The 229,213-nt window shown below is 69.7% G+C and carries 211 protein-coding genes, 3 tRNA genes and 2 pseudogenes (2 of these 216 cut by a window edge); 119 read left to right on the top strand and 97 right to left on the bottom strand.

The annotated features are described in order from the left end of the window. The 5 genes from AVP41_RS11745 to AVP41_RS11765 form a co-directional block, all read right to left on the bottom strand. Positions 1-799 carry the start of an efflux RND transporter permease subunit gene (locus AVP41_RS11745; RefSeq protein ID WP_067164532.1) on the bottom strand. It extends 2,390 nt beyond the left edge of the window, so the window shows 799 of its 3,189 coding nt (coding positions 1-799); its start codon is at positions 797-799; its stop codon lies beyond the left edge, outside the window. A gap of 120 nt (positions 800-919) precedes the next feature. Next, positions 920-1,297: a fluoride efflux transporter CrcB gene (gene crcB, locus AVP41_RS11750; protein ID WP_067164535.1), complete on the bottom strand. Its 378-nt coding sequence runs from the start codon at positions 1,295-1,297 to the stop codon at positions 920-922. Next, the gene (locus tag AVP41_RS11755) at positions 1,294-1,725 is read right to left on the bottom strand and encodes a fluoride efflux transporter FluC (protein WP_231902739.1); all 432 of its coding nucleotides are present in this window, start codon (positions 1,723-1,725) and stop codon (positions 1,294-1,296) included. Before AVP41_RS11755 ends, crcB begins: the two co-directional genes overlap by 4 nt. Positions 1,726-1,746: 21 nt before the next feature. Continuing rightward, entirely contained in the window at positions 1,747-2,709 is a 963-nt protein-coding gene (locus tag AVP41_RS11760; protein WP_067164537.1) for a DNA topoisomerase IB, read from the bottom strand. A 69-nt stretch (positions 2,710-2,778) separates the two neighbouring features. Then, complete coding sequence (locus tag AVP41_RS11765; RefSeq protein WP_067164539.1) at positions 2,779-3,048, bottom strand: DUF7218 family protein; 270 nt, start codon at positions 3,046-3,048, stop codon at positions 2,779-2,781. 239 nt (positions 3,049-3,287) lie between these two features. Here AVP41_RS11765 and AVP41_RS16695 point away from each other — a divergent pair, with 239 nt between their 5' ends. After that, the gene (locus tag AVP41_RS16695) at positions 3,288-3,479 is read left to right on the top strand and encodes a hypothetical protein (protein WP_157532474.1); all 192 of its coding nucleotides are present in this window, start codon (positions 3,288-3,290) and stop codon (positions 3,477-3,479) included. 70 nt (positions 3,480-3,549) lie between these two features. Here the strand turns inward: AVP41_RS16695 and AVP41_RS11770 are convergent, their stop codons facing one another. Further along, positions 3,550-4,329: a MerR family transcriptional regulator gene (locus AVP41_RS11770; protein ID WP_067164542.1), complete on the bottom strand. Its 780-nt coding sequence runs from the start codon at positions 4,327-4,329 to the stop codon at positions 3,550-3,552. Positions 4,330-4,475: 146 nt separating this feature from the next. Here AVP41_RS11770 and AVP41_RS11775 point away from each other — a divergent pair, with 146 nt between their 5' ends. Together AVP41_RS11775 and AVP41_RS11780 are read left to right on the top strand one after the other, a co-directional pair. Continuing rightward, the gene (locus AVP41_RS11775) at positions 4,476-5,342 is read left to right on the top strand and encodes a DUF4097 family beta strand repeat-containing protein (protein ID WP_067164544.1); all 867 of its coding nucleotides are present in this window, start codon (positions 4,476-4,478) and stop codon (positions 5,340-5,342) included. A 1-nt stretch (position 5,343) separates the two neighbouring features. Beyond that, positions 5,344-5,982: a PadR family transcriptional regulator gene (locus AVP41_RS11780; RefSeq protein ID WP_067164546.1), complete on the top strand. Its 639-nt coding sequence runs from the start codon at positions 5,344-5,346 to the stop codon at positions 5,980-5,982. Positions 5,983-6,014: 32 nt separating this feature from the next. Here the strand turns inward: AVP41_RS11780 and AVP41_RS11785 are convergent, their stop codons facing one another. Continuing rightward, complete coding sequence (locus tag AVP41_RS11785; RefSeq protein WP_067164549.1) at positions 6,015-6,548, bottom strand: universal stress protein; 534 nt, start codon at positions 6,546-6,548, stop codon at positions 6,015-6,017. A 208-nt stretch (positions 6,549-6,756) separates the two neighbouring features. Between AVP41_RS11785 and AVP41_RS11790 the strand changes: the two genes are divergently transcribed. Beyond that, positions 6,757-6,936, top strand: coding sequence for a DUF3073 family protein (locus AVP41_RS11790; protein WP_067164551.1), 180 nt, complete (start codon positions 6,757-6,759; stop codon positions 6,934-6,936). A gap of 22 nt (positions 6,937-6,958) precedes the next feature. On the opposite strand, the gene AVP41_RS11795 is transcribed toward AVP41_RS11790, so the two are convergent. The 3 genes from AVP41_RS11795 to purM form a co-directional block, all read right to left on the bottom strand. Next, positions 6,959-8,188 (bottom strand): MFS transporter, encoded by a 1,230-nt coding sequence (locus AVP41_RS11795; RefSeq protein WP_067164553.1) that lies wholly within the window; start codon positions 8,186-8,188, stop codon positions 6,959-6,961. 276 nt (positions 8,189-8,464) lie between these two features. After that, a complete protein-coding gene (purF, locus tag AVP41_RS11800) occupies positions 8,465-9,928 on the bottom strand; it encodes an amidophosphoribosyltransferase (protein ID WP_067164555.1) in 1,464 nt (487 codons plus the stop codon). A 10-nt stretch (positions 9,929-9,938) separates the two neighbouring features. Continuing rightward, positions 9,939-11,051: a phosphoribosylformylglycinamidine cyclo-ligase gene (gene purM, locus AVP41_RS11805; protein WP_197464321.1), complete on the bottom strand. Its 1,113-nt coding sequence runs from the start codon at positions 11,049-11,051 to the stop codon at positions 9,939-9,941. Positions 11,052-11,724: 673 nt separating this feature from the next. Here purM and AVP41_RS11810 point away from each other — a divergent pair. From AVP41_RS11810 to AVP41_RS11820, 3 genes are all read left to right on the top strand, one after another. Further along, positions 11,725-12,357, top strand: a complete 633-nt coding sequence (locus AVP41_RS11810; RefSeq protein ID WP_067164559.1) for an ABC transporter ATP-binding protein — start codon at positions 11,725-11,727, stop codon at positions 12,355-12,357. Further along, positions 12,354-13,565 (top strand): ABC transporter permease, encoded by a 1,212-nt coding sequence (locus AVP41_RS11815; RefSeq protein ID WP_067164561.1) that lies wholly within the window; start codon positions 12,354-12,356, stop codon positions 13,563-13,565. The genes AVP41_RS11810 and AVP41_RS11815 overlap by 4 nt, the downstream gene beginning before the upstream one ends. A gap of 79 nt (positions 13,566-13,644) precedes the next feature. Next, positions 13,645-14,247, top strand: a complete 603-nt coding sequence (locus AVP41_RS11820; RefSeq protein ID WP_067164563.1) for a zinc-binding alcohol dehydrogenase — start codon at positions 13,645-13,647, stop codon at positions 14,245-14,247. 36 nt (positions 14,248-14,283) lie between these two features. Here AVP41_RS11820 and AVP41_RS11825 read toward each other — a convergent pair whose 3' ends face one another. The 3 genes from AVP41_RS11825 to AVP41_RS11835 form a co-directional block, all read right to left on the bottom strand. After that, entirely contained in the window at positions 14,284-14,637 is a 354-nt protein-coding gene (locus AVP41_RS11825) for a potassium transporter Trk (protein ID WP_067164565.1), read from the bottom strand. A 62-nt stretch (positions 14,638-14,699) separates the two neighbouring features. After that, complete coding sequence (locus AVP41_RS11830) at positions 14,700-15,464, bottom strand: lytic transglycosylase domain-containing protein (RefSeq protein ID WP_067164567.1); 765 nt, start codon at positions 15,462-15,464, stop codon at positions 14,700-14,702. A 104-nt stretch (positions 15,465-15,568) separates the two neighbouring features. After that, positions 15,569-18,217 (bottom strand): hypothetical protein, encoded by a 2,649-nt coding sequence (locus AVP41_RS11835; protein ID WP_067164569.1) that lies wholly within the window; start codon positions 18,215-18,217, stop codon positions 15,569-15,571. A 181-nt stretch (positions 18,218-18,398) separates the two neighbouring features. Here AVP41_RS11835 and AVP41_RS11840 point away from each other — a divergent pair, with 181 nt between their 5' ends. The 5 genes from AVP41_RS11840 to AVP41_RS11860 are packed head-to-tail and all read left to right on the top strand — an operon-like array spanning position 18,399 to position 25,116. Next, a complete protein-coding gene (locus AVP41_RS11840) occupies positions 18,399-19,520 on the top strand; it encodes a heme/hemin ABC transporter substrate-binding protein (protein WP_067164572.1) in 1,122 nt (373 codons plus the stop codon). Beyond that, positions 19,517-20,608 (top strand): FecCD family ABC transporter permease, encoded by a 1,092-nt coding sequence (locus AVP41_RS11845; protein ID WP_442922793.1) that lies wholly within the window; start codon positions 19,517-19,519, stop codon positions 20,606-20,608. The genes AVP41_RS11840 and AVP41_RS11845 overlap by 4 nt, the downstream gene beginning before the upstream one ends. Continuing rightward, positions 20,605-21,465 carry a heme ABC transporter ATP-binding protein gene (locus AVP41_RS11850; RefSeq protein WP_067164574.1) on the top strand — a complete coding sequence of 287 codons (861 nt, stop codon included), beginning with the start codon at positions 20,605-20,607 and terminating at the stop codon, positions 21,463-21,465. Before AVP41_RS11845 ends, AVP41_RS11850 begins: the two co-directional genes overlap by 4 nt. After that, positions 21,462-22,385, top strand: coding sequence for a hypothetical protein (locus AVP41_RS11855; RefSeq protein WP_067164576.1), 924 nt, complete (start codon positions 21,462-21,464; stop codon positions 22,383-22,385). Before AVP41_RS11850 ends, AVP41_RS11855 begins: the two co-directional genes overlap by 4 nt. Positions 22,386-22,395: 10 nt before the next feature. Further along, positions 22,396-25,116 (top strand): hypothetical protein, encoded by a 2,721-nt coding sequence (locus tag AVP41_RS11860; protein WP_157532475.1) that lies wholly within the window; start codon positions 22,396-22,398, stop codon positions 25,114-25,116. Between the two features lie 33 nt (positions 25,117-25,149). Here the strand turns inward: AVP41_RS11860 and AVP41_RS11865 are convergent, their stop codons facing one another. Next, a complete protein-coding gene (locus AVP41_RS11865) occupies positions 25,150-25,506 on the bottom strand; it encodes a sterol carrier family protein (RefSeq protein WP_067164581.1) in 357 nt (118 codons plus the stop codon). 43 nt (positions 25,507-25,549) lie between these two features. Here AVP41_RS11865 and purD point away from each other — a divergent pair, with 43 nt between their 5' ends. Next, a complete protein-coding gene (gene purD, locus AVP41_RS11870; protein ID WP_067164583.1) occupies positions 25,550-26,836 on the top strand; it encodes a phosphoribosylamine--glycine ligase in 1,287 nt (428 codons plus the stop codon). 56 nt (positions 26,837-26,892) lie between these two features. Here the strand turns inward: purD and AVP41_RS11875 are convergent, their stop codons facing one another. Further along, positions 26,893-28,419 carry a DHA2 family efflux MFS transporter permease subunit gene (locus AVP41_RS11875; RefSeq protein ID WP_067164585.1) on the bottom strand — a complete coding sequence of 509 codons (1,527 nt, stop codon included), beginning with the start codon at positions 28,417-28,419 and terminating at the stop codon, positions 26,893-26,895. Beyond that, on the bottom strand, positions 28,416-29,045 hold the full coding sequence (locus AVP41_RS11880) for a PadR family transcriptional regulator (protein ID WP_067164587.1): 630 nt from the start codon (positions 29,043-29,045) through the stop codon (positions 28,416-28,418). The genes AVP41_RS11875 and AVP41_RS11880 overlap by 4 nt, the downstream gene beginning before the upstream one ends. Before the next feature lie 187 nt (positions 29,046-29,232). On the opposite strand from AVP41_RS11880, the gene AVP41_RS11885 reads away from it, so the two are divergent. The 4 genes from AVP41_RS11885 (at position 29,233) to AVP41_RS11900 (ending at position 33,040) form a co-directional block, all read left to right on the top strand. Then, entirely contained in the window at positions 29,233-29,556 is a 324-nt protein-coding gene (locus tag AVP41_RS11885; protein WP_067165905.1) for a hypothetical protein, read from the top strand. Positions 29,557-29,751: 195 nt separating this feature from the next. Further along, entirely contained in the window at positions 29,752-30,639 is an 888-nt protein-coding gene (locus AVP41_RS11890; protein WP_067164589.1) for a phosphoribosylaminoimidazolesuccinocarboxamide synthase, read from the top strand. 98 nt (positions 30,640-30,737) lie between these two features. Next, positions 30,738-32,084: a uracil-xanthine permease family protein gene (locus AVP41_RS11895; protein WP_067164592.1), complete on the top strand. Its 1,347-nt coding sequence runs from the start codon at positions 30,738-30,740 to the stop codon at positions 32,082-32,084. A gap of 41 nt (positions 32,085-32,125) precedes the next feature. After that, complete coding sequence (locus AVP41_RS11900) at positions 32,126-33,040, top strand: VOC family protein (protein ID WP_067164594.1); 915 nt, start codon at positions 32,126-32,128, stop codon at positions 33,038-33,040. 31 nt (positions 33,041-33,071) lie between these two features. Here AVP41_RS11900 and AVP41_RS11905 read toward each other — a convergent pair whose 3' ends face one another. The 5 genes from AVP41_RS11905 to AVP41_RS11925 all read right to left on the bottom strand — a co-directional run bounded on the left by AVP41_RS11905 (position 33,072) and on the right by AVP41_RS11925 (position 38,910). Beyond that, positions 33,072-34,085, bottom strand: coding sequence for a LacI family DNA-binding transcriptional regulator (locus AVP41_RS11905; RefSeq protein WP_067164596.1), 1,014 nt, complete (start codon positions 34,083-34,085; stop codon positions 33,072-33,074). A 10-nt stretch (positions 34,086-34,095) separates the two neighbouring features. After that, on the bottom strand, positions 34,096-35,583 hold the full coding sequence (locus AVP41_RS11910; protein WP_082829185.1) for a GH1 family beta-glucosidase: 1,488 nt from the start codon (positions 35,581-35,583) through the stop codon (positions 34,096-34,098). A gap of 12 nt (positions 35,584-35,595) precedes the next feature. Next, on the bottom strand, positions 35,596-36,501 hold the full coding sequence (locus tag AVP41_RS11915) for a carbohydrate ABC transporter permease (RefSeq protein ID WP_067164602.1): 906 nt from the start codon (positions 36,499-36,501) through the stop codon (positions 35,596-35,598). After that, positions 36,498-37,520 (bottom strand): carbohydrate ABC transporter permease, encoded by a 1,023-nt coding sequence (locus AVP41_RS11920; RefSeq protein ID WP_067164604.1) that lies wholly within the window; start codon positions 37,518-37,520, stop codon positions 36,498-36,500. The genes AVP41_RS11915 and AVP41_RS11920 overlap by 4 nt, the downstream gene beginning before the upstream one ends. A gap of 79 nt (positions 37,521-37,599) precedes the next feature. After that, positions 37,600-38,910 (bottom strand): ABC transporter substrate-binding protein, encoded by a 1,311-nt coding sequence (locus AVP41_RS11925; protein WP_067164606.1) that lies wholly within the window; start codon positions 38,908-38,910, stop codon positions 37,600-37,602. 281 nt (positions 38,911-39,191) lie between these two features. On the opposite strand from AVP41_RS11925, the gene purS reads away from it, so the two are divergent. Together purS and purQ are read left to right on the top strand one after the other, a co-directional pair. Next, positions 39,192-39,437: a phosphoribosylformylglycinamidine synthase subunit PurS gene (gene purS / locus AVP41_RS11930; protein ID WP_067164608.1), complete on the top strand. Its 246-nt coding sequence runs from the start codon at positions 39,192-39,194 to the stop codon at positions 39,435-39,437. Further along, complete coding sequence (purQ, locus tag AVP41_RS11935; RefSeq protein WP_067164610.1) at positions 39,434-40,141, top strand: phosphoribosylformylglycinamidine synthase subunit PurQ; 708 nt, start codon at positions 39,434-39,436, stop codon at positions 40,139-40,141. The genes purS and purQ overlap by 4 nt, the downstream gene beginning before the upstream one ends. Positions 40,142-40,180: 39 nt before the next feature. Here the strand turns inward: purQ and AVP41_RS11940 are convergent, their stop codons facing one another. Then, the gene (locus AVP41_RS11940; RefSeq protein WP_067164612.1) at positions 40,181-40,612 is read right to left on the bottom strand and encodes a DUF1761 domain-containing protein; all 432 of its coding nucleotides are present in this window, start codon (positions 40,610-40,612) and stop codon (positions 40,181-40,183) included. Between the two features lie 44 nt (positions 40,613-40,656). On the opposite strand from AVP41_RS11940, the gene AVP41_RS11945 reads away from it, so the two are divergent. Further along, on the top strand, positions 40,657-41,571 hold the full coding sequence (locus AVP41_RS11945; protein WP_067164614.1) for a 2-hydroxyacid dehydrogenase: 915 nt from the start codon (positions 40,657-40,659) through the stop codon (positions 41,569-41,571). 121 nt (positions 41,572-41,692) lie between these two features. Here the strand turns inward: AVP41_RS11945 and AVP41_RS11950 are convergent, their stop codons facing one another. Continuing rightward, the gene (locus tag AVP41_RS11950; RefSeq protein WP_067164616.1) at positions 41,693-43,183 is read right to left on the bottom strand and encodes a MinD/ParA family ATP-binding protein; all 1,491 of its coding nucleotides are present in this window, start codon (positions 43,181-43,183) and stop codon (positions 41,693-41,695) included. Positions 43,184-43,340: 157 nt separating this feature from the next. Here AVP41_RS11950 and AVP41_RS11955 point away from each other — a divergent pair, with 157 nt between their 5' ends. From AVP41_RS11955 to AVP41_RS11970, 4 genes are read left to right on the top strand one after another with little or no spacing between them, the layout of a single operon-like run. After that, positions 43,341-44,456, top strand: coding sequence for an ABC transporter substrate-binding protein (locus tag AVP41_RS11955; protein ID WP_067164618.1), 1,116 nt, complete (start codon positions 43,341-43,343; stop codon positions 44,454-44,456). A 4-nt stretch (positions 44,457-44,460) separates the two neighbouring features. Next, a complete protein-coding gene (locus tag AVP41_RS11960; RefSeq protein ID WP_067164620.1) occupies positions 44,461-45,294 on the top strand; it encodes an ABC transporter ATP-binding protein in 834 nt (277 codons plus the stop codon). 19 nt (positions 45,295-45,313) lie between these two features. Continuing rightward, positions 45,314-46,138 (top strand): ABC transporter permease, encoded by an 825-nt coding sequence (locus AVP41_RS11965; RefSeq protein WP_231902740.1) that lies wholly within the window; start codon positions 45,314-45,316, stop codon positions 46,136-46,138. Further along, a complete protein-coding gene (locus AVP41_RS11970; RefSeq protein WP_082829253.1) occupies positions 46,135-46,950 on the top strand; it encodes an ABC transporter permease in 816 nt (271 codons plus the stop codon). The genes AVP41_RS11965 and AVP41_RS11970 overlap by 4 nt, the downstream gene beginning before the upstream one ends. A gap of 24 nt (positions 46,951-46,974) precedes the next feature. Here AVP41_RS11970 and AVP41_RS11975 read toward each other — a convergent pair whose 3' ends face one another. Then, positions 46,975-47,493, bottom strand: coding sequence for an adenine phosphoribosyltransferase (locus tag AVP41_RS11975; protein WP_067164626.1), 519 nt, complete (start codon positions 47,491-47,493; stop codon positions 46,975-46,977). 207 nt (positions 47,494-47,700) lie between these two features. On the opposite strand from AVP41_RS11975, the gene AVP41_RS11980 reads away from it, so the two are divergent. The 4 genes from AVP41_RS11980 to AVP41_RS11995 are packed head-to-tail and all read left to right on the top strand — an operon-like array spanning position 47,701 to position 52,452. Then, positions 47,701-49,401 (top strand): glycoside hydrolase family 13 protein, encoded by a 1,701-nt coding sequence (locus AVP41_RS11980; protein WP_067164628.1) that lies wholly within the window; start codon positions 47,701-47,703, stop codon positions 49,399-49,401. A 1-nt stretch (position 49,402) separates the two neighbouring features. Continuing rightward, positions 49,403-50,413, top strand: coding sequence for a LacI family DNA-binding transcriptional regulator (locus AVP41_RS11985; RefSeq protein ID WP_067164630.1), 1,011 nt, complete (start codon positions 49,403-49,405; stop codon positions 50,411-50,413). A gap of 60 nt (positions 50,414-50,473) precedes the next feature. Then, positions 50,474-51,697 (top strand): amidohydrolase, encoded by a 1,224-nt coding sequence (locus AVP41_RS11990; RefSeq protein WP_067164632.1) that lies wholly within the window; start codon positions 50,474-50,476, stop codon positions 51,695-51,697. After that, entirely contained in the window at positions 51,694-52,452 is a 759-nt protein-coding gene (locus AVP41_RS11995) for a hypothetical protein (RefSeq protein WP_067164634.1), read from the top strand. Before AVP41_RS11990 ends, AVP41_RS11995 begins: the two co-directional genes overlap by 4 nt. On the opposite strand, the gene AVP41_RS12000 is transcribed toward AVP41_RS11995, so the two are convergent. Beyond that, positions 52,415-53,527: a VanZ family protein gene (locus AVP41_RS12000; RefSeq protein ID WP_067164636.1), complete on the bottom strand. Its 1,113-nt coding sequence runs from the start codon at positions 53,525-53,527 to the stop codon at positions 52,415-52,417. The two genes, AVP41_RS11995 and AVP41_RS12000, sit on opposite strands and share 38 nt — an antisense overlap. Positions 53,528-53,643: 116 nt before the next feature. Between AVP41_RS12000 and AVP41_RS12005 the strand changes: the two genes are divergently transcribed. Continuing rightward, positions 53,644-55,698 (top strand): APC family permease, encoded by a 2,055-nt coding sequence (locus AVP41_RS12005; protein WP_067164639.1) that lies wholly within the window; start codon positions 53,644-53,646, stop codon positions 55,696-55,698. Between the two features lie 55 nt (positions 55,699-55,753). On the opposite strand, the gene AVP41_RS12010 is transcribed toward AVP41_RS12005, so the two are convergent. After that, the gene (locus AVP41_RS12010) at positions 55,754-56,710 is read right to left on the bottom strand and encodes a hypothetical protein (RefSeq protein WP_067164641.1); all 957 of its coding nucleotides are present in this window, start codon (positions 56,708-56,710) and stop codon (positions 55,754-55,756) included. Between the two features lie 85 nt (positions 56,711-56,795). Here AVP41_RS12010 and AVP41_RS12015 point away from each other — a divergent pair, with 85 nt between their 5' ends. The 11 genes from AVP41_RS12015 to AVP41_RS12060 all read left to right on the top strand — a co-directional run bounded on the left by AVP41_RS12015 (position 56,796) and on the right by AVP41_RS12060 (position 67,786). Next, positions 56,796-58,112 carry an aminotransferase class V-fold PLP-dependent enzyme gene (locus AVP41_RS12015; protein WP_067164644.1) on the top strand — a complete coding sequence of 439 codons (1,317 nt, stop codon included), beginning with the start codon at positions 56,796-56,798 and terminating at the stop codon, positions 58,110-58,112. Next, positions 58,109-58,552 (top strand): Fe-S cluster assembly sulfur transfer protein SufU, encoded by a 444-nt coding sequence (gene sufU, locus AVP41_RS12020; RefSeq protein WP_067164646.1) that lies wholly within the window; start codon positions 58,109-58,111, stop codon positions 58,550-58,552. The genes AVP41_RS12015 and sufU overlap by 4 nt, the downstream gene beginning before the upstream one ends. A gap of 202 nt (positions 58,553-58,754) precedes the next feature. Then, the gene (locus AVP41_RS16840) at positions 58,755-58,895 is read left to right on the top strand and encodes a hypothetical protein (RefSeq protein WP_231902741.1); all 141 of its coding nucleotides are present in this window, start codon (positions 58,755-58,757) and stop codon (positions 58,893-58,895) included. Further along, entirely contained in the window at positions 58,895-58,984 is a 90-nt protein-coding gene (locus tag AVP41_RS12025) for a potassium-transporting ATPase subunit F (RefSeq protein ID WP_067164648.1), read from the top strand. The genes AVP41_RS16840 and AVP41_RS12025 overlap by 1 nt, the downstream gene beginning before the upstream one ends. Continuing rightward, a complete protein-coding gene (kdpA, locus tag AVP41_RS12030; RefSeq protein WP_067164651.1) occupies positions 58,984-60,675 on the top strand; it encodes a potassium-transporting ATPase subunit KdpA in 1,692 nt (563 codons plus the stop codon). The genes AVP41_RS12025 and kdpA overlap by 1 nt, the downstream gene beginning before the upstream one ends. A 1-nt stretch (position 60,676) precedes the next feature. Next, positions 60,677-62,824, top strand: a complete 2,148-nt coding sequence (gene kdpB, locus AVP41_RS12035; protein WP_067164653.1) for a potassium-transporting ATPase subunit KdpB — start codon at positions 60,677-60,679, stop codon at positions 62,822-62,824. Between the two features lie 26 nt (positions 62,825-62,850). After that, positions 62,851-63,462, top strand: coding sequence for a K(+)-transporting ATPase subunit C (kdpC, locus tag AVP41_RS12040; RefSeq protein ID WP_067164655.1), 612 nt, complete (start codon positions 62,851-62,853; stop codon positions 63,460-63,462). A gap of 47 nt (positions 63,463-63,509) precedes the next feature. After that, entirely contained in the window at positions 63,510-66,032 is a 2,523-nt protein-coding gene (locus tag AVP41_RS12045) for an ATP-binding protein (RefSeq protein WP_067164657.1), read from the top strand. Further along, positions 66,029-66,709: a response regulator gene (locus AVP41_RS12050; protein WP_067164659.1), complete on the top strand. Its 681-nt coding sequence runs from the start codon at positions 66,029-66,031 to the stop codon at positions 66,707-66,709. The genes AVP41_RS12045 and AVP41_RS12050 overlap by 4 nt, the downstream gene beginning before the upstream one ends. A 58-nt stretch (positions 66,710-66,767) precedes the next feature. Continuing rightward, positions 66,768-67,106 (top strand): ArsR/SmtB family transcription factor, encoded by a 339-nt coding sequence (locus AVP41_RS12055; RefSeq protein WP_067164661.1) that lies wholly within the window; start codon positions 66,768-66,770, stop codon positions 67,104-67,106. Beyond that, complete coding sequence (locus AVP41_RS12060; RefSeq protein ID WP_067164663.1) at positions 67,103-67,786, top strand: cation transporter; 684 nt, start codon at positions 67,103-67,105, stop codon at positions 67,784-67,786. The genes AVP41_RS12055 and AVP41_RS12060 overlap by 4 nt, the downstream gene beginning before the upstream one ends. Before the next feature lie 60 nt (positions 67,787-67,846). Here the strand turns inward: AVP41_RS12060 and AVP41_RS12065 are convergent, their stop codons facing one another. Beyond that, the gene (locus AVP41_RS12065) at positions 67,847-68,806 is read right to left on the bottom strand and encodes an SRPBCC family protein (RefSeq protein ID WP_067164665.1); all 960 of its coding nucleotides are present in this window, start codon (positions 68,804-68,806) and stop codon (positions 67,847-67,849) included. Positions 68,807-68,838: 32 nt separating this feature from the next. Further along, the gene (locus AVP41_RS12070; protein WP_067164667.1) at positions 68,839-69,198 is read right to left on the bottom strand and encodes an ArsR/SmtB family transcription factor; all 360 of its coding nucleotides are present in this window, start codon (positions 69,196-69,198) and stop codon (positions 68,839-68,841) included. A 103-nt stretch (positions 69,199-69,301) separates the two neighbouring features. On the opposite strand from AVP41_RS12070, the gene AVP41_RS12075 reads away from it, so the two are divergent. Further along, entirely contained in the window at positions 69,302-69,823 is a 522-nt protein-coding gene (locus tag AVP41_RS12075; protein WP_067164669.1) for a PadR family transcriptional regulator, read from the top strand. 44 nt (positions 69,824-69,867) lie between these two features. Next, the gene (locus AVP41_RS12080; RefSeq protein ID WP_197464322.1) at positions 69,868-70,884 is read left to right on the top strand and encodes a BtrH N-terminal domain-containing protein; all 1,017 of its coding nucleotides are present in this window, start codon (positions 69,868-69,870) and stop codon (positions 70,882-70,884) included. Between the two features lie 36 nt (positions 70,885-70,920). Here AVP41_RS12080 and AVP41_RS12085 read toward each other — a convergent pair whose 3' ends face one another. Continuing rightward, positions 70,921-71,256, bottom strand: coding sequence for a TraR/DksA family transcriptional regulator (locus tag AVP41_RS12085; RefSeq protein ID WP_067164675.1), 336 nt, complete (start codon positions 71,254-71,256; stop codon positions 70,921-70,923). Between the two features lie 126 nt (positions 71,257-71,382). On the opposite strand from AVP41_RS12085, the gene AVP41_RS12090 reads away from it, so the two are divergent. Continuing rightward, positions 71,383-71,634, top strand: a complete 252-nt coding sequence (locus AVP41_RS12090) for a hypothetical protein (RefSeq protein ID WP_231902742.1) — start codon at positions 71,383-71,385, stop codon at positions 71,632-71,634. A gap of 236 nt (positions 71,635-71,870) precedes the next feature. Here AVP41_RS12090 and AVP41_RS12095 read toward each other — a convergent pair whose 3' ends face one another. After that, positions 71,871-72,266 carry a VOC family protein gene (locus AVP41_RS12095; protein ID WP_067164678.1) on the bottom strand — a complete coding sequence of 132 codons (396 nt, stop codon included), beginning with the start codon at positions 72,264-72,266 and terminating at the stop codon, positions 71,871-71,873. Positions 72,267-72,363: 97 nt separating this feature from the next. Here AVP41_RS12095 and purL point away from each other — a divergent pair, with 97 nt between their 5' ends. Further along, complete coding sequence (gene purL / locus AVP41_RS12100; RefSeq protein WP_067164682.1) at positions 72,364-74,694, top strand: phosphoribosylformylglycinamidine synthase subunit PurL; 2,331 nt, start codon at positions 72,364-72,366, stop codon at positions 74,692-74,694. Between the two features lie 29 nt (positions 74,695-74,723). Further along, positions 74,724-74,858, top strand: a complete 135-nt coding sequence (locus tag AVP41_RS17020; protein ID WP_269454415.1) for a hypothetical protein — start codon at positions 74,724-74,726, stop codon at positions 74,856-74,858. 19 nt (positions 74,859-74,877) lie between these two features. Here the strand turns inward: AVP41_RS17020 and AVP41_RS12105 are convergent, their stop codons facing one another. Both AVP41_RS12105 and AVP41_RS12110 read right to left on the bottom strand, forming a co-directional pair. Next, positions 74,878-75,447 (bottom strand): TetR/AcrR family transcriptional regulator, encoded by a 570-nt coding sequence (locus AVP41_RS12105; protein WP_067164686.1) that lies wholly within the window; start codon positions 75,445-75,447, stop codon positions 74,878-74,880. Beyond that, positions 75,440-76,258 (bottom strand): alpha/beta fold hydrolase, encoded by an 819-nt coding sequence (locus tag AVP41_RS12110; RefSeq protein ID WP_067164690.1) that lies wholly within the window; start codon positions 76,256-76,258, stop codon positions 75,440-75,442. The genes AVP41_RS12105 and AVP41_RS12110 overlap by 8 nt, the downstream gene beginning before the upstream one ends. Positions 76,259-76,340: 82 nt before the next feature. Here AVP41_RS12110 and AVP41_RS12115 point away from each other — a divergent pair, with 82 nt between their 5' ends. Beyond that, complete coding sequence (locus AVP41_RS12115; protein ID WP_067164693.1) at positions 76,341-77,273, top strand: hypothetical protein; 933 nt, start codon at positions 76,341-76,343, stop codon at positions 77,271-77,273. A gap of 9 nt (positions 77,274-77,282) precedes the next feature. After that, entirely contained in the window at positions 77,283-78,014 is a 732-nt protein-coding gene (locus AVP41_RS12120; protein WP_067164696.1) for a hypothetical protein, read from the top strand. Between the two features lie 5 nt (positions 78,015-78,019). On the opposite strand, the gene AVP41_RS12125 is transcribed toward AVP41_RS12120, so the two are convergent. The 5 genes from AVP41_RS12125 to AVP41_RS12145 form a co-directional block, all read right to left on the bottom strand. Further along, positions 78,020-78,886 (bottom strand): EamA family transporter, encoded by an 867-nt coding sequence (locus tag AVP41_RS12125; protein ID WP_067164699.1) that lies wholly within the window; start codon positions 78,884-78,886, stop codon positions 78,020-78,022. 4 nt (positions 78,887-78,890) lie between these two features. Next, positions 78,891-79,703 (bottom strand): carbohydrate ABC transporter permease, encoded by an 813-nt coding sequence (locus AVP41_RS12130; protein ID WP_067164702.1) that lies wholly within the window; start codon positions 79,701-79,703, stop codon positions 78,891-78,893. Continuing rightward, complete coding sequence (locus AVP41_RS12135; RefSeq protein ID WP_197464323.1) at positions 79,700-80,665, bottom strand: carbohydrate ABC transporter permease; 966 nt, start codon at positions 80,663-80,665, stop codon at positions 79,700-79,702. The genes AVP41_RS12130 and AVP41_RS12135 overlap by 4 nt, the downstream gene beginning before the upstream one ends. Beyond that, the gene (locus tag AVP41_RS12140) at positions 80,662-82,014 is read right to left on the bottom strand and encodes an ABC transporter substrate-binding protein (protein WP_067164704.1); all 1,353 of its coding nucleotides are present in this window, start codon (positions 82,012-82,014) and stop codon (positions 80,662-80,664) included. Before AVP41_RS12140 ends, AVP41_RS12135 begins: the two co-directional genes overlap by 4 nt. Positions 82,015-82,090: 76 nt before the next feature. Then, positions 82,091-83,206 carry a Gfo/Idh/MocA family protein gene (locus AVP41_RS12145; protein ID WP_197464324.1) on the bottom strand — a complete coding sequence of 372 codons (1,116 nt, stop codon included), beginning with the start codon at positions 83,204-83,206 and terminating at the stop codon, positions 82,091-82,093. 100 nt (positions 83,207-83,306) lie between these two features. On the opposite strand from AVP41_RS12145, the gene AVP41_RS12150 reads away from it, so the two are divergent. The 3 genes from AVP41_RS12150 to AVP41_RS12160 all read left to right on the top strand — a co-directional run bounded on the left by AVP41_RS12150 (position 83,307) and on the right by AVP41_RS12160 (position 85,800). Continuing rightward, positions 83,307-84,038: a GntR family transcriptional regulator gene (locus AVP41_RS12150; protein WP_067164711.1), complete on the top strand. Its 732-nt coding sequence runs from the start codon at positions 83,307-83,309 to the stop codon at positions 84,036-84,038. 62 nt (positions 84,039-84,100) lie between these two features. Further along, complete coding sequence (locus AVP41_RS12155) at positions 84,101-85,000, top strand: hypothetical protein (protein WP_157532478.1); 900 nt, start codon at positions 84,101-84,103, stop codon at positions 84,998-85,000. Beyond that, a complete protein-coding gene (locus tag AVP41_RS12160) occupies positions 84,997-85,800 on the top strand; it encodes an ROK family protein (RefSeq protein WP_067164717.1) in 804 nt (267 codons plus the stop codon). The genes AVP41_RS12155 and AVP41_RS12160 overlap by 4 nt, the downstream gene beginning before the upstream one ends. A gap of 205 nt (positions 85,801-86,005) precedes the next feature. Here AVP41_RS12160 and AVP41_RS12165 read toward each other — a convergent pair whose 3' ends face one another. From AVP41_RS12165 to AVP41_RS12175, 3 genes are all read right to left on the bottom strand, one after another. After that, positions 86,006-86,905: a glycine betaine ABC transporter substrate-binding protein gene (locus tag AVP41_RS12165; protein WP_067164720.1), complete on the bottom strand. Its 900-nt coding sequence runs from the start codon at positions 86,903-86,905 to the stop codon at positions 86,006-86,008. 97 nt (positions 86,906-87,002) lie between these two features. Then, positions 87,003-87,890, bottom strand: coding sequence for an ABC transporter permease (locus tag AVP41_RS12170; RefSeq protein ID WP_067164724.1), 888 nt, complete (start codon positions 87,888-87,890; stop codon positions 87,003-87,005). Further along, positions 87,890-89,203: a quaternary amine ABC transporter ATP-binding protein gene (locus AVP41_RS12175; RefSeq protein ID WP_231902743.1), complete on the bottom strand. Its 1,314-nt coding sequence runs from the start codon at positions 89,201-89,203 to the stop codon at positions 87,890-87,892. The genes AVP41_RS12170 and AVP41_RS12175 overlap by 1 nt, the downstream gene beginning before the upstream one ends. Before the next feature lie 351 nt (positions 89,204-89,554). Between AVP41_RS12175 and AVP41_RS12180 the strand changes: the two genes are divergently transcribed. From AVP41_RS12180 to AVP41_RS12195, 4 genes are read left to right on the top strand one after another with little or no spacing between them, the layout of a single operon-like run. Beyond that, entirely contained in the window at positions 89,555-89,953 is a 399-nt protein-coding gene (locus AVP41_RS12180) for a GntR family transcriptional regulator (protein ID WP_067164731.1), read from the top strand. Further along, the gene (locus tag AVP41_RS12185) at positions 89,950-90,873 is read left to right on the top strand and encodes an ABC transporter ATP-binding protein (RefSeq protein WP_067164734.1); all 924 of its coding nucleotides are present in this window, start codon (positions 89,950-89,952) and stop codon (positions 90,871-90,873) included. Before AVP41_RS12180 ends, AVP41_RS12185 begins: the two co-directional genes overlap by 4 nt. Then, positions 90,870-91,556, top strand: coding sequence for a hypothetical protein (locus AVP41_RS12190; protein WP_067164737.1), 687 nt, complete (start codon positions 90,870-90,872; stop codon positions 91,554-91,556). Before AVP41_RS12185 ends, AVP41_RS12190 begins: the two co-directional genes overlap by 4 nt. Continuing rightward, entirely contained in the window at positions 91,487-92,035 is a 549-nt protein-coding gene (locus tag AVP41_RS12195; RefSeq protein ID WP_067164740.1) for a histidine phosphatase family protein, read from the top strand. Before AVP41_RS12190 ends, AVP41_RS12195 begins: the two co-directional genes overlap by 70 nt. On the opposite strand, the gene AVP41_RS12200 is transcribed toward AVP41_RS12195, so the two are convergent. Next, complete coding sequence (locus AVP41_RS12200) at positions 92,032-92,331, bottom strand: chorismate mutase (protein WP_067164744.1); 300 nt, start codon at positions 92,329-92,331, stop codon at positions 92,032-92,034. The two genes, AVP41_RS12195 and AVP41_RS12200, sit on opposite strands and share 4 nt — an antisense overlap. Before the next feature lie 85 nt (positions 92,332-92,416). Here AVP41_RS12200 and AVP41_RS12205 point away from each other — a divergent pair, with 85 nt between their 5' ends. After that, on the top strand, positions 92,417-93,508 hold the full coding sequence (locus tag AVP41_RS12205; protein ID WP_067164747.1) for an AI-2E family transporter: 1,092 nt from the start codon (positions 92,417-92,419) through the stop codon (positions 93,506-93,508). 27 nt (positions 93,509-93,535) lie between these two features. Here AVP41_RS12205 and AVP41_RS16700 read toward each other — a convergent pair whose 3' ends face one another. The 5 genes from AVP41_RS16700 to AVP41_RS12225 form a co-directional block, all read right to left on the bottom strand. Beyond that, positions 93,536-93,673 carry a hypothetical protein gene (locus AVP41_RS16700; RefSeq protein WP_157532479.1) on the bottom strand — a complete coding sequence of 46 codons (138 nt, stop codon included), beginning with the start codon at positions 93,671-93,673 and terminating at the stop codon, positions 93,536-93,538. 193 nt (positions 93,674-93,866) lie between these two features. Then, positions 93,867-100,451, bottom strand: coding sequence for a DUF7507 domain-containing protein (locus tag AVP41_RS12210; protein WP_067164750.1), 6,585 nt, complete (start codon positions 100,449-100,451; stop codon positions 93,867-93,869). Between the two features lie 309 nt (positions 100,452-100,760). Next, on the bottom strand, positions 100,761-101,714 hold the full coding sequence (locus tag AVP41_RS12215) for a helix-turn-helix transcriptional regulator (protein ID WP_067164753.1): 954 nt from the start codon (positions 101,712-101,714) through the stop codon (positions 100,761-100,763). 311 nt (positions 101,715-102,025) lie between these two features. Further along, the gene (locus AVP41_RS12220; protein WP_082829191.1) at positions 102,026-103,804 is read right to left on the bottom strand and encodes a sulfatase-like hydrolase/transferase; all 1,779 of its coding nucleotides are present in this window, start codon (positions 103,802-103,804) and stop codon (positions 102,026-102,028) included. 108 nt (positions 103,805-103,912) lie between these two features. After that, positions 103,913-105,199, bottom strand: coding sequence for an adenylosuccinate synthase (locus AVP41_RS12225; protein WP_067164760.1), 1,287 nt, complete (start codon positions 105,197-105,199; stop codon positions 103,913-103,915). A gap of 93 nt (positions 105,200-105,292) precedes the next feature. Between AVP41_RS12225 and AVP41_RS12230 the strand changes: the two genes are divergently transcribed. Continuing rightward, entirely contained in the window at positions 105,293-105,976 is a 684-nt protein-coding gene (locus AVP41_RS12230; protein WP_067165915.1) for a PBS lyase heat domain-containing protein repeat-containing protein, read from the top strand. A gap of 30 nt (positions 105,977-106,006) precedes the next feature. Continuing rightward, on the top strand, positions 106,007-106,711 hold the full coding sequence (locus AVP41_RS12235) for a Pr6Pr family membrane protein (protein WP_067164763.1): 705 nt from the start codon (positions 106,007-106,009) through the stop codon (positions 106,709-106,711). Positions 106,712-106,721: 10 nt separating this feature from the next. Here the strand turns inward: AVP41_RS12235 and AVP41_RS12240 are convergent, their stop codons facing one another. Beyond that, on the bottom strand, positions 106,722-107,627 hold the full coding sequence (locus tag AVP41_RS12240; protein WP_067164766.1) for a hypothetical protein: 906 nt from the start codon (positions 107,625-107,627) through the stop codon (positions 106,722-106,724). 190 nt (positions 107,628-107,817) lie between these two features. On the opposite strand from AVP41_RS12240, the gene argG reads away from it, so the two are divergent. The 5 genes from argG (at position 107,818) to AVP41_RS12265 (ending at position 115,472) form a co-directional block, all read left to right on the top strand. Further along, positions 107,818-109,260, top strand: a complete 1,443-nt coding sequence (argG, locus tag AVP41_RS12245) for an argininosuccinate synthase (RefSeq protein WP_067164768.1) — start codon at positions 107,818-107,820, stop codon at positions 109,258-109,260. A 253-nt stretch (positions 109,261-109,513) separates the two neighbouring features. Beyond that, positions 109,514-110,137: a TetR/AcrR family transcriptional regulator gene (locus AVP41_RS12250; protein ID WP_067164772.1), complete on the top strand. Its 624-nt coding sequence runs from the start codon at positions 109,514-109,516 to the stop codon at positions 110,135-110,137. Beyond that, positions 110,131-110,805 carry a hypothetical protein gene (locus tag AVP41_RS12255; protein WP_067164775.1) on the top strand — a complete coding sequence of 225 codons (675 nt, stop codon included), beginning with the start codon at positions 110,131-110,133 and terminating at the stop codon, positions 110,803-110,805. Before AVP41_RS12250 ends, AVP41_RS12255 begins: the two co-directional genes overlap by 7 nt. After that, positions 110,802-112,745 carry a YhgE/Pip family protein gene (locus AVP41_RS12260; protein ID WP_067164780.1) on the top strand — a complete coding sequence of 648 codons (1,944 nt, stop codon included), beginning with the start codon at positions 110,802-110,804 and terminating at the stop codon, positions 112,743-112,745. Before AVP41_RS12255 ends, AVP41_RS12260 begins: the two co-directional genes overlap by 4 nt. A 129-nt stretch (positions 112,746-112,874) precedes the next feature. Continuing rightward, complete coding sequence (locus AVP41_RS12265) at positions 112,875-115,472, top strand: penicillin acylase family protein (RefSeq protein WP_082829192.1); 2,598 nt, start codon at positions 112,875-112,877, stop codon at positions 115,470-115,472. Between the two features lie 39 nt (positions 115,473-115,511). On the opposite strand, the gene mnhG is transcribed toward AVP41_RS12265, so the two are convergent. Genes mnhG through AVP41_RS12300 form a run of 7 tightly spaced genes read right to left on the bottom strand, consistent with a single transcriptional unit; the run spans position 115,512 to position 122,818 of the window. After that, positions 115,512-115,868, bottom strand: a complete 357-nt coding sequence (gene mnhG / locus AVP41_RS12270; protein ID WP_067164783.1) for a monovalent cation/H(+) antiporter subunit G — start codon at positions 115,866-115,868, stop codon at positions 115,512-115,514. Next, positions 115,865-116,137, bottom strand: a complete 273-nt coding sequence (locus AVP41_RS12275; RefSeq protein WP_067164786.1) for a monovalent cation/H+ antiporter complex subunit F — start codon at positions 116,135-116,137, stop codon at positions 115,865-115,867. The genes mnhG and AVP41_RS12275 overlap by 4 nt, the downstream gene beginning before the upstream one ends. Next, complete coding sequence (locus AVP41_RS12280; RefSeq protein ID WP_067164788.1) at positions 116,134-116,724, bottom strand: Na+/H+ antiporter subunit E; 591 nt, start codon at positions 116,722-116,724, stop codon at positions 116,134-116,136. The genes AVP41_RS12275 and AVP41_RS12280 overlap by 4 nt, the downstream gene beginning before the upstream one ends. Continuing rightward, positions 116,721-118,277: a Na+/H+ antiporter subunit D gene (locus tag AVP41_RS12285; protein ID WP_067164791.1), complete on the bottom strand. Its 1,557-nt coding sequence runs from the start codon at positions 118,275-118,277 to the stop codon at positions 116,721-116,723. Before AVP41_RS12285 ends, AVP41_RS12280 begins: the two co-directional genes overlap by 4 nt. Further along, positions 118,274-118,804: a Na(+)/H(+) antiporter subunit C gene (locus AVP41_RS12290; protein WP_067164795.1), complete on the bottom strand. Its 531-nt coding sequence runs from the start codon at positions 118,802-118,804 to the stop codon at positions 118,274-118,276. Before AVP41_RS12290 ends, AVP41_RS12285 begins: the two co-directional genes overlap by 4 nt. After that, entirely contained in the window at positions 118,801-121,725 is a 2,925-nt protein-coding gene (locus tag AVP41_RS12295; protein ID WP_067164798.1) for a Na+/H+ antiporter subunit A, read from the bottom strand. The genes AVP41_RS12290 and AVP41_RS12295 overlap by 4 nt, the downstream gene beginning before the upstream one ends. Positions 121,726-121,771: 46 nt before the next feature. Then, the gene (locus tag AVP41_RS12300) at positions 121,772-122,818 is read right to left on the bottom strand and encodes a LacI family DNA-binding transcriptional regulator (RefSeq protein ID WP_067164801.1); all 1,047 of its coding nucleotides are present in this window, start codon (positions 122,816-122,818) and stop codon (positions 121,772-121,774) included. Between the two features lie 59 nt (positions 122,819-122,877). Here AVP41_RS12300 and AVP41_RS12305 point away from each other — a divergent pair, with 59 nt between their 5' ends. The 4 genes and pseudogenes from AVP41_RS12305 to AVP41_RS12320 all read left to right on the top strand — a co-directional run bounded on the left by AVP41_RS12305 (position 122,878) and on the right by AVP41_RS12320 (position 126,099). Further along, positions 122,878-124,098 carry an MFS transporter gene (locus tag AVP41_RS12305; protein ID WP_067164804.1) on the top strand — a complete coding sequence of 407 codons (1,221 nt, stop codon included), beginning with the start codon at positions 122,878-122,880 and terminating at the stop codon, positions 124,096-124,098. 21 nt (positions 124,099-124,119) lie between these two features. Beyond that, positions 124,120-124,311, top strand: a pseudogene (locus tag AVP41_RS17025) (endonuclease NucS); the annotation flags it as partial. Positions 124,312-124,364: 53 nt separating this feature from the next. Beyond that, a complete protein-coding gene (gene nucS, locus AVP41_RS12315; protein ID WP_067164812.1) occupies positions 124,365-125,060 on the top strand; it encodes an endonuclease NucS in 696 nt (231 codons plus the stop codon). A gap of 172 nt (positions 125,061-125,232) precedes the next feature. After that, positions 125,233-126,099, top strand: a complete 867-nt coding sequence (locus AVP41_RS12320) for an MT-A70 family methyltransferase (protein ID WP_067164814.1) — start codon at positions 125,233-125,235, stop codon at positions 126,097-126,099. Between the two features lie 10 nt (positions 126,100-126,109). On the opposite strand, the gene AVP41_RS12325 is transcribed toward AVP41_RS12320, so the two are convergent. Further along, positions 126,110-127,018 (bottom strand): BglII/BstYI family type II restriction endonuclease, encoded by a 909-nt coding sequence (locus AVP41_RS12325; RefSeq protein WP_082829193.1) that lies wholly within the window; start codon positions 127,016-127,018, stop codon positions 126,110-126,112. A gap of 56 nt (positions 127,019-127,074) precedes the next feature. Here AVP41_RS12325 and nucS (AVP41_RS12330) point away from each other — a divergent pair. From nucS (AVP41_RS12330) to AVP41_RS12340, 3 genes and pseudogenes are all read left to right on the top strand, one after another. Beyond that, positions 127,075-127,749 (top strand): annotated as a pseudogene (nucS, locus tag AVP41_RS12330) (endonuclease NucS); the annotation flags it as partial. A gap of 55 nt (positions 127,750-127,804) precedes the next feature. Next, entirely contained in the window at positions 127,805-128,485 is a 681-nt protein-coding gene (locus tag AVP41_RS12335) for an HAD hydrolase-like protein (RefSeq protein WP_067164819.1), read from the top strand. Positions 128,486-128,487: 2 nt separating this feature from the next. Then, the gene (locus tag AVP41_RS12340) at positions 128,488-129,750 is read left to right on the top strand and encodes a hypothetical protein (RefSeq protein ID WP_067164822.1); all 1,263 of its coding nucleotides are present in this window, start codon (positions 128,488-128,490) and stop codon (positions 129,748-129,750) included. Positions 129,751-129,766: 16 nt separating this feature from the next. On the opposite strand, the gene AVP41_RS12345 is transcribed toward AVP41_RS12340, so the two are convergent. Next, the gene (locus AVP41_RS12345; protein WP_067164825.1) at positions 129,767-129,973 is read right to left on the bottom strand and encodes a cold-shock protein; all 207 of its coding nucleotides are present in this window, start codon (positions 129,971-129,973) and stop codon (positions 129,767-129,769) included. 347 nt (positions 129,974-130,320) lie between these two features. Between AVP41_RS12345 and AVP41_RS12350 the strand changes: the two genes are divergently transcribed. Then, on the top strand, positions 130,321-130,962 hold the full coding sequence (locus AVP41_RS12350; protein WP_067164828.1) for a GntR family transcriptional regulator: 642 nt from the start codon (positions 130,321-130,323) through the stop codon (positions 130,960-130,962). Here AVP41_RS12350 and AVP41_RS12355 read toward each other — a convergent pair. Next, entirely contained in the window at positions 130,953-131,939 is a 987-nt protein-coding gene (locus tag AVP41_RS12355) for a LacI family DNA-binding transcriptional regulator (protein ID WP_067164831.1), read from the bottom strand. The two genes, AVP41_RS12350 and AVP41_RS12355, sit on opposite strands and share 10 nt — an antisense overlap. Before the next feature lie 152 nt (positions 131,940-132,091). Here AVP41_RS12355 and AVP41_RS12360 point away from each other — a divergent pair, with 152 nt between their 5' ends. The 6 genes from AVP41_RS12360 (at position 132,092) to AVP41_RS12385 (ending at position 139,157) form a co-directional block, all read left to right on the top strand. Beyond that, entirely contained in the window at positions 132,092-133,615 is a 1,524-nt protein-coding gene (locus tag AVP41_RS12360) for a mannitol dehydrogenase family protein (protein WP_067164834.1), read from the top strand. Between the two features lie 50 nt (positions 133,616-133,665). After that, on the top strand, positions 133,666-134,709 hold the full coding sequence (locus AVP41_RS12365; RefSeq protein WP_067165924.1) for an L-idonate 5-dehydrogenase: 1,044 nt from the start codon (positions 133,666-133,668) through the stop codon (positions 134,707-134,709). An 87-nt stretch (positions 134,710-134,796) separates the two neighbouring features. Next, a complete protein-coding gene (locus AVP41_RS12370; RefSeq protein ID WP_067164838.1) occupies positions 134,797-136,191 on the top strand; it encodes an MFS transporter in 1,395 nt (464 codons plus the stop codon). An 80-nt stretch (positions 136,192-136,271) separates the two neighbouring features. After that, positions 136,272-137,513, top strand: a complete 1,242-nt coding sequence (manD, locus tag AVP41_RS12375; RefSeq protein ID WP_067164842.1) for a D-mannonate dehydratase ManD — start codon at positions 136,272-136,274, stop codon at positions 137,511-137,513. Beyond that, positions 137,503-138,165 carry a bifunctional 4-hydroxy-2-oxoglutarate aldolase/2-dehydro-3-deoxy-phosphogluconate aldolase gene (locus AVP41_RS12380; protein ID WP_067164845.1) on the top strand — a complete coding sequence of 221 codons (663 nt, stop codon included), beginning with the start codon at positions 137,503-137,505 and terminating at the stop codon, positions 138,163-138,165. Before manD ends, AVP41_RS12380 begins: the two co-directional genes overlap by 11 nt. Before the next feature lie 5 nt (positions 138,166-138,170). Further along, entirely contained in the window at positions 138,171-139,157 is a 987-nt protein-coding gene (locus AVP41_RS12385) for a sugar kinase (protein WP_067165927.1), read from the top strand. A 489-nt stretch (positions 139,158-139,646) separates the two neighbouring features. Here the strand turns inward: AVP41_RS12385 and AVP41_RS12390 are convergent, their stop codons facing one another. The 11 genes from AVP41_RS12390 to AVP41_RS12440 form a co-directional block, all read right to left on the bottom strand. Then, complete coding sequence (locus AVP41_RS12390; RefSeq protein ID WP_067164847.1) at positions 139,647-140,138, bottom strand: FBP domain-containing protein; 492 nt, start codon at positions 140,136-140,138, stop codon at positions 139,647-139,649. 314 nt (positions 140,139-140,452) lie between these two features. Next, positions 140,453-141,691, bottom strand: a complete 1,239-nt coding sequence (locus AVP41_RS12395; protein ID WP_231902744.1) for an ROK family transcriptional regulator — start codon at positions 141,689-141,691, stop codon at positions 140,453-140,455. 17 nt (positions 141,692-141,708) lie between these two features. Next, the gene (locus AVP41_RS12400) at positions 141,709-143,139 is read right to left on the bottom strand and encodes a glycoside hydrolase family 5 protein (RefSeq protein ID WP_067164851.1); all 1,431 of its coding nucleotides are present in this window, start codon (positions 143,137-143,139) and stop codon (positions 141,709-141,711) included. A gap of 11 nt (positions 143,140-143,150) precedes the next feature. Beyond that, positions 143,151-144,002, bottom strand: coding sequence for a carbohydrate ABC transporter permease (locus tag AVP41_RS12405; RefSeq protein WP_067164853.1), 852 nt, complete (start codon positions 144,000-144,002; stop codon positions 143,151-143,153). After that, positions 143,989-144,867, bottom strand: coding sequence for a carbohydrate ABC transporter permease (locus AVP41_RS12410; protein ID WP_067164855.1), 879 nt, complete (start codon positions 144,865-144,867; stop codon positions 143,989-143,991). The genes AVP41_RS12405 and AVP41_RS12410 overlap by 14 nt, the downstream gene beginning before the upstream one ends. A gap of 67 nt (positions 144,868-144,934) precedes the next feature. Continuing rightward, a complete protein-coding gene (locus tag AVP41_RS12415; protein ID WP_197464326.1) occupies positions 144,935-146,194 on the bottom strand; it encodes an extracellular solute-binding protein in 1,260 nt (419 codons plus the stop codon). A gap of 516 nt (positions 146,195-146,710) precedes the next feature. Further along, the gene (locus AVP41_RS12420) at positions 146,711-147,274 is read right to left on the bottom strand and encodes a hypothetical protein (protein ID WP_157532481.1); all 564 of its coding nucleotides are present in this window, start codon (positions 147,272-147,274) and stop codon (positions 146,711-146,713) included. Positions 147,275-147,314: 40 nt separating this feature from the next. After that, positions 147,315-147,845 (bottom strand): hypothetical protein, encoded by a 531-nt coding sequence (locus tag AVP41_RS12425; RefSeq protein WP_067164860.1) that lies wholly within the window; start codon positions 147,843-147,845, stop codon positions 147,315-147,317. Further along, a complete protein-coding gene (locus tag AVP41_RS12430; RefSeq protein WP_197464327.1) occupies positions 147,842-148,294 on the bottom strand; it encodes a hypothetical protein in 453 nt (150 codons plus the stop codon). The genes AVP41_RS12425 and AVP41_RS12430 overlap by 4 nt, the downstream gene beginning before the upstream one ends. Positions 148,295-148,476: 182 nt before the next feature. After that, the gene (locus AVP41_RS12435; RefSeq protein ID WP_067164866.1) at positions 148,477-150,444 is read right to left on the bottom strand and encodes an RHS repeat-associated core domain-containing protein; all 1,968 of its coding nucleotides are present in this window, start codon (positions 150,442-150,444) and stop codon (positions 148,477-148,479) included. A 273-nt stretch (positions 150,445-150,717) separates the two neighbouring features. Continuing rightward, a complete protein-coding gene (locus tag AVP41_RS12440) occupies positions 150,718-151,257 on the bottom strand; it encodes a PadR family transcriptional regulator (protein ID WP_067164869.1) in 540 nt (179 codons plus the stop codon). Positions 151,258-151,327: 70 nt separating this feature from the next. Between AVP41_RS12440 and AVP41_RS12445 the strand changes: the two genes are divergently transcribed. Continuing rightward, a complete protein-coding gene (locus AVP41_RS12445; RefSeq protein ID WP_067164873.1) occupies positions 151,328-152,410 on the top strand; it encodes a serine hydrolase domain-containing protein in 1,083 nt (360 codons plus the stop codon). A gap of 130 nt (positions 152,411-152,540) precedes the next feature. On the opposite strand, the gene AVP41_RS12450 is transcribed toward AVP41_RS12445, so the two are convergent. Further along, on the bottom strand, positions 152,541-153,986 hold the full coding sequence (locus tag AVP41_RS12450; protein WP_067164876.1) for an MFS transporter: 1,446 nt from the start codon (positions 153,984-153,986) through the stop codon (positions 152,541-152,543). 98 nt (positions 153,987-154,084) lie between these two features. Here AVP41_RS12450 and AVP41_RS12455 point away from each other — a divergent pair, with 98 nt between their 5' ends. After that, entirely contained in the window at positions 154,085-154,768 is a 684-nt protein-coding gene (locus AVP41_RS12455) for a TetR/AcrR family transcriptional regulator (RefSeq protein ID WP_067164880.1), read from the top strand. A 192-nt stretch (positions 154,769-154,960) separates the two neighbouring features. On the opposite strand, the gene AVP41_RS12460 is transcribed toward AVP41_RS12455, so the two are convergent. The 3 genes from AVP41_RS12460 to AVP41_RS12470 all read right to left on the bottom strand — a co-directional run bounded on the left by AVP41_RS12460 (position 154,961) and on the right by AVP41_RS12470 (position 162,979). Further along, positions 154,961-155,557, bottom strand: coding sequence for a hypothetical protein (locus AVP41_RS12460; RefSeq protein ID WP_067164883.1), 597 nt, complete (start codon positions 155,555-155,557; stop codon positions 154,961-154,963). A gap of 264 nt (positions 155,558-155,821) precedes the next feature. Continuing rightward, positions 155,822-155,905: transfer RNA gene (locus tag AVP41_RS12465), tRNA-Leu, on the bottom strand. A gap of 81 nt (positions 155,906-155,986) precedes the next feature. Next, the gene (locus AVP41_RS12470) at positions 155,987-162,979 is read right to left on the bottom strand and encodes a beta strand repeat-containing protein (protein ID WP_067164886.1); all 6,993 of its coding nucleotides are present in this window, start codon (positions 162,977-162,979) and stop codon (positions 155,987-155,989) included. A gap of 187 nt (positions 162,980-163,166) precedes the next feature. Between AVP41_RS12470 and AVP41_RS12475 the strand changes: the two genes are divergently transcribed. The 7 genes from AVP41_RS12475 (at position 163,167) to pknB (ending at position 172,052) form a co-directional block, all read left to right on the top strand. After that, a complete protein-coding gene (locus AVP41_RS12475; protein WP_067164889.1) occupies positions 163,167-163,907 on the top strand; it encodes an FhaA domain-containing protein in 741 nt (246 codons plus the stop codon). Continuing rightward, positions 163,904-164,422, top strand: a complete 519-nt coding sequence (locus AVP41_RS12480) for an FHA domain-containing protein FhaB/FipA (protein WP_067164893.1) — start codon at positions 163,904-163,906, stop codon at positions 164,420-164,422. Before AVP41_RS12475 ends, AVP41_RS12480 begins: the two co-directional genes overlap by 4 nt. A 13-nt stretch (positions 164,423-164,435) precedes the next feature. Beyond that, a complete protein-coding gene (locus AVP41_RS12485; RefSeq protein WP_067164896.1) occupies positions 164,436-165,668 on the top strand; it encodes a PP2C family protein-serine/threonine phosphatase in 1,233 nt (410 codons plus the stop codon). After that, positions 165,665-167,056, top strand: coding sequence for an FtsW/RodA/SpoVE family cell cycle protein (locus AVP41_RS12490; RefSeq protein ID WP_067164899.1), 1,392 nt, complete (start codon positions 165,665-165,667; stop codon positions 167,054-167,056). Before AVP41_RS12485 ends, AVP41_RS12490 begins: the two co-directional genes overlap by 4 nt. Further along, positions 167,053-168,510 carry a peptidoglycan D,D-transpeptidase FtsI family protein gene (locus AVP41_RS12495; RefSeq protein WP_067164902.1) on the top strand — a complete coding sequence of 486 codons (1,458 nt, stop codon included), beginning with the start codon at positions 167,053-167,055 and terminating at the stop codon, positions 168,508-168,510. The genes AVP41_RS12490 and AVP41_RS12495 overlap by 4 nt, the downstream gene beginning before the upstream one ends. After that, complete coding sequence (locus AVP41_RS12500; protein ID WP_067164905.1) at positions 168,507-170,282, top strand: serine/threonine-protein kinase; 1,776 nt, start codon at positions 168,507-168,509, stop codon at positions 170,280-170,282. The genes AVP41_RS12495 and AVP41_RS12500 overlap by 4 nt, the downstream gene beginning before the upstream one ends. 87 nt (positions 170,283-170,369) lie before the next feature. Continuing rightward, positions 170,370-172,052, top strand: a complete 1,683-nt coding sequence (pknB, locus tag AVP41_RS12505) for a Stk1 family PASTA domain-containing Ser/Thr kinase (protein WP_269454416.1) — start codon at positions 170,370-170,372, stop codon at positions 172,050-172,052. A gap of 26 nt (positions 172,053-172,078) precedes the next feature. Here pknB and AVP41_RS12510 read toward each other — a convergent pair whose 3' ends face one another. Genes AVP41_RS12510 through AVP41_RS12515 form a run of 3 tightly spaced genes read right to left on the bottom strand, consistent with a single transcriptional unit; the run spans position 172,079 to position 173,590 of the window. Continuing rightward, positions 172,079-172,741: an anthranilate synthase component II gene (locus AVP41_RS12510; RefSeq protein WP_067164910.1), complete on the bottom strand. Its 663-nt coding sequence runs from the start codon at positions 172,739-172,741 to the stop codon at positions 172,079-172,081. Further along, a complete protein-coding gene (locus AVP41_RS16845) occupies positions 172,734-172,892 on the bottom strand; it encodes a hypothetical protein (protein ID WP_197464328.1) in 159 nt (52 codons plus the stop codon). Before AVP41_RS16845 ends, AVP41_RS12510 begins: the two co-directional genes overlap by 8 nt. Next, on the bottom strand, positions 172,892-173,590 hold the full coding sequence (locus tag AVP41_RS12515; RefSeq protein ID WP_331709392.1) for a class E sortase: 699 nt from the start codon (positions 173,588-173,590) through the stop codon (positions 172,892-172,894). The genes AVP41_RS16845 and AVP41_RS12515 overlap by 1 nt, the downstream gene beginning before the upstream one ends. A gap of 106 nt (positions 173,591-173,696) precedes the next feature. Here AVP41_RS12515 and AVP41_RS12520 point away from each other — a divergent pair, with 106 nt between their 5' ends. Continuing rightward, positions 173,697-173,939, top strand: a complete 243-nt coding sequence (locus AVP41_RS12520; RefSeq protein WP_067164914.1) for a cell division protein CrgA — start codon at positions 173,697-173,699, stop codon at positions 173,937-173,939. A 113-nt stretch (positions 173,940-174,052) separates the two neighbouring features. Here AVP41_RS12520 and AVP41_RS12525 read toward each other — a convergent pair whose 3' ends face one another. Both AVP41_RS12525 and AVP41_RS12530 read right to left on the bottom strand, forming a co-directional pair. Beyond that, entirely contained in the window at positions 174,053-174,919 is an 867-nt protein-coding gene (locus AVP41_RS12525; RefSeq protein ID WP_067164918.1) for a rhomboid family intramembrane serine protease, read from the bottom strand. 25 nt (positions 174,920-174,944) lie between these two features. After that, positions 174,945-175,502, bottom strand: coding sequence for a peptidylprolyl isomerase (locus tag AVP41_RS12530; RefSeq protein WP_067165940.1), 558 nt, complete (start codon positions 175,500-175,502; stop codon positions 174,945-174,947). A 134-nt stretch (positions 175,503-175,636) separates the two neighbouring features. Between AVP41_RS12530 and AVP41_RS12535 the strand changes: the two genes are divergently transcribed. After that, positions 175,637-176,212 carry a DNA helicase gene (locus AVP41_RS12535; RefSeq protein ID WP_067165943.1) on the top strand — a complete coding sequence of 192 codons (576 nt, stop codon included), beginning with the start codon at positions 175,637-175,639 and terminating at the stop codon, positions 176,210-176,212. 113 nt (positions 176,213-176,325) lie between these two features. Beyond that, a complete protein-coding gene (locus AVP41_RS12540; protein ID WP_067165946.1) occupies positions 176,326-176,751 on the top strand; it encodes an aminoacyl-tRNA deacylase in 426 nt (141 codons plus the stop codon). A 3-nt stretch (positions 176,752-176,754) separates the two neighbouring features. Here AVP41_RS12540 and AVP41_RS12545 read toward each other — a convergent pair whose 3' ends face one another. After that, the gene (locus tag AVP41_RS12545; protein ID WP_067164921.1) at positions 176,755-177,186 is read right to left on the bottom strand and encodes an NUDIX hydrolase; all 432 of its coding nucleotides are present in this window, start codon (positions 177,184-177,186) and stop codon (positions 176,755-176,757) included. A gap of 51 nt (positions 177,187-177,237) precedes the next feature. On the opposite strand from AVP41_RS12545, the gene AVP41_RS12550 reads away from it, so the two are divergent. From AVP41_RS12550 to AVP41_RS12560, 3 genes are all read left to right on the top strand, one after another. After that, positions 177,238-177,681, top strand: coding sequence for a GNAT family N-acetyltransferase (locus AVP41_RS12550; protein ID WP_067164925.1), 444 nt, complete (start codon positions 177,238-177,240; stop codon positions 177,679-177,681). Positions 177,682-177,890: 209 nt separating this feature from the next. Beyond that, positions 177,891-179,510 carry a DUF1800 domain-containing protein gene (locus AVP41_RS12555; protein WP_067164928.1) on the top strand — a complete coding sequence of 540 codons (1,620 nt, stop codon included), beginning with the start codon at positions 177,891-177,893 and terminating at the stop codon, positions 179,508-179,510. Positions 179,511-179,520: 10 nt separating this feature from the next. Beyond that, positions 179,521-181,158: a DUF1501 domain-containing protein gene (locus AVP41_RS12560; protein ID WP_067164931.1), complete on the top strand. Its 1,638-nt coding sequence runs from the start codon at positions 179,521-179,523 to the stop codon at positions 181,156-181,158. A gap of 115 nt (positions 181,159-181,273) precedes the next feature. Here the strand turns inward: AVP41_RS12560 and AVP41_RS12565 are convergent. From AVP41_RS12565 to dnaA, 9 genes are all read right to left on the bottom strand, one after another. Continuing rightward, positions 181,274-181,346 (bottom strand) — tRNA-Ala (locus AVP41_RS12565). A 14-nt stretch (positions 181,347-181,360) separates the two neighbouring features. Continuing rightward, positions 181,361-181,434 (bottom strand) — tRNA-Ile (locus AVP41_RS12570). Between the two features lie 66 nt (positions 181,435-181,500). Then, positions 181,501-181,905: a DUF3566 domain-containing protein gene (locus AVP41_RS12575; RefSeq protein WP_067164934.1), complete on the bottom strand. Its 405-nt coding sequence runs from the start codon at positions 181,903-181,905 to the stop codon at positions 181,501-181,503. After that, positions 181,902-184,496 (bottom strand): DNA gyrase subunit A, encoded by a 2,595-nt coding sequence (gene gyrA, locus AVP41_RS12580; RefSeq protein ID WP_067164937.1) that lies wholly within the window; start codon positions 184,494-184,496, stop codon positions 181,902-181,904. Before gyrA ends, AVP41_RS12575 begins: the two co-directional genes overlap by 4 nt. A 166-nt stretch (positions 184,497-184,662) precedes the next feature. Beyond that, complete coding sequence (gyrB, locus tag AVP41_RS12585; protein ID WP_067164940.1) at positions 184,663-186,705, bottom strand: DNA topoisomerase (ATP-hydrolyzing) subunit B; 2,043 nt, start codon at positions 186,703-186,705, stop codon at positions 184,663-184,665. A 121-nt stretch (positions 186,706-186,826) separates the two neighbouring features. Beyond that, positions 186,827-187,315 (bottom strand): DUF721 domain-containing protein, encoded by a 489-nt coding sequence (locus AVP41_RS12590; RefSeq protein WP_067164944.1) that lies wholly within the window; start codon positions 187,313-187,315, stop codon positions 186,827-186,829. Continuing rightward, positions 187,308-188,495, bottom strand: coding sequence for a DNA replication/repair protein RecF (recF, locus tag AVP41_RS12595; protein WP_067164946.1), 1,188 nt, complete (start codon positions 188,493-188,495; stop codon positions 187,308-187,310). The genes AVP41_RS12590 and recF overlap by 8 nt, the downstream gene beginning before the upstream one ends. Before the next feature lie 86 nt (positions 188,496-188,581). Beyond that, a complete protein-coding gene (gene dnaN / locus AVP41_RS12600) occupies positions 188,582-189,727 on the bottom strand; it encodes a DNA polymerase III subunit beta (protein WP_067164951.1) in 1,146 nt (381 codons plus the stop codon). A gap of 429 nt (positions 189,728-190,156) precedes the next feature. Beyond that, positions 190,157-191,575 (bottom strand): chromosomal replication initiator protein DnaA, encoded by a 1,419-nt coding sequence (gene dnaA / locus AVP41_RS12605; protein ID WP_067165950.1) that lies wholly within the window; start codon positions 191,573-191,575, stop codon positions 190,157-190,159. Positions 191,576-191,955: 380 nt separating this feature from the next. Here dnaA and rpmH point away from each other — a divergent pair, with 380 nt between their 5' ends. The 9 genes from rpmH to AVP41_RS12650 all read left to right on the top strand — a co-directional run bounded on the left by rpmH (position 191,956) and on the right by AVP41_RS12650 (position 197,593). After that, a complete protein-coding gene (gene rpmH / locus AVP41_RS12610) occupies positions 191,956-192,093 on the top strand; it encodes a 50S ribosomal protein L34 (protein WP_067165953.1) in 138 nt (45 codons plus the stop codon). Between the two features lie 12 nt (positions 192,094-192,105). Further along, positions 192,106-192,444: a ribonuclease P protein component gene (gene rnpA, locus AVP41_RS12615; RefSeq protein ID WP_067164954.1), complete on the top strand. Its 339-nt coding sequence runs from the start codon at positions 192,106-192,108 to the stop codon at positions 192,442-192,444. Next, positions 192,441-192,797, top strand: coding sequence for a membrane protein insertion efficiency factor YidD (gene yidD, locus AVP41_RS12620; RefSeq protein WP_082829201.1), 357 nt, complete (start codon positions 192,441-192,443; stop codon positions 192,795-192,797). Before rnpA ends, yidD begins: the two co-directional genes overlap by 4 nt. A 6-nt stretch (positions 192,798-192,803) precedes the next feature. Then, positions 192,804-193,907 (top strand): membrane protein insertase YidC, encoded by a 1,104-nt coding sequence (gene yidC / locus AVP41_RS12625; RefSeq protein WP_067165958.1) that lies wholly within the window; start codon positions 192,804-192,806, stop codon positions 193,905-193,907. Positions 193,908-193,926: 19 nt separating this feature from the next. After that, positions 193,927-194,427, top strand: a complete 501-nt coding sequence (locus AVP41_RS12630; RefSeq protein ID WP_067164957.1) for a Jag family protein — start codon at positions 193,927-193,929, stop codon at positions 194,425-194,427. Positions 194,428-194,443: 16 nt separating this feature from the next. After that, entirely contained in the window at positions 194,444-195,073 is a 630-nt protein-coding gene (rsmG, locus tag AVP41_RS12635; protein ID WP_197464330.1) for a 16S rRNA (guanine(527)-N(7))-methyltransferase RsmG, read from the top strand. A gap of 253 nt (positions 195,074-195,326) precedes the next feature. Beyond that, positions 195,327-196,259, top strand: a complete 933-nt coding sequence (locus AVP41_RS12640; RefSeq protein ID WP_067164964.1) for a ParA family protein — start codon at positions 195,327-195,329, stop codon at positions 196,257-196,259. Continuing rightward, on the top strand, positions 196,259-197,221 hold the full coding sequence (locus AVP41_RS12645) for a ParB/RepB/Spo0J family partition protein (protein WP_067164967.1): 963 nt from the start codon (positions 196,259-196,261) through the stop codon (positions 197,219-197,221). Before AVP41_RS12640 ends, AVP41_RS12645 begins: the two co-directional genes overlap by 1 nt. 33 nt (positions 197,222-197,254) lie before the next feature. Then, positions 197,255-197,593, top strand: coding sequence for a tryptophan synthase subunit alpha (locus AVP41_RS12650; RefSeq protein ID WP_067164971.1), 339 nt, complete (start codon positions 197,255-197,257; stop codon positions 197,591-197,593). An 83-nt stretch (positions 197,594-197,676) separates the two neighbouring features. On the opposite strand, the gene trxA is transcribed toward AVP41_RS12650, so the two are convergent. The 4 genes from trxA to AVP41_RS12670 form a co-directional block, all read right to left on the bottom strand. Then, positions 197,677-198,000, bottom strand: coding sequence for a thioredoxin (trxA, locus tag AVP41_RS12655; protein ID WP_067164974.1), 324 nt, complete (start codon positions 197,998-198,000; stop codon positions 197,677-197,679). Between the two features lie 70 nt (positions 198,001-198,070). Further along, positions 198,071-199,069 carry a thioredoxin-disulfide reductase gene (gene trxB / locus AVP41_RS12660; protein WP_067164977.1) on the bottom strand — a complete coding sequence of 333 codons (999 nt, stop codon included), beginning with the start codon at positions 199,067-199,069 and terminating at the stop codon, positions 198,071-198,073. Positions 199,070-199,174: 105 nt separating this feature from the next. Further along, positions 199,175-200,779, bottom strand: a complete 1,605-nt coding sequence (gene murJ / locus AVP41_RS12665) for a murein biosynthesis integral membrane protein MurJ (protein WP_067164979.1) — start codon at positions 200,777-200,779, stop codon at positions 199,175-199,177. Continuing rightward, entirely contained in the window at positions 200,772-202,979 is a 2,208-nt protein-coding gene (locus tag AVP41_RS12670) for a DUF6049 family protein (protein ID WP_157532486.1), read from the bottom strand. Before AVP41_RS12670 ends, murJ begins: the two co-directional genes overlap by 8 nt. Positions 202,980-203,137: 158 nt before the next feature. On the opposite strand from AVP41_RS12670, the gene AVP41_RS12675 reads away from it, so the two are divergent. Both AVP41_RS12675 and AVP41_RS12680 read left to right on the top strand, forming a co-directional pair. After that, the gene (locus tag AVP41_RS12675) at positions 203,138-204,691 is read left to right on the top strand and encodes a DUF7059 domain-containing protein (RefSeq protein ID WP_067164985.1); all 1,554 of its coding nucleotides are present in this window, start codon (positions 203,138-203,140) and stop codon (positions 204,689-204,691) included. Between the two features lie 67 nt (positions 204,692-204,758). Next, the gene (locus AVP41_RS12680; RefSeq protein ID WP_067164988.1) at positions 204,759-206,207 is read left to right on the top strand and encodes a CCA tRNA nucleotidyltransferase; all 1,449 of its coding nucleotides are present in this window, start codon (positions 204,759-204,761) and stop codon (positions 206,205-206,207) included. A 48-nt stretch (positions 206,208-206,255) separates the two neighbouring features. Here the strand turns inward: AVP41_RS12680 and AVP41_RS12685 are convergent, their stop codons facing one another. Then, positions 206,256-206,912 (bottom strand): FMN-dependent NADH-azoreductase, encoded by a 657-nt coding sequence (locus AVP41_RS12685; protein ID WP_067164991.1) that lies wholly within the window; start codon positions 206,910-206,912, stop codon positions 206,256-206,258. Positions 206,913-207,000: 88 nt separating this feature from the next. Here AVP41_RS12685 and AVP41_RS12690 point away from each other — a divergent pair, with 88 nt between their 5' ends. The 3 genes from AVP41_RS12690 (at position 207,001) to malQ (ending at position 211,121) form a co-directional block, all read left to right on the top strand. Beyond that, the gene (locus AVP41_RS12690) at positions 207,001-207,342 is read left to right on the top strand and encodes a winged helix-turn-helix transcriptional regulator (protein WP_067164995.1); all 342 of its coding nucleotides are present in this window, start codon (positions 207,001-207,003) and stop codon (positions 207,340-207,342) included. A 77-nt stretch (positions 207,343-207,419) separates the two neighbouring features. Further along, entirely contained in the window at positions 207,420-208,736 is a 1,317-nt protein-coding gene (locus AVP41_RS12695) for a GAF domain-containing protein (RefSeq protein WP_067164998.1), read from the top strand. 201 nt (positions 208,737-208,937) lie between these two features. After that, positions 208,938-211,121: a 4-alpha-glucanotransferase gene (malQ, locus tag AVP41_RS12700; RefSeq protein ID WP_067165960.1), complete on the top strand. Its 2,184-nt coding sequence runs from the start codon at positions 208,938-208,940 to the stop codon at positions 211,119-211,121. Here the strand turns inward: malQ and AVP41_RS12705 are convergent. Further along, the gene (locus AVP41_RS12705) at positions 211,057-211,968 is read right to left on the bottom strand and encodes a DMT family transporter (RefSeq protein ID WP_067165002.1); all 912 of its coding nucleotides are present in this window, start codon (positions 211,966-211,968) and stop codon (positions 211,057-211,059) included. The two genes, malQ and AVP41_RS12705, sit on opposite strands and share 65 nt — an antisense overlap. Before the next feature lie 40 nt (positions 211,969-212,008). On the opposite strand from AVP41_RS12705, the gene AVP41_RS12710 reads away from it, so the two are divergent. The 3 genes from AVP41_RS12710 (at position 212,009) to AVP41_RS12720 (ending at position 214,704) form a co-directional block, all read left to right on the top strand. After that, the gene (locus AVP41_RS12710; RefSeq protein ID WP_067165005.1) at positions 212,009-212,533 is read left to right on the top strand and encodes a MarR family winged helix-turn-helix transcriptional regulator; all 525 of its coding nucleotides are present in this window, start codon (positions 212,009-212,011) and stop codon (positions 212,531-212,533) included. 100 nt (positions 212,534-212,633) lie between these two features. Next, complete coding sequence (gene exaC, locus AVP41_RS12715) at positions 212,634-214,181, top strand: acetaldehyde dehydrogenase ExaC (protein WP_067165009.1); 1,548 nt, start codon at positions 212,634-212,636, stop codon at positions 214,179-214,181. 136 nt (positions 214,182-214,317) lie between these two features. Further along, positions 214,318-214,704 carry a DUF779 domain-containing protein gene (locus AVP41_RS12720; protein ID WP_067165012.1) on the top strand — a complete coding sequence of 129 codons (387 nt, stop codon included), beginning with the start codon at positions 214,318-214,320 and terminating at the stop codon, positions 214,702-214,704. A gap of 29 nt (positions 214,705-214,733) precedes the next feature. Here the strand turns inward: AVP41_RS12720 and AVP41_RS12725 are convergent, their stop codons facing one another. Next, positions 214,734-215,102, bottom strand: coding sequence for a VOC family protein (locus tag AVP41_RS12725; RefSeq protein ID WP_067165015.1), 369 nt, complete (start codon positions 215,100-215,102; stop codon positions 214,734-214,736). Between the two features lie 57 nt (positions 215,103-215,159). Here AVP41_RS12725 and AVP41_RS12730 point away from each other — a divergent pair, with 57 nt between their 5' ends. The 6 genes from AVP41_RS12730 (at position 215,160) to AVP41_RS12755 (ending at position 221,582) form a co-directional block, all read left to right on the top strand. Beyond that, positions 215,160-215,615 (top strand): MarR family winged helix-turn-helix transcriptional regulator, encoded by a 456-nt coding sequence (locus AVP41_RS12730; RefSeq protein ID WP_067165018.1) that lies wholly within the window; start codon positions 215,160-215,162, stop codon positions 215,613-215,615. 66 nt (positions 215,616-215,681) lie between these two features. Beyond that, positions 215,682-215,909 carry a hypothetical protein gene (locus tag AVP41_RS12735; RefSeq protein WP_067165021.1) on the top strand — a complete coding sequence of 76 codons (228 nt, stop codon included), beginning with the start codon at positions 215,682-215,684 and terminating at the stop codon, positions 215,907-215,909. A gap of 187 nt (positions 215,910-216,096) precedes the next feature. After that, a complete protein-coding gene (locus AVP41_RS12740; RefSeq protein WP_067165025.1) occupies positions 216,097-217,734 on the top strand; it encodes an ABC transporter substrate-binding protein in 1,638 nt (545 codons plus the stop codon). 122 nt (positions 217,735-217,856) lie between these two features. Then, positions 217,857-218,927, top strand: a complete 1,071-nt coding sequence (locus tag AVP41_RS12745) for an ABC transporter permease (RefSeq protein ID WP_067165029.1) — start codon at positions 217,857-217,859, stop codon at positions 218,925-218,927. Position 218,928: 1 nt separating this feature from the next. Beyond that, complete coding sequence (locus tag AVP41_RS12750) at positions 218,929-219,921, top strand: ABC transporter permease (RefSeq protein WP_067165032.1); 993 nt, start codon at positions 218,929-218,931, stop codon at positions 219,919-219,921. Further along, positions 219,921-221,582, top strand: a complete 1,662-nt coding sequence (locus AVP41_RS12755) for an ABC transporter ATP-binding protein (RefSeq protein WP_067165035.1) — start codon at positions 219,921-219,923, stop codon at positions 221,580-221,582. The genes AVP41_RS12750 and AVP41_RS12755 overlap by 1 nt, the downstream gene beginning before the upstream one ends. A gap of 30 nt (positions 221,583-221,612) precedes the next feature. Here AVP41_RS12755 and AVP41_RS12760 read toward each other — a convergent pair whose 3' ends face one another. From AVP41_RS12760 to AVP41_RS12770, 3 genes are all read right to left on the bottom strand, one after another. Continuing rightward, entirely contained in the window at positions 221,613-222,356 is a 744-nt protein-coding gene (locus tag AVP41_RS12760) for a FadR/GntR family transcriptional regulator (protein ID WP_067165038.1), read from the bottom strand. 17 nt (positions 222,357-222,373) lie between these two features. Continuing rightward, positions 222,374-223,570 (bottom strand): mandelate racemase/muconate lactonizing enzyme family protein, encoded by a 1,197-nt coding sequence (locus tag AVP41_RS12765; RefSeq protein ID WP_067165042.1) that lies wholly within the window; start codon positions 223,568-223,570, stop codon positions 222,374-222,376. An 81-nt stretch (positions 223,571-223,651) separates the two neighbouring features. Then, complete coding sequence (locus tag AVP41_RS12770) at positions 223,652-224,659, bottom strand: hypothetical protein (RefSeq protein ID WP_067165045.1); 1,008 nt, start codon at positions 224,657-224,659, stop codon at positions 223,652-223,654. A 129-nt stretch (positions 224,660-224,788) separates the two neighbouring features. Between AVP41_RS12770 and AVP41_RS12775 the strand changes: the two genes are divergently transcribed. The 5 genes from AVP41_RS12775 to AVP41_RS12795 all read left to right on the top strand — a co-directional run. Next, entirely contained in the window at positions 224,789-225,535 is a 747-nt protein-coding gene (locus tag AVP41_RS12775) for an SDR family NAD(P)-dependent oxidoreductase (RefSeq protein ID WP_067165048.1), read from the top strand. A 94-nt stretch (positions 225,536-225,629) separates the two neighbouring features. Then, positions 225,630-226,955 carry an ABC transporter substrate-binding protein gene (locus AVP41_RS12780; protein WP_067165050.1) on the top strand — a complete coding sequence of 442 codons (1,326 nt, stop codon included), beginning with the start codon at positions 225,630-225,632 and terminating at the stop codon, positions 226,953-226,955. Continuing rightward, the gene (locus AVP41_RS12785; RefSeq protein WP_067165053.1) at positions 226,955-227,887 is read left to right on the top strand and encodes a carbohydrate ABC transporter permease; all 933 of its coding nucleotides are present in this window, start codon (positions 226,955-226,957) and stop codon (positions 227,885-227,887) included. The genes AVP41_RS12780 and AVP41_RS12785 overlap by 1 nt, the downstream gene beginning before the upstream one ends. Then, complete coding sequence (locus tag AVP41_RS12790; RefSeq protein ID WP_067165056.1) at positions 227,887-228,726, top strand: carbohydrate ABC transporter permease; 840 nt, start codon at positions 227,887-227,889, stop codon at positions 228,724-228,726. Before AVP41_RS12785 ends, AVP41_RS12790 begins: the two co-directional genes overlap by 1 nt. Continuing rightward, positions 228,723-229,213, top strand: the start of a protein-coding gene (locus AVP41_RS12795; RefSeq protein WP_067165059.1) for an alpha-galactosidase. It continues 1,372 nt past the right edge of the window; only the first 491 of its 1,863 coding nucleotides appear in the window; it begins with the start codon at positions 228,723-228,725; the stop codon falls past the right edge of the window. The genes AVP41_RS12790 and AVP41_RS12795 overlap by 4 nt, the downstream gene beginning before the upstream one ends.

Raw genomic sequence — 229,213 nt, forward strand, 5'->3', positions numbered from 1 at the left:
GGCGCACCGAGGCGACGTCGCCGATCGTGACCTCGCCGGCGGCGAACTGCTCGGCGGAGCTCGGCACGAGCGGGAGCTTCTCGACCTCGTCGACGGAGGACAGCTTGGTACCGGTCTGCACCGTGAGGGTCTGATCGCCCTCGGTCACCGTCCCGCCGGGGAAGAGCACGCCGTTCTGATCCAGCGCGTCGGTGATGGCGGTCTGGGTGTAGCCGTCGGCGGCGAGCTTCTTCTGGTCGGGCACGATCGTGACCCGCTGTCCCTTGCCGCCGATGATCGCGACGGCGCTCACTCCGTCGACGTCTTCGAGGTCGGGAACCACGCTCGCTTCCAGCTGCGCCTGGATCGTCTCCTCGTCGTCGTATCCCGTGACGGCGAGCGCGATCACGGGGAGGTCGTCGATCGAGAAGGACACCACGTTGGGCTCGACGCCGTCGGGCAGGTCGCTCTTGATCCGGTTGATGGCCTGGAGGATCTTCTGCTCGGCGGTGGCGAGGTCGGTGCCGTAGGTGAAGGACGCCTGGATGATCGACGCGTTGGTGGTGCTGGTGGCGGTCGTCGACTCCAGGCCGGGGATGCCCTGGATCGCCGTTTCGATCGGCGTCGACACGTCATTGTTGACGACATCCGGCGAGGCGCCCGGGTAGGTCGTGAGCACCGAGAGCTGGGGGAACTCGATCGACGGGATGAGCTCCTGCTTGAGGTTCGTCAGCGCGAGGCCGCCGAAGACGGCCGCAACGATCGTGATGAGGGCGATGAGCGCACGGTTCTTGAGGCTCAGGACGGCGAGATTCGACACGGGTGGCCCTTTGGGTGCGAGACGAGAGGGATACAGGAATGTATCCGTTCCATCCTCCCACCCTCCCCCGCTCATCCCCTCCGACTCAGGGAGGAATCACGGTCGTACCGCGGGAGGAGATCAGCGTGTGAAAGCGCCGCCGATCATGAGGCCGATGGCAGCGGCCACCACGCACGCACCGAGCGTGCCGAGGAGGTTGACCCAGGCCCATTCCGCTCGCCCGCGCTGACGAAGGAGCACGGTCTCGACCGAGACGGTGCTGAAGGTCGTGAAGCCGCCCAGCACGCCGATTCCCCCGATGGCGAGCCACATCGCGCCGATCAGGGGCGACAGGCCGGTGAGGATCCCCAGGGCGAACGAGCCCACGACATTGACGACGAGGATGCCGACCGGGAAGGCGTCACGCCGTCCCCTCATGATCAGGCCGTCGACGAGGTAGCGGGCGCCCGCCCCGACTCCGCCGCCGACCACCAGCCAGAGGAAGTCCCCGCCGCTCATTCCGCATCTCCCGGGGCCGGCGCCGCGCCCGCCGGCGAGGCGAACCGGCGACCCACCACGAGGCCCCACGCCGCGGCGATGACCCCGCCGAGGACCGACACCGCGACCAGCGCGAGGCCGACCACGGGAGCGGCGCCCGCCGTGGAGACCGCTTGCACCGCGAACGCGCTGTAGGTCGTGAACCCGCCCATCACTCCGGTGCCGAGGAACAGTCGCCAGCGGGGGTGACGCTCGGTGAGCGAGGCGACCACGACGCCCAGCAGGAAGGACCCGAGCAGGTTCACCGCGAGCGTCACCCCCGGAACCACGAGCGCGGGCGCGTGCTCGGGAACCGCGAGGGTGAGGGCGGCGCGCGCGGCAACCCCCGCCGCCCCGCCGCACACCACGAGCAGCAACGCGAGCGGATCAAACCAGCGTGGGTGTGTCACGACCCACACGTTAGGGCCGGATCACCCCAAAAGCAGCGCGCGGATCGCCGACTCGGGCGAGAGAGAGGTGTCCAGGAGCCTGCCCTTGCGGTACGCGTCGAAGACTCGCGGGTCGATGTAGGAGCTCCGCGCGACCGCGGGAGTGTTGCCGAGGGCCTCGGCCGTCGCCCGCACGGCCATAAGCTCGGCGCGCTTGCGATCGGACGTGGTGGCGGCGGCGCCCAGACCCGCCAGCGCGTCCGCGGCGAGGATCGTCCCGCGCAGCGTCCGGAAGTCCTTGGCGGTGAAGGCGCCGCCGGTCATCGCGCGCACATAGGCGTTGACCTCGCGCGGCGTCAGAGCGACGCGGCGGCGACCACGGACAAACGCCAGCAGGGGCGATCCCGGACGCCCGGCGGCCATGAGCGCGATGGCGACGGCGAGGTCGTCGTCATCCACCTCGAGCTGCTGGCGTTTGCCGCTCTTCCCGGGAAAGCGCAGGCTCGTGACGCTCCCCTCGACCGATGCGTCGCGCCTCTTGAGCGTGGTGAGCCCGCGACTGCCGTGCCGTTCGAGGTATCGTTCCGAGCCCACACGCGGAGCCGCCTGGTCAAGGAGACGGAACGCCGCCGCCAACACTCTCTCGCGATCGAGGTCGTCACGGCGGAGCGAGGTGGTCACTCGCGCGCGGGCCCGCGGCAGCGACTCCGCCAGCTGGAGCGCGCGGGCGTACTTCCCCTTGTCGCGGCCGGCCGACCAGCGCGGGTGGTACAGGTACTGCAGGCGGCCGGCTTCATCGACGCCGGTCGCTTGGATGTGGCCGTTCGCGTTCGCGCAGATCCAGACGTCCTGCCATGCCGGCGGGATGACGAGAGCGACCACGCGCTCGCGCTCCCCGGTCGGCAGGGCGTTTCCGTCGGCGTCCACGTAGCGGAACCCCGTTCCGGAGCGCAGCCGTCGATATCCGAGGTCCACGCCCGGGCGCACACGTGCAAGCCTCGGCATACGCTCAGCCTTTCACGCGCACGAACGGAACAGGGGAGGAAGAGGAACGGGAATCGGTGAGCAGAGGAATCAGTGATGGCGGAGCATGGAGATCAGCTCGGACTTGCGCTTGTCGGAGTAGCCCGTGAGCCCGAGCTCCTTCGCGCGGCCGCGGAGATCCTTGACCGTCCATTCCTCGTAGTCTCCCGAGGATCCGCCGCGCTTCCCGACCGCCGAGCGCCCGTCACGAGCGGCGGCATTGGAGATGCGCGCTGCCTTCTCTTTCGATGCTCCGTCTTTGCGAAGCTCCTCGTACAGTTCCGGATCCTTCAGACTGTTCGATCCGCGTCCTGCAGGCATGGGTGACCTCCTTCGACGCCTCCGACGCTAACGGGCCGGGACGACCGGCCGCACGGGGCTTGACGGGATGCACCGACAGGGCTAATCGACGTCGTCAGGGGCGGCGGCTGCCGCGGGGGCCGGCGACGAGGTCGACCTCGTCCTGCGCGTTACCACCGCGCCGCTCGCATCGTCAAGGGTCTGGGGCCGGGCGGAGCGCGGGCTCTATCGTCGTTGCGTCGGACCCTTACCGTCGTCCCGTGGGTCCCGAGAATGGAGCACCGAACATGAACATCGCCCTCCTCATCATCATCGTGGTGGCCATCGTGCTGGCGATCGTCGGCGGTATGAACGCCGCGCTGAACTGGCTGCTGTGGGTCGCCCTCATCGTCGGCGTGATCGCGCTGATCGCGTTCCTGCTGCGCCTCGTGCGTGGTGGCAGCCGCACCTGATCCGCCGTCTCGAACGACATCGTCGAGGGGCACTTCGCGCAAGCGGGGTGCCCCTCGACGTGCGTCAACGTCATTCCGCGGGGAGGGTCTCGGCGTAGAACCGCAGCGCCGCCCGCACGAAGGCGGCACCCGCCGCTCCGCCGTACGTCGCCCCGAACCGCTCATCAGCCACATACAGGTCGGCGAGCCCCTCCAGGTAGGCGCGAAGGCCTCCGGCATCGGAGTCGCTCCGGGCGGCCGGCGTGCCGGGCACCTGCGACAGCCACCTGACGTGACGGACGGCGAGCGCCTGAGCGTCGGGCCCTGCGGCGTCGATGCCGCGATTCGCGGCGTCGATCCACTCGGCGGCCAGTAGCGCCGCCTCGCGTTGGAACTCCTTCTTCTCCTCGCCTCCCGCCTCGCGCCACCAGCGGTCGCTCTGCGCGTACGCGTCGCGACCCCAGCGCTCCTCCACCTCCTTTCGATAGACGGTGTGGTCGAATCCGTCGAACATCTGCTCTGCCATCGGCTCTTCTCCTCTCTGTCTGGCCTGAAGGGTCGACTCGACCGACGCGATCTGCCGCGCCAGCCGGTCTCGCTCCGCCTCGAGCCACCGGAGGTGGCCCTCCAGCGCGTCCCGCTCGGAGGTCGCCCGCGTGAGGACGTCTCCGATCTGCGGGAGGCTCAGCCCGAGCTCCCGCAGCAGCAGGATCCGCTGCAGGCGCACGAGCGCATCCGCGTCGTAGTGGCGCATGCCGCCCGGCCCCACTCGCGAGGGCGGGAGCAGGCCCACCGCGTCGTAGTGGCGGAGCGTGCGGCTCGTGGCCCCCGTGAGTCGCGAAACCTCGTGAATCGATCGTTCCTGCGTCATGCGCCTCACGTTACGAGTTGACGTAACGTCAACGGCAAGCGCGTCGAGCGATCTCACAGGCAGACCTCTTGACAGAATCGAGATATATCGTGTTAGTGTCTGAACACGCGATATATCTCGATTCGCGCAGAACTGAGGAGAGACCAATGACCCTGGAGAAGTGGATCATCCACCCGGGAGAGACGCGCGTCATCGACATCGAGGGCGTCCGCAAGCTGAAGGTCGGGCTCGTCGGCGGCCAGGTGGACGTCGTCGCCCACGACGAACCGGGCGTGCGCATCGAGGTGCACGGCGTGACGACGAAAGACCTCCGTATCGAGGCCACCGGCGATGTCGTCGAGATCGACCACGCGCAGTTGCGGTGGGACAACTTCCTCGAGGTGTTCCGCAACTTCGGCACCGGGGGCCCCAAGGCGGAGATCTCCGTCGCGGTGCCGCGAGGGATCGCCGTCAACCTGGGAGTCGTGAGCGCCAGCGCGCTGGTCTCGGGGCTCGCCACCGACGTGAAGCTCAGCACCGTCTCCGGCGACGTCATCCTCGACGGCCACACGGGCGACGTATCGGTCAACGCCGTCTCGGGTGACGTGCAGATCCGTGCGTTGGAGGGCGCGCTCAGCGCCAACTCGGTCTCGGGCGACGTCGCGGCGACCGGGCGCCTGCGGAAGGCCTCGATCGACACCGTGTCCGGAGCGATGCTCGTCGACTCGGTCGGACGGCTCAACGCCGTCAATCTCAACACCGTGAGCGGCGACGCCACGGTCCGCCTCGACGACGATCTGGCCGCCAACTACGTGCTCCGCAGCGTGAGCGGACGCGTGACCGTCGACGGCATCAAGCGCTCCGGTTCCGGTCCCACGAACTACGCCGACTCGGTGGGCGAGCTGGCGGGGAGCTTCGTCGACGTCCGCGCCAACTCGGTCTCGGGCGATATCACCGTGCTCCGCCGCGCCCGCGCCCACCTGGCGGGCGACGGCGCCACGGGCACCGACGCCCCTGCCCCGGAGGAGTGGTGAGATGAGTCCGGTCTTCTCTCACGGCGACCTCCGCCTCTACCTGCTGCGACTGCTCGACGAGGCGCCGCGTCATGGCTACGACCTCATGCAGGCGCTGTCGGACCGCACCGGCGGCACCTACACGCCCAGCGCCGGCACGATCTATCCCCGCCTCGCCAAACTCGAGGAGGAGGGGTTCGTGACGAAGACGGTGGACGGCCGCAAGACGGTCTACGAGATCACCGATGCCGGCCGGGCCGAAGTGGCCGCCCGCGCCGCCGATCTCGAGGGGATCGAGGCCGGGCTCGCCGACAGCGTGCGTCTGATCGCTGACGAAGTGCGCGGGAGCGTCCGCGAAGCGATGAAGAGCCTCCGGGCCGATCTGGCTGCCGCCGCGGAAGCCGATCGCCGGGGCGGCGCGTCGCGCCCTCCGTCCCCACCATCGAGCACCGCACGACCGGCGGACGACGCGCGGGTCACATCGCGGGAACAGCTGCGGCGCGCCGATGCCGCCGTGTCGGAGTTCCGCGCCGCGGTCCGCGCCGATCTGCGCACCCACGTCGCGCGCGGAGGAACGCTGTCGAGTGCCGCGGTGGATGAGCTCACCAGCGCCCTCGACGTCGCGCACCGCGCGCTCACTGCCGCGCTACACGGCCGGTGACCTGCGGCCGCGATGACGAGCGGGCGCGAGGCTCAGCCGTCGGGCCAGAGCTCCTCGTCGTCCCGGGCCGGCTCCTCGAGCGGGACGACGAGGACCGGCCGGGACTGACGGTGCGCCAGCCGAGCGGCGACAGAGCCGGTGAAGAACTCGCGCATCGTCTCGCCGAAGCCCCGGCGGCGGGTGCCGACGACGATGAGCCGCGCCTCGGCGCGGTCCGCGAGCTTCGCGATCGCCAGGGCGGGATCGCCGACGAGCGACACCACGGACCATTCCACGTCGCTGCCCTCGAGCACCGCGGACGTCCGCTCGCGCACTTTGGCGGCCTGGCGCTCTCCCGCGGCGAGCTCCAGGTCGATGGGAGCCGTGTGCACGTAGCCGTCGGGATCCTCGTAGGTGACGAACCGGGTGACATCGACGTGGGCCACCAGCAGGGGAGTCGAGAAGAGTCGCGCGTAGCGGGCCGCTTCGCGCAGCACACGCTCCGGCTGATCGGGGATGACACCGACGATCACAGCCCGCTGCGGCACATCGCGGGCCTCCGGAAGGTTCGGGGTCTCGTCACTCATGGTCGATCTCCGTTCCCGGCGTCGTCGCTCGGCGGAGCCCACCGCCGCCGTCGGCTGACCTCGCGCGCGCAGGCCCTCAGAGGGGACCGACGGCGAGCCGTGCGGGGCTCCGTGTTATCCTGAATGCTACTCTTCCCGGCCGCGTGCCGGACCGTTTTCGACGGGCGCTGCCGAACAAGCCCGTGACTCAGAAATGAGGGGGTCTCGCATGGGGCGTGGCCGTCAGAAGGCGAAGCACACAAAGATCGCTCGCGAACTCAAGTACGACACCTACAACCCGAACTTCTCCGCCCTGGAGAAGGAGCTCGGGCACCACGACGACGACCAGTACGTCGACAAGTGGGCGGATCAGTACGCCGACGACGAGGACGAGCTCGAAAAGGCGTGATCGCCCTTTCCCTCCTCCGTCGTCACCACGTCCGTCGGTGACGACGCTCCCACTCGTCCTCCACCGTCTCCGGGCGCGCGACCACGACGCCCGCCGGGATCGAGGCGACGACCACGACGCCGAGGATCACGAGCGGCACCGTCCATGACTGCGTGAGGTCGTGCACGATACCGACGGTCAGGGGCACGACGGCGACCACGGCGTATCCGATGCTCTGCACGAAGCCGCTGAGGGCCACGGCCCCTTCATGAGTGCGTGAACGCAGGCCGATGAGCACGAGCGCGAGCGGGAAGAACAAGGGCGCGGTGCCGAGGAGCGCAACCCAGAGCCACGGCACGGTGGTCGGTGCGAACAACAGCCCGCTCACGCCGGCGAGGCCCGAGCCGACCGCCACGACGAACAGCCACGGCACGATCCGATAGCGGGCGACCAACACCGGCACCACGAGGGCCGCCGGCAGCCCCATCATCCCGAAGAGCGACAGCAGAGCGCCGGCCTGCGCGGCGGACACTCCGGCCGTGTCGACCAGCAGCGAGGGAAGCCACGCGAAGCAGGTGTACGCGATGGCTCCCGAGACGAGGAACGTGACGGTGACCGCCCACGTCATCGGCAACGCCCAGAGGCGTCCGAACACCCGTGCCGTCGGCTGCTCGATGTCCACGCCACGGCTCCCCCGCTCGCGCACGAGCATGACGATCCACGGCACGAGCGCCAGCGAACTGAATACCGCCCACATCCCGAGCGACCAGCGCCAGTCCGCCGCGTCGGCGACGGGCACGGCGAACAACGGCGGCAGGAAGGTGGAGAACGCCATCGTCGTGGAGTACAGGGTGGTCACGAGACCGATGCGATCGGGGAAGTGCTTCTTCACCAACGGCGGGAGGAGGACGTTTCCCACGCCGACACCGGCGAAGATCAGCGCGGTCGTCACGGCGAGGGTGAGCGCGTCGCCGGCGAACCCGCGGGCCACCAGTCCCACCGAGACCACGAGGAGCGCGACCACGGTCATCCGCTCGAGCCCGAGTCGACGTTCCCATCGAGGCGTCAGCAGTCCGAACACGGCGAAGCACACCGGCGGTGCGGTGCCGATCGCCCCGACGACCCATCCCGACACGTCGAAGTCGGCGCGGATGTGGTCGAGGACCGGGGAAAGGGACCCGACGGCAGAACGCAGCGAGAACGCGAACAGCGCGATGCCGAGGAGCGCGAGGACCCGGCCACGCCACAGCGGGCGGGCAGCGTGGGACGTCACCGCTCCAGCCTAGGGGTGCCCGCGGAGGAGTGCGCCCGGGGCGGGACCGTCCGGCGAACCCAGCCGCGGATGTCCCGGCGAACCCAGCCGCGGATGTCCCGACGAACACAACGGCGGATGAAGGGGGCGACACGCCGGGCCACAGCCTCGGCCGCACGGCGTGTTCGGCTCTCGGTCCGCCGCTGTGCACGAGGCACGGCCCGCGGGGCACGGTGCAGGCGCACGAGGCACGGCCCACGGCGCACGGCACCCGACCGGGCGGCAGCAGGGAGGCGGTCAGCTCTCCTGGTTGCCCTCGACCCAGGCCAAGTACTCCTCGGAGACGGTCCCGGTGATGTAGCGGCCGTCGAAGCAGCTCATGTCGAGGTCTTCGACATCGGGAGATCCCTCGAGGATGGCGGCCTTGAGGTCGTCCACCTCCTGGTAGACGAGGTAGTCGCACCCCAGCTCCTCGGCGATCTCGGGGATCGTCCGCCCATGGGCGACCAGTTCGTGACGCGAGGGCATGTTGATGCCGTACACGTGCGGGAACCGCACCGGCGGCGCGGCGGAGGCGAAGATGACGGACTTCGCCCCGGCGTCGCGCGCCATCTGGATGATCTCCTTCGACGTCGTGCCGCGCACGATGGAATCGTCGATCAGGAGCACGTTCTTGCCCTTGAACTCGCTCGACATGGCGTTGAGCTTCTGTCGCACGCTCTTCTTGCGCACGGCCTGCCCGGGCATGATGAACGTCCGGCCGACGTAGCGGTTCTTGTAGAACCCCTCGCGGTACTCGACCCCGAGCTTGCGGGCCACCTGCATCGCGGCGGGACGGGAGGAGTCGGGGATCGGCATGACGACGTCGATCGCGTCCTTCGGGGTGTACTTGGCGATCGTGTCGGCCAGACGCTCCCCCATCCGCAGCCGCGCTTCGTAGACGGAGATCCCGTTCATCTCGCTGTCGGGACGGGCGAGGTACACGTACTCGAACGAGCACGGCACCAGCTGCGGGTTGGTCGCGCACTGCTTCGTGTGCAGGCGGCCGTCGAGGTCGATGAAGACGGCCTCGCCGGGCTCCACATCGCGGACGACCTCGAATCCGCCGTTCTCGAGTACGAGCGATTCCGACGCGACCGTCCACTCGTACGCGCCGTTGTCGGCCTTGCGGGTACCGAGGATGAGCGGACGGATGCCGAAGGGATCGCGGAAGGCGAGGAGACCATAGCCGGCGATCAAGGCGATCGCCGCGTACGAGCCTTCCACGCGTTCGTGCACCCGCGCGACGGCCTGGAAGATCTGGGCCGGATCCAGCTCGAGACCGGAGATCGACTCCTGCAGCTCGTTCGCGAGCACGTTGACGAGCAGTTCGGTGTCCGACGAGGTGTTGAGGTGACGGCGATCGGTGCGGAAGAGCTCCTGCGTGAGCTCACGCGTGTTGGTCAGGTTGCCGTTGTGCACCAGCACGATGCCGTAGGGCGCGTTGACGTAGAACGGCTGGGCCTCTTCTTCGCTGGACGCGGTGCCCTTCGTGGCGTACCGGACGTGACCGAGCCCGATGTTGCCGAGCAGCGCCCGCATGTCGCGCGTGCGGAAGGCCTCGCGCACCTGCCCCTTGGCCTTGAAGATGTGGAACACCCCGCTGGCCTCGGCGGTGGCGATCCCCGTGGAATCCTGCCCCCGGTGCTGCAGCAGGAGCAGCGAGTCGTAGACCTCCTGGTTGGCCGGTCCCTGCCCGACGACCCCGACGATTCCGCACATCTGGTGTTGCTCAGTCCGTTTCTGCGTATGCGCTCACGAGCCGGACGGCGCCGCCGTCGACCCCCTTCGCGCCCTGTTCGAAATCACCGGCGGGACGCGCACCGTCGCCGACCACGCCGACCTGCCACGTGCGGATGCCGTCGGCGGTCAGCGCCTCGGCGGCGGCGGCGGCCTGCTCCGCCGCGACCACGGCGAGGAAGCCGATGCCGAGGTTCCACGTGCCCTCGGTGGCGGTGAGCTCGAGGTCGCCGAGATCGGCGAGCACCCGGAAGACCGGAGCGGGCGACCACGTCGACCGGTCGACCTCGGTCCACGTGCCCTGCGGCAGGACGCGCGCGAGGTTGGCGGCGATGCCCCCGCCGGTCACGTGGCTGAGGGAGTGGATCGCGTCGGGGAAACGCTCGAGCAGCCGCAGGAGCGGCGCCGTGTACAGGCGCGTCGGCTCGAGGAGGACCTCGCCCCACGTCGTGCCGAAGTCGGCCGCGTTGTCGCCGTACCCGATCCCGGCCCCGGCCACGATGTGGCGCACGAGCGAGTATCCGTTGGAGTGCAGCCCGCTCGATGCGAGCGCGAGGACGACATCGCCCGGACGCACCCGCTCGGCTCCCAGCACGCGCGAAGCCTCGACGACCCCGGTCGCGGCACCGGCGACGTCGTAGTCGTTGACGCCCAGGAGACCCGGGTGCTCCGCGGTCTCGCCGCCGACGAGGGCGGTGCCGGTCGCCGAGCACCCGTCGGCGATGCCGCGGACGATGTCGGCGATGCGCTCGGGGAAGACCTTCCCGCACGCGATGTAGTCGGTCATGAAGAGGGGCTTGGCCCCGACCACGACGATGTCGTCGACGACCATGCCGACGAGGTCCTGGCCGATGGTGTCGTGCTTGTCGATCGCCTGAGCGATCGCGACCTTCGTGCCCACGCCGTCGGTGGAGCTCGCCAGAAGCGGCTTCTCGTAGGACAGCAACGCGGAGGCGTCGAAGAGCCCCGCGAATCCGCCCACGCCACCGAGCACTTCGGCGCCGTGGGTGCGACGGACGGCCGACTTCATCAACTCGACGGCGAGGTCGCCTGCCGCAGTGTCGACGCCGGCTTCGGAATAGGGATTCGGTGGAGACGAGGCCACCCGCACAGCCTACCGGGCCGCGGCGTCCACGGCGCCCACGGTGCCGCAGGGTGCGCTGCAGGGGGCCTGTGGATATCTCTGCGGCGGCACTCATGCTGCGCTCTATCGTGCAGTGTGCATAAAAACCTGCTTCCGTTGAGAGTGGGGAAGGATCTATGCCGCGTCAGGACACCTCATCAGGAAATGGAGAACCGCATGAGCACCTCAACGAACACCCCCGCGCGCCCCGCTCGCCGCCGCACGGCGCTCGGCGCCGCCGCGCTCGCTCTCGCGATCACTTCACCGACCTCGTGCGCGCATCGACGGCCGACGACGCGCCGGGCACCGCGGGCATCCTCATCCGACCCCTCACCGACGGGACCGACCTCGCACCCGCCGACCGGGCGCGCGCACTCGCGATCCTGGCGACACTCGGCCCCCTGCGCTCCACGCTCGCGTCACAGGTCGACGAGCTGACCGCGGCGTACGCGCACGCCGCTCACAGCGGCCAGCGGCCAGCGGCCCGACGATCTGTCGCCCGCCGACGAGGACGAGCTCCGGTCGCGACTCGACGCCCGGCGCGGGTGTGCGGCCTCCGCCGCCATGTACCGCATCTCGACCGACGCGAGCGCACCGTGCGAACTCGGTATCACCCGCGACGCCATCCAGTCCGGCTTCGCTTTCTAGGAGAGTCATGATCGAACTTCACGACGTGTCCCGCAGCTACGACGACGGTTCCCGACGAACGACGGCGCTGCCTGCCGTGTCGGTGACCGCGCGAGATGGTGCCGTGCTGTGGCTGGCGGGGGCCTCGGGCTCAGGCAAGTCGACGCTGCTCGGGATCGCGGGCCTTCTCCTGCGTCCCGACTCCGGATCCGTGCGCTTGGGCGGCACCGACTTCACCCGGGCCTCCGACGCGCAGCGCACGGCCGCGCGCCGCCGGCTGATCGGTTTCGTGCCGCAGCAGCCGCGTCTCTTCCGTGACCTCACGGCGGCGCAGAACGTGGCGCTGGCCACCGCGCGCGCCGTCCCCGACCCGTCGGCGCTTTCTCTCGTCGGCCTCGCCCACCGCGCCGACAGCAAGGTGAAGACCCTGTCGGGTGGTGAGCAGCAGCGGGTCGCCATCACGCGCGCCCTGCAGACCGGTTCGGCGGCCCTCCTCGCCGACGAACCGACATCCGCGCTCGACGACGACAATGCGCGATCGGTCCTCGCTCTGTTCCGTCGACTGGCCGACGACGGCCGCTGCGTCGTGATCGCCTCTCACGATCCACGCGTCGGTGAGATCGCGGACGACGAGCTGACCCTCGAGGCGGCGAACCGATGAGGGCGCTGCGACTGGCACGGTGGCTGCTCCCCTCCGGCCTCCGCCGCGCGGTGGTGCCACTGACCCTCGCCGCCCTCGGAGTGGGGCTTCTGGGCGCGGCGCTCCCCATGATCGCCGACGCCGCCTCCGCGACCTCGCAGCGCACCGACGGTCTCGGCTCGGCCGTGCTGCGCGTCGTCGACGTCGGCTCCTACGGCCTCGACTCCGATCCTCGCCCGATCGACCGGCGCGCCATCTCCGATTTCCGGGAGATCGCTCACGTCGAGTCGGCCGAGGGGCGCGCCGTCGTCGATCTGTCGCTGGGGTCCGCCGCGACGAGTCGCACGCTCTCACTCGTCACACGTATCCCCGTCGTGCAGCCGCCGCTCCTCAGCGGTCGAGAGCCCGCCGCACCGGGCGAGGTGCTGCTGTCGCGTCGTGATGCCGCCGAGCTGCGCGTGGATGCCGGTGACGAAATCCCCTCGGAGTACACGCGCCCCGCCGACGACGGCACGGGGACCGGTGTCGACGGCACCGCCGTGGTCGTCGGCATCTACGACGACGACGTCGCCGGTATCGACGGTCCACATGTCGCCTACGGCGTCGGCGACATGGTGCTCGACCTGCTCGGCGCCTCTCGCGGGCACTCGCTCGCCTGGATGCACGACAACTTCGCCTACCCGAAGGCGTTCGTGGTGCTCGACGATGCGGCAGCCCTCCCCGGCTTCGTCGAGAAGATGCGCGACGACGGCTACTCGCCGACGAGCCTGGCCTCGATGCTCACCGGCGTCTCGTCTGCCCAGAGCTTCCTGAACGGGCTGCAACCCGTGCTGATCGCACTGCTGGTGATCCAGCTGGTGGTCGTCGGATGGTCGACGTCATCGGCTTTCGTGTCGGCACGACGCGGCGAAGTGGGTGTCCTCCGCGCGCTCGGCTGGCGCCCGCGGGAGATCGTCAGCACGTTTGTCGCGCAGTTCGCCGCGCAAGGCGCGGTGGTGGGGATAGCGGGCGCACTCCTCGCCCTGCTCGCTGCCGTGCTCGTCGCGAGCCGCGGCGGCCTCGATGTGCTCGGCATCCCTCTCAGCGTCACGATCGACGGCGCGCTGTTCGGCCGGCTGGCGATGATGGTCGCCGGCACGATCGGCTGCTTCGTGCTGGCCGCGGCACTGCCGGTGCGGCGGGCGGCCGCCGTGGAACCCGACGAGGCCATCCGCGAGCTCGGCACGTGACGTCCGCGGGCGGATCGTGCCGCCGACCGCTGACCCCCCCCCCCCCCCGCGACGACCGACCTTCTCTAGGATGGGCGGCATGAACGCGCCGACCGGACCTGAGTGGGTCGTGCGCGAGGACGCCGGGCTCGCGGTGCTCGTTGCGCTCTACCTGCGCCAGATACTGGGGCTGCGTTTCCCCGATGAGCTGCCGCTCCTCCGCGGCGCCCCCACCCAGGACACCCCGGAGTTCGAGCGCGATCCCGAGCTGGACCGGCAGTGGCGGGCGTTCTGGGACATGACAGTGGAGCCGCAGGCGCACCCGTCGCCCGTACCGCTGGATCTCGTCGACGGCTTCGAGATGGTGATCGCGCTCCCCACGGAAGGGTTCGCACAGCTCCACGCGGCGATCCTCCCGCACGGTCCTGCTGCGGTCGCGTTCGCGCGAGCGGCGTACGAGCGCTATCAGGCGAGCGTGGGCGCGGCGTCGTCGTATCGGGCCTACGCGAGTGCGATCGCACAGCACGAGAGGCGGGTGGGCCGCCGGGCGCATTCCTTCGAGCTGAACGTGCAGGTGCTGCCGCTGACGCAGCGGGGAGTGTGGTGGATCGGCGCACTGACGGTCGCCGTCACCGACGGCCTGCGCGGCGACGTGGCTGCGTTCGACTCCGCCATCGCTCCGGTGATCGCCGACCTCGCCTGAAACCCACCGCCGCATCGGTCTCGCGGCGGGGAGAGCTCACGCCGCGTCGGGCGACTCGACCACCGTCTCGCGGTCGATGCGCACCTCACGGGTCCGTCGTCCGACGACCCGGTCGAGGATCAACGCGACGACCCCTCCGACCGCCAGTCCGATCGGGGCGAAGATGAGCGCCAAGAACCCGAGCACCTGCGGCGTCGAGTAGGTGAGACCCGTGTAGTCGCTCGTGTCCCCCGCGGGGGCACCCGTCTCGATCGGACCGCCTCCGAACGCGAACGTCAGGATGACGGCGACGAGGACTCCCACCAGCGCCCCACCCACCAGGAACACGCCGTATCGGGGGGCGCGACGCACGCGCGCCGTCTCGATTCGGTGACCGGCAGTGGAGGACATGCGCCCATTCTCCCACTCCTGCGGCGCGGCGTCGTGGGCGCGGGGTCGTCGACGCGGGATCGTCACCCGCCCCCGGCATAGAACGCGGCCGCCTCGGCGACGCGGTCGTTGTACTCGACGCTGCGGTTGTACGCCGTGACGGCGTCGATCCACCCCTCGCCGCTCGTGAGGTCTCCTCCCGCCGCGCAGAGATACTCGGCGGCGGCGAGCGCGGCGTCATCGATCTGGTGGATCTCAGCGCGGCCATCGCCGTTGCCGTCCCGGCCCCACGCGGCCCAGGTGGAGGGCAGGAACTGCATCGGTCCGACGGCGCGGTCCCATCGAGCGTCGCCGTCGAGATCGCCGTCGTCGGTGTCGGAGATGCGCTCGGTCGAGGTCCCATCGAGGGCGATGCCGATGATGGCGGGGCGCGCAACGCCGTCGCCGCCGATCGCCGAGCCGCCGATCGTGCCGTGCTCACTCTCGACGAAGCCGATCGCGGCGAGCATGTTCCAGCCGATTCCGCACTCGGGGTGCGTGCGAGCCGCCTCGATCGCGGCGCCCGCGTAGGCGGCGAGCGCCCGGGTGGGGATCCCGGACCAACGGGCGGTCTCCGCGACCCACGCGGGGTCGGCGAGTGTCGAGATACCGAGCGGAGGCGACTCCGCCCGCGTCGCGGCCGGGTCGACCGGCGCCCCCGTGGGGGCGACGGCGGGAGCACCGGTCGAGGCGTCATCGGTTCCGTCGACGATCCGCCCGATCGTCGCGCCCGCGGCGACGACGGCAGCGGTGGCGAGCGTCGTGACGACGACACCGACGACGACGAGCGGACCGCGATGACGCGTCATGATCGGCCGTCCTCTCCTCTCGTCGGCGGCTCTTCCCCGGCGCGCACAGCCGCCCCGGTGGCGTCGACCTCATCGGTCGACGCCACCGGGGTGCGCGGGGCTGACTAGCGCGCGATGCGCTTCGCGGCGGACGTCTTGGTGACGGTCTTGTACCCCGCCTTGACGCCCTTGGCCTTGACGACCACGGTCTTGCCGCGGTCCGCCTTCTTCACGGTGTACGAGGCCTTGGTCGCCCCCTTGACCGCCTTGCCGCCCACGTACCACTGGTAGGTGACCTTCGTGCCCGTCGTCCATGTCCCGCGGACAGCCGTGAGCTTCTTGCCGATCTTGGCGGTGCCGGTGATCTTCGGCGTCGCGCCCTTCAGCGCGCCCCACGCGACCGTCTTCGCCGCCGACGTCTTCGACACCGTCGTGTAGCCCGCCTTCGATCCGGTCACCCGGACGGTCAGCTTCTTCCCGCGATCGGCCGCCACCGCCGTATAGGTGGACTTCGTCGCGCCCGTGATGACCGACCCACCGCGAAGCCACTGGTAGGTGAGCTTCGTGCCCGCCGTCCACGTGCCCGGCGTGGCCGTCAGCTTCTTACCCACCTGGGCGGTGCCGGTGACCTTCGGCGTCGCGCTCTTCAGCGCGCCCCACGCGACCGTCTTCGCCACCGACGTCTTCGACACCGTCGTGTAGCCCGCCTTCGATCCGGTCACCCGGACGGTCAGCTTCTTCCCGCGATCGGCCGCCACCGCCGTATAGGTGGACTTCGTCGCGCCCGTGATGACCGACCCACCGCGAAGCCACTGGTACGTGAGCTTCGTGCCCGCCGTCCACGTCCCCGGCTTGGCCGTCAGCGTGGCGCCCACCTGGGCGGTGCCGCTCAGGGTCGGGACCGGCGCCGACAGGGTCGCGGCGGCGACGGTGACCGTGTTCGAGGTCACGCTCGTCGTCGTGTATCCCGGTAGCGCGCCGGCCACTCGCACCGACAGGGTGGCACCGGCATCGGAAGCGGTCGGCGTGTACGTGGGCGAGGTGGCACCGGAGATCGGCGCGCCGCTACGCAGCCACTGGTAGGTCAGAGTCGCCCCTGCCGGCCAGCCGCCGGCCGCGGCCGTGAGGGCTGCGCCCACCGTGGCCGACGCGGGGATCGAGGCCGTCCCCGCGGCGACGGCGAACTCCAGCGGGGTGAATGTCGCGAACGCGGGGTAGTTGGCACCTCCGGCCGCGTAGGTGCGGATGCCCCACTGCTTGCCCGCGTCGAGCGGAAGGTCCTCGGCCCGGATCTCCACCTGGAAGGTCCCGTCGGGAGCGATGACCGCGCCGGAGCCACCGATGGCCGCCAGATTCTCCTCGCGGACGGCCCAGGTCGTGTACTCCGACAGTCCGTTGGTGTAGTTCGCCAGCCCCGTGCCGTCGGCGTTACGGGAAGCGAAGGCGATGTAGGCGCCGGTGAACTGGCCGGCCAGCGGCGGACGCGATCCCGACGTGGCGGGAGCGTTCGGAAGGAAGCCGGTGCCGCGGACGGTGACTGTCTCCCCGGCCGCCGACAGAGCCGTCGTCTTCGAGACGGTGACGGTCGGGGTGGGAACGTCGACCGTGACGGTGGCGGCACTCGAGGTCGTGGAGGCGCCTCCCGCACTCGCGACGACCCGGTACTGCCGAGCGGTGGCGCTGCTCGCCGTGAACGAGTAGGTGGCTGTCGTGGCTCCGGCGATGTCGTTCCAGGCATCCGAACCGATCGGCGCCGACTGCCACTGGTACGCGTCCGCCCCGGTGGCGGCGGCAGTCAGGGTGACGGCGTCGCCCGTCGTGACGGTCTGCGCGGCCGGCGACGCGGTGAAGGCCGGGCCGCTCGAGACGTCGAAGCTCACGGAGAGCGGTGTCGCCGGCTTGGCGGCATCACGCGCACCGCCCGAGGAGTACCAGTAGCTGGCCTGCCCCGTCTTCACGTTGAAGTCGACGTACGACTGCGGGAAAGCACCCCAGGTCGCGCCGGTGCGCGTCTGGGGGGTGCCGGTGGTCGCGACTTCGACGCCCAGGTAGTCGGGCGTGACGGTGAACGAGCCGTCCGCGGCGTCCACGTCGGTGAGGTTCGCCAGCACGATCTGCTCGGGGGCGATCGGCACCCACTGGCTCATGTCATCCATCGAGGTCCCGTACCCGGACGCGGTCGCGGTGACCTGTCCGGTGCCGTCGGCGTCCACGGTGAGTACGGGGTCGCTCACCGACCAATAGGTGAGTCCGCCATAGAAGACGACGGTGAAGTCCCCATCCCACGAGATCTCGAGCGAGCCGTCGGCGGCGACCTCACCCGTTCCGGCGCCGATGACGACGGCGTTGCCCGAGGTGCTGCTCGTGTTCCCCGCACTGACGGCGGTCCCCGCCCCGGTCTGACACTTCGTCGACCACGTGGGAGTGATGGTGGCGCCGTCGGGGCCGTCTTTGACGATGCTGACGTTGCCGTCGGCGGTCTTGTAGAAGCCGTCGGACTCCGTCCACAAACGGGACGATCCGGTGTCACCCGCGATCCCCGCCGACAGGAAGTTGCACCCGCCGAAGAAGGCACCGCCTCCGGCCTCCTTGCTGAGGCCCCACGTGAAGACCGCGTCGGAGATGGTGCCCTCCGTCGCTGCGCTCGCGGCGAGCGGGGTGGCGGCGAGCCCCCCAGCCACGAGCGCGGCTGTCGCGAGGGTGGCGAGCGTGCCGCGGAGGGTTCCTCTGCGTGGCCTTCGGTCGGACAGATGGACGGGACGTGAGTGACTCACTGATCTCCCCCTGGGTCGATGTCGGGTGTTCGGACCCGGGTGGAGCTTCGCTACCGTGCAGTCCGGGCGAAGGTCATGTTAGCCTAACCTAAGTTGGTCGCACACCCCCCGGATTCCGTCACCGGAATGCGCTGTTGCGACTCTTTCTCGTGCCCGCATATACCGGCTCCGACAGGTCCTGATGCCCTCTTCCTTCCGCCGCCGCCTGCTCCCGCTGATCCTGGGCGCCATCCTCGTCCTCGCCGGTTGCGGGGTGACGGAACCCTCACCGGGCGAGGGATCACGCGGCGGAGACTGCCGCGGCGCCGACATCCCCCTCGCCCAGCTGGACCCCCTCGCCACGCCGAAGGAGTACGAGGGGCCGACGTCCGCCTGCCTCCCATCGGCGAGCCTGACGCCGGTCGACGGCGAGGCCGACCCCGACCTCCCCGCGACCGTCGTCGACAACCAGGGCACCGAGGTCACCGTCACCGACGTCAGCCGTATCCTCGCGCTCGACATCTCGGGCACCCTCTCGGCCACCGTGTTCGGGCTCGGACTGGGCGGCAACCTCGTGGGGCGCGACACCTCCACGGGATTCCCCGAGGCCGCGCACTTGCCCCTCGTGACCCAGAACGGCCACGAGCTCAACGGTGAGGCGATCCTGGAGCTGCAGCCCACGGTGATCCTCACCGACTCCTCGATCGGACCGTGGGACGTCGTGCTGCAGATGCGCGAAGCCGGCATTCCCGTCGTCCTGATCACGCCCGAGCGGAGCATGGAGAACGGGGACGAGATCATCCACTCGGTCGCCGCCGCCCTCGGCGTGCCCGACGCGGGGGCGCGCCTTGCGGAGCGGGTGAGCGCCGAGATCGACGACGTCGTCGCCCAGGTGGCCGCCCTGGCCCCCGCCGACCCGGCCGATCGTCCTCGCATCCTCTTCCTGTACGTCCGCGGAAGCGCCGGGATCTACTACATCTTCGGGGAGGGCTCGGGAGCGGACTCGTTGATCGAGAGCCTCGGCGGCATCGATGTGGCCGGGGAGATCGGGTGGCGAGGGATGCGTCCGATGACCGCGGAAGCGCTCGTGGACGCGGCACCCGACGTGATCCTGATGATGTCGAAGGGGCTCGCCTCGGTCGACGGCGTCGACGGCCTCCTCACACAGGTCCCCGCCGTCGCGGAGACCCCCGCCGGCCAGCACCGACGCATCGTCGACATGAGCGACGACGCGGTGCTGAGCTTCGGCCCCCGCTCGGCCGCCGTGATCGAGGCCCTCGCGCGCGCGATCTACGCCCCCGAGCAGAGCGGCGCCGCCCCGTGACCGGCTCGGCGACGCTGGAGAGCCACCGGGTGGATGCACGGCCGTCGAGGCCGCGGGCGCTGCGGCGGGGCGCCCTCATCGTCGGACTCGCCGTCGCCCTCGTCGCCCTCGTGCTCGTCTCGGCCGGAACGGGACAGCTCTACGTCCGTCCCGAAGAGGTCCTCGGCGCCCTCCTGCGCGGGCTCGGCATCCCGGTGGGGCCCCTCCCCGAGCATCCCCAGGGCTACAACGCGCTGTGGACGATCCGCTTCCCGCGGGTGGCGATGGCGGTGATCATCGGGGCGGCCCTGGCCGCCGCCGGCCTGCTCATGCAGGCGATCTTCGGCAATCCGCTCGCCGAGCCGGGGGTCGTCGGCGTCTCCTCGGGCGCTGCGCTGGGCGCCTCGGCGGTGATCGTGTTCGGGTGGACGTTCGCGGGCGAATGGACGATCGCGTTCGTCGCCTTCGCGACGGGCCTGCTGGCGACCCTCATCGTCTACACGATGAGCCGCGCCGGCGGACGCACGGAGGTGGTCACCCTCGTCCTCACCGGCATCGCCATCAACGCGTTCACGGGCGCCGGCCTGGCCTTCCTGACGTTCCTCGGCGACCAGCAGGCACGGGAGCAGATCGTCTTCTGGCAGCTCGGCAGCCTCAACGGCTCCCGCTGGCAGCAGGTGGGCATCGTCCTTCCCCTCATCGTCATCGGCCTGGTCGTCGCCTTCGCCGTCACCCGCTCGCTGGACCTGCTCGCGCTCGGGGAGAAGAGCGCACGCCACCTCGGAGTCAACGTCGAGCTCCTGCGCATCGTCGTGATCGTCGTCACGGCGCTCCTGGTGGGATCGGCGGTGGCGTTCGCCGGCATCATCGCGTTCGTCGGCCTCGTCGTGCCGCATCTCATGCGGATGATCATCGGCCCCGCGCATCTGCCCCTTCTCCTGACGAGCGTGCTCGGCGGAGCGGTCCTGCTGCTCGCGGCCGACCTCGTCGCCCGCACCGCGGTGCCGATGGCGGATCTGCCCATCGGGATGCTCACCTCGATCGTGGGCGGGCCGTTCTTCTTCTGGCTGCTGCGCCGCACCCGCAGCAAGGCGGGAGGGTGGGGATGATCGCCTCGCTCTTGTCGCGCTCCATCGAGCTGCCCGAGCGGCTGGCTCCGGGCGAGGCCGCCATCGACGCGCGCGGCGTCGGCGTCGAGATCGGCGGACGACGCATCCTCGACGACGCGTCGCTCACGGTGCACGCGGGAGAGGTCGTGGCCCTCATCGGCCCGAACGGGGCGGGCAAATCGACGCTGCTCGCCGCTCTCACGGGCGACCAACGGCGCACCTCCGGGACGGTCCGGATCGCGGGGCGCGACCTGGCGGACTGGTCACTGGCCGACCTCGCTCGTCGGCGCGCCGTCCTCCTCCAGGAGAACCGCGTCTCGTTCCCGTTCACGGTCGAGCAGGTCGTGGAGATGGGCCGCGCCCCGTGGCGACGGACCCCTCGCGAGGAGGAGGACGAGGAGGCGACCGCCGCCGCGCTGCGCGTCACCGACATCGAGCGGTTCCGGCAACGCCACGTTCCCTCGCTCTCCGGCGGCGAGCGCGCGCGGGCGGGGCTGGCGCGCGTGCTCGCCCAGCGCACCGGGATCCTGCTCTTGGACGAACCGACCGCGGCGCTGGACCTTCGGCACCAGGAGGACGTGCTGCGACTGACCCGCGAGTGCGCGGCGCACGGCGACGCGGTCGCCGTCGTCCTGCACGATCTGAACCTCGCCGCCGCTTACGCCGATCGCATCGTCCTCCTCTCCGAGGGACGCGTGGAGGCGACCGGGCGGCCCGAAGACGTCCTCACCCCCGCCCGGATCGCCGCGGTGTACCGCCAGGACGTCGAAGTGCTCACCCACCCCGTCTCGGGGGCCACCGTGATCCTGCCGGTCCGCTCCTCCGCCCGACCCGCCCATCGAGAGGTTCCCGCATGAGCGCTCCGTCCGCCCGTCGTCCGCTTCACCCGATGCGTCGGCGGCGCTCGACGTCCCGTGGGGCCGGGACGTTCTCGCGTCTGCTCTCGGGACTCCTGTTCGCGGCGCTGGTCGCCGGCGGCGTGGCGGTGGCCGGGCCCGCCGCGCCCGCCCACGCGGCCGCCTCGGTCGAGGTGCACGTCGACGGAAGCCCGGAGCTCACGGGAGTGGCCGATCCGACCTACCTCACGAAGCTCCGCGTGACCGGATCGGGTTTCCAGTCGATCAAGAACGGATTCGGCGGCATCTATGTCATGTTCGGCTGGGTCGACGACGGCTGGCGTCCCAGTCAGGGCGGCGTGACCGGTGCCGACTACCGCTACGTCCCCGACGACGAGGACAAGCCCACGGGCTACATCTCCTTCGTCGCGTTCCCCGGAAGCTCCACGTCGTACGCCGCCAACGGGGGCGAGGTCGATGCCGCGGGCAGGTGGTCGGCCGTCCTGGACGTGCCCGGCGCGACCTTCACCTCCCTCGACCGCGACGGCAAACCGGGCGAGGTGGACTGCCGCGTCGTTCAGTGCGGCGTGATCACCATCGGCGCACACGGCGTGAAGAACGCGAACAACGAGACCTTCACGCCGATCACGTTCCGTGACCTGTACGGCGAGGACACCCCGACGTCGGGAGGAACGAAGACCCCGTCGGCGGCGCCGACCCCCGCTCCGACCCACACGACGATCGTGGTCGAGGAGATCACGCCCGCCGCCGCCCCCGTCGCCGCCACCGAGGCCTCCGATACGACCGAGCTCCTCTCGATCCTGCTGTGGGCCGTGCTCGGGGTGGGAATCCTGGCGGTCCTCGCGATCGCGTTCCTGGTGTGGGCGGTGCTCTCACAGCGCCGCCGAACGCGTGAGGCGACGGACAAGGGAGGTGTCTGAGGTGACGGCGATGCGCACTCGGTCCTCGCTGCGGACGGCGCTCGGCCTCGCGACGGTCCTCGTGCTGCTCGCGGCGCCCTTCGCCGCCGCGCCCGCCATCGCCGCAGAGGACGTCGCGGCGCCGTCGGTGGCCGCGGAGGATCCCGCTCTGGACTCGACGACCGGCGACCAGGCGACCGGGGACCAGGCGACCGGGGACCAGGATCCGGCAGACGCCCCGGACGACTCCCCCGCGGATGGAGAGCCGGGCGGCCCCGACGCCGAGGGCCCGGAGCCCACCCCGGCACCGACGCCCACCCCCACGAGCACTCCGAGCCCGACACCGACCGGCCCCGCGCCGACGCCGGAGCCCACGGCCACCCTCGTTCCGACTCCGACGCCCACGCCCACCGCGAGCCCGTCCCCGACTCCCGACCCCGACCCCGACGGGCCGCTCGAGGTGTCCGACGTGCTCTTCGAGTGGGGCATCAACCACGAGAGCAACGGCGGCTCCTACTTCGGCGGCTGCAACTTCCTGTCCGCGGGCATCGCCGGCGACACCCGCAGCGCTCGCGTGTGGACGCAGGCCGATGGCTTCTACCGCTCCGAGGACGGCAACACGACGATCGTGCGGCCCACCGCCGACGGCAGTGCCCTCACCCAGCCCACGTGGGCGACTAAGTGTCAGACTCCGACGGGAGAGTCTGTCACCGGTGTCGTGAGCGCGACCTCCCCGCGCAGCCACACGGACTCCCGCGTGCAGATCGCGGGCGGATCCGGCACGATCGACGCCGCCGCGGGGACGGCGCAGATCTCGTGGCAGGGCTCCTTCACCGTCGCGTACTACGGCGGCATGACCTACTGGTCGGCGTCCGACCCCGTGCTGACGGTCGCCCCCGACGGGGCCGGTACGCTCACCGCGCGGCTCTCCGGCTACGCGGCCGACATGGACGACCCGTCGATCTGGGCGCCGCTCCCGGCGCGGACCGTGACCCTCGCCACCTTCCGCGGCGTCGACGTATCCGCCTCCGGCCTGACCCTTCGTCCCGACTTCCTCGACGTCACCATTCCGGCCGAGATCGCCGGACGCAATCCGCAGGCGGTCAAGACGGCGGCCAACGCGGCGTGGTGGGGAGCGTTCCCGTCCGACTTCCTGCGCTTCCAGGAGCTGACGGGCCAGAACTCCTACTGGTACACGACCGACGGAGGGGCCGACAGCATCCAGCCCCGGAAGGTCCCCACGCCCGTCGTCGTCACGGTCGGTGCGCGCACCCCCGCCCCCATCGCGCCCGCCGTCACGTCGCATCCGCAGTCGACGACGGTCGAGGACGGACGGACGGCGTCCTTCACCGTCACCGCGAGCGGACGACCGTTGACCTACCGCTGGCAGAGCCGGACCCCGTCGACGGAATGGACCGAGGTCGAGGGCGCGACCACCGCGGCCCTCACGGTGACCGCCGCGCGGGCGCTCGACGGCAGCCGATACCGCGTCGTCGTCTCCAACGCGCTGGGCGAGGCCGTCTCGCGCGAGGCGACCCTCACGGTGCGCGCCGCGGGCGCGGCCGAACCGGGCGATGACGGAGGCACGACGCCCGAGGGAGAGGGGCCACGGGAGACCTCCGGTGCGCTGTTCGACTGGGGCATCAACAACGAGAGCAGCGGCGGCGCCTATTTCGGCGGCTGCAACTTCCTCTCCGCGGGGGTCGCGGGCGATGCCGGATCGGCGCGGGTCTGGACGGAAGCCGACGGCTTCTACCGCAGCCGCGACGGCAACACCACGATTGTGCGACGCACGGACGGCATCGACGAACGACCCGCGTGGTCGACCCGGTGCGACACCCCCGAGGGCACGAGCGTCAACGGCAAGACGACGAGCGCGGCCGACAGCGTCACCCAGACGCGGGTGCGGATCACCGGAGGCACCGGCGTCATCGACCCCGACAAGGGCACCGCACGCCTGTCCTGGAAAGGCGCGTTCACGGTCGCCTACTACGGCGGTATGACCTACTGGTCGGCCGCCGACCCCGTCCTCACGGTCGACGCCGACGGTTCCGGCACGCTCACCGCGACCCTCTCCGGCTACGCCTCGGACATGGACGACACGTCGGTGTGGGGCCGCATCGCGCCCCGATCGGTCGTGTTGGCGACGCTGACGGGCGTGGAGATCACGCGCAACGGGCTCACTCATACACCCGACTACCTGGGCGTCTCCGTTCCGTCCGAGATCGCGGGACGGAACCCGCAGCCGGCGCGGATGGCGGAGAACCGGGGATGGTGGGGGGCGTTCCCCGCCGATTTCGTGCGGTTCCAGACCCTCACGGGACAGAGCTCGTACTGGTACACGACCGCGGGCGGCGCGGGCACGATCCAGCCCCGGAAGGTGCCGCTGCCGATCACGGTGTGCGCGACGGAGAACTGCCGTGTCCCCGAGGCCACCGCCGCGGACGGCCCCGACTCCCTGACGCTCACGCAGACGGCGGTCGCACCGCCGAAGCCCCGGCTTCGCGCCGCCGCCCAGGCGCCGGTTCCGCCGCAGGCGGCGCACGAGGTCGTCCTCATCCAGCAGGTCGCCGCTGCCCCGGTCGTCTCCGCCGCAGCGGCGATCGACGAGCGGGTCGTGTGGGCCGCGGCTGCGCTCGCGGCGATGCTCGCCGTGCTCGTGCTCATCGCGGGCCTCGGCGGCGTGGTGGTGCTGGCGGGGTCACCGCCCCCGGCCGGTGGGCGGTCCTCGCCCTCGGCGACGGGCGGCTGACGGGGTCGGCGGACGGACGGACGGACCGCGGGGCTACGGACGCAGGGGCAGGAGAGCCGTGAGGTCTGCGCGCGTCCCGGAGGCCAGGATCCGGCCGGCGGCGACCGCGTCGCGCCATCCGAGCGTTCCCGTGGCGAGGGCGATCCAGGTGGTCGCGTCGGTCTCCACGACGTTGGGCGGGGTCCCCCGCGTGTGACGGGGACCCTCGAGCACCTGCACGGCGCCGAACGGCGGCACCCGCACCTCCACCGAGTTGCCCGGTGCCTTCTCCGCGAGCAGCTGCAGCAGGTAGCGCACCGCCGTGGCGAGGTCGGTGCGGGCCGGCGCATCGCCGGCGGTCACAGCGGCGAGGGCCGCACGCCCGTCGTCGGTGGAGATCTTGCGCGCCATGGACTCCACCGTAGCCGCGAGGCCGCGTCGCTAGGCTGGAGGGGTGCGCATCCTCGTCCTCGGTTCCGGTGCCCGCGAGCACGCCATCCTCCTCGCCCTGAAGGGAGAGGAGGACGGTCACGAGCTGTTCGCCGCCCCCGGGAATGCCGGCATCGGCGAGGTCGCCGCCCTCGTTCCCACCCTCGACCCGGTCGACCCCGCAGCGGTCACCGAGTACGCCAACGCCGAACGCATCGACCTCGTCGTCGTCGGCCCCGAGGCCCCGCTCGTCGCCGGCGTCGCCGACGCCCTCCGCGAGCGCGGCATCCCGGTCTTCGGCCCCGGCAAGGCGGCCGCGCAGCTGGAGGGCTCGAAGGCATTCGCCAAGCGGATCATGGAGGCCGCCGGAGTTCCGACCGGACGCGCGACCCGGGCCCACACGCGCGCGGAGGTCGAGTCCGCCCTCGACGCCTACGGGGCGCCCTACGTCGTCAAGGCCGACGGCCTCGCCGCCGGGAAAGGCGTCATCGTCACGTCGGATCGAGAGGCCGCCCTCGCGCACGCCGACGCCTACCTGGGCGCGTCCCCCGTCCTGATCGAGGAGTTCCTCAGCGGCCCCGAGGTCTCCCTCTTCTTCGTATCCGACGGTGACACCGTCCGGGCGCTGAGCCCCGCCCAGGACTTCAAGCGCGCCTACGACGGCGACGAAGGTCCGAACACCGGCGGCATGGGCGCGTACTCCCCTCTCCCGTGGCTGGCGGGCGCGTTCGGCGGCGAGGAGGAGTTCGTCGCCGAGGTCACCCGGACCGTCGCCGAGCCGGTCATCCGCCAGCTCGACGCGGAGGGAACCCCCTTCATCGGCCTCCTCTATGCCGGGCTGATCCTCACCGAGCAGGGCGTGAAGGTCATCGAGTTCAACGCCCGCTTCGGCGATCCGGAGACCCAGGTCGTGCTCGCCCGGCTCGCGACTCCCCTGTCGAGCCTCCTCATGGCCGCCGCCAGCGGAAACCTGGAGGACGAGCCGGCACCGCAGTTCGCCGAAGCGGCGGCAGTGACGGTGGTCGTGGCGAGCGAGGGTTACCCCGAGGCGCCCGTGACCGGTCGGGAGATCCACGGGATCGAGGCCGCGGAGGCCGTCGAGGGAGTGCATCTCGCGCACGCGGCCACGGCCGCACGCGAGGGAGCACTCGTCGCGACCGGCGGACGCGTCCTGAACGTCGTGGCGCTCGGCAACACGTTCTTCCAGGCCCGCGATCGCGCCTACCGTGCGGTGGACGCCCTCACGCTGGACGGGTCGCACCACCGCCGCGACATCGCCGCCCGCGTCGCCGAGGAACCCTCTGCGGACTGACGACGCCCCCGTCCCGGCCGCGGGAGCGTCGTCCGTCGAGGGTCAGCGCCGCGCTGTCAGCGCTGCGGCGTGAGCGGCGGACGCCGCAAGAACAGCACGGCCACGACGCCGATCAGGATCACCGCGGCGGGAACGAGGATCGACTGCGCCATGGCCGTCGAGAAGCCGTCGAGCACGAACGGCGGCAGGGTCCCTCCGCCGAACTCCCCCGCCGCGTCGGACGCTCCGGGAAGGTTGGCGCTCAGGCGGGCCTGCATGACGGCGGCGATGGCGGCCGAACCGATCACCGATCCGATCGTGCGCGTGGTGTTGTAGATGCCGGCGCCGGCGCCCGCCTGACGCGGACCGAGGTTGCGGGTCGCCGTCGTGGCGAGCGGCCCCCACATCCCCGCGTTCCCGATCCCCATCACGGCCGAGGGGAGGAGGAACATCCAGATCGGCGTGTCCACGTTCATGAGGCTCGCGTACCAGAAGAGCGATCCGGCGACCATGAGCAGTCCCGGCACCAGCAGCAGACGCGGGTCGGAGCGATCCAGGAGCTTGCCGGCCAGGGGCGCGAGCACACCCGAGAGCACCGCCATCGGGATCATCAGCAGCGCCGCCTCGGTAGGGGTCAGTCCCCGCGCGAGCTGGACGAAGAACATGAGCGGGAGGGTCATGCTCGTCACGGTGAACCCGACCGTCGCGATCGTCAGGTTGGCCAGCGAGAAGTTCCGCTCGCGGAAGAGGTCGAGCGGCACGAGCGGCTCGCTCTTCGTCCGCGCCTGCGTCCAGATGAACACCGCCATCACGACCACCCCGGCCGCGATCATGGTCCACACCCACGGCGCCCAGGAGAACTTCTCCCCCTCCTGCAGCCCGAAGACGATGAGGAACAGCGCGGCCGCGCTCAGGACCACGCCCACCACATCGAAGCGGTGCGGATGGGTCTCCAGGGCGGGCACGAAGATCCAGGCCAGGACGAACCCGATCACGCCCACCGGCAGGTTGATGAAGAAGATCCACGCCCAGCCGAAGCCGTCGACGAGGAGGCCTCCCGCGAGGGGGCCCACGAGGGTCGCCATCCCGGCCGTGGCTCCCCACAGGCCCATGGCGGCGCCGCGGCGGTGGGGAGGAAAGGTGCGGGTGATGACGGCCATCGTCTGCGGCGTCATGAGCGCCGCGCCGAGGCCCTGCACGGCGCGCATCGCGATGAGCATCTCGAGCGACCCGGAGAGGCCGCAACCGAGCGAGGCGAGGGTGAAGATCGCCAAACCGATCAGGTAGATGTTCTTGGGTCCGAAGCGGTCGCCGAGGCGGCCCGTGATCAGCAGGGGCACCGCGTAGGCGAGCAGATAGGCGGAGGTCACCCACACGACGTTGTCGAGGTTGTTGGTGTCGGGGTCGAGGGCGGCCTTGATCGCGGGGTTGGCGACGGAGACGATCGTCGTGTCGACGAGGATCATGAAGAACCCGATCACCAGAGCCCAGAGCGCCGGCCACGGGCTTCGGGCGGGAGTGTCGGGAACGGAGTGGCCGGGAGCCGCGGCGCCGGAACGAGACGACGCGGTCGTGGGGACGGACGCAGTGGTGGGATCGGTCATGAGACGACGCTTTCTCTGAAGGCCTCGAGGCGGGCCATCGTGTCGGGCGGCAGTTCGTGCACGCCCCAGGGTGTGGCGGGATCGGCGAGCGCGGTCAGGACCGCGTCGAGCCAGGCGAGGTCGGCGTCGAGCAGATGGAGCTCACGCTGCGCCTCCACCAGGAACTGGAAGGGCACGCCGCGGGAACGGGCCGCGGCGAGTCCGGCGCGGTGCTCCGCGCGGAAGTCGGCGAGCACGGCGCGGCGGCGGCCGAGGAGCTCGGCGACCTCTTCGCGCGGCAGATCGTGCGCCGAGGACAGGGCCACCCGGAACTCCAGGATGCGGTCGACCTGGGGAAGGTGACGGCGCACCCAGTCGGCCCCGGCTTCGCTGCCCTCGGGCGTGATCTCGTAGGTGGTGCGCTCGGGGCGGTTGCCGTCGCGGTCCACTCCCACTTCGGCGATCAGTCCCGCCCGTTCGAGGCGTGCGACGGTGTGGTACAGCGTGCCCCGCGAGCCCCCGACGAGGCGGTCGTCGCGCCGCTGGTGCAGGAGCCGGAGCATCTCGTAGGGGTGCATCGGGCGCTCGCGGAGGAGTCCGAGCACCACGACGGCGAGCGGGGTGAGCGCGCGGGCATCGCCGGTCATTCGCTGTCCCTCCCGTCCCGTCACGGCCATCTCGGATGAATAGTCCAGATGGACTATATACCCATTTCTCCTTCGTCGAGAGCACATGCTCAGGTCGAGTGCATACCTTGTCGACGTCATCACGGTGTGCGCTCGATGCGAGCATGTGCTCTCGACGCCCGAGACGGGGCGGGCGTACGCTGACGGCGTGTCCCGGGAACGTGCGCGAGAGGTGTTCGACGAGATCGCGGCGGATTGCCTCGTGCGCGACGGCGTCGACCTCGGTCGCATCTTTTCGGCCACCGGGCTGCGAGTGCGGGGCAAGGCATTCGCGTTTCCCATCGCGGAGGGTCTGCTGGCCAAGCTCCCCGAGGACCGCGTCACGCAGCTCGAGGCCGAGGGACGCGGCGAACGGATGGTGATGCGCGGCCGAGCGATGCGCGAGTGGATCCTCGTGGACAACCGCGACCTCGACCTCTGGCCCGACGTCATCGAAGAGGCCCTCGCCTTCGTGGACGGCATCACCCCCTGACGCCCGCGCCGTCGTCCACCCACGGATGCCCCCTCCCTTTGTCGAGAGCACATGCTCTGGCCGAGCGCATACCTCGTTGACGTCATCCCGGTGTGCGCTCGATGGGAGCATGTGCTCTCGACGGTCGACGGTCAGCGGGGGGCACGGGAACGGGCACCGGCACCGGCACCGGCGCGGAGCCTCGATAATGGACGGGTGACGGATGCGCCCGCGACCCTGCCCGGCTGGACCCACGTGTACTCGGGAAAGGTCCGTGACCTCTACCGGCCCGACAGCGGACGGGACGGCACGATGCTCGTCGTCGCGAGCGACCGCGTGAGCGCGTTCGACCACGTGCTCGACCCCGGGATCCCCGGCAAAGGCGCTCTGCTCACGGAGCTCAGCCTCTGGTGGTTCGACCAGCTCGGCGGGGCCGACGGCGGCCGCCCGATCCCAAACCACCTCGTTCCGGGAGCCAGCGCCCCCGAGGCCGTGGCCGATCGCGCGATGGTCGTCAAGGCCCTCGCGATGCAGCCGATCGAGTGCGTCGTGCGCGGATACCTCACCGGATCCGGCTGGACCGAGTATCAGCAGACCCGAACGGTGTGCGGCGTCGCCCTGCCCGAGGGGCTGGAGAACGGCGACCGCCTTCCCGAGCCGATCTTCACGCCCGCCTACAAGGCGCCGCTCGGCGAGCACGACGAGAACATCACGTTCGAGGAGACCGTCGACATCGTTGGCGCCGACCGCGCGGCCGAGCTGCGCGACGCGTCGATCGAGGCCTACACGCGCGCCTCGACGATCGCGGAGGCGAAGGGCCTCATCCTCGCCGACACGAAGTTCGAGTTCGGCCTCGACGCCGACGACGTGCTCACCCTGGCCGACGAGGTGCTGACGAGCGACTCGTCGCGGTACTGGGACGCGGAGGCGTGGCGCACGGGGTCCACCCCGGCGGAGCGGATGGCAAGCTTCGACAAGCAGATCGTCCGCGATTGGCTGGCCGCGAAGTGGGACAAGACCGGCACCCCGCCCCCGCTTCCCGCGGAGATCGTCGACCGGACGGCGGCCACGTATCGCGAACTGGTCGGGCGGCTCACCCGCTGATCCTCGCCGGAACTTCCGGCCTGTCACAACCACGCTCCCAGGGTTCTCCCAGATAGCCTGACCCCAGGCACCCCCACACCCTTTCGAGGAGCACACTCATGCCCATCTGGACCCTCCACGGTGACGGCCGCCGCATCGCCGCCGGCGCCGTCGTCAAGCCGCACGAACGCCTCGCCTGGGGCGGCACGATCGCGATCGGCGCGCAGCACGTCGTCGCCATGTTCGGAGCGACCTTCCTGGTTCCCATCATCACGGGGTTCCCGGTCAGCACGACGCTCCTGTTCTCCGGCCTCGGAACCCTCCTCTTCCTCCTGCTGACGCGCAATCGCCTTCCCAGCTACTTGGGCTCCTCCTTCGCGTTCCTCGCGCCGATCCTCGCCCTCGGGCCGGGGGGCGGGAAGCCCCTGAACACCCCCGAACAGTACGGACAGGCGCTCCTCGGCGTCTTCGCCGCGGGTGTGCTGCTGGCCGGTGTCGGCTTCCTCGTGCAGGCCACCGGCACCCGCTGGATCGAGAGGCTGATGCCGCCGGTCGTCTCGGGCGCGATCGTCGCTCTGATCGGCCTCAACCTGGCTCCCGCCGCCTGGAACAACTTCAGCAAGGACGCCCTCCTCGGAACCATCACCCTCGTCGCCTGCATCCTGTTCGCCGTGCTCTTCCGGGGGTTCCTGGGGCGGGTCTCGATCTTCCTCGGCGTCGTCGTCGGCTACGTCGCGGCGATCATCCTGAATCGCGTCGACTTCTCGGGCGTCGAGGCAGCGGCCTGGGTCGGCCTGCCGCAGTTCCACTTCCCCGCGTTCGGCGACCCGGTCGCCTGGGGCGCGCTGCCGATGTTCCTGCCGGTCGTGCTCGTGCTGATCGCCGAGAACGTCGGACACGTACGCGGCGTCGCGACGATGACCGGCGACCCCGGCATCAACCGGCACACCGGCCGCGCGCTCGTCGCCGACGGCCTCGCCACCGCCGTCGCGGGCGGCTTCGGCGGCTCGGGCACCACGACCTACGGCGAGAACATCGGCGTCATGGCCGCCACCCGCGTCTACTCCACCGCCGCGTACTGGGTGGCCGGCATCGTCGCGGTGCTCCTCGCCTTCTCGCCCAAGGTCGGGGCAGTCATCTTCGCGATGCCCCCCGGCGTGCTGGGCGGGGTGACCACCGCGCTCTACGGCCTCATCGGGGTCATCGGCATCAAGATCTGGGTCGACAACCAGGTGGACTTCTCCCGCCCGGTGAACCAGTACACGGTCGCCGTCGCGTTCATCATCGCGATCGCGGGCTTCACGATGAACCTCGGCGCCCTCACCTTCGGCGCGATCGTGCTCGGGACGTTCGCGGCGCTGGCGATCTACCACGGCGGCAATGCGATCGCACGGTGGCGCAAGACGGGTGCCGACGACGGCGGCCCCATCGTCCCGATCGGACAGCTCGGCGGCGATCCGCAGTAGCCCCTGGAATACCGGTCCGAGGCCGGAGGTTGTCCATTCACATGAATGAGCAACCTCCGGCCTCCGGCGTTCCGGCCCTCGCACCCGCGACCACCATGGGTGCCGTGACGCTGCTCGTCGGCGACCTCGATGCGATGACCCGCTTCTACCGCGACGTCATCACCCTGCAGGTGATCGCCGCCGAAGGCGACACCGTCACGCTCGGTCGCGGCGGACGGCCCCTCATCGTGCTGCGACACGATCCCTCCCTCCGTCACGCCGCCGCCGGATCGGCCGGCCTCTTCCACACCGCGATCCTCTTCGAGACGCAGGCCGCTCTCGCCGCCGCCCTGCTGTCGGTCGCGCGCCACGCGCCGCAGACCTTCACCGGCAGCGCCGACCACCTCGTCAGCCAGGCCTTCTACCTCACCGACCCCGAGGGGAACGGGATCGAGCTGTACTGGGACCGCGACCGGTCGGAATGGTCGTGGACGCACGGACAGGTCGAGATGGCGACGCTGTACCTGGATCCGCAGGAGTTCCTGCGTGCGCACCTGCCTCGCGAAGGGGACGGCACCACCGCGACGGAGGCGGCCGCGCAGATCGGCCACGTGCACCTCTCCGTCGGCGACGTGGCCACCGCGCGGGCGTTCTACGTCGACGCGCTCGGGTTCGATGCGACCGCTTCTCTCGGCTCCCAAGCGCTGTTCGTCAGCGCCGGCGGCTACCACCACCACATGGCGATGAACGTGTGGAACTCCCGCGGCGCCGGGCCCCGCATGCCCGCCCTCGGCCTCGGCCGCGTCGACCTCACCCTCCCCGATGCCGACGCCCTCGGCGCTCTCGGCGAGCGGCTCCGCCACTACGGAGTCGCCGTGCGCGATGACGGACGCTCCCTCGGGTTCGACGACCCGTGGCTCAACGCGTTGTCGGCGACGGTCAGCGGACCTCCTTCGTCACTTTCGACGTCGTCGTGACGGTCTGACGCGGCGCGAGCGGGAGCCGCGTCTACGTCGAGTCGCGGACCACCAGCTCGGTGTCGAGGATCGTGACGTACGGCGGCTCCCCGCCGGAGAGCATCGCGAGGAGCACATCGGCCATGCACTCCCCCTGGGCGAGGGAGGGCTGACGCATCGTGGTCAGATGGGGCGTCACCGATCGCGCGACCGGAGAGTCGTCGAAGCCGATGATCGCCACGTCGTCCGGAACGCGGAGACCGGCGCGTGCGAGCACGGGCAAAGCTCCGCGCACCATGAGGTCGCTCGCGATGAAGAGGGCGTCGAACGGCTGCCCCGCATCGAGGATGCGCTGCATGGCGGCCGCACCGCCGTCGCTCGTGAAGTCGCCGTCTTCGACCGCGACCTCCGCGAGACCCGCGGCGGCCAACGCCTCGCGGAAACCGGTGAGGCGGTCGACGCCCGCGTGCATGGTCAGCGGACCGGTGATGGTCGCGATACGGCGCCGCCCTCGGCCGAGGAGGTGTTCCGTGGCGACGCGGCCGCCCGCGACATTGTCCACGTCGACGTAGTGGTCGTGCTCACGCTCGCGCAGCGGGCGACCGCCGTAGACGACGGGCACGGCGGCCGCGATCCGGTCGATGAAGGTGTCGCTCGTGTGGTGGGAGACGACGATCGCGCCATCGACCGCTCCGCTGCGGAGGTACGCGGTGGCTTTGTCCTGCGGATCGTCGCTGGCGACGATCAGGTTGAGCACGTAGTCCGAGCGGCTGAGCCGCTTGTTGATGCCCGAGACGATCGCGGCGAAGAACGGGTCGCCGAAGAACCGGCTCGTATCCTCGGGGACCACCAGCGCGATCGCCATCGTCGCGCGACTGGCCAGCGACCGTGCGGCGCGGTTGGGCACGTAGTTGAGTTCGGAGATGGCCTGACGCACGGCTTCCAGGGCGGCAGGACTGACGGCAGTGGAACCGTTCACCACTCGAGAGACTGTCGATCGCGAGACACCGGCTGCCGCTGCGACTTCTTCGATGGTGATCGCGGTCCGTGGGATATCGATGCTCACGGAGGACGACCTAGGGGTGGGTGACGACGCCCGCACGCGGAACGTCGATCGCGCGCTGCGCGATGAGGCGACGATACTCCCGTGCGGATGCTTTCGGGGACCGCTCGCCCGTGTCGTAGTCCACGCGGACGATCCCGAACCGCTTCTCGTACCCCCAGGCCCACTCGAAGTTGTCGAGGAGCGACCAGTAGAAGTACCCGCGCACATCCACACCGGCCTCGGCCGCATCCAGGGTCGCGGCGAGATGACGACGCAGGAAGTCGGTGCGTTCGAGGTCCCGCACCTCGCCGTCCTCCGCCACGACGTCGTCGAACGCGGCGCCGTTCTCGGTCACGTAGAGGGCGGTCCCCGCCTTCTCGGCGTAGTCGGTCCAGACACGTTCGAGCAGAGCGGTGAGCCCCTCGGGCTGCACCTCCCAGTGCATCGAGGTGCGGGGGAGCCCGCGCTCGTGCCAGTGGATGCCCTCGTGGGAGGGGAACGGCGACTCGGCGTGCCGGTCGGTCGGAGCGTCCCCGGGGGCCGGGGGCGTGGGGTCGGGCTCCCCGCCGACGAACTCGTTGTGGTAGTAGTTCACGCCGAGCGCGTCGAGGGGCGTCGCGATGACGTCGAGGTCGCCGGGCTGTGTCGCCGCCGCGAGGGCCTCGATCGCGGCGGGATCGACCGCGCGGATGTCCTCGACGATGTCGGCGGGGTAGGTGCCGCGGAAGATCGGATCGAGGAACCACCGGTTGAACTGCCCGTCGATGCGTCGCGCGGCATCGAGGTCGCTCGGCCTCGTGGGGTCGGCGGGTTCGGCGCCGGTGAGGTTGAGGGTGATCCCGAGCCGCAGCGAGGAATCGCGCGCCCGCAGCTCGCGGACGGTCTGGCCGTGGCCGAGGAGGAGATGATGCGCGGCGAGCACGCCCTCCGTGACGGAGTAGTGGCCGGGTGCGTGGATGCCTGCGGTGTAGCTGAGGAACGACGAGCACCAGGGCTCGTTGAGCGTGGTCCAGTTGACGACCCGGTCGCCCAGGGCGTCGTGGACATCGAGCGCGTACTCCGTGAAGAGGTCGCTCGTCTCGCGGACGGTCCATCCGCCGCGCTCCTGCAGCGCCTGAGGGAGGTCCCAGTGGTAGAGCGTCAGCCACGGGATGATGTCGGCATCCCGCAGCTCGTCGACCAGCCTCTTGTAGAAGTCGAGGCCTTTCGGATTGATCGGGCCCCCGTCGGGGCGAACGCGCGACCACGACACCGAGAACCGGTAGGTGTCCAGCCCGAGGTCTTTCATCAGGGCCACATCGTCGCGGTACCGGTGGTAGTGGTCGCAGGCGACGTCGCCGTTGTCGGCGTTGATCACGGCGCCCGGCACGCGGCAGTAAGCGTCCCAGATCGAGGCCGTGCGACCGTCTTCGAACGCGGCGCCCTCGATCTGGTACGCCGCGGTGGCGGCGCCGAACAGGAAGCCGTCGGGGAAGGTACGCAGCATGGAGGCGGTCTCCTCTCGAGGAATGGGGCTCATGGAGCGTACCTCTCAGCCCTTGACGGCGCCCGCCATGATGCCGCTGATCAGCTGCTTCCCGGCGACGACGAACAGCACGAGAAGGGGGAGAGTGGCCATGACTGCGCCCGTCAGCACGATCGAGTAGTCCACGTAGTAGCCGGACTGCAACTGGCTGAGCGCCGTCTGCAGGGTGGGGTTCTGCGGGCTCAGCACGAGCAGCGGCCACAGGTAGTCGGTCCATGCCGTCATGAAGGTGAAGAGACCGAGGATCGCCATCGCCGGGCGCGCCGCGGGGACGCCGACGGTGAGGAAGGTGCGGAACTGCCCCGCACCGTCGACGCGCGCCGCCTCGATGAGCTCGTCCGGGATGACGTCGACGAGGTACTGCCGCATGAAGAACACGCCGAATGCGGTCACCAGCATCGGCACGACGACCGCACCGATGGATCCCGTCCAGCCGAGCTCGCGCATGACCATGAACAGCGGGATGATCCCGAGCTGCGTGGGGATCGCCATCGTCGCGACGACGAACACCATGAGCCCGTCGCGGCCGCGGAAGCGCAGCTTGGCGAACGCGTACCCGGCGAGCGTCGAGAAGCACACGACCGAGATGGTGATGATCGACGAGATCAGGATGGAGTTGCCGAGAGCCAGCCAGAACGGAATGGCGTCGAGCACCTTCGCGGCGTTGGCGAAGAAGTTGCCGCCCGGGATCAGCGGAAGGGTCTCGCCGCGGGTGGCGTTGGTGCCGCTGGCGACCACGACCGACCACCACAGCGGGTAGACGCTTCCAAGGATGAAGGCGGTCAAGAGACCGTAGGTGAGGAATCCGGGGCGGCTGCCGATGCCGGCGACGCCTCCCGAGCCTCCGCGGCGACGGCGCGGGGCGGGCTCCGGCTCGGCGAGCACGGGAGCGGGGGTCAGGGTGCTGGTCATGCGTGCTCTCCATTCCGGCGGGCGCGGCGGAGCTCGCGGCGGGAGACGCGCGGACCGTTTCCCGTGGCGATGCGCCGTGAGATGAGGAAGTTGATGAGGCCGATCCCCACGATGAGGAGGAACAGCAGGATGGCGACGGCCGAGGCCTCCCCGAAGTTGCGACGGAAGAAGGCGAGCTCCCAGAGGAAGAGCACCGTCGTCTGGAACTGACGCTCACTGCCGCCGATGCCGCCCGCGGTCGACACGTCGAACAGGCGCGGCTCCGCGAAGATCTGGAGGCCACCGATCGTCGCGGTGATGATGACGAAGATGAGCGTGGGGCGGATCGAAGGGATCGTGATGGAGAAGAAGCGTCGCGCGGCGCCCGCGCCGTCGATCGCGGCGGACTCGTAGAGGTCGCGCGGCACCGCCTGCATGGCGGCCAGGAGGATGAGGGCGTTGTACCCGGTCCAGCGGAAGTTCACCATCGTGGCGATCGCGATGTGGCTGAGGAACGTGTCCTGCTTCCACTGCTGATCGGCAATCCCGATGAGGTTGAGCAGGTTGTTCACGAGGCCGTCGGCCTCGTTGAAGATGCTCGAGAAGATGAGGGCGACGGCGACGGGGGTCACGACGAAGGGGATCAGCACGCTCATCCGCCAGAAGGTCGGTGCGCGCAGCCCCCGGTCGAGCAGGTAGGCGATCAGCAGCGCGACCGCGAGCTGCGGGATCGCGGAGAGCAGGAAGATGCTGAGGGTGTTGCGGATGGAGTTCCAGAACATCTCGTCGCCGAGGATCTCCACGAAGTTCCCGAAACCGACGAAGTCGCCCTGGCCCTTCAGTAGGTCCCAGTCGTGCATCGCGACATTGACCGTGTAGAGGAGGGGGAACAGGCCCACGAGGCCGAAGAGCAGGAAGAACGGCGCGATGTAGGCGTAGGGGGAGCCCTTGTGGGCGAAACGGTTCCATCCGCCGCGACGGCGCGGGACGGATGCGCGCGGAGTGCCCTTCGTGGGGGCGGCGGGCGCGGTCGTGGACATGTGGGTTCCTCTGAGCGAAGTGGGTGAGGGCCGCAGGGGCCCCGGCCCGAAGACCGGGACCCCTGCGGATCGGGTGGGATCAGCCGACGAGCTCGCCGAGCAGCTTGATCGCCTGCTGCCAGGCCGCGGCCGTGTCGGCCTTGCCCTGGTCGAGCTGAACGAGCGCCGGTCCGAACACGTTCTCCTGGATCACGGAGTCATCCGGGCCCTTGAACTGCGCCACGATTCCCTGAGCCCGCTCGGCGAGGATCGCACCAGTCGGAGCGTCGTTGAAGATCGGGTTGGGGGTCGCCTCCTCAGCGAGCACCTTCTGCGCCTCCAGCGTCGACGGGAAGTTGTTCGCCGCCTTGGACTGCTTGACCTGCTGCTCCGGCTGCGTCAGCCAGTCGGCGAGCGCCGCGGCCTCCTTCTTGTGCTGCGACGTCTCGGGGATGGAGAGGAACGCACCGCCCCAGTTGGCCGCACCGCCGGGGAAGACATCGGCGAAGTCCCAGCCGCTGTCGGCACCCCCGCCGGCCGCCTCGAGCTGGCCGGTGATCGTTCCGAGCATCCAGCCGGGGCAGACGAAGGTCGCGAACGTGCCGTCGACGAACGACTTGCCGCCGTTCCAGTCCCACACGGCCTGCGCTGCCGAGAGGCCGTCTTCCGTGGCCGCCCCCAGCAGCTCGAAGCGCTCCTTCAGCGCGGCGTTGCCCTCGACGTTGAGCGTGCCGTCCTTCTTGTAGTAGCCCTCTTCGAGCTGGTTGACCATCGAGTTCCAGACGAACCCGGAGTGGTCGTACCAGGCCTTGCCGGTCTTCTCCTTGTACTGACGGCCGACGTCGAAGTAGTTCTTCCAGTCGCCGTCGAGGAGCTTGGCCACTTCGTCGCGGTCGGTCGGAAGACCCGCCGCCTCGAACGCGGGGGCGTTGTAGCAGATGCCCTGCGGGCCGATGTCGGTGCCATAGCCGATCACGCGGCCGGTGGGGTCGGTGGCCTGGCCGTACTTCCAGTCGACCCAGTCGCCCTTGCGGTCTTCGATGCCGTAGTCGCGCAGGTCGACGAACTGGTCGGAGACCTCCATGATCGCGCCGAGCCAGCCCTCTTCGATCGCGACGATGTCGGACAGGCCCGAACCGGCGCCGAGCTTGGTGAACGCGTCGGTGCGCGCGTTTCCACCCGTGTCGATGTTGGTGGCCTCGATCTTGACGTTCTTGTGGAGGCTCTCGTACTCCTTGTACAGGTCCTCGTAGCCGAAGGTGCCGAACGTCGTGACGGTGAGCGTGACCTTCTCGCCCGTGTCGTCGGTGTTCCCGGGGGTCGGGTTGTTGCTACACGCGGCAAGCGTGAGCGCGGTGGCCGAGACAGCGGCGAGAACGACGGCGCTGCGGCGGAATGCACGTGCGTGCATGTCACTCCTTTGTGTTGGTGGAACGGTGTCAGGGGGTGCGTGTCGGGCTCCCACCCAGGGAGGGACCCTGGGACGGTCGATCCACTCCGCGACAATGTCGTGGGAGCGCTCTCAACCGATGACTGAGACGTTATGGGATCGCTCCCATGAGCGCAAGAGAGCGCTCCCATGAATATTGGTCACGGTTCGATCACGGGCCGTGGCGACGCGGAACGGGCGAGCGCGGCCGGTGCCCGTAGACTGATGCCGCACCCCTTCCCGCGACTTCCCGGAGCTTTCGAATGCCCACCATCGTCGTCGACGTCATGCCCAAGGCCGAGCTGCTGGATCCGCAGGGGAAGGCCGTCGCCGGCGCATTGTCCCGCCTCGAAGTGTCCGGCATCTCGGCGGTGCGCATCGGCAAGCGATTCGAGCTGACGGTCGACGTCGCCGACGAGGCGACCCTCGCGACGGTCGAGAAGATCGCCGCCGAGATCCTCTCCAACCAGGTGATCGAAGACGTCGTGGGCATCGAGGTGGTCGAGTGACCGCTCGCATCGGGGTCATCACCTTCCCCGGCTCCCTCGACGACGGCGACGCGCAGCGCGCGATCCGCGTCGCCGGCGCCGAGCCCGTCGCCCTCTGGCACGGCTCTCACGACCTCGAGGGCGTGGACGCCCTCGTGCTCCCGGGCGGGTTCAGCTACGGCGACTACCTGCGCGCCGGAGCGATCGCCGCGCTCTCGCCGATCATGTCCGAGGTCAAGGACGCCGCCGCCCAGGGCATGCCGATCCTGGGGATCTGCAACGGCTTCCAGATGCTCGTCGAGGCGCACCTGCTCCCCGGTGGCCTGATCCGCAACGCGCACCAGCAGTTCATCTGCCGCGACCAGCGCCTGCGCGTGGAGAACGCCGCCACGGCGTGGACCCACGGCTTCGAAGCGGGGCAGGAGATCACGATCCCGCTCAAGAACGGCGACGGTGGCTACATCTGCTCGGCAGAGACCCTCGCGCGGATCGAGGGCGAAGGCCTGGTGGCCTTCCGCTACGTCGGGGTGAACCCCAACGGGTCGATCGACGACATCGCCGGGCTCACCAACGAGCGTGGCAACGTCGTGGGGCTCATGCCGCACCCCGAGCACGCGGTGGAGCCGGGCTTCGGCCCCGACACGGCCGCCGCCATGCGGTCGGGCGTCGATGGGCTGACGTTCTTCACCTCGGCGATCGCGTCGCTGGCTGCCGCAGCCGCCTGAGGCCTCACCCGCTCTGAGCGGCCCCTGCCGGGGGTCAGCTCACACCGTGCCCGCCGGGGGCCAGAGCCCGATGACGAGGGCCATGATGACCACGGTGGTCAGCTCGAACCCCATCGTCAGCACGGTCAGCTGCGACGGCCGGCCCTCGAACACGTCGTGCGTGATCACGCGCGCCGCGGTGAATCCCGCCCACAGGGTGACCCCGGTCACGAGCGCCGACAGCAGATACCCGCCGCCGTAGAAGTGCCAGGCAATCGCCACCGATCCCGCCAGCACCCAGGCGGTGAGGAACGTCACGGCGAGCGACACGAGCATGGCGAGGGCGACGGGCGCTCCCCGCTTCGTCATGTCGATGCGGGCGAGCGTCGCCCAGCGGTCGAGGAAGAGCGCCGGCGAGTACCAGAGGGCTCCGAGCCCCATGCTCAGCACTGTGGCTATCGCCACCGCCCAGTAGTTGATCTCGGGAATCATGCGGAACCTCCGAGTGAAGGCTAGCGCCGGGTAGCGTCGAGTGCATGACCCTCGTCGTGTCCGTCCCCACCGAATCGCTCGCGTCCGATCTCCGCCCCCTCCCCGAGGGCGTCGAGGTGATCGTCTGGACGATGGCGGAGGCTGCTCCGCGACCGCGGATCGACATCGTCGTGCCGCCGTACATGGACCAGTCCGATGCCTTCGCCCGGCTCGCCGAGGTGGAGGTCGGTCTCGTCCAGGGCCAGTCGATCGGGTACGAGGGAGTGGCGGACCGGCTTCCCGCGGGCATGCGGTTCGCCAACGCCGCCACCGTGCACGAGACCTCCACCGCAGAACTCGCCGTGGCGCTGACCCTGGCGGTGCAGCGGCAGCTCGACCTCTTCGCGATCAATGGTCGTGACGGCGTGTGGACCCCCATGTTCGCCGACAGCCTCGCCGACCGGCGGGTGCTCCTCCTCGGCTACGGCGGCGTGGGCAAGGCGGTGGCCGCGCGGCTCGCCCCCTTCGAGGTGGAGCTCGTGCCGGTCGCCTCGACGGCGCGGGACGAGGACGGTGTGCACGTCCACGGGATCGACGAACTGGCGGACCTCCTTCCCGGCGTCGACATCGTGGTGCTGAGCCTTCCCGGCGGCGAGCGCACGCGGCACATCCTCGGCGAGGCCGAGCTCGCCGCCCTTCCCGACGGCGCCCTGGTGGTCAACGTCGGCCGCGGGTCGCTGATCGATCCCGACGCCCTCGTCCGTCACACCTCGGCCGGACGGATCCGCGCGGCGCTGGATGTGACCGAACCCGAGCCGCTGCCGTCGGACCACCCGCTCTGGAACACGCCCGGCGTCCTCATCTCCCCGCACGTGGGAGGCGCCTCGAGCGCGATGAGACCGCGCATCGCGGCGCTCCTCCGGCGACAGATCACCCACGTCCTGGCCGGCGAGCAGCCCGAGAACGTCGTCCTCGGCTGACGCCTCCCCGCTATCCTCCGTCGAGAGCACATGCTGTCAGCGAGCGCACACCCTACTGACGCAGATAAGGTGTCCGCTCGCTGAGAACATGTGCTCTCGGTGAAAGGGTGGGGAAGCGGGACTAGAGGCGGTCGGCGATCGTGGCGGCGACGGTCAGCCAGGCGTCGCGCGTGTCGGGCGACAGGGCGTCGAAGTCGATGGGACCACCGTCGACGAGGGCAGGGTCGAACGGCACGTGCACGACCGCCGACGTCACCTGCTCGAAGTGACGCTCCAGTCGTTCCGACAGCCGCTTGTCCGGCCGGGCCGACGGCGCGGCGAGGATCGTGACGGCCTGGTCGATCTTGTGGTCGAAGCCCTTCTCGCGCAGACCGTCGAGGAGCCACGCGGCACTGGCGGCGGTGTCCTCGCGGACGGTGGAGACGATCACCAGCTGGTCGGCCGCGGCGACAGCGGCGACCCAGTTGGAGGCGCGCATGTTGTTGCCGGTGTCGACGATCAGCAGGCGGTAGTAGCGCGAGAGCACGCCGTGCAGACGGTCGAACGCGGCCGCGTCGATCGTGGAGGAGGCCGCGGCGTCTTCATCGGACGCGAGCACGTCGAAGCGCGCGTCGACCTGGGTGCGCACGTAGGTGTCGAGCGAGGCGAGGCTCGCCTGCGTCGGCTGCGTGAACTGGTCGAGATGGGCGAGGAGGTCGACGGCGGTGCGGTGGTGCGGCGCGTTCTGCGCGCGCCATCCCAGCGTTCCGCGGGTCTCGTTGTTGTCCCACGCCAGCGTCGCTCCGCCTCGCTGGGTGCCGAACGTCGCGGCGAGCAGGAGGGTGCTGGTCGTCTTGTGCGCGCCGCCCTTGGGGTTCAGCACCACGATCGTCCGGGGAGCGTCCAGTCGCCGCTGCACCTTGCGCTCGCGCTCGATGCGTGACCGCTCGCTCTTGCCGGGACGCGGGGAGATCGCGCCTCCCGTCGCCCGACGGACGGCGCCCTGCCAGCCCTCGGTGGCGCGCGGGCGGGCCCGGTCGGCGCGGGAGTTGAGGAGATCGTCGACCGTCGGGGTGGAGCGCACGGTGCCCTCGCGGCGCTGCACGTCGCTGCGGAGTGGACCGGCCGCGGCAGACGAGGCCGCAGCGGGCGACGGGGCGGCCAGAGGAGACGGGGCGGCCAGGGGTTCGACAGCGGGCTCCGCCGCGACGACCGCAGAGGCGGCCACCGGCGCGGACGCGGGCTCCTCGCCTGCCGCCGATCGAGCGGGCGTCTCGGTCGCGGCGTCCGCGATGACGGACGCCGGCAACGGCGGCACCCCGTCGATGATCTCGGGAGCAGCCGTGTCCGCCGCGACTGCGCCGGACGGATCCTCGTCACCCTCCGTCGCGGCCAGCGCCTTCGCCTCGAAGAACGTGCCGTCGGGGTGGACGATCATCGGCCAGCGCGCACCGGCTTCGACCACCGTCGCCGTGACCGGCTCCCCCGCAGACGCGGCCATCTGGCGGATGGCCTCGACCACCCGCGCGCGCATCCCCTCGGCCGTCGAGGCGAACACCTCGTCGATCTCGCCGCCGACGTGGATCTCAGCGCCGGTGCTCGAGGTGATGCGCACGGTCGGTTCGTAGGTCACAGTTCCCACAGGAGTCCTTTCTGGACAGGCCTCCCAAGTATCCCACCCCGCTCAGATCGTCACACGGGCGAAACAGAATCGGCCGTCGCCGTACACACGGCACCGCGATCATGGTCGGCACCTGCACTCTCCCGCCTCTCACATCCGAAGGACTTCGATGGCGATCCACCGCACCGGGCGCGCCCGCACCCGCGCCCTGACCACGGCCGCCCTGGCCGTGGTCTCCGCTCTGGCACTGTCGGCCTGCGCCGGCGGCAGCACGCCCGCGCCGTCCGGGGGGTCCGGCGCCGCCGCCGACCACGGCGAGATCAGCGTCCAGTACTCCTGGATCAAGAACGAGGAGTTCGCCGGCGAGTTCTACGCGTACGAGAACGGCTACTACGACGACGCGGGGTTCTCCGACGTCGTCGGCATCTCCGGGCCTGACACGGGCGTCGCGAAGCTGCTGTCGGGCACCGTCCAGGTGGCGCTCTCGGATGCCGCCTCGATCGGAGCGGCTATCGCCGAGCAGGACGCGCCGCTCAAGATCATCGGGGCGACCTTCCAGAAGAACCCCTTCACGATCCTCTCGCTCGCAGACGGCGGCAACATCACGACGCCGCAGGACCTCGTGGGCAAGAAGATCGGCGTGCAGGACTCGAACGCCTCGGTGTTCGCTGCGCTCCTGAACGCGAACGGGATCGACCCCGCCGACGTGACGGTCGTCCCCGTCGAGTTCGACCCGACCCCGCTCATGAACGGAGACGTCGACGGATTCATGGCCTACCTCACCAACGAGGCGCTCACCGTCGAACTCGCCGGCTACGACATCACCAACCTCGCCTACGCCGACAACGGCGTGCCGTACGTGGCCGAGACCTTCTCGGTGACCGACCAGTACCTCGCCGAGAACAAGGAGCTGCTGAAGGCCTTCCTCACCGCCGAGATCAAGGGCTGGACCGACGTGTTCCAGAACTCCACCGACGACTCGGTCGCCCTCATCACGAAGTACTACAACCAAGCGGCGGAGGACTCGGCCGATGGCCTGGAGGCGGTCTTCGGCGCCCTCGACCCGACCAAGACGGCCAAGGGCCTGGAGGCCGAGAAGCTCCTCATCTCCACGCCCGAGACGGAGGCGAACGGGCTCTTCACGATCTCCGACGAGCTCAAGCAGCAGACGGTCGCGTCGCTGAAGGCCGCCGGGTGGGACGTGAGTGTCGACGACCTGTTCGACACGACGATCATCGACGAGATCTACGCCGAGAACGCCGACCTCAAGAACTACCTGCCCTGATCCCATGACGCAGAGCTCCACCACCTCCGATGCCGGCGCCGCGCCCTCACCGGGCGGCACCGGCATCCGGATCGACGGCCTCACCAAGACGTTCTCCGGCACGCGCGGGCGGACGGTGACCGCCCTGCAGGACACCGAGCTGCACACCGACCAGGGTTCCTTCCTCGCACTCCTCGGCCCGTCGGGCTGCGGGAAGTCGACGATCCTCCGCATTCTCGCCGACCTGGAGACCGCCACGGCGGGCACCGTTCGCGTCGACGGGAAGACGCCCCACGAGCTGCGCGCCTCGGGTGAGCTCGGGATCGCCTTCCAGGATCACGCGCTGCTGCCCTGGCGGAGCGTCCGCAGCAACATCCGGCTGCCGTTCGAGGTCGCCGGCCGCCGCGTCGACGACGCCTACATCGACGAGCTGATCGCCCTGGTCGGCCTCCAGGGTTTCGAGAAGTCGCGGCCCGCGCAACTGTCGGGCGGGATGCGCCAGCGCGTGTCGATCGCTCGCGCCCTGGCCCTCAAACCCTCGGTGCTCCTGCTCGACGAGCCGTTCGGAGCGCTCGACGACATGACGCGACAGAACCTCAACCTCGAGCTCCTGCGCATCTGGAGCGAGAAGCCCGCGACCACGCTGCTGGTCACCCACGGCATCTCCGAGGCGATCTTCCTCTCCGACCGTGTGGCGGTGATGTCCCCGCGGCCCGGGCGGGTCAAGGAGATCATCGACGTCGACCTCCCTCGTCCCCGGACGCCGGAGATGCAGCGCACTCCCGAGTTCCATGCACTGGTCGACCGCGCCTCCGAACTGCTCTTCGGCGCCGACGGCCGCGCCGCCGCCGAGTCATGACCACGCGGAGGGAACCGTCGTGAGGGCGCGTCGACGCATGCCCGGCTGGCTGGCCGCGCTCATCGGGACGGTCGCGCTGATCGCCGCGTGGTGGGTGTTCTCGGCGACCGTCTTCATCCCCGCCGAGGGCACCGACTACACCCCGGTGCCCTCCCCCTGGGTGGTGCTGACCACACTCGTCTCCGACGGTCCGGCGGCGTACTGGTCCGTGTTCTCGGTCACCGTGCGCGAAGCGGCGGTCGGATACGCGTGGGGAAACGCCATCGCGCTGCTCCTGGCCGCCACCGTGCTGCTGCTCCCCCGTCTGGAGCCGATCGTGATGCAGATCGCCGTGGTGAGCTACTGCCTCCCCGTCGTGGCGGTCGGCGGCATCGCCATCGTGACGCTGGGAGGGGCCAAGCAGCCCGGTGATGCGAGCGCGACCGCGATCTTCCTCGCCGCCCTCGCGGTGTTCTTCACGACCGTGGTGGGGGCAGTCCTCGGGTTCACGACGTCCGACCGCGCCTCCCTCGACGTCGTCCGCGTCTACGGCGGATCACGGTGGACGCAGCTGAGGAAGGTGCGGCTCGTCGCCGCGCTCCCCTCCATCCTCAACGCCCTGCAGATCGCCGTGCCCAGCGCCTTCCTCGGTGCGGTGCTCGGCGAGTACATGGGGGCGATCGATCGTGGCGTGGGCATCACGCTCATCCGCTTGCAGGGGAACCTCGACTCCGCGCGGGTGTGGGTGGTGTTCCTCCTGTGCGCCCTCATCGCGCTGGCCGGCTACGCGGTGGTCGGATTGCTGGCGCGCCTGGTGACACCGTGGGTGTCGGGGCGCGCCACGACGGCGGGGGGACGGCGATGAACCGCGGTCGGTGGCGACCGGTGGCTCGCGCCGCCGGGAACGCCCTGGCCACCCTCGCGATCGTCCTCCTGTTCTGGCAGGCGGTCGTGAGCCTCACGGGGATCTCCCCGTATGTCGCCAAGGGGCCGGCGGACGTGTGGGCGTTCCTCTTCACCGACGGCGACGATCCCGGAAGCGCCGCGGCGAACCGGGAGGCGATCGCTCCGCTCCTCTCGCAGACCCTGCAAGACGCGGCGCTCGGCTTCGTGGTCGGCATCGTCGCCGCGATCGTCCTCGCGATCCTCTTCTCCCTGTCCCGCGGGATCGAGGCGGGCGTCATGCCGCTGGCACTGCTGCTGCGCAGCGTGCCGCTGGTGGCTCTCGCCCCCGTCATCATCCTCATCACCGGTCGCGGCACCCCGGCGTCGGTCGCCGTCATCGGCAGCATCGTCGTGCTGTTCCCCGCGCTCGCCTCGGTCCTGTTCGGGCTCAGCCGGGCGCACCCGGAGAGTCTCGACCTCGTGCACGTCTACGGCGGGTCGCGGCTCACCGCACTGCGCAAGGTGAACGTGCCGGGAGCCCTGCCGTCGCTGTTCGCGGCCGCGCGCGTCTCGGTGCCGGGGGCCGTCACCGGGGCGCTCCTGGCGGAATGGCTCTCGACCGGGCAGGGGATCGGCGGGATGATCCAGAAGTTCAACGCGTCCGCGCGCTTCGAAGAGCTCTGGGCGTCGGTGGCGATCATCACCCTCGTCACCCTGGTGCTCTACAACCTCGTTCAGATCGTGGAGACCGCCGTGCTCACCCGCATGGGGATGACCGGCACGCTGACCTGATCGGGAGGCGTTGCCGGCGGGCGGTCAGACCGTGAAGACAGTGTGCACCGGCCCGCAGACCTCCTGGCCACGGAGGTCGGCGAGCTCCATCAGCACCGCGGTACCCGCCACGACATAACCGAGCCGCTCCAGCAGTCTCTGGCCCGCCCGCAGTGTGCCGCCGGTGGCGAGGACGTCGTCGACCAGCAGCACGCGCGTGCCGGTAGGGAGGTCGGCGGCCATCTCGATCGTCGCCTGTCCGTACTCGAGGTCGTACGAGACGGCGGCGGCCGGTCGCGGCAGCTTTCCGGCCTTGCGGATCGGCACCATCCCGACCCCCGCCGCCACGGCGGCCGCGCCCGCGAGGAGGAAGCCCCGGGCCTCGACGCCGGCGATCACGTCGAACGCCCCCGCGAACGGAGCCACGAGCGCGTCGATCACGGTGCGCATCGCCGCACCGTCGGCCAACAGCGGCGAGATGTCGCGGAAGAGTATCCCCGGCTCGGGGAAATCGGGGATACGGGCGATCAGCGACTCGGCGTGGGCGAGGTCGGAGGAAGTCACCGACCCAGCGTACGCGCCGCCGTAGACGGCAGGATCACCCGCCCTCCCCGTTCGCGACTCCGGAAGTCGGGTGGCATCCAGCGCGGTCCGCCGCTGATCCGGCGGACCGGGGCCCGAGATTCCGGAGTCATGAACGAGGAGAGCAGGACGCTCGGCCGCTGGCGCTCGGGACTTGCGTGCGCAAGCGCTTGCCCTAGGATGGAGCGCATGACTTCGACGACGACTTCCGTCCTCTCGTCCACCGCCGCCGAGAGCGACCGCCCCGGCTCGGAATGGTGGCGCACAGCCGTGATCTATCAGATCTACCCGCGCTCGTTCGCCGACGCCTCGGGCGACGGCATCGGCGATCTCCGCGGCATCACGTCCCGACTCGACGACCTCGTCTCACTCGGCGTCGACGCGGTGTGGCTGAGCCCGTTCTACCGCTCTCCGCAGCACGACGCGGGCTACGACGTCGCCGACTATCGCGACGTCGACCCGCTGTTCGGCACCCTCGCCGACTTCGACGAGATGCTGGCCCAGGCCCACGCCCGCGGCATCCGCGTGATCGTCGACCTCGTGCCCAACCACAGCTCCGACCAGCACGAGTGGTTCCAGGCGGCACTGGCGGCAGAGCCCGGCAGCCCCGAGCGCGCGCGCTACATGTTCCGCGACGGCAAGGGCGAGAACGGCGAACTGCCGCCCAACAACTGGGAGTCGGTTTTCGGTGGACCGGCGTGGACGCGAACCACCGACCCCGATGGCACCCCCGGCCAGTGGTACCTGCACCTGTTCGACGTTTCGCAGCCCGACTTCGACTGGTCCAACCCCGAAGTGCAGGAAGAGTTCCGGAGCATCCTCCGGTTCTGGCTCGACCGCGGCGTGGACGGTTTCCGCGTCGACGTCGCGCACGGCCTCGTCAAGACCGACGGGCTTCCCGACCACCTCCCCTCCGTCGACGCCGACAGCATGGGCGGCGGCGAAGAGGACGTGCCCTACTGGGGTCAGGACGGCGTGCACGAGATCTACCGCGACTGGAACCGGGTGCTCGCGGAGTACGACGGCGACCGTGCGCTCTGCGCCGAGGCGTGGCTCCCCACCGTCGACAAGACCGCGCTGTGGGTGCGGCCCGACGAGATGCACCAGGCCTTCAACTTCCCGTACCTGATGACGGAGTGGAACGCCCCGGCCATCCGCACCGTCATCGCCGAGTCGCTGCGCGCCTTCCCGGCCGTGGGCGCTCCGGCGACGTGGGTGCTCTCCAACCACGACGTGGTCCGGCACGCCTCGCGCCTGGCCCTCACGGCGGAGAACCCGCAGGGCCACGGCATCGGCCCGGACTCGCCGGGACAGCCGATCCCCGAGGTGGGCCTGCGTCGTGCGCGCGCGGCCACGACGGTGATGCTGGCCCTCCCGGGGTCCGCCTACCTCTATCAGGGCGAGGAGCTCGGGCTCCCCGAGGTCATCCAGTTGCCCGACGACGTCCGTCAGGACCCCACCTGGTTCCGCACCAACCGGGAGCGGTACGGCCGCGACGGCTGCCGCGTGCCGATCCCGTGGACCTCGGACGCGCCGGCCTACGGATTCAGCCCGAGCGGGGAGTCGTGGCTGCCGCAGCCGGCGGAGTGGGCGGACCTGGCGCGGTCCTCGCAGGAGGACGATCCGGAGTCGACACTGTGGCTCTACCGGACGCTGCTGGCCACGCGCCGCGCGCACGGGCTCGGATCCGGACGGCTGGAATGGCTCGACGGGTACGGCGACGACGTGCTCGCCTTCCGCGTGCACGCCGACGACGGTGAGGTCACGGTGATCGCCAACGCCGGACAGGCCCCGGTCACCCTGCCCGCCGGCACGGTGCTCGTCGCGAGCGAACGATTCGAGGGCGGCGAGCTGCCGGTCGACACCGCGGTCTGGCTGTCGACGCGCTGACGTGGCCAGCCTGGAGGAGGTCGCCCGTCGGGCCGGAGTCTCGACGGCGACCGTCTCCCGCGCTCTGAGCGGGCGTGGGCGACTGTCGGAGCAGACGCGGGCGCGCGTGCGCGCGGCGGCCGACGAGCTCGGCTACGTGGTCTCGGTCGCGGCCTCGAGCCTCGCGACCGGCCGCACCCGCTCGATCGGGGTGATCGTTCCCCTCCTCGACCGCTGGTTCTTCGCCAACGTGCTCGACGGCATCGCGTCGGTGCTGTCACCCCGGGGCTATGACATCACGCTGTACAACGCCACCGACGAGCCGGGCGACCGGCGGCGGTTGCTGCACACGTCGCTGCGTCGCGGGCGGGTGGATGCCGTCATCGTGTTGTCGGTGGACTTCACCGACCCCGAGATCGATGACCTCCGGGGACTCGGCCTGCCCGTGATCGGGCTCGGCACCCCGAGCGCCCGGCTCGCGACGCTGCAGGTGGACGACACGGCCGTCGCCCGACTGGCCGCTTCTCACCTGATCGATCTCGGGCACCGGGAGATCGCCCACATCGGTCACAGCCTCGGCGACGACCGGTCTCCCGACATCCCGACGCTGCGACGGCGCGGCTTCGACGCGGCGCTGGCCGAGGCGGGGCTGCGCCCGGCCGCTTTCGCCGCCGCGGACTTCACGATCGACGGCGGCTACCGGGCCGCGCGCGAGCTGCTGCGCACGACCGCTCCCACCGCCATCTTCGCGGCGTCGGACGAGATGGCCTTCGGCGCGCTCTTCGCGGCGCGGGAGGCCGGACGCGACGTGCCCGGCGACGTCTCGGTGATCGGCGTCGACGGACACGAGATGAGCGGGTTCTTCGGGCTCACCACGATCGAGCAGTTCCCCCACGCGCAGGGACAGCGGGCCGCCGAGGCGGCGCTCGCGGCGCTCGCGGAGGACGTCGCCGCACCCGATCCCGTCCTCCCGTTCGCGCTCGTCCCGCGGGCCAGCACCGCCGCTCCTCCCCAGCCAGCGCCCGGTCGGTGAGCTCCCTCACCGGCGCGACCGCCCTGACCTCGCACAGGAGCGCCGCGTAGGCTCGGAGGCATGACGATCGACCTCGAGGCGCTCTACATCGACCTGCACCGTCATCCCGAGCTCTCCTTCCAGGAGACGCGGACCGCCGGCGTGATCACCCGAGAACTCGCGGCACTGGGGCTCGAGTACACCGAGGGCCTGGGGAAGACCGGTGTGGCCACGATCATCCGCAACGGAGAAGGCCCCGTCGTCTGGCTGCGCGCCGACATGGACGGGCTGCCCGTCCCGGAGCAGACCGGGCTCGCGTACGCCTCCACGGCGCGAGGCACCGATCCTGCCGGCAACGACGTTCCCGTCATGCACGCGTGCGGGCACGACATGCACGTGACGGCTCTCCTCGACGCGCTGGAGCGACTGTCCGCGACCACCGAGGAGTGGTCGGGAACGGTCGTGGCCGTCTTCCAGCCGGCGGAGGAGTACGGCGCCGGCGCGCAGGCGATGATCGCCGACGGGGTGCTCGACGCGTGTCCCCGACCCGACATCGTGCTCGGGCAGCACCTCACTCCGCTCCCCGCAGGAGTGATCGGCGTGCGCCCCGGCACGCAGATGGCGGCCTCCGACGGCCTCACCGTGAAGCTCCTCGGCCGGGGCGGGCACGGCTCGCGTCCCCATGCCACGATCGACCCCATCGTCATGGCGGCCGCCACCGTGATGCGCCTCCAGACGGTCGTCTCCCGCGAGATCGACCCGCGAGAGATGGCGGTCGTGACGGTCGGATCGCTGCACGCCGGCCTGAAGAACAACATCATCCCCGCCGAGGCGACGCTGGAACTGAGCCTGCGCTATCCCGACGACGACGCCCGCGCCGACGTGCTCGGGCGCGTGGAGCGGATCGTCCGCGCCGAGGCGCAGGCATCGGGTGCCGACGAGGAACCGGTCATCACGGTGGACCACTCGTTGCCGCCGACGATCAACGACGCGGCCGCCACCGCCCGGATCACGGCCGCGTTCGATCGCGCCTTCGGTGCGGGCACCGTGATCGACCCCGGTATGTTCACGGGGAGCGAAGACGTGTCCTGGTTCGCGCGGGAGGCGGGTGTCCCCCTGGTGTTCTGGTTCTGGGGAGGCGTCGACCCGCAGACCTACGCCGCGGCGGTCGAACGGGGGACGCTGAACGAGGACATCCCCACCAACCACTCGCCGTTCTTCGCTCCCGTCCTCCACCCGACCATCGAACGCGGTGTAGACGCCCTCGTCGTCGCTGCCCGCGAGTTCCTGGGAGACCCCGCATGACCGACCCCACCCCCGCCACCCGCGATCGCACCCCGCTCGTCCTGGGCATCGTCGCGGCCGTCCTGGCCGTCGCGGTGATCATCGCGCTCGTCGTGCTGCTGACCCGAGGGAACGGCGGATCGGAGCCTGCCTCGCAGACCCCCGGCGTTTCCTCCTCGACGAGTGCCGAGGCCTCCGACCCGGCGGGGAGCCCGAGCGCGCCGGCGACGCCGACCGAGAGCGAGGCTCCGGCCGCCGCGGGGATCACCCTCGCCGCCACCGGGCTCTCCCTCACCGACGACGCCGGATCCTCGACGTTCACGTACGACTGGAACGGCGACATGGCCGGCGCGGTATCCACGCTCTCCGAGCTGTTCGGCGCGGCGCCGAAGGAGCGCGTCGAGAAGGGCAACGGATCCAGCTACCCCGACTACACGGTGTACCAGTGGCCCGGCATCGCCCTCTACGACATGAACCCGCTCGAGGGCGGCCCGAGTCGCGACGACTACTCCCAGCCGTCGTATCTGCGCCTGACGTCCAACGACGTCGACGGCGTGCCCGTGACGGCGGAGTTCGGCGTGAGGATCGGCATGCCGATCGCCGATGTGCGGGCGTTGGACCCGGGTGTCGAGGTCGACCGCGGCGGCAATCCGCGCTTCGTCTTCGCCCCCGACCGCTCGGGATTCACCGACGGCAAGCCCGCCTACAGCGTGGTCGTGGACACGGACGGCGAGAAGGTCACCGCGATCCTGTACTACTACTACTCCGGCCGCTGACGCCCCGCGCCACGCTCCCGTCGTCGCCCTCACGCGCGTCGGTGAGCTCTTGGCCGCTGAGGAGACCCGGAAGGCCCCGGCCGCGTCGCGTGGTGAACACGAGCACGACGGCGACGAAGACGAACAGCCCCGATAGTGCGGACCACGGCGCCGGCAGCAGCTCGAGTGCGGAGTAGCCGCCCACTCCGCCGAGGAAACGCAACAGCCGCGCGAGCGGCACCGGGAGCGCCCCGCCGCGATACCGGAGCTCGACGGCGAGATCGCCGACCGACCGACCCGTGGTGAGGATCAGGATCAGCCACAGCGCGATGACCGCGAGACCCGAGACCACGTCGAGGAGCCCCTCCGGGATGTCGGCGTCGGGCACCTGGAAGACGAAGCGCAGCGACAAGCCGACCGTCGTCGCCACGGCCGCGGTGAAGAGCCACGCGCCGAGCAGATCACAGAACGCCGCGAGCACGCGACGCCCGCGCGTGACGGGGTCGGGCTCGTCCGCGTCGGCGGTGCGCGAAAACCCGCGATGGCGCTTCGGGACGACCAGCGACAGCACCGCCCCGATCAGGGCGCCGGTCGTGTTGGTCATGAGGTCGCCCACGTCGAAGAACCGGTACGCGCACGGGTAGATCCCCCACACGCCCGTGAGCTGCGTGGTCTCCACCAGCAGCGAGACGACGAAGCCGATCAGCACCGCCACGACGAAGCCGCGGCCGAAGAGCACCCGGACGAAGAAGCCGAGGGGGAGGAACAGCAGCACGTTGAAGACGAGTTGCAGCAGCTCCGGGCTCCGCAGCGGGTTCCCGGGGCCGGCAAAGGCCGCCTGCAGGTCGCGCACGACGGACATCGGATCGGTGATCGCGCCCACGCACCGGATCGCATCGGGGTCGGGGAGGGGGAGGAGCGTGTAGGTCCAGATCGCGAAGAAGTAGACGAGGAACGCCGCCCAGCCGGCGAACCTCCAGAATCCGAGCCCGCCGCGACGCCGGTAGCTGAGGGCGACGAACGGCACGAACAGCACCACGCCGACGAGGGCCCCGGCGACCATCGCGATGATGCCCAGAGTGATGCGATCGTCCATTCGAGCGAGTCTAGGAGCCCGAAGCTGCTGCGCCGGACGCCCGCGCGGGCGCCTCCGCGCGATCCGGCGAAAGGACCCCGGCGATCGCGTGTTGCGCGGCGGACGGCGCAGGCGTAATGTCGCCCGCCGTGACTGACGAAAGTCGCGATCCGTCCGACGAGACGACCCCGATCGCGAAGCGCATCCTCCTCGGCGAGCCGCTGACCAGCGAACAGCTCGACGACCAGGCCCTCCCGAAGAAGATGGCGCTGCCGATCTTCGCCTCCGACGCCCTCTCGTCGGTGGCCTACGCCCCGCAGGAACTGGTGATGATCCTGCTCATCGGCGGCACCGCGTTCCTCGCGTTCGCACCGTGGGTCGCCGCGGCGGTCGTGGCGCTGCTGATCGTCGTCGTCCTCAGCTACCGGCAGTTGATCAAGGCCTACCCCTCGGGCGGCGGCGACTACGAGGTGGCCCGCACGAACCTGGGCGAACGCGCCGGCGTCGTGGTGGCGGCCGCCTTGCTCGTGGACTACATCCTGACGGTGGCGGTGTCGATCGCGTCCGGCGTCGACAACATCATCTCGGCCGTGCCGGAACTGGACCCGTGGCGGATCGAGCTGGCCGTGGGGTTCGTCATCCTCATCATTCTCGTGAACCTGCGGGGTGTCCGCGAGGCCTCGACGGCGTTCGCGATCCCGACGTACGTGTTCATCGGCTCGGTGGCCGTCATGATCGTCACGGGCCTCGTCCGCTGGGCCTTCGGAGACGCCCCCGTCGCGTCGAGCGCGGCCTTCGAGGTGCACGGCGAGAGCCTCACCCAGGCCGCCGTGCTGCTGCTGATCCTCCGCGCCTTCTCGAGCGGATGTTCGGCGCTCACCGGCGTGGAGGCCGTCTCCAACGGCGTTCCCGCCTTCCGCTCGCCCAAGGTCCGCAACGCCCAGCTCACGCTCGTGACGATGGGCACGATCGCGATCATGCTGTTCGCCGGGCTCACCGCGCTCGCACTCATCACCGGCGTGCACTACGCGGAGAACCCGTGCCACCTGATCGGCTTCGACTGTGCGGGAACGCCGCAGCCCTCGCTCATGGCCCAGGTCGCCGCGGCGACGTTCGGCGCGGGCTCGATCCCGTTCTACGTGATCCAGGCGGCGACCGCGTGCGTCCTGCTCCTGGCGGCGAACACCGCGTTCAACGGGTTCCCGCTCCTGGGCGCGGTGCTGGCCCGCGACGGCTACGCACCCAAGTCGCTCAACACCCGAGGCGACCGGCTGGTGTTCTCCAACGGCATGCTCATCCTGGGCGCCGCGGCCATCGTGGTGCTGGTCGTCTTCCAGGCCCGCCTCACCACGCTCATCCAGCTCTACATCATCGGCGTCTTCGTCTCGTTCTCGCTGGGTCAGATCGGGATGGTCAAGCACTGGCGCCGGGAGCTGCGCCTGCTCCCGCCCAAGCTCGTGTCGGAGAGGCGGGCGGCCGTCTCGGGACTCATCATCAACTTCGTCGGCGCGGCCTTCACGGTCGCGGTGCTGGCGATCGTCACGATCACGAAGTTCACGCACGGCGCGTACCTGGTGTTCTTCGCGATCCCGGTGCTGGCGCTCCTCATGGTCGGCGTGCACCGGTACTACCGCGATGTCGACCACGAGACCGCGATGGACGACGACGTCCGCTTCGGCGCCTCCGGCGACGTCGCTCTCGTCCTCGTGGGACGCCTGCAGAAGCCGGTCGCGAAAGCGGTCGACTATGCCCTGGCCGCCCGGCACGACGAGACGATCGCGGTGCATGTGGCGATCAACGAACAGGATGCGGTGGAACTGCAGGCGGACTGGGAGGCGCACCACATGCCCGTTCCGCTCGTGATCATCGAGTCGCCCTTCCGGCACTACGCGGCGCCGGTGGCACAGTTCATCAAGGCGTACCGCGAGAAGCACGGGTCGACCGTCGTGACCGTGTATCTGCCGCAGTACATCGTGGGGCACTGGTGGGAGTCGCTCTTGCACAACCGCCGCGCGCGCCGCATCGCCCAGCAGCTGATGCTCGTGCACGGGGTGTCGATCACCCTCGTGCCGTGGCTACTGGACTCCACCGAGCTCATCTACGGACGACGGTCGCGGCCGCTCCCCGGCGATGACCGCGCGGGACGGATCACGTCGTACGGACTCGTGTCGCACACCGACGACGCGCCGTAGCCCCGAGGACGCGCCCCGGCCGGGCGGTACCCCGTACCGCGTCTGTCGCGGCGCCTCATCCGGCAGTGAGGATCTCCTCGCGCCGTGCCGTGAGGGCGGCCAGAACTCCCGCCGCTCGGGCGGCGCGGTCCCTCAGCTCGTCGGCCAGTCCGGCAAGCAGCGATCGGAGACGATAGGCCCGGTCGCGCGCCTCGGCGATGCGCGACTGCACCATCCAGTCGCTGAAGATGTTGTCGAAGAGCACGTCGAACACGGCGAGCCCCTGCGAGATCTCCGCTCCCCGGACGGCCGGGAGGTCGAGGTCGGCGAGTTCCACGCTGAGGCGTTCCAGCGCGCGGTTGACGGCGACGAAGGCTCGCGTCGCCTCATCGATACGACTGTGTTTGACGAGGTCGGCCACCATGCCGCCGCCGAAGAAGGTGTCGTACGTCGCCCAACCGCCGGCACTCTCCAGGCGATCCACGGCATGATCGAGCGCCACGGTCGCCTGCTGGAGCGCCGCGGCCGCCTCGTCGATCTCCTTCTGCTCGGCGGCGACACGTCCGAGGTTCTCAGCGACGTGGGCGAGCTCGGCCGCCGGGGCACCACCCGCGTCGGCGAGACCGGCCTCGTAGGCGTCGAGCGCCCGCGCGTAGGAGCCCTCCACATCACCGAGCCCGTCGCGTTCCGCGCGCACCCGCTCCGCGCTGGCCTTCGCGTCGTCGAGTCGCGCGCGGGCGGCGACGGTCGCGCGCGCTGCGGTGTCCGCTTCGGCCTGCTCGACGGCGACGCGCTCCTCGACATCGCCGCGGATCGTCGCCCACAAGCGCGCGGGCGAGAGCCGCTCCAGCCGTCGGACGTCGGCTTCCTCCGCCGCCTGGGCCTGTTCCAGGGGTCGGAGCTCGTCGCGCCGCGTCACCACGAGCTGTTCGGCGACGCGGAGCTGCGCGTCGAGCTTCGCGCGGCGCGCACGACGGTCGGCCGCGTCGCGCACCGCATCGGCGAGGGCGGCCAGGGAGGGAGAGCCTGTCATGCGCCCCAGCCTGTCACAGCGGGTGCACGCCGATCGGACCCGCAGCTCCGGAGCCGGCGGGGGCACCGGGGCGTAGCCTAGATGGGTGACTTCCGCGACCGACCTCACCCGTCCCGATGCCGCCACCACGGCGGCGACACTCGACGTGGCGGCGCTGCGCGCGGACTTCCCGATCCTGTCCCAGACCGTGGCGGGGAAGCCGCTCGTCTACCTCGATTCGGGAGCCACGAGCCAGAAGCCGCGCCAGGTCCTGCAGGCGGAGTACGACTTCCTCACGCACTCCAACGCGGCGGTCCATCGCGGCGCGCACACTCTCGCGGCCGAGGCGACCGACCTGTTCGAGGATGCCCGGGCGACCGTGGCGGGCTTCGTCGGGGCCGCGCCGGACCAGCTCGTGTGGATCAGCGGCGCGACCATGGGGCTGAACCTCCTCGCCTACGCGATCGGCAATGCCACGCTCGGCCGAGGCGCACCGGCGTCGGCGCGGTTCGCGCTGCAACCGGGCGACGAGATGGTGACCACGGCGATCGAGCACCACGCGAACCTGATCCCGTGGCAGGAGCTGGCCGCCCGCACCGGAGCTGTGCTGCGCCACATCCCCGTCCGCGACGACGGCACGCTCGACCTCGACGCGGCCGCGGAGCTCATCGGCGACAGGACGCGCCTGGTCGCCTTCACGCACGTCTCGAACGTCCTCGGCATCGTGAACCCGGTGGCGGAGATCGTGGCGCTCGCCCAGCGTGTCGGCGCCGTCACCGTGATGGACGCCTGCCAGTCCGCGCCGCACCTGCCGTTGGACCTTCCCGCCCTGGGCGTCGACTTCGCCGTGTTCAGCGGCCACAAGATGCTGGGGCCCTACGGGGTCGGCGGGCTGTACGGGAAGTCGGAGATGCTCGACGCGCTGCCTCCGTTCCTCACGGGCGGGTCGATGATCACGACCGTCACCCTCGACTCGGCCGAGTACCTGCCCGCTCCGCAGCGCTTCGAGGCGGGCACCCAGCCGGTGGGCCCCGCGATCGGGCTCGCCGCCGCCGTGCGGTACCTCGACGCCGTCGGTCTCGAGGCGATCCACGCCCACGAACGGATGCTCGCCGACCGGATGCGGGCGGGCCTCGTCGAGATCCCCGGTGTCCGCCTCCTCGGCGACGCCGTCGGCGTCGAACGCGTGGGCCTGTGGTCGTTCGACGTGGACGGCGTCCACGCCCACGACGCGGGGCAGTTCCTCGACGATCGCGGCATCGCCGTGCGCGTCGGTCATCACTGCGCGGCGCCGCTCCACACGCGCTTCGGCATCCGCGCGTCGCTGCGTGCCTCGGCAGCCCTGTACAACACGACCGACGAGGTCGACCGGTTCGTCGACGCCGTCCGCGGCGTCCGTGCCTACTTCGGAGCGGAATCATGAGCGACCTCGACACCCTGTACCGCGAGCTGATCCTCGATCACTCCAAGCACCCGCAGCACTTCGGGCTCGCCGACGAAGACGGGGCCCACGCCACGTCGCATCAGAAGAACCCGGTCTGCGGAGACGAGATCACGCTGCGGGCGCGCGTCGCCACCGACGGTCAGACCATCCGCGACGTCACCTGGGAGGGGTCCGGTTGCTCGATCTCGCAGGCGTCGGCGTCGATGCTGTCCGACCTCGCCGTCGGCATGTCGCGCACCGAAGCCGCCGAGCTCATCGCGGGCTTCCGCGAAGCGCTGCGCTCCCGCGGCCAGATCGAGCTCGACGAGGACGTCTACGGCGACGCGGCGGCGCTCACCGGAGTCTCGAAGTTCTCGGCACGCGTGAAGTGCGCGATGCTCGCCTGGGTGGCGCTCGAAGACGCCCTCGCCCGCGCCTGACCTTCCCTCCTCCCCGCTCCCGGTGAGCGCAGGCTGTCGACGAGGGCACACACCGTCGACGTCAGCAACGTGTGCGGTCGGCGAGGGCACGTGCGATCGACGCCGACGCGGCGCATGCGAACCGTGAGGACCACGGCTCGCACCGTATGGAAAACGTGAGGACGCCGCTACGCAGCGGCGCACCGGAGTTGTATCGGATGCCGTGCCCACCGCGGGCACCCGCGATCCACAGGTCGCGGCTCGCCTCCCGGAGTCTCCCGTGCTGGATGTCATCTACCTCGCCGCGACGCTTACCCTCTTCGGGCTCGTCGCGCTCGTCGCCAAGGGGGCGGAGAAGCTCTGATGGTCGTCTTCTCCGTGCTCGCCGCCCTTCTCGGCGTCGCCTCCCTCGTCTACCTCGTCGTCGCTCTCGTGAATCCGGAGCGCTTCTGATGCCGGGCACCGACAGCGCATCGATCTGGGCGGGCGTGCTCCAGTTCGCCACCGTCGCCCTCGCCCTGGCGCTCATCTACCGTCCGCTGGGCGACTGGATCGCGCGAGTGTTCACGCGCACCCGCCACTCCCGCGTCGAACGGGGCGTCTACCGTGTGATCGGCGTGGACGCCGCGGCCGAGACGACCTGGCAGGCGTACGCACGCGGCGTGCTGCTCTTCTCCCTCGCGGGCGTCGTGTTCGTCTACGCGCTGCAACGGCTTCAGGCGGCGCTGCCGTACTCGCTCGGCCTTCCCGCCGTTCCCGAAGGACTCGCGTTCAACACGGCCGTCTCGTTCGTGACCAACACCAACTGGCAGTCCTACTCGCCCGAGACGACCCTCGGCTACACGGTGCAGCTGGCCGGACTCGCGGTGCAGAACTTCGTCTCCGCCGCCGTCGGCATCGCCGTGGCCGTCGCCCTCGTCCGCGGGTTCGCGCGCCGCGGTGAAGGCACGATCGGCAACTTCTGGGTCGACCTGGTGCGGGCGGTGGGGCGGATCCTGCTGCCGTTGGCGATCGTCATGGCGATCGTGCTGCTGGTCGGTGGGGTAGTGCAGAACTTCGCCGGCTTCCAGAGCGTTCCCACCCTCTCCGGTGGATCCCAGGTGATCCCCGGCGGCCCGGTGGCATCGCAGGAGGCGATCAAGGAACTCGGCACCAACGGTGGCGGCTTCTTCAACGCTAACTCCTCCCACCCGTTCGAGAACCCCACTCCGTGGACGAGCGTGCTCGAGATCATCCTGCTGCTGGCGATCCCGTTCGCGATGCCGCGCGCGTTCGGGAAGATGGTCGGCGACCACCGCCAGGGCTACGCGATCCTCGCGGTGATGGCCTCGCTGTGGACCGCAGGGGTGGCCCTGACCACCTGGCTCGAGCTGCGAGGCGCCGGCACGGCACCGCAGTTGGCCGGCGGCGCACTGGAAGGCAAGGAAGTGCGCTTCGGCGTCTGGGGCTCGACCCTGTTCGCCGCCTCGACGACGGGCACCTCGACCGGCGCCGTCAACTCCATGCACGACTCGTACACGGCCCTGGGCGGCATGGTGCCGATGGTGAACATGATGCTCGGCGAGGTCGCTCCGGGCGGCGTCGGATCCGGCCTCTACGGGATGCTGGTGCTCGCCATCATCGCCGTGTTCGTCGGTGGTCTCCTCATCGGCCGCACCCCCGAGTACCTCGGCAAGAAGATCGGACCGCGCGAGATCACCCTCGCGAGCCTGTTCATCCTCGTCACCCCCACTCTCGTCCTCGGCGGTGTCGCGCTGAGCTTCGCCGTGCCCACGCTGCGTGCGGATGTCGAGGCCACCTCGATCTGGAACCCGGGTGTGCACGGCCTGTCGGAACTGCTCTACGCGTTCACGTCGGCCGCGAACAACAACGGTTCGGCATTCGCCGGACTCACCGCGAACACCCCGTGGCTGAACACGGCGCTGGGCGTGGCGATGCTGCTGGGCCGCTTCGTGCCGATCGTGCTCGTGCTCGCGCTGGCCGGTTCTCTCGCCGCGCGCGACCGCGTTCCGGCCACTTCCGGGACCCTCCCCACCCATCGCCCGCAGTTCGTCGGCCTCCTGATGGCCGTCACCGTCGTCGTCACGGCACTCACCTACTTCCCCGTCCTCACCCTCGGACCCCTCGCAGAAGGACTCGTCTGACATGTCCACCTCCACGCTCTCTCCCGCCGCGGAATCCTCATCGGCCGGACACCGGAATCCCTCGGCGTCGCATTCGTTCGGCCCTCGCCAACTGCTCCAGGCTCTGCCCGGCGCGGCGCGCAAGCTCAATCCCGCCGCACAGTGGCACAACCCGGTCATGTTCCTGGTGTGGCTCGGCGCCGCACTGACGACGGCCATCGCCATCGCGGAGCCCCTCCTGGGAGGTCCCGAAGCCTCGGGGGGCACCCCCGTGCCGCCCGGATTCACCTGGGGGATCGCCCTCTGGCTGTGGCTCACGGTGCTGTTCGCCAATGTCGCCGAGTCGGTCGCCGAGGGACGCGGCAAGGCGCAGGCCTCGGCCCTGCGCACCACCCGCGCGACCAGCCCCGCCACCCGCGTGATCGGCTACGACCCCCACAAGGATGTCGCTGCCCTCCACACGCCCACCGTCGAGGCGACCTCGAGTGATCTCACCCTGGGCGACGTGATCGTCGTCACCGCGGGCGAGCTCATCCCCGGGGACGGCGACATCATCCACGGGATCGCGACCGTCGACGAGTCGGCCATCACCGGCGAGTCCGCTCCCGTCGTGCGCGAGTCCGGCGGTGACCGCTCTGCCGTGACGGGAGGAACCCGCGTGCTGTCCGATCGCATCGTGGTGCGGATCACGTCGCAGCCGGGGCAGACCTTCGTCGACCGGATGATCGCGCTCGTCGAAGGCGCATCGCGGCAGAAGACGCCGAACGAGATCGCCCTCGGCATCCTGCTGGCGAGCCTGTCGATCGTGTTCGTGGTCGTCGTGCTCACTCTGAACCCGATCGCCTCGTACGCGGCGTCGCCGGTGTCGATCCCGGTGCTGGTCGCTCTGCTGGTGTGCCTCATCCCGACGACCATCGGAGCGCTGCTGTCGGCCATCGGCATCGCCGGCATGGACCGGCTGGTGCAGCGCAACGTCCTGGCGATGTCGGGGCGCGCGGTGGAAGCGGCCGGCGACGTGTCGACGCTGCTGCTCGACAAGACGGGCACCATCACCTACGGCAACCGTCGCGCATCGGAGTTCGTGCCCCTGACCGGCGTCGACCCCCGCGAGCTGGCACATGTCGCCGCACTGTCGTCGCTGGCCGACCCGACGCCGGAGGGCGTGTCGATCGTCGAGCTGGCGGCCGACCGCGGCGTCGCTGTCCACGCTCCCGCCGATGCCACGAGCGTGCCCTTCACCGCACAGACCCGAATGAGCGGGCTCGACCTCGCCGATGGCACCCGCGTGCGCAAGGGCGCCGCATCCGCGGTGCTCGCGTGGCGGGATGCCGAAGGGGTCGCGCTCCCGGACACGGTGCGCGCGGAGGTGACCTCTGCCGCCGACGCGATCGCTCAGGCGGGCGGCACGCCCCTGGCGGTGGCGCTGGAGGGCCGCGTGCTCGGTGTCGTGCACCTGAAGGACATCGTGAAGGAGGGCCTGCGCGAGCGGTTCGACGAGCTGCGCGCCATGGGCATCCGCACCGTCATGATCACCGGCGACAACCCACTGACAGCGGCCGCGATCGCCCGCGAAGCCGGTGTCGACGACTACCTGGCCGAAGCGACGCCGGAAGACAAGCTAGCCCTCATCACCCGCGAGCAGGCCGGCGGCAACCTGGTCGCCATGACCGGCGACGGCACGAACGACGCCCCCGCGCTCGCTCAGGCCGACGTGGGCGTGGCGATGAACACCGGCACCTCAGCCGCCAAAGAGGCCGGAAACATGGTCGACCTCGACTCCGACCCGACGAAGCTCATCGACATCGTCCGCATCGGCAAGCAGCTGCTCATCACCCGTGGTGCGCTCACGACCTTCTCGCTGGCCAACGACATCGCCAAGTACTTCGCGATCATCCCCGCGATGTTCATGGGGGTGTTCCCGGGTCTCGCGGCGCTGAACATCATGCAGCTGAGCTCGCCGGCATCGGCGGTGACCAGCGCGATCATCTTCAACGCGATCATCATCATCGTGCTGATCCCGCTGGCGCTGCGGGGAGTGCGGTACCGCCCCGCCGGCGCCGCGCGCATCCTCAGCCGCAATCTGGCCGTCTACGGCATCGGGGGCGTCGTGGCACCGTTCCTCGGCATCAAGCTGATCGACCTCGTCGTCAGCGTCATCCCCGGCTTCTGAACCGCCCTCGCGAAGGAATCACCCTCATGTCCCACATTCGTACCACCCTCCGCACCGCAGGGGTCGCCGTTCGCGCCATGGTGGTGGCGACGGTCGTCCTCGGTCTCGGATACACCCTGCTGATCACCGGCGTCGGCCAGGTGTTCCTGCCCTCGCAGGCCAACGGCTCGTTGGTCGCCGACGCCGAGGGCACCGTCGTCGGCTCCGCGCATCTCGGTCAGTCCTTCACCGACGCCGATGGCGTCGCGCTCCCGCAGTACTTCCAGAGCCGGCCGTCGGCGGCGGGCGACGGCTACGACGGCGGCGCGTCGTCGGGGTCGAACCTGGGGCCGGAGAACGCCGACCTGATCGCGGCGATCTCCGAGCGGAAGGCGCTGATCGCGGCGCGGGAGAACGTGTCCGCCGATGCCGTTCCCGCCGACGCCGTCACCGCCTCGGCATCCGGCCTCGACCCGCACATCTCGGTGGCGTACGCCCTGCTCCAGGTCGACCGCGTGGCCGCCGCCCGCGGCCTCGACCCCGCGACGGTGGAGCGCCTGGTGGCCGAGCACACGACGGGCCGCGACCTCGGCTATCTCGGCGACCCCCGCGTCAACGTGCTCGAGCTCAACCTCGCCCTGGATGCCGATGCCCGCTGAGCGCAGACACCAGCGTGCGGGGGCGCGCTCGTGCGTAGGGTGATCCCATGAGACGCGGCAGGCTTCGGGTGCTGCTGGGCGCGGCACCGGGCGTCGGCAAGACGTACGAGATGCTCCAAGAGGGCCGTCGGCTGCGCGAAGCGGGCACCGACGTGGTGATCGCGGTCGTCGAGACCCACGGCCGCGCCGCGACGGCGGCCCAAACCGAAGGGCTCCCGCAGGTGCCCCGGCGGCAGGTGGCGCACCGGGGCGTCGCGCTCGACGAGATGGATCTCGACGCCGTCATCGAGCGTGCGCCGCAGCTCGCCCTCGTCGACGAGCTGGCGCACACCAACGCCCCCGGTTCCCGCAACGAGAAGCGCTGGCAAGACGTCGAGGCACTGCTGGCCGCCGGTATCGACGTCATCACCACCGTCAATGTGCAGCACATCGCGTCGCTCGGCGGGGTGGTGGAGCAGGTCACCGGGATCACGCAGCGCGAAACCGTGCCCGATGCCGTCGTGCGCGCTGCCGATCAAGTCGAAGTGATCGACCTGGCGCCGCAGTCGCTACGCGACCGCCTGGCGGCCGGATTCGTCTATCCCGCCGAGCGGATCGATGCCGCGCTGTCGAACTACTTCCGACTGGGAAACCTCACGGCCCTGCGTGAGCTCGCTCTCCTGTGGCTGGCCGACGAGGTCGACAGTGCGCTGAACACCTATCGCGCCGAACAGGGGATCACCGGCACCTGGCAGACCCGCGAACGGGTGGTCGTCGCACTGACCGGTGGCCCTGAGGGTGACACCCTGCTGCACCGCGGTGCCCGCATCGCCGCGCGCTCCGCCGGCGGCGAACTGCTCGCCGTGCACGTCAACAGCCAGGACGGCCTGCGGGCCGACACGCCCGGCGCCCTCGCGGAGCAGCGGGTGCTCGTGGAGCGACTCGGTGGCACCTATCACCAGGTGGTCGGCAGCGATGTGCCGCGCGCGCTGGTGGAGTTCGCCCAGTCGGTCAACGCGACCCAGTTGGTCCTGGGCGCCAGCAGACGCGGCCGGCTGCAGGCGGCGCTGACCGGTCCCGGCATCGGGGCCACCGTCATCCGCGCGTCGGGCGACATCGACGTGCACATCGTCACCCATGCGGCCGCGGGCGGCCGTGCGGCCCTGCCACGACTGGCGGGCACTGCCCTCAGCGTCCGACGCCGTGTGCTCGGGTTCGCGCTCGCGCTCGTGGGCGGACCGTTGCTGACCTGGCTGCTCGTGGCGGGGCGCAGCCCCGAGTCGATCACCGGCGACGTGCTGGCCTACCAGCTGCTCGTCGTGCTCGTCGCCCTGCTGGGCGGACTGTGGCCCGCCGTGTTCGCCGCGATCATGTCGGGGCTGACTCTGGACTACTTCTTCGTCGATCCGCTGTACACGGTGACGGTGGCCGATCCCCTGCACGCCTGGGCTCTGATCCTGTACGTCGTGATCGCTCTGCTGGTGAGCGTCGTCGTCGACCGTGCAGCGCGGGCCGCGCGCACCGCCCGCCGGCGCGCCGCCGAGTCGGAACTGCTCGCCGCCGTGGCCGGCAGCGTGCTGCGCGGCCAGGGCTCACTCCCGGCCCTCGTCACCCGCACCCGAGAGGCGTTCTCGCTTGCCGGGGTGCGACTGATCGTCGACGGTGAGACCGTCGCGAGCGACGGCGAGCCCCTGCCTGGCGGGGGTGACGGTGACAGCGGGCCGGCACCGGTGGAGGTTCCCGTGGGAGACCACGCGGTCCTCGAACTGCACGGCGGTCCGCTCGATGCCTCCGAGCGGCGGCTGCTACAGGTCATCGTCACTCAGCTGGAGGCCGCGCTCACGCAGCGACGGCTCGAGGAGTCGGCAAAGGATGCCGAGGTGCTCGCCCAGGCCGACCAGGTGCGCAGCGCGCTGCTGTCGGCCGTGAGCCACGACCTGCGGCGCCCGCTCGCCGCCTCGGTCGCCGCGATCGGCGGGCTCCGTTCGGGCGGCGCTCACCTGTCGAATGCCGACCGTGCCGAGCTGCTCGAGACCGCAGACGAGAGCCTGGCCACCCTGACCAGGCTGGTCACCGACCTCCTCGACGTCTCGCGGGTGCAGGCCGGCGTCCTGGCCGTGTCGCTCTCGCCGGTGGATGCCGCCGATGTCGTCCTGGCATCCATCGATGAACTGGGCCTCGGACCCGACCGGGTGGACCTGGCGCTCGACGATGACCTGCCGCCGATCGTGGCCGATCCCGTGCTGCTGCAGCGCGTGCTCGTCAACGTGCTCTCCAACGCCCTCCGGCACGAGCCCGACGGCGCGACGCGGGTACGCCTGACGACCAGCCGGCTCGGCGCCACCGCCCAGATCCGCATCGTCGACCACGGACCGGGGTTGCCGCCCGAGCGCCGCGACGACGCGTTCGCGCCGTTCCAGCGCCTGGGCGACACCGACAACTCCACGGGTCTGGGACTGGGGCTTGCGCTCTCCCGCGGATTCGCCGAGGGTATGGGCGGCACACTGACGCCCGAAGACACCCCCGGCGGAGGGCTGACGATGGTCGTCACGCTGCCGGTGGCGGAGCAGAAGCCCGAGGTGACACGGTGAAGATCCTCATCGCCGACGACGATCCCCAGCTGGTGCGCGCCCTCCGCATCACTCTCGCCGTGCACGGGTACGACGTGGTCGCCGCGGCCGACGGCGCCGAGGCCGTCGCCGCGGCGGGAAGCAGCGCACCCGACCTCATCATGCTCGACCTCGGGATGCCCAAGCTCGACGGGGTCCGCGTGATCCAGGCTGTCCGCGGCTGGACGGATGCCCCGATCCTGGTCGTCTCGGGCCGCACCGGCTCCGCCGACAAGGTCGACGCTCTCGACGCCGGAGCCGACGACTACGTCACCAAGCCGTTCCAGATCGACGAACTGTTGGCCCGGCTCCGGGCCCTCGCCCGCCGTCGGGTCGGTTCGCCCGAGGGCGCGCCGGTCGTGCGCTTCGGCGACGTGGTCGTCGACCTCGCCGCGACCCAGGTCACGCGATCCGGCGAGCCTGTGCACCTCACGCCGACGGAGTGGCGCATCCTGGAGTTCCTGGCCCGGAATGCGGGAGCCCTCGTCACCCGACAGACCCTGCTCAAGGACATCTGGGGAACGGATCAGGTCGCCGACTCCGGATACCTGCGGCTCTATCTGTCGCAGCTGCGCAAGAAGCTGGAAGCCGACCCCTCCGCACCTCGCCACCTGCGCACCGAGCAGGGGATGGGGTACCGTCTCGTCCTCGATCCGTGAGCGCGCGCGGCGCAGGGGGCCGCCCTCGGAGTACACGTTTTTCTGTACTATTGCACCCATGACCACAGCCTCCGTGACGGCGACGCACGCGGCCGCCCTCGCGCGCTTCGCGCACGCGCTCTCGGACGACACCCGACTGGGCGTGCTCCTCGCCCTGCGAGAAGCCCCGGCGTACCCCTCGGACCTGGCCGACGCACTCGGAGTCTCCCGACAGGTCATGTCGAATCAGCTCGCGTGCCTGCGTGGCTGCGGCCTCGTCCAGGCGGTGCCCGACGGACGACGCACCTGGTACCGGCTCGCGGACGCCCACCTCGCCCCCGCCCTGGACGAGTTGCTGCGAGTCGTTCTCTACGTCGAGCCCGGCTGCTGCGCCGGGGAGACCTGCACCTGCGCATGACGACCGCCTCGCTCCACGCTGGAGACCGGCGGGACGCGCTCCGCCGCCGCATCCGGTGGATTGTCAGCGCGACGATCGCCTACAACGTGATCGAAGCCGTCGTCGCGATCGCTGCGGGAACAGCGGCGTCGTCGGCGGCGCTGATCGGATTCGGGCTGGACTCGACCATTGAGGTCCTGTCAGCCGCCGCCGTCGCATGGCAGTTCACGCGACGCGACCCGGACCGATGGGAGAGGCCAACGCTGCGCGTCATCGCCCTCGCGTTCTTCGCTCTCGCTGCGTACGTGACGCTCGCCTCCGGGCTCGCTCTGGCCGGTCGAGGCGGTGTCGAGCATTCGACGGTCGGGATCGTCCTCACGGCCCTGAGCGTTGTGATCATGCCCTTCCTGTCCCTCTGGGAACGCCGGGCCGGCCGCGAACTCGGGTCGGCCAGTGCGATCGCCGACTCGAAGCAGACCCTCATCTGCACGTACCTCTCGGCAGCGGTGCTCCTGGGGCTGATCGCGAACAGTCTCTTCGGATGGTGGTGGGCGGACGCGGTCGCCGGCCTGGTCATCGCCGCTTTCGCCATCCGCGAGGGGGTCGAGGCCTGGCGGGGCGACGCCTGCGCAACGTCCGCAGGGATGCTGTTCGACGACCACGACTCCGACCACGACCACGACCACGAGGAGCGCCGGTAGCGCCAGCGGCTCACCCCTGGCGCCCCGGCATCGCCCACGCGGGGCCGGAGGGAGGTGACCTCAGGCGATCGCGGCCTCCAGGCGGGCATAGGAGGCTTCCATGCCGTCGGTCATGCCCGTCGCGAGGATCATGTCGCGCGTCTCCTTGTCCGGATACTCGATGAGGAGGGTGAGCAGGGTCGCCCCGTCCTCTTCGTACAGCTGCAGATCGTTGAGGGTCGACGGACCCTCCATCCCGATCATCTTCTCGGTCGTGACCGCCCGCCACGTCGGCTCGCTCAGCACGGTCTCGCCCTCGAACCCGAATCGGGTCGACTCGTCCTCACCCTGCTGCCACACGTACCGGTAGGTGTCGCCGACCTCGCACTCGACCATCTGCCACCCGTCGGGACCCAGCAGCCACTTCTGCAGCAGCTCCGGCTCGTGGTGGGCGCGCCACACGAGCTCCCGCGGACCTTCGACCAGACGCGTGATCCGCACGTGCTGGTCGTCGAGGAGCTCGGTCCGTGTCCCCTTGCCCTGCGCGTAGGCACGCAGGTCGAGCAGCACGGCGTCGAGCTGGTCCATCGCCATCCGCGAGCCCTCGATCGCCCCCATCGCGACCGTCTGCTCCAGCGCCTCGAGCGAGGTGAAGTACGTGACGTTCGTGAGCCGCGACCCGTCGGCGGTGGCGTCGAAGGAGAAGACCATGCGCATGGAGGGGAAGCCGTCGAGGGGCTGGCCGTCCTCGCCGACGAACGAGTCGAGCACCTCGAACGACGACGGCGCGTCGATCGCGGTGAACTCCCACGAGCCGCGCGACGACTCCCCGCGCGGGCTGGTCATGTGGTAATCCGCGCGGCCACCCACGGTGAGGTCGAACGCCGTGAAGGTCGCCGGCCAGCCGGGAGGACCCCAGAAGCGCTCCAGCTGCCGCGGGTCGGTGAACGCCCGCCACAGACGCTCCACCGGGGCGGCGAAGTCGGCGGTCAAGGTCATGGTGAGGTTCTCAGCATCGGTGCTGATGTCGGTGACGGGCATGTGGGTCTCCTTGGTGGATGGGTGGGAGGAGGTCAGGGGTGTTCGGGCTCGGCGAGCAGGTCGTCGAGTCGGTCGATACGAGCGCGCCAGAGGTCTTCGTACCGAGAGAGGAGCGTGCGGGCGCGGGCGATCATGACCGGGTCCGCCCGCACGAGGCGCTCGCGGCCCTCGGCCCGCTTGACGATGAGCTCCGCGGCTTCGAGCACCGCGACGTGCTTCTGCACGGCGGCGAAGGACATGTCGTAGTGCGCGGCGAGGGCCGACACTGACTGCTCGGCATCGATCGTGCGGCGCAGGATGTCGCGACGGGTGGTCGCGGCCAGAGCGTGGAAGACGCGGTCGATCTCGTCATCGGTCAGCTCGTCTCTTGAGGCATCACTTTGTACAACCATTTGGTTGTACGTTACGACGCGAGCACGAGAGTGTCAAGAGGTGTCGCGTGACAGCGTTCCGATCGGCGTGGGGCCGCCGATACTCTAGTGCTAGAGTATCGGCGTGGACCTCACCATCACCGAGCTCACGATCCTGGGGCTCCTCATCGAACGTCCTCAGCACGGCTACGAAGTGGAGCAGACGATCGAGCAGCGCGGCATCCGGCGCTGGGCCGAGATCGGCTTCTCCTCGATCTATTACGTCCTCGGCAAGCTGGAACGCCGCGGACTGGTCGCCGCCGACGAGCCGGACGGAGGCGCACGAGCACGACGGGTGTTCCGACCGACCACCGCCGGACGCGAAGCAGCGGCGGCACAGACCATCGCGCTCGTCGCACACGACCGACCGGTGGCGCATCCGTTCCTCACCGGGCTCGCGAACCTCTCCCTCCTCCCGGAGCAGACCTACCGCGACGCCCTCGCGACGCGGCTGGCGGAGATCGACACGCGCCTCGCCGGCGTCGAACAGGCCCGCGCGGCGCAGGCGCCGCTGCCGCCCGCCGCCGCGGAGGTGTTCTCCTTCTCGCTCGCCCTTCTCGAGGCGGAGAGGGCGTGGCTCGCGCAGCGCGTCGCGGTGAACCGATGACCGCCTCGGACTCCCCGGCGTCCCGGGGTTCGGAGACGACCGTCGTGGCAGGCCTCCCGCACGACGGCGGAGTCCACTGCGAGACCACGACCCTCGGCGTGCTCCTGACCGCCGCGGGGGTTGACCTCTCCGAGCCGGCACTCTTCGGCCTCGGCGGCGGACTCTCGTTCATCTACTGGGACTCCGCACGGCAAGCCCTGCCGTTCCTGGGCGGCCGGGTGAAGCCCTTCGCGCTGACCGAGAACCTCGCGTCGCGGCTGGGACTCGATCTCCGTGTGCAGGAGACGGGCTCGCCACGCAAGGCGTGGGACAACGTGACGACCGCGATCGACGCAGGCGTCCCCGTCGGGCTCCAACTCGACAGCCACGACCTCGACTACTTCACGTCGCGCGTGCATTTCGCCGGGCACATCGTCGCGATGTACGGCTACGACGACACGACTGCGTATCTGATCGACACGGCGCAGCAAGGCGGTCGCGTGCGCACGAGCAGAGCATCGCTGGAACGGGCGCGGGCGGCTCGGGGGCCGATGTCGGCCCGGCATCGCTCCTTCACCCTGGGAACGGGAGACGCGCCCGCCACGACGGAGCTTCCCCTCCCCGCCGCACTGCAGGCCACGGCGGCGTGCGCGCGGGAGTTCCTCGCTCCCCCGATCGCCAACCTCGGGCACCGCGGCATCCGCACGGCAGCGGTCCGCGTCCGCTCGCTGTTCGGACGCGTGGAGGATCCGCCGCAGGATCTCGCAACGATGGCCACCCTCATGGAACGCGCGGGCACGGGGGGAGCACTGTTCCGCAACCTCTACCGCGACTTCCTGACGGAGATCCACGAGCTGCTCCCCGCCGGCGACAATGCCACCGCGATCGCCACAGGGCGCGACGCCTTCGCAGAGTCCGCGCTCCTGTGGACCGACGTCGCCCGCCTTCTCGAACGTGCCGGGGCGACGGGCGATCAGAAGCATCTGGCGGAGGCGTCGCGAGAGCTCGAGAAGATCGCCGATCTGGAGACCGCCGCCATGTCAGCGCTCCGCACCGTCGCCGACGACACCGACGGGGTCTGACGCGCCCTGCGCGATAGGTCGCACACGCCGCGGAGGTCAGGCCGCGGAGGCGCAGGCGACGCACATCGTCGCCATCGGCCGCGCCTCCAGGCGGGCCGCGGGGATCGGGTTGCCGCACCGCACGCACACGCCGTACGTCCCCTCGTCCATGCGAACCAGCGCCGCCACGACGTCGACGCGCTCGCGCTCAGCCCCGGCGCGCAGGGCTTCCACCCGCTGCCACTCACCCGACAAGGTGGAGCCCTCGGGGTCGTGCTCGTCGTCGGCCGTAGCCTCGGCGCGCGCCTCGCGGAGCGACGCGGCGTCGGCATCGAGGCGCGCGAGCTGCGCGTCGAGCGCATGCAATCGCTCCTCCAACGCCGTCCGGTCCATGCCCCGACCGTACGCCGACCCCCCGACACCTCCCTGTCAACCCGGTTCCCCGAGCGCGGCGGCAGCGCCACGGTGGAGTAGAGGTCCCGGGCCGGTCACGGCACGGGCATGACGAGAGGAACACCCGTGTCCGATCCCACATCACAGCCGCAGGACGAGAACGATAGCCGCGACGCGGCCATCGACGAGGCGCCCGCCGACGACACGACCGAGAGCGACGAGCAACTGCCCTCGACCGAGGAACTGGAAGAGCCCAGTACGGAGAAAGACCCCGGCGAGGAACCGACTTCCCCCGCGCCCGCCGCGACCGGCGGCGACGAGCCGAGCCACCGCGCCATCGGGATCGGCGTCATCGACGACGATCCGCCGACCGCCTGACGGATGCGGCGCGAGGCCGACGGGTGACAGGAACGGTCCATGCGATTCCTGGTGACCGCAGACCACGAGACCCCCGACCGCCCGCCGCACCCCCGGTGAGCGCGTCACGGTCGGCGAACGCGACACCGAATGGCCCGCGTTCGTCTTCCTCACCGCCGCGCACGGCAGCGGATGGGTTCCCGCTCGCCATGTGGAGACGGTCTCGCCCCCGTGGACGGCGCTGCGGCAGGAGGCGATCAGCCGGTGTAGCCGATGAGCCAGGTGAGCCCGAAGCGGTCGCGCACCTGACCGTCGTGGTCTCCCCACGGCTTGAGGGCGAGGGGGTCGATCACGTGTCCCCCCTCCGACAGTCCGGCGAACCAGCGTTCCAGCTCCGGCGGCTCCGCCGTCCCGAGGAGCGAGAACAGCACGCCCTCCACGCGGACCGCGGGCTCATCGGCGGCGGCATCCGCGGCGAAGAGCTCCACGGATCCGCGGAGCATCCCGTGGGCGATCGCGTCGTCCGGTCCGTCCTCGCGTCCGAAGTCGGCGAACGTGTGGAGGAGGAGCTCCCCGCCGAAGACGTCGCGGTAGAAGGTGAGGGCCTCTCGGGCGGTGCCGGCGAAGTGGAGATACGGGGTGAGTCCGGTCATGGCGACGACCCTAGGCCGACCGCGCGGCGACCACCACCCTCCCAACTAGACTGTGGGTGATCCCCCGCCGGCATCCCGAGTCTTGGAGTTCAGCCGCGTGAGCACCCCCGTTCCCTCTGCTGTCGCAGACACCGTCGACAACGCCCTCGCGACGCCGGAGAAGGAGCAGCCGTACGCGGCGCTCGGCCTCAAGCCCGACGAGTACGACCGCATCCGCGAGATCCTCGGCCGCCGCCCCACCAGCGGCGAGCTGGCGATGTACTCGGTGATGTGGAGCGAGCACTGCTCCTACAAGTCGTCGAAGATCTACCTGCGCCGGTTCGGCCAGAAGGTCAGCGACGAGATGCGCGAGCGCCTCATGGTCGGGATGGGCCAGAACGCGGGCGTCGTCGACGTGGGCGAGGGCTGGGCGGTCACCTTCAAGGTCGAGTCGCACAACCACCCGAGCTACATCGAGCCGTTCCAGGGCGCGGCCACCGGTGTCGGCGGCATCGTCCGCGACATCATCTCGATGGGCGCCCGCCCCGTCGCGGTGATGGACCAGCTGCGCTTCGGCGCCATCGACAACCCCGACACGGCACGAGTCGTGCACGGCGTCGTCAGCGGCATCTCGTTCTACGGCAACTGCCTGGGCCTTCCCAACATCGGCGGCGAGACGGTGTTCGACGCCGTCTACCAGGGCAACCCGCTCGTCAACGCGCTCGCGGTGGGAGTGCTCCGCCACGAAGACCTGAAGCTCGCCAACGCCAGCGGCGCCGGCAACAAAGTGGTGCTCTTCGGCGCACGTACCGGTGGCGACGGCATCGGCGGTGCGTCGATCCTCGCCTCCGACACGTTCGCCGACGGCGGTCCCACCAAGCGCCCGGCGGTGCAGGTGGGCGACCCGTTCGCCGAGAAGGTGCTCATCGAGTGCTGCCTGGAGCTCTACCGGGGCGAGCTCGTCGAGGCGATCCAGGACCTCGGGGCCGCGGGCATCTCGTGCGCCACGAGCGAGCTGGCCGCCAACGGCGGATCGGGGATGCGCGTGGACCTCGAGAACGTCCTCCTGCGCGACCCGTCGCTCACGCCGGAGGAGATCCTCATGAGCGAGAGCCAGGAGCGGATGATGGCGATCGTCGCTCCCGAGAAGCTCGACGCCTTCCTCGCCGTCACCGAGAAGTGGCAGGTGGAGACGAGCGTGCTGGGCGAGGTCACCGGCGACGGACGCCTGCAGATCTTCTGGCACGGCGAGCAGATCGTCGACGTCGATCCCTCGACCGTCGCCGTGGACGGCCCGGTCTACGAGCGCCCGGTGGCCTACCCCACCTGGATCGACGCGCTGCGCGACGACTCGGCGGCCGCCCTCCCGCGTACCGACGACCCCGACGAGCTGCGCGACCAGTTCCTGCAGCTCCTGGGCAGCCCGAACCTCGCCGACACATCCTGGATCACCAACCAGTACGACCGCTACGTCATGGGCAACACCGCCCTGAGCTTCCCCGACGACTCCGGCATGATCCGCGTCGACGAGGAGTCGGGCCTCGGTTTCGCGATCGCCACCGACTGCAACGGCCGCTTCTGCCAGCTCGACCCGTACGCGGGCGCGCAGCTCGCCCTCGCCGAGGCGTACCGGAACGTCGCCGTCAGCGGCGCGGTGCCCACCGCGGTCACCGACTGCCTCAACTTCGGCAGCCCGGAGAACCCCGAGGTGATGTGGCAGTTCGGACAGGCCGTCGACGGCCTCGCCGATGCGTGCCTCGAGCTGGGCGTTCCGGTGACCGGCGGCAACGTCAGCTTCTACAATCAGACCGGCGATCAGCCGATCTTCCCCACCCCCGTCGTGGGCGTCCTCGGGATCATCGACGACGTGGCACGCCGCATCCCGTCGGGGTGGCAGGACGCCGGCGAGAACATCTACCTGCTCGGCGTGACGGCCACCGAGCTCAGCGGCTCGGCGTGGGCCGACACCGTCCACGGGCACCTGGGCGGCCGGCCGCCGGCGGTCGACCTGGCTCAGGAGAAGAAGCTCGCCGAGCTGATCCACGCGGCCTCGCAGCAGGAGCTCATCTCCTCGGCGCACGACCTCTCGGCCGGTGGCCTCGGACAGGCCCTCGCCGAGGGCGTCATGCGCTTCGGTGTCGGCGCCCGTGTCTGGCTGCGCGAGATCATGGAGCGCGACGGCGTCGACGCCGCCACGGCCCTCTTCAGCGAGTCGACCGGCCGCGTCATCGTGTCGGTACCCCGCGAAGAGGACGTCAAGTTCCGCGGACTGTGCGAGGGCCGCGGATACCCCGTGCTGCGGATCGGTGTCACCGACGCCCCCGCGACCGCGGAGTCTGCCCTCGAGGTGCAGGACGTCTTCACGCTGCCGGTGTCGGAGCTGCGTGAGCGTTCGCGCGCGACGCTTCCCGCCGCCTTCGGCACCGTGATCGAAGAGCCCGCGCACTGACGCGCTCGGTCACACGACAGGAGAGAGCGATGTCCGACGACGCAGAGTACGAAGGCATGAACGCCGCCCGCACCCGGCGGACCCGGATCGTCGCCTGGGTGGTGATCGTCTCCCTGATCCTCGTCGGTGGGGGATCCACCGTCCTCGCCCTGATCTTCGGCTGACGCACGCCGCACGACGCGGTCAGCGCGACGACCACGCCTCCAGTGCGAGGATGACGCCGTCGACGAGACGGACGAAGCTGTCGTCCGTGGAGATCGGCAGCTCGAAGGCGCCGCCTGTCTCCAGCGAGACGAACCCGTGGAGGGCGGAGCGCAAGAACCGCGTGGCGTCGACGAGCTGATCCGAGCCGAGGTCGAACCCACGGAGAATGACCGAGACGAGCTCGACGAGGCGCTCCGACGCCGTCTCGTCGTCCGCGTCCCCGGGGACGGGCGCCCGAGTCGTCAACGGGTACTGCCCCGGATGCGCGAGGGCCCACGAACGATACGCGTCGGCCATCGCCCGCACTGCGTCGGCAGACGCACGCCCCACGGCCGCGCCCGCCAGGACCGCCGCCAGGTCCTCCTTCGCGCGCACGGCGACTCCGCGGTGGAGATCAGCGAGCCCCTGAACGTGCTTGTAGAGCGAGGGGGCTTTCACGCCGAAGCTCTCGGCGACCAGCGCCAGGCTGAGAGAGCCGAGATCGGGGTCGTCGAGCATCTGTGCCGCCCGCTCGATCACGACGGATCGGCTGAGTCCTGCCCTAGGCACGGTGCAGCTCCTCCTCGATGAAGTGGATGATCGCGTCCGCCGTGACGTCCGGTTGCTGGACGTGGGGGTAGTGGCCGGCGCGAGGGACCATGACCACACGGCCGGCGAGCGCGGAACCGATCCACTCGGCCTCGGCACGGGGGTCGGGGAAATCGGGGTCGTTCTCCCCCATGACGATGAGCGAAGGAGCGTGCACGGCGGCGAGTGCACGCTCGGCCGGGCCGTGATCGGCGCGGGTGGTGCGGGAGAATGCGCGCGCGTACCCGGGGCGGCGCAAGGCGTCGCGCACGGCGGCGCGGTACTGCGCGAAGTCGGCCGGCAGGTCGCCGGCGTAGAGGTGGGGAAGGTAGGCGTTCCACGTGACGGCGGCCCACGGCCGAGCCGTCAGGATCCGGAACACGAGTGCCATCGCGGGGTGGACGGTCGGAGGACGCACGAAGGGGCCGGTCAGAACGAGGCCGCGCACCAGCCGGGGCGACTCGGCCGCCAGGATGACCGCGGCGCCGGCAGACATGGAGTTTCCGACGACGACGGCCGGCTCCCCGAGGTGCTCGATCAGAGCGCCGAGATCCTGCGCCGTGGGGCTGTCGCCGTACTGCGCGAAGGTCGCGTCGCTGTCACCGTGGCCGCGAAGGTCGACGGAGACCACCCGGAGTCCCGCCCGCACCAGGCGAGGAACCAGCAGCCGGTACGTGGAGCGGAGTTCGCCCATGCCCGGAGAGAGCACGACGAGAGGACCGTCTCCGCTGATCTCGTACGCGATACGACCCTGCGAGAGGGGAAGATGGCGGGTCTGGCCCGATTCAATCATAAGGCTATGGTACATAGCTATGTGGCTTATCGCAAAAGCCTGGTCACGCTCCCCTCGCTCCGAGCCTCGTTAGCATGAGGGGGTGGACCCGCTCGTCTGGACGACGGTGGCCGAGTTCTGGTGGATCGCGCCGAGCGCGATCGGTGCCGGCGCCCTCGGCTGGGTCGGTGTGCGCGGCCGGCGCACGGCTCGTCAGCGCCGTCTGGGCTACGACGCCGCGCGGCACGAGCTCCGCGAAGCCCGTCGGCAGCTGACCGTCGCGCGCGGCGACGCGAAGGTCGCCCGCGCCGAACTCGCCCGCGTGCAGGCCGATCGCACCGCGGCCCGTGCGACGACGTCGGAGGTGTCGACCGCCCGTCGAGCCCTGCAGCAGACGCAGCGCGACGCGCGCGCAGCCGTGGCCGCGGTCCGTGCCGCGCGGGCCCGGGTGAGCGCCGCGCGAGCGACGCGCGCCACGGCATCCACGCCGCGGTCCGCGTATCCGCTCGCGCAGACGATGGCCGAGCACGACGCGCTCACGGCGCGCTGGATGGAGTACGAGACCGACGCCGCCAAGGCCCTCGCCTTCCCCGCCATGAGCGATGCGCGCCACCCGGTGATCGCCGCGCATTTCCTCGCTCGGGAGGAGGCCCAGCGCCTGCGCCCCACCGGGCAGAGCATGTCGGCGGCGGACTTCTCGGCGTATCGCGCCGCCGTGCGGCGGTGGGAGCGCGCATTCGCGGCGGCCGAGGCAGAGGCCTGGCGCCAGGCGCGCACCGGGGGCACCGCGCCTGCCGGGTCCGGCGCCCGGTCGCCGGGAGACGCTCGCCCCGACGGCGAGACCCGCACACGGCCCGACGCGTTTCCCCTCTGGGGCGACGCCGCGCACTGGCAGACGATGGCACAGGAGCTGGCCGCGCGGTCGGCCGAGGCCGTGACCCGCGCGGCCGAAAGCGCCGCCGCCGCGTTCGAGGCCCGGGCTCGCGACCGCAGAACGCGGCCCGACGACCCCGACGAACCACACGAAGAGCGGTAGGGTCGAGCGGTGCAGGAGTTCTTCCAGTTCGCCGGGAACTACTGGTGGCTCGTGTTCCCCCTCGCCGCCGTGGCCGGTGGCGCGATCAAGCGTCTCGACACGCTCGCGACCCGGCGCCACGAACGCCGGCTCGAGATGATCCGCGCGAAGGGCGAGCTCAAGGCGGCTCAGGTCGCCGCGCGCACCAACCCGGTGGCGGTCGCATCGGAGCCGAAGCCGATCACGCGCCCCTCGCCGATGCCCGACCAACTGGAGAAGCTGTTCGCGGCGCACGACGCCGTCACCGCGCGCTGGCTCGAGTACGAGCTCGATGTCGCCAAGCTCATCGACTTCCCGACGATGAGCGACGGACGGCAGCCGCTGACGGCGGCCTTCCTCAAGGCCAAGAAGGTGGCCGATGCCGCCCGGCCCGCCTCGGTGACCGCCAAAGTGACGCCCGACCAGGTGACCGAGTACCGCACCGCGGTCACCGACTACGAGGTGGCCTTCGATCTGGCCGAACGCGATGCGCGACGCCAGCGCACGAGCGGATTGAGCGACGCGGAGCGCAAGCGCCTCGCGACCGCCAAACAGCTCCTCGCCGTCGCCACCGACGGTTCGGCGTCCCCGGCCGAGCGGCACACCGCCTACCGCCGCGCGCGAGCGGAGCTGGACGGGCTCATCTCCCTGTCGGACGAGGCGATCGTGGTACTGGAGAAGAAGGTGGCGCTCGAGCTTTCCTCGGGAGACGACCCCCGCTGACGGGGTCAGACGGCAAGCAGCACGACTCCGGCGAAAGCCACTGCGACGCCCATCCCCTGCAGCCACCGGATCCGCTCGCCGAGGAGCACGGCGGACAGCGCGACGGTACCGGCGGGGTACAGCGACACGAGCACCGCGACGACGGCGAGAGAGCCGTCGCGCACCGCCCAGAGGTAGAGCGCGTTCGCCGTGGCGTCGAGGATCCCCACCACCGCGGCCGTCGCGAGCCCCGCCGCCACGGGCCGCGAAGCGGAATGGCGCCCAGCGCGCACATTCGATCCGCGATGAACGAGGCGGAACCCGACTGCGCCCGCCAGCACGACGAAGCCGGTGACGCGATTGCTGAGCAGCGGCAGGACGCCTGAGTCGGCCGGTGCCTGTGCGAGGAGTATGTAGAGCGCACCGAAGAGGATCCCCGCGAGAGCGGCGAGCGGGAGACTCCTGCGGCGACTTCCCGACGTGGCAGTGCCGGGCGTCCCTGCGATGAGGGCCGCACCGACGAGAATGACGAACAGGCCCGCCGTGTGAACCGGTCCCGGCCGGTCACCGTGGGCGATCGCCCAGACCACCGGGGTTGCGCCGGACACGACCGCCGTCAGGGGAGCAACGAGGACCATCGGCCCGATCGCGAGCGCCCGATACAGGCAAGCCACCGCGGTCATTCCCGCCGCCCCCGACGCCGCGCCCGCACCGATCGCCGCGGCGGAGCCAGCGCCCGGCACGGCCACCGCCAGCAGCGCGAAAATCACGATGCCGACGCCGGCACTCACGGCCGCCACTGCGATGGCGGAGCGGGTGCGGGAGGCCAATCCTCCGAGGAAGTCGGCGGCGCCGTAGGCGAGCGCCGCCCCCAGCGCCAAGACGATCGTCACCCGGTCAGCCCTTGACGGCGCCCGACAGCACGCCTTCGATGAACCGGCGCTGGAAGGCGACGTAGAGCACGACGATCGGCAGGGCGACGAGGATCGCCGCCGCCGACATCAGGTTGTACTGGGTCGTGTACTTGTTGGAGAAGCTGCCCAGCGCCACGGTCACCGGTAGGTGGTCCGGGTTGTTGACGAGGACGAAGGCCAGGAAGTAGTCGTTCCACGTCCACATGAAGGTCAGCAGCCCCAGCGTGATCACGGCCGGAGTCGTCAACGGCAGCACGATGCTGCGGAGCACGCGAACGGGGCCGGCGCCGTCGAGCATCGCCGACTCGATGATGCCGCCCGGCACGGCGCGGAAAGACGCCCGCATCCAGAACACGCCGAAGCTGACGCTCAGCCCGGCGTGGGCGATGATCAGCGCGATGACGGTGCTGGCGAACGGAGTGGAGCGCATCGTGAAGTACAGCGGCACGATGATCCCCTCCAGCGGGATCATGATGCCCGCGAGGAACACGAGGAACACCCAACGATGACCGGGTGCCCGCAGCACCTCGAGTCCGTACGCGGCCAGCGGGGTGACGACCAGGGTGATCGCCACGACTGCGAGGCTGATGGTGAGGCTCACCGTGAGGTGCGATCCGAAGTCGGACTGCTGCCACGCGATGACGAAGTTCTCCCAGCGGAGATCGGCGAGGTCGGGCCGACCGTTGGGGGTGGGGCTCAGCGCCGACAACACGAGCAGGCCGATCGGGATGAGCACGACTCCCGCCATGAACAGGAGCACGGCGAGGTTCAGGATGCGTTCGCGGCGGGAGATCATGACGAGGCCCTGTCGGTGATGCGCACGACGACGACCGAGACGAGCAGCGACAGCACCGCGAGAGTGACTCCGATCGCGGCCGCGCCCCCGACATCCTGCTGCGTGAACGCCTTGGAGTACAGAAGCACCGCCGGGGTGATGGTCGAGGTGCCGGGCCCACCGCGGGTGGTGAGCCAGACGAGGTCGAACACGCGCAGGGCGCCGATGAGCGTGAGGGTCAGGGCGACCGCGAGTTGCGGAATCAGTCCCGGAAGAGTGACGGAGAAGAACTCACGCACCGCTCCCGCACCGTCGATGCGCGCCGCTTCGTAGAGCTCCACCGGGATGTTGCCGGCTCCGGAGACGAACAGCAGCATGCACAGGCCCATCGTCGTCCAGGTGCCGGCGAGCGCGAGCACGGGAAGGGTGAGGGTGAAGCTGCCGAGCCAGGGCTGTGCCAGGTCGCCGAGTCCGACCGCGCGCAGCGCCGAGTTGACCGCTCCGTCGAGTGAGAACAGTTGGCGCCAGATGACCACGATCACCACCGAGGTGAGCACCTGCGGGAGGAAGATCACCGAGCGGAAGAACCCGGTTGCCCGCGTGCGGCGCCGCGAGAGCAGCGCCGCCGACAGTAGTCCGAGGGCGATGGGGATCACGGCGAAGAAGACCACCATCACCGCGGTGTGCGACAGGGCTTCGCCGATGAGCGGGTCACCGGCGAAGTCGGCGTAGTTCCCCAGCCCCACCCAGGTCGAAGGCCCGACGCCGTTCCAGCGGAACAGCGAGAACCACACGCTCTGCACGGTCGGGACGATGACTACGAACGCGTAGAGGACGAGGGCCGGCACGAGGAACATCCACGCGACGGCGCCCCGCCGGAGGCGCGCGGCACGGCGCGCGCCTCCGGCGGGGGAGGGAGCGAAGCGTCGGGTGCGCCTCTCCTCCCCCGCCGGTGCCCCCGTCGTGATCACCGGTCGGCTCACTTCGTGGCGCGGAACTCGTCGTCGTTGGCCTGTGCGGCGGCGACGAGATCGGCGGGCGTGCCCTGCCCGTCGAACATCCTCTGCAGGTTGACGGTGAGCGCATCGAGCATGGTCGGCGTCGCCCAGTCGAAGTAGGGCAGGTAGCCGTTGGCGGCCGTGACGGCGTTGAGCGACTCGATGCCGTCGTTGAGCATCGGGGAGTCGGTGTCGGGTTGGAACGACCCGAACATCGGGATGATCTGGTTGTCCATGGCCGCCTGACCGGCCGTCGCACTCGCCATCCAGTTCAGGAACAGCGCGGCCGCGTCCGGCTCTTGCGTGTTCGCGGCGACGGAGAAGTTCTGCGATGCCGAGCCGACGGCGGTCAGCGCTCCGCCGTCACGGCGAGGCAGGATGAACTGGCCGAACCCGTCGCCCTGCGCCTGGTCGGCGAACGGGAGGAATCCCGAGTACCAGAAGGTGAAGAGCCCCTTCCCCTCGACGAAGTCCTGCAGTGCGTCCGAGCTCGGCACGCCCGCGAAGTCGGGCGTGAAGTACCCCGCGTCGACCCATTCCTGGTAGACGGTCGCCGCGTCTTCGAGACCGGATGCCGCAGCGTCCGCTCCCTTGGCGAAGACGAAGTCGCGGATGGCCTGGCCGTCACCGATCGAGGCCTGCAGGGCGAGCAGCGTGGCCGAGGCCGGCCAGCCGTCTTGGGTCCCCAGCGCGATCGGCACCTCTCCGGCATCCTTGGCGGTCTTCAATGCTGCGGTGAAGTCGTCGTAGGTCTCAGGCTTTTCGAGGCCGAGCTTCTCGAGGATCGCGCGGTTGTAGAACACCGTCACGAACGCGCCTTGGTTGATGGGCATGCCGTAGAGGCTGCCCTGCCCGATGTTCTTGCCGTCGGCGCTCGCCATGCTCTGCTGCAGGATCGTGTCGGGCAGGTTCCCCGCCCAGTCGTAGGCCTCGGAGTAGGCGTCGAGGTTGAGCAACAGCCCACTGGATGCCAGGTCGCCGACCCCCGACCAGCCCTGGTTGGCGGGGACGATGTCGGGAGACGTCGCCTCCGACAGGCGCAGTCGCAGCGTGGAGTTCACGTCGTTGCCGCTCTCGCTCGTGCGCTCGATGGTGATGTCGGGGTACTCGTCTTCAAATGAGCTGACCACCGCGTCCATCCATCGGCCGATCGGCGACTGCGCATCGGTGAAGGTGTCGAGCACCGTGACGGTCGCGGTGCCGATCTTCGCCGGATCGGTGACGACGTCGCCATCACTGGTGGGGGCGGGCGCCGCGGTGCCGCCGGGCGCGCAGCCGGCCAGGAGGACCGCGGTCAGCGGCACGGCTACGGCAGCGAACTTCCATGACTTCATTGCGAAACTCCGTCGTCTCAGGTGAGTGTGGCTCTCGGGTGCGGGTGGTGTGTGGTTCTCGGGTGCGGGTGGTGCTCTACTGCGCGTCTTCGTGGACGCGGTCGTGCACGCGATGGGCGTCGCCGCGACGCGCACGCGGACGCGGGGGACGGGGCTCGAAGGTGCTCTCGATGTGCTGGGTCTGCCCGCTTTCCGCGGCCCGCATGGCTGCGAGCATGATCTCGAGTACGTGGAAGGCCTGGTCGGGTCGGGTATAGGGCTCCTCGTCCCGCAACACGCAGTCGACGAGGTGGGCGAGGCCATCGGTCCAGGGCCAGTAGGAGCTGGCGCTCTCGATCAGCTGCCATGCACCCACCTCGTTGGCCCAGTACTCCAGGCCGGCGGGCGCCCAGTCGTCGCCCATGAGCTGGATGGTGCCCTCGAGGCCGTACACCTCCACCGCCGCTCCGCGGTACTTCTGCATGCCGAACGCGGTCGTCACGGTCGACAGGGCCCCCGATGCGTGCTCGATCACGATCTGGAAGGTGTCATCGGTCTCGACGCGGATCATCTCTCCGGCCACGACGCGCTCCGGGCGCGTCAGCGTCGACAGACACGTGACCTTCGACGCGGGGCCGAGGAGCCCGGTGAGGGAGGTCACGTTGTAGACACCGAGGTCGAAGAGGGGTCCCCCGCCGGGCGCGTAGAACCAGGCGCTCCAGTCGGGTCCGTCCCAGCCGTAGCGGGCGCGACCCAGAAGCGGCCGGCCGACCTTGCCCTCGGCGACGGCCGCGTACATCTGCTGGTAGTCGGGGCTCAGCTGCACGTGCGGGGCGCACACGAGCCGGCCGGGAGCGGCGTCGGCTGCCGCCAGCACGCGCCGCCCCTCTTCGAGGGTCACGGCCATGGGCTTCTCGACGAGCACGTTCTTGCCCGCCTCGAGGGAGCGGATGGTGAGCGACCCGTGCTCGGTCATCGACGTGAGGATGAGCACGATGTCGACGGTCGGGTCGTCGATGACCTCGGCCGGGTCGACGGTGACCCGATCGACGCCGAACCGCTGCTGCACGATCTCCAGTCGTGAGGGGTCGAGGTCGCAGCCCACGATCGACGCCACCTTGCCCTGCGAGCGCAGGTTCACGATGAGCGGAAGGTAGGCGTTCTGGGCGACACTGCCACAGCCGATGACACCGATGGTCACGGATTCGGTCACGGGGATCTCCTTCGAGGCGGGTATGCACGCAACGTACCAGCAATCAGACCAGCTAGTCCAGTACCTGCAAGAATCGAACCTCTGGTACTACCATCGGGATATGGATGCAGCCACTTCGCCGGCCGTCGCGATCGCGGTCACGCAGACCCTCGACCTCATCGCGCGACAGCTCAGCGGTGAGGGCGCACGCCTGCCGGGCGAACGCTCACTGGCCGAGAGCATCGGCGTCAGTCGCACCACCGTGCGCGCCGCCCTGCAGAAGCTCGAGGAGGACGGCGTCATCGAGGGCCAGCCCCAGCGCGGATGGTACGTGCGCCGTCACGGCAGCGTCTCCGACCGTTCCAGCGAGCTGGAGAGCTTCACCGAGGTCGCCCGGGCGCGCGGGTTCACGCCCAGTTCCGACGTGCTCTCCGCGACCGAGCGGCGAGCGACCATCGACGAGTCGGAGCAGCTCGAACTGCCGCCGGCGGCGCCGGTGATCGAGCTCGACCGGCTGCGCCGGGTCGACGACATCCCCATCTGCATCGATCGCACGATCATGTCGGGCACCGCGTGCGCCGGCATCCTCGACGCCGACCTCGCCACCGCGTCGCTCTATGAGCAGCTGCAGGTGCGCTGCGGCGTCTTCGTCACCCGATCCGCTTCCACACTGCAGGCGCGTGCCGCCTCGGCGAGGGAGGCAGAGCTGCTCGACCTGCGAGCAGGGGACCCCGTACTGGAGATCTCGACGAAGTCGCTCGCGGGGTCCACCGTCGTCCTCGTCTCCGATGTCGTCTATCGGGGCGATTCCTACCGCTTCCAGGCCGAGCTCGTGCGCACCCAGCCGTTCTGAGCACACGACCGAACTCAGAAATTGGTCTAGTTGGTATGCCACTGGCCTGCTACACTCCCGACATGACCACCCTGTCTGCTGGCCGCATGCCCGACGGACGCCGCCCCACCCCGCGGCCCCGATTCACCGAGCCGCAGCTCGTGCGACGCGTCGACGCGGTGGCCCACGTCTGGGGAGACGACGAGGCGGGCTACGTCACCGACAGAGTGATCTCCTCCACCGACCAGCTGCACGTGCTCGAGTTCGAGCTCGCCCCCGGCGGCGGCTTCCGCCACAGCGCGATGAACCCGACCGTCTTCGGCGCCGATGTCTTGTACTACGTGCTGTCGGGGGGCCTCGTGCTCGCCAACCCCGAGACCGGCGAGGTCACCGTCACCGAGGCCGGATCGGGACGTCTCTTCCACCGCGGCACCTGGCACAACGGCTTCTCGGCATCCAGCGTCGAGCCGGTGCGGGTGCTGGAGTTCTTCTCCCCGCCGCCGTCGCGGGGTGCCGCCTCGGAGTTCGCGCGGCGACAGCCTGCGCTCACGAACACGCGATACCGCGACGACCGGTGGGACGCGCGGTGGCCGCAGGCCCGCAGCGAGCACGCGGCGAGCACGTCGTTCGCGCGCGTCGCCGTCGACAACGCCCTGATGTCGCTGCGCGACCACCAGCCGTCGCATCTGAACGCCACCCTCGTCAGCACCCCCTATCTGCACGTGATCGAAGGCAGCGTGCAGCCCGGCCACGTCGAACCCTTCCGTGTCGTCGAGCGCGAGTCGGTGCTGCACGTGCTGGAGGGCGAGCTATGGGTCGACGTGTGGAGCGACGAGGTCGGCTACCAGGCGACGAGCATCCTCGCCCCCGGTGACTCGATGTTCCTGCCGGTCGGATGCAGCGAGCGGCTGCTCGTGCGCTCCGCCTCGCCCGCCCGCTACCTCCGCGGTTCGGGCGAGGTCCCGAGCGACTGGACGCCGTGAACCTCCTCGCGATCGACATCGGCGGCACGTCCGTGCGCGCCGCCCGCGTGGACGACGACCTGATCGTCGAGCGCGTCGAGGCCCCGACGACGTCGGAGCTCACCGAGACGGTGCCGTCCCTGGCCCACCAGCTCGCGCGCGGACGGCAGATCGCGGCGATCGGTGTCGGGGTGCCCGAGTACGTGGATGCCGGTGTGGTCACCAGCGGCGAGGTGATCGCCTGGAGTGAGCGCATCGTGGCGTACCTCAGCGTGATCGCCCCGGTTCGGATCGAGTCCGACGTACGGTGCGGCGCCGTGGCGGAGTGGTCAGCGGAGCCCGGCTCGTCGCTGCTCTACGTTTCTTGGGGCACGGGGATCTCCTCCACGCTGGTGCTGCCGGACGGTCGTGCGTGGGAGGGACACCGGGGTCGGGCGATCGCGCTGGGCGAACGGCGCGTCGGCGAGGCACCCCTCGAGGCCCTCGCGTCGGGTCGGGGCGTGGAACGTCGCTATGAGGCCGAGACCGGCGCCGTCGTCGCGACGCGCGAGCTCGCTCAACGACGCGATGACCCGATCGCGTCGTTACTCCTGACCGACGCGGGCGAGCTGTTGGCGGCGGCGGCGATCGACCTGGCGCGCACGCTCGATCCGGCGCGCGTGGTCGTGGGGGGCGGTCTCGGCTCCGCCGACACCACGGCGTGGCGGGCGCTGCAGGCGGCCTGGAACAGAGCCTCTCTCGGCATCCCGCTGCGGCGGGCCCACCACGGCGCCGACGCGGGGCTGATCGGCGCCGCACTCACGGCGCGCACCGCCCGCTGAAGCACGGTAGGACAGCACACGCCACACCAGGACGTCCGGAAGTCGACCCACCCCTGATTGTCGGAGATGAGACCCGAGCCCGTGAGCGCGGGCGCGGGCGTGTCGCCCCGGGCGACGCGTCGAAGGCGTCACCGGCCTCTCCGCCGGAGACGCCGCGGGCCGGCGCGTAGCGCACGCTACGGCCGGCCCACGGGAAGAGAGCGGATCACACGGTCAGCGAGTCCACCCACTCCTTGTTCTCGGTCATCCACTGGCGGACGATGTCGGTGTAGTCGGTGATGTCCTCATCGGTGTTGTACATCACGTTCTCGAGCGAGAAGAGCATGTCGGAGTCCATGCGGAAGTCCTTCAGCCACGCGCTGACCTCGGGGAAGTCCGTGTCGAAGCCGGTGCGGGTGAACGTGTGGATCGACTCGGCGTCGCCCAGCGTGCCGTCGGGGTCGGCGAGGTCCTTGATGTCGTAGGCGTCGTACGCCCAGTGCGGACGCCACAGCGTCACCGCGACGTTCTCGCCCGCGTCCAGCTTGCTGCTGAGCTCGGCGAGCATCGCCGGGGTCGAGGAGGTGATGTAGTCCATGCCCTCCAGGCCGTAGGTGGGGATGACGTTCTCCTGCGTGGCCTTGGTGAGTCCGGCACCCGGCTCGATGCCGATGAGACGTCCGCCGAACTGGTCCGAGGCCGCGGCGAGATCGGCGAGCGAGTCCACCGGCGCGTCGGCGTTCACGGCGATCGTGAGCTTCGCGTCGTCGTTCCAGGAGCCGAGGTCGACGATGTCGTCGCCGAACTCGTCGAAGTAGGCCGCGTGGGTGAGAGGCAGCCAGCCGTCGAGGGCGACGTCGTAGTCGCCGCCGGCGACACCCTGGAAGACGGGTCCGGCATCGGCGTACTCGAGGTCGACGTTGTAGCCCTTGTCCTCGAGGGCGAGCTTCCACAGATACGAGACGGCCTCGCCCTCCGGCCAGCCGTTGAACACGCCGATCGTGATGTCCTTGCCGGCCTCGCCGCCACCGTTTCCGGCGTTCCCGGTATCGGCGGAGCAGCCGACGAGCGCGAGTGCGGCGGCCGATCCGAGGACGAGGGTGCTCAGGAGGTGTCGCTTCTTCATGGGTTTTCCTTTCCTCCCGTGTGCTGTGTCACGGGTGTTGGGGATGCCCGCGGGGTACCGCGGACGGACGACGCTGACGCGTCGGGTCAGGAGGTGCTCAGGCCGTGGCGGCGACCGGCTCGGAGGCCGGAGCGGCCGCGCGGGTGCGGCGGCGCGTGCCGAGGGCACCGGTGAGGCGGTCCAGGATCATCGCGATCATCACGACGGCGAGGCCGGCCTCGAAGCCGAGGGGCACGTTGACGGAGCTGAGCGCCTGGACGATCGGGCGCCCCAGGCCCGGCGCTCCCACCATCGAGGCGATGACCGACATCGACAGCGACAGCATGATGATCTGGTTGATCCCCGCCATGATCGACGGCAGCGCGAGCGGGAGCTGGATCTGCCGCAGGACGCGGCCCGGGGTGGCACCGAAAGCCTGCCCCGCCTCGACCACCTCGGGGTCGACACCGCGGATGCCGAGCTCGGTGAGACGCACGCCCGGGGCGACGGCGAACATGATGGTCGCGACGATTCCCGGAACCACGCCGACGCTGAAGAGGAAGATCGCCGGAAGCAGGTACACGAACGCGGGCATCGTCTGCAGGAAGTCGAGCACGGGGCGGACGACGTTCGACACCGTCTGCGACCGTGCCGCCCAGATGCCGACGGGGATCGCGATCGCGGTGGCGATCAGCACCGCGACGATCGTGAGGGCGAGGGTGAGCATCGCGTTCTGCCACTGATCCACGGCGAGGATGACGACGAACCCCACGAAGGTGCCGAGGGCGAGCTTTGCGCCCTTGACCAGCCAGGCGGCGGCGGTGAACACGACGATGATCACCCAGAACGGCGGCGACGTGAACACCCAGGCGGCGGCGTCGTAGATCGCCGAGAAGACCGTCGCGACGACATCGAAGAACCCGCCGAGGTACTCCTTGAGGAAGTCGATGACCGATCGCACCCACTGACCGAGCGGGATGCGGATGAGCTCTTCGAGCTGTTCCATCAGCGCTCACCCCTTTCCGTCGTGGCGGCCGCCGGGACGGCGGCTCCGCGCGTGACGTCGTCGACGAGCGGGGTGAACTGCGCCACCATGTCGATCGGGGTCTGGATGATCGGCATCTCCCGCGTGGTGGCCGGGACGTTCCCGAGGGCGGCGAGGAGCGTCACGCGGGGGATCACTCCGAGCAGCCGCCGTTCGTCGTCCACCACGGCGAGGGGGACCGTCGCCTCCACGGCGGTCTCGACGATGTCGGTGAGGAGGTCGTCGGGGCCGACGGTGGGAACGGAGGTGTCCACGATCTGGCGCAGGTCGGTCTGTCCCGCCTTGACGGCGCGGATCACGGCGCGGTCGGTGACGACACCCACCAGGCGCCGGTTCTCCACCGCGAACACGGCGCTGGCCTGCTGCGAACGCAGCACGCGGAGGGCGCCGCGCACACCCGCGGTGAGCGGCGTGGTCTGGTGGGGCGGCTCCATGACGCCCGACGCGGTGAGCACACGCGCGCGGTCGACGTCCTGGACGAACTGTGCGACGTAGTCATTGGCGGGATCGGTGAGGATCTCCTCGGGCGTGCCGTTCTGCACGATGCGGCCGTCGCGCATCACGGCGATGCGATCGCCGAGGAACATCGCCTCGTTGAGGTCGTGCGTGATGAACACGATCGTCCGGCCGAGCTCGCGCTGCAGCTCGATCAGCTGCTCCTGCATCTCGCGGCGGATGAGCGGATCCAGCGCGGAGAAGGCCTCGTCCATCAGCAGGATGTCGGTGCCGGCGGTGAGCGCGCGAGCGATCCCGACGCGCTGCCGCATGCCGCCCGAGAGCTCGTCGGGCATCGCCTGCGCCCGGTCGCCCAGGCCGACCCGGTCGAGGATCTCCTGCGCCCGGCGACGACGCTCGGCCTTGCCGACGCCTTGGATCTCGAGGGCATAGGCGGCGTTGTCGAGCACCGTGAGGTGCGGAAGCAGCGCGAAGTGCTGGAAGACCATCGACACGGACGACCGCCGGATGTCGCGCAGATCGCCCGCCGATGCGCGCGTGACATTGCGGCCTCCGACGAGGACTTCGCCCGCGGTGGGCTGGAGGAGGCCATTGAGCATGCGGATGATCGTGGACTTGCCGGATCCCGACAGGCCCATGATCACGAAGATCTCTCCGGGCTGCACGGTGAAACTCGCATCGATGACGGCGGCAGTGCCGGCGTCGGCGATCTCGGTCCGGGACTGGCCGGCTTGAAGCCGGCGCACGCCTTCTCGGGGGTTGCGGCCGAAGACCTTGAACAGGTTCTTCGCCTCGACAGCGGGGGTGGAAACGGTCACTTGCTTCACCTCGGCAGCCGAGCGGACAGGCTGCATCGGTTACGCCCGGGTGACGATCTTCGGCACTCGCGCGGGCGTCGGCGGGCGACGCGCGCTGCGCGGGTGCGTTGGCGACACACATCGGGTCCGTCGCCCAGACCGTCGACCATACGCCCGCTCTCGCGATGTCGGAGACACCCGGCGAGGGCGGCCGCGGACTGGTCGTCGGGGCCCTCGAGACTCGCCCGTGGCCCGCCCTCCACCGTAGCCAGGTTTCTCGCGGGTGCGCAAACCGTCCTGACGGCTGCGCTTGACAGGCGCCGCGGCGACATGGTTACTTAGTCAAGTAGGTAACCAACGAACGGGGCCGGGATGATCGAAGAAGGACGACCGCTCTTCCTGCAGATCGCGGAGAGCGTGGAGGACTCGATCATCGACGGGAGCCTGCCCGAAGAGGCGCAGGCGCCGTCGACGAACGAGCTCGCCGCGTTCTACCGGATCAACCCCGCCACCGCCGCGAAAGGAATCGCCATGCTCACCGACAAGGGTGTGCTGTACAAGCGGCGCGGCATCGGGATGTTCGTCTCCTCCGGCGCGCAGGAGCTCCTCCGCGCGGAGCGACGCGACGCCTTCGCCGCCCGCTACCTCGACCCGCTGCTGGCGGAGTCCCGCAAGCTCGGCCTCAGCCCCGAAGACCTCGGCCGCCTCCTCATCGAGCGCGCCGCACGCACCGCGACCCCCGCGTCGCCGACGGAAGGAACACGCGCATGACCACCGTGATCGAGGTGACCGACCTCACCAAGCGCTATCGCGACACCCTCGCCCTCGACGAAGTGAGCTTCGCGATCGAGGAGAACACGATCTATGGCCTTCTCGGCCGCAACGGTGCCGGCAAGACGTCGGTGATGTCGATCCTCACCGCGCAGAACTCTCCCACGAGCGGCACCGTCCGTGTCTTCGGCGAGAACCCGTACGAGAACGCCAAGGTGCTCCGCCGGGTGTGCTTCGTGCGTGAGAGCCAGAAGTACCCCGACGACGCCACCGCTCGACACGCCTTCCGCATGGCGAGCCTCTTCTTCCCCCGCTGGGACCAGGCCCTCGCCGACCAACTGGTCGACGACTTCCAGCTTCCGCTCAAGAAGGCGATCAAGAAGCTCTCCCGCGGTCAGCTCAGCGCCGTCGGCGTCATCATCGGTCTCGCCTCGCGCGCGGAGATCACGTTCTTCGACGAGCCGTATCTGGGGCTGGACGCCGTGGCCCGGCAGCTCTTCTACGACCGTCTGCTGGCCGACTACGCGCAGCACCCGCGCACGATCATCCTGTCCAGCCACCTGATCGACGAGGTCGCGAATCTCTTGGAGCGCGTGATCGTCATCGATCAGGGACGGATCGTCATGGACGAGGAGACCGACGCCGTCCGCCACCGTGCGGCGACGATCGTCGGGGACAGTGCAGCCGTCGAGGCCTTCGTCGCGGGTCGCGAGGTGCTCCACCGCGAGAGCCTCGGCCGCGTCTCCTCCGTCACCGTGATCGGGGAGCTCACCGCCGACGACCGGTCCCGCCTCGCTGAGGCGGGGCTGGATGTCGCGCCGGTGTCTCTTCAGCAGCTCATCGTCCGCACCACTCAGCATCACGCCGAGGCCCGCTCGTCCGCGGCGGGCCCGGCCCTGTCCGAAGGAGCACGCTCGTGAACCGCACCGGCAACGTCGTCCGCATGCAGCTGATCAACCGGCAGACCTACATCTGGGTGCCTCTCATCGTGCTGGCGGGGGCGTTCATCCTCACCCTGCTGATCTGGGCGCTCCTTCCCCCCGAGGCGGAGAAGTACAGTGGCGGCGCGCAGGCCCCGTACTGGTACTTCGGCGTGGTCGGGGTCCAGGCGCTCACCCTCACCTTCCCCTTCTCGCAGGCGATGAGCGTCACGAGGCGCGAGTACTTCTTCGGGACGACCCTCACCGCCGCGCTCACCGCCGCCATGCTCTCGACGATCTACCTCGTGGGCGGTCTCATCGAGCGGGCCACGGGAGGGTGGGGCATGAACGGATACTTCTTCTCCCTCGACTGGATCTGGGACGCCGGCCCGGCGGTGTCGTGGTTGTTCTACTTCGCCCTGGCCATGCTGTTCTTCCTCGTGGGTTTCGGTGCTGCGACGGTGTACAAGCGGTTCGGCAACCTCTGGCTCACTGTGCTGCTGGTGGGCACCGGGCTGCTGCTGGTCGGACTCCTCTGGCTCGTCATCCGATTCGACGGCTGGAACGCCATCGGCGCCTGGATCGCGGCGCAGGGCACGCTGGGGATCGCGCTGTGGATCCTCGCGGTCGCGGCGGCGATCGGTGCGCTGTCGTTCGTGCCGCTGCGGAAGGCGACCCCCTGACCCCCGCTGCCCCTGCGGGGCGGGTCCACGAGGAGAGCGATGGCGCGGCCATCCTGCGCCTGGTCCGCCACGGAGAGACGGAGTGGAACGCGCTCGGGCTCATCCAAGGCCACACCGATAATCCCCTCAACGAGCGAGGCCGTTCGCAAGCGGCGGCCGCCGGGCGAGAGCTGGCCGGTCGGGAGTATGCGGCGGTCGTCACGAGCCCTCTGGCCCGCGCCTCAGAGACGGCGCGGATCATCGCCTCCGCGCTGAACGTGGCGACGTTCCACGTCGAGGCGGATCTCGCGGGTCGATCAGCGACGTCGCCGTCGATCCCGACCGGTCGGACGGTCGGCCGCCGATCGTCTCCGCGACGGTCCTCGGCACGGACCCCGTGCCTTCTGCGGTGCCTCAGTCGTCAAACTGAGTGTCGGGGTCGTCAGCGCCGTCGGTTCGGCAACGGTGGATCGACGCCGTCGACGAGGAACGACGGCTAGCTCTGTTCGGCGGCGGCGGTGTGGTGCCGGATGACCTCGGCCACGACGAAGTTGAACCACTTCTCGGCGAATTCGGGGTCGAGATCGGCGTCGAGCGAGAGGCGGCGCAGACGCGCGATCTGCTGCTCCTCCCGCGATGGGTCGGACGCGGGCATGCCGTGCTCGGCCTTGAGCACACCCACCTGCTTCGTGCAGCGGAACCGCTCGGCGAGCAGGAAGATCAGTGCGGCGTCGATGTTGTCGATGCTCGCCCGCAGGCCGTGCAGCTGAGCGATCGCGGCGGTGTCGTCGGTCATGGTTCCTCCCCGCCCGAGACTATCGGGTCGCCACACGCCTGACCGCCCCGGAGGCCGGCCTTCCGTCGACCCCTAGAGTGTGTCCATGACCGCCTCGTCTCCCGAGCCCGACGCTCCCTCCCGGACGATCGGGACCGCGCTGCAACGCCCCTTCGCCGTCGGCTTCTTCCTGACCCTCGGCGCGCTGGCGGCCATCGCCCTCGGGATGGCGATCTCCGACCTCGTGACGATCTGGATCTACATCGCGTTCGCGCTGTTCGCCGCGCTGGGGCTCGATCCGCTCGTCCGACGCCTGGAACGCCGCGGGGTGGGCCGGGCGTGGGCGATCGTGATCGTCTACTTCGCCTTCGCGATCCTGCTGGTGGGCGTGCTGTGGCTGGTCATTCCCACGGTGGTCGAGCAGGTGTCGCAGTTCATCCGCGACCTCCCCGACATGATCGCCGCATTCCAGCGCACCGAGGTCTACCTGTGGCTGCGCGAGCAGTTCGGCGACCAGGTACCGGCGCTCCTCGGCGACGTGCAGAAGTTCCTCACCGACCCCAGCAACATCGCGGCGATCGGCGGCGGCGTGCTGCAGATCGGCATCTCCATCGGCACGACGCTCTCGGGCCTGATCATCATCATCGTGCTGAGCCTGTACTTCCTGGCCACCCTGCCGCAGATGAAGCAGGCGTTCTACCGGTTGCTCCCCGCCCGCAACCGCGCGCTGAGCGCCGAGCTCACCGAGGAGATCACCTCCTCGGTCGGCGGCTACCTGAGCGGCATGGTCGTCCTCGCGTTCTTCAACGCCCTCGTGACGTTCATCCTCTACTCGGTGCTGGGGCTGCCGTTCCCGCTGCTGCTCGCCGTCGTGTCGTTCTGCATCACGATCATCCCGCTCGTGGGAACGGTGCTGTTCTGGGGCATCGGCTCCGTCGTCGCGCTGTTCGCCAGTCCGCTGTCGGCACTGGTGTTCGCCGCGGCCTACCTCGTCTACATGCAGCTGGAGGCATACGTCCTCACCCCGCGGGTCATGAACAAGACGATCTCGGTTCCCGGTTCCCTCGTCGTCATCGGGGCGCTCGTCGGTGGAACCCTCATGGGGCTCCTGGGTGCCCTCGTGGCGATCCCTGTGACCGCCTCGATCCTCCTCATCATCAAGAAGGTCGTCATCCCGCGCCAAGACGCGAAGGCGTGAGCGGGCGGTTCCGGCTTCCCCTTCCCGTCAATCCGCGCTCACCTGGGCCGGGAAGCGGTCCCGCGCCTCATCGTCCGTCATCGGACGCAGCGCCCGTCCGTTGTCGAGCCACCATGTGCGACAGAGGTCGCAGCGATAGAGGAGATCGACGGGCGAGGTCGACACGACGAATCGTGGTTGCCCACCGGTGTACGCGCCCTCCTGGCAGACAGCGCAGCCCCGCCCGGTTGCCGCGACAGATCCCATCTCGCCCGTGGCCATGCTCCATTGTCCCGCGGCCGGGCATGCAGAAGGGAAGGGGACGGTCCGCTGGGGGTGAGCGAGAGCTCAGGACCGTCCCCTTCCCGGGGTCAGGCGCTCATCGAGCGACCCGACCTCCTCCCCTACGTCGACGCACGACCACCAGCAGCACTCCTCCGGCGACCAGCAGCAGGACCGCGAGCGCCACGACACCGAGCGCCACGGTTCCACCCGTGTTCGGGATCTCATCCGGCAGGTCGATCGAGGTGATCCGCACCGTGGACGGCGGCGACGTGACATCCGCTCCGACCGGCGGCGTCGCCGTGGCCGTGGCACGGTTCACGAGATCCGCTCCGTCCAGGTCGGCCTCCTGCACGACATACGTCGCCGTGCACGTGACCTGCTGACCCGGCAGCAGCGTTCCGTACTCGGGGCACGTGATCGCCGAGATCTTGCCCGCCCCCGAGAACTCCGTCTCGGTGATGACGACATCCGTCAGGCTCGTGTTCCCGGTGTTGGTCACGAGGAACGAGTACGTGACGCGCTGTCCGACCTTCGAGATGTTCGAGACATCGGCGGACTTGACCAGCGCGATCGCCGGCGCGTCGAGGCTCGGAACCGTGACGGTGGACGGCGGCGAGTCGATCGGCGGGCCACCCGGGGTGTTGCCGCCGACCGAGGCCGTGTTCGTCACGCTGCCGGCATCCACGTCCGCCTGCGTGACGGTGTAGCTCGCCGTGCAGGTGATCTGGTCACCCGGTGCCAGCACATCGGTCGGGCACTCCACGGCCGACAGCTCACCGGTCCCGGTGAAGTCGTCCTCGGAGACGACCACATCGGTCACGGTCACGTTGCCGGTGTTCGTCACGACGAAGCGGTACTCCAGCACCGCTCCCGCGACGAACTCGTCGGTGTCGAGCGGCGCGACCGACTTCACCACCGTGAGCCCCGGCTGCGGGTCGATCTCGACGATCACCGTGGACGGCGGCGTCTCGACCGGCGGACCGTCGGGCGGCGTTCCGGTGGCCGTGGCCGTGTTCTCGACCGACCCGGCGTCGACATCGGCCTGCGTGACCACGTAGGTCGCCTCGCAGTCGACAGACGCGCCCGGCAGGAGCGAAGCTGCGCCGTCGGGGCAGGTGACCGGCGAGAGCTCGCCGGTTCCCGTGAAGGTTCCTTCGTCGATCGCGATGCCCGTCATCGTCACGTTTCCGGTGTTGGTCACGCGGAACGTGTAGGTGAGGACGTCACCGGCCGCCGTGATGGGAGCCGACGAGGCGGACTTCACCAAGCTCAGCGCCGGAGCCGGATCGCTCGGGATCTCCACGGACGTGGGCGGCGACTCGATCGGCGGACCGGTCGGCGGCACACCCGTGCCGGTCGCGGTGTTGGTGACCCCACCGGCGTCCACGTCGGCCTGCGTCACCACGTACGTAGCGGTGAAGGTGGCCTGGGCGCCGGGAGCGAGCGACGCGACGGAGGCCGGGGCGACTGGCGACAGCGTGCCGGAGCCGGTGAACTCGCCCTCGACGATCGACACGTCGGTCAGGGTCACGTTGCCCGTGTTCGTCGCGACGAACGAGTAGGTGATCTCCCGTCCGACCGTGAAGAAGGCGGGCTCACTCGGCGTCGCCGACTTGACCACCGACAGGCCGGGCTCCGGATCGAAGCCGACGACGACCGTGGACGGCGGAGACTCGACCGGCGGGCCCTCGGGCGGGGTGCCCGTGCCGGTGGCGGAGTTCGAGATCGACCCCGCATCGACATCCGCCTGCGTCACGACGTAGGTGGCCGTGAAGGTCGCCTCCGCACCCGGCGCGAGCGACGCCACGGAGGCGGGCGTGAGCGGCGAGAGCGCACCAGTCCCGGTGAACTCCCCCTCCAACACCGACACGTCGGTCAGCGTCACGTTTCCGGTGTTGGTGGCGACGAACGTGTACGTGACGACGTCACCGGCCCGGGAGACGCCCTCGGCGTCGGCCGACTTGACCACGGACAGGCCGGGGTTGGCGAGCGCCGTCACCACGGCGGTCGAGGGCTCACTCTCGACGGTCACCTCCTGCGGGGAGACGGCCGTGGCGGTCGCGGTGTTCTCGATCGTCCCGGCGTCGAGGTCTGCCTGCGTCACCGCGTAGGTGGCCGTGCAGTCGACGAACTCGCCGGGAAGGAGGGTCACACCGCTCGGGCACTCGACAGCCGACAGTTCGCCGGTGCCGGTGAAGGCGCCCTCGTCGATGGCGGGGTCGGTCAGCGAGACGTTGCCGGTGTTGGTCACGCGGAACGTGTAGGCGACCTCGTCGCCGACCGCGGCCACCTCATCGGGCGAAGCCGACTTGACCAGCGAGACCGCGGGCTGCGGATCGCTCGGGATCTCCACCGTCGACGGCGGCGACTCGATCGGCGGCCCGTCCGGCGGTGTTCCCGTCGTGGTGGCGCTGTTGGTGACGCCGCCGGCATCCACGTCGGCCTGGGTCAGGACGTACGTGGCGGTGAAGACCGCCTGCTCATCGGGAGCGAGGGAGGCGATCGAGCCGGGCGTGACGGGCGACAGCGTGCCCGAACCCGTGAACGTTCCCTCGGCCACGGCGACATCGGTCAACGTCACGTTGCCGGTGTTGGTCACCACGAACGAGTAGGTGATCTCCTGGCCCACCGTGAAGGAGGCAGCGTCGTTCGGGGTCGCGGACTTCACGACGGACAGACCCGGCTCCGGATCGAACTCCACGATCACGGTCGACGGCGGCGACTCCACGGGCGGCCCGTCGGGCGGCACGCCGACACCGGTGGCCGTGTTCGAGACCGATCCGGCATCCACGTCCGCCTGGGTGAGCACATAGGTCGCGGTGAAGGTGGCCTCCTGGCCGGGGGCGAGCGATGCCACCGAGGCCGGAGCCAGGGGAGAAAGCTCACCGGTGCCGGTGAAGGCGCCCTCGTCCACCGCGACATCCGTGAGGGTGACGTTGCCGGTGTTGGTCACCAGGAACGAGTAGGTGATGGTGTCTCCCACGCGGGAGGCATCGTCGGTCGACGCGGTCTTCTCCAGCGAGAGACCCGGGTCGGCATCGATCGTCACGATCGCCGTCGACTCGTCCGACTCCACGCGTGCACCGGTCGGCGGCTGAGCCGTCGCGGTCGCGGTGTTCTCCACCGAACCGGCATCCACGTCGGCCTGGGTCACGACATAGGTCGCCGTGCAGTCGACGAATGCGCCGGGCAGGAGGCCGGCGACCGCCGGGCAGACGATCTCGGAGAGCTCGCCCGAACCGGTGAACGTCCCTTCCTCCACGGCGGGTGCGGTGAGGGTGACGTTTCCGGTGTTGGTGATCCGGAAGCGGTACGACACTTCTTCGCCCGCCTCGGACACCTCGTCGGGGGTCGCGGTCTTCACGAGCGAGACCGCGGGCTGCGGGTCGCTCGGAACCTCGACGGTCGTGGGCGGGGACTCCACCGGCGGACCGTCCGGCGGGGTGCCCGTGCCGGTGGCGGAGTTGGTCACACCGCCCGCGTCGACATCCGCCTGGGTCACGACGTAGGTCGCCGTGAACGTCGTCTGCGCGCCGGGCGCCAGCGAGGCGACCGTGGCGGGGGTGATCGGCGACAGAGTCCCGGAGCCCGTGAAGGTGCCCTCCGCGATCGCCACATCGGTCAACGTGACGTTGCCGGTGTTGGTGGCGACGAAGGAGTAGGTGATCTCCTGGCCGACGGTGAACGACGCGGAGTCGTTCGGCGCCGCCGACTTGATGACCTCGAGACCCGGCTCGGGATCGAACTCCACCGTCACTTCCGACGGCGGAGACTCCACGGGCGGACCCACGGGGGGAACGCCCACGCCGACTGCCGTGTTGGTGATCGAGCCGGCGTCCACGTCGGCCTGAGTCACCGTGTAGGTCGCCTCGCACGTGACGTCGTCACCGGGAGCGAGGGCCACAGACGGGCAGGTCACCGCGGACATCTCGCCCGAGCCGGAGAAGGAACCCTCGGTGACCGAGATCGGGTCGAGGGTCACGTTGCCCGTGTTGGTGAGCTGGAACGAGTACGTGATGACGTCACCGGCCTGCTCCGCGCCCGCCGAGGCCGACTTCACGATCGTCAGCGACGGGTCGGCGGCGATCGTGACCGTGGCCTCGGCCGGGTCGGACGTGGTGTCCGGGCCCGTCGGCGGGGTGCCGGTGGCGATCGCGGTGTTGACCACCTCGCCGGCGTCGACATCGGCCTGCGTGAGCTCGTACTCGGCTTCACAGGTGACCGAGTCACCCGGCGCGAGAGAGGCGAGCCCCGATTCGCAGACAAGAGCGGAAAGGTCGCCCGTGCCCGAGAACGCGGTCTCGGCGACGGACACGTCGGTGAGGGTCACGTTGCCAGTGTTGGTGACGACGAACTCGTACGAGATCGCGTCTCCGGCCGCGTCGCCCTCGTCGGGAGTCGCGGTCTTGACCAGCGACAGCTCGGGGGTCGGCGGGATCGTGACGGTCGCCGTGGACTCGTCCGACTCCGTCCGTCCGCCGGACGGCGGCTGTCCCGAGGCGGTCGCCGTGTTGACGATGGTTCCCGCGTCGACGTCTGCCTGGGTCACCTCGTAGGTCGCCGTGCAGGTGACGGTGGCGCCGGGCAGCAGGGAACCGGCCGGGCACTCGGCGGTCACTCCCGGAAGACCCGGGTCGTCGATCGCGATGTCGGTGAGCGTGACGTTGCCGGCGTTGGTCACGGCGAAGGAGTAGGCGATCTCGTCGCCCGCGGCTGCCGCCGTCGTGGGCGTCGCCGACTTCACGAGGGTGACGGCGGGACCCTGCTCGAGCGGGATCATCGTGGACGACGGGTCGGAGGTCACATCGTCGCCGCCGCCGACCGGCGTTCCCGTCGCGGTCGCGGTGTTCTCGACCGTGCCGGCATCGACGTCGCCTTGCTGCAGGACGTAGGTCGCCTCACAGACGATCTGCCCGTTCACCGGCAGCGCTCCGGTCGAGGGGGTGCACGACAGGGGCGAGAGCTCCCCGACGCCGCTGAAGACGGTGTCATCGACCGTGACGCCCGTGAGCGGCACATTGCCGGTGTTCGAGACCACGAACGAGTAGGTGATCTCCTGCCCGACGGTGAACGAGTCGGGGTCGGACGGAGACGCGGACTTCACGAGTCCGATGCCGGGCTCGGGCTCCTCGGTGGGCACCTCGACCGTCGACGGGGTGGAGGTGACGCGCGTCGTGCTGCCCGCGGGGAGGCCCGAGGCGGTCGCGGTGTTGACGACCTCGCCGGCATCCACATCGGCGGCCGTCACGACGTGCACGGCATCAGCCGTGCAGGTGACCGTCGCGCCGGCCGGGACCGAACCCGTCGGGCAGGTGACGGCGCCGATCAGCGGGTCGTCCACCTGCAGGGCGCTGAGGGCGACGTTTCCCGTGTTCGTGACCGCGAACGAGTACGTGATCTCGTCGCCGACGTCGGTGATGCCGTTGCCGTTGACGTCATCGACCGGCAACGCCGACTTGACGAGCCCGATGCTCGTGCCGCAGGTCAGGGCGGTGTCCCTGTTGTCGGTGTCATCCGGGTCGGCTTCGTTGCCGGTGACCTCTGCCTCATTGGTGATGCACCCGGTCGTCGCCGTCGGGGCGGTCGCGGTGATCTCGATCGTGACACTCTCGCCGGCCTCTGTCCGCCCGCCGACGCACGTGACGAGGGTGGACTGCCCGGCCACTGCGGGTGCGACGGTACAGCGGTCCGAGGGCGCCTGGACGTTCGTCAGCGCGGCCGGAACGCGATCGGTGACCGTCCAGCCGGAGGAGTTCCCTTCGCCCTGGTTCAGCACCGTCAGCGTGTAGGTCAGTGTCTGGCCCGCGGTGAAGACGGCCGGCCCGGTCTTCTCGACGGTGAAGTCAGCGGGCAGGCCTGGCGCCGCCGTGCCGTCGTTGTTGGACGATTGCGGACCGGTGTTTGTCGACACGAGCCGGAACGTGGGGTTCGCCGCGGTGGGGTTGGCGACCGAGATCTGGTAGACCGTGCCAGACCCGTTGTACGAGAAACCGAGGTTCCCGTTGCCGAACGTCCAGGCCGCTCCGGCCTGGTCGGTTGCGGACGGCGCGGTCATGCCGGCCACGGCGCTCAACGGCCAGCGATTCACCACACCACCTGGCGTGATGCGAACGAGGTAGCCGTAGCCCATCGACCAAAAGGCGCCATCCTTGAAGGTGATATCGATACCGCCGCCGGTCGTCTGGCTGCCAACCGAGACCGCAGCACCGTTGAGGGTGGTGTTGATCGTCGTCACCGCCCCCGTGGTGTTGTCGACGTTGAGCCTCCGTAGCGTGCTGCCCGCGACCATGTAGAAGAGTCCGTCAGATCCGAACGCGGCAGAGCTGCTTCCAACGGGCAGCTGCCTGAGGACGGTGTATCCGCCTTGGTTGCCGATCTTGAGAAGGGAGTTCGCGGCGACGCCGCTCGTGCCGCCGCCACCGACCGCGTAGATGTAGTTGTCTGCGGTGCGGTACGCGATCGCGTTGTACGTGAGGTCTGCTGCGCCGATGGCGGAGAACTCCACATTCCCGCTCGCGTCGGTGAGAGACCGGTACAGCGTCGTCGGAGAGCCCTGCGCGATGTACACGTAGGGGTCTGCCGCCGAGAACGGCTGCCCCGCCGCCGCCGACGCAGACGGCGCGGTCAGCGGCGCCGTCGTCACGAACAGCGCGGACAGAAGGGAGAGGACCGCCAGCATGGCGATCCTCGGGCTGCGTCGGTCTGGGGTCTTCTGCGAACGGACGAACCGTCGCTGAGGCGCTGTGCTGCGTGTGGGGGACATCTGGTTCCGATCGGCTCGGGGACTGACGTGGCGGGGACGGGGCACACCCTTATCGCCACACACCTGGGGCCAGAGTGGCGGGCGAGGCGGCGTCACTTCAGCACTCTGCGCAGATTGCGTCTCTTCCTGCGCGAACTGACCCGCGCCGGGGGAGACGAGGCGCGCCGAGTCGAAGCCCGCGTGACCCGCACCAGCTGCCTCATTCCCTCCCGAGGGAAGCGAGAGTCAGGGAACGAGCGAGCGCTCGTCGTCGTGCGCCTCCTGCGCATCGGCGTCCCGGAAGGCGCGCGACATCGCCGACACCGAGCCGAACCCCGACGTCGCGGCGATCTCCCGCGCGGTCATCCGAGGGTTGGTCCGCTTGGCCGTGCGCGCGGCTGTCACCCGCGCCCGCCGCAGTTCCCCGCTGACGGTTGCCCCTTCGGCGGCGAAGGCGGCCTGCAACGTGCGCGGGGCGACGCCGAGTCGCATGGCGATTCGAGCCACGGTGACGCCGGGGTCCGAGAACTCCGCCCGGATCACCTCGCGCGCCGCATCCACCAGGGAGGGCGGAACCGCGGCGTCCCGCGTGATCACGCCGATCATCTCGCGCAGCAGGATCCGCGACACCGATGCCAACGGCGAGACCACCGGGCTCTGCGGCGTCTGCGTCGTACAGAGCGTGCGCACATAGGCGTAGAAGGGCGCGATGAGCGTCCAGTCGAGCGCGGGGCCGTCGTACGAGGCCCACGACGGGAGCGCGACGTCGGCCAGGAGCTCGGCGCCGAACCCGATGTAGACGAGGTCGTTCTGCGGCTCGGACATCGAGATGCTCACGCGTTCCTCGCCGGGACGGATGAGCACCAGCCCGGAACCGCGGCGAAGGACGCCGCCCTCGGTGTCGACCGAGAAGGTGCCCGACGCCGCGATGAGAAGCAGCGCGCGGTGCGTCGACCCTCGGTCGCGCGGCCATGTGATTCGCACGTCGGGCAGGGCGATGTGAGCGAAGGTCAGCGCGGGGAAGCGGGCGACGTTGGCCACAAGCGGACCCCCGTCGCCGAGGGCGTCGATCGAGAAGTTGGACGACCGGACGAAGCGCTGGAGTCCTCCGTGCTGCTCGGCTTCCGCAAGGCCCTGCACCTTCAGACCGAGTCGTTCGAACGCCGGAGCGTGACGACGATACGAGCGCCGGTACGGCATGGGGTTCACTGCGCAACTACTCCCGAAACTCTCGACGGAATCGGTCGCCGAACCGCGGGTGCGCGCTTCGGCAGCGGGCCGATCACGGTCCGCTGAGGGTTGACGTGGGGCACCGTCGCGGGGGGTTCGAGGGCGAAAACGTCTGAGGCTCCCTGTCAGCGTGGCCGCATCGGGGCAGGGACGCCCACCTCCTGCGCAAAATGCCCTTCCGCTTGCGTAATTCGCGCACGAGATGCGCCGAGTGTCCACGACGCGCCGACCGACGTCGAGGTCGGCCCGCGTGTCGTGGACGCTCGGCGTTGCGATCCCCTCTAGGAGAGCGGAGTACGGGCCGCGGCCTGGCACGAGGCGGTGCCGACCGCCTCACCGCCACCGCAGCGGGCGAAGGTGCGGAACTGCTCCTCGATCTGCGCGCGGCGCGCCGGATCCACGTCCTCCCACGCGAGCGGCAGGTTCACCCGGCCGTTCTTGGTGTCGGTGATCGAGAACCGGCTGATCGTCCCGCGATCAGGGCCGCTGACCTTCTGGACATAGAGCTCGCCACCGGCCCGCAGGGCGAAGAAGCCGTCCTGCACCATGGTTCCCGGCTCCGAGTCAGGCCCTGCCGCGGTCGGATCGGCGACCTTCGTGTGGACGGAGTAGGCCCACTGACGCCAGCTCTGGGGCTGCTCGCCTCGGATCAACGGCAGGAGATCGAGTCCGTCGTGGTCGTCGATCTGCGCCGACTCCCCCGTGAGGCTCGGCTGCATCGCCGCGAAGGTCGGGAGCAGGTCGACGGTCTGTGTCAGCTCCGTGCGGACCTGGCCTCGCGCGGCGTCTGCGCCGGCGACCACGAGCGGCACCCGGAGGTCGGTCTCGTACGGAGAGCCCTTTCCGATGCGGAACCTGCCGCTGCCGTTCTCGCTGAGGCCCAGGTCGACGCCCTGACCCAGGTGGAAGCCGTTGTCCGCGGTGAAGACGAGATAGGTCGACTCCCACAGACCCGCTTTCGTCAGCTCCCGACGGGTCTTGCCGATGAGTTCGTCGAGCGATTGCGCCATCCGCACGCGATCGCGCAGATACTGCTGGAGCTCGCACGCGTCGTCCTTACCGATGGGCTTGGCGGAAGGAAGCTCGGTGCGGTCTCTCGCCGTAGGACAGTTCATCGTCTCGTTGCCGGGCAACGACTCGATGCGGATGGAGTAGCAGTCGCGTCGCGCGCCACTGGCCGTGATGCCGCAGTCGCCGTTCTTGTAGGCGCCCTTCGGGTTGTCCTTCGTCTTGGGCAGGTCGCGCGCCGCGGGCACGAAGGTGCGCGTCTTGCCTCCGTTCGGGTTGCCGGCGTGGGTCGTGAACGTCGACAACGTCGCGTGGAACGCGCGGTCGTTCTTGGCGGCCCAGGGAATGAAGGCAGCGACGCGGTTGATCGTCTCGTCCGTCGCGTACGTCTTGTTCTTCTTCGCCGGCTGGCCAGGCGTACCGATCGCGAAGTTGTTGCCGCCGTATGCTCCACTGCTGTACGGACGCCACATCGACCATCCCGGAGGCTTTCGCACCGTGTCTCCCACGCCGAAGTCGTTGTTGTAGCCGTTGAGGTACTTGCCCTCCATCAGCGTGTAGTAACCCCGCGCCTTCGCCTCCACCGCATACGTGTACTGCTCGTTGTCGCGAACCTCGCCCGAGTGCGAGACCCCGTGGAGGAAGGCCTCGATGCCGCCCATCGTGCCGCCGTTACGCAGCACACCCGTGTTGTGCGGGAAGCGCCCCGTGAGGATCGACGCCCGTGACGGGCAGCACAGCGAGTTGGTGACGTAGTGGTTGTCGAACGACACCCCGTCGGCCGTGAGCTTCTTCAACTCGGTCATGTACGGAACGAGGTCCCACGAGAAATCGTCCGCCATGATCATCACGACGTTGCGCGGTTGCGTCTCCACGGCATCGGCCGTCGGCGACGCCACGATTCCTCCGCCGACCACCGCCAACCCCGCCGCTGCGAGCGCGAGCGTCCGCAGCCCCCATCGACGCAGACGGTCGAACCGCCCGCTCGCCGAACGCCTCGGCTCGCCGTTCCCCATTCCCCGTTCTCCAGGCACGCCTGTAGACATGGTCATCCTCCCCAGGATCGGGGGACGCGATGATCGGCGCGAACGGTGCCCCCCGACCCGTCTCGCGCGGCCAGAAAGCTAGCACGCAGGGCGGTGGGGACGAGGGGATCTGCGTCAGTCGACGAGGTCGTGGCGCACGATGACCGCATCCCGCGCGGGTCCGACGCCGATCACGGAGATACGCGTACCGCTCATCTCCTCCAGTGCCAGCACGTAGTCCTGCGCCTCGAGCGGAAGGTCGTCGAAGGACCGGGCCGTGGAGATGTCCTGCTTCCAGCCCGGGAAGTACTCCAGGATCGGGGTCGCATGGTGGAAGTCGCTCTGGTTGACCGGGACCTCGTCGAAGCGTTCGCCGTCGACGTCGTAGGCGACGCACACCGGGATCTGGTCGAGGCCGGTGAGGATGTCGAGCTTGGTGAGGACCAGGTCGGTGATGCCGTTGATCCGCGTGGCGTAGCGCGTGATCGGGGCGTCGTACCAGCCCACGCGTCGCGGACGGCCGGTGGTCGTGCCGAACTCGAATCCGCGTGTGCGGAGCCAGTCGCCCTGCTCGTCGAAGAGCTCGGTGGGGAACGGACCGGATCCGACACGGGTGGTGTAGGCCTTGACGATGCCCACGATTCGGTCGAGGCGGTTCGGCCCCACCCCGGAGCCGGTGGCCGCTCCACCAGCGGTCGCGGACGAGGAGGTCACGAACGGATAGGTGCCGTGGTCGACGTCGAGCATGGTCGCCTGCCCGCCCTCGAACACCACGACATCGCCGGCGTCCAGCGCATCGTTCAGGAGAAGAGCCGTGTCGCACACCATGGGACGGAGGCGGTCGGCGTACGACAGCAGGTCTTCCACGACCTCGTCGACCGAGATGGCCCTCCGGTTGAAGACCTTCACGAGCAGGTGGTTCTTCTGGTCGAGGGCCCCCTCGACCTTCTGCCGGAGGATGTTCTCGTCGAAGAGGTCCTGGATGCGGATGCCCACCCGGTTGATCTTGTCGGCGTAGCTGGGACCGATGCCGCGCCCCGTCGTGCCGATCATGCGCTTGCCGAGGAAGCGCTCGGTCACCTTGTCGAGCGTGCGGTGGTACTGCGTGATCACGTGCGCGTTGGCGCTGACCTTGAGGCGGGAGATGTCGACGCCCCGCGCCGACAGGGCGGCGAGCTCGGCGAAGAGCACTTCGAGGTCGACGACCACTCCGTTGCCGATCACGGCGTTGACCCCCTCGGAGAGGATCCCGGAGGGAAGCAGGTGCAATGCGTACTTCTCGTCGCCGATGACGACCGTGTGGCCGGCGTTGTTGCCGCCGTTGAACTTCACGACCCAGTCGGTGCGCTCACCGAGAAGATCGGTGGCCTTTCCCTTGCCCTCGTCTCCCCACTGGACTCCGACGATGACGATGCCTGGCATGGGTGCTCCCCCGTGAACGGACGGTGAGTCGCCATTCTACCGAGAGCCTGCTCCTCCCTGGTCGGGGCGGATCGCCGGGTGTATGGTCAGACCATGGGACGCTCGGACGGCGCAGACGACCTCGACACCCTTCCGCCGGGGCGGTGGCCCGCCTATCTCACCGAGAGATCGGGCCTTCCCGGCCCCCGCGCCAACCTGCCGCTCGCGATCGCCGCGGCCCGGCGCGCGTCGGAGGATGCGATCGCCGCACTCCTATCCGACGGTGGCGAGTTTCCCGTCATGTGCGCCGCCGCCGCGCGGGCACGCCGGTCCGCCGTCCCCGCAGAGGAACACGCGGCGCGCGCCCTCGCCGCTGACGACCACTGGCGGGTCCGAGAAGGAGTCGCGATCGGCCTCCAGCTGCGCGCCGAGGAGGATCCCGCGGCCGTCGCTGCGCTGGTGCTCGAGTGGGTGGACGACACGGACCCGCTCGTGCAGCGCGCGGCGATCACGGCGATCTGTGAGCCGAGGCTGCTCCGGACGCCCGAGATGGCCGCTGCGGCCCTGGATGCGTGCCGCCGGGCGACCGATCACCTCGCCGCGCTGCCCACGGACCGGCGCACGGCGCCGTCTGCGCGGACGCTGCGTCAGGCCCTCGGGTACTGCTGGAGCGTCGCGGTCGCCGCCGATCCGGCTCGGGGGATCCCCGCGTTCCAGGCGCTCGACTCCGGCGATCCCGACGTCGCATGGATCGTCAAGGAGAACCTGCGCAAGAAGCGTCTCGCCTCGTTGCTGTGACCGCGGTGCGGCCGCCGCTAGGGTGACGGCATGGCGGCATCCCCTACCCACGCACGCGCGTGGCCCTTCGTCCGCGCCACCACGGCTGCGCTCGCCTTCGTCGCGATCGTGGCGCAGCTGGAACGAACCGTGCGCAATGCGCAGGAGAGCACGACCGTCTGGGGTTCTGACGTCGCCACCGTCGTGACGAACTTCTTGAGCTTCTTCACCATCCAGTCGAACCTCGCCGCGGCGATCGTGCTCACGGTGGCCGCCGTGTGGGCCTGGACGTCGGGGCGCCGACAGAGCGTCGAGCCACGGTGGCTGGCGACGCTCCTCGTCTGCGTCACGACCTACATGCTCGTGACGGGCGTGGTCTACAACCTCCTGCTGCGCGGAATCGCGTTGCCGCAGGGCGTGACCGTGCCGTGGTCGAACGAGGTGCTCCACGTCATCGTCCCGGGCCTGCTTCTCATCGACCTGTTGTTCGCGCCCCGCCGGCGAGCTCTCCCGTGGTCCACCGTGGCGATCGCCCTCGGATATCCCCTCGTCTGGGTCGTTTACACGATGGTGCGCGGACCCCTGGTGATCTCGCCGTCCACCGGCAATCCGTGGTGGTACCCCTATCCGTTCCTGGATCCGAACAGGCCCGGAGGGGTGGCGAGTGTTGCGCCGTATGTGGTGGTGATCGCGATCGGCATCGCGGCCACCGCCGCCGCTGTGGTCGGCGTGGGCCGACTCCGCGCACGGCGGTGACGGCGCCACGTCACCTCCAGGGAGCGGTGTCCCATCCCCGCGCGCGGAAGAACGCCATCCGGTTCGGAATCTGGGCGCGAATGAACGGCGCCGCACCAGGTGCCTGCTCCGCCAGCCGATCGGGGTGGAAACGGAGGGCCAGCCACGAGATCACGCTCTCACCGAAGTCCTCACCCTTGCGGTGGTCGCGGGCGTACTCCGAGATGAAGCCTCCACGCTGAGCCTTCGGGCCGACCCGGTCCGCCGCCACCGCGCGGTTCCACTTCTTGAGCAGTCGCTTGTTCGCGCGCAGCTTCTCGTTGAGGCAGTGCGCCGCCTCATGCAGATACACGTTGGCCCACCGATGCGTCGGATAGTTTGCGCCCTCGTAGATGCTGATGACGCGATTCAGAGATGTCGCCGAGTGCGCGCCGCTGTAGATGCGCATCTCCTTGACCTCGCGCCGCAGGAAGTTCGGAACACGACCCAGCGCGAGCGTGTGCGCGTGCGCCTTCGCCTTCGCGGCAGCTTTCGAGAGGCCCCCATGGACGAGCACCTCGGTCTTGCTCTTCTTCCAGGTGGCAAGGTAGACGTGCACCCAGGCCTCTGCCGGGTGGTTCTTCTTCGACGCGTCGGGATAGCGCCGGAACTGCTTGCCCTTGTACTCGAAGCGAATCGGCGGCGTCGTCCAGTCGGTCGCGCGCAGCGTGCCGAATGTGCGAGTCGCCATCGGCGGCGGTTCCATCAGTTCGTTCGCCGCGACGGCGGCCGGTGCCGTGGTCAGACCTGTCGACGCCTGGGCGGGTGCCGACGGCGCCGTCCCCTGCGGAGCCGGTGCCGCGTATGCCCCGGGCGTCAGCGAGACCCCCGCGAGCCCTGCCAGGACCGTTCCTGCCCCCACCTTCAGCGCGACACGGCGCGTCAGTTCCCTCTCCATTGTTCCTCCCCCTGTCGTGCGCGGGACTCCCCTGACCCGCGACCGCCAGCGAAGATAGACGTGGAACCGCGCACCCACAGCTCGACCGCGCAGACCGGCCGACCCTCGGCGGAAAGCGGTCGTCCGCTGCGCGCGATGCGGCTCGTCATGCCGCGGAAGCGGGAAGGAACGGCACTCTAGACTTGACGGCATGTCGAAGGTCCTTCAGTCCCTGCCCGTCGGCGAGCGCGTCGGCATCGCCTTCTCGGGAGGCCTTGACACCTCCGTCGCCGTCGCGTGGATGCGCGACAAGGGCGCCGTCCCCTACACCTACACCGGCGACCTCGGTCAGTACGACGAAGACGACATCGCCTCGATCCCCGGCCGCGCGCTGCAGTACGGCGCGGAGGCCTCGCGGCTCATCGACTGCAAGCCCCTGCTCGTGGAGGAGGGACTGGTCGCCCTCTCGTGCGGCGCCTTCCACATCCGCTCCGCCGGCCGCACCTACTTCAACACCACGCCCATCGGACGCGCCGTCACCGGCACGCTGCTCGTGCGCGCGATGAAGGAGGACGGCGTCGACATCTGGGGCGACGGCTCCACCTACAAGGGCAACGACATCGAGCGCTTCTACCGCTACGGCCTGCTGGCCAACCCGGCCCTGCGCATCTACAAGCCGTGGCTCGACGCGGACTTCGTCACCGAGCTCGGCGGGCGCACCGAGATGAGCGAATGGCTCGTCGCACACGACTTCCCCTACCGCGACTCCGTGGAGAAGGCCTACTCCACCGACGCCAACATCTGGGGCGCGACCCACGAGGCCAAGACGCTCGAGCACCTCGACGTCTCCCTCGAAGTGGTCGAGCCGATCATGGGCGTCCGATTCTGGGACCCGTCGGTGGAGATCGCCACGGAAGACGTCTCGGTGACATTCGAGGCCGGTCGCCCCGTGGCCATCAACGGCGTGGAGTACACCAATGCGGTGGCGCTCGTGCAGGAAGCGAACGCGATCGGAGGCCGCCACGGCCTCGGGATGAGCGACCAGATCGAGAACCGCATCATCGAGGCGAAGTCGCGCGGCATCTACGAAGCGCCCGGGATGGCACTGCTGTTCATCGCCTACGAGCGCCTCGTCAACGGCATCCTCAACGAGGACACGCTCGCGACCTACCACGAGCAGGGTCGCCGCCTCGGTCGGCTCATGTACGAGGGGCGGTGGCTGGAGCCGCAGTCGTTCATGCTCCGGGAGTCGATCCAGCGCTGGGTCGGATCGGCGATCAGCGGAACGGTCACGCTTCGACTTCGACGCGGCGAGGACTACACGATCCTCGACACCGTGTCGCCGAACCTGTCCTACGCGCCCGAGAAGCTCTCGATGGAGCGGGTGGGCGACGCCGCCTTCGGCCCGATCGATCGCATCGGACAGTTGACGATGCGGAACCTGGACATCGCCGACTCGCGCTCCCGGCTCGAGCAGTATGCCGGGCTCGGGCTCATCGGCGGCCCGACGGCCGACCTGGTGGGCGAGCTGGCCACCGGCGGCGCCGCGGGGATCACGGGACACGCGCAGCCGTTCGATTCCGCCCGCGAGGAGCTCGCCGAGGCCGTGGACGAGGCGTCCGAGTCCGCGTCGTTCGACTTTGGCGCCGACTGACTCCCTGCCTCTCCCCGCCCTGCCCTGCCCGCTCAGGTGGCGCATTCTGCTGCTTTCGCGCGCGCGAAGCCACCAGATGCGCCACCTGAGCGGGGTGGTCGGGGCGAGATGGGCCACCTGAGATGGGCCACCTGAGATGGGCCACCTGAGATGGGTTGCCTGAGATGGGGTGGTGAGCGGGGGTGCGTGAGCGGAGGCTGGGAGTTCGCCGAAACAAGTTGCACAGGCGTGTGCAGGATCGTACACTGATGCGGTGACCACGACCGCGCCGGCGCGTCGCCCGAGAAGGGATGCCGCGGCGAACCGCGAAGGCATCCTGTCGGCGGCGGCCACCACCCTCGCCCACGATCCGCACGCCTCGATCGACACGATCGCCCGCGCCGCCGGACTCAGCCGCCGCGCCCTCTACGGACACTTCGACGACCGCGACGCGCTGCTCCGAGAGATGCTGCTCGCGGGGGCTCGACGATTCAACGCCCTCGCCGAGCAGATCGAGACCGACGACGACCCGCCCCTCGCCCTGGCGCGTCTGACGCATCGCCTCTGGAGCGAGGCCGCCCACGTTCAGGTGGCCGCGGCCATCGCGCTCGACGACGGTCACCTCGACGACACCGCCACGGCGCTCGCGCCCCTCCGGCGCTGCGTGGCCGCGATCGTGCGGAGGGGACAGGAGACCGACACGCTCCGCACCGACGTTCCCGCCCCCACGCTGTCGCGCCTCATCGAGGAGACCGCCCGGACGATGGTCACCCGCGTCGATGCGGCATCTCCGCAGGCGCGACCGCTCGCCGTGCGGGCCGTACTCTCGATCGCCGGCCTGTCGTGGCGCGACGGCGACGCCCTCGTGACGCGACTGGAAGAGGAATCGCCGTGCTGATCCAGCTGACCGACGTATCGAAGGGGCGTCGCGGCATCGCCCTGCCCGCCACGACCCTCACCTACCGCTCCGGGCGTGCGACCCTCGCCATGGCCGAGACGGAGCAGCGCCCGACGGTGCTCGGGCTCATCGCCTCGGGACGGATGAAGCCCGACAGCGGCAGCGTCCTCGTCGACGGCGCCCGCCGCTCCCGGGACCTGCGTCGGCGCAGCGCACTCATCGACGCGCCGGATGTGAGCGAGCCGGCACCCAACATCATCGTGGCCGGCGTCGTGGGCGAAGAGCTGATGTTCGCAGGACGCCTGTCGGATCCGCTCTCGGCCCGCCGCTGGCTCGACGATCACGGCCTGCGCCACCTGTCGCGCACGCCGTTCGCCGACGTCGCCCCGCGGGATCGTCTGCGGATCCTCCTCGAGCTCGCGGCTCTGCGGCCCGGAGTGGAGGCTCTCGTGCTCGTGTCACCCGATCGCCACGGCGGCGACCCCCGGGACTGGTGGCTGCTGGCGGAGGAGTTCGCCGGACGCGGATTCGCCGTGCTGGTGATCGCGGGGCAGGCGGCCGCTCGCGTCATCTCCGAGAGCCCCTCCTCTCCGCGGCCGCGTCGTCGCGCACCCCGCGTGCGCGCGGTCAGCCCCGGTCTCCGGCGGCGAAAGGACGTCACCCGATGAAGATTCCCGCCATGATCGCGGCCGAGTTCCGCCGCCTGACCTCGACACGCATGTCGGTCATCGCCCTGATCGCACTCCTGCTCGTGCCCGTACTCTACGGCGGCCTCTACCTCTGGGCGAATCAGGATCCCTACGCCAAGCTCGCGGACGTGCCCGTCGGGCTGGTCAACCTCGACGAAGGGGCCGCGGCCTCGGGTGATCAGCCGGCCGCCGCCTACGGGTCGGACGTGACGGCTCAACTCCTGGACGGAGGCGCCTTCGACTGGAAGGTGCTGAGCGCCGATGCCGCCGCGCAGGCTCTGCGGGAGGGCCTGGTCGACTTCACCGTGACCCTTCCCGCCGACTTCTCCGATGCGCTCACGAGCGCATCGGGCGACGATCCCCACCAGGCGACGATCGCCCTGGCCACCAACGACGCCAACAACTACCTCGCCTCGACGATCGGCACTCAGGCCGTGGAGAAGATCCGCCGGACGGTCGCCGAGTCCGTGGCGAAGGAAGCCTCCGGCCGCCTGCTGGACGGGATCGCCGACATCCGCGTGAAGCTCGTCTCGGCCGCCGATGGCGCCGCACGCCTGGCCGATGGCGCCGGGAGCGCGCTGCGGGGCGCGACGACGCTGAACGACGGCGCGCACACGCTCGCCGAGGGAGCCTCGACCCTCGCGGACGGTGCGGGAAAGCTCGCCGACGGGGCGGGCACGCTCGCCTCGGGGACGGCGACCGTCGCCGACGGGGCGGAGAAGGTTGCCGCCGGGGCGTCGCAGGTGGCCGACGGCACGGCGACTCTCGCGGGATACGCCGACCGCGCCGGAGACGCCGCAGCGCGTGCCGTCGCGCTGTTGCCCGAGGCGCGCGCCGACCTTCGCGAGGCACTGGAGCGGCAGGGGCTGTCATCGGCGGAGATCTCGGCCGTGCTCTCGCGACTCGATCCGCTCGCCGACGCGGTCCGACGGGGTGGCGACCGCGTCGCCGACGCCGTGGCCCAGGTCGACCGGTTGGCGTCGGGCGCCGCACAGGTCTCTACGGGAGCCGGACAGGTGGCCGATGGTGCGCGGCGCACCGCGACGGGAGCAGCCCGACTGTCGAGCGCATCGACGGCTCTCGCGACGGGCGCCGACTCTGCCGCCGCAGGCGCCGCGCGCCTCGACGACGGGTCCGCAAAGCTCCGCGACGGGCTCGCCTCGCTCCAGAGCGGCGCGCGGGAGCTGCGCGACGGACTGGACAAGGGCGTCGCGGCAATCCCCGACTCGTCGGAGTCGCTCCGCTCGGCACAGGCCCGCACGATCGCCGACCCCGTCGCGATCGACACCGGCAACGTTGCCCGCGCGGGGGACTACGGGGCGGGACTCGCGCCCTTCTTCGCGGCGCTGGCCGCTTGGATCGGCATCTACGCCCTGTTCCTCATCGTCAAGCCGATCTCCCGCCGCGCAGTCACGGCCCTGCGCTCCCCCGTGCGCGTGACTCTCGCCGGCTGGCTCACCCCCGCCCTCCTCGGCGGCATCGGGATGATCGCGCTGTTCGGGGTGCTCTCCCTCGCCCTCGGCTTCGGCTTCGCGCATCCGCTCGGCACGCTGGGCATCCTGGTCCTCGCCTCGTTCACCTACGCCGCGATCATCCTGACCCTGAACGTCTGGCTGGGATCGGTGGGACAGTTCGTGGGACTCGTGCTGATGGTGCTGCAGCTGGTGACGGCCGGAGGCACGTTCCCCTGGCAGACCCTCCCGTCTCCGCTGGCCGCCCTGCACCACGTGCTTCCGATGGGGTACGTCGTCGACGCCATGCGGCAGCTGATGTATGGCGGCTCGGCAACTCGGGTGTGGGCCGACGTCGGGATCCTCCTGATCTGGATGCTGGCCGCCCTGGCGGTGGCTGCGCTCGGGGTCACCCGGATGACCCACCGCCGCACGCTGCGGGATCTGCAGCCCAGCATCATCGGGTGAGGACGATGCCCACGGCGCCCTCGGACGGCCGGGTACGATGCCAGGAACGGTCGCGCACCTGGGGCACGTGACCGGCGCCGCTCACCCGGGGCGGCAGAAGCCGACGCCCCGGAGGAGCACCCGACGACGATGTCATCCACCTCACCCACCGCTGCGCTCGACGAGCCCGCTGTTGCCGATCCTTCCCGCCCGAAGCGTTCGATCGGACGGCGGATCGGGATCATCGCGTTCTCGGCGGTCGCCGCGCTCACCTCCCTCGCCCTCATCGCCGCGGGAGTCGTGCTGTGGAACGTGCAGCGCTCTTTCCCCCAGCGCGACGGCGTCATCTCGCTCACCGGCCTCGAACAGGAGGTGTCGGTGCTGCGCGACGACCTGGGCATCCCGACGGTGGTGGCCGAGACCAGCCACGACCTGTTCTTCGCGCAGGGCTACGTCCACGCGCAGGATCGCTTCTGGGAGATGGACTTCCGCCGTCACGTGACCGCCGGACGGCTCTCCGAGCTGTTCGGGGAGTCACAGCTGGGCACCGACCGCTTCCTCCGCACGCTCGGCTGGCACGAGATCGCCGCGCAGGAGGTGGAGGCGCTCGACGACGCGACACGCGCCTACTACGAGGCGTACGCCGACGGGGTCAACGCCTACCTCGCCGACCACCGGGGAAGCGCCGCGTCGTTGGAGTATGCCGTGCTCAGCCTCCAGAACGGCGGGTACGAGATCGAGCCGTGGACGCCCGTCGACTCGGTCGCCTGGCTCAAGGCGATGGCCTGGGATCTGCGGACGAACATCGAAGACGAGACCGCGCGTGCGGTGCTGGCGCAGAGCATGGACTCCGACCGGATCGCCGAGCTCTACCCCGACTATCCCTTCGACACGAACCCCGTGATCGTGCCCACGATCGTTCCGCCCGACGACGCGGACGGCGCCGACGCGTCGACCGCCGGCGCCCGGATCTCCTGGACCGAGGTCGGCGACGTGTTCGCCGCCGTCGGCACGCTGCTCGGCGATGCCGGAGAGGGCATCGGGTCGAACTCGTGGGTCGTCTCGGGCGCGCTCACCGAGAGCGGCTCGCCCCTCCTTGCGAACGATCCCCACCTCGGGGCGTCGCTCCCGAGCGTCTGGCACCAGATCGGCCTCCGCTGCGCGACGGTGTCGGAGGAGTGCCCGTTCGACGTCAGCGGGTTCAGCTTCTCGGGCATGCCCGGGGTCATCATCGGGCACAATGCCGAGGTGGCGTGGGGATTCACCAATCTCACCACCGACGTGACCGACCTGTATCTCGAGAAGGTCCAGGGCGATCAGTACTGGCGCGACGGCGAGCTCGTTCCCCTCGACGTGCGCACCGAGACGCTGCGTGTCGCCGGCGGAAGCACCGTGGAGCTGGAGATCCGCTCCACGGTGCACGGTCCGATCGTCTCGGGGCTCACCGACGACTTCACTGCGATCGCCGCCGAGCCGCGCACCGGTGAGACCGGCGCCATCACGTCGCCCGAAGACGAGCCCGAGGGGGAATACGCCGTGTCGTTCCAATGGACGGCGCTGGAACCCGGCACGACGGCGCAGGCGATCTTCGCGCTGAACACGGCGCGCGACATCCCGCAGTTCCGGGAGGCCGCGGCGCTGTTCGACGTCCCCGCGCAGAACCTCATCTACGCGGACGTGGCGGGCAACATCGGGTACCAGACCCCCGGCCGCCTGCCGATCCGCGGCAAGGGCGACGGATCCATGCCGCAGCCGGGCTGGGACTCCGATTACGACTGGCAGGGCTTCATCCCGTTCGAGGAGCTGCCGATGGCCTTCAACCCGGAGTCGGGCTACATCGTGACCGCGAACAACGCGATCGTGGGACCCGACTATCCGTACGAGCTGACGCGGGACTGGGACTACGGCTGGCGCGCGGCGCGGATCCAGCACCTCATCGAGCGCACCGCCGCGGCCGGCAAGCTCACGGCCGACGACATGACCGCCATCCAGGCCGACGCCGAGTTCTGGATGGGAAAGCGTCTGGCCGTCGCGTACACCGACGTGCCCGTGACAGACGACGGCACTCGCGAGGCGATCGCCCTCCTCCAGCAGTGGGATGCCCAGAACACCGCCGACAGCCCCGCAGCCGCCTATGCCAACGTGCTGTGGGACGAGCTGGTGCAGAACCTGTTCGCCCGGCGCGACACGCCCGCGCCCCTGTCCGGCCACGACCGGCTCTTCCTCGTCGTCGACCGGCTGCTGGACGACCCCGGATCGTCGTGGTGGACGAACGAGCAGATCGGGGTGAGCGGACGCGACGAGATGCTCGCGCGTTCAGCCGCCGACGCGTACGCGCGTCTGGTGGAGCTGCAGGGCGACAACCCGTCGCGCTGGAACTGGGGAGACCTTCACGCGATCACCCTCACCAACGGGTCGTTCGGCGAGAGCGGCATCGCGCCGATCGAAGCGCTGTTCAACCGGGGCCCCTTCCCCGTCGCCGGCGGCTCGTCGGTCGTCGACGCCACCGGCTGGGTGCTGGGGGAAGGGTTCGAGACCGTCACCGTCCCGTCGATGCGGATGACCGTGGACCTCTCGGACTTCGACAGGTCACGCTGGAACCATCTCACCGGCGCGAGCGGTCACGCCTTCCACCCCAATTACACGGATCAGTTCGAGGCGTGGCAGAAGGGCGAACAGACGCCGTGGGCGTTCTCCCCCGAGGCGGTGGCACAGGCAGCGACGCACACCCTCCGACTCATCCCCTGACCGGGCGAGAGCCGGGGAACCGAGGCCGCACCGCGCCGGTCATCCTCCGGCGGCGGGCGGCGTGCGACGGTCGTCGGCGAGGTCGTCGACCACCAGCGACCGTTCGTCGATCGTGCCGTTCCGGTACGCCTGTCGGCCCACCATGTGCGCCGACAGGGGCGCCGTGGCGAGCTGGATCAGCATGACCGGCACGAGGAAGGCGGCCACTCCCCACGACTCGAGCGCCAGGGCGATCGCGACGCAGATGAGGAGCAGCCCCAGCACCTGCGGCTTGGTGGCGGCGTGGAGCCGCATCGGCACATCGCGGAACCGCAGCAGCCCGATCGCGGCCGTCAGGCACAGCAGCGCGCCGATGAGGATCAGCACCAGGACGACGATCTCGCGCACCTCGTTCATCGGTTCGCTCCGTCTCGTCGGGCCACGAAGCGGGCGATGGAGATGGAGCCGAACACACCCACCGCCGCGACGATGAGCAGGAGCGGCAGGGTGCGGGTGTGATGATTGACGGCCATCTCCGCTCCGAGCACGCACATGATCAGCGTGAGCAGCACGTCCGACGCGACGGCCCGGTCGAGGATCGAGGGGCCGATGATGATGCGCCACAGCGTCAGGAGTGCGGCCACGGCGAACACCGCGTAGATCGCGATGAGCAGGATGAGGGTCATCGAGGGGTCCTCCGTCCGGCGCCGGCCGTCTCGCGGCGAGCCGCCTGCACGTCGCGGACCGTCTGCAACTGCGCACGCGAACCCACTACGCGCACCAGCCGCTCCTCCCAGTGCTGCACGGAGCGTCGCTGCTGCTCCACCTGCTCGAGATCGCGCACGCCGATGACGTGCAGATAGAGCACGCGGCGGTCACGGTCGATGTCGACGATGAGCGACCCGGGAATCAGGGAGGCGGTGACCGCGACGTGGGTCATGATGAGGTCGTCGTCGGTGACGAGGGGCACCGCGATGATGGCGGTCCCGGGCTGACGTCGCCAGTCGAGCACCTGGAAGGCCACCGTGAGCGAGCCGCGGATGAGCGCGAGGAGGAACTCACCGATGAAGATCAGCCCCCACCACAGGTTGACGCGACCCGAGAGCTCGACCGCCGGGAGCCGGAACACACGGGTCACGAAGACGGCGACGACGACGCCGGTGAGCGCGGCGAGCACCGTGAACTGACCCCACAGCAGCATCCACAGCGCGACGAGCCACACGAAGAACGGCAGCTGCCGCCACACGGTGACGACCACCGACTTGGGACTCATGGCGTCGTCCCTTCGTCGGAGACGAGCACGACCGGGTCCTGCAACGCGGCGCCGATGTTGGCGCACAGCTCGTACAGGGGACCCGCGAAGATCGTCAGCGCCACGGTGACGGCGACCATCCCGGCGGTCGCCGCCGTCATGATCCGCGGGATCACCCGGCGCTCGGTCTGCGTGGCCGCCGCCGGAGCTCCACCGAGATACGAGATGCGGTCGGTCGCCTCGTCGCCCTGCTCCTCGTCCTCGCGCCAGAACGACAGGTTCCATGCGCGCATGAGGGCGTAGAGGGTGAGGAGCGACGTGACGATCCCGCCGACGATGAGCACGTACATGAGGGGGGTCCCCACCTGCGCGGCGGCGTCGAAGAGGGCGAACTTGCCGATGAAGCCGGAGAACGGCGGGAGGCCGCCGAGGTTGATCGCGGGGATGAAGTAGAGCACGGCGATCACGGGCGCCGCCTTCATGAGTCCCTTGACCTTGAGGATCGATGTCGATCCCGCCCGGCGCTCGACGAGCCCGACCGCGAGGAACAGCGTGGTCTGCACCACGATGTGGTGGACCATGTAGTAGATCGTCGCGCCGAGGGCCGCGGGCGTCGCGATCGCGAGCCCGAACACCATGTAGCCGATGTGGCTGACGAGCGTGAACGACAGGATCCGTTTGAGCTCGGCCTGCGCCACGGCGCCCAACACACCCACGATCATCGTCGCGAGGGCGACGATCAGCAGCAGGGTGTTCACGTCGTTGTCGCGGAAGATCTGGGTCTCGGTGCGGATCATCGCGTAGACGCCGACTTTGGTCAGGAGGCCCGCGAACACGGCGGTGACCGGCGCGGGGGCGGTCGGGTAGGAGTCGGGCAGCCAGAACGACAGCGGGAAGATCGCGGCCTTGATGCTGAAGGCCAGGAGCAGCATGAGGTGGAGGACGAGCTGCACGTCCTGCGGGAGCTCGGTCATCCGGGCCGCCAGCTGCGCGATGTTGACGGTGCCGAGGGCGCCGTAGATCGCGGCGATGGCCGCGAGGAAGAGGATCGACGACACGAGCGAGACGACGATGTAGACGACGCCGGTGCGGATGCGCGACTCGGTCGACCCCAGCGTGATGAGCACGTAGGAGGCGACGAGGAGGATCTCGAACCCGACGTAGAGGTTGAACAGATCGCCCGCGATGAAGGCGTTGAAGATCCCGGCCGCGAGGATGAGGTACGACGGGTGGAAGATCGTCACCGGCGTCTCGTCGTCGCCGTCGGCGGCGCCCTGCCCCACGGAGAAGAGCAGAACCGCGAGCAGCACGATCGAGGAGACCACCACGAGGAGCGCCGCAAGGCGATCGACGTACAGGACGATCCCGAACGGGATCGGCCAGCCGCCCACCGACACGGCGATCGCCTCACCCGAGACGTCGACCGTGTACAGCAGCACCGCCGCGATCCCCAGCACCAGGGTGAGCGTGACGACCGAGACGCCCACCTGCACCTTGCGCTGACGACCGAAGATGAGCGCGATGGCGGCGCCGAGGAGCGGCAGGGTCACCAGCAGCGGAACGAGGGCGTTCATCGCTCACCCCCCGGTCCTGTGGGGGCGTCGGTGGGCGCGTCGTCGCGGATCGCGTCGAGATCGCGGTGGTGGAGCACGACGATCGGGGCGGTCTCGGTGCCGATGAAGTCGGTGGTCGCGTCGTCGTCCTCGTCGGTGATCTCGTCGTCCATCGTGTCTTCGTCCTCGGGGGCGCGGTCGCGCAGGGCGATGTCCTCTTCGTCGTCGTGGACGGTGTCGGCCTGGCCCAGCTGCCACGACCGATAGATCAGCGCGAGGAGGAAGGCCGACACGGCGAAGGTGATGACGATCGCGGTCAGGGTCAGCGCCTGCGGCAGCGGATCGCTCATCTCGTCGGGCGAGGCCGCATCGCCGAAGAACGCTGCGACGCCGGGGCGACCCATCACGACCAGGAGGAAGAGGTTGGCGGCGTTGCCGAGCAGGAGGAACCCGATGAGCACCCGGGTCAGGCTCCGCTCGAGCATCGAGTAGACGCCGGCGGCGAACAGGGCACCCATGATGATGATGAGGACGAGGGAGACGGTCACGCGACGCTCACCCCCCGCTCACGCAGCTCCTGCGCCTGCCGGTCGACCTCGCCGCCGAGCGAGCGCAGCACGTCGAGGACGAGCCCGACCACCACGAGGTACACCCCGACGTCGAACAGGGTCGAGGTGACGAACTCGACATGGCCGAGCACCGGGATGTCCGCCTCCCAGAACGTGCTGGTGAGCGGTGCCTCGCCGAAGAACAGCGGCACGACGGCGCACGCGACGGCAAGGCTCATCCCCGCGCCGAGCAGGCGCCCGGCGTCGGTGGGGGCGGCCGCCCCGAGCTCGTAGCGGCCCCCTGCGACGTAGCGCATCACGAGGGCCATGCCCGCGACGAGCCCGCCTGCGAAACCACCGCCGGGGAGGTTGTGACCGGCGAACAGCAGGTAGATCGACACCACGATGATCGTGTGGAAGAGGATCCGGACGATCACCTCGAGGATGAGCGAGCGGTTCTCGGGCCGCATGCGCTGGCCACCCACCAGCCACGCCTGACGCGTGCTCCCCGGCGCGCTCGCGCGGGGCTGCGGGCCGTCGACGGTCTCGATCAGGGGGCGGCGCGTGCGCGTCGCGCTCGTCGGCAGCGACGCGATCGTGCGGGACAGCAGGTCGGAACGATGCGTCACGAACACGAGCGAGGCGACGCCGGTCGCCGCGAGGATCAGCACCGACAGCTCGCCCATCGTGTCCCAGCCGCGGAGGTCGACGAGGGCCACGTTGACGACGTTCTTCCCGTGTCCGATCTCGTACGCCAGTTCGGGGAAGCGATCGGAGATGGGATCGGCGACCCGGGCGCCGGTGGCCACCATCGCGACCATCGCCATCGTCGCCCCCACCGCGACGGCGATCACGGCGCGCACGATGGGCAGCACCGACGCGTTGTGCTCCCCCAGCCGCGCGGGGATGCGGCGGAGCACGAGGGCGAACGCGACGAGGGTCACCGTCTCGATGAGGATCTGGGTGAGCGCGAGGTCGGGGGCGCCGCTCGTCGCGAACAGCAGCACCATGCCGAGGCCCGTCACCGAGACGAGCACGACGCCCGTGTAGCGCTTGCGGGCGCGCACCGCCACGAGACCGGCGATGATCATGATCGGCGCCACGACCACCTGCATCGGCGTCTGCCACGGATCGAGGTCGATGCGCCACTGAGGGCTCGCGAGCAGGGCAGTGCCCTCCGCGGCGACGAAGACCACGAAGATCGTGCCGACGTAGACGGGGAGCGATCCCCGCTGCGTGAAGGTCGTCGTCCACACGGCCGCGCGGGCGATCACCCGGAGCACGAGGTTGTAGGCGTCGGCCGCGGTGAACGGCAGGATGCGGGAGTGCCACTGCGTGCGCTGGACCAGCCAGAACAGCAACGCGCCCGCGGCGATCGATCCGAGCGAGAGGAACAGCGCGGGCTCGAATCCGTGCCATAGGGCGAGGTGGTACGGCTTTCCCCCGACGTCCTCGGGCATCGTGTCGGCGTAGCCGGAGAGCGCGACATCGAGGAGCGGCGAGGCGACCCCCGCGACGACGGTCAACCCGCTCAGCACCACGGGGGCGGCGAGGAAGCCGAGGGGCGGGTCGGGCCACTCGGTCACGGGGCGCGGGGCGCCCGCCGCGTCCTTCTTCGTCCAGAACGCGCCCCAGACGAAGCGGATGCCGTAGGCGGCGGTCAGCGCCGAGCCGAGGACGATGCCGATCAGCGGGACGAGGGCCTCCGCCGTCGCTCCGCCGTCGAGGAGGGAGGTGAGGGCCGCTTCCTTCGCGACGAAGCCCACCGTGGGGGCGACCCCCACCATCGAGGCGATCGCGATGATCGAGAAGACGGCGAGCGTCGGCGCCTGGCGGCCGACCCCCGAGAGCTCACCGATGTCGCGGGTGCTGAGCTGGCGGTCGATCACACCGACGACGAGGAAGAGCGAGGACTTGAACAGCGCGTGCCCCACGAGGAGAGCGAGTCCCGCCAGGGCGGAGTTGCGCTCTCCGTAGCCGAGCACGACCGTCAGCATGCCGAGCTGGCTGACCGTTCCGAACGCGAGGATGCGCTTGAGGTCGGACTCGCGGAGCGCTTGGAGACCGCCCAGCAGCATCGTGAAGATCCCGAGCGTGATGATGATCGGCCGCCACGGCTCGGAGTCGGCGAAGGCCGGAGCGAGCCGCGCGATGAGGTAGATGCCGGCCTTGACCATCGCCGCCGCGTGCAGATACGCGCTGACGGGCGTGGGGGCGGCCATCGCCCCCGGCAGCCAGAAATGGAAGGGGAAGATCGCCGACTTGCTGAGCGCGCCGACGAGCATGAGGACGATCGCGACGTTGAGGAGTGCCCCGGCATCACCCGCGGGAAGGGGCGCGGCGAGGATCGTCGTCAGGCTCGTCGTGCCGTAGAGCACCACGAGCATGACGGCGCCGACGAACATGACCAGGCCCCCGAGCGTCGTCACGAGGAGCGCCTGCAGTGCGGCCCTCCGGCTCGCGCCGCGCGCGTGGTAGAAGCCGATGAGCAGGTAGGAGAGCACGCTCGTGACTTCCCACAGCATCACGAGCACGATCAGATCGTCGGTGAGGACGAGGCCGTACATCGCCCCCGCGAAGGCGAGGAGGACGGCGGAGAAGAGTCCGACGCCGGCTCTCTTGCCATCGAAGTACCAGCGGCAGTAGAGCATGACGAGAGCACCGACGCCGGTGACGATCAGCGTCATCACCCAGCCGAGCGTGTCCATCTTCATTGAGAGGTCGACGCCGAGGGCGGGGATCCAGGAGAAGGACTCCGTCGGACTGTCGCCGGCGAAGACGGCGGGGGCCTGGATTGCGGCGTGGACGAATGCCACGATCGGAACGATCGCCGCGACGAAGAAGGCCCGGGAACCGATGCGCGCCACCAGCCATGGCAGCGTCAACGGGATCACCGCGAACGCAGCCAGGAGCAGCAGCATCTGGCCTCCAGACAGGTCGCGGGGGTCGGATGTCCAGTCTACGGGGTCATCGGGGCCCCGGTGCGGCCGAGGGCGGAATCGGTCCCGTCGTATTCCCGGATCGGAACACACTCGTGAACCGCACGGAGGCGGGCTGTTCTCCGGCGAGCATCGCGACGATCGCCGCCCCGGCGGCACGGCCCTTGTCGACGGCGGGCTGGACCATCGTGGTCAGCTCGTACGGCGCGAGGCCGTCCACCCGCACGCCGTCGAAACCCGCGACGCTCACATCACCGGGGACAGAGAGACCGGCTTCCTCCGCCGCCCGGATCACCCCGGCGGCCAGCAGATCGCTCTGCGCCAGCACGGCGGTGGGGCGTCCCCGCGAGAAGACGTCGCGCCCGACCCGCAGGCCCTCGTCGATCGAGCTGCCGAGCGTCGGGTAGGCGGGGGCGTCGGGGAAGACCCGGCGGACGCCCTCCAGACGCTCGTGCGTCACATTGAGGTCCGTCGGCAGCGCGACGACCGCGACGTCGGTGTGACCGAGGCGTCGGATGTGGTCGGCGAGACAGTGCTCGGCGTCCTGGTTGTCGAGCGCCATACGCGGAACGCCGTCACCGGCGTCGCCCTCGATCACGACGACGGGCACCCCGCGGGCGCGCAGCAGCGCGACGTCGCCGGCCGCCTCGGGGATCGTTCCGATGAGCACAGCGGCGTCCAACGGCACCGTCGCGAGCGTCGCGGCAGGCGCGGGCGCAGGCGCGGTCTCACCGGCCGCCGTCCGGCGGGTGAGCGGCGGAAGGAGGAGGAGGCTGGCATCGATCGCCGACACCGCGTCGGCCAGCCCGTCCATCGTCGCGCGCTGCACGGGATCGGTGAAGACGGTGCCCAACCGGCCGCGCTGGAGCACGCCCACGATCCCGCTCCGTCCGCGCCGGAGCGAGGCCGCGAGAGGGTCCGGCCCCGAGTAGCCGAGAGCGGCCGCGGCCTCGAGCACGCGGGCCCGTGTCTCGTCGGAGACCGGGGTCTTTCCGCTGAAGACGACCGACGCGGTCGACGGCGAGACACCCGCCGCGCGTGCGACGTCGGCGATCGTTGCTCGGCGGCTGCTCATCGCCTCTGATCGTAACCCGCGGCCTGCGGCCGGTCGAATCGATTCGGTAGGGTGTATCCGTGCATTCCGCCCTCACCCGTGCTCAGCTCGTCCATTGGCGGACGGCCATCTTCACGATCTTCTTCGTCACCGGCATCGGCTTCGCGTCCTGGGCGTCGCGCCTTCCCGCCGTCAAGGTCGCGCTCGGGATCGACGACCCGGGCGTCGGTGCGCTCCTGTTCGTGATGGGAGCCACCTCGCTCGTCGGCCTGTCCCTGGCCAACATCATCGTGGCGCGCTGGGGAGCCCGACGCGGGATGGTCGCGACCATCTCCTTCTTCGCGTTCGGACTGCTGCTGGCGGGGATCGGTGTGGAGGTCGCGCACTCCTACGCGCTCACGGCGGTCGGACTCGGCTTCCTCGGCCTGGGGCTCAGCTCGACCGACGTCATGATGAACGTCGAGGCCGCCGCCGTCGAGCAGCGGTTCGGGCGCACGCTCATGCCCCTCTTCCACGCTTTCTTCAGCCTCGGCACGGTCGCCGGCGCCGGCATCGGCGTGGGGATGGCCGCCGGCGGGGTCGGCGTCGGCTGGCACCTCGGCGCGATCGCCGGTGTCGCGATCGTCGCGGGGCTCGTCTCCCTCTTCTACGTCCCCCGCCACGACGCCCCCGCAGCCGACGGCGAGGCCCTCAGCCGTCGCGAACGCTTCGCCGCGCTCCTGGCCGTGTGGCGCGATCCGCGCACCTACGCGATCGGCATCATCATGCTCGGCATGGCCTTCGCAGAGGGGAGCGCGAGCGACTGGCTCACCATCGCGGTGGTCGACGGCCACGGCGAGAAGCAGGAGGTCGGCGCGATCGCGCTCACCGTCTTCTCGATCGCGATGACCGTGTTCCGCGTGCTCGGCGGACCCCTCGTCGACCGCATCGGGCGCGTCTGGACCCTGCGGGTGCTCGCCGTCGCCGCAGCGGGCGGCCTCGTCCTGTTCATCGTCGCGCCGACCTTCCCGATCGCGCTCGTGGGCGTCGCCCTGTGGGGGGCCGGTGCATCGCTCGGGTTCCCGCTCGGCATGTCGGCGGCCGCCGACGATCCGCAGAAGGCCGCCGCCTCGGTGTCGGCCGCCGCGACGATCGGCTACCTCGCGTTCCTCTGCGGACCTCCGGTCCTCGGCTGGATCAGCCACCAGATCGGCATCCTGTCGACGTTGTGGATCATCGTCGGGCTCATCGTCATGTCGGGTTTGGCCTCGGGCGCCGCCAAGCCGATCGCCGGATCGAAGATCGGCACCGGACACCACTGAGGCGGTGGGTAGGCTCGACGGGTGCGTCTCGTCATCGCCCGCTGCTCCGTCGACTACACCGGTCGGCTCAACGCCCACCTGCCCCTGGCCACCCGCCTGCTGGTGCACAAGGGCGACGGGTCGCTGCTCGTCCACTCCGACGGCGGCTCGTACAAGCCGCTCAACTGGATGAGCCCGGTTTTAGACCTCGGCGCGAATGTCGTGCGCCGAGGAGTTGCCTATCTTCGGACCCGCCCGCTCCTCAGGACCGTGGGTAGGTTGGCCAGATGAGACTCGTCATCGCTCGCTGTTCGGTGGACTACACGGGCCGGCTCAACGCACACCTGCCTCTCGCCACCCGTCTCATCCTTCTCAAGGCCGACGGGTCAGTTCTCGTCCACAGCGATGCGCTCAGTTACAAGCCATTGAATTGGATGTCGCCGCCATGCAACGTCTCGGTGCAGGAGCCGTCTGACGAGGCTGCGTCCGCTGGTGTGAGCGAGCAGTGGCGCGTCAGCCACGCCAAGAACGGCGACGCGTTACTCATCAACATCTTCGAGGTGCTGCACGACTCCTCCCACGACCTCGGCACTGACCCCGGCCTTATCAAGGACGGAGTGGAATCCGACCTGCAACGACTCCTAGCAGAGCAGGTGGAACTTGTCGGGGACGGATTATCGCTCGTCCGGCGCGAGTACCCCACCGCCATCGGCCCTGTGGACCTGCTCCTGCGCGCCCCTGACGGCGGCACCATCGCTATCGAGGTCAAGCGTCGAGGCGACATCGACGGAGTGGAGCAGCTGACGCGCTACCTAGATCTCCTCAACCGAGATCCCCACCTCGCACCGGTCACCGGCGTGTTGGCCGCACAGGAGATCAAACCCCAGGCGAAGGTGCTCGCCGGAGACCGCGGCATCCGAACCCTCACGCTCGACTACGCCGCGATGAAGGGGATCGAGTCTGGAGCTCCGACCCTGTTCTGAGGGTGCTCCTTCAGCCGCCGCACTGACCTGTGGATAAGTCCCATGCGTGTCAGGGGTGCGCGTCATGGTGAGAGGCATCCAACTGAGGAGGCCGCTCATGAGCACACGCACGACACGCCCAAGGAAAAGATCCTATGACGGAATATTAGATCTTTTCGACTACGATGAAGCCATGCCCGCCACCATCGACATGCCCGCGTCGCTCTCAAACATTCCACCACTCCCATCTGTCGAAGGCGGCTTCAAGACGGTACTTGCCGATCCCCCATGGAGGTTCGCCAATCGCACGGGCAAGGTGGCTCCGGAGCACCGGAGGCTTGACCGCTACGGCACCATGGATCTGGAGGAGATCAAGGCACTCCCAGTCGGCGAGGCCACGGCCCCAGATGCCCATCTCTACCTCTGGGTGCCGAACGCTCTCCTCCTCGAGGGTATCGAGGTGCTCCAGGCCTGGGGCTTTCGCTATGTGAGCAACATCATCTGGGCAAAACGTCGCAAGGACGGCGGCCCTGATGGCCGCGGCGTCGGGTTCTACTTCCGGAATGTGACTGAACCCATCCTCTTTGGCGTCAAGGGTTCCATGCGAACACTTGCCCCGGCGCGTTCGACTGTGAACATGATCGAGACTCGCAAGCGGGAGCACAGCCGCAAGCCGGATGAACAATACGACTTGATCGAGTCATGCTCTCCTGGCCCCTATCTCGAAATGTTCGCGCGCTATGCCCGGCCCGGCTGGAGCGCCTGGGGCAATGAATCAGCTGAGGACGTTGAGCCAAGAGGCAAGGTTCATCGCGGCTATGAAGGCGGCAAGATTGAGGAGTTTCCCACGCTTGAACCCAACGAGCGGATGAGCGGCTGGCTCGCAGAGCGCGTCGCTGGCATTCTCGTCGAAGAGTATGAAGCCGGGGCGTCTGTCCAGCAGCTCTCCATCTCTTCTGGCTACTCAATCACTCGCGTACGTGCGCTCCTCACAAAGGGCGGTGTGGAGTTCCGCGGCCGGGGCCGCCCCCGAAAAGAGCCAGAGGCCGTGAGTGCGTAGGTGGGCCTGACTAGTCCTCGTCCGAGTTGGCGTTCTTCTCTTCATTCACCGGAGGCATGAGATCTCTCGCTTCAGAAACCATCTGATCGTGGACGGGCTTCGCGTCCTTCCAGCGCGAGTATGACTTCCTCCAGTTCGACTTAAACTCCTCGGCCTTCTCCAGGGCGTCCTTGGTCCGGACTGCCAATTGCACGCCTTGGATACGCTCAGGCTCAATGCCGATGAGCAGGAGAGGACACTCTCCGCCGCCGCCGAGATTCACCTTTGGGATGAGCTTGTCCCAATGTGTCGTGGACTGGCCGTACTTGAAGCCACCGTCCTTGCTCCGGACGGTGGGACCGATAAGCGCCTGCAGCCCCGGACCACGAGTGATGATGACGCCGACAGCGATAGCGCCCTCATGATGGAGCGCCTGAAAGTTGATCAGGTCTCGGTCGTAGAACGGATCCTTGTTATTCCACTCCATCTCAACGGCAATACCCGGGATCGGCGCATCCAACGTCCCTCTGCCGAACATGTCGATCTCGTGGCCACGGGTGCGCGTCGTGCGGAGTGTCGTCCCATCGAGCGCGATGGACTTGCTGATCGTGATGTTCTGCTTACCCCAGATACGTTGACCGCCTTCCGCGGTCATAGCTTCCAACGAGTCGTCAAAGCGCTTGACGAAGACGGTGCGGCCGCCGCCGCCTGAACGAAGCTCATCCAGGGTCGGCGCGAAGTTGTCGAGCGCCTTCTCAAGGTCGCGAGCACGGTCAGAAAAGGACTCTCTGAGGATCACGTCGGCGTAGCGGGTTGCACCATACACATAACCTGTGGGCCAGTTGTCCGTCGACAACTCGCGCACAGCACCTGCGAGATCAACGACGTCGTCTTCAAGGACCTCGCCCTGTTCCTGCTCCTGCTCCTGCTCCTGCTCCATACTGCGGAAGCTTACCGACGGCTAGCACGCATACTGTCACGCGTCTTCACCCACCTCCCCTCGCTCCCCGCCTCGTCACGCTCGAGGCGGACGGGATAATTGCGTTCCATCGAGACGTACAACACGCACCGCTCAACTGGATGAGCCCGCCGTGCACGCTCACCGTCGAGACCCCGGATGAAGAGTCCGCGTCGGCGGGAGTGATCGAGCACTGGCGCGTCACGCACGCCAAGACCGGCGACGCGCTGCTCGTGCGGATCTACGAAGTGCTCCACGACTCGTCGCACGAGCTCGGCATCGATCCGGGCCTGCAGAAGGACGGAGTGGAGGCCGATCTGCAGCGGCTCCTCGCCGAGCAGGTCGAGGTGATCGGCGACCGACTCACCCTCGTCCGTCGCGAGTACCCCACCGCGATCGGTCCCGTCGACCTTCTGCTGCGCAACCCGGAGGCCCCTGTCACCGTGGAGCTGGCCTCGGCCGACGACGCCGCGGCCGCCCACGTCGCCGTCGAGGTCAAGCGCCGCGCCGGCATCGACGCGGTCGAGCAGCTCACCCGCTATCTCGAGCTCCTCAACCGCGACTCCCACCTGCGCCCGGTGCGGGGAGTGCTGGCCGCGCAGGCCTTCGCGCCCCAGGCGCGCACGCTCGCCACCGATCGCGGGATCGCCTGCGTCGTCTTGGACTACGAGGCGATGAAGGGGACCGACAGCGGCCTCCCCACGCTCTTCTGACGGAGCCCTCCCCGCCGGCAGCGGGCGCCGACGCGCCCCTGGATAGGCTGGCGGTATGACGATGAGATCTCCGTGGACGTGCATTCTCTGGGACGTCGACGGGACGATCGTCGACGCGTCGGAGGGCATCCTCCGGCGATTGACCCTCTGTCTCGAGCACTTCGGCTTCCCGGCGCCCACACGCGAAGAGCTCGTGCACTGGATCGGCCCGCCGATGTACGACTCCTTCCAGGCGAACGTCGGGATGACGGGCGCGCGGGCGGCCGAAGCCGTGGCCTATTACCGGCAGATCGGCAAGGCCGAGGGGTACACGAGCGGCGCCCGCCTGTACCCCGGGGTCGGTGAGCTGATCGAGGAGTTGTCCGCCGCGGGCGTGCCGCAGGGAACGGCGAGCTCCAAGCCCGAGAACCAGGTGCTGGCGCTCATGGAGCACTTCGCGCTGGCGCCCCACCTCCAGGCGATCGTGGGCGCGACGCCCGACGAGCAGACTCTCGCCACGAAGTCCGCCATCGTCGCCGAGTCGCTCCGCCGTCTCGCGGCGGTCGGGGTCGACACCCGTCGCCCCGTCCTCATCGGCGACCGTCACCACGACATCGACGGCGGAGCCGACCAGGGTGTCCCCGTGATCTTCGTCACGTGGGGTTTCAGCTGGCCGCACGAGTCGGAGGGGGCCCAGGCCGTGGTGCACGACGTCGACGAGTTGCGCGCGCTGCTGCTGATCGAGGACGACGCCTGACCATGACCCTGGAGGAGATCGTCCGCTGGCTCGTGCCGGCTGTCGTCGTCTTCGGGGTCGCCGGCATCGGCGCCGGCACGCTGGTCTGGTCGCTGCGTCGGGCCCGCCGAGGACCCCGGGCCCGCGCCCGCGCCGAGGCGGAGCGCGCGCGGGCGGGTGTCGCCCTCGTCGCTCTCGACGACGCGGTCGAGGAGCTCGAGCTGGAGGTCGCCCTCTCCGGCGCGCTCTACGACGGCACGGCGCCGGCGGCGCTGCGCCGCGCGCGCCTCACCGCGCAGCGCATCCGCGACGAGGCGTTCGAGCGGCTGCGCGACCTCGCTCCCGACGCCCATCCCGAGGAGGTGCGCCGCCTCGCTCTGTCGCTCCACGGACGTACGTCGCAGGCCACGGCGCAGATCGCGGCGGCACGTCAGGAGCATGCCCAGTGGATGTCGACGAACCAGTCCGCCGGAGAACAGGTGGCGCGGGCGCGCACGCGGCTCGAGGCGCTGCGTGCGGAAGCCGGTGACGTCGACGCGCTCGTGACCGAGGTCGCCGGACGTTTCGATCCCGAGGAGGTGGCCGACGCAGAGCGCGCCGCCGCCGAGGTGACGGCCGCGCTGGCCGAGGCCACGAGCCTCCTCGCCGCCGCGGAGGAGGCGGCCCAGGACCCCACGCGCTCCGCCCTGACGGCGCTCGGCCGCGCGGAGCGGCAACTCCGTCGGGGACAGCAGGCCGCCCGCGCTCTCGAAGAACGACACCGCGCCCTCCTTGACGCGGCCCAGGGCGTGACGGGGGAGATCGAGGCGGCCCGCGAGGCGCTGCGCCAGGCCGAGTCGCTGCGCGCGCAGGCGGAGCCGGAGGATGCAGAGCGGCTGGGACGGGAACTGCGGGCCGTGGCCGACGCCGTCGATGCCCTCGAGCCCCGGGCGGCGCGTCGTCCCACGGCGACCGTCACCGCGCTCGCTCGGCTGAGAGACCGCCTCGACCTCGCGATCGGCGATGCCCGCACCGCGCAACAGCGCCTCCGGGGTGCGCGGTCCGCCCTCCCGGGAACGGTGGCGGCCGCCCGCACGGCCGTGGCCCACGCGGAGGCGGTCGCCGGGCACGCCGGCGCGGACGCACGCGTGCGGCTCGCGGCGGCGCAGCACGAACTGGCCGCCTCACGCTCCGCGCACGATCCCGTCGATGCGCTCGACGCCGCCCGCCGCGCGATGCGTCACGCCGAAGACGCCGCTGCGCTCGCGGCCTACGAGCGGCAGACCGGACGAGCGACGGCCGACTGAGCGGACGCGTCCGCGCTCAGAGGGGGCGGATGTTCTCCGCCTGCAGACCCTTGGGACCCTGCGCGACGTCGAACTCGACGCGCTGGTTCTCCTCCAGCGAGCGGTAGCCGCTCGCCTCGATGGCCGTGTAGTGGGCGAAGACGTCGGCCCCACCCTCGTCGGGGGCGATGAAGCCGAATCCCTTCTCGGAGTTGAACCACTTGACGGTGCCGCTGCTGCTCATGATTGCCTTACTTGCTGCGCTACTCGGCGAAGGATGCACGCCGACGCCTCCACGGTAAACGGGAGGGTCGCCTCCCGCCCAGGGGCGTTTCAGATGGTGACGAAAATGTTGCACGCGGTCGGCGGAGCCCGACACCATTCGACGCCCGGGCGTCACGCAGACGGCGCTCGCCCGGGCGTCGACGGATCCCCCCGGATAGGTCACGATGAAGCGTGACGGGCTCACTTTACTGCCGCCCACCCACCCGGGAACGTGAGGCCTTGATGAGAATCCGCCGAGAGGAGGGTATGGCTCGGCAGGGACCGCCGACGGGCCCGCTCGGGGACGAGACATACACTGTTGGCGACATGAGCGAGCCCCTCCCTCCCCTCGATCTGAGGAACGTCGCCATCTTGAGCGACGAGGTCTACGAGACGATCGGAGCCGCGATCCTCGACGGCCGCCTGCAGCCGGGCCAGAAGCTTCGCGACGTCGAACTCGCCGCGCAGCTGGGCATCTCACGCACGCCGGTACGGGAGGCCCTGCAGCGTCTGGAACGGTTCGGTCTCGTCGAGGTGGCCGCCGGTCGGTACACGCGTGTCACGGAACCGGACCGGCGCCTGCGGGAGGAGACCGCCGAACTGACGGCGCACCTCATGGGCGTCGCCCTGCGCCTGGCCCTGGCGGCCTGCGACGACGAAGCGCTCGCGGTGATCCTGGCCGACGCCGACATCGTGGTCGACGCCGCCTCGGTGGGCGACATCCCCACGCTGTTCGCCTCGTCGACGCGGATGTTCACGGCCGTCACCCGCGCGACCGGCAACTCGGTGTTCATCGGCCTCGTCCGCGAGGCGTCGCTGGCGATCCGGCGCAACCTCCGCGGCTGGGATGCGTTCCTCGAGGGACCGGTCGAGGGCATCGACGGCTACACCGCCCTCCGGGCGTGCATCGCCGCCCGCGACGGCGACGGCGCGGAGCAGGCGCTGCGCCGGATCTACGGCTACGCCTGAGTACCCGGAACAGCCTCGCGCCGCGGGGCCGCGGTGGATCCGCGAACGATGAGCTGCGAGCTCAGCGTGGCGACCTCGCTCACCGGAGTACCCGACATCGACTGCAACAGGAGGTCGACACCGAGGGCGCCGCTGCGGGCGATGGGCATCCGCACCGTCGTGAGGGCGGGGGTGACGGCGCTCGCCAGATCGATGTCGTCGATGCCGACGATGCTGACATCGCGGGGGCAGTGACGGCCGAGCTCTGACAGTCCGGACTCCACCCCGAGGGCCACGAGGTCGTTGTACGCGACCACCGCGGTCGCGCCGCTCGCCGCAGCCGGGGCCGCGGCGGCCCGTCCGCCCTGGATGGACGCGGCGTGGTGACTCAACCGGGTGAGCCGGATGCCGTGGCGCTCGCACGCCCGCGCGATCGAGTCGAAGCGCCGCGCGTCGGCCCACGATCCGCGCGGCCCGGACGCGTAGGCGACGTGCGTGTGGCCGAGCGCGGCGAGGTGCTCGATCGCCTGCGTCGGACCGAACTCCGCGTCCATGAGGATGCAGATCGCGCCGTCGAGCTGTCGGTTGACGACGACGTAGGGGGTGTCGCCGACGAGCGAGAGGATCTCGTCATCAGGCAGACGCGGGGAGCACAGCAGCATCCCGTCGAGCTGACTGGCACGCTGGATCTGCTCGCGCTCGCGGCGGAGGTCTTCGTCGGCATCGAACAGCACCGTGCGGTGCCGTCCGTGCCAGGCTTGCCCTTCGATCGCCTTCATCAGGGTCGCGTAGACGGGGTTGGCCACATCGGGGACGACCACTCCGATGGTCTTCGTCGTGGTCGCCGGAGCCGAGGTCACGTAGCCGAGCTCGCCGGCGGCGCGGAGCACGCGTTCCCGCGTGGCGGCGGCCAGCCGATCGGGTTCGCCGAAGGCTCGAGAGGCGGTGGCCAGCGATACGCCGGCCTTGCGCGCCACGTCGGTCAGAGTCGCTGCCACTATCGCCTTCCGGATGAGCTGTCCTCCTATGATCGTCCATCGTTCCTGTGAAAGGAGTTGACAAGTTTGTACAAGCCATACACACTGCTTGTCATGACGATCATCGCCGATCACCTGTCCGGGTGTGCGGACCCCGACGACGGAGCACCCGAATGAGCACCGACCTGCCGCGCCTCGGCCGCCAGAATCTCGACGCGGCGCCGACCGCGCCGCGCCCGGCCGGGATCCTCCACCTGGGCCTCGGAAGCTTCCACCGCGCGCACCAGTCGGTCTACACCGCTGCCGCGATCGGCGCGGCAGGGGGAGACTGGGGCATCATCGGCGTCGCCTCGCGCTCCCGCACCGTCGTCGACGCGCTCCGCGCGCAGGACTTCCTTTACCACGTGGCGACCATCTCGCCCGGCGAGACCTCGCTGACCGTTCCCGCCGTCCACACCGACGCATTCGTGGCGGCCGACGAACCGGCGCGTGTCGTGGCCGAGGTCGCCTCCGCCGCGATCAAAATCGTCACCCTCACCGTGACCGAGAACGGCTACAGCTACTCACCTGCCACCCAGCACCTCGACCTGGACGACGCGACCATCCGCGCGGACCTTCGCGGTGGCGCTCCCCGCTCGACCATCGGACAGCTGGCACGCGGACTGCAGGCCCGCGCCACCGCCGGCGGAGAGCCCCTCGCGGTGCTCAGCTGCGACAACCTCGCTGCCAACGGCGCCCACACCGAGAAGCTCGTCCGGGAGTTCCTCCACGCACTCCCCGGCACCGAAGCGGACCCCGTGCTCGCCTACCTCGACGCGGCCGTCACCTTCCCGTCCAGCATGGTCGACCGGATCGTCCCCGCCACGACCGATGACCTGCGCGCGCACGTCGCCCGGCTGTCGGGTCTCCGTGACGACATCCCCGTACCCGCCGAGCCGTTCACGATGTGGGCGATCGAAGACCGCTTCGCCGGCGGGCGCCCCGCCTGGGAGCGCGCGGGCGCCGTGTTCACCGACGAGGTCGGGCGCTACGAGCAGCTCAAGGTGCGCCTTCTCAACGGCACCCACTCCCTCATCGCCTACCTCGGCGCCCTCCGCGGTGCGGCGACCATCCCCGCCTCCATCGCGATGCCGGAGATCGAGGAAGCGGCCCGCGCCGTGCTGCGCGGGGAATACGAGCCGTCGGTCGAGGTCCCGAACGGCGTCGACGTGCGCGCGTACGAGAGCGAGCTGTTCCAGCGCTGGGCCAACAGCGCGCTGGGCCACCGCACGAGCCAGGTCGGCACCGACGGCTCGGTCAAGCTGCGTCAGCGCATTCCGGAGCCCGCCCTGCGCGCACTCGCGGCGGGACAGATGCCGCACCTGCTCGCGCTCACCGTCGCCGGCTACCTCTCCTGCCTGGCACCGCTCCCCGGGTTCGACCCCGGACCCCACGCGGCCGCCATGGCTGATCCCGCGCGGGACTCCCTCGCGCGCCTGGCCGCCACCGCCCGCGACGGACGCGAGCTCGCGGCGCGCGTGCTCACGGAGCTGCATCTCCTCGGCACGGAGCTCGCCCACCACGACGTCTTCGCCGAACGCGTGGGAGAACTGATCGACACCATCCGGCGGCAGGGGACCGATGCGGCAATCGCCGACGCGGTCGCGGCGTCGCTGGAGGCCGCGACCGACACCACGACGCAGGGGGCGCGCTCATGACCACCGACGCGACCCCCCAGGCCGATGCGACTCAGGAGGAAGGAGCGACGATGAAGGCGCTCACCATCTACGCAGCGGAGGACATCCGCTGGGAGGACCGCCCCGTCCCCGAGCCCGGTACCGGCGAGGTGCGGATCCGCGTGCACTACGTCGGGATCTGCGGTTCCGATCTGCACTACTACTTCCACGGCGCCAACGGCGAGTACACGATCCGCGGCTCGCTCGTTCCCGGACACGAGCTCTCCGGCGTCGTCGACCTCGACCCCTCCGGCACCCTCGCCCCGGGAACCCCGGTGACCGTGCACCCCGCCCGCTTCGGTCCCGCCGTCGCCGGCTTGGAAGACCGCCCGCACCTACGCCCCGGTGGCGACTACCTCGGCAGCGCCGCCGCCGACCCGCACCGTCAGGGCGGTGCATCGGAACTGCTCGTCGTCGAAGACCACATGATCCGGGTGCTCCCCCCGCGGCTCCCCCTCACGCGTGCCGCCCTCGCGGAGCCGCTCGCGGTGGCCCTTCATGCGGTGGGCCTGGCGGGCGACCTCACCGGTCGCCGCGTGCTCGTGATCGGGGCCGGCCCCATCGGCCTGCTCGTCGCGGCCGCCGCCGCCCGGGCTGGCGCCGCCGCCGTCGGCGCCAGCGACGTGCGTCCGGAGCCGTTGCAGCGGGCGCGGGCGCTCGGGGCCACCGAGACAATCCTCGTGGGCACGGACACGCTCGACGCCGAGTCGTACGACGTCGTGTTCGAGTGCTCCGGCGTCGGCGCCGCGCTGACGCAGGCCGTGCGCGCCGCGCGCCGTGCCGGAACCCTCGTGCAGGTGGGGATGCTCCCCAACGCCGAGATCGGCGTCAACCTCGCTCCGCTCCTCGCCAAGGAGCTGACGATCCGCGGCGCCTTCCGCTTCTCCACCGAGATCGACGACGCCGTCGCCCTGCTGGCGGACGACGACAGCTTCGACGCCGTCGTCTCCCACGTGGTCCTCGCCTCCGACGCCGTGCCCGCCTTCGAGCTCGCCCGCGACTCCTCGGCCTCCGCCAAGGTGCTCCTGAGCCTCGCGCCCTCTCCCGCCCCCACCCCGTCCACCGATCCCGCCTGACGTCCGCGTCGGCCTCCCCTCGCGCACGACCCGGGCGCGAACCCCGCGCACTCACCTCCGCGCACATCACTACGAAGGAGTAATTCGATGAGCAACACCTCCGCTCCCGGCGTGGATGCGTCCGCGCCTCCGGCCAAGCGCTCCATGGGCGACCTCGTCCGCGCCGCCGTCTCGGGCTGGCTCGGCACGGCCCTGGAGTTCATGGACTTCCAGCTCTATTCGCTGGCGGCCGCCCTCGTGTTCAGCCAGCTGTTCTTCGCGGGCGAGGATCCCGGCATGGCCGTCGTCCTCGCGATGGCGACCTACGGCGTCGGCTACGTCGCGCGCCCCGTCGGCGCGTTCGTCTTCGCCCGGATCGGCGACCGCGTCGGCCGCCGCAAGGTGCTCTTCTACACGATCCTCCTGATGGGCGCGGCAACGACCCTCATCGGCTTCCTCCCCACGTACGAGCAGGTCGGCATCATCGCCCCGATCCTCCTCGTCCTCCTCCGCCTGGCGCAGGGCTTCGGCGCGGGCGCGGAGATCTCGGGCGCCGGGGTCATGCTCTCGGAGTACGCTCCCGCGAACCGTCGCGGCATCGTCGCGTCGCTCGTGGCCCTCGGCACCAACTGCGGCACCCTCTTCGCCTCGGCGATCTGGGCGCTTCTGCTCGCCGTCATGCTCGAGGCCGACGTGATCGAGTGGGGCTGGCGCATCCCGTTCATCGGTAGCGCCGTCATCATGCTGTTCGCCCTCTGGGTGCGCTTCAACCTCAAGGAGAGCCCGGTCTTCGAGGAGCGCACCGACGTCGTGGACGGCAAGGCGCTCTCGCGCGACGAGGTGATCAAGCTCGCCACCGAGACCAACGACATCCGCACGCTGGAGTCGTTCGAGCGCAAGCCCATCAAGGCCGTCATCGTCTCGTTCTTCCTGCGGTTCGGCCAGGCCGGCAACTCGGGGCTGGTGCAGACCTACCTCATCTCCTTCATCACGATCACCCTCGCCGTCTCGAAGGAAGTGGGCCCCGAGGTCGTCATCGTCTCGTCGCTGATCGGCTTCCTCACCATCCCGCTCGTCGGCTTCCTCGGCGACATCTTCGGCCGCCGCCGCATGTACATCGTCATGACGTCGCTGTCGCTGCTGCTGATCGTCCCGACGCTCCTGATGATCAACACCAAGGAGGTCGGCTGGATCTTCGTCGGCTACGCACTCATCCACAACATCTCCGTGCTCGGCCTCGCCTCGATGGAGAACCTGTCCATCCCGGAGATCTTCGGTGCGCGCAACCGCTACACGCTGACCGCGATGGTGCGGGAGATCGCCGCGATCATCGCGACCGGTATCGCTCCGATCGTCGCCGCCGCGTGGGTCGCTGCGACCACGGGAAGCATCGTCCCGGTCATGGTGCTCATGGGGATCTTCACCGCCTCCGCGCTCGTGGCCGCGATCTGGGCGCCGGAGTGGACCGGACGCGACCTCACCGACCCGCGCCCGGCGATGTAAGCGGAACCCTCCCCACCCCACCCACCCCGAGGCGCGGCCGTCCCCGACCGACGGCCGCGCCTCCCTTCCAAGGAACAGACATGACCATCGATCTCGTCGACGTCAACATCACCAGCCCGGGCCGGAACTTCGTGACCCTCAAGATCACGACCTCCGACGGGATCGTCGGGTGGGGCGACGCGACCCTCAACGGGCGCGAGCTCGCCGTCGCCTCTTACCTGTCCGACCACCTCGCCTCGATGCTGGTGGGACGCGACGAAGACCGGATCGAGGACACCTGGCAGTACCTCTACCGCGGTGCCTACTGGCGGCGCGGCCCCGTCACGATGGCCGCGATCGCCGCCGTCGACATGGCGCTGTGGGACATCAAGGCCAAGAAGGCCGGGATGCCCCTCTATCAGCTGCTCGGGGGAGCGAGCCGTGACGGGGTGCGTGTGTACGCGCACGCCTCGGGCACGGACTACGCGGCGCTCGCGAACGCGATCACGGGGTATGAGGAGCTCGGGTTCACCGCCGTGCGGGTGCAGACCGGAGTGCCGGGCCTCGGCCAGATCTACGGTGTCTCCTCGGCGGGACCGGGGGTGCGCTACGACTACGAGCCGGCCAAGCGGGCCGCCGACGGCGGGGCGGCCGAGCGGCCGCACGAGGAGAACTGGGACACGCGCACCTACCTGTCGCACATGCCGGGCGTCTTCGCCCGCATCCGCGAGGACTTCGGCACGGGCCTGCGGATCCTCCACGACGGCCACCACCGCATGTCGCCGATCGAGGCAGCGCGCTTCGCGAAGGACGTCGAGCCCTACGACCTGTTCTGGCTCGAGGACTGCACGCCCGGCGAAGACCAGGCGGCCCTCCGCCTCGTCCGCCAGCACTCGACGACCCCGCTCGCGATCGGCGAGATCTTCAACAGCGTGTACGACTATCAGACGCTCATCACCGAGCGCCTGATCGACTACGTGCGTTCGGCCGTGACCCACACCGGCGGCATCACCGCGATGAAGAAGCTGCTCGACTTCGCGGCCGTCTACGGCATCCGCTCCGGCATCCACGGTCCGACCGACATCTCGCCGGTCGGCATGGCGGCTGCGCTCCACCTCGACCTCGCGATCCATAACTTCGGCATCCAGGAGTACATGCCGCACAACGCGGAGACCCTGGAGGTCTTCCGCACGTCGTTCACGTTCGACCGCGGCTTCCTTCACCCCGGCGACCAGCCCGGACTCGGCGTCGAGCTCGACGAAGAGGCCGCGGCCGGCCACGCCTACACGAAGGCCTATCTGCCGGTGAACCGCCTGCTCGACGGGACCGTCCATGACTGGTGATGCCGCGCGCCTCGCGCTTCCCCAGCGGACGGTCGCCTCGCGGCTGATCGTGGTCGCTCGCGCGGGCCACGCCGACGACTACGACGCGGTGCTGGAAGCCCTCGCCGCGGCCGGAGTGCGCAGCGTCGAGCTGACGCTCACGACACCGGGCACCTTCGAGGCCTTCCCGCGCCTGCGCGACCGGTTCGGCGGGAAGATCGACCTGGGCATCGGAACGGTCACCGATTCCGCGCACCTCGCGCGCGCCATCGAGGTCGGGGCGGCCTACGTCGTGACCCCGGTGACCTCGGCGGCCCTCGTCGCCCAGGCGACGGCGGCGGGCGTACCGATCGTGCCGGGCGGCCTGACACCGACCGAGCTGTTCTCGTCGTGGTCCGCGGGCGCATCGGCCGTGAAGGTGTTCCCGGCGGGGCAGGTGGGTCCGTCCTACCTCGCCGACCTCCGTGGCCCGTTCCCCGCCCTCGTCGCGGTGCCGTCGGGGGGAGTCGATCTCCGCGGCGCCGAGCAGTGGCTCGCCGCGGGAGCCCTCGCCGTGAGCGTGGGCGGGCCGCTCCTGGGCGACGCCTTCCGCGGCGGCGACCTGGGCGCCCTCCGGGAGCGCGCGGCCGCGTTCGTCGCGGTGTGTGCGCGGGAGGGCGCGGAGGCGTCGTGAGCGACATGGCGAGCGGGCGCGCCGGATCCGGTGCGCGAGTGGTGACCCGGCCGCGAGTGGTGACGCTCGGCGAGACGATGGGACTGCTGCGCGCGACCGAGATCGGATCGCTCGCTCACGCCTCGCATCTCGCTGTCGGGGTCGGAGGCGCGGAGAGCAACGTCGCGATCGGGCTGCAGCGTCTCGGCGTTGACGCTTCCTGGCTCGGCCGTGTGGGCGATGACGGCCTCGGTCGGCGGGTCACGCGCGAGATCCGCGCCGAGGGCGTCGACGTGCGCGCGGTCGTGGACTCCGGCGCGGCGACCGGGCTCATGCTCAAGGAGCGCCCGTCGGCGGCGAGCGCCGCCGTGACGTACTACCGCCGGGGGTCCGCGGGCTCACGGTTGACGCCCGAGGACCTTCCGTCCGGGTGGGTGGAGGAGGCGTCGCTCCTGCACGTCACCGGCATCACGCCGCTGTTGTCGGCGAGCGCGGACGCGACCGTGCACGCCGCGATCGACCGGGCGGCGGCGGCTGGCGTGCCGGTGAGCGTCGATGTCAACTACCGGTCGGCGCTCGCCCCTCCCGGCGACGCGGCCGACGTGTTCCGTCCGCTCGCGGCGCGCGCGCAGATCGTGTTCGGCGGGGACGAAGAGCTGCGCCTCCTCGCCGACGGTGACGATATCGCAGAGGTCGCACGGCAGATCCGCGGTTCCCGTGACTGCCTCGTGGTCCTGAAGGATGGCGAGCGGGGAGCCACGGCTTTCGCGGAGGAGACCGCGGCGGCACCGGCGTTCCCGATCTCCCCGCTGGATACCGTCGGCGCGGGCGATGCGTTCGTCGCCGGGTTCCTGAGCGCGCACCTGGCCGGGGAGACTCTGGAGGCGGCGCTCCGTCGCGCCAACGCCTGCGGCGCGATGGCGTGCCTCGTTCCGGGCGACTGGGAGTCGGCCCCCACGCGCGACGAGCTCGCGCGGTTCCTCGCCGGCGACGCCGACCCCGTCCGACGCTGACCCCCGCCCCTCGGGGTGCCACCCTTCGTGCCCCGCTTCATTCCCCGCTCAGGTGGCGCATCCTGCTGCTTCCTGCTGCCTCTTCGTCGCTCACGTGGCGCATTCTGCTGCTGCAACCCCCGCAATCCAGCAATCTGCGCCACCTGAGCAGCCGTGCGCGCAGCCCCGCGCTCAGATGTGGCAACCCCAGCCAGGTGGCCCATCCCGCTGCCTCTTCGTCGCTCACGTGGCGCATCCTGCGGGCTCAGCGTGAGGGAAGCAGCCATATGGGACACCTGAGCGCTGCCCTCAACCCATGTGGAGCTTCGGGAAACCTCACTGGCCCATGCCCCTCAGGTGGCGCATCCTGCTCCCATCTATTTGCTCAGGTGGCGCATCCTGCTGGCCAGGATTGCGGAAGGCAGCAATCTGCGCCACCTGAGCGGGGAAGGAAGGGGGGAAGGAAGGAAGGGGGGAAGGAAGGAAGGGGGGAAGGGAAGGGGAACAGGGTCAGGCGCCGTCGCGGACGTCTCGGAAGAAGGTGTCGACGTGGGTGCGGAGCGCGTCGATGCGGCGATCGCGCGCAGCGGCGACGTCGTGCCCGAGGTAGGCGGGAGGATCCAGTCGCCGCACGTTGCGGGAACACTCGAACCCCGCGCACAGCAGGGTTCCCACGGCATTGCCCGCGCGGCCGGCCTTGCCTGCACGCCGCGCCGTGAAGAACACGACGTCGTTCGGGAGCGTCACATCGGCACACCACGAACACTGCGGACGCGTGCGCGTGGGCTGCTCCGCTTGGCGTAGCTGGAGCCCCACGGGCACGTCGTCGATCTCGGCGACGATGAACCCGAGGAGCGGATTGCGGTGGTCGCGCCAGCCGTAATAGTCGCGGCGCTCCCACTCGGTCTGAGCGAGATCGGCGGGGACGACGAGCGCGTTGCGCTCGCGGACGGAGACGTTGATGAAAGAGGCGCGGATGGCCTTGTCGGTGAGGGGACGCATGAGAGGTTCCTGACGGGAGGGGTCGTCCGGGCAGGCCACTCACGGAGGAGCCGCACCGGACGGGATCGATGACGGCGCGCCGTCGCCACACAGAACGGCGGCGAGCGCGCGGGGTCGCGGACGGAGGTCGACGCGACGCCGGATCAACCGGCGGAAAGGACGAGTGCCGCGACGCCTCTGCCGTCGGCGATGACGACGCCGACGACCCCCTCACGCCCACAGGGCAGCGCGTGACGAACGGGACTCATGCCTTCCAGCCTACTCCGCCCGTTGCAGCCGAGCTCTGCCGCGAGACCACGCCGCCCGCGGGCGGGTCAGCGAGGCGCGGCGACGAGCTCGGTGCCCCGGCCCTGCGCGATGAGCTGCTCGATCGGGAGGAGGGCCGACCCCAGCGCGACGGTGTCGCCGCCGAAGGTCGCCGGAAGGAGCTCGAACTGCCCCGCGAAGCGCTCGAGGCTGCGCGCGCGGGTGGCGGCGAGGACCTCGTCGGCGCGACTCTCCGTGAGCCGAAGGCCCACCCAGCCTCCGACAACGATCCGCTGCGGATTGAGGAGGTTGACCATGCTCCCGAGCGCGGCACCGAGGGCGTCGATCGCGTCGGCGACCACCTGGACGGCCGCCGCATCCCCCGCGTCGGCGGCGTCGAGAAGGCTGCCGAGCGCTGTCCATCCGCTGCCGTCGAAGCGGCCGCCCACAGCGCGCCACGACTCGAGGATCGCGTCGGCTCCGACGTATGCCTCGACGCAGCCCCGATCGCCGCACCGGCAGGGCGCCCCATCGAAGCGGATCTTCGTGTGGCCCCACTCGGTCGCGCTGCTGAAGGCGCCGTGGGCGAGCTCGCCGTCGGAGATCACGCCGAGGCCGACGCCGCGGCCGAGGAGCGCAACGAGCGCGTGCTGTGTGCCCTTGGCCGCACCGAACCAGAGCTCGGCACGCGCCTGGGTCTTCGCGCCGTTCTCGGCGAAGACCGGGAGATCGCCGGACAGGTCGGTGGGGATGGGATGCGGCTCCCACCCGAGCGACTGCGCGTAGAGGGTCTGCGTGCCGTCGGGTGCCGTCTCGACGACGCCGGGGAGCCCGAGCCCGATCCCCAGCACCCGCTCCCACCGCTCCTCGTTGCGCTCCCGCAGCGCGGCGAGCGCCTCCCGCAGGTCGCGGTGGATGTCGGGCGGGGTCTCCTGGTGCGCGCCGCCGCGGAACTCGCGGTCGACGCGGTTGAGGCCGAGGTCGAACAGCTCCACGGCCACGCCCCGTTCCCCTACGTCGGCGCCGATCGCGTAGGCGCCCTCCAGGCGTGGACCGATGATGGCGATCGGCCGCCCCCCGCGCGACGCGCGGCTCCCCCGCTCCTCCACGAGACCTGCCGCCAGCAGTTCCGCGACGATGTTGCCGGCCGCCGCCGTCGACAGGCCGCCGTGCCGCGCGATGTCGGCGCGCGTGCCCTCGCGCTGGCGGATCAGGAACTGCAGCGCCGCCGCGCGGTTGCGGTGACGGAGGTCCGTGACGGTGAGCGACTCCGCCGAGGCGGGCTCGCGATTCACGGGAGGGGTCACCCTCCGAAGGTATCCCGTCATGGCCGGACGCTGACACTGTGTACGACGGCGTCGGCGGCGGCGCGGAGGACGAGCGCGTCTCCGTTCCACGCGACGGTCACCGCGTCGGCCGGCTCTGCGGCCACGCGCACCAAGCCCGGTTCGGCGGAGAACGAGAAGGTCCACTCGTCGCCCGCGGCGAGCGCGACCCCGACGGCTTCGTCGACCTCGTAGGGGGCACCGCCGGTGTGGTGCCACAGACCGTCGGGAACGGCCGTCGCGGCCACGTCGCCGATCGCCCGGTCCGCTCCTGCCGCCGCCCCCGCCCACGCGGGAAGATCCAGCGACGGCGCGGCGAACAGGGCGTCGAGCACCGGCTGCTGCACGTCGCACCGGTCGGCCTCGATGTTCCGGAGGAACTCCTCGAGCACCGCCCACGCCCGCTCCCGCGAGGGGGACCGCTTCGGGTCGGCGATGAGGTGCCAGTCTTCGACGGGAGCGGCGGAGAGGGGGGAGGTCCGCGTCGCGAGCTTCTTCCACGGCCACAGGTTCCAGCCGATGTCGTGCCGCTCGTACAGCCGGGTGGCGGCGTAGATCCACGCGGGGGTGTTCTCGCCGCCCTCGCCCATGTAGATGGGGGTCTCGAGCCGGTCGCGCGCATCGAGGTAGGGCTGGATGCTCGTGCGGTCGGGGGCGCACCAGTACCGGTGGAACTGCAGGGCCTGATTGTCGTCGAAGCGGTCGACGAGCGGCGCCCAGTTGGTGGCCCAATGGCTGCCTTCGTACATGATCAGGTGCCGGTCGTCGAGGGCGCGGATGGCGGAGGTGAGGTCGCGATAGAGGGCGACGAGCGCGTCCTTGTACGTCTCCTGCCACGCGTTCGGCAGGGGCTCGTTGAGGAGGTCGTAGCCGAGCACCGTCTCGTCGTCGCGATACCGGCGAGCGAGCTCCTCCCACAGCGCGATCGTCTGCGCGCGGTACCGGTCGTCCATGAAGAGCTCGGGAAGCCCGCGCGGGGAGTCGTCGATGTTCGTGCCGGTCTGGCCGCCGGGCGCGCCGTGGAGGTCGAGCAGCACGCGCAGACCGAACCGCCGCGCCCACTCCAGGGCACGATCCACGAGCGCGAAGCCGTCGTCGATCACGCGGCCCTCGTCGTCCTGGAGCACCCGGGCGTTGATCGGGAGGCGCACGTGGTCGAAGCCCGCTTGCGCGATGAGCTCCAGGTCGCGCGCCGTGAGGAAGGTGTCGCGGAAGCGGGTCCAGAACTCCGCCGCCCGGCCCTCCCCTACGAGCGCCTCGATGCGCGCCTCGATCTGCCGCGGCGAGGACATCTCGTCGCCGAACAGCCACATGTACCCCTCCGGCAGCAGCCAGTTGCCGAGGCCCACCCCGCGCAGGAGCAGCGGACCCTGGTCGTCGACGAGGCGGCGGCCCTCAGCGCGCACGATGCCCGAACGGGTGGTGGTCATGGAGTGGGTCCTCACTTGAGTCCGGAGAGGGCGAAGCCCTGCACGATGTAGCGCTGGAAGATGACGAACACGATCAGGATCGGCACGACCATGAGGGTCGAGGCGGCCATCTGCAGCGCGGGGTTGGTGGCGATCTGCTGGTTGAGGAGCGACAGACCCACCGACAGGGTGTAGAGGCGCTGGTCGTTCGCGATGATCAGCGGCCAGAGGAAGCTGTTCCACCCGGCGATGAAGGTGAGCACCACCTGCACGGCGAGGATGGGCCCCGACATCGGCAGGACGATCCGCGCGAAGATGCGCCACTCGCTCGCCCCGTCCACCCGCGCCGCTTCGATCACCTCGTCGGGGATCGTCATCATGAACTGCCGGAACAGGAAGACACTGAACCCGGAGACCAGCATCGGGAGGGCGATTCCGATCAGGGTGTTGGTGAGGCTCATCCCGTTGAGGATGAGATAGCTCGGGATCATCGTGACCTGGCCGGGGATCATCATCGTCACCAGCACGAGGAAGAACAGCACGTCGCGGCCGGGGAACGAGAACTTGGCGAAGCCGTAGCCGGCCGCCGCCATGAGCAGCAGGCCCACCATGCAGATGACGACGATGAGCAGGGTGTTGACGAGGTACCGGCCGAAGTCGAGCTCGGTGAACAACTGCACGAAGAACTCGAAGGTCGGCTCCTTCGGCAACAGCTGCGGCGGATAGGCGACCGACTCGCTGCGCGGCTTGACCGCGCCGAAGATCATCCACAGGAAGGGGAAGGCGGTGAGGAAGGCCCCGATCGTGAGCAGGGCTCCGATCACGAGGGTGCCCGGTCGCACGCGGCGCGCGCGACCGACCCGGTAGGGATCACGCGTGGACATCGTTCCTCCTCGCTCGGAGCTGGACGACGGTGACGACCGCGATGACCACGAACAGCACGACCGATCCGGCACTGGCGTAGCCGAACTGGCTGGCCGAGAACCCCTTCTGATAGAGGAACAGCGAGATCGAGGTCGAGGCGCCGAGCGGCCCGCCCTTGGTGAGCACGAAGGGCTCGTCGAAGAACTGGAGCCACGCGATGATCGTCGTGATCGTCACGAAGAAGAGGGCGAACCGCAGGAGCGGCAGCACGATCGACACGGTCTGCCGGAAGGGGGAGGCGCCGTCGATCGCGGCGGCTTCCAGATACTCCTTCGGAACGCCCTGGAGGGCGGCGAGCAGGATGATCACGTTGAGGCCGATGCCGCGCCACACCGCCACCCAGATCACCGAGAACTTCACCATCAGCGGGTCGGAGAGCCACTGCACCGGCGGCAGGCCCACGAGCGAGAGCAGGTGGTTGAACAGGCCGAACTGCGCGTTGAAGAGGTAGCCCCATACGAGGGCGACCGCGACGATCGCGGTGATCGCGGGCACGAAGTAGAAGGAACGCAGCGCCCGGAAGAACCGCCCCTGCGACCGGTTCAGCCCCAGTGCGATGACGAGCGAGAGCCCCACCACCGAGGGGACCCCGATCACCGCGAACAGCGCCGTGTTCCCCATCGCCTGCCAGAACGCGCGGTCGCCGAAGAGGTCGATGTAGTTGTCGACGCCGATGAACTCGACGCGCGACCAGTCGCCGAGCCCCGCGAGGTTCATGTCGGTGAGGCTCACGATCATCGCGACGGCGATCGGCAGCACTCCGAAGGTGAGGAGCAGCAGCATCGCCGGCGTGACGAACGCGTAGCCGGTCAGTCGTGTCTTCATGGTGTCTTTCACCGGGGGAGGCGCGGCGGGGAGGAGCCGCGCCTCCGCACGGGATCGGGTGACGGGGTCAGTTGACGGAGGTGTCCTTGGTCGCCTCGATCAGTCCCTGGATGGTCTGATCGCGGTCGGCGCCGGTGAGGACGATCGCGTTGAGCGCGTCGAGGAGCGCCTTGCCGGTCTCGCCGTCCCAGTTGGGCACGAGGGGCAGCAGACGCGCGTTGGCGAGCTGTGTCGAGTAGACGGCCACCAGCGGGTCGGAGGTGAGGGCGTCGTCGGCGAGGGCGGCCTTCACCGTCGGCAGCTGGCCGTCGAGGTCGAACCACGACACCTGGGTCTTCGGGGTGGAGAGGAAGTCGAGGAGCTTCAGCGCGCCCGCTTCGTTCTTCGTCTTGGCCCAGACGCCGAGGTTCGAGCCCGCCAGCAGCGACGTGTCGGAGCCTGCGGCAGCTCCCGACGGCAGCGTGCTCACGGTCCACTTGCCCTCGAGATCGGGGGCGGCGTCGGCGATGGCCGCGGCGAGGTAGGGGCCGCTCACGAGCATCGGCGTTGCCCCCGAGACGAATCCCTGGGTCTGGTCGAAGTCGCTGTTGGTGGGCACGCTGCCGTCGGCGTAGAGGTCGGTGTAGAGGTCGACGGCGGACTGGAACGCGGGGGTGTCGAAGTCGATCATCCCATCGCCGTTCACGATCTCCCCGCCCTGGTCCCACGTCATCACGACGGGGAGGGCGCTGTCCCACTGCGGGATGTAGTAGCCGTACTGGCCGTCGCCGCGACCGGCGAGAGTCTTCGCATCGGCGCGGAGCTCGTCCCACGTCGCGGGCGGGGCATCGATGCCGGCCTCGGTGAGGATGTCGGTGCGGGTGAACAGCACGCGCGTGTCGGCGACCCACGGCAGCGAGTACACCGAGCCGCCGATCGCCGTGGCCTCGCCCGCGACGCCGTCGAGGAAGTTGGTGGCCGCCAGGTTCGGGTAGTCGGCGATCGTGTCGTCGTCGAGTTCCAGCAGCGCGCCGCTGTCGGCGAAGGTGCGGAGCTTGGAGACCCCGATCTGCAGCAGGTCGGGACCGTCGCCCGAGGCCACCGCGGTGGTGAACTTCTGATCGATCGCGTCCCACGGCACCGCGACCGTCTCGACGTCGATGCCGGTCTCCTTCTCGAACGGCGCGACGAGCGTGTCGAAGTGCTCGGAGCTGTCGCCCATGATCCACACCGTCAGGCTGCCGGGGTCGGTGCTGCCGGGGTTTTCGGGTGCGGTGGAGGTGCAGCCGGCGAGGGCGACGGCGCCGATCGCGACAGCTGCCACCGCCGTGAAGCGGATGCTCTTCATTGAGGGTTCCTTCCCAGAGGGCGCGCGCTCTCGGGTGGAGCGTTCGCGTGCTGTGTGGGCGCGACGTCGCGTCCGAGGTCAGTCTGCTGCTTATTCCACACCTTTGTCAACAGCGATTATTAAGTCGTGGACTGGGGTGCGCGACGGGGTGCCGGCGGGGTCGCGGCGCGGAAGTGACTTCCCTCCGGAACTGGGCTATGGTCGGCCGGATACCCGCCAGCTACTACAGGGAAGCGAGTACCGTCATGGCACGATCCGAAAAGAAGCAACCGAAGCTGTCTCTCAAAGAGAAGCGTGAGGTGAAGCGCGCGAAGGTCGAGCAGACCACCACCCGGGTCCGTAAGGGGGCCTAGGAACGGCGTCATGAACGCCGGCTCCTTCCGGTCGGTCGGTGGCGCCAGCCGCGACGTGCCTCGGCCGCGCGTCCGCGCCGCCGCCGACCGGGCGACCAAACCCCTCCGCATCCCCTCCCGGCCACCCCGACGCGGGTGAGTCGGGGGCGAGCGGGCTCGCGGGCTAGGCGTCTTCGCGCTGGAGGCTGTTGAGGGCGTCGACGAGGTGCCGCATCGGCTCTTCCTTCAGCGTGTGTGGAAACCACTGCCGGCCCTCATCCGGGACCAACACCACAGCCGACCGGCCCGCCACGGTGATCTTCAACATCGGAAACGTCGCCGCATACGTCGACGTGTACTCAATGTCGAACGAGATCTGTGGCGACTCCAACGACGTCACCAGCCGAGGCTTCCGACCCCGCCACAACTCGATCCGGTGCGGATCACACACCGCGAAGTAGTACAACGCCGGCTTCTCCAGTCCCGTCAACACCGTGAACGCGTCACGCTGCTCCCTCGGCACACCCAGGGGGACGATGGTTCGCTCGCCGACCAACGCGCGGAGACGAGCCATCCCGCGAAAGGGGACCCCCGCCGCCCACCACATCACACCGGCAGAGAACATGGCAGACACTACAAGACCTGCCACCAGCACTTCGACCGCCGACACCCCCAGCCCGTCCCGGTCGTTCACGGCTGCGATCAGGCGCGCGGTGAGCAATAGCAGGCCGAGCACTCCGAGGGCCACGACAGCGAACGTCGGCCGGTTGGACTTCCGCGTCGCCATCTCAGATGACCTCGAGGTCGGGCGGAGGGGCGGCGTCACGGGAGCTCACCGCGCGCGTGGAATCCGGCGCCGCGACCCTGTCGCTGAGGGGAAGCAGGCTCAGCCAGAATGCCCCCACCCCGAGCACGGCGGCGGCAATGATCCAGACCTGCCACTCCCACCTGCCGCCGTAGAGCGCAGAGAGGCCGAGAGCGCCGAGCGACGTGGCCACGTTCCCGATCAGGGCAGCCATCGGACGAAAATGCCGCGTCACCCCGCGGAAACGAAAAGCCACACCGAAGCAGATGAGCGCTGTAACGAATCCTCCGAGCAGAAAGGCAACGACGAGCCCGCACCACCCTCCAGATAACGAGACGATGGCGGGGTTGTCCACGACGATCAGCTTCCAGTAGGCCGATCCCGCTGTCACTCCAATGATCATGACGGACACGACCAGGAACACCGCCGACAGAACCAGCTCGCGCGCAGCAAGACGCCCGATTCGACCGGTGATGGCCCACCTCCTGCATACGTGGTCGACGTCCCTGGTCACGTCGGGATGATCTCCACATTCGGGTTGATCTCGAAGTCGCGGGGGCTTGCCTCCACGAGAAACTCCGCCAGCTCCCGCTTCATGATCACCTGACGAAACGCGTTGAACCCGTCACCGAACCACTCCGGACTGGCCGCAATATCCACATCTGCCGACACCGAGCGCGGAGTCCGAAGCGGAGGCAACATCGAGAGCCCCAGCGGCATCCACCGCCACACACCGCACTCCTCACACCGGGCACCAGCGACCCCGTGACGCTTGATCGCCTCCGCCCGCAGCTCCTCAGGGTCGAACCACGACTCCCCCACCGTGGGGATGACGATCTGTACCACATCGCCCACCGGGCCCGCCGGCCACCGCACCACCCGCGTCTCCAGACGGAACCGCTCAGCCGCCACTCGCCCCAGCTCCGCCGTCATACAAATCACGTCGAACTGCCAATTCGGCACCCACGCACCCTCGACCCGCAGCCCGCGCCGTTGCAACACCAACGACCCCGACTGCGGCCCCTTCGGCACCCCACACGAATGACACCAACCATCCTCGCCAAACATCGGGGTCAAACCCCCCGACGACTTATGCCACGGCCAACCTCGATCCCGCAGCTGTTGCAGCTCGACGTAGTCACTCATCAGTAGCCCAGCGTCTCCAGGATTGCGGGGTAGTCACGGTAAACCTCTCGGGCTGCAGCCTCGATCTGCCCTCTACTAGCCAGTCTGGTACCGTCCCGATACGGTATCGCTGTCCGCCAAGCATTCGTAAACGCCTGGTGTTCTGCCCGGGTCACTACTACCGTAGGCCAGTCATCTGTGTTGCCTCCCATCTGCTGACGGAAGCGCTGCTCGATCAAGTGGTGGGCCTGGGCCTCTCCCCCCTTACCTGATGTGAACAATCTTTGGGTGCGATACGGGGCGATGCCGAGAGATGCGTACGTGAGGTTCCCCAAGCCCCGAGCTTTCGTGGCTGCCGACGAGGCATCCGCGATCCGCTCGCCAGCTTTGCCGAATCTCGCGGCGCCGGCGCCCCAGCCGAGGAAGGGGACCGCACTCGCGGCGCTCAACGCTGCGCATTCCATGTCGCCCTGCACGACGCATACGCCTGCGCTCACGCCGTCTGCGGCTTCGCCGAGCACGGGAATGAACCCGACGACGACAACCAGCACCTCGAAGGACGCGGTTACCTTTTCCCATGAGAAGTGGGAGGGGCAAACGGACACACGGCCGCGGGTGCACCTCCGCTCCGGTTCACCGGCCGTGGACGATTGCGCGGCATGTTGCGCCGACACACTCGCCCCGCTGCTCTTCTTCTTGCCTCCGCTTGCGCGCTTGTTGACCCACGTGATGCCCTCGTCGCCGACGGCTACGGGCCCGCGGCTCCACGTGAGTCCGGAGGGGTCGCTCCAGGTAACGGGGTTGTTGCCCGAGTACACGTAGGCGTTGAACTGGGCCGGGTTCATCGGATCCAGCAACGGGTCCACCGAAGCGAACGTGCCCGTCCCCGGATCGAAGTACCTCGCCCCCAGCAGCACCAACGCACTGCTGTCATGCGGCGCCCCCAAGAACCCGCGGCCCTGCGCCGTGACACCCGACGACGAGCGCGCACCGCCGAAGGGGTCCGGGCGCTTGCGCGACACTCCGGCCGCCCAGTCGGTGTTGTGAACCGTGCCGACGATGGTTCCCTGCTGATCGGTGACGACACTCGTCACACCCGACAGACCATTTCCGGTGCGGTAGGCCACCGTCTTGCCCGCGAACGAATACCACCGCGCCGCAGTGACCGCGGTCGACGAAGAGGACGACACCTCCATCCCGCCCGGCAAGTACACCGTGGCGTTGGCGCCGTCAAACCGCACCAGTCTCGACCCGTCCGCGTCGTAGACGCTGGACACGGAACTCGAGCCGGCCGTGGACGACACCAGCTCGCCCTCCGCATCCCACGTATAGGACGCCGACGACGAACCCTGCGTGCGGCCCGTCCGATTGCCGGCCGCATCCCACGTGATCGACACCGCCGACTGGCCGGTCACCGTCTGAGACGTCAGCTGATGAGGCCCCGCGGTGCCCGCGCCGAAGGTCGACGTGGTGACGACACTGCCCGAAGCCGAACGAACCGTCTTCGAGGTGCGGTTGCCCAGAGTGTCGTAGCCGAAGCTCGTCCACATGGGAGCCGGCCCGCCGATCTGCGACCACGCTGTGGGAATCGCGCCACAGTCCGGCTCCTCCACCGTCCACATCGACGTCAGCCGGCGGAGCGCGTCATAGCGGAAGCACTGCGCTTCGACGTTGCCGGACACCGCCTCGTTCGACGGCGTATCGGAGACGCTCGTGATGTTGCCCGCGTCGTCGTAGTCGTACGCCAGAGCGATCTCCGTTCCGTCGACCCGCTCGCGGTCGAGCGCGATCCGCTGAAGCCGATCGGTGCCCTCCTCCCACGCGTACGTGACGACGGCGCCATACGTCGTTCCGAGGTCCATCGCCACGGGCCGCGACGCGTAGTCGAAGCGCGACTCGGCCACATACGTGCCCCAGCCGAAGCCGCCCGTCATCCAGCTCGGCGTGGAGGCCGAGTCGTAGATCGTGGTCACCGTCTCCTTGCCCATCACCGAGGCGCCTTTGCGTCCGCGATCCCGCCGAAAGGACGCGCACTTCGCATCCTGTTTCTGCCGCGATGTGTCGCTTGTCGCCGTCCGCCGGGGTAATGCACGTGGCACGTTCATCGGTCGCTCACGTGGCGCAAAACGTGCCTTTGGCCGCTCTGTAGGCGCAGAGCGCGCCACCTGAGCGCAGGGATGCCCGCGGGATGCGCCACCTGAGCCAGGGGCGCCCGCGGGGGCGCGTCAGCCAGGGGCGTTTCAGCGGCGGCGGGTTCCGGTCTACGGCGCGGCCGTGTCGTCTACATCCAGGACAGCGAAGAACTCCCGGGCGAAGGCATGGCTCCGCAGGCCGTACTCGAGCGTGAGGCGCTGGTAGTGCGCGATGCGTCGAAACTCCTCCGGAACCTCGGCGCCGTCGACCAGCGGCACGATCGCCTGCAGCGCAGCCTCATCACGCGCGATGCGCTGACGGATCGTCTCGAGCGTGGCCTGGCGGTCAGGGGCACCGAGCGCGCCCAGGAAGTAGAGCTTCGACAGCGCCCCCACCTCAGCGTCACGCTCGGTGAGAGGACCGCGCATCCACTCGAGGAACGCGTCGCGGCCGGCTGAGGTGATCGAGTACATCTTCTTCACCCGCCCGCCGTCGTGCTGCTCGTCGACAGTCACGTGGCCGTCGGCGAGGAGCCGCTGCAACGCTTGCCGCAGCGCGCCGAGACTCGCCGCGTAGAACAGCGAGATCCCGGCCTCGAAGAACTTGTTGAGGCTGTAGATCGTCTGCGGGCCGACGACGAAGAGCAGTCCGAGGATGACGTTCGACATCGCACTCACTTCCCTGATATTACTTGAAGCAATATTCCTTTGAGTAACACCCCCAGCCTAGGTGAGGACCATGACGCATCTCGACGGGTCGGTATCAGTGCATCGCCATACCGCGGCACCGCTCACCGGTCGACTCGACCATCGCTTCCAACGCCTCGCTCGTCGCCGCGGTGCGCTCGGCGCACCCCAGGTCGCACTGTGGGCGGGGGGCCTCGACTACACCTTCGGCGATCAGTCGACCCCGTTCCACGCCGCCAGCATCGGCAAGCTCTTCACGGGCGTCGTCGTTCTACAGCTCGTCCAGTCCGGGAGCCTGCGCCTGGACGAGAGAATCGATCGGCTGCTCCCCGCAAGTCTGCTTCGTGGACTGTTCACCGCGGGTCGCGATGCCCCGGCCATCGGAGAGCTGCTCCAGCATTTCTCCGGTGCCGCGGACTATTTCGAAGGACGCCGACGCACGAGCGTCCGCGCGGCAGCAATGGCCGAGCCTCAACGCGAGTGGACGCCGAGCGACCTGTTGGCCTTCGCACGCGACAACCTGCACCCCGTCGGAGTTCCGGGCGAGACGTTCCACTACTCCGACACCGGATTCGTGCTATTAGGGCTCGCGGTCGAACACCTCACCGGACAGAGCTACCACGACGCGGTGACCTCCCGCATCATCCATCCCCTGGGCCTGGACCGCACGTTCCTCCCGCGACTCACGTCGCCGCGCGCTGGTCGCAGCGATCTCGCGCCGTGCTTTTCCGGTCGTGACGACCTCAGTCGCACCCCGGCGCTGAGTTGCGGCTGGGCAGGCGGCGGGATCGCGTCGACGCCGGGCGATCTCATCCGGTTCAGCCGAGCGTTGCACGAGGGAGCCCTCCTCAACGATGACCACGTGGCGGTCATGCGGCGCGTGCGCGGGAAGGTGCGCGCCGGTATTCACTACGGCGCCGCCATGATGGAGCTCCGGTACGACGGGTTCTCCCCTCTTCTCCGGGGTCTGCCTCGACCGGTCGGTCACCTCGGGTCGCTCGGCACATCCCTCTTCTACGACCCTCGCAACAAGGCGCACCTCGCGATGAACTTCCACTCGAGGGGGGAGCTGCCCCGCCTCATCCGCACGAGCATCGCGGTGACGCACGAACTGAACAGGCGCCTCCGCGCCTGACCGCGCCAGCTCTCCCCTCTCCCCACGAACCCTCCTCACCACCCCGCTCAGGTGGCGCACTCTGCGCGAACGGAAGCAGTGTGGCCACACTTTGCGCCACCTGAGCGGGCAGCGCAGGGCACTGCGGGGCTCACTCCTCGGCGACGCGCGAGCCTGTCAGCACGAGCGACCCGCCGATGGAGATGGCGCCCACGACGACGGCCATCACGAGGTAGGCGATCTGCTCGCCGTGGAAGAAGTGGGCGACGAGCTCGGCGCTCCACACTCCGGCAGGGAGCACCGTGGCGACGAGTGTCGCGATGAGCGTGCCGATGAGCGCGGTACCGACGCTCGTGCCGACTTCCTGCGCGGTGTCGTTGAGCGCGGCGCCGACCGAGGTGCGGTTCTCCGGCATCGCGTTGATGAGCGCGATGGCCGCGGTCGTCAGCACAACGCGGAGTCCGATCGTGAAGAGCACCATGCACACCGCGATCGCGGGATAGCCGTTCGGGACGGCCCACGCCATCGCCACGAGCGCCAGGGTGAGGACGATCGAGCCGATCACGCACGCCACCCGCTGGCCGTAGGACTTCACGAGGCGCTCGGCCAAGGGGGAGGCGACGAGCATCGTCACGATGATCGGCAGGTTGGCGAGCCCGGCCACGAGGGGCGACCAGCCGTACGCGTACTGGAAGTGCAGGATCAGGCTGAACATGACTCCCGCCATCGCGAGCGCCGCGCCGGCCTGCGCGATCGCCGCGCCCCGCACCGGACCCGTCTGGAACAGCGTGAGATCGAGCATGGGGTGTCGGGCCGTGCGCTCCCGCCAGATGAACCCGATGAGCGCAGCGATCGCCCCCAGCCCGATCGCGATCGTCGGCAGCGACAGCCACCCGTTCTCGACGCCGCTGGTGGCGGTATAGCAGGCGAGTCCGATCGTCGCGATGCTGAGGAGCGCACCCGGGATATCGAGCTTGCCGTCGGTGAGGCCGTCCTTGTCGTCGGCGGGGACTCCGAAGCGCACGCCGATGATCGCGATGAGCGCGATCGGCGCGTTCACGAGCAGGAGCCAGTGCCAGCTCACGTGGGCCAGCACCGTCCCGCCGATGAGCGGTCCGAGGACGAAGCCGCTCATTCCGACGACGATCATGATCGTCATCGCCTTGCGGCGCAGCTCGTCGGTCTCGAAGAGGCGGAAGACGAGCGAGTTCGTGATGGGCGCCATCATCGCGGCGGCGACGCCCAGAGCCGCGCGGAGGGCGATCAGCTCGTTCGCCGTCGACACCCACGCCACGCCGATGCTGATGAGCCCGAACGAGGCGAGCCCGGTCATCAGCACCCGTTTGCGACCGAACCGGTCGGCGACCGACCCGGCGGTCAGAAGCAGGCCGCCGAAGGTCAGCGCGTACCCGGCGGTGATCCACTGCAGGGCCATCGTGCTCCCGCCGAGGTCGCGGCCGATGGTCGGCAGCGCGATCGTGAGCAGGGTGTTGTCGACCATCTCGACGAAGAACGCGAGACAGAGCGCCGCGAGCGGGATCCACGCCGCGCGCAACGACGGGTAGTACCGCGGCGAGGTCTTCAGGGCGGTGGTCATGGTGTGCTCTCCGATCCGGGCGGATTCGTTTGGAACGCCGTTCCATCAGAGAGTATGGAACCTTGTTCCAAAACTGTCAAGCGTGCTAGCGTGAGGCCGTGAAGAAGCCCGCCCCCCGGCGTCGCGACTCCCTGTCACGGGAGCGCATCGTCGACGCGGCGATCGCCATCCTCGACCGCGACGGGGAAGACGCGCTCACCTTCCGCGGCCTCGCCGCCCACTTCTCCACGGGCGCCGGCGCGCTCTACCACTACGTCGCGGGCAAGGACGAGCTGCTCTCCGCCGCGACGAACCGGGTCATCGCGGACTGCCTGTCCGAAGCTCCCGAGGAGCCAGGGCCGATCGGGTCGGTCCGAGGCGTCGCGGTGTCGCTCTGGCGGGCCAGCGAAGCCCACCCCTGGCTGGGATCCACTCTCTACGACGACCCCACGCGGATGAGCGCGGCCCAGATCTACGAGGCGGTCGGCAGCCGACTGTCCGCCGTCGGCGTGCCCGCCGACGAGCAATTCGACGTCTGCGCGGCCATCGGCAGCTACATCTTCGGGAACATCAGCCAGCAGTCCGCGAACGCCCGCCTCGCGAAGGTGCTCGGTCAGGCCGGCTACGACCGCGAGAGCTACCTGACGGAGTTCGTGAAGGTGTGGCAAGGGCTCGACCCTCAGGAGTACCCCTTCGTGCACGGGATCCTGGAGCGGTTCCCCACCCACGACGACGAGGAGCAGTACCTCGCCGGCATCGACCTGCTCCTCGCCGGCATCTCCGCCCGCTACCCCGCCCCGTAGGCCTCCGGCTCGGGGTTCCGTGCGGTCGCGTCGCTCAGGTGGCGCAGAGTGCTGCCTCGCTGCGGTTGTAGCCACAGAGTGCGCCACCCGAGCGGACTGGGTCGGGACCATCGGCGCGGAGTGCGCCATCTGAGCAAGTGAGTAGCGGATGAAGCCGAGCACCACTTGTACCCGCCCACACGGCACGCCGAATCACTGACCAAACCCCTTCTCCCGGAGCAGCTGCACGAAGTCCCTCTCCTCCTCGAAGTACTTGCTCGTCGGGTTCGCAAGGAACACGAAATCGTGGTCGCCAGCCTCCGCCAGTCGGATCGACGACTCCCACACCCCCCGATCAGTGAACTCCCGCCACTCCGGAGACCGGAACACCGCTCGCGGCACATACGTCTGATGTGCGGGGTTCAACCGGAGCCGACTCCCTGCATACCCACGGATATCGATGTCTCCACTCGCCTCCGACACATCGAGCGACCACGTCTCGTTCGCATCGTCCAGCGCGGCCAGATGCTCCCGGTACCCGGGCGCGGGATGCCCCGGATGCTCGACAGCGAACACCACCGGCCCCACGTTCCCGCGGAGGGTGACCCGTTCCAGCTCCACGGCGAAGTTGATGACCGCGAGCGAGCGGAACCGCACGTCCTCCAGCACCACATCACGCAAGACCAGCTCCGAAAGGTACGCATTCTCGATCACCGCATTCCGAAGTCGCGTTCTCTCCACGACGGGACGCTGATCGTCGGGCGGACCCTGCTCGACATCCACCCGGCCGAAGACGACCGAATCGAACACACGATCGGAAATCCGCTCACCACGACGCAACAAGCAATCGGGAACTCGTGATCTTCGGGCCATCCCTCTACCTTCCCTACCCCCACGGCACGGTGTCCCCGTCGCTCAGGTGGCGCAGTTTGATGCCTCACTGAGATTGTGACCGCAGAACGCGCCACCTGAGCGGAGGAGGCGTTGCACAGGTCGTTGCACCGGGGGCCATTGGGCCGGGAACGAAACAACCCCCGCCCGGAGAATCCCAGGTCGGGGGTTGTTTCTGCGCTGTGCGCGAGGGGGGAGTTGAACCCCCACGCCCTTTCGGGCACTGGCACCTGAAGCCAGCGCGTCTGCCTATTCCGCCACTCGCGCGAGTGCACGCACGCGTGCAATCAACTTCCCGAGGATATCACGGGTGGGATCGGGGCGCAGACCGCGATCCCACCCGTGACCTCAGTCCTGCTCGGTCTGACGACGACGGCGCCAGCCGAGGATCGTGACACCGGTACCGGCTCCGAGGGTGAGGACCCCGAGGAGGCTCCACCACAGGAGCGCGGCCGAGTCGCCGCCCGTGCCCGGGAGGCTGCCGTCGCTGCCGCCGTTGCCGGCCGGGCGCCCCTCGGTACCCCCGTTGTCGGTGCCACCGTTCCCGTTCCCGCCGCCGTTGCCTTCGCCACCGGTCCCACCACCGTTGTCGGTGCCGCCGTTGTCGGTGCCACCGTTGTCGGTCGGCGCAGCCACGGTGAGCGTGGACTCCGCCTCCACGGCGCCATCGCGACGGACGACGACCGTCAGCATGGCCTCCTCGCCCGGCTCGAGACCCGTGACGATGAGGTACGCCCCCACACGCTCGACCGAGCCGCGCGACGTCGTGACCTCGTACTCGGCGTTCGGGTCGTAGTCGCTGATGAGGACCGTGATGGTGCCGTCCTCATATGCGGGCTTGCCGAACTCCGCGGGAACGCCCGGGTCGAGCGCGGCGCCGTTGGTGCCGGCCGCGGCGGAGGTCGCCCCCGTCGCCGAGGCGGTCACGGTGATGACGGCCGACTGTCCGGGGCGCAGGCCCGTGACGGTCACGATGTTCGCGCCCGCCGGTGCCGCCGGTGCGACAACAGCTGCCACCCGCCGCGGAGCGTTCGCTCCGATCGTGGCGCTTCCGGCCGAGGACTCGACCGTGTAGGTCACCTCCGGGTCGAAGTTGGTGATCGGGACGGTGAATCCGGTCACCGTGCGGGTGACGGCGCCCAGGATGGGCCGGACGCCTCGGTCGAGGGCCGAGCCGGTGACCGTCGTGGTGGTCGTCGTGGCGCCTTCCTTCGTGGCGGTGACGGTGACCTCCGCCGTCTCGCCGGGGCGGAGGCCGGTGACCACGACCACACCGTCGACGATGATGGCCGTTCCCGCCGTGGTGCTCACGGTGTAGGTGGCATCGGGGTCGGGGTCTTCGATCGCGAAGGAGAAGCCGCCTGCGCTGCGGGTGACCTCTCCGGCTTCCGGGACGGAGCCGCTCTCGAGGGCCGTGCCCACGACATTCGCCTCCGCATCCGTGCGGCCCGTCTTCGCGACCGAGACGGTGACCTCGGCCGACTCCCCCGGCTCCAGGCCGCTGACGACGACCATGCCGTCGAGGAGACCCACCGTGCCGACGTTCACGGCGACGGTGTACTGGGCGTCGGGGTCGAAGTTGGTGATCGGCGCGAGGAAGCCGTGCGCGGTCCGCGTGAGCGCGCCGAACTGCGGAGCCACACCAGCCCCCAGCGCGGCACCCGCCGTCGACTCGGTCGCCGTGGTGGCGCCCGGTGTCGACACGGTCACCGTGACGGTCGCCGTTTCCCCCGGCTGCAATCCCGTCACGGTGACCACGCCGTCGGCGATGGTCGCCGAGCCCGCGGTCGTCGACACGGCGTACGTCGCGTCGGCATCCACGTTCTCGATCGGCACCGTGAAGCCGTCCTCGGTGCGGGTGAGGTCGCCGAACTCAGGCTTCACTCCCGTCTCCAAGGCCGTTCCGGTGGCCGACTCCTCGGCGTCGGTGAAGCCGTCCTTCGCCACGGTGACCGTGACGGTGGCCGACTCCCCCGGCTCCAGGCCGGAGACGGTGACGACACCGTCCGCGACCGTTGCCGTGCCTGCGGTCGTCGTGACCGCGTACGTCGCATCCGGATCGACGTTCACGACCGGAACGGAGAAGCCGTCCGACGTGCGCGTCACCTCCCCCAGGTCGGGTGCGACGCCTGCGGCGAGCGCGAACGCGAGCGCCGAAGACTGTGCGGGGGCCTCGCCGGATCGAGCGACGGTGACCGTCACCCATGCCGACTGTCCCGGTTCGAGACCGGTCACGACCACGACGCCGTCCACGATCGACGCCGTGCCCGCCGTGGCGCTCACCGTGTAGGTCGCGTCCTCGTCGTAGTCGTCGATCGCCACGGTGTAACCGCCCGCCGTGCGGGTGACGGCGCCGAGATCGGGAGCGGAGCCCGAGGTGAGGGCGCGACCCGACGTGCTCGCCGACGCGGGGGTCGCCCCGGGCGCGGCGACGGTGACGGTGACCGTTGCGGTCTCGCCCGGCTCGAGTCCGGTGACCGTGACGATGTCACCGTCGATGGTGGCGGTGCCCGAGGAGGAGGTGACCGTGTACTCGGCGTCCTCGTCGAGGTTGTCGATGACCACGCGGTAGCCGTCGACCGTGCGGGTCACCTCGCCGAACGTGGGAGCGACGCCCGCGTCGAGTGCGGATCCTTCCCCCTCGGTGTCGGCGTCGGTGCTGCCGGTCTTCGAGACGGTGACGGTGACGGTGGCCGCCTGACCAGGCTCCAGCCCGGTGACGGTGACGACGCCGTCGCCTCCGATGGTCGCCGAACCGGCCGTGGTCGTCACGTCGTAGTCGGCGGCCGGGTCGAGGTTCTCGATCGCGACGGTGAAGCCGTCGGCCGTCCGCGTGATGTCGCCGAGCGCGGGTGCGACGCCGGCGGCGAGCGCAGATCCCGACGTCGTGCCCGACGCCGAGGCGCGGTCGGCGCGCGCGACGGTGACCGTGACGCCAGCGGTCTGTCCGGCATTCAGGCCTGTGACCGTGACGACACCGGCGCTGACGGTGGCCGTACCCGCCGTCGAGGTGGCGGTGTAGGTCGCGAGGGGGTCGACGTTCGTGATGCCCACGGTGTACCCGTCGGCCGTGCGGGTCGGAGTGCCGAACGTCGGCGCGACGCCCGGAGCGCGAGGGGTCACCGCGTTCGACGACGCCGAGGCCGATCCCGGGCCGGATGCATTCCGCGCCACGACCCGGAACTGGTAGCTGACGCCGTTCGTGAGCCCCGTCACCGTCGTGCTGGTACCGGTGGCCGTGCCGCACGACGTGAAGGATCCGCCGGACGCCGAGCAGAGGATGTCGTACCCGGAGATCGTCGAGGTGCCCGCGGTCGGCGCGGTCCACGACAGCGCGGCCGAGGCGTTCCCCGCAGCGGCGGTCACCGAGGCGGGCGCTCCGGGGACGGTGCCCGGGGTCGCCGGCACGCGCGGGTTCGACCGCTCCGAGTACAGCCCGCCCTGCGTGAGCGTCTGCACCGACACGTAGTAGGTGGTGTTGTTGGTGAGACCGGTCAGCGTGCACGTGAGGGTCGCGGTCGTGCACGTGGTGATGGTGGATCCGGCGCCCGCTGCGCTGAACGCGGTGGCCGTGTACGACTGCACCACGCCGCCGTTCGCATCGGCGGCGGTCCAGGCCACGACGATGGAGTTGTTCGCCGCGGTCGCCGTGATGTTGCCCGGCACGCCGGGGTAGCCGATGGGCTTTCCGGAGCCGGCGTTGGAGGCCGCACCCGCGCCGGCCGCGCTGACGGCCCGCAGCTTCACCGAGTAGGTCGTGCCGTTGGTGAGGCCCGAGATGACCAGCGGACTGCTGAGGCCGGACAGGTCGGCCCAGGTCGCGCCGTCGTCGGTCGTGTACTGGTAGCGCGTGATGGCGCGGTCACCCGCGGCGCCCGCGGTGAAGGCGACGGTGAGGCGCTGATCGCCGGCGGTCACCGAGGTGATCGTCGGTGCCGCCGGCCGGGCCAGCGGCGTGCCCGTGGCGCGGGGAGCGGACGCGGGGCCGGCGCCGGCGACGTTCGACGCCGTGACGGCCACGTAGTACTCGGTGCCGTTGGTGAGCCCGGTCACGGTGCAGCTCGTCGACGCCGTGGTGCACGAGGCGACGACGCTCGTCGAGGTCGCCGACGCGTAGACGCGCGCGGTGTATCCGGTGACCGCGCTGCCCCCGTCGGACGAGGGAGCAGACCAGGTCACGTCGAGCGAGCCCGTGTTCGAGACCGCGGCGACCGACTGCGGTGCGCCGGGAACGGTGCGCGGGGTGGTCGTGGCCACCGCGGAGGCGGCACCGGTCCCGATCGCGTTGATCGCACGCACCTGAACGTTCACGGCCGTGCCGTTGGTCAGGCCGGTCAGCACGAACGACGTCGCGAGGCTGGCGGTGTCGATCCAGGTGTCGCCGTCGAGCGAGTACTCCACCCGCGTGAGCGGAGAGCCGCCGTCGCCGGTCAGGGCGTAGGACACCGAGACCGCGGAGTCGCCCGGCGTCACGGTGACCGTGGGACGCGGCGGGGCCGAGGCCGGGGCGACCGTCACGATGTTGGAGACCGGGCTGACGCCGGCCGAGTTCACCGCGCGCACCTGGAGCGAGTACCCCTGGCCGTTGACGAGGCGGACGCCGGTGTCGGCGGAGGGCGAGGTGATCGCCAGCGGAAGGGAGGTCCCCGATGCGGTGGCCCAGGTCGCACCGCCGTCGGTGGAGTACTGCCACGAGGTGATGGCCGCGCCGCCGTTCGCGCCGGGTGTGATGTCGGCCGTGAGGGTGCGGTCGCTGCGGACGACGGAGGTCACCGTCGGACGCTCGGGAGCCGAGGCCGGCGTCGCCGATTCCGGAGCCGAGGGCGAGCCGGTCCCGACGGAGGAGATCGCCCGAACGCGCACCGACGCCGACACGCCGTCGGTCAGGTCGCCGATCACGAACGAGGTCGAAAGGCTCCCCGTGGAGGTCCAGGCGCCACCGTTCACGCTGTACTCATAAGCGGTGATCGCCCGGCCACCGTTCGCACCCGGGGTGAAGGCCACCGCCACGGCGCCCGAACGAGGGGTGACCGACGAGATGGTCGGCGCGGAGGGAACATCCACCGGCACGCCGTCGACGACGGCCGAGGCCGCCCCCGCGCCCACCGCGGTGATCGCGCGGATCTCGATGGGATACGTCTCGCCGGAATCCAGCGGAGTGGATCCGTCGGAGGACGACGTCGTGAGGACGATCGGCGAGGCGGTGTCGCCGCCGTCGTCGCGAGTCCGCCACGTGGCACCGCCGTCGGTGGAGTACTCGTAGCCGGTGATCGCGCTGCCGCCGGTGGTCGCCGGGGCGGTGAAGTCCACGGTGAGGGTCACCGGGTCGGTGGCGGAGACCGCCGTGATGGTCGGCGCCGAGGCGAGGCCGCGCGGGGTGCCGGAAACGGTCGAGGACGGCATCCCGGAGCCGAGCGCGTTGATCGCCCGCAGTTGCACGCCGTACGACGTGCCGTTGGTGAGGTCGGTCAGGACGAAGGTCCCCGCGTGGGGCACATCGCTCCACGCTCCACCGTCCACCCGGTACTGCACACGCTGGATCGGGCTGCCGTTGCTGTCGCCGAGCTGGTAAGCCACGGTGAGCGTCTCGTCACCCGGGGTCACGGTGACGCCGATCGGCGCGGCGGGCACGCCCGGGGTGCGCACGGTCACGGCGTCGGAGGCGACACCCGCACCCGACGCGTTGACCGCGCGGACGGCGACGGAGTACGACGTGCCGTCGTCGAGCCCGGAGATGACGACGGGGCTCGAGGTGCTCCCGGTGGAGACCCAGTTCCCCGAGCCGATCCGGTACTCGTACCGGAGGACGGGTGAGCCGCCGTCGAAACCGGGCGTCACGTCGAGGCTGATCGTCTGGGCCGCTGCCGTCGCGCTGACGATCGTCGGCGCGCCGGGCACGGCGATGGGCGTGCCCGACGCGGGCGTGCTGGCCGCACCGGCACCGACGGAGCTCGTCGCCCGCAGCTCGACCTGGTACGTCGTGCCGTTGGTGAGGCCCGGGATGGCCAGAGGTGAGGTGGTTCCCGCCGCGGGCAGCCACGAACCGCCGTCGACGCGGTACTCGTACCCGGTGACCGGTGCTCCGGACGTCGGCGCGGTGAACGACGCGCGGAGCGCGCCGTCCTGGCCCTCGAGCGAGGTGATCGTGGGAGCCGACGGCGCAGCGTACGGCGTGAGAGGCGCCGACTGCGCCGAGAAGTCACCGGTGCCCTCGGTGGAGACGGCGGCCACACGGAAGACGTAGGCGGTGCCGTTGGTCAGGCCGGAGATCGTGGTGTCGGTGCGTGCCGAGCCGACGAGGGTCGAGGCGCTCCAGGTGGAACCGCCATCGGAGCTGTACTGCACCGCGTAGTCGCTGACCGGGGCGCCACCGGCCGACGCCGGCGGGTTCCACTCGAGGGCGACCGACGACACGCCCGCGACGCCGCGGACGGCCGACGGCGCGGAGGGCGCACCGGTGTCGTAGGAGATCGTGATGGAGCCGTTGGTGCCGTTCGCGGCGACGTACTGGTAGGAGGAGGTGAGGCTGCTTCGCCCCGCGGTGCTGTTCTGTCCCACCGAGCCGCCGTAGCCGAACCACTCGTTGGAGGTGCCAGCGCCGAACTCGATGGCACCCTGGGCGCCACCCTGCGCGCCACCGCCGCCACCGCCGGAGCCGCCGCCGTCGTCGTTGCTGCAGGAGACCTGCGCGCAGCGGTCGAACGCGTTGATGCCGGTCTGGCCGTTGGTCGACGTGGTGTCGGTGCGGCCGACGTACGTGCCGTCGGCGTTGCGTCCCCGCGTCGGGGCGAACTGACCCGACCCACCGTTGCCGCCGCCGCCGGCGGCGACGATCTGGTCGGAGCCGATCACGACGACACTGGCCGCACCACCGGCGCCGCCCTGGCCGGAAGACCCGCGGGTGCCGGTGCGGCCACCGGGACCGCCGTCGAAGCCGGCCAGCGGGTTGTTGCCCCCCGCCGGTGCCGCCGTGGCTCCCGACGTGCTGGATGTTCCGGTCGTGCCGCCCGAGCCGACGGCGATCGTGATCGTCGATCCCGGCGTCACGGCCACGCTGCCGCTGACGACCCCTCGATACGATCCGAGGTCGGGAGCGGCTGTCGCGTCGGCGCCGCCGTTGCCGCCCAAGCCACCCACGAGCGTGAGGTTGAGGGCGGTGACGCCGGCGGGCACGACGAACGACGCGGTCGAGCCGGTGTAGGAGTAGGTGTTCGTCGTGGTGGTCGGCGCTGCGCTCGCGGGAGCGGCGGCGACGGCGATCAACGACGTGGTGAGCAGGGCGATGACACCGGTGGCCGCCGTGAGGCGTGCGGAACGGCGTCGTGCAGACAGGCGCGACATAGGGGGCTCCTCGTCGGGGGAAACTCCGAGCGGGCTCCCGGAGCATGAGGGTTTTCTCATCTTATGAATGAGCCGTACGCCGTGTCCCTCAGTTTCTCCTCAGCTTTTGCCCACCAGGGCGCCATCCGCGGGCATTCAGACTGTGCAACTAGCATGTGAACACCGGTCCGCCTGCCAGAGGAGCCCCGTGGGACTACTTGACAGCTTCGAGAAGGGACTCGAGCGCGCCGTGAACGGCGCGTTCGCGAAGACCTTCCGTAGCGGTGTCCAACCTGTGGAGATCGCGTCGGCTCTGCGTAGTGAGCTCGACACGAAGTCCGCCGTGGTCAGCCGCGACCGCATCCTCGCGCCCAACACGTTCTCCGTGCGGCTGGCTCCGGCCGACCACGAGCGCCTGAGCGCGCTCGGCACCACCCTCGACACCGAGCTCCTGCAACTCGTCGAGGCACATGCACAGGCGCAGGGCTACAGCTTCGCCGGCCCGGTGACCATCTCGCTCCGCGCCGACGAGCAGCTGTCGACCGGAACCGTACGCGTGGATGCACGCACGGCAGCGGGCGAGGTCGCCTGGCGCGGAGTCATCGACGTCGAGGGCAAGAAGCACACCCTCACCAAGAGCCGCACCGTGATCGGCCGCGGGTCCGACGCCGACATCACGATCTCCGACGCGGGCACCAGCCGGCGGCACGTCGAGATCCTCTGGGACGGCACCCGCGCGATGGTGCGCGACATGGGATCGACCAACGGCACGAAGCTCAACGGCGCTCCGGTGTCCGAAGCAGCCCTCACCAGCGGGGCCGTCGTGACGATCGGTCGCACCGACATCGTCTTCTCGGTCGTGCCCCAGGCGACGCCCGCACGCCCGCCGCTTCCGACCACTCCGCCCGACGACGCGACGCGGGTGTTCGACCACGGGGGCGCGTCGTGAGCTCGCTGACGCTCCTGCTGCTGCAGGTGGGCTTCCTCGTCCTCCTGTGGTTCTTCGTCTTCGCGGTCGTGTACTCGCTGCGCGCCGACGTGTTCGGCGTCAAGGCGCGCAAGCTCCCCGACCCGGCGCCGGCGGCTCCGGTGGCCGCCCCCGCCGCTGCGGCCACCGCGCCCGTCGCGCCGGTCGCCTCGGCGCCCGGCGGCCGGGAGAAGGCGACGGCGGCGACGGTCTCGCGCATCGTCATCACCAGTGGCCCGAAGTCCGGCCTGGAGGTCCCGCTCGGGAGCGAGCCGGTGACGATCGGACGCTCGAGCGAGTCGGGTCTGGTCATCCGCGACGACTACACGTCCAGCCACCACGCCCGCCTGCTGCGGTGGGGCGACCAGTGGATGATCCAGGACCTCGACTCCACCAACGGCACCTGGCACGACGGCGAGCGCGTGAGCACGCCCGTGCCGGTGATCGTCGGCGCGACCATCAAGGTGGGCGCGACGACCTTCGAGCTGCGGAAGTAACGGGCGCATCTCCATGGTCTTCGAGGGGTCGAGCGTCGCCATCTCCCACACGGGCAAGGTGCGGTCGAACAACCAGGACTCCGGCTACTCGGGGTCCAACCTGTTCGCCGTGGCCGATGGGATGGGCGGGCACGCTGGCGGCGATGTCGCCTCGAGCCTCGCGATCCACCGCCTGAAGAGCCTCGACCACGCCTTCCCCTCCACCGATGCGGCAGAGCGCGCCCTGCGCGACGCGATCACCGACACCGCGACCGAGCTGATCGACACGGTCGTCGTGCGCCCGGAGCTGGCGGGCATGGGGACGACCGTCAGTGCGATCGTGATGGTCGACGACTATGCCGTGATCGCCCACATCGGCGACTCGCGCGTCTACCTCTATCGCGACGACGCCTTGACCCAGATCACGACGGACCACACGTTCGTGCAGCGCTTGGTCGACTCGGGCCGCATCACCCCCGAAGAAGCGCGCTACCACCCCCGCCGGTCCGTGCTCATGCGCGTGCTCGGCGACATGGACCCCGATCCCGAGATCGACGCGTTCGTCATGCAGACCCAGCCCGGAGATCGCTGGCTGATCTGCTCCGACGGCCTGTCGGGCGTCGTCGACGACGCCCACACCTCCAAGACGCTCGGTCAGGGTCACGCCCCGGGTCGCACTGCCGACCTGCTCCTCAAGCAGGCGCTGGATGCCGGCGCGCCTGACAACGTGACGATCGTGCTCGTCGACGTCGGCGGAGCCCACCCGGTCGTCAGCGGAACGCCCACGATCGTCGGCTCGGCCTCGAACCCGCTCGGTGTCGAGGTGCCCGCGGCGCGCCCCGGACGCACGAGCTGGCTGCACCCCGGGCGCCAAGCGGCCAACGAGCCGACGCACTTCGAACCGGCGGCCGAGTTCCTCGAAGAGGTCATCGAAGAGGATCGTCGCCGGGCCCGACGGCGGCGGATCTGGTGGCTCGTCGGCCTCGTGGTGACCCTGGCCGCCCTCGCGACCGCGCTGTTCGGCGCCTACCAGTGGACCCAGACGCGCTACTACATCGGGGCCGACGACGACTCGGTGGTGATCTACCGAGGGATACCGCAGGACCTGGGGCCGATCTCCCTCTCGTCCGTCTACGAGGACACGGGCATCCTGCTGGCCGACCTCCGCGCCTACCAGCGGTATTCGGTCGAACGCACGATCAGCGTCCGCTCCCTCGCCGACGCGCAGGCTCGCGTCGACAACCTGCGCCCGGAGGTGACCCCGTGACCGCCTCGCCCGATACCGCCGACGTCCGCGCCGACACCCAGGTGCTGAAGGCCCTGCGGCGACTGCGGGTGCCGCAGACCCACCGCAACCGCGAGCTCTGGCTCCTGCTGTTCGCCTTCCTCCTCAACGGCGCCGCCACGGTGCTCGTCCAGTTGGGCGCGATCGGCCGGCTGGACTGGTCGTTCCTGTCGTTCTGCGGAGGCCTGGCAGCGCTCGTCCTCGCCCTCCACGTCGTCCTGCGCTTCAAGGCGCCCTCGGCCGACCCGTTCGTCGTCCCGATCGCGACCCTCTTGACGGGCCTCGGGACGGCCATGATCTACCGGATCGACCTCGCGAAGGGGTGGGAGGGATGGACCGGGTTCTCCACGCGCCAGCTCGCGTGGTCGGCGATCGCCCTCGCGGCCGCCATCGCGATCGTCATCCTCCTCCGCAACTACCGGGTGCTGTTCCGCTACACCTACGTGTTCGGCTTCACCGGCCTGCTCCTCCTCCTCTTGCCGTTCGTGCCGGGCCTGGGCGTCAAGGCCGGCGCCGACGTCTGGGTGTCGGTGGCGGGCGTGTTCTCGTTCCAGCCGGGCGAGCTCGCCAAGATCGCCCTCGCGATCTTCTTCGCCGGCTACCTCGTCCGCACCCGGGAGGCCCTCGCCTCGGTCGGCACCCGGTTCCTCGGGGTCACCTGGCCTCGGGCCCGGGAGCTCGGACCCGTGCTCGTGGTGTGGTTCGCCTCGCTCGGGATCATCGTGCTGCAACGCGACCTCGGCACGGGCCTGCTCATCTTCGGCATGTTCATCGCGATGATCTACGTGGCGACCGGCAAGACCAGCTGGGTGCTCATCGGGGTCACCCTCGCCGTCTCCGGTGCCCTCCTCGCCGCCCAGGTGCTGCCGTACGTGAAGGCCCGCTTCACCAACTGGCTCGACGCCTTCAACCCCGACACGATCGACGGCTCCAGCATGCAGCTGGCCAGCGGCATCTTCGGCCTCGCCCAGGGCGGCATGCTCGGTACCGGCCTCGGCCAGGGGCGTCCCGACCTCACCCCGCTCGCCTGGAGCGACTACATCATTCCGAGCCTCGGTGAAGAGCTCGGGCTCATCGGCCTGTTCGCGATCCTGTGCCTGTACATGGTGTTCGTCAGCCGCGGCATCCGCGTGGGCATCGCGGGTCAGGACGACTTCGGGAAGCTCCTGGCGACCGGGCTGTCGTTCACGATCGCGCTCCAGGTGTTCATCATGGTCGGCGGCGTCACGCGCCTGATTCCGCTCACCGGACTGACGACGCCGTTCCTCGCGGCCGGAGGCTCTTCGCTCGTGGCCAACTGGATGATCGTCGCCCTGCTCCTGCGCATCTCCGATGCCGTCCGCTCGCGTCCCCGGGTGGTGATCGGATGACCAAGGAACTCCGCCGGCTCAGCATCGTGATGCTCGTCATGTTCCTGGGGCTCCTCGGCGCCGTCAGCTGGATCCAGGTGGTGGCCGCGAACGAGCTGCAGGCCAATCCGCACAACAAGCGCGCCCTCTTCGACTCCTACGACGTGCAGCGCGGATCGATCTTCGCCGGCAGCGAGGTCATCGCCGCCTCCGAGCCGAGTGACGACGTCTACAGCTGGCTGCGCACCTACCCCGACGCGCAGATGTGGGCGCCGGTCACCGGCTACTTCAACCCCGAGCTCAATTCGCGCACCGGCCTGGAGAGCGCGATGAACGGCCCGCTGGCCGGCACCGGGAGCTCGCAGTTCCTCGCGCGGATCGAACGCATCGTCAGCGGTCAGCCGCCGCGCGGCTCCGACGTGATCACGACGATCGACCCGTCCCTGCAGAAGGTCGCCTACGACGCGATCAAGAAGTATCAGGGCGCCGTCATCGCGATGGAGCCGGACACGGGACGGATCCTGGCGATGGCGACGAGCCCGAGCTTCGACACGAATCTCCTCGCGGCCCACGACTCGAAATCGGTCAACGAGGAGTTCGACCGCCTCAACGCGGATCCCACGAAGCCGCTGTACAACCGGGCGATCGGCGGGGACCTCGACCCGCCGGGATCGACGTTCAAGCTCGTCATGGTCTCCGCGGCCCTCGCCTCGGGCAAGTTCACGCCGGAGTCCACCTTCGACAACCCGGCCACGTGGACCCTGCCCGGCACGTCGACCAAGATCCACAACTTCGATCGCGGCACGTGCGGGCCGGGCAAGAAGGTGACCCTCGCCGACGCCCTGCGCCTCAGCTGCAACATCCCCATGGCGCAGCTCGCGGTGGCCCTCGGCACCGACGCGATCCGCGCCGAGGCCGAGAAGTACGGCTTCAACACCTCGTTCGAGATCCCCCTGTCCTCGACCGCGTCGGTGTACCCGCAGGGCTTCGATCCGGCGCAGACGGCGTTGAGCGGTTTCGGCCAGAGCGATGTGCGCGCCTCCCCGTTGCAGATGGCGATGGTCTCGGCCGGGATCGCCAACGACGGGGTGGTCATGAACCCCCGCCTCGTCGACTCGGTCGTCGCCCCCGACCTCACGGTGCAGGAGAGGTTCGACAACACCGAGTTCGGGCGGGCGCTGACCCCCGAGCAGGCGGACACCCTGACCCAGCTGATGATCGCCAATGTCAGTAACGGAGCGGCCAGCGGTGCAAGAATAGACGGCGTCGACGTCGCCGGGAAGACGGGCACAGCGGAGCACAATCCCGGCGATCCGTACACGCTCTGGTTCACCGGGTTCGCTCCCGCGGAGAACCCGGAGGTCGTCGTCGCCGTGATGGTGCAAGACGGTGGAGGACTCGGCCAGAACGGCACGAGCAACGGGATCGCGGCCCCCATCGCGAAGAAAGTCATTGAGGCGGTGCTGAGCGAATGAGACCGACGCAAGGTGTGAGCTTCGGCGGACGGTACGAGCTGGACTCGAGGATCGCCATCGGCGGCATGGGCGAGGTCTGGGAGGCCACCGACCACGTCATCGGCCGGACGGTCGCGATCAAGATCCTCAAAGACGAGTACATGGGCGACCCGGGCTTCCTCGAGCGTTTCCGCGCCGAGGCCCGTCACGCGGCGCTGGTCAACCACGAGGGCATCGCGAGCGTCTTCGACTACGGCGAGGAGAACGGCTCCGCCTTCCTCGTCATGGAGCTCGTGCCGGGCGAAGCACTCTCCACCATCCTCGAGCGCGAGGGCTCGCTGTCCACCGACAAGACCCTCGACATCGTCGCTCAGACCGCCTCGGCGCTGCAGGCCGCCCACGCCGCGGGGCTCGTGCACCGCGACATCAAGCCCGGGAACCTGCTCATCACCCCCGACGGCCGCGTCAAGATCACCGACTTCGGCATCGCCCGCATCGCCGACCAGGTTCCGCTGACCGCCACCGGTCAGGTCATGGGAACGGTCCAGTACCTCTCTCCCGAGCAGGCCTCCGGCCACGCGGCGTCTCCCGCGACCGACACCTACTCCCTCGGCATCGTCGCCTATGAGAGCCTGGCCGGAAAGCGTCCGTTCACCGGCGAGTCGCAAGTGGCGATCGCCATGGCGCAGATCAACGACGTCCCGCCGCCGCTGCCGGCCACCGTCGCCGAACCGGTGCAGAACTTCGTGATGAGCATGATCGCGAAGAAGCCGGAGGATCGCCCCGCCACCGCGTCGGCCGTCGCGCGGGCCGCGACCGCGCTGCGACGCGGCGATGTCGCCGGTGCAGCCGCCATCGTCCCCGCCATCGCGGGGAGCACCCCCGTCGACGAGGTCACCCAGCTCCTCACCGGTGGTCTCGGAGGAACCGAGGCCACGCGCCTGCTGCCCACCACGGCCGCCGTCGATGCGCCGGCCCCGCCGACGGAGGAGAAGAAGCGCAAGCGGAGCCCGTGGACGTGGCCGCTCGTCGCGCTCATCGCGCTGCTGCTCATCGTCCTCGCCGGCACGGTCTTCACGCTCCTCAACAACAACGGCGAGCCGGACCCGACGCCCAGCAGCCCGTCGCCGAGCAGCCCCTCCGCGCCGCCGTCCACACCGCCCACCTCTCCGAGCGCAGAGCCGACGAGCGTCGCGGTCGACAGCCTCGGCCTCCGGGGCAAGACGTGCGACGTCGCGCTGCAGCTCGTCGAGGACGAAGGCCTCACGAACGCCACGTGCGAGACCGGTGACGCCGCCACGAAGGAGAGCGACGTCGGAAAGGTGTACGAGTACAGCCCCCAGGGCAATGTGAAGTTCGAGGAGTCGTTCGTCATGCGCGCCTACGGTCCCGTGACCGCGCTGGAGCAGCCGGGTGCCGCGACCATCCAGGACGACACCGGCAACGCCGTCGACTCGGTGGAGGCCGGCGGCACGGCCTACATCGGCTGGCCGACCAACTATCAGTGCGCGGCCGGCGGTGTGATCTCCACGTACGAGATCTCGCTGACGAACGGAACGTTCAACGTCTCGGGTTCCCCGTCGAAGGCCAACTTCGGCCTGTCCGACATGCCCGTCGCGGTCACCGTGACCGGAGGCGTCGGGAGCCGGCTCAGCGTCACCTATACCGTGACCTGCACCAACGGCGACAACGAGCAGGTTTCGCCGTCCGCCCCCACCGCCGAGGCACGGATCGTCGCGGCACCGTCTCCCGATCCGGAGCCGTCCGAGGAGGGCGGGGACACCACCCCCTGACAGAGGTCACGTCCACCATCGTCCCAGCGAGGGTCGGTTAGGCTGGCGAGGTTCAGCACAGGGAGTGAAGTGTCAGCAGAGCCGCGCGTGCTTTCCGGTCGTTACCGCATCGACGAGCTCGTCGGTCGCGGCGGAATGGCGACCGTGTACCGCGGGCACGACCTCACCCTCGGCCGCACCGTCGCCATCAAGATCCTGAAGACCGAACTGGCGGCCGACAGCGCGTTCCGCACGCGCTTCCGCCTGGAAGCCCAGGCGGCCTCGCGGATGTCGCACCCCGCCATCGTGCGGGTCTACGACGCGGGTGAAGACGTCGAGACGGCCGAAGACGGCACCACGCGGGCCGTTCCGTACATCGTCATGGAGCTCGTCCGGGGTCACCTCCTCAAAGACATCATCTCGGCCGGACCCGTCAGCGTCGCCGACGCGATCCGCTACACCGACGGCATCCTCGAGGCGCTCGAGTACTCCCACCGCGCGGGCGTCGTGCATCGCGACATCAAGCCGGGCAACGTCATGGTGACCGAGCAGGGGCAGGTGAAGGTGATGGACTTCGGCATCGCCCGAGCCGTCTCCGATTCCTCGTCGACCGTCGCCGAGACGACCGCCATCATCGGCACTGCATCGTACTTCTCGCCCGAGCAGGCCAAGGGCGAGCCGGTCGATGCCCGCGCCGACCTGTACTCCGCCGGGGTGGTGCTGTACGAGCTGCTCACCGGGCGCCCGCCGTTCCGCGGAGACACTCCGGTCGCGGTGGCCTACCAGCACGTGAGCGAAGCGCCGGTTCCTCCCTCCGACCTGGTGGCCGCCGTCCCGCGCTCCCTCGACTCTGTCGTCCTCCGCGCGCTCGCGAAAGACCCGTATCAGCGGTTCGCCGACGCTGCCTCGTTCCGGCACGCCCTCGATGCGACGGGTGACGGCAAGACACCCACCAAGCGCCAGGTCGGCGCCCTCCACAGCGAGCTGTACGGGGCCAACCCGCGACAGGCGGCGGAGACAGCTCGGTCGCTGCGCCAGCTCAGCACTGACACGACGATGCGCCGTACCCAGACGGGCCCGCCGGTCGCGTGGATCTGGACCGGCGTGGCCGTTCTCGCGGCCCTGCTGATCTCGGTGTTCATCTGGGTGATCGCCAGCCGTCCGCAGCCGACGCTCCCCGAGAACGTGCGGAAGGTCCCGGACATCGTCGAGATGGCGTGGGATCGCGCCGAGAAGGAGCTCGTGGCGAACGATCTCGAAGCCACGAAGGTCGAGGAGAACAGCGACACCGTCGCGGCCGGCAATGTGATCCGCACCGATCCGATCGCAGGAACCCGCGTCGAGCCGGGCGAGGAGATCACGGTCTACGTCTCGACCGGCCAGAAGCTTGCCACCGTGCCCAGATTGGAGAACCTCTCCCGCACCGAGGCGACGGCCGCCCTCGACGACGCCGGCCTGACCCTGGGCACCGTCACGACGCGCAACGACCCCAAGCTCGCCGCCGACACCGTCATCTCGGCGAGCCTCGACGAGGGCGCGGAGGTCGCGGTGGGGACGAGCGTCAACGTCGTGGTCGCCAGCGGCAAGGTCACCGTCGTGGACATGTCCGGCTACAGCGTCGACGCCGCGGAACGCGCGCTCGAAGCCGATGATCTCGGCCTCACGGCGAACGTGATCGAGGATGCGAACTGCGCCGGCAATCCCGACGCTCCCATCGTCAAGTCGCAGTCGGCCGTCGGTGACGTCGCGATCGGATCGACGATCGATCTGGTCGTCTGCACCGGATCCTGATCCGGTCCGCCTCCGACGTCCTGTCCTCAGCCGCCCTGTCCATGCGGGCGCAGCTCGGCACCGCGCGCGGCCGCTCCGGAGAGCCCGATGCTCTCGAGCCAGTTCCCCAGCAGGCGGTACCCGCCCTCGGTGAGGACGCTCTCGGGATGGAACTGCACGCCGTGGAGCGGCAGCATCGTGTGCGCGATCGCCATCACCACGCCGGCGCTCGTCCGCGCCGTGACGACGAGCTCCGGCGGAAGGGTCTCCCGCACCACCGCCAGGGAGTGGTAGCGCGTGGCCGCGAACGGATTGGGCAGCCCGTCGAACAGTGCCACCGTCTCGTCGTGGTGCACCTCGGACGTCATGCCGTGCAGGAGCTCCGGCGCGTGGGTGACCGTCGCTCCGAACGCGACGGCAAGGGACTGGTGTCCGAGACAGACTCCGAGGAGCGGCGTCCCGGCCGACGCCGCCGCCCGCACGACCGCGACCGACGCCCCCGCGCGCTCGGGCGTGCCCGGACCCGGCGAGACGAGTACGCCGTCGTGGCCGGCGATCGCTGCGACGGGGTCGTGGATCTCATCCGACTCGACCACCGAGACGCGCGCACCGAGCTCTCTCAGGTAGCCGATCAGCGTGTGGACGAAGCTGTCGTGATTGTCGACGACGAGGACGGAGCGAGCGGGTGCCGCGGGAGTGTCCTCAGCCACCGATGGTGGAGTCCTGCGGCGAGATGAACTGCGAAGCCCAGGGGAAGACGTACCAGAACAAGCCGTAGAGAGCCGCCGCGATCAGTGCGATCACGATGATCACCCGGAGCCACACGGGCCCGGGCAGGAGACGCCACAGTGCACCGTACATCAGGCGGTCTCTCCTTCGGTCAGGGAGGCGGGGGGTCCGTCCGAGCGAGGCGTGAAGTCCTCGAACAGGGCGTAGGCGATGATCCGCTCGAGCATGTTGAACTTCGGAGCGCAGCTCGTGAGCGTCAGGTAGCGTCCGTCCGCGTCCATTCCCACCTGCTGGGGCACCGGAAGCAGCACGTCGACCTGGGTGTCCTGCACGTACTCGAGGTTGCGGAACCGGTAGGTGTACCAGCCGGCCTTGGTCTCGATCACGATCGCGTCGCCGACGACGAGCTTGTCGATGGGGTCGAAGGGCGCACCCGAGGTCCACCGGTGGGCGGCGTAGACCGTGTTCCCCTCTTCACCGGGCATCGCGGTGTCGGGGTAGTGCCCGATCTCACCCTGGTCGAGGATGTCGGGTCGGGTGACTCCTCCGGCGATCGTGAACTTCCACTTCTCGCCGAAACGAGGGATCCGCATCACGCCGAACTCATCGCCGTGCTTCGGCTGGTCCAACACCGGGATCGCCGGTGCACCGGCGGGGGGAGCCGGGTCGGGCTGATACTCCTGCGCCCACGACGTGACGAGGTCATCGGCCTCGGCCTGCTTCTGCGACCCGATGATCCAGTCGCCGATCCACATCTGCCACGAGACGTAGAGCAGCGCCACAACCCCCGCCGTGATGAGCAACTCGCCGAGAACACCGACGAACGTCACCCGCCGCCGAGGCCTCCGCGCGCGCGACGAAACTCCGCTTACTTCCCCCACACCCGCGATTGTGCCACACCATGTGCTGAACATCACCTGACGATAGGATCGTCGCATGGCACGTTCAGGCAACGACGAAGACCCGATCGTCGAGCAGCGCGACGGCGAGCAGGCACCCAATCCGGTGTGGTTCAAGCCGATCATGCTCGGACTCATGATCATCGGCCTCGTGTGGGTGATCGTGTATTACCTCAGCGGGTCGAACCAGTTCCCCATCCCCGGCGCCGGGGGGTGGAACCTCGTCATCGGCTTCGGCATCGCGTTCGTCGGGTTCCTGATGACCACACGCTGGCGCTGACCGGGATTCCGCGCGGTTACGCCCTCCACAGGCGGTTCCACAGGTGTGAATGACACCGGTGTAATTCATCCCCATCTGTGGATGAAGCTGTGGATAACCTCGCTCGGGGTCGCTCAGATGTAGAGCAGCGCAGGGATCGCGAGGAGCGCCAGCAGACCGACCCCGGTCGCGCCCAGCAGCAGTTTCTGCGTCCGCTGCTGACGGATCGCGCGCGTGCGGGCGAAGATCACCCCCACGAGGGCACCGACGAGACCTCCGCCGATGTGCGCCTGCCACGAGATGTTCGATCCGGGCAGGAAGGTGATCACGAGGTTCAGTCCCAGGAGCACCGCGATCGCCGTGACGTTGGCACCGAGGTGACGGCCGATGACGAACATCGCACCCAGGAGACCCCAGACCGCACCGGATGCCCCGACCACCCAGGTGCCAGGTGCGAGGAGAGCAACGAGCACCGAGCCGCCGAGGGCGCTCAGCAGGTACAGCGCGGTGAACCGCCACCGCCCGAGGAGGGGTTCGAGACTGCGTCCGAGCGCCCACAGCGCGAGCATGTTCAGCGCGACGTGCCAGATGCTCGCGTGGACGAGCGTGACCGTCAGCAATCGCCACGGCTGCAGGTTCGGGCCGGGGAGCACGAACACGCTGTTGAAGGCGAGCCACCACTCGACCTGGCCGCCGACCCGGGGGATCAGGCTCACGAGGTAGAGCAGTGAGGTGAGGGCGACGATCGCGTAGGTGACGACGGGCGTCCCGTCGGAGCGACGCATCGCCCGCACCGCACGTGTGCCGCGCGACGGTCGCGTGGCCTTCACTGTCTTCTGCTGCTCGCGCAGACACTCCGGGCAGATGACGCCGACAGGCATCTGCGTCTGGCACTCGGGGCAGATCGTGCGCGTGCAACGCTGGCACAGCACGAAGCTCTGCCGGTCGGGGTGCCGATAGCAGAAGTTGTCGGGGTTGGCCCGGAGGTCGGGATTCGTCACGCGAGCGGAGCGCGGGTGCGTCGGGTCAGGCCGCGACGACGTCGATCGAGGAGATCACGACCGGCTCGACGGGGCGGTCTCCGGCGCCGGTGGGCACGGCGGAGATGGCATCGACCACGGCGCGCGATGCGTCGTCGGCGACCTCGCCGAAGATCGTGTGCTTGCCATTGAGCCACGGAGTGGGATCGGTCGTGATGAAGAACTGCGAACCGTTCGTGCCCTCCGCCTGACCGGTGATGGCGTTGCGGCGAAGACCGGCGTTGGCCATGGCCAGCAGGTACGGGGAGCCGAAGGTGAGCTCCGGGTGGATCTCGTCGTTGAACGTGTAGCCCGGGCCGCCGACTCCCTGGCCGAGCGGGTCGCCGCCCTGGATCATGAAGTTCGGGATGATGCGGTGGAAGACGACGTCGGTGTAGAGCGGTCCCTCACCGGGCTTGCCCGTGGCGGGGTGGGTCCACTCCTGCGTGCCGTCGGCGAGACCGGTGAAGTTCTTCACGGTGCGCGGGGCGTGGTCTCCGAAGAGGTTGACGACGATATCGCCGTGGTTGGTGTGGATCGTCGCGACTGCGGTGTGGATGGGCATGCTCACCATTCTCCCACCTGTCAACCCCTGGCGTGTCGCTGGTGGTCTGGCAAGATAAGGAACACGGGATATCAGTTCGTATGGACAACCGTTCATTGACGCACCCAGACGAGACCCAGACGAGGGAGGGCTCCGTGAGCCTCAGCCGCAAGCGCAAGAAGCAACTCCGCAAGCTGCAGAAGGATGCCAACACCCTGTGGGAGTCGCAGCAGGTTCTGCTCGGCCAGGCCGGCGACGTAGCGCGTGAAGCCGGACGTCAGCTCGGGAACTACAGCCGCGAGCAGGTCGTTCCGACGGTTCAGCACGGCTACGAGAAGTACGCCGCCCCGGTCGTCTCGCGTGGCCTGCGCACCTCCGCCAAGGTCTACAACGAGCGCCTCGCGCCGGCCGCCGGTGCCGTGATCGGCTCGGCTCTGTCGGTGTGGGACGCAGCGAACGAGAAGCGCGATGCCCTCGCCTCCGGCCGCGGCTTCGGTGCGATCGACGTCGACAAGCTGCAGAAGAAGGCGCAGAAGTACGGCAAGAACGCCACCAAGCGTCTGACGGTCGCCGCCCCGCCCGCGAAGAAGAAGATGGGTGCCGGCGGAGTGCTGGCGATCATCTTCGGTATCGCCGCCGCCGCGGGAGTGGTCTACGCCGCCTGGCAGACGCTGCGCGCCGACGACGAGCTGTGGGTGGCGGACGACCCGCTGCGCGCTCCTGACGCCTGAGCACCCGCCGTTGGTCCGGGTGGGACGCGGGGGAACGGGGTCGGTCGGTGACTGAAGAGTGGGACGACGAGACGACGCGCGTCCGCGACGCCGCCGCCGCTCGCGGGCTCGACATCGAGCTGCGCGAACGACCGGCGGCCAAGAGTCTCGAGGAAGCCGCCGCTCTCATCGGGATCGCGCCCGCGAGCATCGTGAAGACCCTCGTGGTCAAGCGCGCCGACGACACCTACCTCTTCGCGCTCATCCCGGGGGATCGGGCGATCTCGTGGCCGAAGCTGCGCGCCGTCGTGGGCGTGAACAAGCTCCAGCTTCCCGATCCGCAGCGCGCGCTGGAGGCGACGGGGTACGAGCGCGGCACGATCGTGCCGATCGGGAGCACGACGGACTGGCCGGTGTTCGCCGACGAGGCGATCGTGGGCGAACGGATCGCGATGGGCGCCGGCGCCCACGGCTACAGCCTCTTCGTCGACGCCGACGAGCTCATCGCCTCCTACAGGGCCACCGTCGCCGACATCTCACAGCCCCTCACCGGCGACTGATCGTCACGCCGGCGTCAGACCGGCCAGGTGCAGTCCGACGTCGATGAGCTTCACGTGCTGCAGCGTCGGGATCGCCTCGAGAGCGAACCACTCGGCGCGGTCGGTGGAACCGTCGACCTCGTTGCGGAGTCGCCCGCCGACGACGTGCGCCCGATAGATGACCCGGAGCGCGTGCAGAGGCCGGTCGTGCCCGGACTGGATGCGCTCGCGCACGGGGATGACGCGCGAGTCGATCCCGAGCAACCCATCCAGCTCCACGCGGTACCCCGTCTCCTCCCGCACCTCGCGGCGAGCGGCGCTCTCGGGATCCTCGCCGGCCTCGAGTCCTCCACCGGGCAGCGTCCAGGCCGCGCGGTGGCCTTGGTTCCAATGGGCGAGCAGAACGCGTCCGTCGCCGTCGGTGATGACGGCGTACGCGGCGACGCGGAGGTCCATTCCGTCACCCTAGACGACGCGGCCGCGCGCGGCGATTGCTAGCGTGGCGGCATGACGAGCATCCTGCCTCTCACCGCATCCGATCGTGACGACTGGCAGGTGCTCTGGGATGCGTACCTCACGTTCTACGAGGAAGACCTCGATCCGCAGGTGACCGACGCGACGTTCCGCCGGCTCGTCGACCCGCAGGGAGACCTGAAGGGGGCTATCGCCCGCGACACGGAGGGCCGGGCCGTCGGTCTCGTGCACTGGCTCGTCCATCCGAGCACGTGGAGCACGCGCGGCTACTGCTACCTGGAGGACCTCTTCGTCTCGCCCGAGTCACGCGCGGGCGGTGTGGGACGAGGGCTGATCGAGCATGTGCGGACGTGGGCGAGCGCGGCCGGTGTGGAGAAGGTGTACTGGCTCACCGCGGAGACGAACACGACCGCCCGCGCCCTCTACGATCGCGTCGCCCACCGCACCGGCTTCCTCCACTACGAACTCCCCCTCTGACCTTCCCCCTCCCTGCCCCTCTGACCTTCCCTCTCTGGCCCTCCCTGCCCCCTCCCTCCCCGTCGCCGTCGCTCAGGTGGCACAAATGGTGCCCACGTCGCGCGGGAAGGAACGATCTGCGCCACCTGAGCGGAGGGTGCGGGACGCGAGCGGAGGGTGCGGGCGGCGCAAGGATGGGCCCGTCGCGCGCGGGACGCTATGCTTCGCGCATGAATCCCCGCGTCCCCCCCGCGGGCGAATCGGCGAGCACTCCTTCGCCGCCCCCGCCCCTCGTCCACCGCCGGAGCTTCCTCGGTGGTATCGCGACAGCCTCCGCCGCCGCGGTCGCGCTGCCGCTGCTCGACACCCCCAGCGCTCGGGCCGCCGACGGATATGCGCCGATTCCGTACCCGGCGACACCGGTGGCGACGAAAGCGGAACTGCACGTCATCCGACGGTGGACCTACGGCTTCCAGTCCGCCGCCCTCGCCGCCGTGCGCGCAGCGGGAGGACCCCGTGAGTGGCTCGAGGCCCAGCTCACCCCCGAGGACGTCGCCGAGTCACCGAAGGTCGCGGCGCTCGACTCGTGGTGGCGCTGCATCACGTCGACGCCCGATCAGATCGTCGCCCGCGACCGCAGCGGCGAGGAAGAGGGATGGCACGCGATGGCGGCCTACGCGGCCTATGCCCTGGTGAGGCGACAGGAGTCGAACCGTCAGGTGCTCGAACTCATGACCGAGTTCTGGGAGGACCACTTCTATATCCCCATCCACGACGACGGGGTGTTCCCCTTCCGCATCTCGTTCGGACATCGCATGCGGGAGCTCGCGCTGTCGAGCTTCGAAGAACTGCTGCAGGCCGCCACCGTCCACCCGGCGATGGGGTGCTCGCTCGACAACGCGCGCTCGACCAAGAGATCCGTCAACGAGAACCTCGGGCGGGAGCTGCTCGAACTCCACACCGTGGGCAAGGGCGCCGGTTACAGCGAGAACGACGTCAAGGCGTCGGCTCGGCTGCTCACCGGGTATCGCGTGGACATGTGGACGACGTGGGAGTCGTTCTACGATCCCACCTGGCATGACACCCAGCCGGTGAAGGTGATGGGCTTCTCCCACGCCAACGCGAGCGCCGACGGTCGGCCCGCCGTGCGGCAGTATCTCTCCTACCTCGCCCGGCATCCGTCCACCGCGCAGCGGATCGCGCGGAAGCTGGCGCGGCGCTTCGTGAGCGACAGCCCGTCCACGCGGCTCGTCGACCACCTGGCCGCCACCTACCTCCGCAACGACACTCGGATCGCACCCGTCCTCCGAGCGCTCTTCGACCACGACGAGTTCTGGGCATCCGCGGGAGCGAAAGTGAAGACGCCTACGGACGAGCTCGTTTCGATGAATCGCGCACTGGGCGTGTCGTTCGGCAAGCCGACATCGCGGGACACGGGGGCACTCCACGCGCACTACATGGCGGGCGGTATCGGCGCGGCTCCTTGGTCGCACCCGCGCCCGGACGGCCCCCCGCTGGACAACGACGCCTGGAACACACCGTCCCGTTTCCTCGCCTCGTGGGATGCGCATTGGACGCTCGCAGGCGGGTGGTGGCCGACGAAGGATACGACCCACGTGCCCCCGGCGGCACGCCTCCCGAAGGCGCAATTGACGCTGGGCGAGTTCGTGGATCACCTCTCGCGTCAGCTGACCGGTGTGGCATCCACGGAGAGCCTCCTCCGCGCGATCTGCACCGCGACGCAACTGTCGCCCGCCACGGTCGTGACCGCTCAGCACTCGATCGTCCGCTGGCAGATGCCGTGGGTGCTCGCCCTCGTGCTCAATCAACCGCTCTTCTACCTCCGATAGGAACGGCGCCGTGATCGAATCCTCCCCGCTCGGGCGTGCCGTCTCCGACCCCATGGACGCCGGCTGCGACGACTTCGCCGCCAGTGTGTCGCGGCGCACCGCCGTTCGCTCGGCCCTCGGCATCGGCGTCGGCCTCGTCATGGCGTCGGTGTTCGGAGACGCCTTCGTGGAGACCTCCTACGCCGCCGGCGGCAAGAAGGCGGACCGCGTGCTGGTGGTGCTCTCGCTGCGCGGTGCTGCCGACGGGCTCTCCCTCGTCGTTCCCCACGCCGACCGCGTCTACTACGCCGCCCGGCCGAACATCGCCGTCCCGAAGGACAGGCTGCTGGCGGCCGACGCGCAGTTCGGACTGCATCCGTCGTTCGCGCCGATCATGCCGCTGTGGAAGGCGGGTCGTGTCGCGGCGATCCACGCGACCGGACAACAGGTCACGACCCGTTCCCATTTCGCGGCGATGGAGGAGGTCGAGGATGCCGATCCGGGGTCGCAGGCGCGGGTGGGGTGGCTCAATCGGCTCATCTCCTTGCGAGGGGGCGGTGCCTCGGACACCACCGCGCTGCAGCTCGGGGAGACGGTGCTCGCCACTCAGCTCGCCGGCCCCGGCCCCGCCGTCTCGGCGGCGGGCCTGGACAAACTGAAGCTCGTCGGGCCCGGCGGCAGCGAGGCGGCGCGATGGGAGAAGGCGCTCTCGAGCCTGTGGACGAATGCCCCCGCTCCGGTGGCGCGAGGCGGCGGTCGAGCGCTCGCGGTCGCGCAAGCCTACGCCCCGGCACGTACCGCGAGCGGGGGATCGGTGACCTATCCGAAAGGCAGCCTCGGCGACGCACTGCAGGGCGCGGCCAAAGTCATCAGGGCAGACCTCGGCGCCGAAGTCATCACGATCGATCAGGGGTCATGGGATCACCACCAGTGGGTGGGCAACCTGTCGAACGGCAACCTCAAGAACATGGCCGATCCCCTCGGCCAGGGGCTCGCCGCCTTCTTCGCCGACCTCGGCGCGATGGAGAAGAAGGTCACCCTGGTGACGATCTCCGAATTCGGTCGGCGCGTCAAGGAGAACGGCAACGGCGGCCTCGACCACGGACACGGGAACGTCATGTTCGTTCTCGGTGCGGGAGTGAAGGGCGGCTACTACGGCCGGTGGCCGGGCCTGGAGAACACCGTCGATGCGGATCTCGCGGTGACCACCGACTACCGCGACGTGCTCAGCGAGGTGGTGGCCGCGCTCTATCCGGAACGCAGCCTCGCGACGATCTTCCCTCAGTTCCGTCACAAGCGGCTCGGCTTCATGTCCACGGTGGTCACGGGCGGCGACACCGGGCCCACGACGCCGGCGCCGAAGAAGATGCCGTCGAGCTTCTTCACGTCCTACGGGAAGCGGTCCGGATCGAGTCGCGTGGGCTCCAAGGTGACCGCCCCCGCCCCCACACTGAGCGCCGCCGGCAAGAAGGCGAAGGTCAAGGCCTCCTATCGCTGGGAGACGGTCAAGAAGGGGAAGACCAAGAAGCGCGGGACGAAACGCTCCTTCACCATCCCGGCGTCCTACCTCGGATACTCGCTGCGCGTGAAGGTGACGTACACCGCCAAGGGCTACAAGGCCAAGACGAAGACCTTCAGCTGGGGCACCGTCAAGAAGAAGAAGAAATAGCAGTAGCAGTCCCTTGCCCCGACCACCATGCTCAGGTGGCGCGTCTTGCTCCTATGAGCTCGACGAACTCGCAGAATGCGCCACCTGAGCGACGAAGGCGAGGGAGGGAGAGGTGTGGAGCCTAGGAGATTCGAACTCCTGACATCCTGCTTGCAAAGCAGGCGCTCTACCAACTGAGCTAAGGCCCCCGAAGGGAGTGCAGTGGGGCTACCAGGACTTGAACCTGGGACCTCTTCATTATCAGTGAAGCGCTCTAACCGCCTGAGCTATAGCCCCGTCTGGAGACCGGCGCCAGCGCCGTCAACCTCCAAGACTTTACCCGATCGTCGGGCGATCCCGAAATCAGTTCGAGGTGAACCCCACGAGCAGGCCGCCGGTGACCTTGACCATGAGGTTGTAGATCCCCGCGACCACCGCGCCCAGCACGGTGACGACGATCAGGTTGAGGATCGCGACGATGGCTGCGAACGCCATCACCTGCGGCAGACTCACGACCTCCGCCAGGACGAAGGAGTTGTCCGTGAGGGCGCGCAGGATCTCATCCAGCTTGTCGATGAGACCCGTCGTCTGCAGCACCAGGTAGATGAGGAAGACCGACACGAGCGTCACGATCGCCAAGGCCACGGCTGCCAGGAACGACAGCTTCACGGCCGACCAGAAGTCGACGTAGACGAGGCGCAGACGCACCTGCTTCGCACTGGTCTTGCTCGACGACTTCTTCGCCAGCTTGTCGGCTACTGTGCTCATGCTTCAGAACTTTCCTCGGGGGTCTCGGGGGCGTCGCCCTCCGGTGCGGCGGTCTGCGCATCGGCATCGGTTTCGGGAGCGTCGGCCACAGCTTCGGTCAGCCCACGCTCACCGTTCCGCGCGATCGCGAGGATGCGATCGTCGTCATCGGGGCGGGCGAAAACGACACCCATGGTGTCGCGTCCCTTGGCGGGGACCTCGGCCACGGCAGAGCGTACCACCTTGCCGCTGGCAAGAACCACCAAGACCTCGTCGTCCTCGCCGACGATCAGACCGCCTGCCAGGTCGCCCCGATCCTCGTTGAGTTTGGCCACCTTGATGCCGAGTCCACCACGGCCCTGGAGGCGGTACTGGTCCACGGCGGTGCGCTTCGCGTAGCCCCCCTGGGTCACCACGAAGACGTATCCGTTCTCACCGACGACCGATGCGGAGAGCAGACTGTCGCCCTCGCGGAAGGTCATCGCCTTCACACCCTCCGTCGAGCGGCCCATCGGGCGCAGCGACTCGTCGTTCGCCGTGAAGCGGAGCGACATCCCATGCCGGGAGATGAGAAGGATGTCGTCCGTCTCGTCGACGAGCAGCGCGCTGACCACCTCGTCGCCCTCCTCCTCTTCCTGACCGCGAAGGCGGATCGCGATGATCCCGCCCTGTCGGTTGGTGTCGTAGTCGGAGAGGGCGGTCTTCTTGATCTTCCCGTCCCGCGTCGCCAGGACCAGATACGTGGCGGCCGAGTAGTCCCGGATGTCGAGGATCTGCGCGATCTCCTCACCCGGCTGCAGCGCCAGCAGGTTCGCGACGTGCTGACCCTTCGCGTCGCGACCGGCCTCGGGGAGCTCGTACGCCTTGGAGCGATAGACGCGGCCCTTCGTCGTGAAGAACAGCAGCCAGTGGTGCGTCGTGGTCACGAAGAAGTGCTCCACCACGTCATCGGCCCGCAGCTGAGCGCCCTTGACACCCTTGCCGCCCCGGTGCTGCGAACGATAGTTGTCGCTGCGGGTGCGCTTGATGTACCCATCGCGCGTGACGGTGATCACCATCTCCTCTTCGGGGATGAGATCCTCCATCGACATGTCGCCGTCGAATCCGTGCAGGATGTGCGTGCGACGCTCGTCGCCGAACTTCTCGACGATGCCCGTGAGCTCGTCGCGGATGATCTCGCGCTGGCGCAGCGGCGTGGCGAGGATGTCCTTGAAGTCCTCGATCTGCAGACGCAGCTCGTCGGCCTCGTCCATGATCTTCTGACGCTCGAGGGCCGCGAGCCGGCGCAGCTGCAGCGCGAGGATCTCGTTGGCCTGATCCTCGTCGACCGCGAGGAGCTCGATCAGCCCGTCGCGAGCATCCTCGACCGTCGGCGACCGGCGGATGAGCGCGATGACCTCGTCGAGCGCGTCGAGGGCCTTCAGGTACCCCTCGAGAGTGTGCATGCGCCGCTCGGCCTTGCGCAGACGGAATCCCGTGCGCCGGACGATGACCTCGATCTGGTGCTCGATCCAGTACGAGATGAACCCGTCGAGGGCGAGCGTGCGCGGAACGCCGTCGACGATCGCGAGCATGTTCGCGCCGAAGTTCTCCTGCAGCTGCGTGTGCTTGTACAGGTTGTTGAGCACGACCTTGGCCACCGCGTCGCGCTTGAGCACGATGACCAGTCGCTGACCGGTACGGTCGCTGGTCTCGTCGCGGATGTCGGCGATGCCCGTGATCTTGCCGTCGCGGGCGAGGTCACGGATCTTGATCGCGACGTTGTCGGGGTTGACCTGGTACGGGAGCTCGGTGATGACGAGACAGGTGCGCCCGTGGATCTCCTCGACGTTGACGACCGAGCGCATCGTGATCGAGCCGCGACCCGTGCGCTGGGCCTCGCGGATCCCCTTGGTGCCCAGGATCTGGGCCCCCGTCGGGAAGTCCGGGCCGTGGATCCGCGACATGAGCGCCTCGAGGAGTTCCTCGCGCGTCGCCTCCGGGTGCTCGAGCGCCCAGAGTGCTCCCTCGGCCACTTCCCGCAGGTTGTGCGGCGGGATGTTGGTCGCCATGCCGACCGCGATGCCGACCGAACCGTTGACGAGCAGGTTCGGGAAGCGGGCGGGCAGGACAACAGGCTCCTGCGTCTTGCCGTCGTAGTTGTCCTCGAAGTCGACGGTCTCCTCGTCGATGTCGCGGACCATCTCCATGGCCAGCTGGGCCATCTTCGTCTCGGTGTACCGGGGAGCGGCGGCGCCCTGGTTTCCGGGCGAACCGAAGTTTCCCTGCCCTTCGGCGAGCGGATAGCGCAGCGACCACGGCTGCACCAGCCGCACCAGGGCGTCATAGATCGCGCTGTCACCGTGCGGGTGGTACTGGCCCATCACCTCGCCGACGACACGCGCGCACTTGTTGAAGCTCTTGTCGGGGCGGTAGCCCCCGTCGTACATGCCGTAGATGACGCGGCGGTGCACGGGCTTCAGCCCGTCCCTCACGTCGGGAAGAGCGCGACCGACGATGACGCTCATCGCATAGTCGAGGTAGCTCCGCTGCATCTCGACCTGGAGATCGACCTGGTCGATGTTGCCGTGGTTGTGGCCGGCCGTCGGGTCGGGGCGTTCTTCGTCAGTCATGTCTTCTCGTCTTCGTCAGGCGGTGACGGGCTCCGGGATGTGTGATTCCGGACAAGATCGGGGGCCCCGCCGCTTCGCGGCACCCCGATTGTCCGGAATCACACATCCCTCCGCCCTCTCGTAAGTCGTCATAACCCCGGCCCGTGCGCGGGCGGGATAGTGGTGGTCAGATGTCCAGGAAGCGGACGTCCTTGGCATTGCGCTGGATGAAGCTCCGCCGGGACTCGACGTCCTCGCCCATCAGCACCGAGAAGATCTCGTCGGCGGCGGCGGCATCGTCGATCGTCACCTGGCGGAGGGTCCGCGTGTTGTGGTCCATCGTCGTCTCCCACAGCTCCTTCGGGTTCATCTCGCCGAGACCCTTGTAGCGCTGGATCCCGGAGTCCTTCGGGAGGCGGCGGCCGTTGGCGAGCCCGTCGGCCACGAGGGCATCGCGCTCGCGGTCGCTGAACACGTACTCGTGGTCGGCGTTGGACCACTTGATCCGATAGAGCGGCGGCATCGCGAGGTAGACGAAGCCGGCCTCGATGAGTCCCCGCATGTAGCGGAACAGGAGCGTGAGGAGAAGTGTCGTGATGTGCTGGCCATCGACGTCGGCGTCGGCCATCAGCACGATCTTGTGATACCTCGCCTTGGCGACGTCGAAGTCCTCGCCGATCCCCGTGCCGAAGGCCGAGATGATCGCCTGGATCTCGTTGTTGCCGAGCGCCCGATCCAGTCGCGCCTTCTCGACGTTGAGCACCTTGCCGCGCAGCGACAGGATCGCCTGGGTCTCGGGATCGCGTCCGCGGACCGCGGATCCGCCGGCCGAGTCTCCCTCCACGAGGAAGATCTCGCTGATCGACGGGTCTTTGCTCGTGCAGTCCTTGAGCTTGTCGGGCATCGACGCCGACTCGAAGACGCTCTTGCGACGAGCCGTCTCCCGCGCCTTGCGCGCAGCGAGGCGCGCGGTGGCGGCGTCGATCGCCTTGGAGATCACGCGCTTGGCCTGGGCGGGGTTGCGGTCGAGCCAGTCGGTGAGCTGATCGCCGACGATCTTCTGGACGAAGGCCTTCGCCTCGGTGTTGCCGAGCTTGGTCTTCGTCTGCCCCTCGAACTGCGGCTCGGAGAGCTTGACCGAGATGACGGCGGTCAATCCTTCACGGATGTCGTCGCCGGTGAGGTTGTCGTCTTTCTCCTTGAGTAGACCCTTCTCGCGCGCGTAGCTGTTGATCTTGGTCGTCAGCGCGGCGCGGAAGCCCTCTTCGTGAGTTCCGCCCTCGTGGGTGTTGATCGTGTTCGCGAAGGTGAAGACGTTCTCGGTGTAGCTCGTCGTCCACTGCATCGCGAGCTCAAGCGAGATGTGGCGGACAGTGTCCTCCGACTCGATCTCGATGATCTCCTCGTTGACGACCTCGGACTTGCGCAGCTTGTTGAGGTACTCCACATAGTCGACGAGGCCGCGCTCGTAGAGGAAGTCATCGTGCGGCTGACGGGTCACGGCCGTGCCGTCGTCGCCGTCGACGACGTACGCGGAGCCGGGCCGCTCGTCGCTCAGAGTGATGCGCAGACCCTTGTTGAGGAACGCCGTCTGCTGGAAGCGGGTACGGAGGGTGTCGTAGTCGAAATCAACCGTCTCGAAGATTCCGGAGTCGGGCCAGAACGTGACGATCGTGCCGGTCTCCTCACTCTCTTCTCCTTGAGCGAGCGGCCCCGTGGGCTTGCCGCCGTCGGAGAAGGCCTGGCGCCAGACATGGCCCTGGCGACGGATCTCGACCTCGAAGCGCGTGGACAGGGCGTTCACGACGGAGGATCCCACGCCGTGGAGACCGCCCGAGACGGCGTAGCCGCCACCGCCGAACTTGCCGCCGGCGTGGAGCACGGTCAGGACGACCTCAACGGTCGACTTGGTCGGGTCGGATGCGTGCGGGTCGACGGGGATGCCGCGGCCGTTGTCGACGACGCGGAGACCGCCGTCTTCGAGGATCGTCACCTGAATCGTGTCGCAGTAGCCGGCGAGAGCCTCATCGACAGCGTTGTCGACGATCTCGTAGACAAGGTGGTGGAGGCCGCGTTCACCGGTGGAACCGATGTACATGCCCGGGCGCTTGCGCACCGCCTCGAGCCCTTCGAGCACCTGGATGGCGTCTGCCCCGTACTCGTTCGGAACCTTCGTGGGAGCGGTTGCGTGCGGTTCCTCAGGAACGCTGTCGGGGTTTTCGGACGTCATAGGTTTCGAGCACTCCACATCAGATTCGAGGGCCCTCCCAGTCTATCTCCCCGCGGTGTCGTTTGGACGCCACACGGCGCTGTGGCGCACGGAAATCGATCGGGAGGCCGCGGGACGTGGCTTATCCGTAGGTATCGCGAGGGCCCCGCCCTGGAACGGCTCTGGGGCCCCATTTCCAGGAGGGAACGTCCGGGCCGATGAAGCGGACGTTCTCGACCCCGGCATCCGGGAAGCGTCGCATGAGCTCGGTGATGATCGCCCCGCGCATGAGCTGGAGGTTCTTCGCCCACGCCGTCGAGTCGCACTGGACGGTGAGCAGCCCGTCCGACAGCGCGACCGGCGATGCATGGCGTGCGGTCTCTTCGCCGGCCACGCTCTCCCACTGCAGCACGAGGTCTTCGCGGGCGAGCTGGGAGTCCCAGCCGGCCTGTTTCGTCAGGTCGGCGATGACGTCACCGATCCCCCGTGCGTCCCGTCCCGGCGTGAACGGCTGGTTCTCCTCGTCGTCGGTGCGCCTCCGGCGTCTGCGGGATGCACGGGCCGAGGGCTCCAGGCCGCGCAGGCGCAGGTACGTGCGGATCGTCTCGGGGATGTCGGCGTCGTCACTCATCCGGCGCCTCCCGGATCGTTCCCGCCTCCACGTAGACCGTGCGGGCGCGCAGTTCATCGGGGACGTCGGCTTCGACGGCCGCCGTGACGATCACCTGCTCGAACCCGGCCACGACGTGGGCGAGCCTCGCCCGGCGATCGGCGTCGAGCTCGGCGAACACGTCGTCGAGGATGAGCACCGGGTCGCCGAGCATCGAGTGTTCCCGCAGCAGCTGCGCCGAGGCGAGACGCAGCGAGAGCGCGACCGACCAGGACTCGCCGTGGGACGCGTATCCCTTGACCGGCAGTCCGCGAACGCGCATCAGGAGGTCGTCGCGGTGGGGGCCCACGAGCGTGACGCCCCGCTCGAGTTCGGCGGTGCGCTTCGCGGCCAACCGCTCACGGAACGCGGCCGCGACGTCATCGGCGCTCCGCTCGGGAACCACGGCGGCGTGCGGGAGATCCGCCGATTCGCCGACCTCGTCATCGTCGTCGGACTCACCGCCGTCGACGGAGAGCAACCACTCCAGCTCGGGCCGGTGGTCGGCCCCGGCGATCGTCTCGTACGCCTCCGTCACCGGAGAGCGGAGATCGTGCGCGAGGGCGAGCCGAGCTCGGATCACCTGCGTGCCCAACTGCACGAGCTTGTCGTCCCAGACATCGAGGGTGGTCAGCTCGTCGCCACGGATCCCGCGCGCCCGCGCTGACTTGAGCAGCGCGGTGCGCTGTTTGAGGACGCGATCGTAATCCGACAGCACCCCCGCCATCCGCGGAGCGCGCTGGATGAGCAGCTGATCGGCGAACCGGCGCCGCGCTGACGGATCACCGCGGACGATCTGGAGGTCTTCGGGGGCGAAGAGCACGACCTGGGCGTACCGGGGAAGCTCGGCGGTCTTGACGTTCGACCCGTTGACCCGGGCTTTGTTCGATCCCGAGCGGTTGAGCTGTGCCTCGAGGATCACGCGTCGTTCGCCGTGGGCCAGTCGGGTGCGGACGATCGCCGCATCCGCCCCGTCGCGCACCATGGGCGCGTCTTGAGAGACGCGATGGGAGCCGAGTGTCGCGAAGTACCCGATGGCTTCGGCGAGGTTGGTCTTGCCTTGGCCGTTACGTCCGACGAAGACGTTGGTCCCCGCGTGGAGGGTGACGTCTGCGGCCGCATAGTTGCGGAAGTCCACGAGACTCAACTGCTCCACGATCACAGTTGCTCAGCCTAGTTCTCGGGCCCGACGTTTCCTCTCGGCTCCACCATGTCGACGCCGCGCGTGCGACGGGGTCGAGCCCGCACTCAGCGCAGCAGGAGGTTGGGCTGCAGGAGGTACTTGAAGCTCTCCGGCGTGCCGGACGTCTGCGGGGTGATCAGCACCGGGCTGAGCTTGTTCGCGTTCTCGGCCGAGGTGAACGTGATCCGCGCGAACTCGCTGCGCACGGCGCCGAGCGCCTCGAGGAGGTACTGCGGGTTGAGTCCCAGCGTGACCTCTTCGCCGGTGAGCGTCGCATCGACCGATTCGGTGGCGCGAGCCTGCTCCGTGCCCGAGGCGTCCATCGACACGCCCTCGGCGGTGAAGGTGAAGCGCAGAGGAGCGGAACGATCGAGAACGAGCGCCACGCGGCGGACGGCTTCGGCCAGGTCGGCGGTGTTGACCACGGCGTAGTGATCGGTCTGCTCGGGGAAGAGTCGGCGGACGGGCGGGAAGTTGCCCTTGATGAGCAGCGACGTCACCGTCTTGTTGCCCGACGTGAAGGCGATGATCTCGCGATCTCCCGATCCCGAGAAGGCCACCTGGATGTCACCGGAATGAGCGAAGGTCTTTCCGACCTCGGTGAGCGTGCGGGCCGGAACCAGGGCCGTGGTCGCTTCTTCTCCCGAGGCGACGGTCCCCGAGTCCCAGGGGATCTCCCGGAGCGCGACGCGGTAGCGGTCGGTGGCGACGAGACTCAGGTCGTTGCCCGAGACCTCGAGCTGTACGCCGGTGAGGACGGGAGTGACGTCGTCGCGAGACGCGGCGAAGGCGACCTGTGCGATCGCGGTCGCGAAGTCCTCGGCGGGAACGAGGCCGGCGTCACCGGTCACCTCGGGGATCGCGGGGTACTCCTGCACCGGCATCGACGCCAGCGTGAAGCGAGCGGAACCACACGTGAGGACGATGCCGTTCTCGTCGTCCTGCTCGATCTGGATCGGCGCATTGGGAAGACGGCTGGCGATGTCGGAGAGAAGACGACCGTGCACGAGGATCGTGCCGGGGGCGTCGACGGTGGCTTCGATGGTCGTGCGCGCTGATGCCTCGTAGTCGAACGCGGCGAGCGACAAGCCGGACTCGGAGGCCTCGATGAGGACACCGGCCAGGATCGGCTGCGGGTTTCGCTGCGGAAGAAGCTTCACGACGAACGACACGGCCTCGCTGAACACATCGCGATTCACGTGAAACTTCACAGGTGCTCCCTTGACGGCGAGTAGGGCTCCTCCATGCTAGTGCCACGACCGGCGTGCTCCGGAAGCGTCTGTCTCGTCAGCGCGCTCCGGACTCCCTGTGCACAGGGTGATGGATTGCCCTTCTCTCTTCATCTCTCTCTGTCATGGTGTTAACACCTGTGGAAAGTGTGGATAACTCGAGCGATCGCTGTCGAGGAGCGGAAACCACACGCGTGTAAGTTGTGAGCCGGCTGCGGATGCCTGTGCGGACGCGGAAATCCGGAGAGACGTATGCACGTCCGGTCATCCACAGGATGCCGTGATTCGTTCACATCTGTTCGACATGACGGCCGAGTTATCCACAGGCTGTCCACACTGTGTAGAACGCGCATGATGGGACATCCCGTGCGTCGTTGTCAAGCGCGGGATGCCTCGTGAGGGTGGATCGGTTCAGCGACCGGCTCTGCCGAGCTGCGTGGTGATCTCCGAGACCTGGTTGTAGATCGAGCGGCGCTCCTTCATGAGCTCGCTGATCTTCTTGTAGGCGTACATGACGGTCGTGTGGTCACGGTTGCCGAACAGCTGACCGATCTTGGGGAGGGAGAGGTTGGTGCGCTCGCGGCACAGGTACATGGCGATCTGCCGAGCGGTGGCCACCGACTGCGAGCGGCTCGATCCGTACAGGTCGTCGACCGACAGCCGGAAGTACTGCGCGGTGGCCGTGATGATGTCGGTCGGGGAGATGACGTTGGCATCGTCCTGATCGACGATGTCGCGGAGCACCGTCTGCGCGAGCGAGATGTCGAGGGTCGAGCGGTTGAGGTTCGCGAACGCGGAGACGCGGATGAGTGCGCCCTCGAGCTCGCGGATGTTCGAGGAGACCTTGGTCGCGATGTACTCGAGCACGTCGTCGGGGACGAGGAGCCGCTCGGACTGCGCCTTCTTGCGGAGGATCGCGATACGTGTCTCGAGGTCGGGCGCCTGGACGTCGGTGATGAGGCCCCACTCGAAGCGACTACGCATGCGGTCCTCGAACCCGGTGAGGTGACGCGGCGGCACGTCGCTCGTGATCACGACCTGCTTGTCGTGGTCATGCAGGGTGTTGAAGGTGTGGAAGAACGCCTCCTGCGTCTCGGCGCGCCCCTGCAGGAACTGGATGTCGTCGATGAGGAGGATGTCGACGTCGCGGTAGCGCGCCTGGAAGGCGGCGCCGCGGTTGTTCGCGATCGAGTTGATGAAGTCGTTCGTGAACTCCTCGCTCGAGACGTACCGCACCCGGATCCCCGTGTAGAGGCTCAGGGCGTAGTCGCCGATGGCGTGGAGGAGGTGCGTCTTGCCGAGGCCCGAGTCGCCGTAGATGAACAGCGGGTTGTAGGCCTTGGCGGGGGCCTCGGCCACGGCGACGGCCGCGGCATGGGCGAAACGGTTGGACTGTCCGATGACGAAGTTGTCGAAGGTGTACTTCGGATTCAGGCGGGTGTCGTGGCGGGACGGCGCGGCGACCGGTTCGGTGTAGTCCTCGATGGGCGGCCGGCTCACCGGCATCGTCGGTGCCGTGGACTGCACCGGCACCGGGGCGGTCAGGTGCGCGTCGGCGAGGTCGGGGTTCACGACGACGCGGAACGTCGAGGCCGCCGGCTCCGCGTCGACCCGTGCGAGGGCCTCCATGATCGGGGTCCGCAGGCGCTTGTTGAGCTGGGCCGCGGTGAGATCGTTGGGGACGTCGAGGTAGAGGGTCCCGCTCATGACGCCTTGAGCCACGGCCAGACTGAGGAAGCCCTGCAGCTGCGGAGTGACCCGCTCGTCGTCCGCGAGTGCGTCGAGCACAGCGGTCCAGACGGGAACGTCCGGCAGATCGTGCGGTGTCATGGCTCCCCTGAGGTGGTCGTCGAGGTGGTCGTCGAAAGATGGGCGCGCGCGTCGGTGGGACGACGCCGTCGCGTCACGAGCTGCGGCGGAGGGGTCCACTCCACATCGTGAAGACGACGCGGAACCTGTGGATAACTCGTCCGAGACACGGTAGTCACGCCCGCCGAGACGAGCACAACCCACTGTAGATCCGGTCCGCGTGTCCTCGCCAGGCGACCTGTGAGGTCGGTGGATAATGTTCCGTTCCGGCCGTGCGAGTTTGAGTTCGCGCGTGACTCGACGTACCCTTAGTCGGTTGACTTATGCCCATCCGGGCAGTCCCCTGTACCCGTGTCCCCGGTCTAGAGCGTTCCGGTGACCGCCGATCCGGAGTGATCCTCATGAGCAAGCGTACGTTCCAGCCCAACAACCGTCGTCGCGCCAAGAAGCACGGCTTCCGCGCTCGCATGCGCACCCGCGCCGGCCGCGCCATCATCGCGGCACGTCGCGGCAAGGGCCGCACCGAGCTCTCGGCCTGATCCGACATCGCAGTGCTGGCGCGCGGGAACCGCATCACCCGCGGGGCGGAGTACAAGGCCGCCGTCCGCAGGGGCTCCCGCTGTGCCGGAACGATGACCATCACGTACGTCGTTCCCTCTGAAGAAGAGGGACCGGCGCGTTTTGGTTTCATCGTGAGCAAGCAGGTCGGCTCCGCGGTCGTTCGCAACACCGTCCGCCGGCGGCTGAAGGCCGTGTGCGCGGAGGCCTTGCCCACCGTGCGACCCGGGGTCGACGTCGTGATCCGTGCCCTGCCCGCCTCGGCCGATGCGACGTTCGACGTGTTGCGGAGCGACGTCGTGCGCTGTCTGCAGCGGAGAGCTGCCGCGTGAGCACGACCACTCTGCCTTCCTACGCGCTGGGTGACGCCCGCCTTCGCGGTGCCGATCCGGGCTGGTCGCTCGCGCTCGTGCCCCGCAATGCCGTCCTGGCCCTGCTGCACGCATATCGCGCGACGATCTCGCACACGTATGGAGACGTCTGCAAGTACTACCCGTCGTGCTCGGCCTATGCGGTCGGAGCGGTGCAGCAGCACGGCGCCGTCAAAGGCGCCGCTCTCACGGCCGCGCGACTCGCGCGATGCCACCCCTGGGCACAGGGCGGCATTGACGACGTGCCACCGCACGATCACTTCCGACACCGTCTCACTCCGCACGGATTCGTCGTGCACCCGAGAAAGGACTGATCCTTGCTGGATCTTCTCTTGACCGCGGCCACCCCGACCCCGGCCGTGCCCACCCCGACGACTCCGGCGCCGTCCGGCGGCCTCGACTTCTTCAGCGCCATCATGTGGCCGTTCAAGTGGATCGTCGAGACGATCCTGGTGTTCTGGCACTGGATCTTCACGACGATCGGGCTGGAGCCGGCCGCGGGCTTGACCTGGGTGCTGTCGATCATCGGTCTCGTGATCGTGGTGCGTTCGGCCCTCATCCCTCTCTTCGTTCGGCAGATCAAGAGCCAGCGCAAGATGATGGAAATCGCTCCTGAACTGCGGAAAGTTCAAGAGAAGTACCGCGGCAAGAAGGATCAGCTCTCCCGTGAGGCCATGAGCCGGGAGACGATGGCGCTGTACAAGAAGCACGGCACGACCCCGGTGTCCAGTTGTCTCCCGCTGCTGGTGCAGATGCCGATCCTCCTCGGCATGTTCTACACACTGAGCGATGTGAAGCGTCACGCCGAATGGGGTGTCGGTGGCGTCGGTCTTCTCAACGCCGACCTGACGAGGCAGTTCTACGACGCCCAGCTGTTCGGCGTGGCCCCGCTGCACACCAACATGACCGAGGCGATCGGTCTCGGTCAGACCGCGACCGTCGTCATCCTGGTGATCCTCGTCGTGCTGATGATCGCGTCGCAGTTCATCACGCAGCTGCAGATCATCTCCAAGAACCTCTCCCCCGAGGCCAAGACCGGCCAGGCGTACCAGATGCAGCGCATCATGCTGTACGTCCTGCCGCTCGCCTTCATCTTCTCCGGTGTGTTCTTCCCGCTGGGTGTGGTGCTCTACTGGTTCACGTCCAACATCTGGACGATGGTGCAGCAGTTCCTCGTCATCCGGAACCTCCCCACCCCCGGGTCGGAAGCGGCCAAGGCTCGCGAGGAGCGCCTGGCGCGCAAGGGCAAGGCGATCGATGCGCAGGGCAAGATCGTTCCGCTCGAGAAGTACGAGGCCGAGCAGCAGCGTCTCTATGAAGAAGCGCAGCGTGCCAAGGAGCAGGCTCCGAAACGGCAGCAGCCCGTGAGCAAGCAGCGGGCCAAGAAGCAGTCACAGAAGAACAAGCCACAGAACCCGTCCTGACCGACGCTCGAGGATCCTCATGAACACCACGCCCGCATCGACCTCGTCCACCCCGGCCACGGTCGCCCAGCTCGAAGAGGAAGGCGACGTCGCCGCCGACTACCTCGAAGGGCTGCTCGACATCGCCGACATCGACGGGGACTTGGCGCTCGACGTGCGCTCCGGCCGCGCCTACGTCACGGTGGAGAACGATGACGCCGCTTCGCTGCGCCTGCTTTCGAACCCCGACACCGTTCAGGCCCTGCAGGAGCTGACGCGCATCGCGGTGCAGACGAAGACCGGTCGCTTCTCCCGACTGATCCTCGACATCGGTGGTTCTCGCGACGCTCGTCAGCAACAGCTGGAGAAGCTGGTGGACCGCGCGATCGAACGCATCGAAGACGGTGCGTCGCAGGCATCCCTCCCGGCCATGTCGAGCTACGAGCGCAAGCTCGTGCACGACATCGTCTCGGAGCGGGGTTTCGTCTCCGAGTCCTACGGTGAGGGTTCGGACCGCCACACGGTCATCAGCCGTGGCTGATGTTTCACGTGAAACGGTGGACGCGGTAGAACCGGAGCCCTCGGCCGCCGCGGTGATCTTCGGCGACCGTCTGGAGGTCGCACGCTCCTTCACCGCCGCGCTTGCCGATCAAGGGGAACGCCGGGGGCTGATCGGTCCCCTCGAGCTCCCCCGGTTGTGGACCCGACACATTCTGAACAGTGCCGTGGCGGCGCCGCTGTTCCCCGCGGGCGCGGAGGTCGGAGACGTCGGGTCCGGCGCCGGTCTGCCGGGGTTGGTGCTCGCGATCGCCCGTCCCGACGTTCGTTGGGTTCTCATCGAGCCGATGGAGCGTCGCGTCGCCTGGTTGACGGAGCAGGTTCAGGAGCACCGTCTCGACAACGTCGAGGTCGTCCGCGCACGCGGCGAGGACTGGAAGCGAGGCCCGGTGCTCGACGCGGTGACGGCGCGGGCCGTGAGTGCTTTCCGCACACTGGTCCCCCTCACCGCGCCGCTGGTGCGCGACGGTGGCGAGCTCGTCTTCCTCAAGGGTGCGAGCGCGGAGCGGGAGATCGACGCGGCGGAGAAGGTCATCCGTAAGTTCCGGCTGACGCAGGTACGGGTCGAGCCCGCCGGGGAGGGCCTGATCACGGAGCCGACGCGGGTTCTTCGTGCTGTGGTGCGATGAGCGACGCGAGGTGCCAGCAGATCGTGTGCGTTTCACGTGAAACGGTCGCGTGGGCTTGCCCCGGTGGTGCTGTTTCACGTGAAACGCGCTCGCACGGCAGTCTCGAGCTCGTCGTTTCACGTGACACATCCTGAGACCCGAACGGTCGGCCGTTTCACGTGAAACGAGGTGATCGCCTCGCCTCTCGCACGGCGACCACGGTCAGCCCCCTCGACTACAGTGGAACAGCCCCTTTGAACGACAGGAGTAGCCGGTGACGGAATCGGAGAACCCCACGTCCTCCGCACCCTTCTCGTTCGATGACAGTCCCATCGCCCGCGAGCTCGCAGACCTCACGTCTCGCCGCAAGGCGCTCGAAGCGGTCGAGCTGGAGTTCACGGGACCGACACGAGTGCTCACCGTGTCGAACCAGAAGGGTGGCGTGGGAAAGACCACGAGCACCGTCAACATCGCCTCCGCTCTCGCATCGGTCGGCGCGCGGGTGCTCGTCATCGACCTCGATCCGCAGGGCAATGCGTCCACGGCGCTGGGGGTGCCGCACACCGCCGATATCCCCAGCATCTACGACGTCCTGATCGACGAGTTCCCCCTCAGTGACATCGTGCAGACGAGTCCCGAGTCAGACCGTCTGTTCTGCGCCCCCTCGACGATCCACCTCGCTGGCGCGGAGATCGAGCTCGTGTCTCAGGTCGCCCGCGAACATCGCCTCCGCACGGCGCTGGAGGACTATCTGTCTGGCACCGACGAGCCGCCGCACTTCGTGCTCATCGACTGCCCCCCGTCCCTCGGGCTTCTCACCATCAACGCCTTCACTGCGGCCGACGAGCTCATGATCCCGATCCAGTGCGAGTACTACGCGCTCGAAGGGCTCAGCCAGCTGCTCGGCAGCGTGGGCATGATCCAGAAGCACCTCAACCCGCGGCTGCACCTCTCGACGATCCTGCTCACGATGTACGACGGACGTACCCGCCTGGCCCAGCAGGTGGCGGACGAGGTCCGCTCACATTTCCCTCGGGAGGTTCTGCGTACGGTCATTCCTCGATCCGTTCGGGTCTCGGAGGCGCCGAGCTTCGGTCAGACGGTGATCGCGTACGACGGTGCATCGGCCGGCGCCGTCGCGTACCGCGAGGCAGCTGTGGAGATCGCTCGACGTGGTCGTGGCGGCAGTGAAGAAGGGGAGTCCTGATGGCGAAGAGAACGGGTCTGGGCAGGGGGATCGGAGCACTGATCCCCACCGCCGAGTCGAATGAGGCACGGCCGGTCGACGTGTTCTTCCCCGGAGCACCGGCGGACAAGAGCGCGGAGACCCCGTCGGACGGTGACGCAGCGGAGCTCCTCGCCATTCCGGGAACCCGATTGATCGAGATCGATCCCCGGGAGATCGTGCCCAACCCGCGTCAGCCGCGGACGCACTTCGATCCCGATGATCTCGCGGAGCTGATCCACAGCGTTCGGGAGTTCGGCGTGCTGCAGCCCGTCGTCGTGCGGACCAACGAGGACGGCAAGTACGAGCTCATCATGGGTGAGCGTCGAACGCGCGCCTCGCGCGAGGCAGGCCTGACCTCGATCCCGGCGATCGTCCGCGACACCTCGGACGAGAACCTTCTGCGCGATGCGCTGCTGGAGAACCTCCACCGCTCCCAGCTGAACCCTCTCGAAGAGGCGTCGGCGTACCAGCAGCTGCTCGACGACTTCGGCATCACGCAGGAAGAGCTCGCGACGCGGATCGGTCGCTCCCGCCCGCAGATCAGCAACACGATCCGTCTCCTGAAGCTGCCGGTGCCCGTCCAGCAGCGGGTCGCGGCAGGAGTGCTCAGCGCGGGGCACGCGCGCGCCGTCCTCTCCCTCGACACCCCCGAGGCCATGCAGCGCCTGGCCGACAAGATCGTCAATGAAGATCTTTCCGTGCGCGCCGCGGAGGCGGCCGCGAAGGCTCCCGACGCCGGCGCTCGTCGGTCGACGCCGAAGGCCGGCGCTCGGCGTGCGCACCTCGACGAGGTCGCGGAGCGTCTCGGAGACCGCCTGAACACGAAGGTCAAGATCAACCTAACGGCCAGAAAAGGCCAGATCAGCATTGATTTCGCCACCATCCAGGATTTGAACCGGATCCTCGCGGAGATCGGTGAGACGGAGTACGGCTCGTTCTGAGTCGCTGTCGGCGCGGCGGCGTAGGCTGGAGAGGTGACCGAAGCCCGCCCCGCACGCCGCGCCAGTCTGGAGCTCCTGCGTGCCGAAGCGGGCGACGAGTTGTCGGTCCTCATCGAGGAGCGAGTGCGCGACGGCGAGGATCCGTGGGACTTCATGGAGGACCTTCCGAGCGTCGATGAGCTCGTCGTGCTGACGCTGCGCGCCGAGAACATCGCCTCGAACGGAGGTGTCCGCCCGAACGCCAGCCGGAACTACCGTGTCCTGCGACAGATCGCGCTCGACTATCCGCCTCTCACGCGAGCCGTGTGGCGCCTGCTGGGAAGCGAACCGCACCGGCGCTGGGACGCATCGGTGCGGATCGAAGCGTCCTGACCGCGTCGACAGCCGGACGCCGCCGCTGGACGACAAAAGGCCCGGTCGGAGGCAATTCCGACCGGGCCCTTCGTATGGTCGCGTCAGGCGAGGTATGCCGCGAGGTCCTGCTCGAGGGCGAACTTCGGCTTGGCGCCGATGATCGTCTTCTCGACCTGGCCCTTGTTGAACACCTTCATCGCGGGGATCGAGGTGATCTGGTACTCCATCGCGAGGTTCGGGTTCTCGTCGACGTTCAGCTTGAGGACGGTGATCTTGTCGCCGTTCTCGGACTGGATCTCGTCGAGGATGGGTCCCACCATGCGACAGGGACCGCACCATTCGGCCCAGAAGTCCACCAGGATGGGACCCTCTGCGTCGATGACGTCCTGCTGCCAGGTGCTCTCGTTCGTGGCCTTGGCGGTCATTTCACTGTCTCCTTCGGAAAGCTGTCAACGATGACAACACGGGTTCGGGGCGATTTGTTCCGATGCCGTCTCAGGCGGCCGTCGCGTCGGCGTCGGCGTCCGGCAGCGCGTCGATCTGCGACGCGTCGGCCTCGGGCGCGCCGGCGTCGTCGAGCGCGGCCAGGTAGTGCTCGACATCGAGGGCAGCGACCGTACCGCTTCCGGCCGCCGTGACGGCCTGCCGGTAGGTCGGGTCGATCACGTCACCGGCGGCGAAGACACCGGGGACGGAGGTCCGCGAGGTACGACCGTCCACCCAGATCGTGCCGTGCTCGGTGAGATCGAGAACGCCGTGCACGAGGTGCGTGCGAGGGTCGTTGCCGATCGCGACGAAGATGCCGTCGAGCGGAAGCTCGCGCGTCGAGCCGTCGACCGTGTCCTTGAGGACGACACCGGTCACCGCGTCGTCACCGAGCACGTCGACGACCTCGCTGTTCCACACGAACTCGATCTTCTCGTTGCCGAACGCGCGCTCCTGCATGATCTTCGAGGCGCGAAGCTCGCTCCGACGGTGGATCACATAGACCTTCGTCGCGAACTTGGTGAGGAAGGTCGCCTCCTCCATCGCCGAGTCACCGCCGCCGACGACGGCGATCGTGCGCTCGCGGAAGAAGAATCCGTCGCAGGTGGCGCAGTACGAGACGCCGTGGCCGGACAGGCGCGCCTCGCCCTCGATGCCGATCTTGCGGGGAGCGGAACCGGTGGCGTAGACGACGGAGTCGGCCTCGTGGGTGGTTCCCGATCCGAGCGTCACCTTCTTGACGCGGCCGGAGAAGTCCACGCTCACGACGTCGTCGTAGACGACCTCGGTGCCGAACTTCTCGGCCTGCTCCTGCATCTTCGTCATGAGGTCGGGCCCCATGATGCCCTCGGGGAACCCCGGGAAGTTCTCCACCTCGGTGGTGTTCATGAGCTCCCCGCCCGCTTCGACCGAGCTGGCGATCAGCAGCGGCTCGAGGTTGGCACGCGCGGCGTAGATGGCCGCGGTGTACCCCGCCGGACCCGATCCGATGATGATGACCTTGCGCACGTGACTGCCCTTCTGTTCGCGGGGCGATCAAGGCCCCAGCACATTCAACCCATGCTAACCGCGGGGCATTCCACGTCCGGGGCGGCACTCCGCACGCAGCGGGCGTCAGCGACCGGGGAGGAACCGGCGCACCGTCCGCACGGCCGTTCGCAGCTCCGGGGCGCGCAGGAGGGCGAGGAAGGCCGTGTAGACGATGAGCGTCACGAGACCGATGAGGGCCGCGGAGAGGAAGCCCGCAAGACGGTCGGAAGCCGCCCACCCCGCCGCGCCGCCGAGCAGCTCGAACGTGAGCCATCCTGCCGCTGTGGCGGGAACGGCGGCGATCACGAACCTCACGACCGCGCGGGCCGCCGCGCCGAGCCCCAGGGGACGGGCGATCCGGCGTCGCAAGAGGACGACCGCGAGAGCGAACTGGATGATGTTGGCGAGCGACTGACCGAGGGCGATGCCCACCGCCAGCCATGGCAGCGGCAACGCGACGAACGCGATGACCGCGGTGACGATGACCAGCACTGCCTGGACCGTCGTGTAGAGGAACGGCGTGCGGGTGTCGCCCAGCGCATAGAAGGTGCGTTGGATGCCGAACTGGAAGGACAGCGGCAGGAGGGCCACGAGGAAGGCGGCGAGCACCCATGCCAGAGCGACCGCCTCGTCGGCGTCGTTGGCGAACAGCCTCGACAGCGGCACGATTGCAGCGATCATGGCGCCGAGGATGCCCACCATGAACACGCCGATGGTGCGGGTGAGGCTGGCGAGATCCGCCGTGACGGCATCGGTGCGTCCCTCTGCCACGTGCTCGCTGAGCTGCGTGTAGTACGGCGTACCGAGGGAGATGACGATGATCGAGAACGGGAGCATGAACAGGAGCCACGCCGTCTGGATCGCGAACTGAGCGGCCCCGACATCGGATGCCGATCCCACGAGATTGGCCTGGACGGCGCCGGCGATCTGGCTGACGACGACCATGAGGAAGGTCCACCCGGCCAGCCGTCCGATATGGCGGAGGCCGATGCCGCGCCAGCGGAAGTCGGGGCGGACGTGCAACCCCGCCCGTCGCCAGAACAGCAGCAGCACGAGAGCCTGCAGCACGATGCCGAGGGTGGCGGTCCCTCCCATCAGCGCGATCATTCCCGGGGTCCAGTCGCGGGCGGATCGCGTGAGGCCGAAGAGCCAGATGAAGGCACCGAATCCGATGATCGACACGATGTTGTTGATGATGGGCGACCAGGCGAACGGTCCGAACACCCGCCGCGCGTTCAGCACTTCGCCGACCAGGGCGTACAGACCGTAGAAGAACAGCTGCGGGAGGCACCAGTAGGCCAGCGCGAGCGCCAGCGCTCGACCCTCCGGCGAGAACTTGCCGCCGTAGATGAGGACGAGCAGGGGCGCGGCCACGATCGCCACCACCGTGACGGCGCCGAGGACGACGACTCCGAGGGTGAGGAGCTTGGAGACGAAGGCGCTTCCCTGGTCGGCGTGCGTGCGCACCGCCTTGACGATCTGCGGCACGATGATGCCGGCCAGGAGTCCCGACGAGATGAGGGCGAAGATGCTGTTGGGCAGCTGATTGGCCACGGCGAAGGAGTTGGCCGCCGAGGATCCGACGACGCCGAGGGCACCGACGAGCACCATGTTCCGGATGAGCCCGGTGATGCGCGAGACCATCGTGCCGGCGCTGATGAGGGCGCTCGACCTGCCGAGGCTAGCCATGTGTTGTGGCCTCCGTCGCCGGGGCGGGATCGGACGGGGCGACGCGGCGGCGCCGGCGGATGCGGACGACGGTACGGATGAGGCCGAGGATGATGAAGGTCGCCACGAGCACCGACATCACGACGACACCGATGGTCTCCCACTCGGCGCGCACCGCCACGTCGATGGTGACGGAACCACCGATCTTCACCAGCGACGGACTCCACAGCTGCAGCGACAGGCTGGAGTCTCCGTTGCCGACGCGAGCCTCCACCGGCACGTCGACGCGCGTCGCTTGCGCGGCCCCCGCGGTGAACGCGGTGGTGTCCTGCACGACGATGCGCGGGTCGCGGGGCTCCACGGCCAGGACCAGCGACACCGGCCACGGAAGGTCGTTGCGCACCGAGAAGGCCAACGGCGCGCTCGCGCCGAGGAGGTTGATGTCGGGCGAGCGCACGATCGAGACCGCGTCGAGGGTGGCCTGAGTATCTGTGGCGTGGGTCGCGACGGCGACCGACCACTCGTCGTTCCCGCGCCAGCCGTTGCCGAGCAGCTGCAGGACGCGGGCGCGTTCGGGGCCCGTGATGAGGGTGGGGTCCTCCAGGATGGTCGCGAAGGCGGCGAGCTTCTCCTCGCCCGCCAGGAAGCGCTCCAGGGTCCTCGCCCGCGCGTCGTCGTCCGTGCCGGCGGCGAGGGATACCTCGTCACCGTTCGGACTCGCCATCAGCGCCATCATCCCGCCCGGCTCCCGCCCGTCGAGCGAGGCCGCGGTGCGGATCGTCGCACGCAGCGCCTCCTCGGAGCGGTCCCGTCCGCGGTCGATCGTCACCAGGAGCGGCACATCGGCGTCGGTGAAGGTCGCAAAGGCCGAGGCGGTCGCCAAGGCCTCGTCGCGGTCGATCGTCGAGACGGCGTTGCTGGCGCGGCGAAGAGCGGTGGTCACGTCGCTGTCGTAGACGAGCACCTGAGCACCGCCGACGTCGGCCCGCGTCTGCCCGTCGCCTGCCTTCGAGGATCCCGCGATGGTGTCGGAGGGGACGAGGGTGAGAGGGAGCGACCCCTCCGCCCCGCCCGAGAGCATCTCCAGGAGGCCGGGTTCCGCGGTTCCCGCCGCCGGCCAGAACACATCGTCGCGCGCGGCGCCGATGTCCAGCAGCTCGTCGATCGTGGGCAGGACCACGCCGTCGGGGCCGGGGGTCGGGCTGGGGGACCCGGCGCCGGCGGTGGTCGACCCGGCATCGTCGGGGGACGCCTGCGCGTCCGCGTCTTCCTCTGCCTCGGCGTCGACGACCGTCGCGGGGTCGATGTAGGAGGAGAGCGTCTCGACGGTGAGCGGCTCGCTGAGTCCCGCCGCGTACTGGGCCGCGAGGTCCGCGTCTCCGAACTGCAATGCGAAGCGATCGTTGGGAAGAGCGAGGAGATCGGCGAGCCACGTCTGAGCCGTCTCCGGGGCCGCGGTGCCGAGCACGCGGATGGCGGCGGCGATCGCGGGATCGACCGCGAGGATGGCCGAGGTTCCCCGCACGGCGTCCAGCTGCGCGCGCAGGCTCCCGCCCTCGGCCGTGAGGGTGGCCAGTTCGTCGGAGGTGAGGAGGCCCTCGGAGAGCGGGCCCGCCGTGACCGGGACGATCACCGCCACGCGCCCGGCGGCGGGAGCGTCGTCGGGGACCACCCAGACGCTCCGTCGCTCGATCTCGCCCGCCGGGGAGCGATAGGTGGCACGGAGCGCGTACGCCCCCGGGGCGAGGTCGTCGCCCACCTCCACGGCGGTGCTCGCCGACGCCGATCCGTAGGGTCCGACGGTGCCGATCGTCTCGGTGCCGACGCGACGCAGCGCGGGCGAGGAGTCCCCCGAGGTCCACGCCTCCACGGCCTTGCGCGATGTGAGGGGCGTGCGGCTCACGGCGAGCTCGACCGTCCCGGGCTCGACGACGTCCTGCGCCGCGTTGGTCACCGACAGGGAGACCAGGAGGCGGCCATCGCTGCGGACGACGCCGTCGGCCCGCGCGGCCGCGCGGAAGTCGACGCGCGCGAGGGAGCCGTCGGGCGCGGCGGCGGGACGCTCCGTGGCTGCGCCGGCGGACGCGGCGGGCGCGGCCCACACCGCTCCTCCCGCCAGCACGGCGACGGCCAGCGCCATCGCACGGAGCGACCGGCGGGGTCGTCGGTGCGCGCGGCGGCGGGGGGACGGTGCCCCGAGAGTGTGGGGAGTCATAGTCATGGCAACGGGTGTGCGATCCCGGACCGCACGACTGGTGGCATTCTATGGTTCCCGACCTGTGCGCCGCCTTCGACGCCGCCGGATGAGCACCCGGCCGAACCGATCCGCGCCTGTGGGGGAGCCGGCGACGCGCGGAGACGGTGGGATTGAATGGACGCGTGACGCACCCCGATCTTCCGCCCCTCCGACTCGATCCCGCCACCCTTGCTCTGCTGCGCGACGACCTCACGGCCGCGGGGTACACCGCCGACGCGGTTCGTGGGGCCTGGGGGGCGCGGGCCGACGACGCGATCGGCCGCGGCCTTGCCGGCCCTGCCCTCCGGGCTGTCGAGGGTCGGGCCGATCCCCTCGGCGTGCTGGCGCGTGCTCTCTTCCTCGGAGCCGATGCGTCGGTCGCCGACGTCGATGCGGCGCTGCCGTCCTGTGGCGCACGGGGGCTCGTGGAGCTGGGCCTGGCCACGATCGACGGCGAGACGCTCGTGCCGTCGGTGCTCGTCCGGCCGCAGGACTTCGACGACGAGTCGGGTGCGGGTCACTGGTGGATCGCGAGCGACCTGGACGAGACGGCGCTCCTTCTGAGAGGCGGTGACGGGGAGCTTCCGACAGGTCACGTGCTCGGGGTGGGCGGCGCCTCCCTCACCCTGGCATCGCTGCAGGTGCCCGAGCCCGCGGACCGCGTGCTCGACGTCGGCACCGGCTGCGGGATCCAGGCGCTCCGGGCGCGCCACAGCGCGCACGTGGTCGTCGCGACCGACGTCTCGGCGCGGGCCCTCGCATTCACGGGTCTCAATGCGCTGCTCAACGGCGTGGATGGCATCGAAACGCGCCACGGGAGCATGTTCGCGCCGGTCACGGGCGAGCTCTTCGATCGCGTGGTCTCCAACCCGCCGTTCGTCATCACGCCGCGCGGGTCGGGCGTGCCGGCCTACGAATACCGCGACGCCGGGTTCGCCGGTGACGATCTCGTCGCCGCCTTCGTGCGCGATGTGGGCACGGTGCTCGCCCCGGGCGGGATCGCCCAGCTGCTCGGCAACTGGGAGTATCGCGGCGATGGCGACGGGCTCGACCGCGTCCGCGGCTGGGTGGACGAGTCCCCCGTGGCCGTGGACGCCTGGGTCATCGAACGGGAGACGCTGGATCCGCTGGCCTACGCCGAGATGTGGGTGCGCGACGGCGGCACCGTCGCCGGGACCCCCGAGTACTCGCGTCTCGTGGAGGCCTGGCTGGCCGACTTCGATGCGCGGGAGGTGACCGCCATCGGCTTCGGCTACGTGCTGCTCCGACGCCCGGGTACCGCCGGGAAGCCGGCGTTGCGCCGATTCGAGCGGGTGACGCAGCCGGTGCCGGGCGCCCTCGGCCCCCACGTGCGCGACGCGCTCCGCACCGCGGATCGACTCGCGGCCCTCGACGACGACGCTCTCGCGCAGAGCGTGCTGACGACCGCCCCCGACGTCACCGAGGCCCGGCATCACCTTCCCGGTCAGGAGGGCCCGCGCGTGATCGAGCTTCGCCAGGGCGGGGGGCTGGCCCGCACCATCGAGGTCGATCCGGGCCTGGCCGCCCTCGTCGGAGCGTGCGACGGGGACCTGCCGGTCGGGCGCCTCGTCGACGCGATCGCCGAGCTCATGGAGGTCGATCCCGTCGCTCTCGCCGCCGAGGTTCTGCCTCGCGTCCGTGAGCTGGTGTTCACCGGATTCCTCCGCCTCCCGTGACCTCCGACGGGCCCGGGTGACCTCGGTGGACCCGGGGGTGCGCGGCCCGCGCCGGTAGGCTCGTCGCATGCTCAACATGGCCGAGGGCCTCGCCCGGATCGGCGCGCTCGCCGCGTCTCCGGTCACCGCCACCCTCGGGCGGGCCTTCGCCGACGCGGGGTTCGAGTTGGCGGTCGTCGGCGGACCCGTTCGCGACGCGCTGCTGGGCCGCGTGACGCACGACCTCGATTACGCGACCGATGCGCGTCCCGACGACATCCTCCGGATCGTGAAGCCGCTGGCTCGGGCGACCTGGGAGATCGGGCGCGAGTTCGGGACCATCGGCGCCAAGATCTGGGACGACCAGGCGGGTGTCGCCGAGCAGGTGGAGATCACCACCTACCGCGCCGACAGTTACGACGGGACGACGCGCAAGCCCGTGGTCGCGTTCGGCGACTCCTTGGAGGGCGACCTCTCGCGACGCGACTTCACGGTCAACGCCATGGCGCTGCGGGTGCCCGGCCCGACGCTGGTCGATCCCACCGGTGGCGTGGAGGACCTTCTCGCGGGGATCCTGCGCACTCCCGCCGACCCCGAGGTGAGCTTCGGCGACGATCCGTTGCGCATGCTGCGGGCGGCGCGTTTCGCCGCGCAACTGGAGTTCGAGGTGGACGAGGCGACCGTCGCGGCCATGCGCACCCTCCGCGAGACGCTGCGGATCGTGAGCGCCGAGCGGATCCAGGGGGAACTGGTCCGGCTGCTGCAGACCGACGACCCGGTGCGTGGTCTGCGCCTCCTCGTGGAGACCGGCCTGGCGGAGCAGTTCTTGCCCGAGGTTCCGGCTCTGCAGCTCGAAGTGGACGAGCATCACCACCACAAAGACGTCTACGAGCACTCGCTCACCGTCCTTCGCCAGGCGATCGAGCTCGAGCACGAGCGGCATCCCGATACCGCGCCCGACGTCGTCCTGCGTCTGGCGGCGCTCCTCCACGACATCGGAAAGCCCGCCACCCGCAAGCTCGAGCCCGGCGGGGGTGTCAGCTTCCACCATCACGACGTGAAGGGCGCCCGTCTCGCGCGAAAGCGCCTGGGCGCGCTGCGGTTCGACTCGGCGACGATCGCCTCGGTGTGCCAGCTGATCGAGCAGCACCTGCGATTCTTCGGTTACGCGGAGGGGGCGTGGACCGATTCGGCGGTTCGTCGCTACGTGCGGGACGCGGGTGCGGAGCTCGAGCGCCTGCACATCCTCACGCGCGCCGACGTGACCACGCGCAACCGGCGCAAAGCGGCGCGGTTGCGCGCGGCCTACGACGACATCGAACGACGGATCGCCGCGCTCGCCGCCCAGGAGGAGTTGGACGCGATGCGTCCGGAGGTCGACGGCAACCGCATCCAGGAGCTCCTCGGAATCCGGCCCGGTCCGGAGGTCGGCGCGGCGTACCGGTTCCTCCTCGACCTGCGCCTGGACGAAGGGATCCTGGGGGCCGAGGCCGCCGAGGAGAGACTGCGCGAGTGGTGGGCCGCCCGACAGGCGTGAGGCGGCCCCTCGTCACGTCGCTCCCGTCACGTCGCCCTTGAGCGGTGTTCAGGCGCTCCGGCGCCCGCGCAGGTCGGCCAGCTCGCGGCCCGAGCGCACGGCGTCGCTCTCTGCCGTGCGCTGGAGCGCTGCGGCCGTCTCGGTGAACGCGTCGAGTGCGGGGTTGACGCCCACGAGCGTGAACGGGCGGTGCACGACCCGCAGGTCGAGGCCCCAGACGTCCTCGAACACGCGGCGCAGCCACCCGGTGGAGTGGTCCCAGCCCTCCTTCGGGGTGCCGGGGTCGTAGTTCCCGCCCAGCACGGTCACGAGGGTGGCGGGCTTGCCGCGCAGGTCGGTCCCCTGCGGGTCGACGCCGGGGACCGTGTAGACGAGGTCGAACCAGGTCTTGACGTGCTGCGAGACGCCGTAGTTGTAGAGGGGCACGGTGAACAGCAGGGCGTCGGCGTCGCGGAGCTCGTCGGCGAGGCGGTGGGCGAGGGCGATCGCCTCGCGCTGCTCGGGCGTGCGCGCCTCTTCCGGGGTGAAGCCGCCCTGGACGGCGTCGCGCCAGGCCGTGGCGGGCACGGGATCGGCCGCGAGGTCGCGACGGACGACCGGCGAGGTGGGGTGGGCTGCCGACCACTCCGCTTCGACGAGGTCGCCGAGCTGGCGGCTGGCGGAGCTCGCGGGCAGGATGCTGGCATCCAGGCGGAACAGGGTCATCGTGGGGCCTCTCTTCAGTGTCCTGATTCTCAGAGTCGCTATGAAAATCAAAGCGACTCTGCTGAGGCTAGCACGCTACGATGGGGGGATGGACGCGGAAGTGCACGATGCACCGGAGTGCGACGCCGCGGTCTCGCTCGCGTTCTCGATCCTCGGCAAACGCTGGAACGGAATGATCCTCGACGCCCTCAGTGGCGGCACTCTCTCGTTCGTCGTGCTGCGTCGGGCGGTCACCGGCATCAGCGATGCCGTGTTGTCCGACCGCCTGTCCGAGCTCGCCGAGGCCTCGCTCGTCGACCGGCGCGTCGACCCGGGGCCGCCGGTCGCCGTCTCCTATGCACTGACCCCGCAGGGCGAGCGCCTCATCCCGGTGCTCGCGCAGCTGGGAGCGTGGGCGCGAGACAACCTCGTGCAGCCGGCGGCGCGGTGAGCCCGGAACCGGCTCCCTCTCGCGGCGCCCCCGACCTAGACTGAACGCACTCCTGGTTCATCGTCGAAGGGAGCGCCGTGCCCTCGTCGTGGTCGTCGCGGCGCGAGGTGTCGCCGCAGACCTCACGCCTGCTGATCGAGCGCGCCCACGAAGAGCTCGTGATCGGGAACGGAGCCGATGCCCGACTCGGCGACATCCGTCCACTCGTCCGCGACTCGTGGCGCCGGTCACTGGCCAACCTGGTGGGCGCCGAGGGCCTGCCGCCCCTGGATCTCTCCGAGGAGGAGCTGGAGGCCTACCGCAGTGCGCATCCCCTGGCCGGGGCCATGGACATGGTGCGTGCGCTGCTGTCACCGGACGCGGACTCGGGGGTCGTGGTGGCGGTGGGTGACGCGGCGGGCCGGCTGCTGTGGGTCGAGGGCGATCGGCACGTGCGCACCCTCACCGGCGACATGGGTTTCGTCGCTGGGGCGAACTGGTCGGAGCGCAGCGTGGGCACGTCGGCACCGGGCACGGCGCTCGAGCTCGACCGCTCGGTGCAGATCCACGGCGCGGAGCACTTCAACCGGCTCGTCCAGCCGTGGTCGTGCACCGCCGCTCCCGTGCACGACCCCGAGACGCGGCGGCTCGTCGGCATGATCGACGTCACCGGTGGTGCCGACGCCGCCACGCCGCAGGCGCAGCTGCTCGTCGACGCGACGGCGCGGGCGATCGAAGGCGAACTCCTCGTGGCGCGGCTGCGGGCGCGAGCCGCCGAGCGCACGCCCGTCGCGGTCCGGCGGCCGGTGGTGCGGGCACCGGAGCGCACCGTGCTGCGCGTGTTGGGCCGGGATCGGGCGTTGCTGGAACTGTCGGGGCCGTCGGGAGAGTCGGTCACCGAGCTGTCGGCGCGACACGCCGAGATCCTGCTCATGCTCGCCGTACACCGGCAGGGCCTCTCGTCGGAGCGACTGGCGGCACTCGTCTACGGCGAGGAGGCGGAGGGCACGCTGCGTCCCGAGATGGTGCGCCTGCGCAAGGCCCTCGAGCGCACCGCGCCGCACCTCGTCCCCGCGTCGCGCCCCTACCGGCTGACGGGAGAACTGGAGACCGACGCGCATCAGGTGGTGTCGCTCCTGGATCGCGGAGCGCACCGCGTCGCCTTGGCCGCCTATCGCGGGAGCGTTCTGCCCGAGTCGGTCGCCCCCGGGGTGGAGGAGTTCCGGGAGTCGGTGCGGCTCGCCCTTCGGGAGGCGCTCCTGGCTGAAGCCTCCGTCGACGTGCTGCTCGCCTACGCCGACACCGAGGACGGGGCGGAAGACGCCGAGGTGCTCCGGCTCGCCCTTCGCATGCTGCCCGCCCGCTCCCCCAAGCGCGCCGGCATCGTGGCCCGGCTCGATCGCCTCTCCGCCTGACCCGCCCCCCGCCCCCGCCCCCGGGTTCCTCGTCCTCGCTCGTCGAGAGCACATGTTCCCACCGAGTGCATACGTCCTCACCGCGAGTAGCACGTGCGCTCGGTGACAGCATGTGCTCTCGGGGCTCGGGGCTCGGGAGCGCGGGGCGGGGGAAGGAAGTGGGCGGGATGCGGCAGGATGGGCGCTGACGGAGGGACCGAGATGAGCGACGATCAGCCGAGTGCGACCCTGGTCGCTCTGGCCGAGGCCCACGGCGTGGCGACGGAGTACTGGTCGTTCTTCGGCGACCGCGTGGCGGTGCCGGCCGGCACTCTGCGCGCGGTCCTGGCGGCGATGGGCGTCGAGTCTTCGGACGAGGACGCCACGGCTCTCGCCCTCGCTGCGGCAGAAGAGAGCCCGTGGCGGGCCCTCCTGCCGCCTTCGCTGGTCACGCGGCCGGGCGTGCGAAGCCTCCTTCTCCACGTCGCCGACGGGCACGACGTCACCGCCGAAGTCCTGCTCGAGGACGGTTCGCGCCGCGACCTGCCGATCCCGGAACAGCGCCCCGCGGCCCGGCTGATCGACGGTGTGCTGCGCTGGCGGGTGGAGGTGCCGGTGCCGGCCGATCTTCCGCTCGGGTGGCACACCGTCCGCGCCCGGCAGTGTCCCTTCGGCGGCGTGCCCGACCGTGAGGCGACCTGCGTGCTCGTCATCACACCCGAGCGACTCCCCGACCCTCCCACCCGTCCCGGCCGCGATCGCGCGTGGGGCCTCATGGCGCAGCTGTACTCGGTGCGCTCGCGCGGGTCGTGGGGGATGGGGGACTTCGCCGATCTGGGCGACCTCGCCGCCGTCGCCGCCGGCCGTGGCGCCGACTTCCTGCTCATCAACCCCATCCATGCCGCGGACGTCGCGAGCCCGATCGAGGCCTCGCCGTACCGCCCGGCCAGCCGGCGGTTCCTCGCTCCGCTCTACGTGCGCCCGGAGGACATCCGCGAGTTCGCACAGCTGGAGGAGGAGGAGCGCAAGACGGTGCGAGACCTGCGCGCTCCGGTCGCCGCCACCGACGACGATCCCACGCGGATCGACCGCGATGCGGTGTGGGCGGCCAAGCGCTCGGCGCTCGAACGCATCTTCGCGGTTCCGCGCTTGGCGGGGCGCCAGGCCGATCTCGACGCGTTCGTCCGTCGCGAGGGGCAGCCCTTGCAGGACTTCGCCCTGTGGTGCGCGTTGGAGGAGTACCGGGCCGACCCCGCGCGTGCCGGCGGGCTCGGTCGGGAGGATCTCGCCGACATCGACTCGCCCGCCGTGGCCGCGATCCAGCGCGAACTCGCCGATCGGGTGGCCTTCCACGCGTGGCTGCAGTGGGTGGCCGACGCGCAGGTCGCCCGTGCGCAGTCCGAAGCGGTCGCAGCCGGGATGTCGATCGGGATCATGCACGACCTCGCGGTCGGGGTACACACCGAGGGCTCCGACGCCTGGTCGCTGCGCGGGATGTACGCGCCGGGGATCACGGTGGGTGCGCCTCCCGACATGTACAACCAGCAGGGACAGAACTGGAACCAGCCCCCGTGGCTTCCTCGGGCTCTGGCGGAGGCCGGTTATGCGCCGCTTCGCGACATGATCCGCACCCTGCTGCGCCACGCGGGCGCCCTGCGCGTCGACCATGTGATCGGGCTGTTCCGGCTGTGGTGGATCCCCGCCGGCCTCGGTGCGGACGCGGGAACGTATGTCCGCTACGACCACGAGGCGATGATCGGAGTGCTCGCGCTGGAGGCGCACCGCGCGGGGGCGGTGCTCATCGGCGAAGATCTCGGGAACGTGGAGCCGTGGGTGCGGGATTACCTCTCCGCCCGCGGGATCCTGGGCACCAGCGTGCTCTGGTTCGAGCGCGAGGGCGAGGGCTTCCGCCCGCCGGAGCAGTATCGGCGGTCGCTGCTCGCGACGGTGAACACGCACGATCTCCCCCCGACGGCCGGCTACCTCGCCGACGAGCACGTGTGGCTCCGGGCGCGCCTCGGCCTTCTCACCCGACCGGTCCAGGAGGAGCGGGCCGACGCCGACCGGGAACGCGCCACGATGATGGCGCTCCTGCGCGAGCGCGGCCTCATCGGTGACAACCCCTCGGAGCAGCAGATCATCGAGGCCCTCAATGTCCTCATCACCGCCTCGCCCTCGGTGCTGCTGGGGGTCGCCCTGGTCGACGCGGTCGGCGAGCGGCGCGTGCAGAATCAGCCGGGAACCGACAAGGAGTACCCGAACTGGCAGGTGCCGCTCGCCGATGCCGCCGGGAATGCGGTGCTCCTCGACGATCTCGACGCGCAACCGCGATTCCTCTCGCTCACCGCGGCGGTGGACCGTGCGGTGCGGCCCGTCGGCGAGGAGGGTGGCGCCGTCCCCGCGTGACCCCGAGGACGACGCCGGCCACGACGAGTGCGAACCCGATCGCCTCCACGGGTCCGAACGGCTCGCCGGCCCACAGCACGCCGAGCAGGACACCCGTGACGGGGTTGAGGAGTCCGATGATCCCCACGACCGCGCCCGACAGCTGCGCGAGCCCCGCGAACCACGCGGCGTAGGCGAGCGCGGTGGCCACGACGATCACGTACGCGAAGCCCGCGAGCGCGGGAACGTCCAGGGCAGGGGGTGCGCCCTCCACGACCACCGCGAACGGGACGACGACCACAGACCCGGCGATCAGCTGCCACGCCGTCATCGTGAGGGCGGGGACCTCCGGCCCCCACCGCCGGGTGAGGACGAAGCCGAGGGACGACGACAGCATCGCCACGATCGAGGCCGCGACGCCCCACGGGTCGACCTCTCCCCCGCCGGGCTGCAGCATGACGACGACACCCGCGATTCCGACGGCCGCTCCGACGACGGCCCGGATGCGCGGACGCTGGCGCAGGACGATCCAGCTGAGGAGGAGCAGCGCCGCCGCCGAGGTCGACATGATCGTCGCGGCGAGGCTCGTGGCCAGGCGCTGCGCCGCGACGTAGACGAGCACATTGAGGCCGCCCACCGTCAGGGTGCCGAGCACGATCGACCGCCACCACCACGATCCGCCCGGAAGGCGACGGACGAGCGCGAGTACGAGGAGCCCCGCGGGGAGGCAGCGGATGACGGCGCCCCAGAGGGCCGCGTCGGGCGGAAGCAGGTGGCGGGTGACGTAGTACGTGCTGCCCCACGCGATCGGCGCGATCGCCGTGATCGCCAGCCAACGAGCGCGCGACCCGCCCGGTTTATCTTCCATGGAAGAGAATATAGCTTCCACGGAAGGTAATGTCGACGTCATGACCCCGACGCCCGAGGACCCGCGCGGAACCGACCCCCTCGACCACGTGGACCGTATCCAGGAGGAGTGGCGGCGGGAGCGACCCGATCTCGACCCCGCGCCGCAGGGTGTGATCGGCCGGGTGCACCGTGTGGCGCAGGCGCTCACGCGCGAGCTCACCGCGGTGTACGCCCAGCACGGGCTCAGCGAAGCGGAGTTCGACCTCCTCGCCTCACTGCGTCGCGCCGGACCCCCCTTCGCGCTCCCCGCCGGCGAGCTCGCCGCGCACACGATGGTCACCACGGGAGGGCTCACCAAGCGGGTCGACCGCCTCATCGAGCGCGGACTCGTCGAGCGGGAGGAGGCGGGCGAGGACCGCCGGCGCCGGCTGGTGCGTCTGACCGACTCCGGGCGCGCCGTCATCGACGCGGCGTTCACGGCGCACCTGGCCAACGAGCAGCGCCTCGTCGACATGCTGCCACCGGAGGATGCCGCCGCGATCGCGCGCGCCCTGCGGCGGTGGGCTCTCGCGCTCGACGAGTGAGCGCGCCACGGTGCAACGGAATGCAACGTGGCGCGACCTAGCCTCGACGGCATCCGAACGCGGCATCGCTGCCGCGACTCATGCAGTCGAAGGAGACAACATGACCATCGTCGAAGAGGGCGTCTCGAGCGTCTATGCCGCTCCCGGCCAGCGGGGCTCCGTCGCCGAGTACCGCGCGCGCTACGGCCACTACATCGGCGGCGAGTTCGTCGCTCCGGTCAAGGGCGAGTACTTCGAGAACATCACCCCCGTGACCGGCAAGCCCTTCTGCGAGGTCGGGCGCGGCACGGTGGAAGACATCGATCGCGCCGTCGACGTCGCATGGAAGGCGTTCGAGTCGTGGAAGCGCACGACCCCCGCCGACCGCGCGAACATCCTGAACAAGATCGCCGACCGCATGGAGGAGAACCTCGAGAAGATCGCGGTCGCCGAGACGTGGGAGAACGGCAAGCCCATCCGCGAGACCCTCGCCGCCGACATCCCTCTCGCGATCGACCACTTCCGCTACTTCGCCGGTGTGCTGCGGGCTCAGGAGGGTTCGCTCAGCCAGATCGACGAGGACACCGTCGCCTACCACTTCCACGAGCCGCTGGGTGTGGTCGGCCAGATCATTCCGTGGAACTTCCCCATCCTCATGGCGACATGGAAGCTCGCCCCGGCGCTCGCCGCCGGCAACTGCGTCGTGCTGAAGCCCGCGGAGCAGACGCCGGCGTCGATCCTGTTCCTCTTCGAGATCATCGGCGACCTGCTGCCGGCCGGCGTCGTGAACATCGTCAACGGCTTCGGGATCGAGGCGGGCGCACCGCTCGCGCAGCACAAGCGCATCCGCAAGGTCGCCTTCACGGGTGAGACCACCACGGGGCGCCTCATCATGCAGTACGCCTCGCAGAACCTCATCCCGGTGACGCTCGAGCTCGGCGGCAAGAGTGCCAACGTCTTCTTCGAGGACGTCGCGCGCGACAAGGATGCCTACTACGACAAGGCGCTGGAGGGCTTCACGTTCTTCGCGCTCAACCAGGGCGAGGTGTGCACGTGCCCGTCGCGCGCGCTCATCCAGCGCTCGATCTACGACGGGTTCCTCGCCGACGGCCTGGAGCGGGTCGGCAAGATCGTGCAGGGCAATCCGCTCGACCCGGCCACCATGATCGGTGCCCAGGCCTCGAACGACCAGCTCGAGAAGATCCTGTCGTACATCGAGATCGGCAAGGCGGGCGGCGCGAAACTCCTCGCCGGTGGCGAGCGGGTGGACCTCGGCGGCGAGCTCAGCGGCGGATACTACGTGGCGCCGACCGTGTTCGAGGGCACGAACGACATGCGGATCTTCCAGGAGGAGATCTTCGGGCCGGTCGTGTCGGTGACGAGCTTCGACGACTTCGACGACGCCATCCACATCGCCAACGACACCCTGTACGGCCTCGGTGCCGGGGTGTGGAGCCGCTCGGCGGACACGATGTACCGCGCGGGACGCGGCATCGAGGCCGGACGCGTGTGGACGAACACGTACCACCAGTACCCGGCCCACGCCGCGTTCGGCGGGTACAAGCAGTCCGGAATCGGCCGCGAGAACCACCTGAAGATGCTCGACCACTACCAGCAGACCAAGAACCTGCTCGTCTCGTACGCCGAAGGGGCGATGGGCTTCTTCTGATCCGCGCGGCGCACCTCGACGCACCCGCCGCTCGGCGACCGGGAGGTCCCCCACCTCCCGGTCGCCGAACGGGCGGTGGGGGTCACGCGCCGCTCCCTCAGCGCATCACCGATCGCAGATCCTCTGGGAGGCCACGATGACCACGACGCTCTCTCCCCGCGTGGCGGTGACGGATGCCGCGGCGGCGCTGCTGCGCCAGCTGACGGCCCAGCACGGCAAGCTCATGTTCCATCAGTCCGGCGGATGCTGCGACGGGAGCGCCCCCATGTGCTACCCCGTCGGGATGTTCCTGACCGGACCGAGCGACGTGAAGCTCGGCGACCTCGACGTGGGCCTCGACGACCCGATCGAGGTCTTCATCTCCGAGGCGCAGTTCGAGTACTGGAAGTACACCCACCTGACGATCGACGTGGTCCCGGGCCGAGGCGCCGGGTTCAGCGTGGAGGGCCCGACGGGTATGCGGTTTCTCATCCGTTCCCGCATGCTCACCGAGGACGAGCTCGTCGAGGTCGGACTGCGCTGACGTCGGGAGGACCGCGTCGGCGCCGCCGGTCACGCGCGGTCGTGGAGGGTGATGCGGTAGCCGTCGGGGTCGGCGAAGGTGAACGTGCGACCGAACGGACCGTCGATGGGGGCCGCGATGATCTCGTGTCCGGCCGTGACCAGCGCGTCGTGGATGTCCTGGACGTCGGTGGCGTGCAACCAGAGCGCGGTTCCCACACCGGGGTGCGTGCTGGCCGCGAGGGCGTCCTCGTCGACGATGTCGCGCACCGCGAAGGCGATCGGGGTGGTCGCGAACACGACGGCGTGGGGCGGTCCCGCCGGAGAGCGCACCAGGCCGAGGAACCTCTCGTAGAAGGCCTGCGAGGCGTCGAGGTCGCGCACCTGAAGGGAAATGAAGTCGGGGCCGGTGACGGGCATGGGGTGTCCTCTCTTGAGTCAGTTATCTGACATGCGATCGTATGTCAGAATACTGACATGAGTCAAGGATCGCCGGGTGTCGACCTGCCCGTCTCCGTGGGCTACCGGCTGAAGGAAGCCTCGAGTGCCCTGCGCGCGGCGATGGAGGACGTTCTGCGTCCCCTCGGGATGAACGTCACGCACTATGCGTGCCTGGAACTCCTCGCGCAGCGGCCGGGTCTCTCCAACTCCGACCTCGCCCGCGGCACTTTCGTGACGCGACAGACGATGAACGTGCTGCTGCAGGCCCTCGAGCGCGACGGCGAGGTGGAGCGACCGGAGAAGCCGCTTGTCGGCAAAGTCCTTCCCGTCACGCTCACCGCTCACGGCCGCGCGAAGCTCGCTGCTGCGAGCGCAGCCGTGCGCTCCGTCGAGGAACGGATGCTGGAAGGGCTGAGCGCCTCCGATCGAGCAGAGTCGCTCCGGCTGCTCGACGCGATGATCCGCGCGCTCCGCACCCCTGCGGCGAGCTGAGGGGGCGGCTGAGCCCCGCGCCCTCGCGTAGGGTCGGAGCATGCTCAGCGCGACTGAGGTGGAACGATGGCGGGCTTCGCGGAGGTTCTCGGGGGTGTCCCGCTCGTCCTCGCGCACCTCGTGGGCCTCGTCGTCCTCGCCGTGCTCGGCTGGCGCGCTCTTCGGGGGTGGGGCCTCGCCCCGGCTCTCGCCGCCGTCGTCGCGGCGAGTCTCGTCGGTGTGGGCGCGGCGCAGCTTCTCTACGGCGGCGAGCTGTTCGAGCTCGGCATCGGGCACGAGTCCGTGAGCTCCTGACCCGGCCGTCACCCGCGTTGCGCACGATGACCAATCGGCGGTGGCACCGGGGCTCACCGTGCACGGTCCTGGGTTTCGGTCTCGTTACGAATTGCGCCGACCTCTGCGCGGATGCGGAGGGTCGGGTGAAAGATAGCGACTTAGGCCCGCCCACTGACGGGTCGTCATCCAGACAGCAGAGGTACACATGTCACGGCACCACAGCACGCGCGGGCGCCTCGCCCTCGCCCTCGGAGCGTTCGGCGCCTCGGCGCTTCTCCTGGCCGGCTGCGCCGGCGGAACGCCCGGCCCCGGCAACAGCAACGCTCCGGCGTCCGACGAGCCCATCATCGTCGGGACCACCGACAAGGTCACGACCCTCGACCCGGCCGGCTCGTACGACAACGGATCGCTGGCCGTCCAGACGCAGGTCTTCCCGTACCTGGTCGGAACCGACTACAACAGCACCGAGGTCGTCCCCGATCTCGCCGAGTCCGCCGAGTTCACCTCTCCCACCGAGTACACGGTGAAGCTCCCGGCGGGGCTGAAGTGGGCCAACGGCAACGACCTCACCTCGTCCGACGTGAAGTTCTCGTTCGACCGCAACCTCAAGATCGCCGACCCCAATGGCGCATCGAGCCTGCTCTACAACCTCGACAAGGTCGAGGCACCCGACGACACCACGGTGGTCTTCACGCTCAAGACCGAGAACGACCAGGTGTTCCCGTTCATCCTCACCAGCTTCCCCGGCGCGATCGTCGACGAAGAGGTGTTCTCGGCCGACGCGATCACGCCCGACGAGGACATCGTCAAGGGCAAGGCGTTCGCCGGTCCCTACTCGATCACCTCGTGGGACTTCAACAAGACGGTGGAGTTCACGCCCTACAAGGACTACAAGGGCCTGATCGACGCCCCCGTCAACGGCGGCGTCATCCTCAGCTACTTCGCCGAGTCGTCCAACCTCAAGCTCGCCGTCCAGCAGGGCGACGTCGACGTGGCCTACCGCAGCCTCTCGGCCACGGACGTGGAGGATCTCTCCAAGAACGACTCCGTGAAGGTCGTCAACGGGCCCGGTGGAGAGATCCGCTACATCGTGTTCAACTTCAACACGCAGCCCTACGGCGCCACGACCAGCGACGCCGACCCGAAGAAGGCGCTCGCGGTCCGCCAGGCCATCGCCGATCTCGTCGACCGTGAGGCCATCTCCACGCAGGTGTACAAGGGCACGTACACGCCGCTGTACTCCTACGTCCCCGAGGGCTTCACGGGTGCCACCGAGGCGCTCAAGGGCCTCTACGGCGACGGCAACGGAGCACCCGATGCCGCGAAGGCCAAGGAGACCCTCGAGGCCGCGGGCGTCACCACTCCGGTCAAGCTCAGCCTGCAGTACAGCCCCGACCACTACGGACCCTCGTCGGGCGACGAGTACGCGCTCGTGAAGTCGCAGCTCGAGAAGGACGGACTGTTCCAGGTCGACCTGCAGTCGACGGAGTGGGTGCAGTACTCCAAGGACCGCACCGCCGACGTCTACCCCGCCTACCAGCTCGGCTGGTTCCCGGACTACTCCGACGCCGACAACTACCTGACGCCGTTCTTCCTCAAGAACAACTTCCTCGGCAACCACTACGACAACTCGGAGGTCAACGACCTGATCCTCCAGCAGGCCGTGGAGCCGGATGCCGCCCAGCGCACCTCCGAGATCGAGAAGATCCAGGAGCTCGTCGCCGGCGACCTCTCCACGCTTCCGCTCCTGCAGGGTGCTCAGGTCGCGGTGACCGGCGCGGACGTGTCGGGCGTGGTGCTCGACGCGTCGTTCAAGCTCCGCTTCGCCTCGATCACGAAGTAATCGCCGCGGGCGTTCGACGAGACCGCTCGCCTCTCGCTCAACGACCGGGGCACACCATGTGGCCCCGGTCGTTGGGCGAGTGCAGCGCGTCGAACGCCCCGCCGTCCGTAGAGTAGGCAACCATGACGACAGATGTCGCCGATCCGCCCGCAGTGACGCGGACCCGAGGATCGGGCTCGGTGCTCGGCCGATACATCCTGATCCGCTTCCTGCTGATCTTCCCCACCGTGCTCATCCTCGTGACGCTCGTGTTCTTCCTCATCCGGCTGACGGGCGACCCGATCACGGCGGCGCTGGGCGGCCGGCTCCCCGCCGACCAGCTGGCCGAGCGCATCCACGAGGCGGGCTACGACCGGCCGATCCTGGTGCAGTACGTCGAGTACCTCGGCCAGGTCTTCACCTTCAACTTCGGGACGACGATCACCGACAACCAGCCGGTGGTGCAGGTGATCGCCACCTACGGCACGGCGACTCTGGAACTCGTGCTCTACGCCCTCGTCGTGGCCTTCCTGGTGGGGATCCCGCTGGGGCTCGTGGCCGCCGCGCTGCGCGACCGGTGGCCCGACGCCCTCCTGCGGGTGAGCGCAATCCTCTTCTACGCCACTCCCGTCTTCTTCGCCGGGCTCGTGGCCAAGCTCGTCTTCGGCGTGTGGCTGGGTTGGCTCCCGGTGTCGGGCCGAGCGAGCGTGCGCACCGAACTCGCGCTCGGCCGCGACGGCGGCACCGGCATCTACCTGATCGACGCCATCGCGTCGGGGAACCCCGCCTACGTGCAGGACGTCCTCGCCCACGCGGTGCTGCCGGCCCTGACGCTCGGGCTCCTGACGGCCGGGATCTTCCTGCGTCTCGTGCGCACGAACGTCATCGGCACCTTCAACATGCCCTACGTCGATGCCGCCCGGTCGCGCGGCGTCCGGGAGTCGCGGCTCGTGCGCACCCACGCGTACCGGCCGGCGCTCATCCCGATCATCACCGTCATCGGGCTGCAGATCGCCCTCATGCTCGGCGGCGCGGTGCTCACCGAGACGACCTTCGAGTGGAAGGGGCTGGGCTTCCAGCTCGCGGCCTACCTGTCCTCCCGCGACTTCGTGGCGGTGCAGGGCATCGTCGCGATGATCGCGATCATCGTGGCCCTCACCAACTTCGTCGTCGACATCCTCGCCGCCTTCATCGACCCGAGGGTGAGGTACTGAGATGGCCGAGCGCCGACTCCTCGACCGCGTACCCGTCGTCCGTCAGCTCCGACAGAGCGTCGGACTGCAGCGCGGCATGCTCGTCGCCGGCCTCGTGCTGACGGCGGCCTTCGTCCTCCTCGCCCTCCTCGCCCCGTGGATCACCCCGTACAGCTACAGCCAGCTGAGCGGTCAGGGCGGCAACTTCGGCGCGCAGCAGCCGCCGAGCTCCGCCCACCTCCTCGGCACGACGGTCGGCGGCTACGACGTCTTCTCCCGTGTCATCTGGGGAGCACAGACCGCGCTCTACGTCGTGGTCGTGGCGATCGTGCTGTCGATGTTCCTCGGGATCCTGCTCGGTCTCGTCTCCGGATACCTCGGCGGGTGGGTCGATCGGGTGCTGGTGGTGGTCGCCGACGCGATCTACGCCTTCCCCACCCTGCTTCTCGCCATCGTCGTGGCCATCGCCATCAGCCGCGGCCAGTCCGATCTGTGGTCGGGGATCCTGGCGGCGGCCGCCTCGATCACGGTCGTCTTCATTCCGCAGTACTTCCGGGTGGTGCGGGCCGAGGTGGTCCGGGTGAAGTCGGAGGCCTTCGTCGAATCGGCGCAGGTGATCGGCGCCTCGACGCCGCGGATCATGTTCCGCCACGTGCTGCGCAACTCCACCCGTACGCTTCCGCTGATCGTCACGTTGAACGCGTCCGAGGCGATCTCGACGCTCGCGGCCCTCGGCTTCCTCGGATTCGGCATCGAGCCCACGTCGGCCGCCGAGTGGGGGTACGACCTCAACAAGTCGATCAGCGACGTCGCCGCCGGCATCTGGTGGACGGCGATCCCCCCGGGAATCGCGATCGTGCTCACCGTCCTCGGCATCACGCTGATCGGGGAGAGCCTCAACGACCTGGCCGACCCGCGGCTGCGGGCCCGTCGCCGGTCGGCCCCGCGCACGCCCGCCGACGCCGTGGCCGCCACGCAGCCGGTGGCGCGCGAAGAACGAGGAGAGGTGGAGTGATGGCGGCTCGACAGCAGGATCCCGTCCGCACCGACGCGCTCGCCGTCGACATCCGTGACCTCGACATCACCTTCGCGACCGACGGCGGCGACGTCGCTGCTGTGCGCGACGTCTCGCTCCAGGTGCACCCCGGTGAGGTGCTGGCCATCGTGGGTGAGTCCGGCAGCGGCAAGACGGTGACGGCGCGCTCGATCCTGGGACTCCTCCCCGAGACCGCCACCACGCGGGGCGCGGTCATCCTCGACGGCACCGACGTCGTGGGGCTGTCGTCGGATCGCCTCCGCGCGGTGCGCGGCACGAAAGCGGCGATGATCTTCCAGGAGCCCTCGACCGCGCTGAACCCCGTGTTCACGGTCGGGTGGCAGCTCATGGAGGGCTTGCGCGCCCACGGCGTGCACTCGAAGAAGCAGGCGCGCGCCCGGGCGATCGAGATGCTCGGACGGGTCGGCATCCCGGATCCGGCCCGGCGGGTGGATGATTACCCGCACCAGTTCTCGGGCGGTCAGAAGCAGCGGATCGTCATCGCCATGGCGCTCGCCCTCGAGCCGAGCGTCATCCTCGCCGACGAGCCCACCACCGCCCTGGACGTGACGGTGCAGGCCGAGATCCTCGACCTCCTGCGCGACCTGCGCGACGAGACCGGGACGGCGATCATCCTCATCACCCACAACATGGGCGTCGTCGCCGACCTCGCCGACCGCGTGGCCGTGATGCTCGACGGCGAGGTCGTCGAGACGGCGACGGCCCGGGAGCTCTTCGCCGCTCCGCAGCACGAGTACACGAAGCGGCTGCTCGACGCGGTGCCGCGGCTCCGGATCGCCGATCGCCCTCTCCCGGCGTCGGCGTCGGGTGCTCCCGTCGTGGAGGCACGCGGACTCGTGATCGAGTATCCCGGGCGCCTGGGGAGCGGCACCTTCCGCGCCGTGCACGAGATCGACTTCGCCATCCGGCCCGGGGAGGTGCTGGGGCTCGTGGGCGAATCGGGGTCGGGAAAGACGACGATCGGACGCGCGATCGCGGGGCTCACCCCGGTGGCCGGCGGCTCGCTACGGGTGCTCGGCACCGAGATGCGCGGCGTGAAGGAGCGCACCTTCCGCGCCCAGCGCCGAGAGCTGGGCTTCGTCTTCCAGGATCCGGCGACGAGCTTCAATCCCCTCCTCACCATCGCGGAATGCGTCGCCGAGCCGCTCATCGTCCACGGCGTCGCCCGCAACGCGAGTGATGCCCGTCCGCAGGTCGACGACCTGCTCGAGGCGGTGCAGCTCCCGGCGGCGTTCGGCGACCGGTTCCCCCACGAGCTGTCGGGAGGACAGCGCCAGCGCGCGTCGCTGGCTCGCGCTCTCGCCCTCGACCCGCGGCTGCTCATCGCCGACGAGCCGACGAGTGCGCTCGACGTCTCGGTGCAGGCCCGCGTGCTCGAGCTGTTCGGCGAGCTGCAGGAGCGCTTCGGGTTCGCCGCGCTGTTCATCACGCACGATCTCGCGGTGGTGGACCTCCTCGCGCACCGGGTCGTCGTGCTGCATCGGGGCCGGATCGCCGAGGAGGGACGGACCGCGGAGGTGCTCGGGTCCCCCACCGACGACTACACGCGACGGCTCATCGCCTCGCTGCCCGTGCCCGACCCCGTCGAACAGGCGGCGCGTCGGGCCGCGCGAGGGTGAGGGGCGCGCCCGCCCGCAGACGACCGCGGGTCAGGTCGCGTCCTGCTCCCGCAGCGCCGCGGCGAGGGCGACCTTGCCGTCGAGCACCACTTGCAGCATCGTCTCCGCGGCCAGTTCCGCATCCCCCCGCGTGATGGCGTCGACCACGGCCACGTGACGGGCCGCGTCGTCTTCCAGCGACTGTGTGCTCGCCTCCTGCTGCAGGTCGAACGAGAGCTTCATGAAGTCGGCGACCAGCGTGCCGAAGCGCGACAGGAAGGTGTTGTGCGAGGCGGCGTAGACGGCCAGGTGGAACTCGACGTCACGCTCTGCATAGGCGGCGTGATCGCCCGCAGCGGCCGCGAGCTCGATGCCGGCCTGTTCGATGCGGCCGAGGTCGTGCATCGTGGCACGCCCCGCGGCGAGGCGGGCGGCGTTGGGCTCGACGATCTGGCGGAGCTCCACCAGGTCGCGCATGAGGTCGGTGGCCTGTCCCTCGGCGTAGGTCCAGGTGAGCAGATCGGAGTCGAAGCTGCTCCACAGCTCCCGGGGGCGGACGCGGGTGCCGACCTTGGGGCGGATGTCGACGAGTCCCTTGGCGGCGAGCACCTTCATCGCCTCGCGCACCGACGTGCGGCTGACGCCGTACTCCTCGGTGAGGGCGGCCTCTCGCGGCAGTAGTTCTCCCGGCTGGTAGGTGCCGCCGGCGATGGCGCGGCCCAGGGCCTCGATCACGTGGCCCTGGCGCCCCCGGAGCGAGTATCCGGAGCCGGCGTCGGCACTCGTCCCGCTCACCTGTCTCCGACCGTTCGTCACGACGACAGCACCGCGCTGTCGGGCTGCGGGCTAGAGTACAGCGTTTCCCCGTCGACCGTGATCTGCACCGACCGGAGGTAGGGAGCCAGCGCCGCGGTGTCGACCTCGACCCCGAGGCCGGGGGCGTCGGGCACATGCAGGAGACCATCGGCGTCGGGCCGGAGGTGGGTGCGGGTGAGGTCGACGGCGAGCTGCTTCGGCTCGGCCGGGTACTCGCAGATCACGCTGGCGGCAAGACCCGCGAAGGGCTGGAGCGAGGCCGACAGGGCCAGGTGCGACGTGAAGGTGTGGTTGACGTAGGTGATCCCCAGCCGCTCCGCGTGGGCGGCGATGCGGGCCGAGGGCGCGATGCCGCCGACGCGTCCGGTGTCGATCTGCACGAAGCCGATCCCGCCGTGGCGCATGAGATTGCGAGCCATCGCCTCCTCGTGCGCTCCTTCGCCGCCCGCGAGGCGGACCGGGCCCGCGTCCCGCGCGAGCGCGGCGTACGCGTCGTACTCGGCCGCCCCGAACGGCTCTTCGAGCCAGAGGGCGCGGACATCCGACAGCGCCGGCATACGCGCGGCGGCCGCCTCGACGTCGTTCTCCCATACCTGACCCGCGTCGACCATCAGCTCGCGGTCGGGGCCGATCGCCTCCCGCGCGGCGTGCAGCTGATCGGCGTCGTCGGCGACGCTGCCGGTGCCGAAGGGGCCCCAGCCGAACTTCACGGCGCGGAATCCGCGTGCCACGGCGTCTCGCCCGCGGGCGAGGGTCTGCTCGGGGGTGTCGCCGAAGAGGACGGAGGCATAGGGGACCTTCGGATGGGCCGTCGTGGCCCCGAGGAGGCGCCACACCGGCTCTTCACGCACGCGGCCGAGCAGGTCCCACAGCGCGATCTCGATGCCGGAGAAGGTGTGGGCGGCCTGGAGGAGGTCCATGCTGTTGCGGGCGACCAACCGGGCGATCCGCATGATGTCGTCGGGACCGTCGATCCGCTCCCCGATCACCGAGTCGGAGACCGGACGGCAGACGCCGTGGGACCGCGGCGCGATGAAGGCCGCGATCGAGGTGAGCGGCGAGGCCTCGCATTCGCCCCACCCTTCGGCGTCGCCGGCGCGGACGCGCACGAGCAGCGCGTCCTGGCTGCCGTCGGCCTCCAGGGTCACCTCGGGCATGCTCGCGTAGAAGAAGTCGACGCTATCGATCCGCACGACGGTCCTCTCTCAGATCGTATGAAAGTCGGTGGTCCGAGATGGGAAGCGCCATCAACGGCGGGGGTGAGAAGTCAATCATCATACTAATACCTCGATGACGTGCGTCGTGTGAAGGGGAGCCGCGGGGGACAGCGCCAGCGAGGTGCGGGCGCCGTCGAGGGAGAGCGGGTTGTCGGAGGCCGATGTGCTCGCCGAGAAATCGAACGCCGACACGACCGGTTCGACACCCAGGCCCCGGTAGGTGCCGCGCCACGGGGCCGAGGGGAGGCCGCGGTCGGAGAGCCAGAGCATCAGCGAGTCGAAGAGGGTGTCGTCCCACTCCACCGCCACGGCCGTGCCGTCGGCGTGGCGGAGGCGCAACGGCGACCGCGCGCCGATCAGCTGCACGACCTCCTCGGTGGGATGGGGCGGCGGGAGCCGGGTGAGGTCCACCGTTCCCCCGGCGGCGGCGGGGACCGCGTCGAGGGAGGTGAAGCGCGCCGCCGGCGCAGGCCGTCCCTCTCCGTGGAGGCGACCCGGCCAGACGCATCCCCACGAGAAGGCGACATCGAGGCGGGCGACTGCGGGGGACCCGACCGGGGGGAGCGCGAGGATCGGATGCAGCCCGAGCGAGGTGCGGTGCGGCCGACGCGCGGTGACCTCGAGGTCGAACTCGATACGCGCACGACCGGGAACGGGGCGCACGCGGCGCACCACGCGGGCGATGTCGTGGTCGGGTGGCGGCACGAGCGTCGCGGTGACGGCGGTCGTCCCGTCCTCCGCGGTGTCGGGAGTGAGTCGCCACGGGGCATCGGCCGTGATGCCGTGCGGAGGGACCGGAGCCGGCGTGCCGACGCGCCGCCAGTCCTCCGGCGCGTCGGGCGCGACGGAGGCTGAGCCGAAGGGGAGGCACACGAAGTCTCCGCCCAGCACCCGAAGGTGTCCCGGCAGTCCCGCGACCTCGGGATCACCCGGATCCCACGCCGCCTGCGCGAGAGGGCGCACGCGGCGTCCGCCGGCGGTCACGGTGAGGTCGCGCAGCATCGCCGCGGTGGCGTGCACCCGGCCACGGCCGTGGCTCCACGCCAGGTCGACGGAATCGTCCATGATCACCTCTTGACCCAAAGGTATTATCTAAACGAGAATTGCGCTACATTCGATCCCGAGGTTCCGGGGGCTGTTGCTCTCGAGAACGTCTTAGGTAGGATCAATGCGACTCGAAAGCAAGGACGCCCGATGTTAGCTGCGAACCGTACGGCGCTGGTCACCGGCGCTGCCAGCGGCATCGGTGCTGCCGTTGCGCGGCGACTGGCGGCCGCGGGCGACCGGCTCGTCCTCATCGATCGCGACGCCTCGCGCCTGTCGGAGGTCGCCGGCGAGCTGGCCGACGCCGTGGCGCTCCCTCTCGACGTCTCCTCGGCCGATGCGGCCACGGCCGTGCGGGAAGAACTGGGGGCAGGCGGCGCGCTCGATGTGCTCGTCAACGCCGCCGGCGTGGTCGTCGAGCCCGACGACGACCACGCGCTCGCCCGCACGCTCGAGATCAATCTCGCCGCCGCCGTGCGGCTGACCACGGGTCTCGTTCCCCTCCTCCGGCGGGCCGCCACTCCGCGCGTCGTGAACGTCGGGTCGGTGCAGGCCGATCGCGCCGCGACCGGATCGGTCGCCTACGCGGCGAGCAAGGGCGGACTGCACGCGGCCACCCGAGCGCTCGCCGTCGAGCTCGCGCCGGACGGCATCCTCGTCAACGCGGTCGCGCCGGGGTTCATCGACACCCCCATGGCGCGGCTCGCCGACGGTCGCACCGAATACGAGACCGACTGGTTCCAGAGCGTGTACCTCGAGCACGGCCGACTGCCGCTGCGCCGCCCGGGCACCCCCGAGGAGGTCGCCGTCGCCGTCTCCTTCCTCGCCTCGCCCGAGAACACGTATGTGACGGGTGCCGTCCTCGCCGTCGATGGCGGGCTCGGGGCCGCCCTATGAGCCCCGCACCCGGCGCCGGCCTTCTCGCGCTCCCGAATTTGATCGATCAAGAACCCTCTACCCGCACCGCAATCACCCTGTGAAAGGAACCGACATGAAGCTCCTGCGAATCGGCGCTCTCGCCGTTGCGAGCGCACTGACCCTGGGCTTGGCCGCCTGCGCACCCGGCGCCGACGGCGACAAGACCGAGTCGAAGACCCTCACCGTCTGGGATCCCGGCCTGCTGACGAAGAAGACCGACGACGGTGCCGTCGCCGACAACTCCTTCCTCAACATCGCCGTCGACCAGTTCGAGAAGGACAACCCCGGCGTCACGGTCGACGTCGTCACCCTCTCCGGCGACATCTCGAAGGACGCCGCGCAGTTCCAGGCCGCCTCGATCGCCGGCAACGGCCCGGACGTTCGGATCGGCTACACCGGCGGCAACACCGTCGACTACGCCGACTTCCTCGAAGACCTCGACGGGGTGTTCTCCGAGGAGACCATGACCGACCTCTCGGGCTGGAACACGGTCCGTGCGGGCTACGCCGACGACGGCGCCCTGCTCGGTCTTCCCTACGGCGGCGGCTCCTACTTCTACGTCTTCTACAACAAGGAGCTCGCCGAGAAGGCCGGCCTCGACCTCTCCACTCCTCCCGCCACGTGGGAGGACATGATCGCCCTCGGCGAGCAGGCCAAGGGCAAGATCGGCGACGCCGTGCCCTTCTGGACCCCGAACCAGGAAGGCTACGTCGGCGCCTGGGTGATGGCGGCGCTCGTGGGCGGTCAGCTCGGCTCCAACGCGTTCACGGACATGTACAGCGGAAAGACGCCGCTCACCGATCCCGCGATGGTCAAGGCGTACGAGGCGTACTCGAAGCTCTACTCCCTGGGCCTCACCAACCCCGATGCCGGCTCGATCGGCAACTCCGAGCAGCTCACCGGCTTCGTGCAGGGCAAGGGCCTGTTCATGGTCTCGGGGGCGTGGGAGAACGGCGCGCTGGAAGAGGCGATGGGCGAGAAGGCCGGGGTCTTCCCGATCCCGACGCTCGCCGGCTCGCAGTTCCCGACTGCGCTCGCGGGCGGACCGAACGTGTCGGTCTCGATCACGAACTACTCCGAGAACAAGGACCTCGCCAAGAAGTTCCTCCAGTACCTCGCGCAGCCGGCGACGATCGACACCTACGTGAAGCTGTTCCAGACCGAGCCCTCCAACAGTGCATCGGCCGACACCTCGGTGATCACGAACTACTACCTGAAGTCCGAGGCCGAATACGTCTCGAAGGCCGACGCCGTCGTCTACCCGTTCGACAACGTCATGCCGCAGTCCGTGATCGACCTCTTCTATCGCCTCAACGCGACCGTGTACACGGGACAGACCACCCCCGAGGACGCCGTGTCGCAGCTGCAGGAGGCCTATAAGGCCGAGAAGTCGGACTGATGACCACACAGACCGGGGTGTCCCCGTCAACCGCATCTCGCGGGGACACCCCTCCCGCTCGGGGAAAGAGCAGGTGGCGTCGCCGCGAGCGCTGGGTCGCGCTCGCGGCGGTCGCCCCGGCCCTCGTGCTGGCGCTCGGGTTCATGGTGTACCCGGTCGGGTACGCCCTGTTCATCTCGTTCCACAAGACCAACGGGCTCCGATTCGAGTTCGTCGGGCTCGGCAACTACGTCAAGCTCCTCACCGACCCGCTCCTGTACAAGGTGTTCGGGACGAACCTGCTGTTCCTCGTGTCGGTGCCGATCGTCATCTTCGCCGCGCTCGTGTGCTCGGTGCTGCTGTACGAGCGGATCCGCGGCTGGAAGTTCTACCGCGTCCTCTTCTTCGTGCCGAACGTGCTGTCCACGGCTGTCATCGGCCTCATGTTCAAGACGCTGTTCGCCTACAGCGGTCCGGTGAACGCCCTGATCGAGGCCTTCGGCGGCAAGCCCGTGGACTTCTTCGCGGGGGCTGGCAGTGCGATCTTCGTCATCGTGCTGGCGCTGGTCTGGTCGGGATTCGGCTATCAGTCGCTCATCCTGTTGAGCGGGCTCAGCTCGATCAACCCCGAGGTGTTCGAAGCGGCGGTGCTCGACGGCGCGGGATGGTGGCGACGCCTGTGGTCGATCACCCTCCCCAACATCCGGCGGGTCGTGGTGCTCGTGTCGATCCTCAACGTGCTCTACACGTTCACGTCGCTGTTCGGATTCATCTTCGTGATGACCGCCGGTGGCCCCGGATACGACACCACCACGCTCGACTACCTCATCTACAGCCTCGCCTTCTCGTCGTCGCGGCTGGGCGAGGGATCGGCCCTCGCGGTCATGGTGTTCCTGTTCATCGGCACGCTGACCCTGCTTCAGCTGCGCTTCTTCCGATCGGCGGATGACTGATGGCTACCAATCACGTCGGTGTGCCCAAGCGGGCGCGGCTTCCCATCGGGGTCGGCTTGGCCCTCATCGCGGTGACGATCGTCTACCCCGTCGTCTACCTCGCCACCGCCGCCTTCCGGACCAAGGCCGACTACCTCGCGAACCCGTTCGGGCTGCCGTCCGAGTGGACCTTCCAGAACTTCATCGTGCTGTGGAACAACTACGACCTCGGCAACGCGCTGCGCAACAGCGTGGTCGTCGTGGTCATCGGGCTCACGCTGCAGCTGGCCATCGCGATGCTCGCCGGCTACGCGCTGGCCCGGCTCGATGTCCCCGGCGCCCGGGCGATCAACGCGACCTTCGTGTCGGTGATGCTCGTGCCGAGCCAGGTGCTCATCATCCCGATCTACCTCCTGCTCTCGCGGATCGGGCTGGTCGGGTCGTTGCAGGGGCTGATCCTGGTCTATGTGGCGACGGGGCTCCCCTTCGCGGTGTTCTTCATGACGGCGGCGTTCGCCGGTGTCGACCAGAACGTGCTGGAGGCGGCGAAGGTCGACGGGGCGGGGTTCTGGCGCACGCTCATCAGCGTCGCGTCGCCGATGGCGGCACCCGGGATCGCGACTCTCGCCGTGCTGCAGTTCCTCGGCATGTGGAACGAGCTGCTGTTCGCCTACATCCTCCTGCCCGACAACGACCTGCGGCTCCTCACGCCCGCGCTGGCGCAGATCGGCGGACGGTTCACGAGCGATCAACCGCTGGTGTCGGCCGGCCTCATCGTCACCGCGATCTTCCCGATGCTGCTCCTCGCCTTCGCGTCGAAGTACGTCATGAGCGGTCTCGCGGCGAGCTTCGGCCGATGAGCGCGTCGGTCTGGGAGGCGCCCGGAGGGAGCTGGGCCGTCCCCGTGGAGCCGGCGCCGGGTGCCGTGCGCGAGCACCGCGCGTGGACTCGGCGGGGGGAGGCGTGGGAGGCGAGCCTCGAGGTCGCCGCCCCCGAGGACGCTCCCGGCCACGTGACCGAGCTCGACGCCCTGGTGGCGCGGCTCGCTCCGCGGGACTGGACGGCGCGGACATTCGCCTCGGCCTGGGGAGCGGAGTTCGAGCGCGTCGAGCACCCGGCCGTCGAGGGACTCCACGTCGGGGTCCGCACCGGGCGTTCCTCCCACGGCGCCCACCCGATCGTGGCGCTGGAGACCACCGGCCTCGTCGTGCTCGTCTCGGTCGCGTGGAGCGGCAACTGGCGGATCGCGATCGACGACGGTGTGCTCCGGGCCGGCGTGGAGCCGCACGACTTCTTCATCGACCTCGCGGCCGGGGAGTCCGTCGTCGCGCCGTCGGTGTTCGTCGC

This window comes from Microbacterium sp. TNHR37B, assembly GCF_001620065.1.
Lineage (GTDB): Bacteria > Actinomycetota > Actinomycetes > Actinomycetales > Microbacteriaceae > Microbacterium.

Bases quoted from the DNA above. Each gene is read 5' to 3' on its own strand.
- crcB (WP_067164535.1), bottom strand. From the start codon at position 1,297: ATGAGCGGCGGGGACTTCCTCTGGCTGGTGGTCGGCGGCGGAGTCGGG.
- AVP41_RS11760 (WP_067164537.1), bottom strand. From the start codon at position 2,709: ATGCCGAGGCTTGCACGTGTGCGCCCGGGCGTGGACCTCGGATATCGA.
- AVP41_RS11765 (WP_067164539.1), bottom strand. From the start codon at position 3,048: ATGCCTGCAGGACGCGGATCGAACAGTCTGAAGGATCCGGAACTGTAC.
- AVP41_RS11770 (WP_067164542.1), bottom strand. From the start codon at position 4,329: ATGACGCAGGAACGATCGATTCACGAGGTTTCGCGACTCACGGGGGCC.
- AVP41_RS11775 (WP_067164544.1), top strand. From the start codon at position 4,476: ATGACCCTGGAGAAGTGGATCATCCACCCGGGAGAGACGCGCGTCATC.
- AVP41_RS11780 (WP_067164546.1), top strand. From the start codon at position 5,344: ATGAGTCCGGTCTTCTCTCACGGCGACCTCCGCCTCTACCTGCTGCGA.
- AVP41_RS11785 (WP_067164549.1), bottom strand. From the start codon at position 6,548: ATGAGTGACGAGACCCCGAACCTTCCGGAGGCCCGCGATGTGCCGCAG.
- AVP41_RS11790 (WP_067164551.1), top strand. From the start codon at position 6,757: ATGGGGCGTGGCCGTCAGAAGGCGAAGCACACAAAGATCGCTCGCGAA.
- purF (WP_067164555.1), bottom strand. From the start codon at position 9,928: ATGTGCGGAATCGTCGGGGTCGTCGGGCAGGGACCGGCCAACCAGGAG.
- AVP41_RS11810 (WP_067164559.1), top strand. From the start codon at position 11,725: ATGATCGAACTTCACGACGTGTCCCGCAGCTACGACGACGGTTCCCGA.
- AVP41_RS11815 (WP_067164561.1), top strand. From the start codon at position 12,354: ATGAGGGCGCTGCGACTGGCACGGTGGCTGCTCCCCTCCGGCCTCCGC.
- AVP41_RS11820 (WP_067164563.1), top strand. From the start codon at position 13,645: ATGAACGCGCCGACCGGACCTGAGTGGGTCGTGCGCGAGGACGCCGGG.
- AVP41_RS11825 (WP_067164565.1), bottom strand. From the start codon at position 14,637: ATGTCCTCCACTGCCGGTCACCGAATCGAGACGGCGCGCGTGCGTCGC.
- AVP41_RS11830 (WP_067164567.1), bottom strand. From the start codon at position 15,464: ATGACGCGTCATCGCGGTCCGCTCGTCGTCGTCGGTGTCGTCGTCACG.
- AVP41_RS11840 (WP_067164572.1), top strand. From the start codon at position 18,399: ATGCCCTCTTCCTTCCGCCGCCGCCTGCTCCCGCTGATCCTGGGCGCC.
- AVP41_RS11850 (WP_067164574.1), top strand. From the start codon at position 20,605: ATGATCGCCTCGCTCTTGTCGCGCTCCATCGAGCTGCCCGAGCGGCTG.
- AVP41_RS11855 (WP_067164576.1), top strand. From the start codon at position 21,462: ATGAGCGCTCCGTCCGCCCGTCGTCCGCTTCACCCGATGCGTCGGCGG.
- AVP41_RS11860 (WP_157532475.1), top strand. From the start codon at position 22,396: ATGCGCACTCGGTCCTCGCTGCGGACGGCGCTCGGCCTCGCGACGGTC.
- AVP41_RS11865 (WP_067164581.1), bottom strand. From the start codon at position 25,506: ATGGCGCGCAAGATCTCCACCGACGACGGGCGTGCGGCCCTCGCCGCT.
- AVP41_RS11875 (WP_067164585.1), bottom strand. From the start codon at position 28,419: ATGACCGATCCCACCACTGCGTCCGTCCCCACGACCGCGTCGTCTCGT.
- AVP41_RS11880 (WP_067164587.1), bottom strand. From the start codon at position 29,045: ATGACCGGCGATGCCCGCGCGCTCACCCCGCTCGCCGTCGTGGTGCTC.
- AVP41_RS11895 (WP_067164592.1), top strand. From the start codon at position 30,738: ATGCCCATCTGGACCCTCCACGGTGACGGCCGCCGCATCGCCGCCGGC.
- AVP41_RS11900 (WP_067164594.1), top strand. From the start codon at position 32,126: ATGAATGAGCAACCTCCGGCCTCCGGCGTTCCGGCCCTCGCACCCGCG.
- AVP41_RS11910 (WP_082829185.1), bottom strand. From the start codon at position 35,583: ATGAGCCCCATTCCTCGAGAGGAGACCGCCTCCATGCTGCGTACCTTC.
- AVP41_RS11915 (WP_067164602.1), bottom strand. From the start codon at position 36,501: ATGACCAGCACCCTGACCCCCGCTCCCGTGCTCGCCGAGCCGGAGCCC.
- AVP41_RS11920 (WP_067164604.1), bottom strand. From the start codon at position 37,520: ATGTCCACGACCGCGCCCGCCGCCCCCACGAAGGGCACTCCGCGCGCA.
- AVP41_RS11925 (WP_067164606.1), bottom strand. From the start codon at position 38,910: ATGCACGCACGTGCATTCCGCCGCAGCGCCGTCGTTCTCGCCGCTGTC.
- purS (WP_067164608.1), top strand. From the start codon at position 39,192: ATGCCCACCATCGTCGTCGACGTCATGCCCAAGGCCGAGCTGCTGGAT.
- AVP41_RS11940 (WP_067164612.1), bottom strand. From the start codon at position 40,612: ATGATTCCCGAGATCAACTACTGGGCGGTGGCGATAGCCACAGTGCTG.
- AVP41_RS11945 (WP_067164614.1), top strand. From the start codon at position 40,657: ATGACCCTCGTCGTGTCCGTCCCCACCGAATCGCTCGCGTCCGATCTC.
- AVP41_RS11955 (WP_067164618.1), top strand. From the start codon at position 43,341: ATGGCGATCCACCGCACCGGGCGCGCCCGCACCCGCGCCCTGACCACG.
- AVP41_RS11960 (WP_067164620.1), top strand. From the start codon at position 44,461: ATGACGCAGAGCTCCACCACCTCCGATGCCGGCGCCGCGCCCTCACCG.
- AVP41_RS11970 (WP_082829253.1), top strand. From the start codon at position 46,135: ATGAACCGCGGTCGGTGGCGACCGGTGGCTCGCGCCGCCGGGAACGCC.
- AVP41_RS11980 (WP_067164628.1), top strand. From the start codon at position 47,701: ATGACTTCGACGACGACTTCCGTCCTCTCGTCCACCGCCGCCGAGAGC.
- AVP41_RS11990 (WP_067164632.1), top strand. From the start codon at position 50,474: ATGACGATCGACCTCGAGGCGCTCTACATCGACCTGCACCGTCATCCC.
- AVP41_RS11995 (WP_067164634.1), top strand. From the start codon at position 51,694: ATGACCGACCCCACCCCCGCCACCCGCGATCGCACCCCGCTCGTCCTG.
- AVP41_RS12000 (WP_067164636.1), bottom strand. From the start codon at position 53,527: ATGGACGATCGCATCACTCTGGGCATCATCGCGATGGTCGCCGGGGCC.
- AVP41_RS12005 (WP_067164639.1), top strand. From the start codon at position 53,644: ATGTCGCCCGCCGTGACTGACGAAAGTCGCGATCCGTCCGACGAGACG.
- AVP41_RS12010 (WP_067164641.1), bottom strand. From the start codon at position 56,710: ATGACAGGCTCTCCCTCCCTGGCCGCCCTCGCCGATGCGGTGCGCGAC.
- sufU (WP_067164646.1), top strand. From the start codon at position 58,109: ATGAGCGACCTCGACACCCTGTACCGCGAGCTGATCCTCGATCACTCC.
- AVP41_RS12025 (WP_067164648.1), top strand. From the start codon at position 58,895: ATGGTCGTCTTCTCCGTGCTCGCCGCCCTTCTCGGCGTCGCCTCCCTC.
- kdpA (WP_067164651.1), top strand. From the start codon at position 58,984: ATGCCGGGCACCGACAGCGCATCGATCTGGGCGGGCGTGCTCCAGTTC.
- kdpB (WP_067164653.1), top strand. From the start codon at position 60,677: ATGTCCACCTCCACGCTCTCTCCCGCCGCGGAATCCTCATCGGCCGGA.
- kdpC (WP_067164655.1), top strand. From the start codon at position 62,851: ATGTCCCACATTCGTACCACCCTCCGCACCGCAGGGGTCGCCGTTCGC.
- AVP41_RS12045 (WP_067164657.1), top strand. From the start codon at position 63,510: ATGAGACGCGGCAGGCTTCGGGTGCTGCTGGGCGCGGCACCGGGCGTC.
- AVP41_RS12055 (WP_067164661.1), top strand. From the start codon at position 66,768: ATGACCACAGCCTCCGTGACGGCGACGCACGCGGCCGCCCTCGCGCGC.
- AVP41_RS12060 (WP_067164663.1), top strand. From the start codon at position 67,103: ATGACGACCGCCTCGCTCCACGCTGGAGACCGGCGGGACGCGCTCCGC.
- AVP41_RS12065 (WP_067164665.1), bottom strand. From the start codon at position 68,806: ATGCCCGTCACCGACATCAGCACCGATGCTGAGAACCTCACCATGACC.
- AVP41_RS12070 (WP_067164667.1), bottom strand. From the start codon at position 69,198: ATGGTTGTACAAAGTGATGCCTCAAGAGACGAGCTGACCGATGACGAG.
- AVP41_RS12085 (WP_067164675.1), bottom strand. From the start codon at position 71,256: ATGGACCGGACGGCGTTGGAGGAGCGATTGCATGCGCTCGACGCGCAG.
- AVP41_RS12095 (WP_067164678.1), bottom strand. From the start codon at position 72,266: ATGACCGGACTCACCCCGTATCTCCACTTCGCCGGCACCGCCCGAGAG.
- AVP41_RS17020 (WP_269454415.1), top strand. From the start codon at position 74,724: ATGTCCGACGACGCAGAGTACGAAGGCATGAACGCCGCCCGCACCCGG.
- AVP41_RS12110 (WP_067164690.1), bottom strand. From the start codon at position 76,258: ATGATTGAATCGGGCCAGACCCGCCATCTTCCCCTCTCGCAGGGTCGT.
- AVP41_RS12130 (WP_067164702.1), bottom strand. From the start codon at position 79,703: ATGATCTCCCGCCGCGAACGCATCCTGAACCTCGCCGTGCTCCTGTTC.
- AVP41_RS12140 (WP_067164704.1), bottom strand. From the start codon at position 82,014: ATGAAGTCATGGAAGTTCGCTGCCGTAGCCGTGCCGCTGACCGCGGTC.
- AVP41_RS12150 (WP_067164711.1), top strand. From the start codon at position 83,307: ATGGATGCAGCCACTTCGCCGGCCGTCGCGATCGCGGTCACGCAGACC.
- AVP41_RS12155 (WP_157532478.1), top strand. From the start codon at position 84,101: ATGACCACCCTGTCTGCTGGCCGCATGCCCGACGGACGCCGCCCCACC.
- AVP41_RS12165 (WP_067164720.1), bottom strand. From the start codon at position 86,905: ATGAAGAAGCGACACCTCCTGAGCACCCTCGTCCTCGGATCGGCCGCC.
- AVP41_RS12170 (WP_067164724.1), bottom strand. From the start codon at position 87,890: ATGGAACAGCTCGAAGAGCTCATCCGCATCCCGCTCGGTCAGTGGGTG.
- AVP41_RS12180 (WP_067164731.1), top strand. From the start codon at position 89,555: ATGATCGAAGAAGGACGACCGCTCTTCCTGCAGATCGCGGAGAGCGTG.
- AVP41_RS12185 (WP_067164734.1), top strand. From the start codon at position 89,950: ATGACCACCGTGATCGAGGTGACCGACCTCACCAAGCGCTATCGCGAC.
- AVP41_RS12200 (WP_067164744.1), bottom strand. From the start codon at position 92,331: ATGACCGACGACACCGCCGCGATCGCTCAGCTGCACGGCCTGCGGGCG.
- AVP41_RS12205 (WP_067164747.1), top strand. From the start codon at position 92,417: ATGACCGCCTCGTCTCCCGAGCCCGACGCTCCCTCCCGGACGATCGGG.
- AVP41_RS12210 (WP_067164750.1), bottom strand. From the start codon at position 100,451: ATGCTGGCGGTCCTCTCCCTTCTGTCCGCGCTGTTCGTGACGACGGCG.
- AVP41_RS12215 (WP_067164753.1), bottom strand. From the start codon at position 101,714: ATGCCGTACCGGCGCTCGTATCGTCGTCACGCTCCGGCGTTCGAACGA.
- AVP41_RS12220 (WP_082829191.1), bottom strand. From the start codon at position 103,804: ATGACCATGTCTACAGGCGTGCCTGGAGAACGGGGAATGGGGAACGGC.
- AVP41_RS12225 (WP_067164760.1), bottom strand. From the start codon at position 105,199: ATGCCAGGCATCGTCATCGTCGGAGTCCAGTGGGGAGACGAGGGCAAG.
- AVP41_RS12230 (WP_067165915.1), top strand. From the start codon at position 105,293: ATGGGACGCTCGGACGGCGCAGACGACCTCGACACCCTTCCGCCGGGG.
- AVP41_RS12235 (WP_067164763.1), top strand. From the start codon at position 106,007: ATGGCGGCATCCCCTACCCACGCACGCGCGTGGCCCTTCGTCCGCGCC.
- AVP41_RS12240 (WP_067164766.1), bottom strand. From the start codon at position 107,627: ATGGAGAGGGAACTGACGCGCCGTGTCGCGCTGAAGGTGGGGGCAGGA.
- argG (WP_067164768.1), top strand. From the start codon at position 107,818: ATGTCGAAGGTCCTTCAGTCCCTGCCCGTCGGCGAGCGCGTCGGCATC.
- AVP41_RS12260 (WP_067164780.1), top strand. From the start codon at position 110,802: ATGAAGATTCCCGCCATGATCGCGGCCGAGTTCCGCCGCCTGACCTCG.
- AVP41_RS12265 (WP_082829192.1), top strand. From the start codon at position 112,875: ATGTCATCCACCTCACCCACCGCTGCGCTCGACGAGCCCGCTGTTGCC.
- mnhG (WP_067164783.1), bottom strand. From the start codon at position 115,868: ATGAACGAGGTGCGCGAGATCGTCGTCCTGGTGCTGATCCTCATCGGC.
- AVP41_RS12275 (WP_067164786.1), bottom strand. From the start codon at position 116,137: ATGACCCTCATCCTGCTCATCGCGATCTACGCGGTGTTCGCCGTGGCC.
- AVP41_RS12280 (WP_067164788.1), bottom strand. From the start codon at position 116,724: ATGAGTCCCAAGTCGGTGGTCGTCACCGTGTGGCGGCAGCTGCCGTTC.
- AVP41_RS12285 (WP_067164791.1), bottom strand. From the start codon at position 118,277: ATGAACGCCCTCGTTCCGCTGCTGGTGACCCTGCCGCTCCTCGGCGCC.
- AVP41_RS12295 (WP_067164798.1), bottom strand. From the start codon at position 121,725: ATGCTGCTGCTCCTGGCTGCGTTCGCGGTGATCCCGTTGACGCTGCCA.
- AVP41_RS12300 (WP_067164801.1), bottom strand. From the start codon at position 122,818: ATGAGCAGCCGCCGAGCAACGATCGCCGACGTCGCACGCGCGGCGGGT.
- nucS (WP_067164812.1), top strand. From the start codon at position 124,365: ATGAGACTCGTCATCGCTCGCTGTTCGGTGGACTACACGGGCCGGCTC.
- AVP41_RS12320 (WP_067164814.1), top strand. From the start codon at position 125,233: ATGCCCGCCACCATCGACATGCCCGCGTCGCTCTCAAACATTCCACCA.
- AVP41_RS12325 (WP_082829193.1), bottom strand. From the start codon at position 127,018: ATGGAGCAGGAGCAGGAGCAGGAGCAGGAACAGGGCGAGGTCCTTGAA.
- AVP41_RS12335 (WP_067164819.1), top strand. From the start codon at position 127,805: ATGACGATGAGATCTCCGTGGACGTGCATTCTCTGGGACGTCGACGGG.
- AVP41_RS12340 (WP_067164822.1), top strand. From the start codon at position 128,488: ATGACCCTGGAGGAGATCGTCCGCTGGCTCGTGCCGGCTGTCGTCGTC.
- AVP41_RS12345 (WP_067164825.1), bottom strand. From the start codon at position 129,973: ATGAGCAGCAGCGGCACCGTCAAGTGGTTCAACTCCGAGAAGGGATTC.
- AVP41_RS12350 (WP_067164828.1), top strand. From the start codon at position 130,321: ATGAGCGAGCCCCTCCCTCCCCTCGATCTGAGGAACGTCGCCATCTTG.
- AVP41_RS12360 (WP_067164834.1), top strand. From the start codon at position 132,092: ATGAGCACCGACCTGCCGCGCCTCGGCCGCCAGAATCTCGACGCGGCG.
- AVP41_RS12365 (WP_067165924.1), top strand. From the start codon at position 133,666: ATGAAGGCGCTCACCATCTACGCAGCGGAGGACATCCGCTGGGAGGAC.
- AVP41_RS12370 (WP_067164838.1), top strand. From the start codon at position 134,797: ATGAGCAACACCTCCGCTCCCGGCGTGGATGCGTCCGCGCCTCCGGCC.
- manD (WP_067164842.1), top strand. From the start codon at position 136,272: ATGACCATCGATCTCGTCGACGTCAACATCACCAGCCCGGGCCGGAAC.
- AVP41_RS12380 (WP_067164845.1), top strand. From the start codon at position 137,503: ATGACTGGTGATGCCGCGCGCCTCGCGCTTCCCCAGCGGACGGTCGCC.
- AVP41_RS12385 (WP_067165927.1), top strand. From the start codon at position 138,171: ATGGCGAGCGGGCGCGCCGGATCCGGTGCGCGAGTGGTGACCCGGCCG.
- AVP41_RS12390 (WP_067164847.1), bottom strand. From the start codon at position 140,138: ATGCGTCCCCTCACCGACAAGGCCATCCGCGCCTCTTTCATCAACGTC.
- AVP41_RS12400 (WP_067164851.1), bottom strand. From the start codon at position 143,139: ATGACCACCACCCGTTCGGGCATCGTGCGCGCTGAGGGCCGCCGCCTC.
- AVP41_RS12405 (WP_067164853.1), bottom strand. From the start codon at position 144,002: ATGTCCACGCGTGATCCCTACCGGGTCGGTCGCGCGCGCCGCGTGCGA.
- AVP41_RS12410 (WP_067164855.1), bottom strand. From the start codon at position 144,867: ATGAAGACACGACTGACCGGCTACGCGTTCGTCACGCCGGCGATGCTG.
- AVP41_RS12415 (WP_197464326.1), bottom strand. From the start codon at position 146,194: ATGAAGAGCATCCGCTTCACGGCGGTGGCAGCTGTCGCGATCGGCGCC.
- AVP41_RS12435 (WP_067164866.1), bottom strand. From the start codon at position 150,444: ATGGGCAAGGAGACGGTGACCACGATCTACGACTCGGCCTCCACGCCG.
- AVP41_RS12440 (WP_067164869.1), bottom strand. From the start codon at position 151,257: ATGTCGAACGTCATCCTCGGACTGCTCTTCGTCGTCGGCCCGCAGACG.
- AVP41_RS12445 (WP_067164873.1), top strand. From the start codon at position 151,328: ATGACGCATCTCGACGGGTCGGTATCAGTGCATCGCCATACCGCGGCA.
- AVP41_RS12450 (WP_067164876.1), bottom strand. From the start codon at position 153,986: ATGACCACCGCCCTGAAGACCTCGCCGCGGTACTACCCGTCGTTGCGC.
- AVP41_RS12470 (WP_067164886.1), bottom strand. From the start codon at position 162,979: ATGTCGCGCCTGTCTGCACGACGCCGTTCCGCACGCCTCACGGCGGCC.
- AVP41_RS12485 (WP_067164896.1), top strand. From the start codon at position 164,436: ATGGTCTTCGAGGGGTCGAGCGTCGCCATCTCCCACACGGGCAAGGTG.
- AVP41_RS12495 (WP_067164902.1), top strand. From the start codon at position 167,053: ATGACCAAGGAACTCCGCCGGCTCAGCATCGTGATGCTCGTCATGTTC.
- AVP41_RS12500 (WP_067164905.1), top strand. From the start codon at position 168,507: ATGAGACCGACGCAAGGTGTGAGCTTCGGCGGACGGTACGAGCTGGAC.
- AVP41_RS16845 (WP_197464328.1), bottom strand. From the start codon at position 172,892: ATGTACGGTGCACTGTGGCGTCTCCTGCCCGGGCCCGTGTGGCTCCGG.
- AVP41_RS12520 (WP_067164914.1), top strand. From the start codon at position 173,697: ATGGCACGTTCAGGCAACGACGAAGACCCGATCGTCGAGCAGCGCGAC.
- AVP41_RS12530 (WP_067165940.1), bottom strand. From the start codon at position 175,502: ATGCCCATCCACACCGCAGTCGCGACGATCCACACCAACCACGGCGAT.
- AVP41_RS12545 (WP_067164921.1), bottom strand. From the start codon at position 177,186: ATGGACCTCCGCGTCGCCGCGTACGCCGTCATCACCGACGGCGACGGA.
- AVP41_RS12550 (WP_067164925.1), top strand. From the start codon at position 177,238: ATGACGAGCATCCTGCCTCTCACCGCATCCGATCGTGACGACTGGCAG.
- AVP41_RS12555 (WP_067164928.1), top strand. From the start codon at position 177,891: ATGAATCCCCGCGTCCCCCCCGCGGGCGAATCGGCGAGCACTCCTTCG.
- AVP41_RS12575 (WP_067164934.1), bottom strand. From the start codon at position 181,905: ATGAGCACAGTAGCCGACAAGCTGGCGAAGAAGTCGTCGAGCAAGACC.
- gyrA (WP_067164937.1), bottom strand. From the start codon at position 184,496: ATGACTGACGAAGAACGCCCCGACCCGACGGCCGGCCACAACCACGGC.
- gyrB (WP_067164940.1), bottom strand. From the start codon at position 186,705: ATGACGTCCGAAAACCCCGACAGCGTTCCTGAGGAACCGCACGCAACC.
- AVP41_RS12590 (WP_067164944.1), bottom strand. From the start codon at position 187,315: ATGAGTGACGACGCCGACATCCCCGAGACGATCCGCACGTACCTGCGC.
- dnaA (WP_067165950.1), bottom strand. From the start codon at position 191,575: ATGACACCGCACGATCTGCCGGACGTTCCCGTCTGGACCGCTGTGCTC.
- rpmH (WP_067165953.1), top strand. From the start codon at position 191,956: ATGAGCAAGCGTACGTTCCAGCCCAACAACCGTCGTCGCGCCAAGAAG.
- AVP41_RS12630 (WP_067164957.1), top strand. From the start codon at position 193,927: ATGAACACCACGCCCGCATCGACCTCGTCCACCCCGGCCACGGTCGCC.
- AVP41_RS12645 (WP_067164967.1), top strand. From the start codon at position 196,259: ATGGCGAAGAGAACGGGTCTGGGCAGGGGGATCGGAGCACTGATCCCC.
- trxA (WP_067164974.1), bottom strand. From the start codon at position 198,000: ATGACCGCCAAGGCCACGAACGAGAGCACCTGGCAGCAGGACGTCATC.
- murJ (WP_067164979.1), bottom strand. From the start codon at position 200,779: ATGGCTAGCCTCGGCAGGTCGAGCGCCCTCATCAGCGCCGGCACGATG.
- AVP41_RS12670 (WP_157532486.1), bottom strand. From the start codon at position 202,979: ATGACTATGACTCCCCACACTCTCGGGGCACCGTCCCCCCGCCGCCGC.
- AVP41_RS12680 (WP_067164988.1), top strand. From the start codon at position 204,759: ATGCTCAACATGGCCGAGGGCCTCGCCCGGATCGGCGCGCTCGCCGCG.
- AVP41_RS12685 (WP_067164991.1), bottom strand. From the start codon at position 206,912: ATGACCCTGTTCCGCCTGGATGCCAGCATCCTGCCCGCGAGCTCCGCC.
- AVP41_RS12690 (WP_067164995.1), top strand. From the start codon at position 207,001: ATGGACGCGGAAGTGCACGATGCACCGGAGTGCGACGCCGCGGTCTCG.
- malQ (WP_067165960.1), top strand. From the start codon at position 208,938: ATGAGCGACGATCAGCCGAGTGCGACCCTGGTCGCTCTGGCCGAGGCC.
- AVP41_RS12705 (WP_067165002.1), bottom strand. From the start codon at position 211,968: ATGGAAGATAAACCGGGCGGGTCGCGCGCTCGTTGGCTGGCGATCACG.
- AVP41_RS12710 (WP_067165005.1), top strand. From the start codon at position 212,009: ATGACCCCGACGCCCGAGGACCCGCGCGGAACCGACCCCCTCGACCAC.
- exaC (WP_067165009.1), top strand. From the start codon at position 212,634: ATGACCATCGTCGAAGAGGGCGTCTCGAGCGTCTATGCCGCTCCCGGC.
- AVP41_RS12720 (WP_067165012.1), top strand. From the start codon at position 214,318: ATGACCACGACGCTCTCTCCCCGCGTGGCGGTGACGGATGCCGCGGCG.
- AVP41_RS12725 (WP_067165015.1), bottom strand. From the start codon at position 215,102: ATGCCCGTCACCGGCCCCGACTTCATTTCCCTTCAGGTGCGCGACCTC.
- AVP41_RS12730 (WP_067165018.1), top strand. From the start codon at position 215,160: ATGAGTCAAGGATCGCCGGGTGTCGACCTGCCCGTCTCCGTGGGCTAC.
- AVP41_RS12735 (WP_067165021.1), top strand. From the start codon at position 215,682: ATGGCGGGCTTCGCGGAGGTTCTCGGGGGTGTCCCGCTCGTCCTCGCG.
- AVP41_RS12740 (WP_067165025.1), top strand. From the start codon at position 216,097: ATGTCACGGCACCACAGCACGCGCGGGCGCCTCGCCCTCGCCCTCGGA.
- AVP41_RS12745 (WP_067165029.1), top strand. From the start codon at position 217,857: ATGACGACAGATGTCGCCGATCCGCCCGCAGTGACGCGGACCCGAGGA.
- AVP41_RS12750 (WP_067165032.1), top strand. From the start codon at position 218,929: ATGGCCGAGCGCCGACTCCTCGACCGCGTACCCGTCGTCCGTCAGCTC.
- AVP41_RS12755 (WP_067165035.1), top strand. From the start codon at position 219,921: ATGGCGGCTCGACAGCAGGATCCCGTCCGCACCGACGCGCTCGCCGTC.
- AVP41_RS12770 (WP_067165045.1), bottom strand. From the start codon at position 224,659: ATGGACGATTCCGTCGACCTGGCGTGGAGCCACGGCCGTGGCCGGGTG.
- AVP41_RS12775 (WP_067165048.1), top strand. From the start codon at position 224,789: ATGTTAGCTGCGAACCGTACGGCGCTGGTCACCGGCGCTGCCAGCGGC.
- AVP41_RS12780 (WP_067165050.1), top strand. From the start codon at position 225,630: ATGAAGCTCCTGCGAATCGGCGCTCTCGCCGTTGCGAGCGCACTGACC.
- AVP41_RS12785 (WP_067165053.1), top strand. From the start codon at position 226,955: ATGACCACACAGACCGGGGTGTCCCCGTCAACCGCATCTCGCGGGGAC.
- AVP41_RS12790 (WP_067165056.1), top strand. From the start codon at position 227,887: ATGGCTACCAATCACGTCGGTGTGCCCAAGCGGGCGCGGCTTCCCATC.